General features: G+C 57.9%; 186 protein-coding genes, 3 tRNA genes, 2 pseudogenes and 1 riboswitch. Of the genes and pseudogenes, 88 read left to right on the forward strand and 103 right to left on the reverse strand.

All coding sequences use genetic code 11. The features are described 5' to 3' along the window. Window positions 1–134: 134 nt before the first annotated feature. Together JL015_RS08180 and JL015_RS08185 are read right to left on the reverse strand one after the other, a co-directional pair. On the reverse strand, window positions 135–1,628 hold the full coding sequence (locus JL015_RS08180) for a CoA-acylating methylmalonate-semialdehyde dehydrogenase (RefSeq protein ID WP_201018102.1): 1,494 nt from the start codon (window positions 1,626–1,628) through the stop codon (window positions 135–137). Between the two features lie 43 nt (window positions 1,629–1,671). After that, a complete protein-coding gene (locus tag JL015_RS08185; RefSeq protein WP_201018103.1) occupies window positions 1,672–3,018 on the reverse strand; it encodes an aspartate aminotransferase family protein in 1,347 nt (448 codons plus the stop codon). 111 nt (window positions 3,019–3,129) lie between these two features. Between JL015_RS08185 and JL015_RS08190 the strand changes: the two genes are divergently transcribed. The 7 genes from JL015_RS08190 (at window position 3,130) to JL015_RS08220 (ending at window position 11,113) form a co-directional block, all read left to right on the forward strand. After that, window positions 3,130–4,050, forward strand: coding sequence for a LysR family transcriptional regulator (locus tag JL015_RS08190; RefSeq protein WP_201018104.1), 921 nt, complete (start codon window positions 3,130–3,132; stop codon window positions 4,048–4,050). 176 nt (window positions 4,051–4,226) lie between these two features. Beyond that, on the forward strand, window positions 4,227–5,624 hold the full coding sequence (locus JL015_RS08195) for a uracil-xanthine permease family protein (protein WP_201018105.1): 1,398 nt from the start codon (window positions 4,227–4,229) through the stop codon (window positions 5,622–5,624). A gap of 84 nt (window positions 5,625–5,708) precedes the next feature. Then, the gene (locus JL015_RS08200; protein WP_201018106.1) at window positions 5,709–6,371 is read left to right on the forward strand and encodes a TetR/AcrR family transcriptional regulator; all 663 of its coding nucleotides are present in this window, start codon (window positions 5,709–5,711) and stop codon (window positions 6,369–6,371) included. A 32-nt stretch (window positions 6,372–6,403) separates the two neighbouring features. Next, window positions 6,404–6,997 (forward strand): IMPACT family protein, encoded by a 594-nt coding sequence (locus JL015_RS08205; protein ID WP_201018107.1) that lies wholly within the window; start codon window positions 6,404–6,406, stop codon window positions 6,995–6,997. Between the two features lie 524 nt (window positions 6,998–7,521). After that, window positions 7,522–9,075 (forward strand): ABC transporter ATP-binding protein, encoded by a 1,554-nt coding sequence (locus tag JL015_RS08210; RefSeq protein ID WP_201018108.1) that lies wholly within the window; start codon window positions 7,522–7,524, stop codon window positions 9,073–9,075. Window positions 9,076–9,086: 11 nt separating this feature from the next. Next, a complete protein-coding gene (locus JL015_RS08215; RefSeq protein ID WP_201018109.1) occupies window positions 9,087–10,187 on the forward strand; it encodes an ABC transporter permease in 1,101 nt (366 codons plus the stop codon). Then, on the forward strand, window positions 10,187–11,113 hold the full coding sequence (locus JL015_RS08220) for an ABC transporter permease (protein WP_201001845.1): 927 nt from the start codon (window positions 10,187–10,189) through the stop codon (window positions 11,111–11,113). Before JL015_RS08215 ends, JL015_RS08220 begins: the two co-directional genes overlap by 1 nt. 76 nt (window positions 11,114–11,189) lie before the next feature. On the opposite strand, the gene JL015_RS08225 is transcribed toward JL015_RS08220, so the two are convergent. Further along, window positions 11,190–11,594: a hypothetical protein gene (locus tag JL015_RS08225; protein WP_201018111.1), complete on the reverse strand. Its 405-nt coding sequence runs from the start codon at window positions 11,592–11,594 to the stop codon at window positions 11,190–11,192. Window positions 11,595–11,676: 82 nt separating this feature from the next. Between JL015_RS08225 and JL015_RS08230 the strand changes: the two genes are divergently transcribed. The 4 genes from JL015_RS08230 to JL015_RS08245 all read left to right on the forward strand — a co-directional run bounded on the left by JL015_RS08230 (window position 11,677) and on the right by JL015_RS08245 (window position 14,658). Beyond that, entirely contained in the window at window positions 11,677–12,027 is a 351-nt protein-coding gene (locus tag JL015_RS08230) for a MerR family transcriptional regulator (protein WP_201018112.1), read from the forward strand. 34 nt (window positions 12,028–12,061) lie between these two features. Continuing rightward, window positions 12,062–12,748, forward strand: coding sequence for an SDR family oxidoreductase (locus JL015_RS08235; protein ID WP_201018114.1), 687 nt, complete (start codon window positions 12,062–12,064; stop codon window positions 12,746–12,748). A 113-nt stretch (window positions 12,749–12,861) separates the two neighbouring features. Next, a complete protein-coding gene (locus tag JL015_RS08240) occupies window positions 12,862–13,143 on the forward strand; it encodes a helix-turn-helix domain-containing protein (protein ID WP_201018116.1) in 282 nt (93 codons plus the stop codon). A 156-nt stretch (window positions 13,144–13,299) separates the two neighbouring features. Beyond that, window positions 13,300–14,658: an 8-oxoguanine deaminase gene (locus tag JL015_RS08245; RefSeq protein WP_201018117.1), complete on the forward strand. Its 1,359-nt coding sequence runs from the start codon at window positions 13,300–13,302 to the stop codon at window positions 14,656–14,658. Window positions 14,659–14,740: 82 nt separating this feature from the next. On the opposite strand, the gene JL015_RS08250 is transcribed toward JL015_RS08245, so the two are convergent. Next, window positions 14,741–15,832 carry a calcium:proton antiporter gene (locus tag JL015_RS08250; RefSeq protein WP_201018119.1) on the reverse strand — a complete coding sequence of 364 codons (1,092 nt, stop codon included), beginning with the start codon at window positions 15,830–15,832 and terminating at the stop codon, window positions 14,741–14,743. Window positions 15,833–16,059: 227 nt separating this feature from the next. On the opposite strand from JL015_RS08250, the gene JL015_RS08255 reads away from it, so the two are divergent. The 7 genes from JL015_RS08255 (at window position 16,060) to JL015_RS08285 (ending at window position 23,065) form a co-directional block, all read left to right on the forward strand. Further along, the gene (locus JL015_RS08255) at window positions 16,060–16,980 is read left to right on the forward strand and encodes a Fe(3+) dicitrate ABC transporter substrate-binding protein (protein ID WP_201018120.1); all 921 of its coding nucleotides are present in this window, start codon (window positions 16,060–16,062) and stop codon (window positions 16,978–16,980) included. Further along, window positions 16,981–17,970, forward strand: a complete 990-nt coding sequence (gene fecC, locus JL015_RS08260; protein ID WP_201018121.1) for an iron-dicitrate ABC transporter permease FecC — start codon at window positions 16,981–16,983, stop codon at window positions 17,968–17,970. Beyond that, window positions 17,967–18,935, forward strand: a complete 969-nt coding sequence (locus JL015_RS08265) for an iron chelate uptake ABC transporter family permease subunit (protein WP_025258374.1) — start codon at window positions 17,967–17,969, stop codon at window positions 18,933–18,935. The genes fecC and JL015_RS08265 overlap by 4 nt, the downstream gene beginning before the upstream one ends. Before the next feature lie 4 nt (window positions 18,936–18,939). Then, complete coding sequence (fecE, locus tag JL015_RS08270; protein WP_201018122.1) at window positions 18,940–19,731, forward strand: Fe(3+) dicitrate ABC transporter ATP-binding protein FecE; 792 nt, start codon at window positions 18,940–18,942, stop codon at window positions 19,729–19,731. A gap of 163 nt (window positions 19,732–19,894) precedes the next feature. Beyond that, window positions 19,895–20,989, forward strand: a complete 1,095-nt coding sequence (locus tag JL015_RS08275; RefSeq protein ID WP_201018123.1) for a BMP family ABC transporter substrate-binding protein — start codon at window positions 19,895–19,897, stop codon at window positions 20,987–20,989. A 76-nt stretch (window positions 20,990–21,065) separates the two neighbouring features. After that, window positions 21,066–22,034: a 2-oxoglutarate and iron-dependent oxygenase domain-containing protein gene (locus JL015_RS08280; RefSeq protein WP_201018124.1), complete on the forward strand. Its 969-nt coding sequence runs from the start codon at window positions 21,066–21,068 to the stop codon at window positions 22,032–22,034. Between the two features lie 77 nt (window positions 22,035–22,111). After that, window positions 22,112–23,065 (forward strand): adenosine deaminase, encoded by a 954-nt coding sequence (locus JL015_RS08285; protein WP_201018125.1) that lies wholly within the window; start codon window positions 22,112–22,114, stop codon window positions 23,063–23,065. A gap of 51 nt (window positions 23,066–23,116) precedes the next feature. Here the strand turns inward: JL015_RS08285 and JL015_RS08290 are convergent, their stop codons facing one another. Both JL015_RS08290 and JL015_RS08295 read right to left on the reverse strand, forming a co-directional pair. Next, complete coding sequence (locus JL015_RS08290; protein ID WP_201001832.1) at window positions 23,117–23,809, reverse strand: ArsR/SmtB family transcription factor; 693 nt, start codon at window positions 23,807–23,809, stop codon at window positions 23,117–23,119. Window positions 23,810–24,254: 445 nt separating this feature from the next. Beyond that, the gene (locus tag JL015_RS08295; protein WP_201018126.1) at window positions 24,255–25,166 is read right to left on the reverse strand and encodes a LysR family transcriptional regulator; all 912 of its coding nucleotides are present in this window, start codon (window positions 25,164–25,166) and stop codon (window positions 24,255–24,257) included. 116 nt (window positions 25,167–25,282) lie between these two features. Here JL015_RS08295 and JL015_RS08300 point away from each other — a divergent pair, with 116 nt between their 5' ends. Continuing rightward, complete coding sequence (locus tag JL015_RS08300; protein ID WP_201001830.1) at window positions 25,283–26,296, forward strand: zinc-binding alcohol dehydrogenase family protein; 1,014 nt, start codon at window positions 25,283–25,285, stop codon at window positions 26,294–26,296. 129 nt (window positions 26,297–26,425) lie between these two features. On the opposite strand, the gene JL015_RS08305 is transcribed toward JL015_RS08300, so the two are convergent. Continuing rightward, entirely contained in the window at window positions 26,426–27,628 is a 1,203-nt protein-coding gene (locus JL015_RS08305; RefSeq protein ID WP_201001829.1) for a multidrug effflux MFS transporter, read from the reverse strand. A 104-nt stretch (window positions 27,629–27,732) separates the two neighbouring features. Further along, window positions 27,733–27,933 (reverse strand): heavy-metal-associated domain-containing protein, encoded by a 201-nt coding sequence (locus JL015_RS08310; protein WP_201018127.1) that lies wholly within the window; start codon window positions 27,931–27,933, stop codon window positions 27,733–27,735. Window positions 27,934–28,079: 146 nt separating this feature from the next. Between JL015_RS08310 and JL015_RS08315 the strand changes: the two genes are divergently transcribed. The 3 genes from JL015_RS08315 to cueR all read left to right on the forward strand — a co-directional run bounded on the left by JL015_RS08315 (window position 28,080) and on the right by cueR (window position 31,126). Continuing rightward, window positions 28,080–28,460, forward strand: a complete 381-nt coding sequence (locus tag JL015_RS08315; RefSeq protein ID WP_201001827.1) for a hypothetical protein — start codon at window positions 28,080–28,082, stop codon at window positions 28,458–28,460. A 69-nt stretch (window positions 28,461–28,529) separates the two neighbouring features. Continuing rightward, the gene (locus JL015_RS08320) at window positions 28,530–30,728 is read left to right on the forward strand and encodes a heavy metal translocating P-type ATPase (RefSeq protein WP_201018128.1); all 2,199 of its coding nucleotides are present in this window, start codon (window positions 28,530–28,532) and stop codon (window positions 30,726–30,728) included. Beyond that, window positions 30,725–31,126: a Cu(I)-responsive transcriptional regulator gene (gene cueR, locus JL015_RS08325; RefSeq protein ID WP_201018129.1), complete on the forward strand. Its 402-nt coding sequence runs from the start codon at window positions 30,725–30,727 to the stop codon at window positions 31,124–31,126. The genes JL015_RS08320 and cueR overlap by 4 nt, the downstream gene beginning before the upstream one ends. A gap of 66 nt (window positions 31,127–31,192) precedes the next feature. On the opposite strand, the gene JL015_RS08330 is transcribed toward cueR, so the two are convergent. Together JL015_RS08330 and JL015_RS08335 are read right to left on the reverse strand one after the other, a co-directional pair. Further along, the gene (locus JL015_RS08330; protein WP_201018130.1) at window positions 31,193–32,089 is read right to left on the reverse strand and encodes a PA4780 family RIO1-like protein kinase; all 897 of its coding nucleotides are present in this window, start codon (window positions 32,087–32,089) and stop codon (window positions 31,193–31,195) included. A gap of 234 nt (window positions 32,090–32,323) precedes the next feature. Further along, entirely contained in the window at window positions 32,324–33,127 is an 804-nt protein-coding gene (locus tag JL015_RS08335; RefSeq protein ID WP_236250183.1) for an AraC family transcriptional regulator, read from the reverse strand. Window positions 33,128–33,212: 85 nt separating this feature from the next. Between JL015_RS08335 and JL015_RS08340 the strand changes: the two genes are divergently transcribed. After that, entirely contained in the window at window positions 33,213–34,241 is a 1,029-nt protein-coding gene (locus tag JL015_RS08340) for a bile acid:sodium symporter family protein (RefSeq protein WP_201018131.1), read from the forward strand. Window positions 34,242–34,310: 69 nt separating this feature from the next. Here JL015_RS08340 and trpE read toward each other — a convergent pair whose 3' ends face one another. From trpE to JL015_RS08385, 9 genes are all read right to left on the reverse strand, one after another. After that, the gene (gene trpE, locus JL015_RS08345) at window positions 34,311–35,798 is read right to left on the reverse strand and encodes an anthranilate synthase component I (protein WP_201018132.1); all 1,488 of its coding nucleotides are present in this window, start codon (window positions 35,796–35,798) and stop codon (window positions 34,311–34,313) included. Between the two features lie 70 nt (window positions 35,799–35,868). Continuing rightward, the gene (locus JL015_RS08350; RefSeq protein ID WP_201018133.1) at window positions 35,869–36,687 is read right to left on the reverse strand and encodes a phosphoglycolate phosphatase; all 819 of its coding nucleotides are present in this window, start codon (window positions 36,685–36,687) and stop codon (window positions 35,869–35,871) included. Beyond that, on the reverse strand, window positions 36,684–37,358 hold the full coding sequence (gene rpe, locus JL015_RS08355; RefSeq protein ID WP_201018134.1) for a ribulose-phosphate 3-epimerase: 675 nt from the start codon (window positions 37,356–37,358) through the stop codon (window positions 36,684–36,686). The genes JL015_RS08350 and rpe overlap by 4 nt, the downstream gene beginning before the upstream one ends. Before the next feature lie 205 nt (window positions 37,359–37,563). Further along, window positions 37,564–38,388 (reverse strand): ABC transporter permease, encoded by an 825-nt coding sequence (locus JL015_RS08360; protein WP_201018135.1) that lies wholly within the window; start codon window positions 38,386–38,388, stop codon window positions 37,564–37,566. An 11-nt stretch (window positions 38,389–38,399) separates the two neighbouring features. Beyond that, entirely contained in the window at window positions 38,400–39,647 is a 1,248-nt protein-coding gene (locus tag JL015_RS08365; RefSeq protein ID WP_095068343.1) for an ABC transporter permease, read from the reverse strand. Between the two features lie 79 nt (window positions 39,648–39,726). Further along, window positions 39,727–40,758 (reverse strand): polyamine ABC transporter substrate-binding protein, encoded by a 1,032-nt coding sequence (locus JL015_RS08370; protein ID WP_201001818.1) that lies wholly within the window; start codon window positions 40,756–40,758, stop codon window positions 39,727–39,729. 81 nt (window positions 40,759–40,839) lie between these two features. After that, complete coding sequence (locus tag JL015_RS08375) at window positions 40,840–41,964, reverse strand: ABC transporter ATP-binding protein (protein WP_122320537.1); 1,125 nt, start codon at window positions 41,962–41,964, stop codon at window positions 40,840–40,842. A gap of 274 nt (window positions 41,965–42,238) precedes the next feature. Further along, the gene (locus JL015_RS08380) at window positions 42,239–42,868 is read right to left on the reverse strand and encodes a response regulator (RefSeq protein WP_025258351.1); all 630 of its coding nucleotides are present in this window, start codon (window positions 42,866–42,868) and stop codon (window positions 42,239–42,241) included. Further along, window positions 42,865–44,877, reverse strand: a complete 2,013-nt coding sequence (locus tag JL015_RS08385; RefSeq protein ID WP_201018136.1) for a sensor histidine kinase — start codon at window positions 44,875–44,877, stop codon at window positions 42,865–42,867. The genes JL015_RS08380 and JL015_RS08385 overlap by 4 nt, the downstream gene beginning before the upstream one ends. A gap of 113 nt (window positions 44,878–44,990) precedes the next feature. Between JL015_RS08385 and JL015_RS08390 the strand changes: the two genes are divergently transcribed. Continuing rightward, complete coding sequence (locus JL015_RS08390; protein ID WP_201018137.1) at window positions 44,991–45,950, forward strand: alpha/beta hydrolase family protein; 960 nt, start codon at window positions 44,991–44,993, stop codon at window positions 45,948–45,950. Window positions 45,951–46,022: 72 nt separating this feature from the next. Here the strand turns inward: JL015_RS08390 and JL015_RS08395 are convergent, their stop codons facing one another. The 3 genes from JL015_RS08395 to JL015_RS08405 are packed head-to-tail and all read right to left on the reverse strand — an operon-like array spanning window position 46,023 to window position 48,531. After that, the gene (locus JL015_RS08395; RefSeq protein ID WP_201018138.1) at window positions 46,023–46,790 is read right to left on the reverse strand and encodes a TerB family tellurite resistance protein; all 768 of its coding nucleotides are present in this window, start codon (window positions 46,788–46,790) and stop codon (window positions 46,023–46,025) included. After that, window positions 46,791–47,462 carry an N-acetylmuramate alpha-1-phosphate uridylyltransferase MurU gene (gene murU, locus JL015_RS08400; RefSeq protein ID WP_201018139.1) on the reverse strand — a complete coding sequence of 224 codons (672 nt, stop codon included), beginning with the start codon at window positions 47,460–47,462 and terminating at the stop codon, window positions 46,791–46,793. A 43-nt stretch (window positions 47,463–47,505) separates the two neighbouring features. Next, window positions 47,506–48,531 carry an aminoglycoside phosphotransferase family protein gene (locus tag JL015_RS08405; protein WP_201018140.1) on the reverse strand — a complete coding sequence of 342 codons (1,026 nt, stop codon included), beginning with the start codon at window positions 48,529–48,531 and terminating at the stop codon, window positions 47,506–47,508. Window positions 48,532–48,660: 129 nt separating this feature from the next. Here JL015_RS08405 and JL015_RS08410 point away from each other — a divergent pair, with 129 nt between their 5' ends. From JL015_RS08410 to JL015_RS08460, 11 genes are all read left to right on the forward strand, one after another. Further along, a complete protein-coding gene (locus JL015_RS08410; protein ID WP_201001812.1) occupies window positions 48,661–51,432 on the forward strand; it encodes an LPS-assembly protein LptD in 2,772 nt (923 codons plus the stop codon). Next, complete coding sequence (locus JL015_RS08415) at window positions 51,413–52,735, forward strand: peptidylprolyl isomerase (RefSeq protein WP_201018141.1); 1,323 nt, start codon at window positions 51,413–51,415, stop codon at window positions 52,733–52,735. Before JL015_RS08410 ends, JL015_RS08415 begins: the two co-directional genes overlap by 20 nt. Continuing rightward, a complete protein-coding gene (gene pdxA / locus JL015_RS08420) occupies window positions 52,732–53,721 on the forward strand; it encodes a 4-hydroxythreonine-4-phosphate dehydrogenase PdxA (protein WP_201018142.1) in 990 nt (329 codons plus the stop codon). The genes JL015_RS08415 and pdxA overlap by 4 nt, the downstream gene beginning before the upstream one ends. Then, window positions 53,718–54,524, forward strand: a complete 807-nt coding sequence (gene rsmA / locus JL015_RS08425) for a 16S rRNA (adenine(1518)-N(6)/adenine(1519)-N(6))-dimethyltransferase RsmA (protein WP_201018143.1) — start codon at window positions 53,718–53,720, stop codon at window positions 54,522–54,524. Before pdxA ends, rsmA begins: the two co-directional genes overlap by 4 nt. Before the next feature lie 120 nt (window positions 54,525–54,644). After that, entirely contained in the window at window positions 54,645–55,025 is a 381-nt protein-coding gene (gene apaG / locus JL015_RS08430; protein WP_201001808.1) for a Co2+/Mg2+ efflux protein ApaG, read from the forward strand. Continuing rightward, on the forward strand, window positions 55,025–55,909 hold the full coding sequence (locus JL015_RS08435; RefSeq protein ID WP_201001807.1) for a symmetrical bis(5'-nucleosyl)-tetraphosphatase: 885 nt from the start codon (window positions 55,025–55,027) through the stop codon (window positions 55,907–55,909). Before apaG ends, JL015_RS08435 begins: the two co-directional genes overlap by 1 nt. 23 nt (window positions 55,910–55,932) lie before the next feature. Beyond that, window positions 55,933–56,253: a thiosulfate sulfurtransferase GlpE gene (gene glpE, locus JL015_RS08440; RefSeq protein ID WP_201018144.1), complete on the forward strand. Its 321-nt coding sequence runs from the start codon at window positions 55,933–55,935 to the stop codon at window positions 56,251–56,253. A 336-nt stretch (window positions 56,254–56,589) separates the two neighbouring features. Then, window positions 56,590–58,512: a PrkA family serine protein kinase gene (locus JL015_RS08445; RefSeq protein ID WP_201001805.1), complete on the forward strand. Its 1,923-nt coding sequence runs from the start codon at window positions 56,590–56,592 to the stop codon at window positions 58,510–58,512. A gap of 116 nt (window positions 58,513–58,628) precedes the next feature. Next, complete coding sequence (locus tag JL015_RS08450) at window positions 58,629–59,900, forward strand: YeaH/YhbH family protein (protein ID WP_198724432.1); 1,272 nt, start codon at window positions 58,629–58,631, stop codon at window positions 59,898–59,900. Further along, window positions 59,897–61,459 (forward strand): SpoVR family protein, encoded by a 1,563-nt coding sequence (locus JL015_RS08455; RefSeq protein ID WP_201001804.1) that lies wholly within the window; start codon window positions 59,897–59,899, stop codon window positions 61,457–61,459. The genes JL015_RS08450 and JL015_RS08455 overlap by 4 nt, the downstream gene beginning before the upstream one ends. Window positions 61,460–61,545: 86 nt before the next feature. Next, window positions 61,546–62,784 carry a multifunctional CCA addition/repair protein gene (locus JL015_RS08460; RefSeq protein WP_201018145.1) on the forward strand — a complete coding sequence of 413 codons (1,239 nt, stop codon included), beginning with the start codon at window positions 61,546–61,548 and terminating at the stop codon, window positions 62,782–62,784. Window positions 62,785–62,792: 8 nt separating this feature from the next. Here JL015_RS08460 and folK read toward each other — a convergent pair whose 3' ends face one another. Together folK and folB are read right to left on the reverse strand one after the other, a co-directional pair. After that, entirely contained in the window at window positions 62,793–63,308 is a 516-nt protein-coding gene (gene folK / locus JL015_RS08465) for a 2-amino-4-hydroxy-6-hydroxymethyldihydropteridine diphosphokinase (protein ID WP_201018146.1), read from the reverse strand. Then, window positions 63,299–63,652, reverse strand: a complete 354-nt coding sequence (gene folB, locus JL015_RS08470) for a dihydroneopterin aldolase (protein ID WP_201001801.1) — start codon at window positions 63,650–63,652, stop codon at window positions 63,299–63,301. The genes folK and folB overlap by 10 nt, the downstream gene beginning before the upstream one ends. Window positions 63,653–63,726: 74 nt before the next feature. On the opposite strand from folB, the gene plsY reads away from it, so the two are divergent. After that, window positions 63,727–64,296, forward strand: a complete 570-nt coding sequence (plsY, locus tag JL015_RS08475) for a glycerol-3-phosphate 1-O-acyltransferase PlsY (RefSeq protein WP_201018147.1) — start codon at window positions 63,727–63,729, stop codon at window positions 64,294–64,296. Between the two features lie 49 nt (window positions 64,297–64,345). On the opposite strand, the gene tsaD is transcribed toward plsY, so the two are convergent. Beyond that, the gene (tsaD, locus tag JL015_RS08480; protein ID WP_201018148.1) at window positions 64,346–65,371 is read right to left on the reverse strand and encodes a tRNA (adenosine(37)-N6)-threonylcarbamoyltransferase complex transferase subunit TsaD; all 1,026 of its coding nucleotides are present in this window, start codon (window positions 65,369–65,371) and stop codon (window positions 64,346–64,348) included. A gap of 198 nt (window positions 65,372–65,569) precedes the next feature. On the opposite strand from tsaD, the gene rpsU reads away from it, so the two are divergent. The 6 genes from rpsU (at window position 65,570) to JL015_RS08510 (ending at window position 75,481) form a co-directional block, all read left to right on the forward strand. Continuing rightward, on the forward strand, window positions 65,570–65,785 hold the full coding sequence (gene rpsU, locus JL015_RS08485) for a 30S ribosomal protein S21 (protein WP_002551877.1): 216 nt from the start codon (window positions 65,570–65,572) through the stop codon (window positions 65,783–65,785). A 469-nt stretch (window positions 65,786–66,254) separates the two neighbouring features. Next, the gene (dnaG, locus tag JL015_RS08490; RefSeq protein ID WP_201001798.1) at window positions 66,255–68,210 is read left to right on the forward strand and encodes a DNA primase; all 1,956 of its coding nucleotides are present in this window, start codon (window positions 66,255–66,257) and stop codon (window positions 68,208–68,210) included. A gap of 67 nt (window positions 68,211–68,277) precedes the next feature. Then, window positions 68,278–70,128 carry an RNA polymerase sigma factor RpoD gene (gene rpoD, locus JL015_RS08495; protein WP_201018149.1) on the forward strand — a complete coding sequence of 617 codons (1,851 nt, stop codon included), beginning with the start codon at window positions 68,278–68,280 and terminating at the stop codon, window positions 70,126–70,128. A gap of 140 nt (window positions 70,129–70,268) precedes the next feature. Further along, the gene (locus JL015_RS08500; RefSeq protein WP_201018150.1) at window positions 70,269–73,496 is read left to right on the forward strand and encodes a bifunctional diguanylate cyclase/phosphodiesterase; all 3,228 of its coding nucleotides are present in this window, start codon (window positions 70,269–70,271) and stop codon (window positions 73,494–73,496) included. Window positions 73,497–73,511: 15 nt separating this feature from the next. Continuing rightward, window positions 73,512–73,588, forward strand: a tRNA-Ile gene (locus tag JL015_RS08505). A 690-nt stretch (window positions 73,589–74,278) separates the two neighbouring features. Beyond that, window positions 74,279–75,481 carry an O-antigen ligase family protein gene (locus JL015_RS08510; protein ID WP_201018360.1) on the forward strand — a complete coding sequence of 401 codons (1,203 nt, stop codon included), beginning with the start codon at window positions 74,279–74,281 and terminating at the stop codon, window positions 75,479–75,481. Here JL015_RS08510 and JL015_RS08515 read toward each other — a convergent pair. After that, window positions 75,471–76,361, reverse strand: a complete 891-nt coding sequence (locus tag JL015_RS08515) for a glycosyltransferase family 2 protein (protein ID WP_201018151.1) — start codon at window positions 76,359–76,361, stop codon at window positions 75,471–75,473. The two genes, JL015_RS08510 and JL015_RS08515, sit on opposite strands and share 11 nt — an antisense overlap. A 550-nt stretch (window positions 76,362–76,911) precedes the next feature. On the opposite strand from JL015_RS08515, the gene JL015_RS08520 reads away from it, so the two are divergent. The 6 genes from JL015_RS08520 to JL015_RS08545 all read left to right on the forward strand — a co-directional run bounded on the left by JL015_RS08520 (window position 76,912) and on the right by JL015_RS08545 (window position 83,736). Next, window positions 76,912–77,979, forward strand: coding sequence for an FUSC family protein (locus JL015_RS08520; protein WP_201001794.1), 1,068 nt, complete (start codon window positions 76,912–76,914; stop codon window positions 77,977–77,979). Between the two features lie 11 nt (window positions 77,980–77,990). Next, entirely contained in the window at window positions 77,991–78,452 is a 462-nt protein-coding gene (locus JL015_RS08525; RefSeq protein WP_095068322.1) for an Lrp/AsnC family transcriptional regulator, read from the forward strand. Between the two features lie 315 nt (window positions 78,453–78,767). After that, window positions 78,768–79,811, forward strand: a complete 1,044-nt coding sequence (locus JL015_RS08530; RefSeq protein ID WP_201018152.1) for a methyl-accepting chemotaxis protein — start codon at window positions 78,768–78,770, stop codon at window positions 79,809–79,811. A gap of 182 nt (window positions 79,812–79,993) precedes the next feature. Continuing rightward, the gene (locus JL015_RS08535; protein ID WP_201018153.1) at window positions 79,994–81,673 is read left to right on the forward strand and encodes a flavin monoamine oxidase family protein; all 1,680 of its coding nucleotides are present in this window, start codon (window positions 79,994–79,996) and stop codon (window positions 81,671–81,673) included. An 18-nt stretch (window positions 81,674–81,691) separates the two neighbouring features. Beyond that, entirely contained in the window at window positions 81,692–82,492 is an 801-nt protein-coding gene (locus tag JL015_RS08540; RefSeq protein ID WP_201018154.1) for a carbon-nitrogen hydrolase family protein, read from the forward strand. A gap of 113 nt (window positions 82,493–82,605) precedes the next feature. Then, entirely contained in the window at window positions 82,606–83,736 is a 1,131-nt protein-coding gene (locus JL015_RS08545) for an AGE family epimerase/isomerase (RefSeq protein WP_201018155.1), read from the forward strand. Window positions 83,737–83,863: 127 nt separating this feature from the next. Here the strand turns inward: JL015_RS08545 and JL015_RS08550 are convergent, their stop codons facing one another. The 6 genes from JL015_RS08550 to JL015_RS08575 form a co-directional block, all read right to left on the reverse strand. Further along, window positions 83,864–84,628: an SDR family oxidoreductase gene (locus JL015_RS08550; protein ID WP_201001789.1), complete on the reverse strand. Its 765-nt coding sequence runs from the start codon at window positions 84,626–84,628 to the stop codon at window positions 83,864–83,866. 741 nt (window positions 84,629–85,369) lie between these two features. Beyond that, entirely contained in the window at window positions 85,370–86,086 is a 717-nt protein-coding gene (locus JL015_RS08555; protein ID WP_201018156.1) for an ABC transporter ATP-binding protein, read from the reverse strand. Continuing rightward, entirely contained in the window at window positions 86,083–86,958 is an 876-nt protein-coding gene (locus JL015_RS08560; RefSeq protein WP_201018157.1) for an ABC transporter ATP-binding protein, read from the reverse strand. The genes JL015_RS08555 and JL015_RS08560 overlap by 4 nt, the downstream gene beginning before the upstream one ends. Further along, window positions 86,955–88,256 (reverse strand): high-affinity branched-chain amino acid ABC transporter permease LivM, encoded by a 1,302-nt coding sequence (gene livM / locus JL015_RS08565; protein ID WP_201018158.1) that lies wholly within the window; start codon window positions 88,254–88,256, stop codon window positions 86,955–86,957. Before livM ends, JL015_RS08560 begins: the two co-directional genes overlap by 4 nt. Before the next feature lie 2 nt (window positions 88,257–88,258). Beyond that, the gene (locus tag JL015_RS08570; RefSeq protein WP_025258316.1) at window positions 88,259–89,173 is read right to left on the reverse strand and encodes an ABC transporter permease subunit; all 915 of its coding nucleotides are present in this window, start codon (window positions 89,171–89,173) and stop codon (window positions 88,259–88,261) included. A gap of 165 nt (window positions 89,174–89,338) precedes the next feature. Continuing rightward, on the reverse strand, window positions 89,339–90,475 hold the full coding sequence (locus JL015_RS08575) for an ABC transporter substrate-binding protein (protein WP_201018159.1): 1,137 nt from the start codon (window positions 90,473–90,475) through the stop codon (window positions 89,339–89,341). A 685-nt stretch (window positions 90,476–91,160) separates the two neighbouring features. Between JL015_RS08575 and pncB the strand changes: the two genes are divergently transcribed. The 6 genes and pseudogenes from pncB to JL015_RS08605 all read left to right on the forward strand — a co-directional run bounded on the left by pncB (window position 91,161) and on the right by JL015_RS08605 (window position 99,480). Continuing rightward, entirely contained in the window at window positions 91,161–92,384 is a 1,224-nt protein-coding gene (gene pncB, locus JL015_RS08580) for a nicotinate phosphoribosyltransferase (RefSeq protein WP_201001783.1), read from the forward strand. Between the two features lie 27 nt (window positions 92,385–92,411). Then, window positions 92,412–92,936 (forward strand): annotated as a pseudogene (gene nadE / locus JL015_RS08585) (NAD(+) synthase); the annotation flags it as partial. Window positions 92,937–93,144: 208 nt separating this feature from the next. Next, window positions 93,145–94,326, forward strand: a complete 1,182-nt coding sequence (locus tag JL015_RS08590; RefSeq protein WP_236250184.1) for a tyrosine-type recombinase/integrase — start codon at window positions 93,145–93,147, stop codon at window positions 94,324–94,326. Further along, window positions 94,323–96,854, forward strand: a complete 2,532-nt coding sequence (locus JL015_RS08595; protein WP_236250185.1) for a tyrosine-type recombinase/integrase — start codon at window positions 94,323–94,325, stop codon at window positions 96,852–96,854. The genes JL015_RS08590 and JL015_RS08595 overlap by 4 nt, the downstream gene beginning before the upstream one ends. After that, the gene (locus JL015_RS08600) at window positions 96,851–98,971 is read left to right on the forward strand and encodes a site-specific integrase (RefSeq protein WP_236250186.1); all 2,121 of its coding nucleotides are present in this window, start codon (window positions 96,851–96,853) and stop codon (window positions 98,969–98,971) included. Before JL015_RS08595 ends, JL015_RS08600 begins: the two co-directional genes overlap by 4 nt. Next, on the forward strand, window positions 98,968–99,480 hold the full coding sequence (locus JL015_RS08605) for a hypothetical protein (RefSeq protein WP_201018161.1): 513 nt from the start codon (window positions 98,968–98,970) through the stop codon (window positions 99,478–99,480). Before JL015_RS08600 ends, JL015_RS08605 begins: the two co-directional genes overlap by 4 nt. A 222-nt stretch (window positions 99,481–99,702) precedes the next feature. Here JL015_RS08605 and JL015_RS27950 read toward each other — a convergent pair whose 3' ends face one another. Then, window positions 99,703–101,202, reverse strand: a complete 1,500-nt coding sequence (locus tag JL015_RS27950) for a DUF4365 domain-containing protein (RefSeq protein ID WP_201018162.1) — start codon at window positions 101,200–101,202, stop codon at window positions 99,703–99,705. A 616-nt stretch (window positions 101,203–101,818) separates the two neighbouring features. Next, window positions 101,819–102,166: a hypothetical protein gene (locus tag JL015_RS08615; protein ID WP_201018163.1), complete on the reverse strand. Its 348-nt coding sequence runs from the start codon at window positions 102,164–102,166 to the stop codon at window positions 101,819–101,821. A gap of 74 nt (window positions 102,167–102,240) precedes the next feature. On the opposite strand from JL015_RS08615, the gene JL015_RS08620 reads away from it, so the two are divergent. Further along, window positions 102,241–102,651, forward strand: coding sequence for an MbcA/ParS/Xre antitoxin family protein (locus JL015_RS08620; protein ID WP_201018164.1), 411 nt, complete (start codon window positions 102,241–102,243; stop codon window positions 102,649–102,651). Between the two features lie 11 nt (window positions 102,652–102,662). Here JL015_RS08620 and JL015_RS08625 read toward each other — a convergent pair whose 3' ends face one another. The 3 genes from JL015_RS08625 to JL015_RS08635 are packed head-to-tail and all read right to left on the reverse strand — an operon-like array spanning window position 102,663 to window position 104,160. After that, window positions 102,663–103,046, reverse strand: a complete 384-nt coding sequence (locus tag JL015_RS08625; protein WP_201018165.1) for a DUF6957 family protein — start codon at window positions 103,044–103,046, stop codon at window positions 102,663–102,665. Continuing rightward, a complete protein-coding gene (locus JL015_RS08630) occupies window positions 103,043–103,426 on the reverse strand; it encodes a hypothetical protein (protein ID WP_201018166.1) in 384 nt (127 codons plus the stop codon). The genes JL015_RS08625 and JL015_RS08630 overlap by 4 nt, the downstream gene beginning before the upstream one ends. Then, window positions 103,423–104,160 carry a metallophosphoesterase gene (locus tag JL015_RS08635; protein ID WP_236250187.1) on the reverse strand — a complete coding sequence of 246 codons (738 nt, stop codon included), beginning with the start codon at window positions 104,158–104,160 and terminating at the stop codon, window positions 103,423–103,425. Before JL015_RS08635 ends, JL015_RS08630 begins: the two co-directional genes overlap by 4 nt. 118 nt (window positions 104,161–104,278) lie before the next feature. Here JL015_RS08635 and JL015_RS08640 point away from each other — a divergent pair, with 118 nt between their 5' ends. Then, a complete protein-coding gene (locus JL015_RS08640; RefSeq protein WP_201018167.1) occupies window positions 104,279–104,731 on the forward strand; it encodes a transcriptional regulator in 453 nt (150 codons plus the stop codon). A 313-nt stretch (window positions 104,732–105,044) separates the two neighbouring features. Here the strand turns inward: JL015_RS08640 and JL015_RS08645 are convergent, their stop codons facing one another. The 4 genes from JL015_RS08645 to JL015_RS08660 all read right to left on the reverse strand — a co-directional run bounded on the left by JL015_RS08645 (window position 105,045) and on the right by JL015_RS08660 (window position 109,283). Continuing rightward, window positions 105,045–105,380: a type II toxin-antitoxin system CcdA family antitoxin gene (locus tag JL015_RS08645; protein WP_201018168.1), complete on the reverse strand. Its 336-nt coding sequence runs from the start codon at window positions 105,378–105,380 to the stop codon at window positions 105,045–105,047. 215 nt (window positions 105,381–105,595) lie between these two features. Further along, entirely contained in the window at window positions 105,596–107,599 is a 2,004-nt protein-coding gene (locus JL015_RS08650; RefSeq protein ID WP_201018169.1) for a DUF3732 domain-containing protein, read from the reverse strand. Further along, window positions 107,596–108,057 (reverse strand): three component ABC system middle component, encoded by a 462-nt coding sequence (locus JL015_RS08655; protein WP_201018170.1) that lies wholly within the window; start codon window positions 108,055–108,057, stop codon window positions 107,596–107,598. Before JL015_RS08655 ends, JL015_RS08650 begins: the two co-directional genes overlap by 4 nt. Then, window positions 108,057–109,283 (reverse strand): hypothetical protein, encoded by a 1,227-nt coding sequence (locus JL015_RS08660; RefSeq protein ID WP_201018364.1) that lies wholly within the window; start codon window positions 109,281–109,283, stop codon window positions 108,057–108,059. The genes JL015_RS08655 and JL015_RS08660 overlap by 1 nt, the downstream gene beginning before the upstream one ends. A 661-nt stretch (window positions 109,284–109,944) precedes the next feature. Between JL015_RS08660 and JL015_RS08665 the strand changes: the two genes are divergently transcribed. From JL015_RS08665 to JL015_RS28060, 4 genes are all read left to right on the forward strand, one after another. Then, window positions 109,945–110,691 carry a hypothetical protein gene (locus JL015_RS08665; RefSeq protein ID WP_201018171.1) on the forward strand — a complete coding sequence of 249 codons (747 nt, stop codon included), beginning with the start codon at window positions 109,945–109,947 and terminating at the stop codon, window positions 110,689–110,691. Window positions 110,692–111,015: 324 nt separating this feature from the next. Then, the gene (locus tag JL015_RS27665) at window positions 111,016–111,780 is read left to right on the forward strand and encodes a serine protease (RefSeq protein WP_236250189.1); all 765 of its coding nucleotides are present in this window, start codon (window positions 111,016–111,018) and stop codon (window positions 111,778–111,780) included. Window positions 111,781–112,025: 245 nt separating this feature from the next. Beyond that, a complete protein-coding gene (locus JL015_RS08675) occupies window positions 112,026–113,243 on the forward strand; it encodes a hypothetical protein (RefSeq protein ID WP_236250190.1) in 1,218 nt (405 codons plus the stop codon). A 23-nt stretch (window positions 113,244–113,266) separates the two neighbouring features. Next, window positions 113,267–113,449 carry a helix-turn-helix domain-containing protein gene (locus tag JL015_RS28060; protein ID WP_201018173.1) on the forward strand — a complete coding sequence of 61 codons (183 nt, stop codon included), beginning with the start codon at window positions 113,267–113,269 and terminating at the stop codon, window positions 113,447–113,449. Here JL015_RS28060 and JL015_RS08685 read toward each other — a convergent pair. Then, window positions 113,444–114,838 (reverse strand): UvrD-helicase domain-containing protein, encoded by a 1,395-nt coding sequence (locus JL015_RS08685; protein WP_201018174.1) that lies wholly within the window; start codon window positions 114,836–114,838, stop codon window positions 113,444–113,446. The genes JL015_RS28060 and JL015_RS08685 overlap by 6 nt on opposite strands. After that, a complete protein-coding gene (locus JL015_RS08690; RefSeq protein WP_201018175.1) occupies window positions 114,828–116,543 on the reverse strand; it encodes an ATP-dependent nuclease in 1,716 nt (571 codons plus the stop codon). Before JL015_RS08690 ends, JL015_RS08685 begins: the two co-directional genes overlap by 11 nt. 333 nt (window positions 116,544–116,876) lie before the next feature. Between JL015_RS08690 and JL015_RS08695 the strand changes: the two genes are divergently transcribed. The 3 genes from JL015_RS08695 (at window position 116,877) to JL015_RS08705 (ending at window position 120,229) form a co-directional block, all read left to right on the forward strand. Further along, window positions 116,877–117,353: a hypothetical protein gene (locus JL015_RS08695; RefSeq protein WP_201018176.1), complete on the forward strand. Its 477-nt coding sequence runs from the start codon at window positions 116,877–116,879 to the stop codon at window positions 117,351–117,353. A 218-nt stretch (window positions 117,354–117,571) separates the two neighbouring features. Continuing rightward, window positions 117,572–118,873, forward strand: coding sequence for a phosphoribosyltransferase-like protein (locus JL015_RS08700; protein ID WP_201018177.1), 1,302 nt, complete (start codon window positions 117,572–117,574; stop codon window positions 118,871–118,873). 189 nt (window positions 118,874–119,062) lie between these two features. After that, window positions 119,063–120,229: a reverse transcriptase family protein gene (locus JL015_RS08705; RefSeq protein WP_201018178.1), complete on the forward strand. Its 1,167-nt coding sequence runs from the start codon at window positions 119,063–119,065 to the stop codon at window positions 120,227–120,229. A gap of 87 nt (window positions 120,230–120,316) precedes the next feature. Here the strand turns inward: JL015_RS08705 and JL015_RS08710 are convergent, their stop codons facing one another. Then, a complete protein-coding gene (locus JL015_RS08710) occupies window positions 120,317–121,129 on the reverse strand; it encodes a hypothetical protein (protein ID WP_201018179.1) in 813 nt (270 codons plus the stop codon). A gap of 257 nt (window positions 121,130–121,386) precedes the next feature. Here JL015_RS08710 and JL015_RS08715 point away from each other — a divergent pair, with 257 nt between their 5' ends. Together JL015_RS08715 and JL015_RS08720 are read left to right on the forward strand one after the other, a co-directional pair. After that, window positions 121,387–121,716 (forward strand): hypothetical protein, encoded by a 330-nt coding sequence (locus JL015_RS08715; RefSeq protein ID WP_201018180.1) that lies wholly within the window; start codon window positions 121,387–121,389, stop codon window positions 121,714–121,716. A gap of 284 nt (window positions 121,717–122,000) precedes the next feature. Beyond that, a complete protein-coding gene (locus JL015_RS08720) occupies window positions 122,001–122,273 on the forward strand; it encodes a hypothetical protein (RefSeq protein WP_201018181.1) in 273 nt (90 codons plus the stop codon). 165 nt (window positions 122,274–122,438) lie between these two features. On the opposite strand, the gene JL015_RS08725 is transcribed toward JL015_RS08720, so the two are convergent. Then, entirely contained in the window at window positions 122,439–124,163 is a 1,725-nt protein-coding gene (locus JL015_RS08725) for an NAD+ synthase (RefSeq protein WP_201018182.1), read from the reverse strand. Window positions 124,164–124,552: 389 nt separating this feature from the next. Between JL015_RS08725 and nadE (JL015_RS08730) the strand changes: the two are divergent. After that, window positions 124,553–124,861: pseudogene (gene nadE / locus JL015_RS08730) on the forward strand (NAD(+) synthase); the annotation flags it as partial. A 105-nt stretch (window positions 124,862–124,966) separates the two neighbouring features. On the opposite strand, the gene azu reads toward nadE (JL015_RS08730), so the two are convergent. From azu to rnr, 12 genes are all read right to left on the reverse strand, one after another. Then, complete coding sequence (gene azu, locus JL015_RS08735) at window positions 124,967–125,413, reverse strand: azurin (protein ID WP_201001781.1); 447 nt, start codon at window positions 125,411–125,413, stop codon at window positions 124,967–124,969. A gap of 386 nt (window positions 125,414–125,799) precedes the next feature. Continuing rightward, window positions 125,800–126,693, reverse strand: a complete 894-nt coding sequence (locus tag JL015_RS08740) for a transglutaminase family protein (RefSeq protein WP_201001780.1) — start codon at window positions 126,691–126,693, stop codon at window positions 125,800–125,802. Continuing rightward, window positions 126,693–129,191, reverse strand: coding sequence for a circularly permuted type 2 ATP-grasp protein (locus tag JL015_RS08745; RefSeq protein WP_201018183.1), 2,499 nt, complete (start codon window positions 129,189–129,191; stop codon window positions 126,693–126,695). Before JL015_RS08745 ends, JL015_RS08740 begins: the two co-directional genes overlap by 1 nt. Window positions 129,192–129,292: 101 nt before the next feature. Beyond that, on the reverse strand, window positions 129,293–132,565 hold the full coding sequence (locus tag JL015_RS08750) for a transglutaminase family protein (RefSeq protein ID WP_201018184.1): 3,273 nt from the start codon (window positions 132,563–132,565) through the stop codon (window positions 129,293–129,295). A gap of 248 nt (window positions 132,566–132,813) precedes the next feature. Then, window positions 132,814–135,123, reverse strand: a complete 2,310-nt coding sequence (locus JL015_RS08755; RefSeq protein WP_201018185.1) for a YgiQ family radical SAM protein — start codon at window positions 135,121–135,123, stop codon at window positions 132,814–132,816. A 240-nt stretch (window positions 135,124–135,363) separates the two neighbouring features. Beyond that, window positions 135,364–136,758, reverse strand: a complete 1,395-nt coding sequence (gene dnaB, locus JL015_RS08760; RefSeq protein WP_201001776.1) for a replicative DNA helicase — start codon at window positions 136,756–136,758, stop codon at window positions 135,364–135,366. A 125-nt stretch (window positions 136,759–136,883) separates the two neighbouring features. After that, window positions 136,884–137,330, reverse strand: a complete 447-nt coding sequence (rplI, locus tag JL015_RS08765) for a 50S ribosomal protein L9 (RefSeq protein ID WP_025258306.1) — start codon at window positions 137,328–137,330, stop codon at window positions 136,884–136,886. A gap of 19 nt (window positions 137,331–137,349) precedes the next feature. Further along, complete coding sequence (locus JL015_RS08770) at window positions 137,350–138,240, reverse strand: hypothetical protein (protein ID WP_201018186.1); 891 nt, start codon at window positions 138,238–138,240, stop codon at window positions 137,350–137,352. Window positions 138,241–138,277: 37 nt separating this feature from the next. Further along, a complete protein-coding gene (rpsR, locus tag JL015_RS08775) occupies window positions 138,278–138,508 on the reverse strand; it encodes a 30S ribosomal protein S18 (protein WP_002551829.1) in 231 nt (76 codons plus the stop codon). A gap of 28 nt (window positions 138,509–138,536) precedes the next feature. Further along, window positions 138,537–138,962, reverse strand: a complete 426-nt coding sequence (gene rpsF / locus JL015_RS08780; RefSeq protein ID WP_002551828.1) for a 30S ribosomal protein S6 — start codon at window positions 138,960–138,962, stop codon at window positions 138,537–138,539. Window positions 138,963–139,177: 215 nt separating this feature from the next. Then, on the reverse strand, window positions 139,178–139,939 hold the full coding sequence (gene rlmB, locus JL015_RS08785; protein ID WP_025258304.1) for a 23S rRNA (guanosine(2251)-2'-O)-methyltransferase RlmB: 762 nt from the start codon (window positions 139,937–139,939) through the stop codon (window positions 139,178–139,180). Further along, the gene (rnr, locus tag JL015_RS08790; RefSeq protein ID WP_201018187.1) at window positions 139,936–142,554 is read right to left on the reverse strand and encodes a ribonuclease R; all 2,619 of its coding nucleotides are present in this window, start codon (window positions 142,552–142,554) and stop codon (window positions 139,936–139,938) included. The genes rlmB and rnr overlap by 4 nt, the downstream gene beginning before the upstream one ends. 225 nt (window positions 142,555–142,779) lie before the next feature. On the opposite strand from rnr, the gene JL015_RS08795 reads away from it, so the two are divergent. Both JL015_RS08795 and JL015_RS08800 read left to right on the forward strand, forming a co-directional pair. Next, a tRNA-Leu gene (locus tag JL015_RS08795) sits at window positions 142,780–142,866 on the forward strand. 165 nt (window positions 142,867–143,031) lie between these two features. Further along, a tRNA-Leu gene (locus JL015_RS08800) sits at window positions 143,032–143,118 on the forward strand. 118 nt (window positions 143,119–143,236) lie between these two features. Here JL015_RS08800 and JL015_RS08805 read toward each other — a convergent pair. From JL015_RS08805 to JL015_RS08860, 12 genes are all read right to left on the reverse strand, one after another. Beyond that, window positions 143,237–145,171, reverse strand: a complete 1,935-nt coding sequence (locus JL015_RS08805; protein ID WP_201018188.1) for a methyl-accepting chemotaxis protein — start codon at window positions 145,169–145,171, stop codon at window positions 143,237–143,239. 173 nt (window positions 145,172–145,344) lie between these two features. After that, window positions 145,345–146,637 (reverse strand): adenylosuccinate synthase, encoded by a 1,293-nt coding sequence (locus JL015_RS08810; protein ID WP_117167321.1) that lies wholly within the window; start codon window positions 146,635–146,637, stop codon window positions 145,345–145,347. 54 nt (window positions 146,638–146,691) lie between these two features. Further along, entirely contained in the window at window positions 146,692–147,879 is a 1,188-nt protein-coding gene (locus tag JL015_RS08815) for an ATP phosphoribosyltransferase regulatory subunit (protein WP_198724385.1), read from the reverse strand. A 272-nt stretch (window positions 147,880–148,151) separates the two neighbouring features. Continuing rightward, complete coding sequence (gene hflC / locus JL015_RS08820; protein WP_201018189.1) at window positions 148,152–149,021, reverse strand: protease modulator HflC; 870 nt, start codon at window positions 149,019–149,021, stop codon at window positions 148,152–148,154. Then, a complete protein-coding gene (gene hflK / locus JL015_RS08825) occupies window positions 149,021–150,196 on the reverse strand; it encodes an FtsH protease activity modulator HflK (RefSeq protein WP_201001770.1) in 1,176 nt (391 codons plus the stop codon). Before hflK ends, hflC begins: the two co-directional genes overlap by 1 nt. Before the next feature lie 96 nt (window positions 150,197–150,292). Beyond that, on the reverse strand, window positions 150,293–151,594 hold the full coding sequence (gene hflX / locus JL015_RS08830; RefSeq protein ID WP_201001769.1) for a ribosome rescue GTPase HflX: 1,302 nt from the start codon (window positions 151,592–151,594) through the stop codon (window positions 150,293–150,295). A 12-nt stretch (window positions 151,595–151,606) separates the two neighbouring features. Continuing rightward, entirely contained in the window at window positions 151,607–151,867 is a 261-nt protein-coding gene (gene hfq, locus JL015_RS08835; RefSeq protein WP_025258296.1) for an RNA chaperone Hfq, read from the reverse strand. Window positions 151,868–151,958: 91 nt separating this feature from the next. After that, window positions 151,959–152,930: a tRNA (adenosine(37)-N6)-dimethylallyltransferase MiaA gene (gene miaA, locus JL015_RS08840; protein ID WP_201018190.1), complete on the reverse strand. Its 972-nt coding sequence runs from the start codon at window positions 152,928–152,930 to the stop codon at window positions 151,959–151,961. Beyond that, entirely contained in the window at window positions 152,931–154,871 is a 1,941-nt protein-coding gene (gene mutL / locus JL015_RS08845; RefSeq protein ID WP_236250191.1) for a DNA mismatch repair endonuclease MutL, read from the reverse strand. Further along, window positions 154,871–156,298, reverse strand: a complete 1,428-nt coding sequence (locus tag JL015_RS08850; protein ID WP_201001767.1) for an N-acetylmuramoyl-L-alanine amidase — start codon at window positions 156,296–156,298, stop codon at window positions 154,871–154,873. Before JL015_RS08850 ends, mutL begins: the two co-directional genes overlap by 1 nt. 2 nt (window positions 156,299–156,300) lie before the next feature. Further along, entirely contained in the window at window positions 156,301–156,771 is a 471-nt protein-coding gene (gene tsaE / locus JL015_RS08855; RefSeq protein WP_201018191.1) for a tRNA (adenosine(37)-N6)-threonylcarbamoyltransferase complex ATPase subunit type 1 TsaE, read from the reverse strand. After that, window positions 156,759–158,255: an NAD(P)H-hydrate dehydratase gene (locus JL015_RS08860; protein ID WP_201018192.1), complete on the reverse strand. Its 1,497-nt coding sequence runs from the start codon at window positions 158,253–158,255 to the stop codon at window positions 156,759–156,761. Before JL015_RS08860 ends, tsaE begins: the two co-directional genes overlap by 13 nt. A 63-nt stretch (window positions 158,256–158,318) precedes the next feature. Between JL015_RS08860 and queG the strand changes: the two genes are divergently transcribed. Continuing rightward, window positions 158,319–159,425 carry a tRNA epoxyqueuosine(34) reductase QueG gene (gene queG, locus JL015_RS08865; protein ID WP_201018193.1) on the forward strand — a complete coding sequence of 369 codons (1,107 nt, stop codon included), beginning with the start codon at window positions 158,319–158,321 and terminating at the stop codon, window positions 159,423–159,425. 46 nt (window positions 159,426–159,471) lie between these two features. Here the strand turns inward: queG and JL015_RS08870 are convergent, their stop codons facing one another. Continuing rightward, window positions 159,472–160,080: a trimeric intracellular cation channel family protein gene (locus tag JL015_RS08870; protein WP_201018194.1), complete on the reverse strand. Its 609-nt coding sequence runs from the start codon at window positions 160,078–160,080 to the stop codon at window positions 159,472–159,474. 99 nt (window positions 160,081–160,179) lie between these two features. After that, on the reverse strand, window positions 160,180–160,713 hold the full coding sequence (gene orn, locus JL015_RS08875) for an oligoribonuclease (protein WP_201001762.1): 534 nt from the start codon (window positions 160,711–160,713) through the stop codon (window positions 160,180–160,182). Between the two features lie 107 nt (window positions 160,714–160,820). Here orn and rsgA point away from each other — a divergent pair, with 107 nt between their 5' ends. Then, entirely contained in the window at window positions 160,821–161,852 is a 1,032-nt protein-coding gene (gene rsgA / locus JL015_RS08880; RefSeq protein WP_201001761.1) for a small ribosomal subunit biogenesis GTPase RsgA, read from the forward strand. Between the two features lie 45 nt (window positions 161,853–161,897). Here rsgA and motB read toward each other — a convergent pair whose 3' ends face one another. Together motB and motA are read right to left on the reverse strand one after the other, a co-directional pair. Then, entirely contained in the window at window positions 161,898–162,914 is a 1,017-nt protein-coding gene (gene motB, locus JL015_RS08885; RefSeq protein ID WP_201018195.1) for a flagellar motor protein MotB, read from the reverse strand. 3 nt (window positions 162,915–162,917) lie between these two features. Continuing rightward, window positions 162,918–163,769 (reverse strand): flagellar motor stator protein MotA, encoded by an 852-nt coding sequence (gene motA / locus JL015_RS08890; RefSeq protein WP_025258287.1) that lies wholly within the window; start codon window positions 163,767–163,769, stop codon window positions 162,918–162,920. Between the two features lie 200 nt (window positions 163,770–163,969). Here motA and JL015_RS08895 point away from each other — a divergent pair, with 200 nt between their 5' ends. The 4 genes from JL015_RS08895 (at window position 163,970) to JL015_RS08910 (ending at window position 169,323) form a co-directional block, all read left to right on the forward strand. Next, window positions 163,970–165,505, forward strand: a complete 1,536-nt coding sequence (locus tag JL015_RS08895; protein WP_201018196.1) for an HDOD domain-containing protein — start codon at window positions 163,970–163,972, stop codon at window positions 165,503–165,505. Between the two features lie 44 nt (window positions 165,506–165,549). Further along, complete coding sequence (locus JL015_RS08900) at window positions 165,550–166,365, forward strand: rhodanese-like domain-containing protein (protein ID WP_201018197.1); 816 nt, start codon at window positions 165,550–165,552, stop codon at window positions 166,363–166,365. A gap of 48 nt (window positions 166,366–166,413) precedes the next feature. Further along, complete coding sequence (gene asd, locus JL015_RS08905; protein WP_201018198.1) at window positions 166,414–167,277, forward strand: archaetidylserine decarboxylase; 864 nt, start codon at window positions 166,414–166,416, stop codon at window positions 167,275–167,277. A gap of 261 nt (window positions 167,278–167,538) precedes the next feature. Beyond that, the gene (locus tag JL015_RS08910) at window positions 167,539–169,323 is read left to right on the forward strand and encodes a molecular chaperone (RefSeq protein WP_201018199.1); all 1,785 of its coding nucleotides are present in this window, start codon (window positions 167,539–167,541) and stop codon (window positions 169,321–169,323) included. Between the two features lie 48 nt (window positions 169,324–169,371). On the opposite strand, the gene serB is transcribed toward JL015_RS08910, so the two are convergent. After that, window positions 169,372–170,586 carry a phosphoserine phosphatase SerB gene (serB, locus tag JL015_RS08915; RefSeq protein ID WP_201018200.1) on the reverse strand — a complete coding sequence of 405 codons (1,215 nt, stop codon included), beginning with the start codon at window positions 170,584–170,586 and terminating at the stop codon, window positions 169,372–169,374. A 129-nt stretch (window positions 170,587–170,715) separates the two neighbouring features. On the opposite strand from serB, the gene JL015_RS08920 reads away from it, so the two are divergent. Beyond that, window positions 170,716–172,260 (forward strand): histidine kinase, encoded by a 1,545-nt coding sequence (locus JL015_RS08920; RefSeq protein ID WP_201018201.1) that lies wholly within the window; start codon window positions 170,716–170,718, stop codon window positions 172,258–172,260. Between the two features lie 275 nt (window positions 172,261–172,535). Here the strand turns inward: JL015_RS08920 and JL015_RS08925 are convergent, their stop codons facing one another. The 9 genes from JL015_RS08925 to JL015_RS08965 all read right to left on the reverse strand — a co-directional run bounded on the left by JL015_RS08925 (window position 172,536) and on the right by JL015_RS08965 (window position 181,844). Continuing rightward, window positions 172,536–173,231 (reverse strand): PqiC family protein, encoded by a 696-nt coding sequence (locus JL015_RS08925; protein ID WP_201018202.1) that lies wholly within the window; start codon window positions 173,229–173,231, stop codon window positions 172,536–172,538. 180 nt (window positions 173,232–173,411) lie between these two features. After that, entirely contained in the window at window positions 173,412–175,667 is a 2,256-nt protein-coding gene (gene parC, locus JL015_RS08930) for a DNA topoisomerase IV subunit A (RefSeq protein ID WP_201001747.1), read from the reverse strand. Window positions 175,668–175,677: 10 nt separating this feature from the next. Beyond that, complete coding sequence (locus tag JL015_RS08935; RefSeq protein WP_201018203.1) at window positions 175,678–176,199, reverse strand: retropepsin-like aspartic protease family protein; 522 nt, start codon at window positions 176,197–176,199, stop codon at window positions 175,678–175,680. Further along, a complete protein-coding gene (locus tag JL015_RS08940) occupies window positions 176,196–177,176 on the reverse strand; it encodes an esterase-like activity of phytase family protein (RefSeq protein WP_201018204.1) in 981 nt (326 codons plus the stop codon). Before JL015_RS08940 ends, JL015_RS08935 begins: the two co-directional genes overlap by 4 nt. After that, a complete protein-coding gene (parE, locus tag JL015_RS08945; RefSeq protein ID WP_025258276.1) occupies window positions 177,173–179,077 on the reverse strand; it encodes a DNA topoisomerase IV subunit B in 1,905 nt (634 codons plus the stop codon). Before parE ends, JL015_RS08940 begins: the two co-directional genes overlap by 4 nt. Before the next feature lie 91 nt (window positions 179,078–179,168). Continuing rightward, window positions 179,169–179,786, reverse strand: coding sequence for a YqiA/YcfP family alpha/beta fold hydrolase (locus JL015_RS08950; RefSeq protein WP_201018205.1), 618 nt, complete (start codon window positions 179,784–179,786; stop codon window positions 179,169–179,171). 89 nt (window positions 179,787–179,875) lie between these two features. Next, entirely contained in the window at window positions 179,876–180,682 is an 807-nt protein-coding gene (gene cpdA / locus JL015_RS08955; protein ID WP_201018206.1) for a 3',5'-cyclic-AMP phosphodiesterase, read from the reverse strand. A 101-nt stretch (window positions 180,683–180,783) separates the two neighbouring features. After that, entirely contained in the window at window positions 180,784–181,236 is a 453-nt protein-coding gene (locus JL015_RS08960; protein WP_201018207.1) for a DUF1249 domain-containing protein, read from the reverse strand. Further along, window positions 181,227–181,844, reverse strand: coding sequence for an NUDIX domain-containing protein (locus JL015_RS08965; protein ID WP_201018208.1), 618 nt, complete (start codon window positions 181,842–181,844; stop codon window positions 181,227–181,229). The genes JL015_RS08960 and JL015_RS08965 overlap by 10 nt, the downstream gene beginning before the upstream one ends. 208 nt (window positions 181,845–182,052) lie before the next feature. Between JL015_RS08965 and JL015_RS08970 the strand changes: the two genes are divergently transcribed. Then, window positions 182,053–182,799 carry an RsiV family protein gene (locus tag JL015_RS08970; RefSeq protein WP_201018209.1) on the forward strand — a complete coding sequence of 249 codons (747 nt, stop codon included), beginning with the start codon at window positions 182,053–182,055 and terminating at the stop codon, window positions 182,797–182,799. Window positions 182,800–182,860: 61 nt separating this feature from the next. Here the strand turns inward: JL015_RS08970 and thiC are convergent, their stop codons facing one another. Next, complete coding sequence (thiC, locus tag JL015_RS08975; protein WP_201018210.1) at window positions 182,861–184,750, reverse strand: phosphomethylpyrimidine synthase ThiC; 1,890 nt, start codon at window positions 184,748–184,750, stop codon at window positions 182,861–182,863. 142 nt (window positions 184,751–184,892) lie between these two features. Then, window positions 184,893–184,997, reverse strand: a riboswitch (TPP riboswitch). A gap of 157 nt (window positions 184,998–185,154) precedes the next feature. On the opposite strand from thiC, the gene JL015_RS08980 reads away from it, so the two are divergent. After that, window positions 185,155–186,597, forward strand: a complete 1,443-nt coding sequence (locus JL015_RS08980) for a TolC family outer membrane protein (RefSeq protein WP_201001731.1) — start codon at window positions 185,155–185,157, stop codon at window positions 186,595–186,597. Window positions 186,598–186,661: 64 nt separating this feature from the next. On the opposite strand, the gene waaA is transcribed toward JL015_RS08980, so the two are convergent. After that, on the reverse strand, window positions 186,662–187,933 hold the full coding sequence (waaA, locus tag JL015_RS08985; RefSeq protein ID WP_201018211.1) for a lipid IV(A) 3-deoxy-D-manno-octulosonic acid transferase: 1,272 nt from the start codon (window positions 187,931–187,933) through the stop codon (window positions 186,662–186,664). 135 nt (window positions 187,934–188,068) lie between these two features. Here waaA and JL015_RS08990 point away from each other — a divergent pair, with 135 nt between their 5' ends. The 4 genes from JL015_RS08990 to JL015_RS09005 are packed head-to-tail and all read left to right on the forward strand — an operon-like array spanning window position 188,069 to window position 191,436. Beyond that, entirely contained in the window at window positions 188,069–188,401 is a 333-nt protein-coding gene (locus JL015_RS08990) for a DMT family transporter (protein WP_025258267.1), read from the forward strand. Between the two features lie 48 nt (window positions 188,402–188,449). Continuing rightward, window positions 188,450–189,625, forward strand: coding sequence for an NAD(P)/FAD-dependent oxidoreductase (locus JL015_RS08995; RefSeq protein ID WP_201018212.1), 1,176 nt, complete (start codon window positions 188,450–188,452; stop codon window positions 189,623–189,625). Continuing rightward, a complete protein-coding gene (locus JL015_RS09000) occupies window positions 189,622–190,437 on the forward strand; it encodes an aldo/keto reductase (protein ID WP_201001725.1) in 816 nt (271 codons plus the stop codon). The genes JL015_RS08995 and JL015_RS09000 overlap by 4 nt, the downstream gene beginning before the upstream one ends. Window positions 190,438–190,473: 36 nt before the next feature. Further along, complete coding sequence (locus JL015_RS09005) at window positions 190,474–191,436, forward strand: metal ABC transporter ATPase (RefSeq protein WP_201018213.1); 963 nt, start codon at window positions 190,474–190,476, stop codon at window positions 191,434–191,436. A gap of 68 nt (window positions 191,437–191,504) precedes the next feature. On the opposite strand, the gene hldE is transcribed toward JL015_RS09005, so the two are convergent. The 4 genes from hldE to msbA form a co-directional block, all read right to left on the reverse strand. Beyond that, on the reverse strand, window positions 191,505–192,926 hold the full coding sequence (gene hldE, locus JL015_RS09010) for a bifunctional D-glycero-beta-D-manno-heptose-7-phosphate kinase/D-glycero-beta-D-manno-heptose 1-phosphate adenylyltransferase HldE (protein WP_201001723.1): 1,422 nt from the start codon (window positions 192,924–192,926) through the stop codon (window positions 191,505–191,507). Window positions 192,927–192,996: 70 nt separating this feature from the next. Continuing rightward, complete coding sequence (locus tag JL015_RS09015; RefSeq protein ID WP_201018214.1) at window positions 192,997–194,424, reverse strand: PIG-L deacetylase family protein; 1,428 nt, start codon at window positions 194,422–194,424, stop codon at window positions 192,997–192,999. A 14-nt stretch (window positions 194,425–194,438) separates the two neighbouring features. Then, entirely contained in the window at window positions 194,439–195,335 is an 897-nt protein-coding gene (locus JL015_RS09020) for a GNAT family N-acetyltransferase (RefSeq protein WP_201018367.1), read from the reverse strand. Further along, window positions 195,335–197,122 carry a lipid A export permease/ATP-binding protein MsbA gene (gene msbA, locus JL015_RS09025; RefSeq protein ID WP_201018215.1) on the reverse strand — a complete coding sequence of 596 codons (1,788 nt, stop codon included), beginning with the start codon at window positions 197,120–197,122 and terminating at the stop codon, window positions 195,335–195,337. Before msbA ends, JL015_RS09020 begins: the two co-directional genes overlap by 1 nt. Window positions 197,123–197,179: 57 nt before the next feature. On the opposite strand from msbA, the gene JL015_RS09030 reads away from it, so the two are divergent. After that, complete coding sequence (locus JL015_RS09030; RefSeq protein ID WP_236250192.1) at window positions 197,180–197,773, forward strand: toluene tolerance protein; 594 nt, start codon at window positions 197,180–197,182, stop codon at window positions 197,771–197,773. Between the two features lie 44 nt (window positions 197,774–197,817). Here JL015_RS09030 and JL015_RS09035 read toward each other — a convergent pair whose 3' ends face one another. The 3 genes from JL015_RS09035 to JL015_RS09045 are packed head-to-tail and all read right to left on the reverse strand — an operon-like array spanning window position 197,818 to window position 201,423. Then, window positions 197,818–198,780 carry a glycosyltransferase family protein gene (locus tag JL015_RS09035; RefSeq protein ID WP_201018217.1) on the reverse strand — a complete coding sequence of 321 codons (963 nt, stop codon included), beginning with the start codon at window positions 198,778–198,780 and terminating at the stop codon, window positions 197,818–197,820. Beyond that, window positions 198,780–199,676, reverse strand: a complete 897-nt coding sequence (locus tag JL015_RS09040; RefSeq protein ID WP_201018218.1) for a glycosyltransferase family A protein — start codon at window positions 199,674–199,676, stop codon at window positions 198,780–198,782. The genes JL015_RS09035 and JL015_RS09040 overlap by 1 nt, the downstream gene beginning before the upstream one ends. Continuing rightward, the gene (locus JL015_RS09045; RefSeq protein WP_201018219.1) at window positions 199,669–201,423 is read right to left on the reverse strand and encodes a carbamoyltransferase family protein; all 1,755 of its coding nucleotides are present in this window, start codon (window positions 201,421–201,423) and stop codon (window positions 199,669–199,671) included. The genes JL015_RS09040 and JL015_RS09045 overlap by 8 nt, the downstream gene beginning before the upstream one ends. 284 nt (window positions 201,424–201,707) lie before the next feature. Here JL015_RS09045 and JL015_RS09050 point away from each other — a divergent pair, with 284 nt between their 5' ends. Continuing rightward, on the forward strand, window positions 201,708–207,827 hold the full coding sequence (locus JL015_RS09050) for a membrane-targeted effector domain-containing toxin (RefSeq protein WP_201018220.1): 6,120 nt from the start codon (window positions 201,708–201,710) through the stop codon (window positions 207,825–207,827). A gap of 143 nt (window positions 207,828–207,970) precedes the next feature. Here the strand turns inward: JL015_RS09050 and JL015_RS09055 are convergent, their stop codons facing one another. From JL015_RS09055 to glnE, 8 genes are all read right to left on the reverse strand, one after another. Next, entirely contained in the window at window positions 207,971–209,404 is a 1,434-nt protein-coding gene (locus JL015_RS09055; protein WP_201018221.1) for a lipopolysaccharide kinase InaA family protein, read from the reverse strand. Beyond that, window positions 209,404–210,183 carry a lipopolysaccharide kinase InaA family protein gene (locus tag JL015_RS09060; protein ID WP_201018222.1) on the reverse strand — a complete coding sequence of 260 codons (780 nt, stop codon included), beginning with the start codon at window positions 210,181–210,183 and terminating at the stop codon, window positions 209,404–209,406. Before JL015_RS09060 ends, JL015_RS09055 begins: the two co-directional genes overlap by 1 nt. Next, window positions 210,180–210,914 carry a lipopolysaccharide kinase InaA family protein gene (locus JL015_RS09065; RefSeq protein WP_201018223.1) on the reverse strand — a complete coding sequence of 245 codons (735 nt, stop codon included), beginning with the start codon at window positions 210,912–210,914 and terminating at the stop codon, window positions 210,180–210,182. The genes JL015_RS09060 and JL015_RS09065 overlap by 4 nt, the downstream gene beginning before the upstream one ends. Next, window positions 210,914–211,720: a lipopolysaccharide core heptose(I) kinase RfaP gene (gene rfaP, locus JL015_RS09070; RefSeq protein WP_201018224.1), complete on the reverse strand. Its 807-nt coding sequence runs from the start codon at window positions 211,718–211,720 to the stop codon at window positions 210,914–210,916. Before rfaP ends, JL015_RS09065 begins: the two co-directional genes overlap by 1 nt. Beyond that, window positions 211,717–212,841 (reverse strand): glycosyltransferase family 4 protein, encoded by a 1,125-nt coding sequence (locus tag JL015_RS09075; RefSeq protein WP_201018225.1) that lies wholly within the window; start codon window positions 212,839–212,841, stop codon window positions 211,717–211,719. Before JL015_RS09075 ends, rfaP begins: the two co-directional genes overlap by 4 nt. Then, entirely contained in the window at window positions 212,841–213,905 is a 1,065-nt protein-coding gene (waaC, locus tag JL015_RS09080) for a lipopolysaccharide heptosyltransferase I (protein WP_025258250.1), read from the reverse strand. The genes JL015_RS09075 and waaC overlap by 1 nt, the downstream gene beginning before the upstream one ends. A gap of 2 nt (window positions 213,906–213,907) precedes the next feature. Beyond that, window positions 213,908–214,942: a lipopolysaccharide heptosyltransferase II gene (gene waaF / locus JL015_RS09085; RefSeq protein ID WP_095067242.1), complete on the reverse strand. Its 1,035-nt coding sequence runs from the start codon at window positions 214,940–214,942 to the stop codon at window positions 213,908–213,910. A 184-nt stretch (window positions 214,943–215,126) separates the two neighbouring features. Further along, window positions 215,127–218,084, reverse strand: a complete 2,958-nt coding sequence (gene glnE, locus JL015_RS09090) for a bifunctional [glutamate--ammonia ligase]-adenylyl-L-tyrosine phosphorylase/[glutamate--ammonia-ligase] adenylyltransferase (RefSeq protein ID WP_201018226.1) — start codon at window positions 218,082–218,084, stop codon at window positions 215,127–215,129. 384 nt (window positions 218,085–218,468) lie between these two features. On the opposite strand from glnE, the gene aceE reads away from it, so the two are divergent. From aceE to msrA, 4 genes are all read left to right on the forward strand, one after another. Further along, window positions 218,469–221,114, forward strand: coding sequence for a pyruvate dehydrogenase (acetyl-transferring), homodimeric type (aceE, locus tag JL015_RS09095; protein ID WP_201018227.1), 2,646 nt, complete (start codon window positions 218,469–218,471; stop codon window positions 221,112–221,114). Between the two features lie 154 nt (window positions 221,115–221,268). Next, entirely contained in the window at window positions 221,269–222,900 is a 1,632-nt protein-coding gene (aceF, locus tag JL015_RS09100) for a dihydrolipoyllysine-residue acetyltransferase (RefSeq protein WP_201018228.1), read from the forward strand. Between the two features lie 314 nt (window positions 222,901–223,214). Beyond that, complete coding sequence (locus tag JL015_RS09105; RefSeq protein WP_201001700.1) at window positions 223,215–225,908, forward strand: sensor domain-containing phosphodiesterase; 2,694 nt, start codon at window positions 223,215–223,217, stop codon at window positions 225,906–225,908. Between the two features lie 89 nt (window positions 225,909–225,997). Further along, on the forward strand, window positions 225,998–226,645 hold the full coding sequence (gene msrA, locus JL015_RS09110) for a peptide-methionine (S)-S-oxide reductase MsrA (RefSeq protein ID WP_201018229.1): 648 nt from the start codon (window positions 225,998–226,000) through the stop codon (window positions 226,643–226,645). Between the two features lie 79 nt (window positions 226,646–226,724). Here the strand turns inward: msrA and JL015_RS09115 are convergent, their stop codons facing one another. Both JL015_RS09115 and JL015_RS09120 read right to left on the reverse strand, forming a co-directional pair. Then, the gene (locus JL015_RS09115) at window positions 226,725–227,561 is read right to left on the reverse strand and encodes a 23S rRNA (adenine(2030)-N(6))-methyltransferase RlmJ (RefSeq protein ID WP_201018230.1); all 837 of its coding nucleotides are present in this window, start codon (window positions 227,559–227,561) and stop codon (window positions 226,725–226,727) included. Between the two features lie 131 nt (window positions 227,562–227,692). Beyond that, complete coding sequence (locus JL015_RS09120) at window positions 227,693–228,661, reverse strand: WD40 repeat domain-containing protein (RefSeq protein ID WP_236250193.1); 969 nt, start codon at window positions 228,659–228,661, stop codon at window positions 227,693–227,695. A 360-nt stretch (window positions 228,662–229,021) separates the two neighbouring features. On the opposite strand from JL015_RS09120, the gene JL015_RS09125 reads away from it, so the two are divergent. Continuing rightward, a complete protein-coding gene (locus JL015_RS09125) occupies window positions 229,022–229,282 on the forward strand; it encodes a hypothetical protein (RefSeq protein ID WP_095067247.1) in 261 nt (86 codons plus the stop codon). A 45-nt stretch (window positions 229,283–229,327) separates the two neighbouring features. Here JL015_RS09125 and gbcB read toward each other — a convergent pair whose 3' ends face one another. Continuing rightward, entirely contained in the window at window positions 229,328–230,428 is a 1,101-nt protein-coding gene (gbcB, locus tag JL015_RS09130) for a glycine-betaine demethylase subunit GbcB (RefSeq protein ID WP_201018231.1), read from the reverse strand. Window positions 230,429–230,686 lie beyond the last annotated feature (258 nt).

Here is a 230,686-nt window from a genome sequence, read left to right on the forward strand (position 1 = left end):
GCCGGAAGTGGGGCGAATTATAGAGACATTAAATCGCCCGTCAACCGTTAATTTCAAAATACTGTTATAAATATCTGCTAGCCCAATAAACACCGGGGGAGGTCTTCATGAAGACCTCCCCCGGCATCCATTACTTACAGACTCGGGAAGGCGAACTGCGACGCCTCATGACTGGCCCGCTGCGGCCAGCGCTGGGTAATGGCCTTGCGGCGAGTATAGAAGCGCACACCATCCGGGCCATAAGCATGCAGGTCGCCAAACAATGAGCGCTTCCAGCCGCCGAAGCTGTGATAGGCAACCGGCACGGGCAGCGGGACGTTAACACCGACCATCCCGACTTCGATTTCATCACAGAACAAACGAGCCGCCTCACCATCACGTGTGAAGATACAGGTGCCGTTGCCGTACTCATGCTCATTGATCAATTGCATTGCTTGCTCAAGGCTAGCGACACGCACGATGCACAGCACCGGCCCGAAGATCTCTTCTTTATAGATGCGCATCTGCGGCGTCACCCGATCAAACAGGCAGCCGCCCATGAAGAAACCGTCTTCATGGCCTTCAATACGAATATCGCGTCCATCGACAACCAGCGTCGCTCCAGACTGAACGCCATCATCTATATAGCCACTGACCTTTTCGCGGTGCTGCCCGGTAACCAGCGGCCCCATGTCCAGACCACAACTGGTACCTGCACCGATTTTCAGGCTCTTGATCTGCGGAACCAGCCTGGACACCAGCGCATCGGCAATCTGATCACCGACACAGACCGCAACCGAAATCGCCATGCAACGCTCGCCGCACGAACCATAAGCGGCACCCATCAGGGCACTGACTGCGTTATCGAGATCGGCATCAGGCATCAATACCGCATGGTTCTTTGCTCCACCCAGCGCCTGGACACGCTTGCCCCGCGCAGCGCCTTCTTTATAGATGTACTCGGCAATAGGCGTAGACCCCACAAAACTCAGCGCCTTGATCTCTGGTGCTTCGATCAGTGCATCGACGGCAACCTTGTCGCCATGCACGACATTCAACACGCCCTTGGGCAACCCGGCCTCGTGCAGTAACTGCGCAATCAGCAAGGTGGAACTCGGATCACGCTCCGAAGGCTTGAGAATGAAGCAATTGCCGCAAGCAATGGCCAATGGATACATCCACAACGGCACCATGGCCGGGAAGTTGAACGGTGTGATGCCCGCAACAATGCCCAATGGCTGAAAGTCCGACCAGGCATCGATGTTCGGCCCGACATTACGGCTGTACTCACCCTTGAGGATTTCCGGCGCAGCACAGGCGTACTCGACGTTTTCGATCCCGCGCTTCAGTTCGCCCGCCGCATCTTCCAGAGTCTTGCCATGCTCTTCGCTGATGAGCTGAGCGATACGCGCTTCGTTCTGCTCCAGCAGTTGTTTGAAACGAAACATCACCTGGGCACGCTTGGCCGGCGGCGTATTGCGCCAGGCCGGGAAGGCAGACTTGGCCGAGTCAATGGCTTGTTGCACGGTTTCGCGACTGGCCAGCGCGACGTCATGAATCGCCTGACCTGTCGACGGATTGAATACATCCGCGGTACGCCCGTTATCGGAAGTGAGTTCACCGTGAATCAAGTGTTGGATACTGCTCATGCAAAATGGCTCCAGAAAATTTGTGTCTATATAACGGTGCTAATCAGTCAATCAGGTTGAGCGCCTCACCTACGGCATCGAACAATCGATCCAGCTCTTGCGCCTTGCAGTTGAAGGTAGGGCCGAACTGCAGGGTGTCGCCGCCAAAGCGCACATAGAAACCGGCCTGCCACAACTTCATCGCTGCCTCGAATGGGCGAACGATGGCATCGCCATCACGCGGCGCAATCTGAATGGCACCCGCCAGCCCGTAGTTACGGATGTCGATAACGTTCTTTGTGCCCTTGAGGCCATGCAGCACGCTTTCAAAATGCGGAGAGATTTCAGCGACCTGCTGGACCAGATTCTCACGCTGCAACAACTCCAGCGCCGCCAGACCTGCCGCACAGGCAACCGGGTGAGCGGAATAGGTATAGCCATGCGGGAATTCGACGGCATATTCCGGCGTTGGCTGGCTCATGAAGGTTTGATAGATCTCGCTGCTGGCAACCACGGCCCCCATGGGGATTGCACCGTTGGTGACCTGCTTGGCAATGCACATCAGGTCAGGCGTGACACCGAAACTGTCGGCACCAAACATGGAGCCTGTACGGCCAAAACCGGTAATGACTTCGTCGAAGATCAGCAGGATATTGTGTTGGTCGCAGATCTCGCGCAGGCGCTTGAGGTAACCCTGCGGCGGAACGATTACACCAGCCGAGCCCGCCATCGGTTCAACGATGACAGCGGCGATGTTCGAGGCGTCATGCAACTCGATCAGCTTGAGCATTTCATCGGCCAGTGCAATACCGCCAGCCTCAGGCATCCCTTTGGAAAAGGCATTGCCGGGCAACAAGGTGTGCGGCAGATGGTCGACATCCATCAGTTGACCAAACATCTTGCGGTTACCATTCACGCCACCCAGGCTGGTGCCACCGATATTCACACCATGATAGCCACGAGCCCGACCAATCATTTTGGTCTTGGTCGACTGGCCTTTCAGACGCCAGTAAGCACGCACCATTTTCACGGCGGTATCGGCGCACTCGGAACCGGAGTCGGTATAGAAGACGTGATTGAGATTGCCCGGCGTCAACTCAGTGATTTTTTCCGCAAGCTGGAACGATAGCGGATGACCGAACTGGAACGCTGGCGAGTAATCCAGAATCCCGATCTGTTTCGCAACGGCTTCCTGGATTTCCTTGCGGGTATGCCCGGCACCGCAGGTCCACAGCCCGGAAAGCCCGTCATAGATCTTGCGGCCCTTGTCGTCGGTCAGGTAGCTGCCATGCGCAGCAACGATCATCCGCGGGTCGCGCTGGAAATTACGGTTGGCGGTGTATGGCATCCAGTGAGCGTCGAGCTTCAATTGGCTGGATACAGGCACATCGGACAGTTCGAGCGCATTCATTGGAATGGACCTCGCAGGGTGTAGGGCAGGAGTGATTGCAGCCAAAGTGCCACGGAGATAAAGTCTGAAAAATCCAACTTTTAAGATCTTTAGTTAGGTAACTACTAAACGATGAGCATTCGTCGCACAGATCCATTGGCCCAAGTCAGTGATTTCGATATCCGTCTGCTGCGCATATTCAAAAGCGTAGTCGAGGCAGGCGGTTTTTCGGCAGCCGAAAGCGTGCTCGGGATTGGCCGTTCAGCCATCAGCCAGCAGATGAGCGATCTGGAGCAGCGCCTCGGCCTGCGCTTGTGCCAGCGAGGACGCGCCGGGTTTTCCGTGACGGATGAAGGCCGTGAGGTCTATCAGTCATCATTGCAATTGCTCAGTGCGCTTGAGAGTTTCAGGACCGAAGTCAACGGCCTGCACCAGCATCTGCGTGGCGAGCTGAACATCGGCCTGACCGACAATCTGGTGACCTTGCCCCACATGCGCATCACCCATGCCCTGGCGCAATTGAAGGAACGCGGTCCGGACGTCCACATCAATATCCGGATGATCGCCCCCAACGAGGTGGAACAAGGAGTGCTGGACGGGCGGCTGCATGTAGGCGTCGTGCCCCAGGCCAGCGCCCTGCCCGGTCTTGAATACCAGCCGTTGTACAGCGAGCGGTCCTTGCTTTATTGCGCAGTCGGACACCCTCTGTTCTATGTCGACGATGCTGAACTTGAGGATGAGCGCCTGGCAGCCCAGGAGGCCATTGCCCCGACCTTTCGCTTGCCGACCGATATTCAGGCCCATTATCAGGCGCTCAGGTGTACCGCCAGCGCATCGGATCGCGAAGGCATGGCCTTTCTGATTTTGACCGGCCGCTATATAGGCTATCTACCGGACCACTACGCCAATGTCTGGGTCCAGCAAGGCAGGCTGCGAACCTTGAAACCGGGCTCACGGTTTTATGATCTGAGCCTGGTCTCCGTCACTCGCAAGGGGCGTCGCCCTCATTTGGTGCTGGAAAGCTTTCTGGAGAGCCTGGCTGCTACGCGATAACGCACCCAAGGTGAAAAACGGCCGAATGCCGCGACAGCCAGAACATATAAAAACAGCGTATCTATCTGAAACGAATGAATATGTATCGATAGAACAAAAAATAACCTGAGCAATTGGACAGGTTTTTGCAACGTGCCTGGCTAAGACGTGACCACACCTCATTCCGAGCGCTCGACATGCAGCCTGATACTTGCGACAACAATGACTTGCTCTATGGCCTCAACGATCGGCCAAAACCGTTAACGGCCATACTGGCAGCACTGCAACATGTCCTCGCCAGTTTCGTCGGCATCATTACCCCACCCTTGATCATCGGCTCTGCACTGGGACTGAGCGCTTACCTGCCGTACCTGATCAGCATGGCCCTGATGGTTTCCGGCACAGGAACCTTCATCCAGGCCCGTCGCCCGTTCGGCATCGGTGCAGGAATGATCTGCCTGCAAGGCACCAGCTTCGCCTTTCTCGGCGCAGTCCTGTCCGCCGGCTTCATCGTCAAGCAACGCGGCGGCAGCCCGGAAGACATCATGGCGATGATCTTCGGCGTCTGCTTCTTCGGCGCACTGGTGCAGATCGTCCTCAGCCGGTTCATTGGCCAGTTGCGACGCATCATCACGCCACTGGTTACCGGTATTGTCATTACCCTGATCGGTATCAGCCTCATCAAGGTCGGCGTCACCGACCTGGGAGGCGGCTTCAACGCGCCGGACTTCGGAGCCCCCGTCAACCTCGCACTGGGCGTATTCGTTCTCGCGATCATTATTGTGCTCAACCGCTCCAGCACTCCCTGGATTCGTCTGTCCGCGATCATCATTGGCCTGGCCATCGGCAGTGTGGCGGCGTGGATGAGCGGCAAACTGGTCCCGCAACCCATTCATGATTTGCCACTGATCAGCGTGCCGGTCCCGTTCAAGTTCGGCTTCAGTTTCGACTGGACGGCTTTCCTGCCCGTCGCACTGATTTACCTGATCAGCAGCATCGAAACCGTCGGCGACCTGACCGCCAACTGCATGCTGGCACGCCAACCCATCAGTGGCCCGAGCTATGTGGCCCGGCTAAAAGGCGGCGTGCTGGGCGATGGCGTCAGTTGCATGATTGCCGCCACCTTCAGCGCGTTCCCCAACACCACCTTTGCCCAAAACAATGGCGTGATCCAGTTGACCGGGGTCGCCAGCCGTTATGTCGGCCTCTACATCGGAGTTGTGCTGTTTCTGCTCGGCCTGTTCCCCATGATTGGTGCCGTCGTGCAGCAGATTCCCAAACCCGTGCTGGGCGGCGCGACACTGGTGATGTTTGGCAGCGTCGCGGCAGCAGGTGTGCGCATTCTTGCCCAGGCACCGCTGGACCGACGCAGCATGCTGATCATTGCCACCTCGTTCGGTGTTGGCCTGGGTATCGCCGCGCAACCTGCGCTGCTGCACCATATGCCACAACTGGTCCAGAACCTGTTCGACTCGGCAATCACCAGCGGCGGCATTACGGCCATCGTCATGTGCCTGCTGATCCCGGAAGAAAAATCTGTCGTTCTCAAGGAAAACTACGAGCAGCCAGCCAAAGTCCCTGGCCCCCAAGAATAATTTTCCTACATGAATGCTTGTCGGATTCACGCGGGTGCGTTATCTGTTCACCCGTTGCACCCTATGACCTGTCCGGACCTGCACATGACCCTTGAAGTCCCAGCGCACAGTACTCACGGCACCAAGCCTGCAAGCCGTATTCGCCAGAAAAACGAAGAAACCATCATCAAGGCCGCCGAAGATGAATTTGCCCGCCATGGTTTCAAGGGCACCAGCATGAATGCAATCGCGCTGAAGGCCGGGCTGCCGAAAGCCAACCTGCATTACTACTTCACCAACAAGCTTGGTCTGTATGTCGCCGTGCTGAGCAATATCATCGAGCTCTGGGACAGCACCTTCAACAATCTGACTGTCGAAGACGATCCGGCCGAAGCGCTGGCCCGCTACATTCGCGCCAAGATGGAGTTCTCTCGCCGCAACCCTCAGGCCTCGCGAATTTTCGCGATGGAGATCATCAGTGGCGGAGAATGCATGGGCGAGTTTTTCAGCCAGGATTACCGCACCTGGTTTCAGGGCCGCGCCGCCGTGTTCCAGGCCTGGATCGACGCCGGTAAAATGGACCCGATCGACCCGGTCAACCTGATCTTTCTGCTGTGGGGCAGTACTCAGCATTACGCCGACTTCGCCACCCAGATCTGCCGGGTAACCGGTCGCAACCGGCTAACAAAGCAGGACATGGACGATGCCAGCGACAATCTGATCCAGATCATTCTCAAAGGGTGTGGGCTTACGCCGCCGGTCTTGTAATATTCGGACCTTGTCGTTTGCTGGAAGCCCCCATGCCTTTTACCCTCCCCGGCCCTTGCGAATATCGTGAAGAAATTCGCAAGAGCCGTTTCATCACCCTCGCGGCGCCTATTGCCAGCCCGGCCGAAGCCCAGGCCTTCATCGAACAGCACAGCGATCTGGATGCGACTCATAACTGCTGGGCCTGGAAACTGGGTGCCCAATATCGCAGCAGCGATGACGGCGAGCCGGGAGGTACGGCTGGCAGGCCGATACTGGCAGCCATCGAAGCCCAGGAGTTCGATCAGGTCGTGGTGCTGGTGATTCGCTGGTATGGCGGCATCCAGTTGGGGACCGGAGGGCTGGCAAGGGCTTATGGAGGAGGCGCCAACAAATGCCTGCAACAGGCGCAGCGTGTGCCGCTGATCAATCGCGAGCACTTCAATCTTGAATGCAGTTTCAGCGAGCTGACACTGGTCAAAGTACGACTTGCCGAATTCAACGGGCTGGTGGAAGCCGAAAACTTCACCGCCAATGGCGTGGAAATGTCGATCGCCATCGGTCCGGAACATATCGCCACACTGCAACGCCAACTGGCGGATTTGAGCCGCGGCAGAATTCTCCTGCATCCAGCCTTGAATCAGTAATTCGCGGTTTCCCGATTTCAGGCATGAGTTGCCCACATCTACTGTGCATCCGGCTGTGGATAAGCTGAGCACATCAGGCTGCAAGCCTTACCGGACGTACGGCACAGACAAGTGATCGTTTTTTGCACAACAGCCCGCCAACGGGATAAAAGCAATGCTAAAACAGCGTCTTAACGCTCTTTAGCACCATTGGAAGCTACTGAAGATTCCTTTATTACCGGGTTTTCGGCTTGCGCACAGTTACTGTGGAACAACCTGTGGATAACAGGTGCAAGGGTCGCGCAATCGCTTGGGGTATCGACCTTGCCGCGCGCTGTACATTTTTTGCACAGCCATGATGTGCCATATTGAATCTTTACCTCTGCAGGACGCCCCGAACTGGTGCCAAAGCTGTCGAGGCACTGGTTTCAGAAACCTTGTAGCACCCTGCACGCGCCCGCCCGGCAACATTCGCCACAAACCTGACTCACTGGCCAGGATTTTGCTTTATCCCCCGGCGACCCACTCTATGATCCGAGCCTGTCATGCCAAACCACGCGCTGCCCCCGCGCCTGCAACTGCGTCATATCACCAAGCAATACCCTGGCTGTCTGGCCAACGACGCTATCGATCTGAGCATCCAGCCCGGCGAAATCCATGCCCTGCTGGGTGAAAACGGTGCTGGCAAAAGTACGCTGATGAAAATCATCTACGGCGTTACCCAGCCGGATTCGGGCTCGATCACCTGGCACGGCGAAGCGCTGACCATGCGCAACCCGGCGCAAGCCAGAGGGTTGGGGATCGGCATGGTGTTTCAGCATTTCTCTCTGTTCGAGACACTGACCGTCGCACAGAACATTGCACTGGCCATGGGCAGCGCAGCAGGTACGCCCAAACAACTGGAGCCGCGCATTCGCGAGGTGTCGCAACGCTACGGCATGGCACTGGAGCCACAGCGACTTGTCCACAGCCTGTCGATTGGTGAGCGCCAGAAAGTCGAAATCATCCGCTGCCTGATGCAGGATATCCGCCTGCTGATTCTGGACGAACCCACCTCGGTGCTCACCCCCCAGGAGGCCGACGAGCTTTTCGTCACCTTGCGACGCCTGGCCGGGGAAGGCTGCAGCATTCTGTTCATCAGCCACAAGCTGGGTGAGGTACGAGCCTTGTGTCACAGCGCGACGGTGCTGCGTGGAGGCAAGGTTTCCGGGCATTGCATTCCTGCGCAATGCACCGATCTGGAACTGGCGCGGTTGATGGTGGGCGATGCAGCAGGACTGACCGCTCAATACGAGAAGGCCAGTGGCGCAGCGCCTTTCCTACAGGTCGAAAAACTGTCCTGGCATAACCCCGATCCCTTTGGCTGCTCGCTGCTGGAAGTGGACCTTGAAGTGCGCAGCGGCGAGATCGTCGGGATTGCGGGCGTCGCGGGCAACGGACAGGACGAACTGCTGGCCTTGCTCAGTGGTGAACAGACACTGGCCAGCGCACAGGCTGCGACTATCCGCTTCGCAGAAACCAATGTAGGTAACCTGCGCCCGGACGCGCGCCGCAAACGCGGCCTGGCTTTTGTCCCCGCCGAACGCCTGGGCCATGGCGCGGTTCCCGAACTGAGCCTGGCCGATAACGCCCTGCTGACCGCCTTTCAACAAGGTCTGGTAAGCAACGGGCTGATCCAGCGCAGCAAGGTGCGGGCACTGGCCGACGAAATCATTCGCCGCTTTGCGGTCAAGACACCCGATTCCCAGGCCGCGGCACGCAGCCTGTCAGGCGGCAATCTGCAGAAATTCATTCTGGGCCGCGAGATTCTGCAAAACCCGAAACTGTTGGTGGCCGCTCACCCGACATGGGGCGTCGATGTCGGCGCAGCGGCTGCAATCCATCGCGCCCTGATTGCTTTGCGTGATGCAGGCGCAGCGATTCTGGTGATTTCAGAAGACCTGGACGAACTGTTCCAGATCAGCGACCGACTCGCGGCCCTTAGCAGCGGCAAGCTTTCGCAACTGGTCCCCACCGAACAGACCAACGCCGTGCAGATCGGCGGCTGGATGGCGGGACAGTTCGATCATTCTCACCCCCAAGCCGTCGCGCTGGGTTAACGGAGCCAAACATGCTGCTTTCCCTGGAACCGCGCGGACAACAATCGCGCGTCATGCTGTGGTGTTCGCCCTTGCTGGCGGCCGCCCTGACACTTGTCTGCGGCTCGCTGCTGTTCATCGGCCTGAAGCTCGACCCGTGGGTGACGCTGCATACCCTGCTGATCGCACCGGTCAGCGACTGGTATGGCGTCTCGGAATTGATGGTCAAGACCTTGCCGATCCTGCTCTGCGCACTCGGGCTGGCGGTCGCCTATCAGGCCCGAATCTGGAACATCGGCGCAGAAGGCCAATTGCTGCTGGGCGCATTGGTCGGCAGCGCAGTGGCGGTCAACGTGATCGAAATGGAAAGTCGCTGGGCGCTGGTGATGATTCTGATCGCCGGGACTCTGGCTGGCGCGGCATGGGCTGGAGTGACGGCCTGGCTGCGTACTCATTTCAATGCCAATGAAATCCTCACCAGCATCATGCTCAACTACATCGCCCTGAACCTGCTGCTGTTCTTTGTCCACGGGCCACTAAAGGACCCGGCGGGCATGAACTTCCCGGAGTCAGCCACCTTCGGCGATGCCAGCCGCCTGCCGCTTTTGACGGAAGATGGCCGCGCCCACGCGGGTGTGTATTTCGCCCTGCTGGCGCTGGTGGCCGTCTGGGTGTTGCTGCAACGCAGCTTTGTCGGCTTCCAGATAAAAGTGCTGGGGCTGGACAAGCGGGCGGCGGGGTTCGTGGGCTTTCGTGAAAAGCGTCTGGTCTGGCTGGCCCTTTTGATCAGCGGTGCACTGGCTGGGCTGGCGGGCGTCAGTGAAGTGACCGGCCCCATCGGCCAACTGGTTCCGCAGGTATCGCCCGGTTATGGCTATGCCGCAATCACGGTGGCCTTTCTCGGACGCCTGAACCCCATCGGCATTCTGTTTTCCAGCCTGCTGATCGCCCTGCTGTACCTGGGCGGCGAGCAAGCGCAAATGACCCTCAACCTGCCACTGGCCATTACGCAACTGTTCCAGGGGATGATGCTGTTCTTCCTGCTGGCCTGCGATGTGCTGATCCTTTATCGCCCGCGCCTGAAACTGCGCTGGGCCAAACGCCAGATGGCGCCTGTCGCGGGAGCCGCGTGATGGATATCGATCTACTGAGCAATATTTTCTACGCCATGATTCGTTGCGGCACACCGCTGCTGCTGGTGGCCCTGGGTGAACTGATCTGCGAAAAAAGCGGCGTCATCAACCTGGGTCAGGAAGGCATGATGCTGTTCGGTGCAGTGATTGGTTTCATCATCGCCCTGAGCACCGGCAACCTTTGGCTGGGTGTGCTGCTGGCCATGCTGGCGGGCATGCTGCTGTCGGCGTTGTTTGCCATTGTGGCTCTGCTATTCAATGCCAATCAGGTTGCCACGGGCTTGGCGCTGACCATTTTTGGCGTGGGCCTTTCAAGCTTTGTCGGCGCAGCCTGGGTGGGCAAACCCCTGCATGGTTTCGAGCCGATGGCGATTCCCTTCCTCAGCGATATCCCGCTGATCGGTCGCATGCTGTTTGCACAGGACCTGCTGGTGTACCTGTCATTCGCGCTGTTTGCGTTGGTGGCCTGGGTACTGCTCAAAAGCCGCATCGGCCTGATTATCCAGGCCGTCGGCGAAAACCCCGATGCCGCCAGCGCCATGGGGTTGCCGGTATTGCGGGTACGAACCCTGGCGGTGCTGTTCGGAGGAGCAATGGCAGGCTTGGCAGGCGCTTATCTGTCCCTGGCCTACACACCGATGTGGGCCGAAAACATGAGCGCGGGGCGCGGCTGGATCGCCTTGGCACTGGTGGTGTTCGCCAGCTGGCGAGTCTGGCGCCTGCTGCTGGGCGCCTACCTCTTCGGCCTCGCCAGCATCCTGCATCTTGTGGCACAGGGTATCGGCCTGGCGATCCCCTCCAACCTGCTGGCGATGTTGCCGTACGTGGCAACCATCATCGTCCTGGTGCTGCTGTCACGTGATGCACTGAGAACCAAGCTGTATGCGCCGGTTTCATTAGGGCAGCCTTGGCAAGCGGGGCATTGAGGGTGCCCCCGTTTCGCGAATGAGCGGAGCGCCGCCCGATTCGCTCCGCCGTAATGCCGAACCGGTAGGAGAGACTTCAGTCGCGAAGGCGTCTGACCGGCCATAACTGCAAAACAGCCCAAACCAGCTCCATCAACAGAATCCCGATCAGCAAGCTGCTGGCGCCGTGCATAAGCGCATAGCCCTGCCAGGCGGCAAACAGTAATCGTCCCGCCGCGTCATAGCGGCCGAATACCTGCTGTGGATCACGGATGCGCAGTACGGCCCACACGCAGACAATCGAGCCCAGCAAATTTGCCATCAGCATGTGCATGGGCTCGAACGTTGGTAATTCTCCCGGCAGCCCCCACTGTTGGCTCAAAGTCGATAACATTCCGTGCAGCGCCATGAACGTCCAGGGCGTAGCGAAAGCGGCGGTGACGATCAGGTCGTACCAGGCGCTGGCCCGGACCACTTGGCGATACTGTCGGGTTTGCCACATAAAACAGGTCCTGTTGATTGAGATACCAACAGGCTAAAGGGTGGAGTACGCTCCAGGGTCAAGCCCTTAAGGACAGGATTGCATGCGCATTGGTGAACTGGCTCAAGCCACCGCCGTCAGTCGCGACACGCTGCGCTTTTATGAGCAGCGCGGCCTGATTTCAGCCCAACGCACCGGCAACGGCTATCGTCATTACCCAGTGGAGACGGTGCAACTGGTGCAATTCATCAAGGTTGCGCAGCGCCTGGGCTTCAGCCTGAACGAAATAGGCAATAACGTGGCCGAACTGTGGAAGGCACCCACGCCGGATATCGCGATTGCCCAACTGCTTCGGGACAAGCTGACGCTGATCGACACACGTATTGCGGAGCTGGGTGAGTTGCGTAGCGAACTTCAAGCACGTCTGCACCAGAGTTGCCCGCTGAGCCCCTGAAGTTTTTCTCTTTCAACTGCCAAGGAGTTTTTTCATGACTGCTACCAAAACCGCTCTGATCATCGGCGCATCCCGTGGCCTGGGACTCGGGCTGGTCCAGCGTCTGACCGAACAAGGCTGGAATGTGATTGCAACCGTTCGCGATCCGCAAAAGGTCGATAGCCTCAAGGGCATTTCCGGGGTACGCATCGAAACGCTGGATATCGATGAAGTCGCGTCGCTGGAAGTGCTGGTCCAGAAGCTCAAGGGCGAAGTGTTCGATGTGCTGTTCGTCAATGCTGGCGTGATCGGGCCCAAGCATCAAAGCGCAGCCCAATCCACCGCCGCCGAACTGGGCCAGTTGTTCCTGACCAACGCCGTTGCACCGATTCGTCTGGCAGAACGTCTGGTCGACCAGATTCGTCCGCAGACCGGCGTCCTGGCCTTCATGAGCTCGGTGCTCGGCAGCGTCGCCTGCCCGGACGGAAACGAAATCGCCCTCTACAAGGCGAGCAAGGCCGCACTCAATTCCATGACCAACTCCTTCGTCAGCAAACTGGGCGAAAATCGTCCCACCGTCCTTTCCCTGCATCCGGGCTGGGTGAAAACCGAAATGGGCGGCGAAGGTGCCGATATCGACGTCCTGACCAGCACCACTGGCCTGGTCAAGCAACTCAACGACTACGCCGGCAAGGGCGGGCACCACTTCATCAACTACAAGGGCGAGACGATTGTCTGGTGAAGCAACACACTGATGGATGAACGGGTTCTGCTCTGGCTTTCAGAGCAGGACCACTCATGAATGTCGGTGGCTCACAATCGTAAATGGCTGCGTGATTTGATGAGAAGTTAACAATGAACGACGAACACATCTTTTCCAGTGTCTGGGATGCCCTTGCCAATACCACTCAAGAGGCAGCTCACTTGACGTTACGCTCGACACTCATGATCGAGCTGAACGAATCCATCAAGAAATGGCCTGGCACCGATACCGAAAAAGCGGCTCGCCTGGGGATTACCAAGCCACGTTTTTCCAACTTGAAGTCCGGGCGAGTGGATCTGTTCAGCCTTGACGCTCTGGTCGATCTGGCGGCAAATGCAGGGCTTGTTGCTTCCATGCGTCTGGATGCAGCCTGATTACAAGCCAGGTGTTGATGTTTGATTGTGAGTTGAGCGAGTAATACACTTCTTCGTCTTGCCCGTGCATTGTTCACAATCACCGGCAACCCTGGATCAGCAGACAGGGCAACACTGAGCTGGCTAACCTGAACCCACTTTCAGAGGAGCCGGCCCATGCCTGCGATCCGTATCTGGTTGAAAAATCCCCTTGCCGTCTTCACTGCCAATGACCTGGATGCCCGTGGCGGTCTGGTGGTCGAAGATGGCGTGATCGTTGAGCTGCTGGCTGCCGGTCAACACCCTTCCCGCCCCTGTGATCAAGTGTTCGATGCTCGCGAGCATGTGCTGCTGCCGGGCCTGATCAACACGCATCATCACTTCTATCAGACCCTGACCCGCGCCTGGGCACCGGTGGTCAATCAGCCTTTGTTCCCATGGCTCAAGACGCTCTACCCGGTGTGGGCGCGGCTGACGCCAGAAAAGCTCGCACTGGCCAGTAAAGTGGCGCTGGTGGAGTTGCTGCTGTCGGGCTGCACCACCGCTGCGGATCATCACTATCTGTTTCCCGATGGGTTGGAGCAGGCCATCGATATTCAGGTGCAGAGCGTTCGCGAACTGGGCATGCGAGCCATGCTGACCCGAGGTTCCATGAGCCTGGGCGAGGCCGATGGCGGGTTGCCGCCGCAACAGACGGTGCAACAGGGCGAAACGATCCTGGCCGACAGTCAGCGCCTGATCGAGACCTATCACGAACGCGGCGACGGTGCGCAGATCCAGATTGCCCTGGCGCCCTGCTCGCCGTTCTCGGTGACGCCGCAGATCATGGCCGAGAGTGCAGCGCTGGCAGAAAAACTCGACGTGCGTCTGCATACCCATCTGGCCGAAACCCTGGATGAAGAAGACTTCTGCCTGCAACGCTTCGGGCTGCGTACGGTGGACTATCTGGATAGCGTCGGCTGGCTCGGGCCGCGCACCTGGCTGGCGCATGGCATTCATTTCAACCCTGATGAAATTGCGCGCCTTGGCGCAGCAGGCACCGGGATCTGTCATTGCCCCAGCTCGAACATGCGTCTGGCTTCGGGCATCTGCCCGACAATGGACCTGACCGCCGCCGGTGCGCCATTGGGCCTTGGCGTAGACGGCTCGGCCTCCAACGATGCCTCGAACATGATCCTTGAGGCCAGGCAGGCGCTCTACCTGCAACGGCTACGCTACGGCGCGCAGGCCATAACCCCGGAACTTGTGCTGGGCTGGGCAACCAAGGGCTCGGCGCAACTGCTGGGACGTACGGATATAGGTGAACTGGCCGTGGGCAAACAGGCAGATCTGGCGTTGTTCAAGCTCGATGAACTGCGCTTCTCCGGCAGCCATGACCCGCTTTCGGCGCTGTTGCTGTGCGGTGCGGACCGGGCTGATCGGGTGATGATCGCAGGCAACTGGCGAGTGATAGATGGACAGGTCGAGGGGCTGGACCTGAAGAAACTGATCGCCGATCACCGCCAGGCCGCGCACCAGCTATTGCACGAGCTGTAGGACCGGATTCATCCGGGAAAGGGCCTGTACATTCACAGCACTTCTATCGTCTGGAATATCTTTTTCCCGGATGAATCCGGTCCTACAGTCCCAGGCAAGAGAGCATGATGAAGGTTGCGAACAGCACGAAATGCGTCATGCCCTCGATAGCGTTGGTTTCTCCGTCATTGAGGTTGATGGCGCAGACCAGCAAGGTGATGAAGACCATCACGGTCTGCACGGGCGTCATGGCCATCTGGAACGGCTGACCGCTGTAAAGCGCCATCGCTTCCATCGCAGGCACCGTCAGGATCACGGTGGATAGCGAAGCGCCCAGTGCAATGTTGACCACCGACTGCATGCGGTTGGCCAGGGCGGCGCGCAAGGCGGTCAGGATCTCCGGCGCAGCAGAAATCGCCGCAACCAGAATCGCCGTCAGCACGGGCGGCGCACCGCTGCCTTCCAGCCCAAAGTCAATGGTCTTGGACATCACTTCCGCCAACGCGCCGATCACCACAACGCCCAGTACCAGTGTCACGATGGAGCGTGTCAGGTTGATCGACTCGCCCTGTTCTTCTGGCTGATCCTTGCGTCTGTTTTTCTCGGGATAGCTGTAGCTGAAAAAGTAACTGTGCGGCCCGACCTGCATGCGCAGGAACAAGGTGTACAGCACAATCATCGCGCCAATGGTAAACGCCGAATACAGCTTCCAGTCCGCCTTGGGAATGAACTCGGGCACCACCATCGACACGCCCATGGCCGTCAGGATCATCACGCTATAGGTGCGCGCCGAATTATCGTTGTAGGCCTGCTCGCCATGCTTGAGCCCGCCCATCAAGGCGGCCAGCCCGAGGATGCCGTTGATATCCAGCATCACGGCGGCATAGATCGTGTCGCGCACCAGCGTCGGAGACGGCTCGTTGCTCATCATGATTGCCAGGATCACCACTTCGACCAGCACTGCCGACAGGGTCAGGATCATGGTGCCGTAAGGGTCGCCGACCTTTTCCGCCAACTGCTCGGCATGATGAGCAACCCGCAGCGAAGCGCAGACGATAAAGCCCACCAGCGCCAGCCCGGCAATCAGCGCGACCGTCTGGCCATTGCCCAGCAGCACATGCTCCAGGGGATAGGCGATAAAGGTGGCGATGATCGCCAGCAACAGAAACTTTTCTTGCCTGAGTAAGGAGCCCATTACGTGTCCATGCCCTTGCGACACATTGTCGCGTGACATCCTTGAGGATCAGCATTGATGAAGTGGTTGAGAGTGCGGTCTGTGACAAAAGGTTTCAAAAAGAGCCATGGGTGAGAAACAGCCTCATGCGCAAATGACTTTTGATCCTGCCGTCTCGATATGAAATAGTGCCCGCCGTTTTCTTCGTGCCGCTCTGACACGACTGTCTCCGCTACAAAGGTATTGCCATGCGTACTTCCCGCCTCTCTCACCTGCTGGCTTGCAGCCTTCTGGCTCTCTCGGCCAGTGTCGTTCAGGCTGCTCCCATCGATATCGATGACGGTCAACACAAAGTCCATCTGCCGGATGCGCCAAAGCGGGTGGTAGTGCTGGAGTTTTCCTTTCTCGACGGGCTGGCCTCGGTGGGCGTAACGCCGGTTGGTGCGGCCGATGATGGCGATGCCAATCGCGTGTTGCCCAAGGTGCGCAAAGCCGTGGGTGAATGGCAATCGGTCGGCCTGCGCTCGCAACCCAATATCGAAGTGATTGCCCGCCTCAAGCCGGACCTGATCATTGCTGACCTGGGACGCCATCAGGCGCTCTACAACGATCTGGCGAGCCTGGCGCCGACGCTGATGCTGCCGTCGCGTGGCGAGGATTATCAGGGCAGCCTGAAATCCGCCGAGCTGATTGGCGTCGCGCTGGGCAAAGGCCCACAGATGCAGGCGCGGATCGCGGAAAACCAGAAACACCTCAAAGACGTCGCGGCGCAGATTCCGGCCAATACCAAGGTGCTGTTCGGGGTTGCGCGTGAGGACAGCTTCTCGGTCCACGGACCACACTCCTATGCAGGCAGCGTGTTGCAGGCCATCGGCTTGCAAGTCCCTGAAGTGCGCAAGAACGCGGCCCCGACCGAGTTCGTCAGCCTTGAGCAATTGCTGGCACTGGACCCTGGCTGGCTGTTGGTCGGTCATTACCGTCGCCCCAGCCTTGTCGACACCTGGAGCAAGCAACCGCTTTGGCAGGTGCTGGGTGCCGTACGCAACAAACAGGTCGCTGAAGTCGATGGCGATAGCTGGGCGCGCAATCGCGGCATCATGGCCTCCGAGCAGATCGCCGATGACGCTCTTGCCATTCTCAAGGGCGGCAAGGCCGTACTGAATCCATAAATGCGCCGCTGGCTGATGGCGGCAGTGATTGCCGTGACCTGCCTGGGCCTGTTCTGGGTGTCGCTGTTCGCGTTGTCGCCCTTCAGCATCCGGCAGGTCGATGCGTGGAACGGTTTGTTCAGCCTAGGACGCGAAGGCGGCAACATCGCTTACATCGTGGCGCAACTGCGCGTTCCACGGGCGGCGTGTGCGGCACTGGTCGGTGCCTGTCTCGGGGTCGCCGGAGCCTTGATGCAGGGCATCACCCGCAACCGCCTGGCTTCGCCCTCCCTGTTTGGTGTAACGGCTGGCGCAGCCTTGGGGCTGGCATTGTTTTCCACAGGCCTGGTCGCGCCGCCATTCCCTGGCGGTGCCTTGTTGATGACGGCCATTGGCGGCGCGTTGGCGTGGATCACGGTCTTCAGTCTCGGCGGCGCATGGTCGCCTGCCACGGCTCAAGGACGACTGGTACTGGCCGGTGTCGCAGTAGCGGCTCTCTGCGCGGCCTTGACCCGGCTGACTGTGATTCTCGTCGAAGCCCAGGCGCAAAGCGTCCTTAACTGGCTCGCCGGCTCGCTGGCCAATGTGGGCGCCGAACAATTGCAGCTGCTCTGGCCTTGCACCTTGATTGGCTTGGTGCTGGCGATTGCCTGCGCGCCACGCCTGAACCTGATCAACCTGGGCGAAGATGCCGCACGCTCGCTGGGCGTAAGGATCGGCGCGCTGCGTTTTCTGGTGTTCGTTGTCAGTCTGTTGCTGGTCGGCGCCAGTGTCTGTGCCGTGGGGCCGATTGCCTTTGTCGGTCTGATTGCACCGAACATCGCACGCCAATGGCTGGGTAACGACTACCGCTGGTTGATCCCCGTCAGCGCCGGCCTGGGTGCCGCGATTGTGTTGGCTTCCGATCTGATCAGCCGTGCCGTGGCCTTTCCGGTGGAGACGCCTGCCGGTGTCGTCACTGCATTGATTGGCGCGCCGTTCTTTCTGTTTCTGGCAAGGCGCACGCTATGAATCAGCCACGTTCGAGATTACTGATTCTGTTCGTGCTGTTACTGCTGGCGCTGCTGCTCAGCCTGAGTGCGGGCACGGTCTGGCTGACGCCCGGTGCAGTGCTCGATCACTTGATCGCCCACGACAGCAAGGACTTCGAGGTCTGGAACCATCGCCTGCCACGCGGCCTGATCGCAATTCTCACCGGCAGCGCCTTCGGGCTGGCCGGTGCCATCGTGCAGGGCGTGATCCGCAACCCGCTGGCCTCGCCGGAAATCCTCGGCGTCACTCAGGGTGCCGGGCTGGCACTGACCATCGCGATCATCGGCTTACCGCAGTTGCCGGTGGTCTGGCTGCCTTTGGTGGCGTGCCTCGGCGGTGCGGCCGGTGCGTTGCTGTTGGCGCTGTACAACACCGGCGTGCAGTTTTCCGGCGTACGTTTCGCGCTGTCGGGAGTAGCGATTGCGGTCACGTTATCGAGCATCACCGAATTCCTGATCCTGTCCAATCCGCTGGATATCAACACCGCTCTGCTGGCCCTGACCGGCAGTCTGTGGAGTCGCAACTGGCACCATGTCTGGCTGGCCTTGCCGTTTCTTGTGCTGATCCCGGCGTGTCTGTTGCTCGCCAAACCTTTGAACCTGATCGGTTTGGGAGACGAAGCCGCGCAGAGTCTGGGGACCGGTTTGAAGCGCATCCGCTGGCTGGCGATGGGCGGCGCGGTGCTGCTGACCAGCGCGGGGGTGGGGATCATCGGGCCGGTGGGTTTCGTCGGTCTGGTCGCGCCGCACATGGCCCGGCGTCTGGTGGGCGGCCATCATCAATACCTGTTACCGGCCTCGATGCTGCTGGGCTCGCTGTTGCTGGTGCTGGCCGACACCCTGGGACGCACGCTGATCGCACCCAGCGAGATTCCTGCCGGTATCCTCACGGCGGTGATCGGTGCCCCGTATTTCCTCTGGCTGCTGGCACGATTCAAAGGTTGATTCCATGAGCATTCTCCAGGCACAGCAACTCGACATCGGCTACGGCGATACCCGTATCGTGCAGTCGCTGTCGTTCAGCCCGCCGCCGGGCAAGGTCACGGCATTGATCGGCCCCAATGGCTGCGGCAAATCCACCCTGCTCAAGGCGTTCGCCAGGATTCTTACCCCGCAATCGGGCACGCTGAGCCTTGACGGCCAGGCCTACGCGCAACTTTCGCCACGAGAGCTGGCGCGCAAGATTGCCTTTCTGCCGCAAGTGCTGCCGATCCCGGAAGGTGTCAGCGTGCGGCAGCTCGTGGCTTACGGGCGCAGCCCCCATAACAGACTGTGGGGACGCTTGAGTGGTGCCGACCGCAACAGTGTCGATCAGGCCCTGCAACGCATGGAGCTGGAAGCACTGGCCGAACGCCCTTTATCCGATCTGTCCGGCGGGCAACGTCAACGGGCATGGCTGGCGATGGTGCTGGCGCAAGATGCCGCCATCGTTCTGCTGGATGAGCCCACCACGTATCTGGACATCAGCCATCAGGTCGAGCTGCTGGACCTGATGCGTCAGCTCAGCGCCGAGGGCAAGACCGTCATCACCGTGCTGCATGACATCAATCAGGCCTGTCGCTATGCCGACCATCTGGCGGTGATGCAGGCCGGGCGTCTGGTGGCAAGCGGAACACCCGATGAAGTGCTGGATGCCGAGCTGGTCGGTCGGGTATTCGATGTGCAGGTGCAGATCATGCGTGAGCCGGTGGCCGGTACGCCGATGTGCATTGTCGAACGCAGCACACGCTGCACCAGTTAGAAGCGTCGCGAACGCTTCTGCACCTTCGGGCTGCATGCCGCGACGGGCTTTGAGGCCTGGAACCGGCAGCCTGTCATAAGCTGTCTTTCTGGTCAGTTTTTTGCATTGCTGGCATACCCCGCTTAGTCGGCCACGCCAACAAGACCGCAAGGAGCTAGACCCGATGCACCTGACCAACCCAAGTCGTCCTCTGAAAAAACTGCTGTGCGCCATGGCCGCTGTTGTCGGCCTGGGTTCCAGTCTGCTCGCTTCGGCTGCCGACCCTCTGAAAGTCGGCTTCGTCTACATCGGTCCCATCGGCGACCACGGCTGGACTTACCAACACGAGCAAGGCCGCAAGGCGATGGTCGCGGCGCTGGGCGACAAGGTCAGCAGCAGTTACGTCGAGAACGTGCCGGAAGGTGCGGACGCCGAGCGCGTGATTCGCAATATGGCCAAAGGTGGCTTCGACCTGATTTTCAGCACCTCTTTCGGCTACATGAACCCGACGCTGAAGGTCGCCAAGCAGTTCCCGAACGTGAAGTTCGAGCATGCCACCGGCTACAAGCAGGACAAGAACATGGGCACTTATCTGGCCCGCACCTATGAAGGTCGTTATGTCGGCGGCTTCCTCGCCGCGAAGATGACCAAGACCAAGAAGATCGGTTATGTCGCCTCGTTCCCGATCCCCGAGGTACTGCGCGACATCGACGCCATCCAGCTGGCGCTGAACAAGTACAACCCCGGTACTGAAATCAAGGTGGTCTGGGTCAACTCCTGGTTCGATCCGGGCAAGGAAGCGGACGCCGCCAACGCCTTGATCGACCAGGGCGTGGACGTGGTGTTCCAGCACACCGACAGCCCGGCACCGATCCAGACCGCCGAGCGTCGTGGCGTCTACGCGGTTGGCTATGCTTCGGACATGGCGCACTTCGGGCCGAAGGCGGTTCTGACTTCCATCGTCAACAACTGGGGCCCGCATTACATCCAGGCCACCGAGGGCGTGATCGCGGGCACCTGGAAACCTCAGGATTACTGGGGCGGCCTGAAGGAAGGCACGGTTGAATTGCCGATCAGCGATATCGTTCCGGCTGACGTGAAAGCCGAAGCGCAGAAGATCATCGCCAGCATCGAAAGCGGCGAATTCCATCCGTTCACAGGCCCGATCAAGGACCAGACCGGCGCGGTGAAAATTCCGGAAGGCAAGGTTGCAACCAATGCCGAACTGGCATCGATGAACTATTACGTTGAAGGGATCAAGGCAGAGCTGCCGAAGTAATCTGCTCGCGAGCAGGCCGGAGTACGCCCGCTTGCTCGCGCGCCCAGGCAACACAACGAACACTCAGGAATGGTTCATGAACCGGCTTCCCATCATCGACATTGCCCCGCTCTACACACCTGACGAACAGGCCTGGCAGGCGGTTGCCAGCCAGATCGATCAAGCCTGCCGCGAGTGGGGCTTTTTCTACATCAAGGGCCACCCGATCACGGCTCAACGCATCGAGCAGGTGCTGACCACCGGGAAGCAATTCTTTGCCCGTCCCATGGCTGAAAAGCTCACTATCGATATCACTCAAAGTTCACACCATCGCGGCTATGGTGCGATTGCAACCGAACAACTGGACCCGAACCTGCCCAGCGACCTCAAGGAAACCTTCGACATGGGCCTGCATCTGGATGCCCGGCATCCCGATGTACTGGCAGGCAAACCCTTGCGCGGCCCCAATCGCCACCCCGATATGCCGGGCTGGGAAAGCCTGATGGAACAGCATTATCTGGACATGCAGGCGCTGGCCCAGACACTGCTGCGCGCCATGACCCTGGCCTTGGGCATCGAGCGTGATTTCTTCGATCAGCGCTTCAAGGACCCGGTCAGCGTCTTTCGCATGATCCATTACCCGCCACGCCATACGGCGACTTCCACCGAGCAGCAAGGTGCCGGTGCCCATACCGATTACGGCTGCATCACCCTGCTGTATCAGGACGCTGCCGGTGGGTTGCAGGTGCGTGACGTGCGCGGCCAGTGGATCGATGCTCCTCCGATTGAAGGTACTTTCGTGGTCAATATCGGCGACATGATGGCGCGCTGGAGCAACGACCGTTATGTGTCCACGCCGCACCGGGTCATCAGCCCGCTGGGTGTCGACCGCTACTCCATGCCATTCTTTGCGGAACCGCATCCGGACACTCGTATCGAATGTTTACCCGGCTGCCAGAGCGAAACCAGCCCGGCGCGCTACCCTGTAACGACCTGCTCGGAGTTTCTGCTGTCACGCTTTGCCGACACCTATGCCTATCGACGCGAGCAGGAGGCCATTACCTGAACTGATGGTCAGGTTTTACCCTGTAGAAGAGCTGCATCTGTAGAATGCCCGCCATCTGCACCTGATGAGAAAAGAACATGTACGACTGGTTGAACGCTCTGCCCAAGGCAGAACTGCACTTGCATCTGGAAGGTTCTCTGGAGCCTGAGCTGTTGTTCGCCCTGGCCGAGCGCAACAAAATCGCGTTGCCCTGGAATGATGTCGAAGCCTTGCGCGGGGCTTATGCCTTCAACAACCTGCAAGAGTTTCTGGACCTCTACTATCAGGGCGCTGACGTGCTGCGCACCGAGCAGGACTTCTACGACCTGACCTGGGCCTACCTGCAACGCTGCAAGGCTCAGAACGTGATCCATACCGAGCCGTTCTTCGATCCGCAGACCCACACCGACCGTGGCATCCCGTTTGAAGTGGTTTTGGCGGGCATCACCGGTGCCTTGAAAGACGGCCAGTCGCAACTGGGCGTCAGCAGCGGCCTGATCCTGAGCTTCCTGCGCCATCTGAGCGAAGAAGAAGCCGAGAAAACCCTCGATCAGGCACTGCCGTTTCGTGATGCGTTCGTGGCCGTCGGCCTCGACAGCTCTGAAATGGGCCACCCACCCAGCAAGTTCCAGCGCGTTTTCGACCGCGCCCGCAACGAGGGCTTCCTGACCGTGGCCCATGCCGGTGAAGAAGGCCCGCCCGAGTACATCTGGGAAGCGCTGGACCTGCTGAAGATCCAGCGAATCGATCATGGCGTGCGCGCCATCGAAGACGAACGTCTGATGCAACGGATCATCGACGAGCAGATCCCGCTGACGGTCTGCCCCTTGTCCAACACCAAGCTGTGTGTGTTCGATCACATGTCGCAGCACAACATTCTCGACATGCTGGAGCGTGGCGTGAAAGTCACCGTGAACTCGGATGACCCGGCCTACTTCGGTGGTTATGTCACCGAGAACTTCCAGGCGCTGCATACCCATCTTGGCATGACCCAGGACCAGGCAAGACGCCTGGCGCAGAACAGTCTGGATGCACGTCTGGTCAAGCCGTAATCCACAGCATCGCGGGCTGGCGCGAAACCGCCCGCCCGCGATTGCGACCTGTCAGGCCGCAGAGGCTATCTTGCCGATTTCACGCTGCCCGTTGGACGAAACCTGCAAGGTGCTGGACTCCTCGGTTGTGCGCAACCATCCCATCTGAATGAACAACTGCAAAAGCCCTGCACCCAGCGCGCCCCCCAGATGCGGGCTGCGCTCGCTCCAGTCCGGGCAGACACAGACAGTCTCACGCTGTCGCTGCGCCAGCGCGGGAACGTAGATTCCTCGCTCGGCAAATTTGGCCATCCCCTTGCTGGTAACCTCGACCCGCTGCTCCATCTGCTCTATCCAGCCCGCCCCCAGCAAGCGCTGGTAAAGCTCGGCCGCCATTTCACCCCCCAGGTGATCGGAGCAGATGCGTGCGCGACGTATGGGCAAAGGCGGCATGGGTTGCGCCATATTGCGGCTGATCTGGTCGGCACTTACCATCGACGCATTGGCCAGCGCCTCCACGGCAGCCCCGATTTCAGGCGCTGCCAACCGGAAGAACCGGGTGCGCCCACGCGCCTCCTGCTTCAACAACCCGCCACTGGCCAATCGCGCCAAATGCGCACCTGCAGAAGACGTCGAGAGCCCAGCCAGTAATGCCAACTCATTGGCAGGACGAGCGGTACCATCCATCAATGCCCAAATCATTGCGCTACGCTTGGGGTCGGCCAGCAGTGTCGCAATCTGACTGATGCAAGGTGCATATTCCATGTGTTCACTCCCTGTTGAAACATTTGTCTATAGCGATGGCATATTGATAACAATCCCGCTCCCGTAAAGTTGAACGTGGACCCAACCTGAAATGGAAAGTATAAACTCTACGCTCTATAACCCGAGCAGGTAAAAGTTACCTTCTCCGGCTCATGACCCGACATACTTTCAAAGCAATACCCAAAGTTTGCAGGACCTTCTTAAATATGGAAACCCTAATATTTCCGTACCGGCAACGCCACTCGAAGCCTTCAACTCCATGACCTGCAACCCCCACAGTGCAAGACAGGCAAAACCTGCGACTGACGAACCAGAAGCTCTCGATCATCATCGTGCGCAACCTCTTCCTTATGTTGGCACTTTGAAATTGAAAACTGTATTTACCTTTTATATTTTCCGAAGTATCCGTCAGCCTTTTCCCAAAAACTTTTAGTCATACAAACAACTAACGACTTATGAGCGCTGACTGTTGGGCGCATCGGGTACGAAGCATTTCAAGCAAGAGATTGACGGACTTGTTCAATTGCACTCGATGAGCACACAAAAGATTCAGCGGCACCGACTCACCGCGCACATGCGGCATCACGACTTTCAAGCGTCCCGCATGAACATCGGCGGCGATATCCAGCCATGAACGGTACGCGATGCCAGCCCCAGCCAATGCCCAGCGGCGCACCACGTCACCATCAGGACTGAAGCGATTGCCGCCCACGGTCAGGCTCACTTCCCGCTTGCCGTCGTGGAAGGTCCAGTGATCGTGTACCCGGTCACCAAGCATCAGCAGCAGGCAATTATGCTGCGCCAGTTCCCCGACCTGCTGCGGCTCCCCGTGACGGGCCAGATAATCAGGGGCCGCGCACAGCACTCGCCGATTGTCGGGAGCCACAGGTCGAGCCACCAGGCTTGAATCCCCTGGCTCGCCATAACGCAAGGCTACATCCACAGGCTGACGAAACAGATCGTCGACACGGTCGCCCACCAGCAGGCGTACGGACAATTGCGGATGTTGCTGCTGAAACTCGTCAAGCCAGGGCAGCAGCACGTTGCGCCCGAAATCCGAAGGAGCCGAGAGTTGCAGGATGCCATTGCAGCTTTCCTGATTGCTGGCCAGCAAGCGTCGACCATCTTCCAGGCTGCCAAGGGCCGCACGGGCGTATTCCAGAAAACCTTCACCATCGGCCGTCAGGCGCAAGCTGCGCGTAGAGCGCGCCAGCAGACGCACGCCAAGCTGCTGCTCGATACGCTTGAGTGCTGCGCTGGCAACCGCCGCCGACATATCCATACCCCGCGCTGCCGCAGACAGGCTGCCCAGATCAGCCGCCCGCACAAACAACTGCAAATCATCGAAACGCAGCATGTCAGCCTCGGATTATCAAAATAATATTGAAAGAGACTGCCGTTTTAGCGGGTTTTATCTTTAATGGAAATGGCGAATCATCTGTTCATCAACTTTCCCACACTACGGAGCCCAGCATGAAAGCCATTGCCTATTACCAGTCCCTGCCCATCAGCGACCTCCATTCGCTACAAGATATCGAACTGCCAGAGCCGGTCGCGGGTGCCCGTGATTTGCTGGTAGAGGTCAAAGCGATTTCCGTAAACCCCGTGGATACCAAGGTCCGGCAAAACGTCCAGCCCGAAGCCGGAGCCGCCAAGGTTCTGGGTTGGGATGTGGCAGGCGTGGTGAAAGCGGTCGGCAGCGAGGTGACGCTGTTCCAGCCGGGCGACAAGGTGTTCTACGCCGGCTCGCTGACTCGTCCGGGTGCCAACAGTGAATTGCATGTGGTGGATGAGCGAATCGTCGGGCACATGCCGAAAACGCTGAGTTTTGCGCACGCAGCGGCGTTGCCACTGACGGCGATTACCGCCTGGGAGCTGTTGTTCGAGCGCTTGCAGATTGCAGAGGGTCAGGCTGAAAAAGAGCAGAGCCTGCTGATCGTCGGAGCCGCGGGCGGTGTCGGTTCTATCCTGACTCAACTGGCTCGCCAACTGACTTCACTGAAAGTCATCGGCACCGCTTCGCGCCCGGAAACGAACGCCTGGGTACGCGACCTGGGCGCTCATGACGTCATAGATCACAGCAAGCCGCTCAGCGACGAACTCAAGCGCATCGGCCAGAACCAGGTCACTCACGTCGCCAGCCTGACCCAGACCGATGTGCATCTGGACCAACTGGTGGAATCGCTCCAGCCTCAAGGCAAGCTGGCACTGATCGATGACCCCAAGGCGCTGGATGTCTCCAAACTCAAGCGCAAGAGCCTGTCACTGCACTGGGAGTTCATGTACACCCGCTCGATGTTCGAGACGCCAGACATGATCGAACAGCACAACCTGCTCAACCGCGTCGCCGAACTGATCGATGCCGGAACCCTGAAAACAACCTTCGGGGAGCACTTCGGCACGATCAATGCCGAAAACCTGCGCCGCGCCCATGAGTTGCTGGAAAGCGGCAAGGCCAAGGGCAAGATCGTGCTTGAGGGGTTCTGATAAGCAAGAGGCAGGAGTAATGCCGTTCATTTGTGGGAGGCAGCTTGCTGGCGACTTCAGACGCAAAATATCTGCCGGTTTTCAGGCCTTTTCGCCAGCAAGCTGCCTCCAACAAGTTTTGTTCAGGCCTTAACTGATCGGTTCCTGCCTGGATGCATCACGGCGCGCCTGCAAGCGGCGGGTATACAGCGCGACAAGCGTTGCAAGCACGCCGCACAAGCTGATCACGGCCGCCATCGGCGTTGCCGTGCCGTCATGCAGCACACCCACCAGACTCGCCGCACCCGCCGCGACACTGAACTGCAAACAGCCCAGCAACGCCGAAGCACTGCCGGCCCGTGCCCACTGGCCATTCATGGCGCAGGCCGAGGCGTTGGGGATGATGCAGCCCAGGCTGGCAATACAGATGAACAGCGGAATCAGCAACGGCCAGAGCTGTTCGGTACGCAGGCTGGCAATGCCCAGCAGAGTCAGGGCCGCAGCCAGATAGATCCAGATGGTACGCAGCAACAGAGAAGCCGGGCTGCTCTTGCGCAACAGGCGTGCATTGACCTGCGCCACGAGAATGAACGCCGCCGCATTCATACCGAACAGCCAGCCGTAATGCTCGGCGGGGACGCCATACAACTTGATGAACACAAAAGGCGAACCTGCGATGTAGGAGAACATCCCGGCCATGACAATGCCACCGGTCAAGGCATGGCCGATGAAGACATGATCCTTGAGCAGATTGCCGTACTGCTTCAGCGCACCGCGCAGCGGCTGACGCGGAACGCCAGCCGGCATGCTTTCCGGCAAGCCAATGGCGACAGCCGTCAGGCACAGCGCACTGAAAATCGTCAGGCAGACAAAGATCGATTGCCAGCCAGAGACATTGACCAACACACCACCGAGCATCGGCGCCAGGATAGGCGCAAGCCCCATGACCAGCATCAGTTGCGAAAAGACCTTGGCCGACTCCACCGCATCGCATTTATCACTGACGATGGCCCGCGCCAGCACCATCCCGGCACAGCCGCCCAGTGCCTGAACGAAACGTGCACCGATCAGCCAGTCCAGATTCGGCGCGAAGGTACAGGCCAGCGAAGCCAGGGTGAACAGGGTCACGCCAACCAGCAAGGGGATACGCCGACCAAAGCGGTCTGCCACAGGTCCATAGGCCAGTTGCCCAATGGACAAGCCCAGGAAATAGGCCGCCAGCGTCAGTTGCACATGTTTTTCATCGGTCCCGAAATACGCGGCCATGGCGGGGAAACCGGGAAGATAGAAGTCGATGGCCAAGGGGCCAAAGGCGCTCAGGGCACCAAGAATGAGGATGGTTTTATAATTCATCGGGTGTCCATAAACGTATGCAAGGCAGCTGGCTAGTCTAACCGGCTTGCCTTGCCGATAACGCCGGACAAAGAAATTTAATTCAAGGCTTTTCAGGCTTTAGCCTATCCAGCCAGTTGTGCCTGATAGCCCTCTTCGCCAATCAATTCGATAACCCGCTCCGTGGTCAAGGAACTCTGCACACGCACTTGCGAGCTGGCCAGATCGATCTGCACTTCGGCAGTCGGATCATCGTTCTTGATAACCTGAGTCACCGCGCGGACACAATGCCCGCAAGTCATGCCTTGTACTGTGAATAACTGCATGGTGATGCTCCTTGAGTGATGGATGCCGGGCATCTTCAACCTTGTCATCGTGGCAAGGTCAAGTTTCTGTTTTTCCTGCCGGGCTGGTATTAGTCGCAGCCCTGAGCCAAGCTTCGTCATCGACGTCTACAGCAGGAGTATCAGCAATGCGCTGGTCAGTATTGAGCCTCTTCGGCATTCTCGGTCTTTTGGCTACTTCCCCAAGCGTTCAGGCCGCTCAGGATTACGGCATCCTGATCATTTCCCGAGAGCGTCTGGAAGTCGCGACCTCCTGCGAAATCGGCATTTACATTCAAGACCAGCTGGCCGGACGCCTGTTTCAGGAAGACTCGGTGTCTTTCAATCTGCCGCCGGGCGACGTCTCGGTACGCCTGCGCAGGTTGCCAGGGACAGTGGTCGGTTGCGCATCGGGGATGGAAGCGCAAAGCAGTACCAAGATCAAACTGCGCGCCGGGGACATTCTCAAGTACCGCATCGCGACCGACCTGAACGGCATGTACCTGAAGAAAGCTGACTTGAACTATTGATTCGCACTTGACCTTGTCCATGTGGCAAGGTTGACCCTTGCAGGTATCAAGCCTTCAGGGAGTGAAAAGATGCACGAACACACCACCTTCGACCTGCCGATCACCGGCATGACCTGCGCAAGCTGCGCAGGTCGGGTCGAGCGTGCCCTGGCCAAAGTGCCCGGGGTCACCAACGTCACGGTCAACCTGGCCAGTGAGCGCGCCCATGTACAGACACAGAACGGAACCGACCCGCAGACCTTGATCGCCGCCGTCAGCCATGCAGGCTATGGCGCGACCCTGTTTCAGAGCGAACAGGCCGATGCCGCAAGAAAAATCCGGCACCTGAACCACGAACGCTGGGCCTTGATAGCAGCCCTGATCCTCGCCTTGCCGCTGGTCTTGCCCATGTTGCTGAGCCCGCTGGGCGTGCATTGGATGTTACCCGCCTGGGTGCAAGTCGCGCTGGCCACGCCGGTGCAATTCATACTCGGCGCACGCTTTTACGTCGCCGCATGGAAAGCCGTGCGGGCAGGCGCCGGAAACATGGACCTGCTGGTTGCCATCGGAACCAGCGCCGGATACGGCCTGAGCCTCTACCAATGGATCACTGCCACGCCAGGCAACATGCCGCATCTTTATTTCGAGGCTTCGGCAGTGGTCATTGCGCTGGTGCTGCTGGGCAAATACCTGGAAAGTCGCGCCAAGCGCCAGACCGCCAGCGCTATCCGGGCCCTGGAAGCCCTGCGCCCGGAGCGCGCTCTGCAAGTGATCGATGGCCAGGAACACGATGTCGCGATCAGTGCCTTGCGCCTCGATGATCTGGTGCTGGTCAAACCCGGTGAGCGCTTTCCGGTGGACGGCCAGGTCATGGAAGGCCGGAGCCATGCCGATGAAGCCCTGATCAGCGGCGAAAGCCTGCCAGTCCCCAAACAACCCGGCGACAGTGTCACCGGCGGCGCCATCAACGGCGAAGGCCGGTTGCTGATCAAGATCACGGCCCTGGGCACTCAAACGGTACTGGCGCGCATCATCAAGCTGGTCGAGGACGCTCAGGCGGGCAAGGCGCCGATACAGAAGCTGGTGGACAAGGTCAGCCAGGTCTTCGTCCCGACCGTGCTGGTCATCGCCTTTTTCACCTTGACGGGCTGGATGCTGAGCGGGGCATCGCTGGAAGTCGCCTTGATCAATGCGGTCGCCGTACTGGTGATTGCCTGCCCGTGCGCTCTGGGCCTGGCGACGCCGACTGCAATCATGGCCGGGACAGGCGTTGCTGCGCGCTACGGCATTTTGATCAAGGACGCCGAAGCACTGGAGCGTGCCCATGAGGTGGACGCCGTGGTGTTCGACAAGACCGGGACACTGACCTGCGGCACACCCCGTATCACCAACATGATTGCGGTGAAGGGCAACGAAGAGCAGTTACTGGAGCGGGCCGGAGCCTTGCAGCGCGGCAGCGAGCATCCGCTGGCCAAGGCGGTGCTGGAAGTCTGTCGCGAGTGGCAATTGAAACTCGATAGCACCGAGCACAGCCAGGCACTCACCGGACGCGGCATCGCCGGTGACGTCGAAGGGCATCAACTGGCGCTGGGCAACAGGCGCCTGCTGGAAGAAAACGATTTGCAGATGGGCGAACTGGCCGAGTCAGCCAAAACCTGGGAGGCAGAAGGCAGAACCCTGTCCTGGCTGATCGAGCAAGGCCCTCAGCCGGTCGTGCTGGGCATGTTCGCCTTTGGTGACACCCTCAAGCCCGGCGCAGAGCAGGCCATGGAGCAACTGAGCGCACGGGGAATCAGTTGCCACTTGCTGACCGGCGACAATCCCGGCAGCGCCAGGGCAGTCGCCCAGGCGCTAGGCATCAGGAATGTACACGCCGAAGTGCTGCCTGACGAAAAAGCTTCGATCGTGGAGTTACTGAAAAAGGATCATGTCGTGGCGATGGTCGGTGACGGCATCAACGATGCGCCGGCACTGGCTGCGGCCGATATTGGCATCGCCATGGGCGGCGGCACCGATGTGGCGATGCACGCCGCCGGAATCACCCTGATGCGCGGCGATCCGCGAATGGTGCCTGCCGCGCTGGAGATCAGCCGCAAGACCTACGCCAAGATCCGCCAGAACCTGTTCTGGGCCTTTGTCTATAACCTGATCGGCATTCCGTTGGCGGCCCTGGGTTATCTCAACCCGGTGCTGGCCGGAGCCGCCATGGCCTTGTCCAGCGTCAGTGTGGTGAGCAACGCATTGCTGTTGAAAACCTGGAAGCCCAATGATCCGGGAGAGGCCCAATGAACATTGGTCAGGCGGCCAGCAAAAGCGGCTTGAGCGCAAAGATGATTCGCTACTACGAGTCCATCGGGCTGCTGCAGGCTGCCAGTCGCAGCGACAGCGGTTACCGCCTGTACCGCTCCGAAGACTTGCACACACTGGCGTTCATCAAGCGCTCACGGGATCTGGGCTTTTCACTGGAGGAGGTCGGCAAGCTGCTGACCCTCTGGCAGGATCGTCAGCGTGCCAGTGCCGATGTGAAGGCGCTGGCTCATAAACATATCGCCGATCTGAACCAGAAGATCGAAGAGCTGGCGAGCCTGCGCGATACCCTGCAGGAGCTGGTGGAACATTGCCACGGCGACGACCGACCCGATTGCCCGATCCTCAAGGACCTGGCTTCGGGCGGCTGTTGTAGCTGAACGGCCCTTCGCGAATGAATTCGCTCCTACGGCGGCCGTAGGAGCGAATTCATTCGCGAAATCAAACTACTGCATCCAGGGCGGCGGCGGTTCTTCGTTGGGCTTGCCCGGTGGCGCATCGTCGGCGGCACGGGCAGCCTGACGACGTGCTTCATCCAGACGCGCCGCTTCGATCTCGCGCAGCACGCCTCTGACGTCAGCGGCCTCTTCCGTATCCTCGAACTGACCTGTCAGCACCGTGGACGGCGACAACGTACCGGCTTCGTAATACGACCACATTTCCTTGGCGTATCGGGTTGCCTTGAGTTCAGGTGCGAAGCGCCCGAAGTAGGAGGCCATGTTGCCGACATCCCGCTCCAGCATGCTGAATGCATGGTTGTTACCTGCTGCATCCACCGCCTGAGGCAAATCGATGATCACAGGCCCGCTCGGCCCCAGCAGTACGTTGAACTCGGACAGGTCACCGTGTACCAGACCGGCACACAGCATCAGCACGATCTGCTCGATGAGGAAAGCGTGGTATTCACGCGCCTGATCCGGCTCCAGCACCACATCGTTCAAACGTGGTGCCGCATCGCCGTACTCGTCGGCAACCAGCTCCATGAGCAACACGCCTTCCAGAAAATCAAAAGGCTTGGGGACCCTGACACCGGCGTTGGCCAGACGGAACAAGGCAGCAACCTCGGCGTTCTGCCATGCGTCTTCGGTTTCTTTGCGACCGAACTTGGAACCCTTGGCCATGGCCCGGGCCTGTCGGCTGTTGCGTACCTTGCGACCTTCCTGATACTCGGCCGCCTGACGGAAACTGCGTTTGTTCGCCTCCTTGTAAACCTTGGCACACCGCAGCTCCTTGCCACAGCGCACCACATAAACAGCTGCCTCTTTCCCACTCATGAGAGGGCGCAGCACCTCGTCGACCAGACCGTCTTCGATCAGGGGTTCAATGCGTTTAGGAGTTTTCATCAGCTTTTATTGTGGGTCCTTTGTTGCCAGATACGCGATTGTTGCCGTTATACGGCAATCCTCCGCCAGCGAGTAGGGGTAATGGCAGTCGGGATTGAATAGTTTTCGTGGAAAACAGCTATAACTCCCGGATTCAAGCACCTTTCATGCCGCATGAGCCGTGAAAGATATTACGAATTCAAAAATTTTTGCTGTAGGAAAAAGCATCAATCAACCGTTCTTTTGTGCCGAAATCTATTTGAACAGTTCCCCAGGCGTGTAGCCGAACAGCCCCTTGAAAGCCGCAATAAAGGCCGAAGTCGAATCGTAACCGCACGCCAGCGCAGTGTTGGTCACGCTGTCGCCCTCCTCCAGTGCGCTGAGCGATGACAACAGCCTCGCCCGTTGGCGCCAGCCCCGAAAACTCAGGCCGGTTTCCCGCTGAAACAGGCGCATCAGGGTTTTCTCGGAAGTACCGAGCCGTTCGGCCCAGTCATGCAGCGTAATCAGTTGAGCGGGGTTTTCGATCAGCTCATTGCATAGCCCCAGTAAACGAGGGTGCCGAGGCAACGGCAGGGAAAAACCCACCTCAGGCAACCGGGCCAACTGATCCAGCAATACCTGCACCAGACGTGCTTCATGGCTATCGCCTTGCGGATAGGCCACGGGCAGCAGGCAGAAACTCTTGATCAATTCGCGAGCCAGCGGCGTGACTTCCAGCACCCGACAACGCTCCGGCGCCCAGCCGCAATCCTCGGTTCGCACATACAGGCTGCGCATCTCGGCGCGCATGGACGTCACCACTTGATGCTCAAGCCCGGCGGGTATCCAGACGCCCCACTGCGGGGGCGCGAAGAAGCTGCCTTCTGCGGTATGCACGCCCAATACGCCACTGATGGCGTAGGAAAACTGCACCCAGTCATGACGATGGGGCGGCGTCCACGATCCGGCGCTCAAGCTTTCGGCACGGGCATAAAGCGGGCGCGGCAAATCCTGCAAGACAGGTATCTGCCGCTCGCCAGTAGGAGGATGAGCACTGTTTTGTCCGTTACTCGGCATCTAATGGCCTTATGTCGCAAGACGGCTAAAAAACAACAGAGTAGCCTGCGGACATTCACTTTTACAAAGAATGCACGAGCCTCCTATGCAAGCACTCAAACACCTCAAGCGCGTCGTGACCGACTGGTTCCTCTGCGGAATGGTCCTGGCGACGGTTCTGGCCTACTTCTTCCCACACTTCGGCGCCACGGGCGGCAGCATGCATGCCGAGTACGTCATCAATATCGGCGTGTTCGTGGTGTTCTTCCTGCATGGCGTCAATCTGTCCAGCGAGCAGATCAAAAAGGGGCTGAAGAACTGGCGCCTGCACGTCATGATTCAGGCATTCACCTTTGTGGTGTTCCCGGTGCTCTGGCTGATCGGCAACAAGCTGCTGAGCGCCTACATTCCTGCACTGCTGATGCTCGGCTTCCTCTACCTGTGCGCCCTGCCGTCCACCATTTCCTCTTCGGTGGCCCTGACCGGCAGCGCAAAAGGCAACGTACCGGCAGCGATTCTCAATGCAAGCCTTTCCAGCGTGCTGGGTATTTTCATCACGCCATGGCTGGTCAGCCTGGTGGTGGGCACCGGTTCTGGCGGGATCGACCTGGGTTCGACCCTGCTGGATCTGTGCGGCATGTTGCTGTTGCCGCTGATTCTCGGCCAGTTGATTCGCCCGCTGGCAGGCAAGTTCTTTGCGCGTCACAAGAAGTACACCAACCTGATCGACAAGATCGTGATCCTGTTGCTGGTCTATGCCGCGTTCTGCAACTCGATGATTTCAGGCATGTGGCAATCCCAGGGCAGCAGCGTGATTCTGACGGCCTTCATCGGCACCGCCATCCTGCTGGCAGTGATCCTGTTCATGACCACCCGCACCGCCCGTGCCTTGAAGTTCGATCATGCTGACAGGGTGGCGGCGGTGTTCTGCGCCACCAAAAAATCCCTGGCCGCCGGTGCGCCGATGGCAGCCCTGATCTTCGGCGCCAATCCGGGGCTGGGTCTGATCCTGCTGCCGATCATGATCTACCACCCCATGCAGTTGATCGTCTGCTCGGTCATGGCCGAGAACTACGCCAACCGCCACAACCAGCAACTGTCCGCCGAAGCCCTGGAAGAAGCACGGGCAGCCTGACCCCCAAACAAAAACGCGGCGTCGGCCAAAGCCGACACCGCGTTTCACTTGAAGCTCACTACTTGAAGCTTATTCCTTCTCGCTGCTCGTCTGCTCCGCCAACGCCACCGCCCGAAACATCGCACGGCGCTTGTTGATGGTTTCTTCCCACTCAAGAGCCGGCACCGAGTCGGCAACGATACCGCCGCCCGCCTGCACATGCAGTTCGCCATCCTTGATGACGGCAGTACGAATGGCAATCGCGGTGTCCATGTTGCCGTTCCAGGCCATGTACCCCACTGCCCCGCCGTAGACACCGCGCTTGACGGGTTCCAGCTCGTCGATGATTTCCATGGCACGGATTTTCGGCGCGCCGGACAGGGTGCCCGCAGGCAGGATGGCACGCAGCGCGTCCATGGCCGTCAGCCCGCTTTTCAACTGGCCGGTGACATTGGAAACGATGTGCATCACGTTGGAATAACGCTCGATGACCATCTTCTCGGTCAGCTTGACCGAACCGATTTCCGAGACGCGCCCCGTGTCGTTACGTCCCAGATCGATGAGCATCAGGTGCTCGGCGATTTCCTTGTCGTCGGACAGCAGGTCTTCTTCCAGCGCGCGGTCAGCCTCTTCGGTGGCGCCACGCGGGCGTGTACCGGCAATCGGGCGAACAGTGACCAGATTGTCCTCGACCCGCACCAGTACTTCCGGCGAGCTGCCGACCACATGGAAGTCGCCGAAGTTGAAGAAGTACATGTAAGGCGTAGGGTTGAAGCAGCGCAGCGCCCGATACAGATCGATAGGCGCAGCCTTGAAGTCGATGGACATGCGTTGCGACGGCACGACCTGCATCACATCCCCGGCCAGGATGTATTGCTTGATGGTGTCGACCGCCTTTTCGTAATCGTTCTGGGTGAAGCTGGAACGGAACACCGGCTCGGCGGCTGGCGGCCTGTCCAGCGCCAGACCACGACGCGGCGTGATCGGCTGACGCAGTTTTTCCATCAGCTCATCGAGGCGCGCACGGCCGCTTTCATAAGCGTCCTGCAGGGCCGGATCGACCAGTACGATGGCGTGCATCTTGCCGGCCAGGTTATCGAAAACAACGACAGCATCGGAAACCATCAGCAGGATATCCGGCACACCCAGCGGGTCCGGATTCGGGCAGTTGGCCAGACGCTTTTCGACATAGCGCACACAGTCGTAGCCGAAATAGCCCACCAGACCACCGTTGAAACGCGGCAGGCCGGCAATGGTCGGAACGTTGTAGCGTGCCTTGAACTCTTCGACGAATGCCAACGGGTCTTCGACGTCGTGGCTTTCGACCTCTACACCCTCGTGGGTCACGCTGACATGGTGACCATGAACGCGCATCACGGTGCTGCAAGGCAGGCCAATGATGGAGTAGCGCCCCCACTTCTCGCCGCCTTGTACCGACTCCAGCAGGTAGGAGTTCGGCTGATCGGCAAGTTTCAGGTAGATCGACAGCGGTGTATCGAAGTCGGCCAGGGTTTCGTGGGCAAGCGGAATGCGGTTATAGCCAGCAGCAGCCAAACGCAGGAATTCTTCACGGTTCATGAACAGCCTCGTGGTTTGAGGGTAAAACGGTCAGGTAGGCAAACATGCCGCACAAGCGGCCGGAATCAAATCAGGCGCGCCAACGCCAACGGGCCAGGGCCTTGATGACTTTCATCCAGAGTTTGCGAGTGACCACCACGATGGAATCTCTAAGGGAGGGACGTTGAATGTCGGGCAACAGTATCTCAGCGTCTTGATCCAGGCAACCGGGAATCAGCTTGCGCAGATCATCGATCACCAGCGACGGGGATTCTTCAGCGATGGGCCGGCCATGGTTGTAGCCATAGGTCAGCCCGACACAGGCCACGCCAGCCGCCTTCGCCGCCAGCACATCGGAGCGAGAGTCGCCGACGAACAGTGACTGGGAGGCAGGAATACCGGTCATTTTCATGACAAAGAACAGGGCTGCCGGGTCCGGTTTTTTCTGCGGCATGGTGTCGCCGCCGATGATCCAGCGAAAGAAACGCCCCAGCTTCATTTCATCCAGCAACGGAGCGACGAAGCGCTCCGGCTTGTTGGTGATGAGGGCCATCTCGACCCCCATCTTCTGCAACCACTTCAGGGTTTCACGAACGCCGGGGTAGACCACGGTGAATTCGTGTTTTTCGGCATAAGCCTGCATGAAGATTTCCAGCGCCTGCTCGGCCAGGGCGTCATCGACAGCGCTGTGATCAATGTCATTGGCCAGCGCCCGACGCACCAGTACCGGCGCGCCGTTGCCAATCCATTGCCGAACCGACTCAAGACCGGCCGGAGGGCGACCGAGTTCGAGCAGCATCTTGTCAACGGCCACGGCCAGATCAGGCCCTGAATCCACAAGGGTCCCGTCCAGATCGAACATGATCAGCCTGGGCAACTTGCCCGCAAACAAATGCTCGAAGCCGCTCATGCGCGGGCTGCCGCCAGTTCGTTGCGCATTTTCTCGATCACTTCCTTGTAATCGGGAGCATTGAAAATAGCCGAGCCAGCGACAAAGGTGTCAGCACCCGCAGCCGCGATTTCACGAATGTTCGCGACGTTGACGCCACCGTCGATTTCCAGACGGATGTCACGTCCCGACGCATCGATCAAGGCACGCGCTTCGCGCAGCTTGTTCAGCGTACCGGGAATGAACTTCTGACCGCCGAAGCCCGGGTTGACGCTCATGAGCAGGATCATGTCGACCTTGTCCATGACATATTCCAGCAGGTTCAGGGGCGTCGCCGGGTTGAACACCAGACCAGCCTTGCAACCGCCCTCGCGGATCAGTTGCAGCGAGCGATCGATATGCTGGGTCGCCTCAGGGTGAAAGGTAATGTACGTGGCACCCGCTTCGATGAAATCACCGATGATGCGATCCACCGGGCTGACCATCAGATGCACGTCGATGGGTGCAGTGACGCCATACTTGCGCAACGCGCTGCACACCATCGGACCGATGGTCAGGTTCGGGACATAGTGATTGTCCATGACATCGAAGTGGACGAAGTCCGCGCCAGCGGCAAGTACATTGTCGACTTCCTCGCCCAGACGGGCGAAGTCAGCGGAAAGGATCGATGGGGCAATAACGAAGGGCTGCATGGCGCACCTGTTTGAGCTAAATCACGGTGGCGCGCATTGTAAGCGCAGAAGCAGCAAGGAGAAAGCTACAAGCTACAAGCTACAAGCTACAAGCTACAAGCTACAAGCTACAAGCTACAAGCTACAAGCTACAAGCTACAAGCTACAAGCTACAAGCTACAAGCTTTTGACTTGAAGCTTAAAGCTTGTAGCTTGCCGCTCCCACCTACTCCCCTGTCGTCCTCAGCTTCTCGCTGCGTCCGCGCAGCCACTCCAGCACCAGCAGCAACACCACCGAGAAAGCGATCAGCAAGGTCGCGGCGGCGGCGATGGTCGGGCTGAGGTTTTCGCGGATGCCGCTGAACATCTGGCGTGGCAGGGTCGCTTGTTCTGGACCGGCGAGGAACAGGGTGACCACGACTTCGTCGAAGGAGGTCGCGAAGGCGAACAGCGCACCGGAAATCACGCCCGGAGCGATCAGCGGCAGGGTCACTCGACGAAACGCCGTCAGTGGCGAAGCGCCCAAGTTGGCAGCAGCGCGCACCAGGTTGTAGTTGAAGCCCTGCAAGGTGGCCGACACGGTGATGATCACGAACGGTACGCCCAGCACCGCATGCACCAGAATCAGCGAGGTGTAGCTGTTGCCCAGCCCCAGCGGCGCGAAGAACAGGTAGCTGGCAACGCCCACGATCACCATCGGCACCACCATCGGCGAGATCACCAGCGCCATGACCAGCGGCTTGCCGGGGAAATCACCACGGGTCAGACCGATGGCGGCCAATGTCCCGAAGATCATCGCCAGCAGCGTGGAGGCCGGCGCGACGATCATGCTGTTCTTCAGCGAGCGCATCCACTCGGCGGAACCGAAGAAGTCCTGATACCACTGCAATGAAAAGCCTTGCAGCGGGTAAACCAGAAAACTGCCCGAGTTGAACGACAACGGGACGATGACCAGCACCGGCAACACCAGAAACAGCAGCACCAGTGCGCAGATGATGCGCAGTGCGTAATACCAGATGCGCTCGATGGGCGACGAATACGAATTCAGCATGATGATTCCCCTCAGCTCAAACGCAGGCGGCTCGCGCCGACCAGCCAGCTATAGATCAGATACAGCACGACGGTTGCCAACAGCAGCAGGCCGCCCAGTGCCGTCGCCATGCCCCAGTTGATGCTGGTGTTGGTGTAGAAGGCCACGAAATAGCTGACCATCTGGTCGTTCGGGCTACCCAGCAATGCCGGGGTGATGTAGTAGCCGATCGACAGGATGAAGACCAACAGGCAGCCAGCCCCGATCCCGGCATAGGTCTGCGGGAAGTACACGCGCCAGAAGCTGGTGAACGGATGGCAGCCCAGGGAAATGGCAGCACGCATGTAAGTTGGCGAGATGTTTTTCATCACGCTGTAGATCGGCAGGATCATGAACGGCAGCATGATATGCACCATCGAGATGTAGACGCCGACCCGGTTGAAAACCAGTTCGATCGGCTTGTCGATGATGCCCATGGCGATCAGCGCACCATTGATCAGACCACTCGATTGCAGCAACACGATCCAGGCTGCTACCCGGACCAGAATCGAGGTCCAGAACGGTAGCAGGACCAGAATCATCAAGAGGTTGCTCTGCCGTGCAGGCAGGCTGGCCAACAGATAGGCAAGTGGATACGCCAGCACCAGACAGATGGTGGTGATTACCAGGCCCATCCAGAATGTGCGGGTGAAGATATCCAGGTAAATGGCCTGGTCCGGAGTTGCAGCGGCCACTTCACCGACATCGTCGATGCGGTGGTCGACAGCGGCCAGCAGGTAATAGGGGGTAAGGCTGCTGGTGTTGCGACGAATGGCCTGCCAATAGGCAGGGTCGCCCCAACGTTCGTCCAGCGCTTCCAGTGCATCTTTATAAGAGGCAGGCTCGGTCTTGAAGGGCAGCGCGCGAGCGGTCTTGCTCAGCAGGCTGCGATAACCGGCCAGTTCCATGTTCAGGCGCTTGGACAACTCGCCCAAAGTCGAATTCTTGCGGGTTTCAGCCAGATCCAGGCTCAATGCCTTGTAGGTCGACTCGGGCGGAAGCCCTTTACCGTCCCACTTCTCGACTTCAATCACGGTGCTCGGCAGTGCGGCAACGACTTCCGGGTTGCTGACGCTCTTGTAAAGCAACGCAGCAATGGGCACCAGAAAGACCAGCAGCAGAAAGATGACCAACGGAGCAATCAGCGCCTGGGCTTTCCAGCGGTTGACCCGCTCGGCACGAGCCAGGCGTTGCTTCAAGTTGGGGCTGGCGCCTTCAGTCAGGGGCACGGCGGTGGCCATAGCGAACTCCGAAATCTTTGAACGAGGGGAGCGTTTCCTGAGCCGGAAACGCTCCTGGATCTAACTCAGGTTGACGCGATTACTTGGCAGCCCAAGCGGTGAAGCGCTGTTCCAGCGACTCGCCGTTGTCAGTCCAGAACGTCACGTCCATCTGCACCTGATCCTTGATGTTTTCAGGAGTGGTCGGCATGTTCTGCAGGGTTTCCTTGTCCAGCAGAGCAACCGCCTGGGTGTTGGCCGGGCCGTAGGCAATGTTCTGCGAATAGGTCTTCTGCTGCTCCGGGCTCAGGATGTAAGCGATGAACTTCTTCGCCGCTTCAACGTTTTTCGAGCCCTTTGGAATGGCCCATGCGTCGAAGTCATAAACGCCGCCGGTCCAGACCACTTTCAGGTTGCTTTCCTTCTGCACGGCAGCGATACGACCGTTGTAGGCCGAACTCATGACCACGTCGCCGGAAGCAAGGTACTGAGGAGGCTGAGCGCCTGCTTCCCACCATTGAATGTTTGGCTTGAGCTCATCGAGCTTCTTGAAGGCGCGGTCCTGACCGTCCTTGCTGGCCAGTACCTTGTAGACGTCCTTCGGCGCAACGCCATCAGCCATCAGAGCGAATTCCAGGGTGTACTTGGCGCCTTTGCGCAGGCCGCGCTTGCCCGGGAATTTCTTGGTGTCCCAGAAGTCGACCCAACTGGTCGGAGCAGTGCTGACCTTGTCGGCGTTGTAAGCCAACACGGTGGACCATACGAAGAAGCCTGCACCGCAGGTGGTCAGCGCGCCCGGTACGAAGTTTTCGGCCTTGCCGAACAACGCAGGGTCCAGCTCTTCGAACATGTCTTCGTCGCAACCACGGGATAGCTCGGGCGATTCGACTTCTACCAGATCCCAGGAAACGCTCTTGGTGTCGACCATGGTCTTGATCTTGGCCATTTCACCGTTGTACTCGCCAGCGATGATCTTGCCATTACCTGCTTTCTCCCAAGGGGCATAGAAAGCCTTTTCCTGGGCCGCCTTGTTGGCGCCGCCGAAGGAGATAACGGTCAGATCAGCGGCCATGGCTTGCGCCGCGCACATCATGCCCAACGTGATAGCGGTGAACTTCAATGATTTCAGCATTTATTCTTTTCTCCACGAGCAGTGTTGGTAAGCGATTGGGATGGGCGATCGTTCGCCTCTGTTGTTGCTTTTATCGATAGATCAATGCACTTGCTGCAAGGGATCGAGCGCGCGAGCGTGCTCGACTTGCCATCCAAGGGGCACGACGTCGCCAACGCTCAACGCCGCATCCAGCTCGGCGATAGGCTGCTTGACGAAAAAGTCGGTCTTGCCTGCCACTTCCAGACGCACTCGAACGTGGTCGCCCAGATAAATGAACTCGGCAACACGGCCCGAGAAACGGTTTACACAACTTTCGCTACGGCCATTGAGGCTGATGCGTTCAGGGCGGATCGACAGGGTGACCGGATCACCGGCCTGGCCGACATTGATCGCCAATGCCTCAACTTTTTCACCACGCCCCAGCTCGACGACGCAGCGGTCGCCGTTCTGGCTGACCAAGCGCCCGTTGAGACGGTTGTTCTCGCCAATGAAGTTGGCGACGAAGGTGTTTTTGGGTTCTTCGTAAAGGGTGCGCGGTGGAGCGATCTGCTGGATTTCGCCCTGATGGAACACCGCAACACGGTCGGACATGGTCAGCGCTTCGCCCTGGTCGTGGGTCACGTAGACCACTGTCACACCCAGACGCTGGTGAAGATGCTTGATCTCCATCTGCATGTGTTCGCGCAGTTGCTTGTCGAGCGCGCCGAGCGGCTCGTCCATCAGCACCAGTTGTGGCTCGAAAACCAGTGCGCGGGCCAGGGCCACGCGCTGCTGCTGACCACCGGACAATTGCGCCGGATAGCGATGCGCAAAAGCGTCAAGCTGGACCATGCCCAGTGCGCGTTTGACCTTCTCGCCGATATCGGTCTTGCTCATGCCACGCACCGACAGCGGGAACGCCAGGTTCTCGGCGACGGTCATGTGCGGGAACAGAGCGTAGTTCTGGAACACCATGCCGATGTCGCGCTTGTGCGGCGGCACGTTGTTGATGGCCCGGCCGCCCAGCAGGATTTCACCCGAGGTCGGCGTCTCGAAACCGGCCAGCATCATCAGACTGGTGGTCTTGCCGGAACCCGACGGCCCGAGCAAGGTGAGGAATTCGCCTTTGCGAATGTCCAGGTTAAGGTCTTTGACGATCAGTGCTTCGCCGTCGTAGCTCTTCTGCACACCACGAAAGCTGACCAGAACATCATTTGCCCCAGCGCTTGAATCGACGTCACTCATTACCCACACCTTTGTTTTGTCTGCGTGGGATCAAGACTAGAACAGCGCACATACCGCGCAAATCGGGGGCCAGGAGAGATTTGCCTAAGCAGGCTGGAAGCCCCGGTGTAGGGATTGCCCTACACGGATGGCGGGATTGGATAAGTGGCAATCAAGCACTTTTGTACGCAGAAAACCCCGTAGGACCGAATTCATTCGGGAAAGCGCCCTACCTGACACCACAGGTACATAGTTTTTCGCGAATGAATTCGCTCCTACGGTGTCGTTTTCAGGATCAGAGCAGCTTGTGCTCCATAGCATATTTCACCAGGTCCGCCAGCGAGTGGAGGTTCATCTTCTGCATCAGGCGCGCCTTGTGGGTGCTGATGGTCTTGCTGCTCAGGGCCAGTTGCTGAGCGATGTCATTGACGTTGGCGCCCTGAGCCAGACGCTCGAACACCGAAAACTCGCGCTCCGACAGTAACGAGTGCAACGGGCGACTGTCGGTCAGACCGACCTCGAATACCATGCGGTCCGCCAGATCCGGGTCGATATAACGCCCTCCGGCCGCCACCCGACGAATGGCTGTCAGCAACAGGGCCGGATCGCTGTCCTTGGTCGCATATCCCGCCGCGCCGACTTTCAATGCACGGGCAGCCATCTGCGCTTCGTCATGCATCGACAACACCAGAATCACCGGCGGATTATTCAACGCCCGAATCCGGGGAATCGCCTCCAGGCCGTTGACGCCCGGCATGGAGATATCCAGCAGCACCACTTCGCAGGGCACATGCCGCAGGGTTTCAAGCAACTGCTCGCCATTACTGGCCTCGCCCACCACAAGCAGATCCTTCGCCAGGCCGATAAGCTGCTTGATGCCCTCACGCACAATGGTGTGGTCTTCAGCTACCAGTACACGAATCACTTTTCTCGCTCCTGCCCAACGGGGTCCAACGGGATATATGCGCACAAGGTTGTGCCCTCACCGACCTCGCTGTCCAGTTCCAATCTGCCACCCAGCATCAGGACACGCTCGCGCATCCCCACCAGACCGAAGGAGACAGCACGGCCAGACTGCATCACAAAGCCCTGACCGTCGTCGGCGATGGTCATGCACATCACACCGTCGTCCAGCGTCAGGCTGACTTCTACCGTATCCGCCCGGGCGTGGCGGATGACGTTGGTCAGCGCTTCCTGAAGGATACGAAACATGCCAGTGGCCCTGGCGTCGCTGAGTGGCGGCAGGTTGTCCGGCACCTGAACCAGACACGGAATCTGCGTGCGGGCCTCGAAGCGCCGGGCCTGCCACTCGATGGCCGAGGCGATGCCCGCATCGAGAATCGGCGGACGCAACGCTGTGGCAACGTCGCGTACCAACTGGAAGAGTTGAGCGATCAGACGCTTCATGCTGTTCAGGCGCTCACTCAACCCGGGATCGAGGTCGGCATAAGCCAGCTCACACATGGAGGTTTCCAGCTTCAGCACTGTCAGCATCTGGCCCAACTCGTCATGGACCTCACGAGCGATACGGGCTTTTTCCTCTTCGCGCACACTCTCCAGATGCGCCGACAGCTCGCGTAACTGGTCATGGGCGCGACGCCGTTCGCTGACGTCACTGAGGAACACCACCAGATACTCCGCCTCGCGAAAACGCAGAAAACTCAAAGACACATCAGTGGGCAGCACGCTGCCATCGGCCCGGATGCAATTGGTCTCGAACACTTGCGGGCTGTCTTCGCTCGAGCGGGCGTTCTTCCACAGGTTCAGCCAGCGATCCATATGCAGACCGGGCTCGAAATCGATCAGCGGCCGATCCACCACACCGCCGCGCGCATACCCGAGCATGGTCTCGGCCGCATGGTTGGCATAACGCACCCGACTGTCCCAGTTGACCCAGAGAATGCCGACCGTGCTCTGATCGATGGAGAACTGCGCCAGACGCAGCGCCTCCTCGCCTTCAACACGCCGGGCAATGTCTTCGCGTGCGTCGACCAGCTCTTGCTCCAGGGCCTGCTGCTGACGGCGCTGCCAGACCACAATCGCAAAACAGGCCAGCAACATCACCAGCAGCAACAGGCAGAGGTTCTGCCACAGGCCGGGGGACTCACTGAAACGCGAAGACTTGAGTGGCATCCAGCGCGAGTGCAACTGGTCCAGTTCTTTCGCCGGAATCACATGCAAGGCCTCGCTGACGATAGTGGCAAGTTGCGGAGCATCCCGGCGTGTCGCCACGCGCAGCAATTGCGGCAAACCGATATCGCCCACCACGGCCAGCCCGGCAAACTCAGGCTCCCGGAACAGACGGCTGAGTTGCGCTTCATCCACCACGGCATAGCGCGCCTGCTGGCTCAACAACAATTGCAGGGCCTGGCGTTCAAGTGGCACACCTTGCAGGTTCAGGTGAGGGTAATTGCTGCGCAGATAATCTGCCGTCGAACTCGGCATGCGCACGGCCACCCGCGAACGCTCATCGACTTTTTCCAGATCCACCACCGAGCTGCCATCACGCTCTCCGATCACCAATTGCGAAACCCGCAGATAAGGATCGGAAAACTGCCATGTTCGCAGCCCGGCCGGGGTTTGCATCAGGCCTGGCGCCAGATCTACCTGCCCCGCAGCCACCGCCTTTTCCAGGGCCGCCTGATCGGGAAAATTGCGCCAGAGCAACTCGACCCGCAAGGCCGCCGCCAGTGCATTCATCAAGTCGACGTTGGCACCGGACAATTGCTGTAAACGCTGATCGAACTGGGCATAGGGAGCGTGCATCACCAGACCGACCCGCAGCGGGCCATGCTGGTCCAGCCAGGTGCGCAGCTCCTGGCTCAGCGGCACCTGCACAGAAGGTTGCGACTCATCAGCCTGTGCATTCGCCACCTGAAGCATCAAGAGCAAAGCCAGGCAGCCGATAAAACCGGTGCGCAGAAGACCAATCATCAACGTGTCGTTCTCGTCTGTTTTCGTTTGGCGACCATGGATCGCCCCCGGGACCTGACAAATACCGATCAACGCATTAGGCTGCCGGGATAGTTTCTGGCCTGGAATATTCGATGTCCCATACCTTTCGTGCAACGCTTCCTGCGTTGCTCCTGTCGCTGATAGTACCTTGCGCGCTGCCAGTGGTGGCTGCCGATCCTGCCCCCACCAAGGATGCAGCGTCCGCCGATGCTCCCGTGGAGCGTGCGCCACTGCTGACCCGTGCGCAGGAAGACGCCATTGCCCTTGAGCGTCAGTTGCCACCGCAGGATCTGCAGCAATTGCAGGCAGGTGACGAAAGCTTCCTGGCGCTCTGGAAGCCCGCCAACAGCGCCGACCCGAAAGGCGCGATCATTTTCCTGCCGGGTGCTGGCGAATCGGCCGACTGGCCGGATGTGGTCGGCCCGCTACGTCGCAAGTTCCCCGATACCGGCTGGGCCACGCTGAGTATCACCCTGCCGGATGTACAGGACGAAGCCCTGATGCCTCGCGAGCCGGACGCACCTGCCGCCGAGGAAAAACCCAAGGATGCGCCGAAGGATGACGCGGCAAAAGCAGCCGACACTCAGGCGCAGGCTGGTGACGAGGTCGCCCGGGCTGCCGCTGCCGAGGAGCGCGCCAAGGCCGAAGCCGAGCACATCTTTGCCCGCATCGAAAGCGCAATCAGCTTCGCACAGCAGAACAAGGCGCGCAGCATCGTACTGATCGGCCACAGCAGTGGTGCCTATTGGGCTGCGCGCTTTCTGAGTGAGCGGCAATCTCCGCTGGTCCAGAAGTTCGCGATGGTTGCCGCCCGCGAGCCGATCAATACCAAGCCTTTGCTGCTGGATCTGGTGCCGACACTGAAAATGAAAACAGCGGACTTCATCTACAATAATCAGGCACCTCAGGCAGCCAGTGCTCGCTTGCAAGTCAGCAAGCGCGCCAAGGGTGCAGGCTTTACCCAGGTTGCGCTGATCAACATTGTGGGTAATGAAGACGCCGAACAGGAGCAGATATTTCGCCGTATTCGGGGCTGGGTAGAGGCGGAATGACAGTCCTTTTCGCGAATGAATCCGCTCCTGCGTCGATCACGCAGGAGCGGATTCATTCGCGAACAAACGCAATCAACGAAACCCGCGACGCGCCTTGATCACTCTGTAAGCGCTATGCAGTTCGCTGGTCTTTTCAGTGGCAACACGCACTTGCAATGCACTGGCACCGCCCCCGGCAATCTTGTCGGGGTGGTGACGACTGAGCAGACGACGATAGGCGCGCTTGATGCTCGCAGGATCCGTATCGGCCTCCACGCCCAGGAGTGACAACGCTCCGCTGTATTCATCCGAGCTGCTGACAGGCCGTCTTTTCATCGGATCATGCTCGGCAGCCAGCGCCTCGATTTTCAGCTCCGACCAGCCCAGCCACATCCCCCACGCGCCGATCAGTTCACGCTCGATGCGAGTGACCTTTCCGTCAGCCCAGGCCATGCGCCAACAAGCTCGCAGCAAGCCCTCAGCCATACCCGGCTGGCCACGCAGACGACGCAGATAACTGCGCAGCCCGTCAGCGCCGTCCTTGCCACGATTGAAAGCCGCAATCGCAAGACGCTGTGCCGCCTCATCCATATTCAAGCGGCGCATTTCCGCCTGCGCCTGATGAATATGGCTGGCAACGACCCGACCACCGCTCTTGGCCAGACGCCCCAGCAGCACGAACAGCAGATCCTCGTCGCGCACGGCAGAGCGCCCGCCCAGACGCTCACGTACATGAGCCCAGGTGTGCAGTTGCAGGCGACGATCCAGAGCCTGCCCCAACAAAGAACCCAGCAGCGCCCCCGGAATGTCGGCAATGGCATATCCAGCACCGGCGCCGAACAGTGTGCCTGGCCACAGCATCTAGCGGGTCCCCGACAGTAATCGCTCGACTTCGCCAAGACGCTCATGAGTGCCGACGTCGATCCAGGTGCCGCGAAAATGCTCGCCCGTCACTTGCCCTTGCGCCATCGCCTGACGCAGCAACGGAGCCAGTGCGAACGCACCGGCTTCGCAGCCTGCAAACAAGCGTGGATGCAAGATGGCAATGCCGCTGTAGGTCAGGCGCTGCGCATCTGGAACGCCATCCTGCAACTGGCCGTCGATCAGGGAAAAGTCGCCAGTCGGGTGGTGCGCGGGATTATCGATCATCACCAGATGGGCAAGCCCGGCTATGGGCCTGCGCAGTTCGGCAAAGTTGTAGTCGGTCCAGATATCGCCGTTTACCACCACAAAAGGCTCATCGCCCAGCAGTGGCAAAGCCCGGAGAATGCCGCCACCTGTTTCCAGTGGTTCGCCTTCCGGGGAGTAACGGATATTCAGCCCCCAACGTTGACCATCCTCAAGATAGTCTTCGATCTGTTGCCCCAACCAGGCGTGATTGATGACCAGATCGTGAAACCCGGCCTGATGCAATGCCTTGAGATGGTATTCGATCAGGGGAACACCACCGGCACGCACCAAAGGCTTTGGTGTGTGCAGGGTCAAGGGGCGCATCCGCTCGCCTTTGCCGGCGGCGAGAATCATCGCTTTCATTCAATCCTCTTCAACACAATCGATCCCTTTTAAAAATCACACGTCACGCCGACGCATCGACGCGGTGCTGCAAACTGTTCAGCAATTGTCCCAGCTCCGCCAGTTCCGGGCGTCGCGACACAACGGCCTCTATATAGGAGAAGAAACGCGGAACATCACCCAGATAGCGCGGCTTGCCATCACGATGGCAGATACGGGCAAAAATCCCGATGACCTTCAAATGCCGCTGCACGCCCATCAGATCACTGGCTCGCGAAAAACTGGCGAAATCCTCATGAACCGGAATGCCCACCGCACGCGCCTTGTCCCAGTAGGTCTGCAACCAGCCGTTCACACACTCCTGAGGCCAGCTCAGGAAAGCATCCTTGAACAGGCAGGTGATGTCATAAGTAACCGGCCCGTATACCGCATCCTGGAAATCCAGCACGCCCGGATTCGGTTCACTGATCATCAGGTTGCGCGGCATATAGTCGCGATGAACCAGCACTTTGGGCTGTGCCAGAGCACTTTCGATCAACAGGTCGCTGACATGTTGCCACTTGGTCTGTTGCGCCGGGTCCATTTCGATACCCAGATGCCGCTTCACATACCACTCTGGAAAAAGCTCCAGCTCACGGCGCAGCAAGGCTACGTCATAGCTGGGCAATGGCGCATCCATCGGCAGTTGCTGATAGGCCAGCAACGCTTCGATGGCATCGCCAAACAACGCATCGGCGTTGTCCGCATCGATCACGTCCAGATAGGTCTGACGCCCCAGATCATTGAGCAGCAAAAAGCCCTGCGTCAGGTCTTCGGCATAAATTTTCGGAACATTAATGCCGGATCTGGCCAATAAATGAGCAATATCCACGAAGGGTTTGCAGTTTTCCTGCGGTGGTGGCGCATCCATGACAATAAAAGTTTTATCGCCGCCTTCCCAGCGGAAATAGCGACGGAAACTTGCGTCGCTACTGGCCGCAGTCAACGTGGCCGGGGGTACGGCGCCCCATTGTTGCCTGGCAAAGAGCGCTGGCAACTGCTCATCGAGCCAAACTTTCAGGGATTGAAGGCGTATATCTTGGTCTGACATTACAAGGGTCTCCGACGGCGCTAGCCGTCAAGCGGGTCATGCTTTATTATCCGGGATCTTTTTCAGCCCATCGAGAGGCGTGCGGCCCCCCCGCGGGCAGATGGCGCGCAGGAAGCCCGGACTAATAAGATGGCATTGAAATCCCCCGCGTTTCGTAAAAAATTTCCGTTGCTCGTAACCGGCAGTCTGCTGGCGATGCAACCTCTGGCCACTCAGTTCGTGGTTGCCGCGGAACAGTATGACTGCTCAGTCTCTGCTTCGGGTGCCTGGAACTGTGCGCCGAAATCAAATACAGCTGCTGTAGAGCTGCCTCCACGTCCCGTGCATAACGCGACCGAGGTCAGTTCCAACGGCACCGTGATTTCGCAAGGCACCACGGCTGGCAAACCTGCCAATACAGCGCTGCTGGTCACCGAAGCCAAAGGCAAGGGTCTGGCGTCGCGTAGTGCTGACTACAGCCACCTTGACTGGGTTCCCCGTGAAAAGCTCACGCCTGCGCAACTGGCCGAAACCGGTCCTTATTGCTCCGGTGCCTATGTAGAGCCGATCCGTCCGGGCATGGATGACAAGACGCCCAAGAGCGACGCCCCGACATTCATCGGAGCCAAGGTCTCGCGTTATCAGCAGGAAGAGCAGATCGCGACCCTGGCAGGCGATGTCGTATTGCGTCAGGGCAGCATGCAGGTCCAGGCTCAGGAAGCGGCCCTGTATCAGGCCGAGAACCGTGGCGAACTCAACGGTGATGTCCGTTTGCGCGACAACGGCGCCTTGATCGTTGGCGACAGGGCAGAGCTGCAACTCGACACCGGCGAAGCCCAGGTCGACAACGCCGAGTATGTCCTGCACAAGTCGAACATCCGCGGTAACGCCCGTTACGCAAAACGTGCAGAGAACGCGATCATCCGCCTCAAGGATGGTACATACACCTCATGCGAACCCGGCAGCAATGCCTGGACGCTCAAGGGCAACAACATCACGCTGAACCCGGCTACCGGTTTCGGCACCGCGACCAACGTTACGCTGCGGGTCAAGGACATACCGGTACTCTACACGCCGTATATCTACTTCCCGATCGACGATCGTCGCCAGTCAGGCTTCCTGCCACCGACCATTGCTGCCGGTGGCGACAACGGCTTCACGCTGGTCACGCCTTACTACTTCAACCTGGCGCCCAACTACGACGCCACGTTGTATCCACGCTACATGGCCGACCGCGGCCTGTTGATGGAAGGCGAATTCCGTTACCTCACCAAGAGCAGCGAAGGCCAGTTCGGCGGCGCTTACCTCAATGACGAGAATGACGAGCGCAGGCTGCAGTCCGAGTACGAAAAAACCCGCTGGATGATGAACTGGCAGCACGTGGGTGGCCTGGACTCCCGCTGGATGACCAAGGTCGACTACACCGACATCAGCGACCCGTACTACTTCCAGGATCTGGAAACCGATCAGATCGGCGTGAACACACCTGAGTTCCTCAACCAGCAAGGGTCCCTGACCTATCGCGGTGACAGCTACAGGGCAATGTTCAACGTCCATGCCTACAAGATGGCATCGATCGCCAACATCACGCCATACGACCGTCTGCCACAGCTGACCCTCAACGGCACACTGCCCTTCAGGCCGGCGGGCCTTCGTTTCGATTATGAAACCGAAGCCGTGCGTTTCGAGCGTGACCTGCAAACCGGCACCTACTTCGACAGGGATGGCAACCCGGAAGCCCGTCTGGACACCAACGTAGGCGGCCTTGCACGCGCCAACGGTGATCGTCTGAACCTGGCTCCGTCGGTCAGCCTGCCGATGAACTGGACCTATGGTTTCCTGACGCCCAAGCTGAAGTATGTCTACACCCAGTACGACCTGGATCTGGACAGCCGCGGCAGAGCCGCCGTGCCTGACTTCGAAAGCAAGCAGACCCGCAGCGTGCCAATCGTGAGCGTGGACAGCGGCCTGTACTTCGACCGCAATACCCAGTGGTTCGGCAAGGATTATCGCCAGACTCTTGAACCGCGCATGTTCTATCTCTATTCACCCGAGAGAGATCAGGAAGACATTCCGGTTTTCGACACGAGTGAAAGCACGTTCAACTACTCGTCCCTGTTCCGCGACAACCGCTTTACCGGTTACGACCGTATCGGTGACGAGAACAAGCTTTCCTTCGGTGTCACCAACCGCTGGATCGAAGAAAACGGCTTTGAACGTCAGCGCTTCAGCATTGGTCAGGCGGTGTACTTCAGTGATCGCAAGGTTCAACTGCCGGGCATCACCTTCGCCGACCGCGACGATGCCAAGGCCAACGTTTCGCCTTATGCACTGGAGCACGAATATCGCTTCAACCGCGATTTCCGTATCAACTCCGACTTCAACTGGGATCCGGACAGCCGCAGCACCCGTTCGGGCAGCACGATGCTGCATTATCAGCCTGAAGATAACCCGGGCAAGATCATCAACGCCGGCTACCGCTATCGCAACGACCAGGTCCGCTACGACGAGAACACTGGCCGCTGGACAGTGGGCGGTGGCGACTATGGCACGCCTGGCCAGCCGGGCTACGTGAAGGACTACTACAAGATCCAGCAGCACGATTTCTCGGTCATCTGGCCAATCGTGCCGCAATGGAGCCTGATCAGCCGCTGGCAGTATGACTACAACCGCGACCGTACCCTTGAAGCCTTTGGTGGTTTCGAGTACGACAACTGCTGCTGGAAACTGCGTCTGATCAACCGTTACTGGGTCGACTACGACGAATACAGCCAGGAAGCCCCTCAGAACGAAAAAGGCGACCGCGGCATATTCCTACAAATTGTGCTGAAGGGACTTGGTGGCGTTACCGGCGCCAAAGTAGAGACCTTCCTGGACAAAGGCATTCAAGGTTATCGTGAACGTGAAGACCAAGCTTTCTGATTGTTTGCGCCCGCTGATGCTGGGCGCGTTACTCCTGAGCGGCGCTGTTCATGCAGCGGTCCAACCTCTGGACAGCGTAGTGGCCATCGTCGATAACGACGTGATCATGAAAAGCCAGATGGACCAGCGTGTTCGCGAAGTCCAGCAGACCATTGCCAAGCGCGGGGCCGGCACACCACCGGCCGAAGCGCTTCAGCCGCAGGTACTCGATCGCCTGATCCTGGAAAACCTTCAACTGCAGATTGGCGAGCGCTCCGGCATTCGCATCACCGATGAAGAGCTGAACCAGGCTATCGACACCATTGCCCAGCGTAACAACATGAGCGTTGAGCAATTCCGTGCAGCCCTGGCTCATGACGGCCTGTCCTACAACGATGCCCGCGAGCAGGTTCGTCGCGAGATGATCATCAGCCGCGTGCGCCAGCGTCGTGTGGCCGAGCGTATCCAGGTGTCCGAACAGGAAGTGAAGAACTTCCTGGCCTCGGATCTGGGCAAGGCTCAGTTGTCCGAAGAGTTCCATCTGGCCAACATCCTGATCGCGACACCGGACAGCGCTTCGTCCGATGCGATTCAGGCGGCGGCCCGTCAGGCTCAGGACATCTACGGTCAATTGCAGAAAGGTGCCGACTTCGCTCAACTGGCCGTTGCACGATCGGCAAGCGAAAGCGCACTGGAAGGCGGCGACATGGGCTGGCGCAAGGCAGCTCAACTCCCACCACCTTTCGGTGACATGCTCAGTTCGATGCGTCCAGGCGAGGTGACTCCACCGGCACGTACACCGGGCGGTTTCATCATCCTCAAGCTGCTGGAAAAACGCGGCGGCGAAGGCCAGACCCAGATACGCGACGAAGTGCATGTGCGTCACATCCTCATCAAGCCAAGCGAAATCCGCAGCGAAGAAGAGACACGCCGTCTGGCTACCAAGCTTTATGATCGCATCGAGTCTGGCGAGAACTTCGGCGAACTGGCGAAGAGCTTCTCGGAAGACCCGGGTTCGGCGCTCAATGGTGGCGACCTGAACTGGGTGGACCCGAACTCTCTGGTTCCAGAGTTCCGCGCAGCGATGAACGACACACCACAAGGCGTGCTGTCCAAACCCTTCAAGACAGCTTACGGCTGGCACATTCTGGAAGTTCTTGGCCGCCGCGCCACCGACGCCACCAGCCAGGCCCGTGACCAGCAAGCCCTGGGCGTACTGCGTAACCGCAAATACGACGAAGAGCTGCAAACCTGGCTGCGTCAGATCCGTGACGAAGCCTACGTTGAAATCAAACTCCCTGGCGCAGCCCAGGCTGCACAGTGAAGCCAAAGCGTTTCGCACTGACACCCGGCGAGCCGGCCGGCATTGGTCCTGACCTTTGCCTGCTACTCGCCACGCAGCCTCAGCCACACCCCCTGATAGCCATTACCAACCGTGACCTGCTCCTGGAGCGGGCCACGCAGTTGGGGGTGGCTGTCAATCTGCTTGCCGTCACCCCTGACGTCTTTCCGGACGTACCGGCGCCTGCCGGCAGCCTGTATGTCTGGGATACGCCCTTGCAGGCCAAGGTGGTTACTGGCGCGCTGGACAAGGCCAATGCCGCTTTCGTACTGCAGACCCTGACTCGCGCCGCTCAAGGCTGTGTCGACGGGCTGTTCGCCGGGATGATTACCGCTCCTGTCCACAAGGGCGTGATCAACGAGGGCGGCATCGCCTTCTCCGGCCATACGGAATTTCTTGCAGAACTGACTCACACCGAGCAAGTAGTGATGATGCTGGCTACGGGCGATCTGCGCGTGGCGCTGGTCACCACCCATCTTCCGCTGCGCGACATTGCCGATGCCATTACACCGGAACGCCTGGAGCGCGTCACACGCATCCTGCATGCCGATCTGGTCAACAAGTTCGGCATAGCCCGGCCACGCATTCTGGTCTGCGGCCTCAATCCGCATGCCGGCGAAAGCGGTCATCTGGGCCGCGAAGAAATAGACATCATCGAACCAACCCTGGAGCGTCTGCGCAGCGAAGGCATCGACTTGCGAGGCCCGCTGCCTGCCGACACTCTGTTTACCCCCAAATATCTGGAGCACTGCGATGCAGTGCTGGCGATGTATCACGACCAGGGCCTGCCCGTGCTGAAATACAAAGGTTTCGGCGCGGCAGTCAATATCACGCTCGGCCTGCCGATCATCCGCACTTCCGTCGATCATGGCACTGCGCTGGATCTGGCTGGCAGCGGAAACATCGACACCGGCAGCCTGAAAGTAGCCCTGCAAACCGCCTACCAGATGGCCGAGACTCATTCATGACCGAGCAATACCAACACCGGGCGCGCAAGCGCTTCGGGCAGAACTTCCTGCATGACGCGGGCGTTATCGACAAGATCCTGCGCGCCATCCGGGCCAAGCCTGAAGACCGCCTGCTGGAAATCGGCCCGGGCCAGGGTGCCCTGACAGAAGGGCTGCTCAACAGCGGCGCGCACCTCGATGTGGTTGAACTGGACAAGGACCTGATCCCGATCCTCAACAGCCAGTTCGCAGGCAAGCCGAACTTCAACCTGCATCAAGGCGATGCCCTGAAGTTCGACTTCAACAGCCTGGGCGCTGCGCCCAACAGCCTGCGTGTCGTGGGCAACCTGCCCTACAACATTTCCACGCCGCTGATTTTTCATCTGCTGCAAAACGCCGGCCTGATTCGCGACATGCACTTCATGCTGCAAAAGGAAGTGGTCGAGCGGCTCGCCGCCGGACCGGGCGGCGGAGACTGGGGCCGCCTGTCGATCATGGTTCAATACCACTGCCGTGTGGAACACCTGTTCAACGTCGGGCCGGGAGCATTCAACCCGCCACCGAAAGTGGACTCTGCCATTGTCCGCCTTGTGCCCCATGAAACACTGCCACACCCGGCCAAGGATCACCGCCTGCTGGAGCGCCTTGTGCGCGAAGCCTTCAACCAGCGCCGCAAGACCCTGCGCAACACACTCAAACTACTGCTGAGCGCAGATGACATTGCGGCTGCCGGTGTCGATGGCAGCCTGCGTCCCGAGCAACTGGATCTTGCTGCATTTGTCCGTCTGGCGGACAAACTCAGTGAAAAGGCAGGGGTGGAATAATCTGAAGGGGCAAGTAAATGGCTATGTGCCGTTAGTCATTTTCCGTTTACTTGTCCTAGACTGACCTATCTATCGAATGCTCCAGTTTTTTCCGCTGCTATAGCTTTCAAGGTCTACCGCATGCCCGATTCCCGTTATCAGGTCGACGTCAGCGTCGTCACGCGCTTCCTCGCAGAACAATCGCAACCCGAGCAGAATCGCTTCGCCTTCGCTTACACCATCACCGTCCACAATAACGGCGAACTGCCTGCCAGGCTGCTTTCACGGCACTGGGTCATCACTGACGGTGACGGCCATGTCGAAGAAGTGCGTGGTGAAGGCGTCGTAGGCCAACAGCCATTGATCCAGGCTGGCCAGAGCCACACTTACAGCAGCGGCACAGTGATGACGACGAAAGTCGGCAACATGCAAGGCTCGTATCAGATGCTCGCCGAAGACGGCAAACGCTTCGATGCAGTGATTGCGCCCTTCCGCCTTGCCGTACCAGGTGCCCTTCACTGATGGCGGTATATGCCGTTGGCGACCTGCAAGGTTGCCTTGAACCGTTGAAATGCCTGCTCGACGATGTCCGGTTCGATCCGGCCAGGGATCAGCTATGGCTAGTGGGCGACCTGGTCAACCGTGGCCCGCAATCGCTGGAAACGCTGCGTTTTCTCTACAGCATCCGCGAGTCCATCGTCTGTGTACTGGGCAATCATGACCTGCACCTGCTGGCCGCCTCACGCAAGATAGAACGCCTCAAGAAATCCGACACCCTGCGCGAGATTCTTGAAGCGCCGGACAGCAATGAACTACTGGATTGGGTGCGTCGGCAAAAACTGATGCACTACGACGCCCAGCGCAATATCGCCATGGCCCACGCAGGCATAGCCCCGCAGTGGTCGCTGAAAAAAGCCCTCAAGTGCGCCAGCGAAGTCGAACAGGCCTTACAGGACGACAATCTGTACGAGCCCTTTCTGGATGGCATGTACGGCAATGAACCCGTCAAGTGGGACAATGACCTGCAAGGCGTGACAAGGCTGCGCGTCATCACCAACTATTTCACCCGCATGCGCTTCTGTACCCGCGAAGGCAAGCTCGACCTCAAGAGCAAGGAAGGCATCGAGACCGCCCTGCCAGGCTACAAACCATGGTTCCAGCACGAGAATCGCAAGACCCGGGACCTGAAGATCATCTTCGGCCACTGGGCAGCCCTCGAAGGCAAGTGCGACGAGCCCGGCATTTATGCGCTGGACAGCGGGTGCGTGTGGGGCGGCGCCATGACCCTTATGAACGTCGACACCCTTGAACGTCATCGCTGCGATTGCGATGCTGTCGGCAATGCCGCCCCACGCCCGGCAACATCCCTCATTTCCCAGCCAGAGGCCAGCGAGGCCCGGCGTTAAAAGATCAGCTCAGGAGCCCAATCATGACCGAATTCAAACGCATTCCCCCTGAACAGGCCCACGCCCTGCGCGAACAGGGCGCCGTACTGGTGGACGTTCGCGACCCTCAGGCTTTCGCCAGCAACCACATTCCCGATTCGCAGCATCTGGACAATCACTCGATCGCTGACTTCATCGCCAAGGCCGATCTGGACAAGCCGCTGGTGGTGGTCTGTTACCACGGAAACTCCAGCCAGAGTGCTGCAGCCTATCTCGTAGGCCAGGGCTTCTCCGACGTGTACAGCCTGGACGGTGGTTTCGAGTTGTGGCGCACCACGTTCCCGGGCGAAACAGCGCAAGGTTAACGACAGAACGGATGCTGGTGCAGATATGTATAAACGGCCAGCACGACTCTGAAAAAATATTTTTATCCTGCTGATCCCGCGTCCTGCGCGGGTTCGCGCCCAAACTGACGAACGGTCAGCCCGACTTCTTGTTCATCCCTTCTTTATCTTTCTGAATCCGAACTATCCTTAGCCTCAGGCCATCCGTAATCAGGGGAGAGCCGGTACACCGGCGCGTGGGTCATCGGTAGTTACTTTTATGGTGTTCTGGGGGGTAAACGGCATCTGGATACTCAGCTGCTGCCAGCATCGACTGACGATCCGCCGCCGGCTCAACGTATCGAGCGAGGTGACGTCATGAGTATTTTTAGCCACTTCCAACAACGCTTTGAAACCACACGTCAGGAAGAGCTCTCGTTACAGGAGTATCTGGAGCTCTGCAAACAGGATCGCAGCGCCTACGCCTCTGCCGCAGAACGTCTTCTGCTGGCCATTGGCGAGCCCGAACTGGTGGATACCTCCACCAACTCACGGTTGTCGCGGATCTTTTCCAACAAGGTGATCCGGCGTTATCCGGCCTTTGCGGACTTCCATGGAATGGAAGAATGCATCGACCAGATCGTGTCGTATTTCCGCCACGCAGCCCAAGGCCTTGAGGAAAAGAAACAAATCCTCTATCTGCTGGGTCCGGTGGGTGGCGGCAAGTCGTCTCTGGCTGAAAAGCTCAAACAACTGATCGAAAAAGTCCCCTTCTACGCAATCAAGGGTTCGCCGGTCTTCGAGTCGCCACTGGGGTTGTTCAATGCAACCGAAGACGGTGCCATTCTCGAAGAGGACTTCGGCATCCCTCGGCGCTACCTCAACACCATCATGTCGCCATGGGCGACCAAACGTCTGGCTGAGTTCGGGGGCGACATCAGCCAGTTCAAGGTGGTGAAACTTTATCCATCGGTTCTCAACCAGATCGGCGTGGCGAAAACCGAGCCGGGTGACGAGAACAACCAGGACATTTCCGCTCTGGTGGGTAAGGTCGATATCCGCAAGCTTGAGGAATTCCCGCAAAACGACGCAGACGCCTACAGCTATTCAGGCGCTCTGTGCCGGGCCAACCAGGGCCTGATGGAATTCGTCGAGATGTTCAAGGCGCCTATCAAGGTCCTGCACCCGTTGCTGACTGCGACTCAGGAAGGCAACTACAACAGTACCGAAGGCCTGGGGGCGATTCCGTTTACGGGCATCCTGCTGGCTCACTCCAACGAATCGGAATGGCACAGCTTCCGTAACAACAAGAACAACGAAGCCTTCATCGACCGTATCTACATCGTGAAAGTGCCGTACTGCCTGCGTGTCAGCGACGAGATCAAGATCTACGACAAGCTGCTGTTCAACAGCTCGCTGGCCAAGGCGCATTGCGCGCCCGACACACTGAAAATGCTGGCGCAGTTCACGACTCTGTCGCGCCTCAAAGAGCCGGAAAACTCCAACATCTACTCCAAGATGCGTGTGTATGACGGCGAGAATCTCAAAGATACAGACCCCAAGGCCAAGTCGATCCAGGAGTACCGCGACAGTGCGGGCGTCGACGAAGGCATGAACGGCCTTTCAACCCGCTTCGCATTCAAGATCCTGTCCAAGGTCTTCAACTTCGATCCACACGAAATCGCCGCCAACCCGGTACACCTGTTGTACGTGCTGGAGCAGCAGATCGAACAGGAGCAATTCCCGGCTGAAACCCGTGAGCGCTATCTGCGTTTCATCAAGGAGTATCTGGCACCGCGCTACATCGAGTTCATCGGCAAGGAAATCCAGACCGCGTACCTTGAGTCCTACAGCGAATACGGTCAGAACATCTTCGACCGCTACGTGCTGTATGCAGACTTCTGGATTCAGGACCAGGAATATCGTGATCCGGAAACCGGTGAAATTCTCAACCGTGTCGCCCTGAACGAAGAGCTGGAAAAGATCGAAAAACCTGCCGGCATCAGCAACCCGAAAGATTTCCGCAACGAGATCGTCAACTTCGTGCTGCGTGCCCGCGCCAACAACAACGGCAAGAATCCAACCTGGCTCAGTTACGAAAAACTGCGTGTGGTGATCGAGAAGAAAATGTTCTCCAACACCGAGGACCTGCTGCCAGTCATCAGTTTCAACGCCAAGGCCAGCAAAGAGGATCAACAAAAACACAACGACTTCGTCACCCGAATGGTCGAGCGGGGCTATACCGACAAACAGGTGCGTCTACTCTCCGAGTGGTATCTGCGCGTGCGCAAGTCACAGTGATGCAGCGGTAAGCTACAAGCCTCAGGCAACAAGCTGGGACGGTCGGGTTCACAGATACGACCGCAACCAGCTTGTAGCTTGAAGCTGCTTTCTACTTGCGGCTGCCCGGAGGGCCTATGAGCTATGTGATCGACCGACGCCTCAATGGCAAGAACAAGAGCACGGTAAATCGCCAGCGGTTTCTGCGGCGTTATCGTGACCACATCAAAAAAGCAGTGGAAGAAGCGGTCAGTCGTCGCTCCATTACCGATATGGAGCATGGCGAGCAAATAAGCATTCCCGGTCGCGATATCGACGAGCCGGTGCTTCATCATGGTCGCGGTGGCAAACAGACGGTTGTCCATCCCGGCAACAAGGAATTCTCCAGCGGCGAGCATATCGCCCGCCCGCAAGGTGGTGGCGGTGGCAAGGGGCCTGGCAAGGCAAGCAACTCCGGCGAAGGCATGGACGAGTTCGTCTTCCAGATCACCCAGGAAGAGTTTCTCGAATTCATGTTCGAGGACCTCGAGCTGCCCAACCTGGTCAAACGCAACCTGACCGGCACCGACACGTTCAAGACTGTACGCGCCGGGATCAGTAACGAGGGCAACCCATCGCGCATCAATATCATTCGTACCCTGCGCTCGGCCCATGCACGCCGCATCGCGCTGTCCGGCAGCAGCCGCGCCAAGCTCAAGGAAACGGTGAACGAGCTGGAGCGTCTCAAGCGCGAAGAACCAGACAACTTCGGCGACATCCAGGAACTGGAAGTAGAAATAGACCGTTTGAAAGCGCGGATTCGTCGCGTGCCCTACCTGGACACCTTCGACCTCAAGTACAACCTGCTGGTCAAGCAACCCAACCCAAGCTCAAAAGCGGTGATGTTCTGCCTGATGGACGTCTCTGGCTCCATGACCCAGGCGACCAAGGATGTCGCCAAGCGCTTTTTCATCCTGCTGTACCTGTTTCTCAAGCGTAACTACGACAAGATCGAAGTCGTGTTCATCCGCCACCACACCAGCGCCCGCGAAGTTGACGAAGAAGAGTTCTTCTATTCACGGGAAACCGGCGGCACCATCGTTTCCAGCGCTCTGAAGCTGATGCAGGAAATCATGGCCGAACGCTACCCGAGCAACGAATGGAACATCTATGCCGCCCAGGCTTCCGATGGCGATAACTGGAACGACGACTCACCGATCTGCCGCGAAATCCTGACCAAGCAGATCATGCCTTTCGTGCAGTACTACACCTACGTGGAGATCACCCCACGCGAGCATCAGGCCTTATGGTTTGAATACGAACGCATCGGTGAAGAGTTTGCCGATACGTTTGCCCAGCAGCAGCTGGTCTCTGCCGGTGATATCTATCCGGTATTCCGTGAACTCTTCCAGCGCAGGTTAGTGACATGACCGCTAGAGAGCAGAAGCGCCAACCCCTCTCCACAGGGTCCGAGTGGACATTTGAACTGATCCAGGCCTACGACCGCGAAATCAGCCGTATCGCTGATCGCTACGCTCTGGATACCTATCCGAACCAGATCGAGGTCATCACGGCCGAGCAGATGATGGATGCCTATGCCTCGGTGGGCATGCCGCTGGGCTATCACCACTGGTCATACGGCAAACACTTCCTGAGCACCGAGAAATCCTACACTCGCGGGCAGATGGGGCTGGCCTACGAGATCGTGATCAACTCGGATCCGTGCATTGCCTATCTGATGGAAGAAAACACCATCTGCATGCAGGCTCTGGTCGTCGCCCACGCCTGCTACGGGCATAACAGCTTCTTCAAGGGCAATTACCTGTTCCGGACCTGGACCGATGCCAGTTCGATCATCGATTATCTGGTCTTCGCCAAGCAGTACATCATGCAATGCGAAGAGCGCCATGGCATCGATGCAGTGGAAGACCTGCTCGACTCCTGCCATGCCCTGATGAACTACGGTGTGGACCGCTACAAGCGGCCCTATCCGATTTCAGCAGAGGAAGAACGACGCCGACAAAAGGATCGTGAAGAACACCTGCAACGGCAGATCAACGACCTGTGGCGCACCATTCCGAAAAGCGCCGACAAGGGCAACAAGGAAGACAATGCCCGCTTCCCTGCCGAACCCCAGGAAAACATCCTGTACTTCATCGAAAAACATGCACCGCTGCTGGAGCCATGGCAGCGCGAAGTGGTGCGCATCGTGCGCAAGATTGCCCAGTACTTCTATCCGCAGCGCCAGACCCAGGTGATGAACGAAGGCTGGGCGACGTTCTGGCACTACACGCTGATGAACGATCTGTACGACGAAGGCCTGGTCACCGACGGTTTCATGCTGGAGTTCCTGCAGTCGCACACCAGCGTGGTCTACCAGCCTGGCTTCGACAGCCCCTATTACAGCGGCATCAACCCGTACACCCTGGGCTTTGCCATGTATCAGGACATTCGGCGCATGTGCGAACACCCGACCGATGAGGATCGCCACTGGTTCCCGGAGATTGCAGGCACAGACTGGCTGACGGCAATCAAGTTCGCCATGTCCAGCTTCAAGGACGAGAGCTTCATTCTCCAGTACCTGTCACCCAAGGTCATTCGTGACCTCAAACTGTTCAGCATCATGGATGACGATCAGAAAGATGACCTGCTGGTGCCCGCGATTCACGATGAAGCCGGCTATCGGACCATTCGGGAAACCCTGGCTGCCCAATACAACCTGGGCAATCGCGAACCCAACGTGCAGATCTACAGCATCGACCGCCGTGGCGACCGTTCGCTGACACTGCGCCATCAACAACACAACCGCAAACCACTGGGCGACTCAACGGACGAAGTGCTCAAACACCTGCACCGTCTGTGGGGCTTCGATATCCATCTGGAAACCCTGCAAGGCGATCAGGTGATGAAAACTCACCATGTCCCGCCACGCGGCGAACATGCCGAGGGCGACTATCCGAGGCTCGACCTGGCAGTTGTTCACCTCTGAGGAGCAGAGCCAGGAAGAATGTTTTTAAGTTTTAACCTCCGCGAGGGCGACTCAGGTTTATCCTGTCGCGCTTACGGAGGTTTTTTATGCAGATTTATAAAGTGGGTGGCGCTGTACGCGACCGCCTTCTGGGTCAACCCGTTACCGACAGTGACTGGGTAGTCGTAGGCGCCAGCGCCGAAGAAATGCTGATCAAAGGCTATCGCCCGGTTGGCACTGACTTTCCGGTCTTTCTTCACCCGCTCACGGGTGAGGAATACGCTCTGGCCCGTACCGAGCGCAAAAGCGGCGTCGGCTACGGCGGCTTTGTCTTTCATGCCAGCCCCGAAGTTACCCTTGAACAAGACCTGATCCGCCGCGACCTGACCATCAACGCCATTGCCGAAGACAAGGACGGTAATCTGACCGACCCCTATGGTGGTCAGCGCGATCTTGAAGCACGGGTATTGCGTCATGTTTCCCCTGCTTTCGCCGAAGATCCCCTCAGGGTATTGCGGGTAGCCCGCTTTGCCGCACGTTATGCCTCACTGGGCTTCAGCATCGCGCCAGAGACGCTGGAACTGATGCGTCAGCTCAGCGAATCCGGCGAACTCAAGGCCCTGACACCCGAGCGCAGCTGGAAGGAGATCTCCAGGGCACTGATGGAAGATCAGCCTCAGGTTTTCATTCAGGTGCTACATGATTGCGACGCCCTCAAGGAGTTGCTTCCTGAAGTCGAGGCATTGTTCGGCGTGCCGCAGCCTGCCGCCCATCACCCGGAAATCGACACGGGCAAGCATGTACTCAGCGTACTAGAGCAATCCGCCATCCATAAACATCCGCTGAGCGTGCGCTGGGCCTGCCTGCTGCATGACCTGGGCAAAGGACTGACGCCCGAATCCGAATGGCCACGGCACATCGCACACGAGCATACGGGCCTGCGCCTGATAAAAGCCGTCAACGAGCGCTTCCGGGTACCGAAGGAATGTCAGGAACTGGCGCTGCTGACAGGCCAATATCACACCCATGGACATCGTGCGCTGGAACTCAAGCCTTCGACGTTGCTGGAGCTGCTGCAAAGCTTCGACGTCTATCGCCGCCCGCAGCGATTCGAAGAGTTCATCGCCGCCTGCGAGATGGACGCCCGTGGGCGCGACGGTTTCGAGGAGCGCAGTTATCCACAGGCTGACTATCTGCGCGGCGCGGCCCATGCAGCCCGGACCGTTGCGGTCCAGCCCCTGGTTGAAAAGGGCTTGAAAGGGCAGGATTTGGGAAATGCGCTGAAAAGCGAACGGCTGGATGCGCTCAAGGTGTACAAGGCTGAGTGCGCTGCGCTTCGCGAATGAATTCGCGCCTACACGGCATCCGGCGTTAATTGCTTGCCGCGCCACTCGAACGCTACAGGCCAGAGCTGTTGATCGATCTGCGCATCAGCCCAGAGCGTGCCGAAAGGCACGCCAACACCTGGATGCAGGCGATCCGCCGCGATCAGCGACAAGGGCCACAGCACAAAGGCATTCTTGAGAATTTCTGCACGCGGCAGGATCAATCCGTCGAAATTACCGACCTGCTCGCCATACAGGAGCACGTCGATATCCAGCGGCAGACCCTTGCGATCAGGCGCGTAACGGCCGCTATCGGCTTCGATTATCTTCAAACGGCGGTCCAGCTCCAGCAATGGCAGATCAGTCAGCGCCGAAACCACCAGATTGAAGAACGGACCGCTCTTGATCCCCACCGGCTGGCTCTCGAATACCGGCGAGCAGGTCAGCTCGCTCAGGAATGAATCCAGTGCATCCAGCCCGGCATGCAGGTGCCTTTCGCGCTCGATATTACTGCCGAGCCCCAGAAAAACCCGAGTCAGGGACATCCGCGCTCAATCTCCACGCCCACACCCGCAGCAGCAGCGACAGCGCCCGGCTTGGTCAGCCTCAGACGCAGCCAGGGAATATGAAACTCGCTCATCAACACTTCGGCCAGACGCTCGGCAAAAGTCTCCACCAACTGGAACTGCGCCTGCTCGGCAAAGGCCTGAATACGGGTTGAAACACTCGCATAGTCCAGCGCCTTGCTCAGGTCGTCACCCGCGGCGGCAGGCCGGTTATCCCAGGCAAAACTCAGGTCCAGCCGCAAGCACTGGCGAATGCCACGCTCCCAGTCATAAGCGCCGATCACCGTATCGACCTCAAGACCGTCGATGAAAACTCTGTCCAAGCACTACTCTCCACTGCACGACAAGGGCGCGATGCGCCGTTAGAATCAGGGCATCCTCGCCCGGAATGGTTAGCATGTTTTGGTTACTGGCTATTTTCGCCTACCTGCTCGGCTCACTGTCCTTCGCCATCCTGCTCAGCCGCCTCAATGGCAGCCCGGACCCGCGCGCCAGCGGCTCAGGCAATGCAGGCGCAACCAACATGCTGCGTCTGGCCGGCAAAAAGCTGGCCGTCCTGACCTTGATCGGTGACCTCTGCAAAGGTCTGATACCGGTACTCCTCGCCAGCCTTGGCGGCCTTGCCCCCGGAGAACAGGCCTGGATCGGCGTTTGCGCCGTATTGGGCCATTTGTTTCCGTTGTACTTCCGCTTCAAGGGCGGCAAAGGCGTTGCAACCGCAGCCGGAATGCTGCTGGGGCTCTACCCTCCTGCCGCCGCCCTGGCCATTACGACCTGGCTGCTGACGTTCTACCTGACCCGTACCAGCTCGCTTGCTGCGCTGATCGCCACGCCATTGACCCTGCCACTGCTGGCCTGGCAGGAACCTCGGGCACTGCTGCCCATGAGTGTCCTGACCTTGCTGATCGTCTGGCGTCACCGAGGCAATCTACGCGACCTGCTCGCCGGGCGCGAACGGCATTTCTGAGGGGTGGCATGAAAACGGCTCAACTTCACGCCACACCCCCGAAAAACAGTCAGATACCCGGCAACTGCTCCATCGGCCAACGCGCCTGCACGGTGATACTCAAGTCTTCCTTCTGACCCGCCAGCAGACGCTGACAGCCCGCGAACGCGATCATCGCACCATTATCGGTGCAGAACTCGGGACGAGCGTAGTAAACATTACCGCGCAGATCACCCAGCATGCTCTCAAGCGACAGTCGCAACGCCTTGTTGGCACTGACGCCACCCGCAATGACCAGGCTCTTGAGGCCGGTCTGCTTGAGCGCACGCTTGCATTTGATGGTCAAAGTCTCCACTACCGCCTGCTGGAAGGCCAGAGAGATGTCGCAACGGGTTTGCTCGCTGTCGTCTCCAGCGCTCTGGCACTGCTGCCAGGTATTGAGCGCAGAGGTTTTCAGGCCGCTGAAGCTGAATACCAGGCCCGGGCGGTCGGTCATCGGGCGCGGGAATACAAAGCGCCCCGCGACACCGCGAGTCGCCAGCCGCGAGATTTCAGGACCACCGGGATATTGCAGGCCCATCATCTTGGCCGTCTTGTCGAAAGCTTCGCCTGCGGCGTCATCCAGGGTTTCGCCCAGCAGCTCGTAACGACCAATGCCGTCGACCCGAACCAGTTGCGTATGCCCGCCGGACACCAGCAAGGCGACGAACGGAAACTGTGGGGGTTGCTCTTCAAGCATCGGAGCCAGCAGATGGCCCTCCATGTGATGGACGCCAAGAGCCGGAATATCCCAGGCAAATGCCAGAGCCTGGGCACAGGAAGCGCCCACCAGCAAGGCACCGACCAGACCCGGCCCGGCCGTGTAGGCAATGGCATCGATATCGGTCGCGACACAGTCCGCTTCGGCCAGAGTCTGGCGAATCAGCGGCAACATGCGCTTTACATGATCGCGTGACGCCAGCTCCGGCACCACGCCACCATAGGCGCGATGCAGGTCGATCTGACTGAACAATGCGTCAGCCAGTAAACCGCGCTCGCTGTCGTAAAGTGCGACGCCGGTTTCATCACAAGAAGTTTCTAATCCCAGTACTAACATGGGTTTGCGCCTTGTAGGGGGCAGATTTGAAGGCGCGCATGATAGTCGTCGCTCAAGGCTCCGACCAGCGGTTTTCGATCAGAGGCTTTGCATTCCTCTCAATGAGGGGTTAACATCCGCAACCCTTAAAAACCGACGTACTTTTGTGCAGTGTTTGCACGAGGCGTTGACCCCGGTAATGAATGAAGGTAGCTCTGGATGCCAGCCGTCAAAGTTAAAGAGAACGAACCCTTCGACGTAGCTCTGCGTCGTTTCAAGCGCTCCTGCGAAAAAGCCGGTGTTCTGGCTGAAGTTCGTAGCCGCGAATTTTACGAGAAGCCGACTTCCGAGCGTAAGCGTAAGGCAGCTGCTGCTGTCAAGCGTCACGCCAAGAAAGTCCAGCGCGAACAGCGCCGCGCCGTTCGTCTGTATTAATTTACAGCCGTACGTCGCAAGCTTCTGCCTTGCCCGGCCATCAACGCCGGGCTGTCGGCAGTTGGAGCACTAGCCTCACGCTTCATTGACAGAGGCCGTCGAAGCCGCACATGCGACCCAGACAAATCCGTCAAAGCACGTCCAGCCTGCTTCAGGCAACATTGATTGATCTGCCCTTCGGGCAGGCTTGATCAATGAGCATGACGAGCATGCCTTGATGACTTCGCAAGAAGCTCAGCCAAGGCAGCGTCTCTTGCGATCACTCAGTGAACACCAAAGCTACAGGCTGAAGTCGAATTCACATGAAATCGCTGCGCACTTATTTCCTTTCAAAGCTGCAGGCCCGATTATCGGATGCCGATACCCATCCGTATGTCGCTACCATTGCTGACAAAGGCGGCCGACAGGTTGGCGCACGCTTACAGATTCGCCACGATACTTTCGTAACAAGCCTGATGACGAGAACGCCATGGCAGGGCTAATCCCCCAAAGCTTCATTGACGACCTTCTGAACCGCACCGACATCGTCGATGTTGTCAGCTCGCGCGTGCAATTGAAGAAAACCGGAAAAAACTTCAGCGCCTGCTGCCCGTTCCACAAAGAGAAAACCCCCTCTTTCAGTGTCAGCCCTGATAAACAGTTCTATTACTGCTTCGGTTGCGGTGCCGGCGGCAACGCACTGGGTTTCATCATGGACCACGACAACCTGGACTTTCCCCAGGCTGTCGAGGAACTAGCCAAAGCGGCAGGCATGGAAGTGCCGCGCGAGCAGAGCGTCAAAGGCCAGAAGCCACGCCAGCCGACCGACTCACCGCTGTATCCGCTGCTGACAGCCGCCGCCGAGTTTTATCGCCAGGCCCTGAAAAGCCACCCGATGCGCAAGGCCGCCGTGGACTACCTCAAGGGCCGTGGCCTGTCGGGCGAGATCGCACGAGACTTCGGCATGGGGTTCGCCCCGCCGGGCTGGGACAATCTCTACAAGCACCTGAGCAGCGACACACTTCAGCAAAAGGTCATGATCGATGCCGGCCTGCTGATCGAGAACGCGGAAACCGGTAAACGCTACGACCGCTTTCGTGACCGGGTCATGTTCCCGATCCGCGACTCACGAGGCCGCGTCATCGCCTTTGGTGGCCGGGTACTGGGCGACGACAAGCCCAAATACCTGAACTCCCCTGAAACCCCGGTGTTTCACAAGGGACAGGAACTGTACGGCCTGTTCGAAGCGCGCAAGTACAACCGCAATCTCGACGAAATCATCGTTGTCGAAGGCTACATGGATGTCATTGCCCTGGCCCAGCAAGGCCTGCGCAATGCCGTCGCCACCCTGGGCACCGCGACCAGCGAAGAGCACCTGAAGCGACTGTTCAGGGTCGTGCCCAACGTGCTGTTCTGTTTTGACGGCGACCAGGCCGGCCGAAATGCCGCATGGCGCGCACTGGAGGCCACCCTGTCGAGCCTTCAGGACGGACGGCGCGCACGCTTCCTGTTTCTGCCCGAAGGCGAAGACCCGGACACCCTGGTGCGCTCCGAAGGTACTGACGCCTTCAAGGCGCGCATCAATCAGCATGCTCAACCGCTGGCCGACTACTTCTTCGAGCAACTGACCAAGGAATCCGACCCGCGCTCGCTCGAAGGCAAGGCCCACATGGCCACCCTTGCGGCACCGCTGATCGACAAGGTTCCCGGCGCGAATCTGCGCACGCTCATGCGCCAGCGCCTGAGCGAAATCACCGGCCTCAATAACGAAGCCGTCAGTCAGTTGGTACAAAGTGCGCCCGCAGATGTGCCTCCCAGCTACGATCCGTACGTCGATTACGACGCAATGCCGGATTTCGCGGATTACCAGCAGCACGGCGGCTACGAAGAGCAGCCGCAATGGACGCCCAAGAAAACCGGCGGTCAGAATCAGAAAAAATGGGACAAGAAGCCCTGGGACAAAAAAGGCAAGCGTCAGGAGTTCGAGCCTCGCGCCCCGCGCGTACCAACGGCAGTCGAACCGCCGTTGCAGGCAGCACTGAGAACCCTGCTGCACCACCCGGAACTGGCCGAAAAGGTCGAAAATGCGAGCCACTTCGCCGCAGAAGACCACGCACAGGCACAGTTACTGGTCGCCCTGATCGAGGCCCGACAAAAGAATCCGAATCTTCGGTCGTTACAGTTGATAGCGCGTTGGCACGGCACGGAACAAGGCCGATTGCTGCGCGCACTGGCAGAAAAGGAATGGCTGATCGAGGCCGACAACCTTGAACAACAGTTTTTCGACACTATAACTAGGCTATCGGCAAACCAACGTGAGCGGAACATTGATCAATTGATCATCAAGGATCGCCAAGTCGGCCTGACGGCAGAAGAGAAAACTCTACTGCTCCAGCTGCTTAGTCGCAATGTTTCTGCACAAAACCCGACCTCAACTGGCGCGTGAGGTCATAGCTCGGGTATAATCCTCGGCTTGTTTTTTGCCCGCCAAGACCTTCAGTGGATAGGGTGTTATGTCCGGAAAAGCGCAACAGCAATCTCGTATCAAAGAGTTGATCACCCTGGGTCGTGAGCAGAAGTATCTGACTTACGCAGAGGTCAACGACCATTTGCCTGAGGATATTTCAGATCCTGAGCAGGTGGAAGACATCATCCGCATGATCAACGACATGGGGATCCCGGTACACGAGAGTGCTCCGGACGCAGACGCCTTGATGCTGGCCGATGCCGATACCGATGAAGCAGCCGCAGAAGAAGCGGCCGCAGCATTGGCAGCGGTTGAAACCGACATCGGTCGTACTACCGATCCCGTGCGTATGTACATGCGCGAAATGGGTACCGTTGAACTTCTGACCCGTGAAGGCGAGATCGAAATCGCCAAGCGTATCGAAGAAGGCATCCGTGAAGTGATGAGCGCAATCGCGCACTTCCCTGGCACGGTTGACCATATTCTCTCCGAATACGAACGTGTCACGAGCGAAGGCGGCCGCCTGTCTGACGTTCTGAGCGGTTATATCGACCCGGACGACGGCATTGCGCCGCCTGCCGAAGTACCTCCGCCACTCGACGCGAAAGCAGCCAAGTCTGACGACAGCGACGATGACGAAGAAGAATCGGGCGAATCTTCGGACGACGAAGAAGAAGCCGAAAGCGGTCCAGACCCCGTCGTGGCTCAACAGCGCTTCGGTGCAGTTTCCGAGCAGATGGAAATCACCCGCAAGGCGTTGAAGAAATTCGGTCGTGAAGACAAGAATGCCATCGCTGAGCTGGTTGCCCTGGCCGAACTGTTCATGCCGATCAAACTGGTTCCAAAACAGTTTGAAGGCCTGGTAGAGCGCGTTCGCAGCGCCCTTGATCGCCTCCGCGCCCAAGAGCGCGCGATCATGCAGCTGTGTGTTCGTGATGCCCGCATGCCACGTGCAGACTTCCTTCGCCAGTTCCCAGGCAACGAAGTTGACGAAAGCTGGACCGACGCACTGGCCAAAGGCAAAAGCAAATATGCCGAAGCCATTGCTCGTCTGCAGCCGGACATCCAGCGTTGCCAGCAGAAGCTGACCGCGCTTGAAGAAGAAACCGGCCTGAAGATTGCCGAGATCAAGGACATCAACCGTCGCATGTCGATCGGTGAGGCCAAGGCCCGCCGCGCGAAGAAAGAGATGGTCGAAGCGAACTTGCGTCTGGTGATCTCCATTGCCAAGAAGTACACCAACCGCGGCCTGCAATTCCTCGATCTGATCCAGGAAGGCAACATCGGCCTGATGAAAGCGGTGGACAAGTTCGAATACCGTCGCGGCTACAAGTTCTCGACCTATGCAACCTGGTGGATCCGTCAGGCGATCACTCGCTCGATTGCCGACCAGGCACGCACCATCCGTATTCCGGTACACATGATCGAGACGATCAACAAGCTCAACCGTATTTCCCGCCAGATGCTGCAGGAAATGGGTCGCGAACCGACTCCGGAAGAGCTGGGCGAACGCATGGAAATGCCTGAGGACAAGATCCGCAAGGTACTGAAGATCGCCAAAGAGCCGATCTCCATGGAAACCCCGATCGGCGACGACGAAGATTCGCATCTGGGTGACTTCATCGAAGACTCGACCATGCAGTCGCCAATCGATGTCGCCACGGTAGAAAGCTTGAAAGAAGCGACACGCGAAGTGCTGTCGGGCCTTACCGCTCGCGAAGCCAAGGTTCTGCGCATGCGCTTCGGCATCGACATGAATACCGACCACACGCTGGAAGAGGTTGGTAAGCAGTTTGACGTAACCCGCGAGCGGATTCGTCAGATCGAAGCCAAGGCACTGCGCAAGCTGCGTCACCCGACAAGAAGCGAGCACCTGCGCTCGTTCCTTGACGAGTAATAGCACAAGCAAGTCAAAAACCCCCGGCCCGCCGGGGGTTTTGCTTTTCTGGAATAACACTTTCCGATTAGTAGTTTTTTCACCCCTTTCCCAACGCCGTCTACACTCGTCTCATTACTATCCGCCGCTATGAGGCTGCCATGTTACGACTGTCGGCCATCACACTCTTTTGTCTGATCGGCTCCATAGCACATGCCAACACTCCGGGCTTGCCGGACACTAGACAAGACGCTCTGACCGCCAGCGAAGAACTTCGTAACGGCACTCATGCCTACCCGTTTCAGGACACCGAAAGCCCAAGACTCTGGCTCGCCCAGCAAGATTCAAAAGCCTTGCTGCTCGTCTCGGACAGCACGCTGACGAGCCTGCAACAGCCCGACATCGATAGATGGGAAAGCAGCGAGCCGGTGCATTGGGAAAACTTTCTGCTTTATGGCCTTCCGGGCCTATTACTTCTTTCGGCGGTTCTGGCAGTCGTTATCCGCAATAACCGGAAACTCAACCTGGAGATTTCTCGCGGAGTCGAACTGGAACAGAAACTCAGAGGCAGCGAATACCATTATCGCGGGCTGGTTGAAAGCCTCTCAGCGGTTGCCTGGGAAGCCAACCCGGAAAAAATGACCTACAACTATGTCTCGCCGCAGGCCGAAAGCCTGTTGGGCTACCCGCTGGCAAAATGGCTGCAACCCGGCTTCTGGCGCAGCATTGTGCATCCGGAAGACATCGACGCAGCGGAGACCTTCTGCAAGCAACAGGCACTGAGCGGCAACGATCACAGCCTCGACTACAGGGTCCGTAACGCCGAAGGCCGGATACTCTGGATCCGCGACATCGTCAGCCTGATCAAGCGCGGCCCCGAACCCATCATCCGCGGCCTGATGATCGACATCAGCGCCAGCAAACAAACCGAAGAAGCCCTGCGCCTGTCAGAAGGGAAGTTCTCCTCGGTCTTTGCCCAATGCCCGGACATTCTGATCATCGCCCGCCTTTGCGACGGCATCATTCTTGAGGTCAACAAAGCCTTCGTGGCCCAGACCGGCATGACCAGCGAAGAAACCATCGGCAAAACCGCCACACAAATCAACCTGTGGGCCATTCCCGGCGTTGGGCCGGGCCTGCTGGAGCGCCTGCAACAAGGCCGTATCCGCAATCTGGAAATGCCCCTGCGCCGCAAGGATGGCCGTACATTTTCCTGCCTGATGTCAGCCGACCCTTTCGAGATGAGCGCTACACCAGCCGTCTTGCTCACCGTGAGCGATATCACGCCTCTCAAGCAGGCCCAGCAGCAACTGCAACTGTCCGAAGAGAAATTCGCCAAAGCCTTCCACTCATCGCCAGACGGCCTGGTTATCGCCCGGACCAGCGACGGCATGCTGATGGAAGTCAATGAGGGCTTCTGCCGCTTGACCGGCTACAGCGAAGACCAGTGCCTGGAACGCTCAGGCCTTGATCTACAGATCTGGGTCGATCCGAGCGAGCGCCAGCAATTGGTCAAGCAGCTACAGCAGCATGGCGTCGTACGGGATTTCCGTGGCCAGATCCGTCGCCTGGATGGCCAGGTCCGGCTTTGCGAAATGTCCTCGCATCCGCTGCTCATCGCCGGGGAAGAATGCATCATGACCCTGGCCCGTGATATTACCGAGCGCCAACAGATGCAGGAAAAACTACACCTGGCCGCGACCGTCTTCGAGAGCACCGCCGAAGGCGTGCTGATCACCGATACCCGCCAGCGCATCAACGCCGTCAACCGTGCATTCAGCGAAATAACAGGATACGGCGAACAGGAAGCCTTGGGCCAGACACCACGCCTGCTCGCCTCCGGGCAGCATGACAGCGCTTTCTACGCCTCCATGTGGCACCAACTGGGCGCCGAAGGGCACTGGCAAGGCGAAATCTGCAACCGTCGCAAGAATGGCGAGCTTTACCCCAGTTGGCTGACGATCAGTGCCGTGCGCAACAAGGATCGGTTCATCACCCACTTCGTCGCCGTGTTTGCCGACATCTCCAGCCTCAAACACGCCCAGGCCCGTCTGGACTATCAGGCCCATCACGATCCATTGACCGGCCTGCCCAACCGCACCCTGTTTGAAAGCCGCCTGCAATCCGCCCTGCTACACAGCGAAGAGTCGGGCAGCCTTGGCGCCGTGCTGTTTCTCGATCTGGATCGCTTCAAGCACATCAACGACAGCCTCGGGCATCCCGTGGGCGACCTGCTTCTCAAAGGCATCGCACAGCGCCTCAAGGAGACGCTGCGCGACATAGACACCGTGGCACGCCTCGGCGGCGATGAATTCATCGTCCTGCTACCCGGCCTGCTGCAACCCGGCGATGCACAAACCATCGGCAACAAACTCCTGGCCTGCTTTACCGCACCGTTCCAGGCAGGCGAACATGAGTTTTTCATGAGTGCGAGCATCGGCAGCAGCCTCTTCCCGACTGATGGCACCGACGTCGCCACACTGGTCAAGAACGCTGATGCAGCGATGTACCGCTCCAAGGCCAAGGGGCGCAACCGGATCGAAAGCTACACCCGCGACCTGACCTCTCAGGCCAGCGAACGGATCGCCCTGGAACAGGAACTGCGCAGAGCCATCGAACGCAACGAACTGAGCCTGTCCTATCAGCCAAAAACCAGCCTGCTGACCAACAAACTGGTGGGTGCCGAAGCCCTGATTCGCTGGAGTCACCCGACCTTCGGTGAAGTGCCGCCTGAACACTTCATCCCGCTGGCGGAAGAAAACGGCATGATCCTCCAGATAGGCGACTGGGTCCTGGAACACGCCTGCATCCAGATGCGCAAATGGCGCAAGACCTACGAACCCTTCGGACCACTCTCGGTAAACCTGGCCGGCGCTCAACTGCGCCAGCCCAACCTGCTCAAACGCATCGAGCAACTGCTTCTGGACAACGACCTGGAGCCCGGCTGCCTGCAACTGGAAATCACTGAAAACTTCATCATGAGCCAGACAGAAGAAGCCCTCTCGGTGCTGCACAAACTGAAAAAGCTTGGCGTTCAACTGGCCATAGACGACTTCGGCACCGGCTACTCGTCCTTGAGTTATCTCAAACGACTGCCACTGGACATCCTGAAAATCGATCAGTCCTTCGTCCGCGGCCTCCCCGAAGACACCCACGACGCAGCCATCGTTCGCGCCATCATCGCCCTGGGCCGCAGCATGCAACTGACCATCATCGCCGAGGGCGTCGAGAACCCCGAACAACAGAAATTCCTCACCGAACACGGCTGCGAACAGATTCAGGGCTACATCGTCAGCCTCCCCTTACCTCCCGAGGAATTCTGCTCCAGATTTCTTCTTATGAATCTTTCGGATTTTTCGGATAGCACAGCCGCGAAACCGCCGTTATAATCCGCGGCCTACTGAGGGCCCATAGCTCAGTTGGTTAGAGCAGAGGACTCATAATCCTTTGGTCCACGGTTCGAGTCCGTGTGGGCCCACCATGTTTTAAAAAGCCGCGCACTGCGCGGCTTTTGTCGTTTTAAATCCCGGGAATTTCAGGCTGATTCGCCTTGCTTGATGCTGGCTGAGTCCACAAAGTGTCCAGCACGCTTTACCAAAGAGTTCAGATCGACTACCTCAAGCCGTTCAGGCGTAATCCATGCTCGGTTTACGTGACAAGTGACCTTGAATGTAACGTATGCCTGACTTTTGGGAGAAATCAAAACAAGAGAGGCTCACGTCAGCGCCAGCACAATCACCGTAAGAGGATTTCACCGAGCCCTCCGGGAACCTCCAGCTCCCGCAGACGCTCGAATCACCTCGTGGAAGCCGCCGCCCTGAGTGGTGGGGTTTTCCGTGCTGATGATGAGTTTTGCAACGCTCCCGAATAAAAGCTACACGCCCTTTTTTCCCACTGACGTGTAAGCTACCGGCGCCGGTCACGTTGAGGATGGCTGGCTCGTACAGGAATTGCTGCTATACAGACGGTAGCGCTCGAAGCGGGGAATATGCCGCTAAGGGGCTCATACCGAGATTGGCCGGACACATCGGGTAGATGCCTGATTTTTATGAAGCAAGACTACGGCCCTCCGTTTTCAGGAATACCAAACAAAAACAGCCCGCAAGATGCCTCTGATAAATCACAGGCGCATCCCGTACAATTACAGGGTTTATTTAGATGGGCACGAAAAATGTCAGCTGATGTATCAGCAGAGAGCAAAAATCAACGCTTGGGTAATCTGATCAACAAGTACCTGTTACCGCTAGGCTGGCTCGTTACCCTGACAGGGATATTCTGGATCTGGGATAGAGCGCTCTACCACAAGCTTTTTTATATATTTCTGGCCTTCCCTACCTTTCTCGTATTGGTCATGCGGCCTCGCTTGCTGAAGCCCCTGACCTGCAATCCATTATTCATTGCATTCGGTGTCTTCAGTGCATACATCCTGATCAGCATTGCCTGGGCCGTGACGGAGGATGATCTGCCAGGCCTGCTCAAACGCCCTCTCTACATCGCGTTGTTGTTGTTTTCTACAGGCATCATTGCCTTGAATTACCCCGCACGGCTGGAGCAGTCCACACGCCTGTCAGCCATCATTGCCGCAGTGGTGGCTTGCCTGTCACTGGCCTATTTCGTACTTTTCGATATACCTGCCGGTGAAAGCCGCCTGAATGGTTACGGCGTGCTCGAAAATCCGTTGCTTACCTCTCATGTCTTGGGCGCATTCGCTGCGTTCTGGCTAGCCTCATGGTTCCAGGCACGCAAGGCATGGAACCCGGTGCCGATTATCTGTCTGGCATTTCTGGGAGCAGCAATCATGGCAACCGGGTCACGGACGCCATTGATTGGGTTGGCGGCCGCCCTGGGGTGGCTGTTACTCGTTGGTGACCGGCGACGCAGCTTGTTTGCCATCGGGATAGCCGTTATTGCCCTGATTGCTGTTCTGCTGATTCATCCCGACGCAATCACGCAGCGCGGTTTGTCCTACCGGCCCGCGATATGGATGGAATCACTGCGCCAGATCAGCGAACACCCGTGGCTGGGCTATGGTTTCGGTACAACGATGACAGTAGTGATTCCAGGCCTGCCCTTCAATCTTGCCGATCCACACAATATAGAGCTGGGCGTGCTCTATTCGGGCGGCATCATAGGGCTGGTACTGTGGATGACGATGTATGGCCTGGCGATCCATTTCTGCTGGACCCACCGCCAGTATCCAGCCGTCACCATCGCGGCGACCTGGCTTGTATTCGGCTTTGCTTCAGGGCTGACTGAAGGCAATGCCTTCATGTCACGTCCCAAGGAACACTGGTTCCTGATCTGGATGCCCCTGGCCCTGGTCTACGCCCAGTCATTGATTTACCGGGCGCGCAGCCAAACGATCAAGAAATAACCAGCCGCCACATGCCGCGCAGGGTTTTCCTGTTCCAGAACCTGACCGGGATATCTGCCAGGATTTCCCGAGTCAGCGCCTTGTCGCGGTTGGCGTACTTGAGCACCATGGAGTTGCGGAAGTTCATGCACACCTTCTCGTACTGAGGATGATCACGAAACACCTCGTACGTTTTGAGCACGTTGTCCACCATGAACCGACCGTTCTTGAAGGTGTTGCTAGGGTGGTCACGGTATTGCGCCAGCACTTCACCGAGAATGTCGATGAAGTAACCGGCGCGGGCAATCGCCAGCTCGATATAAATATCCTCAAGCCGAATATTGGCGTTAAAGCCGCCGACCTTATCCAGAGCTTCTCGTCGAAACATCAATGTGGCTGAGGCAGGCCCTGGCTTGCGATTGAGAAATAGATCGTCGAAATCCAGACGGCGGAATGGAAGGTTTCTGTTGCGCTGCTCACGCTCACCCATCACCTGGCCATTCTGGTCGATAGTTTCTATGTTGGCCGCGCAGATGCCCACTTCAGGCTTGTCTTTCATGTACTCCACTTGCGTGGCGATACGGTGGGGAAACATGATGTCATCGGAGCCGAAGGGAACGACCAACTCGCCTCGCGCACGCTCGATCGCTTCATTGAGGGTGCGGGCCAGGCCCTGGTTGGCCTGAAAGCGCAGATCAAAGCCATGCGCCTCCTGGAGCCGCTTCAGGACTTCCGGGCTTTCGTCTTTAGAGCCATCGTCGACGACCAGAAGCTCGATATTCGGGTAGGTTTGATTGATGACGCTATTGATACTGTCTTCGATGTAGCGTGCGTGATTGTAGGAAGCGATGATCACTGTCACCAACGGTGTATCGGTGACATCGTGACGTTGAGCGCACATAAAAATCCCCTGGATCGAATCTGTACGGCATTCAGTATTTTCAGCTGAAAACTGTGAATGCCGGGCTCAAGGCTCGTAGGCCCCGGCGAATAAATTTTGCGCAATATTACTTGAATCACCCATGTTTTCGTAGGTATCTCAGCCTGTAAGGACTGCCCTTGCTGAAATCCAGACCACCACTTCCCCCCTTCTCGACAGCCAGCTTGCCCGGCGTAAACGTCTTCGCGTACCGGGCATTCCATGTAGATATACACATTCCGCATCAGAGATTCTCCGGCTTGCTCTGGGCCAGACGCACACGCTTGTGACTCATGGCGCCGAGAGGCGGATATCCTGTGCAGACGTGCCTGCTTGACCAGCTGGGCCAACCGCCGCAGCGTGTCAGTGCATCAAGCGGGGTTGGCATTCGTTTTTCTCATGAGTCTGTCGCGCCAATGACAATGACTCAAAGCAGGAAAGCAATAAACAATTCCCCCTCCACTTGTGGCTTACTGGGCATCGCCATCATCAAAGCATGGACACTTTCCCCACCCTCGCGGCCATTTAACGCATGACGAATTCGCGCTCTGTTTTTATCCCTTCCTGGCTTCGCCCTGTTCTGCGTCCTGTGCTTGACCCGTATCGCCGCTATCGGCATGCGCGGCTGATTCATGCCGCACGTATCGTGGTCGGGCTGCTGGTATCGATCCTGCTGACTTCCGGCTTGAACATGCCCCATGGTGAATGGGCGTCGGTAACGATGCTGATCGTGATCGGCGGTTTGCAGCACCATGGCAACATCGGCAAGAAGTCCGTCGAGCGCGCATACGGGACGCTGATTGGCGCGGGCCTTGGGCTGTTTGTGGTGGTGCAGCAGGGGTATCTGGAAATTCCGTTGCTGACCTACGTCATGATGTCCGTGATGTGTGGTTTCTTCGCTTATCACGCGATCGGCAAGGGCGGTTATACCGCGCTGCTGTCGGCGATTACCCTGTTTATCGTGGCGGGCCACGGGGTCAACCCGATCAGTGATGGTCTGTGGCGGACGCTGGATATCATGATCGGTATCGCACTGGCGCTGGCCTTCTCCTTTGCCTTGCCGCTGTATGCGGTCTTTTCCTGGCGGTACAACCTGGCCAGCGGCCTGCGCGATTGCGCGAAGGTTTACGGGCGCATCCATCAAGGCGAGCCGATCAGCGCCGACGAGCACTTGAAACTGACTGCAAGGCTCAACGCCACGATGCTGCAACTGCGCTCACTGCTGCCATCGGTGTCCAAGGAAGTGAAGATTTCCATGGTCGAACTGGATGCCATACAGGGTCATTTCCGGATGTGCCTGAGCACGCTGGAGATCCTTTCCAACATTCGTCCTGCCAATCTCGACCAAGCCGCAGGTGCTGCGTTGAAAACGTCCATGGACGCCGACTACCGCCAGATTCGCAGGCAACTGATCGGCATGGCTCGAGCCCTGCAAACCGGTGCTACCGAGCGTCTGGCACGGCAATCCGAAACGGCGGCCACCGAATCGGCAATACCTGCCGAACTGACCGGCTACCACTTGATGACTCAACAGTTGGCGCACAATCTGGATCGCCTGCAGGAGCGCCTGTCCAAGACCGCCAAGCGCTGGAAATTTTGAAGGAGAGCATTTTGTCCGATAGCCGCCCTCTCGCCCTCGACGATATCGACCGCCAGTTGATTGCGGCCCTGCAACTCAATGCACGGGAAAGCGTGGCCATGCTGGCGCGGCAACTGGGGATTGCCCGTACCACCGTCACTTCACGACTTGCCCGCCTGGAAAGCACCAAGGTGATCACAGGTTATGGCGTGCGCCTGAGTCAGCGTGTCGTGGATGGCGGCTTGCAGGCGTATGTCGGCATTACCGTCCAGCCACGTTCGGGCAAAGAGGTGCTGCGCCGGCTCAGTACCCTGGCACAGGTTCAGCAGTTATGCGCCGTCAGTGGCGAGTTCGATTACGTCGCCTGGCTGCGCACCGACTCACCGGAGCAACTGGACCAGTTGCTGGACCTGATCGGCAGCATCGATGGCGTGGAAAAGACCACGACCTCAATTATTCTCAGCAGCAAGATTGATCGCGGACACGCTGTTTGATCATGTTTTTGCGAGCGGAATAATTGCGCTTACACGTAATTTAAAAACCCGTTTTTATTGAGTTCAGGCATCCACTAACGACCTGCATTTATCTATTTACGACATGGTTAAATAATAATCAAAACAACACGCAGGCAGGATGACATCACTGAACTTTTCAGCTAAGTTGCGAAAATCAGGGACGCCATCCATTCCGATGAGCACATAAAAATTCAGGGACAATAAATTCAGGGCTAAAAAGCCCTTTTTTCCGTTTTACTTTCTCGACGTTCGAGAACTCTGCCGCCACTCCACATTTTTTCAAGTAGAACGAAAATGATTGAGCCAGAGCGGATTGTCATCCTGTCCAAAGAAGTAGAAGCGTTAGCCAATCGGGGCGTCAGTGATATTCAAGTCATCACCCGACAGACACGCTTGCTGGCAATCAATGCACTGATCGAAGCCGCCCATGCCGGTAGCGCAGGCAAAGGTTTTTCAGTAGTGGCCGAAGAGGTCAAGAACATCTCCGAGCGTGTTTCAAAGATCGCTGCAGCCCTGACTCATGATTTGCAAGCCTCGGTCAATCAATTGATCGAACTGGGCCAAGGCATGTGTTTCGATATGCGCGGCCAGCGCCTGGCCGACCTGTCACTGAACATGATCGAAATCATCGACCGTAACTTATACGAACGGACCTGTGACGTTCGCTGGTGGGCAACGGATGCCTCGCTGGTCGATATGCTTACCACCCAGACACCGCAAACCTGCGCGCATGCCAGCAAACGCCTGGGAATCATTCTGGACAGTTACACCGTCTATCTGGACATATGGGTGGCTGATAAAAACGGTCGAGTGGTTGCCTCTGGCCGCTCTGGCACGTACGAAAAAGTCATGGGGGCAAATGTCGCCGAAGAGCCGTGGTTCAAGAACGCCTTGCGTCACACCTCAAGCGATCAGTACTACGCAGGGCAAGTGGCTGTAGAACCTTTACTGAACAACTCGCAGACATGCGCGTTCAGTGCCGCGGTGCGCAGCAATGCTGGTTCGCAAAGCCCAGTGATCGGTGTCATCGGTATTCTCTTCGACTGGCAAAGTCAGGCCCGATCGGTCATTGATGGCGTTCGACTGAGTGACGAAGAACGCGCGCGCAGCCGGGTAATGATGGTCGACGCCAACCACCGGATAATCGCCAGTTCCGATGCAGAAAGCCTGCTCGGCGAGCCTGTCCAGTTACAAACCAAGGCCGGGCAGAACAGCGGTTACAGCACCCAGCAGGCTCAAGCCATTCAAGGCTATGCACTGACGCCCGGCTTTGAAACCTGGCCCGGTATGGGATGGCTTGGCGTCATCGAGCAACAACTCCCTGCCATAGAAGCCTGACGCAGCCCAACCCGCGAGCCGGACCTTCTGACTCGCTCGCGGGGTCAGCCACCACTACAAAATGACCTACATATTCGTCACATTGAATAAAAACACATCATAACGACGACACTTTGCGTCTTATTAACGTACTCACGCTTATCTAGACTGTTGTTTTCGCTGTAGCCGAATCAAGGTCTGTCATGAAAAACAATCGTCATCCTCAAGACGGCAAAAAGCCGATCACCATTTTTGGCCCTGACTTTCCTTTTGCCTTTGATGACTGGATCGAGCATCCGGCAGGCCTGGGCAGCATTCCGGCAGAAAACCATGGCAAGGAAGTCGCGATCATTGGCGCCGGGATCGCGGGTCTGGTGGCGGCCTATGAGCTGATGAAGCTGGGCCTCAAACCCGTCGTTTACGAAGCCTCGAAAATGGGCGGCCGCTTGCGCTCCCAGGCTTTTGAGGGTGCCGAAGGGATCATCGCGGAACTGGGCGGGATGCGCTTTCCCGTCTCATCCACCGCGTTCTATCACTACGTCGACAAGCTGGGTCTTGAGTCCAGACCCTTTCCCAACCCGCTGACGGCGGCTTCAGGCAGCACCGTCATCGATCTGGAAGGCACAACCTATTACGCACAGAAGCTGTCGGATTTACCGACGATATTTCAGGAAGTGGCCGACGCCTGGGCCGATGCGCTGGAGTGCGGCTCGCAGTTCTCCGATATCCAGCAGGCCATCCGCGACCGTGATGTGCCGCGCCTCAAGGAGCTGTGGAACAAACTGGTTCCGCTCTGGGACGACCGAACCTTCTACGATTTCGTCGCCACCTCCAAAGCCTTCGCCAAACTGTCGTTCTATCACCGCGAAGTATTCGGTCAGGTCGGTTTCGGCACGGGCGGCTGGGACTCGGATTTCCCCAACTCGATGCTGGAAATCTTTCGCGTGGTGATGACCAACTGCGACGATCACCAACACCTGATTGTCGGTGGCGTTGAGCAGGTCCCGCTGGGTATCTGGCGTCACGTACCGGATCGTTGCGCCCACTGGCCGCAAGGCACCAGCCTGTCGTCGCTGCATCATGGCGCGCCGCGGACCGGGGTCAAACGCATTGCGCGGACCGAGGACGGAAACCTGGCCGTCACCGACAACTGGGGCGATACGCGGCACTACTCGGCGGTGCTGACCACATGCCAGAGCTGGTTGCTGACGACACAGATCGAGTGTGAAGAGTCGCTGTTCTCACAAAAGATGTGGATGGCTCTGGATCGCACCCGCTACATGCAATCCTCGAAAACCTTCGTCATGGTGGATCGCCCGTTCTGGAAAGACAAAGACCCGCAAACCGGTCGCGACCTCATGAGCATGACCCTCACCGACAGGCTGACCCGAGGCACCTATCTGTTCGATAACGGCGACGACAAGCCGGGCGTGATCTGCCTGTCCTACTCGTGGATGAGCGATGCCCTGAAGATGCTGCCGCAGCCTATCGACAAGCGCGTAAAACTGGCTCTGGATGCCCTGAAGAAGATCTATCCGAAAGTGGATATCGCAGCGCGTATCATCGGTGACCCGATCACCATTTCATGGGAAGCCGACCCGCATTTCCTCGGTGCTTTCAAAGGTGCGCTGCCGGGTCATTACCGCTATAACCAGCGGATGTACTCGCACTTCATGCAACAGGACATGCCCGCCGAACATCGCGGCATGTTTCTGGCCGGCGATGATATCTCCTGGACGCCCGCGTGGGTCGAGGGCGCGGTGCAGACGTCATTGAATGCCGTATGGGGCATCATGACTCACTTTGGCGGCAAGACGCTCCCGCAAAACCCAGGCCCCGGCGATGTGTTCCACGAGATCGGCCCCATCGCGCTTGCCGACTGATTGAGAAGGAAAACAGCCATGCGCATCGCGCAGTATCAATGCCCTCCTCTGCCACTGGATATCGGTGCCAACCTGCTGCGACTGGAGCAGCAGGCCAAGGCTGCGGCAGAGCAAAAAGCCGACCTGCTGGTCTGTCCGGAGATGTTCCTGACCGGCTACAACATCGGCGCAGAAGCCGCTCGCAAGCTGGCACAGCCGGTCAATGGCCTTGCAGCCTCTCGGATTGCGGCTATTGCCCAAGAACACGGCATCGCGATTGTGTATGGCTATCCCGAACTGGGCAGTGACGGGCGCATTTACAATGCGGCGCAACTGATCGACAGCCACGGACAAAGCCTGACCAACTACCGCAAGACCCATCTGTACGGCGAGCTGGACAAGTCGATGTTCACGGCGGGCAGTGATGACTTCCTGGTGGTAGAGCTCGATGGCTGGCGTCTGGGGCTGCTGATCTGCTACGACGTGGAATTCCCCGAAAACACCCGGCGTCTGGCACTGGCCGGTGCCGAACTGATTGTGGTGCCTACGGCGAACATGGTTCCTTACGATTTCGTCTGTGACATTACCGTGCGTGCGCGAGCGTTCGAGAACCAATGTTATGTGGTGTATGCCAATTACTGTGGCAGCGAGGGCGATATTCACTACTGCGGGCAAAGCAGCCTTTGCGCACCGGATGGCAGCCGCCCGGCCTTGGCGGCGCAAAATGAGACGCTGATGGTTGTAGAGCTGGACAGGCCATTGATGGAAGGCTCGCGGGCGATCACTACCTATTTCACGGATCGGCGGCCGGAGTTGTACCGAGATCTGACCAAGACCTGAGTTTTCATGGCGTTGTTCGCGAATAAATTCGCTCCTGTAGCGGCCTGAGCGCAAAATCCCGAGCGCCTCCTGCTAACATGTGGCGCATCTCGACACTGCCGTGACGCCAGCCGATGCCCCATGCTTCCAGTTCTGCCTCGAGGTCTGAGTTGACCTCCAGCCTCACCCGCCTTCAGGAACACTTCTTCAAAGTCGTCGTGCCGCTCTGGCAAGGTCCTGGCTGGAACGCGCAACTGGCGTTGCCTTATGAAGCGCTCGATGCACAGCACCATCCTCTGCCGCCACAGCGCTACAGAGCCATGGCCTGCGCCCGGCAGTTGTTCCTGTTTTCCAGCCTGATCGGTCATCCGGAGTTTCCGGACGCCGCGACTCGCGCCGGCGCGCTGTTTCGCTCAATGCAGCAACACTTTCATGACGCCGAACACGGCGGCTGGTTTTACAGCATCGATCCACAAGGCCAACCGCTGGACCGCCGCAAGGATCTCTACACCCACGCCTTTATCATTTTTGCCTTCGCCCATTACTGGGCCAGGGTAAAAGAGCCTCTGGCCGAGTCGGCACTCAATGCCGCGCTCAATGTCGTCGCCGAGCGTTTCGACGATGGCGCAGGTCTTTACGAAGCGAGCCTGGACGAAGACTGGTCCACGCTGGGTAGCGGCCCTTTGCAGAACCCGTTGATGCATCTGGCGGAGGCGTTTCTGGCAACGCTGTCGGTACGCCCGGATCCCAGGACCCAATCGGCCTTGAATGGGCTGGTCACTCACATGCAGCGCCGTTTCATCGACCCGGCGACAAGTGTGATGCTGGAGAAACCGCTGGGGGCTGTGGATAACTGGTATGAACCGGGGCACCAGTTCGAGTGGTTTTTCTTGCTGCACACCTCTGCCGAACTGCGCAGCACTCCGTTGTATGCCTCGTTGAACCGGGCGTTCACTCTTGCAGAGACTCAGGGTGTCGATCAGCAAACCGGTGCTGTGACCGCGATGCTGACATGTGACGGTGTTGTACGTGATGGCACCCAGAGAATCTGGGCACAGGCCGAATACCTGCGGGCGCTGGCGTTGCGTCCTGACGGCCTGAGCCGCCTGAATGACCAACTGATAGCGCTGCAACAGCGATTCCTGCATGCCGGTGGCTGGCATGAATGCCTGGACACCGATGGCGAGGTCAGCCGCAGCGATATGCCGTCAACGACCCCCTACCATCTGGCAACCTGCTACATCGGCCTGGCTGAACACTTGTAGGAACGAATTCATTCGCGAGAGGGCCGTACATCCGAAAAGCATGTATCGACTTCAATGACGTCTCGCGGATAAATCCGCTCCTACGCAGCCGTGGGTAGGAGCGAATTCATTCGCGAAGAGGTTTCGCTCAGCCGCGGTTGCGGTCGATCGCGAAGCCGGCCCAGGTCTGGCTGACGGGCATCAGCTCAAGGCTGTTGATGTTGACGTGTGCCGGGGTGTTCATGATCCAGAAGATCGTCTCCGCAATATCCTGCGGCTGGATAGGCTCGGCACCGGCATAGGTCGCATCGTACTTGGCCTGATCACCACCGAAACGCACCAGCGAGAATTCGCTTTCACACAGGCCCGGCTCCAGGTTGGTCACACGCACGCCAGTGCCGATCAGGTCGTTGCGCAGGTTCAGCGAGAACTGGCCCACGAATGCCTTGGTGCCGCCATAGACGTTACCGCCCGGATACGGGTAGTTGCCCGCCACAGAGCCCAGGTTGACGATACTGGCACCACGACCGTGGCCGATCAGACGCGGCAGCAGCAGGCGCGTCGTGTAGACCAGACCTTTGACATTGGTGTCGATCATGGTGTCCCAGTCATCCAGATCACACTTGGGTGCCGGGTCGATCCCCAGCGCCAGGCCAGCGTTGTTGATAAGTCCACGAATGGTCGAGAACTCTTCCGGCAGATCGGCGATGGCGCTTTCCATGGCGGCGCGGTCACGCACATCGAGCGTCAGCGTGTGAACCCTGGTTTTCTTCGACAGTTCGGCGCTCAAGGCGTCCAGACGCTCCTGGCGGCGACCGGTCAGCACCAGCGACCAACCGGCCTCTGCAAAGCGACGGGCACAGGCTTCGCCAAACCCGGAAGTAGCGCCCGTGATGAATACGGTGGAAGTCATTTCGTTCTCCTGACATGGCGCAATAAAAGCGCAGCCTGTTAATAAGTTCACAGCAAGACCGGCAGGATGCCCGCCCGGAGCCATCTGGATCAAGCATGTGGACAAAGCTGCTCACAGAAAACCATAACTGTACAAAAAACGAACAACACCAGCGAAGCCACGTTCTACAAGGGCTACACGCGGTTTTGCCCACCTTATCCACAGTCAGGCCCACAATCTCTGGGGGCAAGTGTAAAACCCCGCATGGCTTGCATTTAAAGGGCTGTAGCCCATCGAGAGAAGTTTTCCCCTTGACTTTGTAACCAACACCCAGGCCCTGTAATAGCAGGTAAAACCCTGTGCTGCCCGCCAGCCCAATGAAGATGCCGCCTACCCGACTATTTCCAACGCTTGCCCACAGACTTATCCACAGGCTGCGCGCACAAACCAACTGTATGAACAAACAGGTATCTGGACGTTGACAAAAGCCTGTAAAGAACATCCAAAAACAGCTGATCAAAAAACAACCACCACGCTATAGCCCTTATATCTAAAGGCCTCCAGCCAAATACTCCCAAGTTATTAACAGCCAGTTCCACAGTAAACCTGAACAAGTCAAAACCGTGACAAAACAACCGTTTGCAGCGTCTTTATGTCGCGTTTCAAGGGCATGTCAAAATTGTTTTCCACAATCGGGAAAAAACAGCGCCCCGAGTGAAAAACACCCGGGGCGCGTGGATAAACGCTGTTTTTCTGACTGAATCAGTGCCCACCCAGATAAGCGTTCCTGACCTCTTCATTTACCAGCAATTCCTGGCCAGAGCCCGACAGACGGATCTCACCGTTGACCATCACGTACGCCCGGTCAGACAGCTTGAGTGCATGGTTGGCATTCTGCTCGACCAGGAAGATCGTCATCCCGGTGGCCGCCAGCTCGCGCAGGGTCGAGAAGATCTGCTTGACGATAATCGGCGCCAGACCAAGGCTCGGCTCATCGAGCAGCAGCAGTTTCGGACGACTCATCAGGGCGCGGGCGATGGCCAGCATCTGTTGTTCGCCACCGGACATGGTCATGGCGCGCTGGTTACGGCGCTCCTTGAGCCGCGGGAACAGATCGAACATGCGCTGCATGTCTTCAGCCGAATGCTTGTCACCGATGGGAATAGTGCCCATCAGCAGGTTTTCCTCGACTGACATGTCGGGGAAAACCCTGCGCCCCTCTGGCGATTGTGCGATGCCGTTGGAGGCAATGTAGTGCGACGACTTCTGCGTGATGTCGGTGCCCTGGTAGATGATCTGCCCACTGGCCGCACGCGGCTGGCCGAAGATCGACATCAGCAGTGTGGATTTGCCCGCACCGTTGGAGCCAATCAGGCTCACCGTTTCACCTTCATTGATATGCAGCGAGACCTTCTTGAGGGCCTGGATCGGCCCGTAATACACATCGATCTCTTTCATTTCGAGGATCGGTTTGCTCATACCAATTCCTCTTCATCAGCGCCCAGATACGCGGCGATCACTTTCGGATCGTTGCGGATCTGCTCCGGCCCGCCTGCGGCAATCACGTTGCCGTGGTCGAGCACCACAATATCGTCGGAAATGTTCATGACCATGCCCATGTCGTGCTCGATCAGCACGATGGTCATGTCGTGTTCGTCCCTCAACAGGCGGATCATGCCGCTCAGGGCTTCGGTTTCCTGCGGGTTGAGACCTGCGGCCGGCTCATCGAGGCAGATCACCTGAGGCCGTGTACACATGGCCCGGGCGATCTCCAGACGGCGTTGCTGACCGTAGGACAATTCACCCGCAAGGCGGTTGGCGCAGTCCACCAGGTCCACCACTTCCAGCCAGTAGAACGCCGTATTGAGTGCATCCTCCTCAGCCTTGCGATAACCCCTGGTATTGAGAATGCCGCTGATCAGGCTGCGATTGACCCACATGTGCTGAGCCACCAGCAGGTTTTCCACCACCGACATTTCCTTGAACAGCCGAATGTTCTGGAAGGTGCGCGCCAGTCCGGCCCGGTTGACCAGGTGGGTGCCGCCGAACATCTTGTAGTACACGCGGCTGAAAAAGCTTTTGGGGGATACGAAGTCTGTTGCGGCAAACGACTCACCCAGCAGCTTGATCACATTGGTGGTCTTGCCACGGGTATGCAGCTCGATACGTCCACCCGTGGCCTTGTAGAAACCGGTCAGGCAGTTGAAGACCGTGGTCTTGCCCGCGCCGTTTGGGCCGATCAGGGCAAAGATCGAGTTGCGACGAACTTGCAGGCTGACATCGCTCAACGCCTTGATGCCGCCAAAATGCATCATCAGATGCTCGACCGAGAGAATGACTTCATTGCTCATGACGCCACTCCTTCTTTAACCAGTGAGCCTTTGCGCGGGACCACGCCGGTACGGCTGATACGAATCAGGCCGCGTGGCCGCCAGATCATCATCAATACCATCAGGATTCCGAACAGCAGTACCCGGTACTCGGAGAAACTGCGCAGCAGTTCGGGCGCAACCGTCAGCACGAAAGCCGCGATCACGACCCCCACCGTCGAGCCCATGCCACCCAGAACCACAATCGCCAGGATCAGTGCCGACTCGAAGAAGGTAAAGGAAGTCGGGTTGACGAAGCCCTGATAGCTGGCGAAAAACACACCGGCCAGACCGGCCGTCGAAGCCCCGATGGTGAACGCCGACAGCTTGACGAGCACATGATTGAGCCCCATCGAACGACAGGCGATCTCGTCTTCACGAAGCGCTTCCCAGGCACGGCCGATGGGCATGCGAGTCAGGCGATGCTTGATGAACAGCACGGCCAGCACCACGATGAACAGCACGGTGTAGATGAACAGGAATTTCAGATCCGGGTTGTAATCGAAGCCGAAATATTCGTGAATCGGAATGCCGCCCTCTTTGGCGCGACGCCCGAACTCCAGGCCAAAGAAAGTTGGCGAAGGCACGGGAACACCATTCGGGCCGCCGGTGAAGGACAGCCAGTTGTTGAGCACCAGACGAATGATTTCACCGAACCCAAGGGTCACGATGGCCAGATAGTCACCGTGCATGCGCAATACCGGAAAACCCAGAATGCACCCGGCCAGCGCGGCAGCAATCGCCGCCAGAGGCAGCGCCGACCAGAAGCCCAGGCCCAGATACTGATAACCCAGCGCCAGACCGTAGGCACCGATGGCATAGAACGCCACATAACCCAGGTCGAGCAACCCGGCCAGACCGACCACGATATTCAGGCCCAGCCCGAGCAGAACGTAGATCAGCCCGAGGATAACCACGGTCAGCAGGTACTTGTTGGCAAAGATCGGGAACACGATGGCAATCACGATCAACAGCGGAATGATCCAGTAGAGGCTCGATTTGTGATCGGGCTTGAGCACATGCACACCCGAAGCGGAACTCTCGAAACTCTGGCCAATGCGGATGCCCTTGGGCGTTTGCAGGAACAGGCTCATGAGGAAACGCCCCGCCATGACCACCGCCACCAGCAGGGCGACACGGGTCGGTTGCAGGTTGAAGCTGTAGCCGTCGAGCACAATGCCGACAATCGGGCCAAAGACGATCAGCGCCAGCAAGCCGGCAACCACGGCGTCGATCAGGCTTTTCTTGATATCGATAGGTTTAGCGATAGGAGCAGACATACTTATACCTTCGCCACGAGTGGGCGACCCAGCAGGCCTTGGGGACGGAAAATCAGGATCAGTACCAACAGGCCGAAACTGAACACGTCTTTGTAATCGGAATTGATCAAGCCGGAGAACTGCGACTCGGCAACCCCCAGGATCAAACCACCCAGCATCGCGCCCGGCAGCGAACCGATCCCGCCCAGTACCGCAGCAGTGAACGCCTTGATACCGATGACAAAGCCTGCATAGAAATCGAATGTGCCGTAGTTCATCGTGATCAGCACACCCGCCAGCGCAGCCATTGCAGCACCGATGATGAACACGTAGGAAATGACCCGGTCAGTGTTGATCCCCAGAATCGACGCCATCTTGCGATCCTGTTGCGTGGCGCGGCACATGCGACCGAGCTTGGTGTACTTGATGATGTACGTCAGCAACGCCATGCCGGCAAAAGCGGCGATGAGGATGAAGATCTTGGTGTAGGTGATCTGCACGAAGCCGGTACCGACTTCAAAGCGCCAGGCACCTTCGAGAAGCGTTGGAACGCCCTGCTGCCGTGCGCCCTGACTGATCTGCGCGTAGTTCTGCAGGATCAGGGAAATGCCGATGGCGCTGATCAGCGGTGCCAGCCGGGTCGAGTTGCGCAGCGGCTTGTAAGCCACCCGCTCAATGACGAAGCCGTAGACACCTGTCACCACGACAGTGAAGATCAGCGTCCCGAGAATCAGGAATGGAAACGACTCCAGACCGAAGAAAGACAGAACCGCCAGGCCGATTGCGGCCAGGTAGGCGGAGATCATGTAAACGTCGCCATGGGCGAAGTTGATCATGCCGATAATGCCGTAGACCATCGTGTAGCCGATGGCAATGAGGCCGTAGACAGACCCGAGAGTCAGTCCGTTGACCATTTGCTGCAGGAAAATACCGTCCATCACGCACGCTCACAAACTTGAAGGCCGCTCAGGGTCCTGCTCGCCATACCCTCATCAGGCATAACGAGCAGGCCGTACGGCTACAGAAGAGTCCAGGCCCGCTGAGGTGTGAGCCCGTTACCATGCCAGGCCGCCTCAAGAGGCAGGCCTGACGATGCGTCTATTTCACTTCTGTTTTTCGAGCTGTTTGTATTTGCCAGTGGCATCCCACTGATAAACCACATAGTCGGAGACTTTCAGGTCGCCTTTGGCATCCCAGGTTTTCTCGCCCATGACAGTCTTGACCGGGTTGGCTTTCAGCCATACAGCCGCAGCATCGCCCTTGTTGGATTTGGCACCGTTGAAGCCGGCAGCCAGCGCCTGTACGGAAGCGTAGGCATACAGGGTGTAGCCTTCAGGCTCGTAGCCGGACTTGCGGAACTCATCGACCACCGCCTTGCTTTCCGGCAGCAGGCGCGGGTCGGCACCGAAGGTCATGTACACGCCATCCACGTACTGTGGGCCGCCTGCGGTCGTCACCAGTTCATCAGTCACGACGCCATCATCGGACATGAACTTGACGTCCTTGAGGCCCTGCTCGCGCAGTTGACGAACCAGCGGGCCGGCTTCCGGGTGCAGACCACCGAAGTAGACGACATCGGCACCCACCGAACGGATCTTGGTAACCAGAGCACTGAAGTCTTTCTCGCCACGGGTCAGGCCTTCGTAGAGGACCTCTTTCACGCCGCGTTTGGCCAACTGGGCACGGGTCGCATCGGCCAACCCCTGACCGTAGGTGTCCTTGTCGTGGATAACAGCGATCTTCTTGCCTTTGAGCACATCGACGATGTAATCGCCGGCGACCACGCCTTGCTGATCGTCACGACCGCACATGCGGAACATTTCTCCCAGACCGCGCTCGGTAACCGTCGGGTTGGTGGAGCCCGGGGTGATGGCAATCACACCTGCCTCACTGTAAACCTCAGAAGCCGGAATGGTGGAAGAAGAACAGAAGTGCCCCACGACGCCGACAACCTTGTCCTGATCGACCAGACGGTTGGCGACAGCCACAGCCTGCTTCGGCTCGCAGGCATCATCGCCACGAACCAGAACAATTTTCTCGCCATTGACCCCACCTGCCGCGTTGATTGCATCCGCTGCCGCCTGAGCGCCCTTCATATACTGCTCGCCAAACGATGCGTTGGCGCCAGTCATGGGGCCTGCGACGCCAATCTTCACGTCGGCTTGAGCAAACGAAGACACGCCCAATGCAGTTGCCACTGCGATTGCCAGAAAACCTTTCCTGTAAAACGTATGCGACATGAGTGGTGCTCCTGAGATTTTTTAATTAGCACTGCAACTACAAGAGTTGCTTAGAGCAAGGGGCGTGCCATCACTTTTCATTCGGGAACACGTGATGCTCAGGGAGGCGCACCACCAGTCGCCAGCCCTTGCAAAAAGGCCGTGCAACCGTCTACCGCGCGAAAGGTGCAACCAGACACAAAACAGGCGCAACCTTAAAAATCAGAAACAGCAACCGACACACTCCCCAACGTGCAACCCGGCTGTAACCGGGCACGTCACCGAAGTGCACACCCCCGGTGCGCATGCGCTACGAGACGCACCATTTGAGGTTAGTGGAAGCACAGGAAAACGCTGTCGATGATGAGCAAACTCAGCCCGCAAGGCCCGGCCTGTGCAATGCCGGTCTGGCGATGCGCATCCACGGGTCTGTTACTGGTGCAGGTTCAAACGGACGTAACAGATGAACGGGCATCTACTAATAACCGGCTTGGGACCAGCGATCAAACGACCATTCGGCCAAACGTCATTCCATTTATTCCTGATGCCTGAAACACGCCGCCCCAAGGATTTTCTGCATTGAATGCGGGAACCGTTGGATCATCCGGCAAGTTAAGGGTGACAATGCGAACCCGGCAGGCCGCGAGCACTCAGAACACGAAGTTCGCGAGCCAAACGTTATCGGCTGCTCTGGAGACCCGAATCAATGAGTGGGAGCGCCTTCTCGAATCGCATCGTGCAAAATCTGCTCGATACCGATTTTTACAAGCTCACCATGATGCAGGCGGTTCTGCATAACTATCCCAACACCGATGTGGAATGGGAGTTCCGCTGCCGTAACGGCGAAGACCTGCGGCCCTATCTGGCCGAGATCAGGCATCAGATCGAGTTGCTTTGCGAGTTGTCGCTGAGCAACGAGCACCTGGCATTCCTGGAGCGCATCACCTTTCTGAAACCGGACTTTCTCAGGTTCCTGGGGCTGTTCCGCTTCAATACCCGCTATGTGAAAACCAGCATCGAAAACGATGAGCTGTGCATTCGCCTGAACGGTCCGTGGCTGCATGTAATCCTGTTTGAAGTCCCCTTGCTGGCCATCGTCAGCGAAGTTCGTAACCGCCATCGTTACCCGGACATCATGCTCAGCCAGGCTCGGGAACGTCTCTACGACAAGTTCGAGTGGCTGACCAGCAACGCCAGCCCGGACGAGCTGGCAGAGCTGAAAGTCGCCGACTTCGGCACCCGCCGTCGCTTTTCCTACGGCGTACAGGAAGCGATCCTGCAAGTGCTCAAGCGTGACTTCCCCGGCCAGTTTGTCGGTACCAGTAATGTGCATCTGGCCCGCGAGCTTGATCTGAAGCCGCTGGGCACCATGGCTCACGAATGGATCATGGCGCACCAGCAACTCGGCCCGCGCCTGATCGACAGCCAGATCGCAGCGCTGGACTGCTGGGTTCGAGAGTATCGCGGGCTACTGGGTATCGCCCTGACCGACTGCATCACCACCGATGCCTTCCTGAGCGACTTCGATCTGTATTTCGCCAAGCTGTTCGATGGCTTGCGCCATGACTCGGGAGATCCGGTGAAGTGGGCTGAAAAATGCATCACGCACTATCAGAGGCTGGGCATTGATCCAACGAGCAAGACCCTGGTCTTCTCCGACGGCCTGAGCCTGCCCAAGGCGCTGGAAATCTTTCGGGCCTTGCGTGGCCGCATCAATGTCAGCTTTGGCATAGGCACTAACCTGACAGCCGATATTCCAGGCATAGCGCCGATGAACATGGTGCTGAAAATGACCGCATGCGCCGGGCAACCCGTGGCAAAGATTTCCGATGAGCCAGGCAAGGCGCAATGCAAGGACCCGAACTTCGTCTCGTACCTGCGACACGTGTTCAAGGTGCCCGCTTTGACTGCCCCTGAAAAACCCGTTTGAATTGTCCCCACTTACAAGGAGTGACTCATGCACGCCGTACAACTGCAGATTGCTGAACAGCTCAATGTCCAACCGCCCTTCGCCGACCACAACGCTCTGCAGGCCGAAGTGGCCCGTCGCGTGGACTTCATCAAGGAGTGCCTGCTCAATGCACGGCTCAAGACGCTGGTACTGGGGATCAGCGGCGGCGTCGACTCACTGACCGCAGGCCTGCTGTGTCAGCGCGCTGTAAAGGAACTGCGCAGCAGCACAGGCGACGACGGCTATCGCTTCGTCGCCGTACGCCTGCCGTATGTGGTGCAACACGACGAACACGAAGCCCAGGCGTCGGTGGACTTCATCGAGCCAGACGAACGTCATACCGTGAATATCGGCGAAAGCGTCAAGGCTCTGGCCGCTGAAGTAAAAGCCTTCGACGGCAAGGCGGCCAGCACTGTGGACTTCGTGCTCGGCAACACCAAGGCGCGCATCCGCATGGTGGCGCAATACACCATCGCCGGTGCTTATCAAGGGCTGGTAGTGGGGACCGATCATGCGGCAGAAGCAGTCATTTCCTCCCCCCTACACTAACCTGCACACCTCCTCCCCCAATCCCCGCCCCAAGGGCTTTCCTTCGTCAAATCTCCACAGCCATAATGCACATCATCAGTAGGTGAACGATCGCATAGGGCAGTTTTTGATGAAGGTGGTAACCGCTAGAGAAAGACCCATCGATCTGAGCAATTCTGTTCTCGCCACAGGGGAATACAGAGAGCAGTTCATGGCTCAACCTGAGGGCAAGCAACCGATTGTCCAGGTGAATGGCTGTGGCCTCGTAGATGAGGATGAACGCCTGCAACCCCTGGTATCCACCTACCTATCCCTGAATCTCCGCAAGAAGAGTCTCGCTTTCGCCTCGGTCAAATCCTATGCCAGCCGGTTGGCCCTCCTACTTCAAGACCTCAAAACCAATGTTGAGTTTGAAGGCTGCTATCGCGACGACGCATTTCTGAGTGTGGCCATTGGACGGCTGGAGAACTACCTGGCGAACCTAGCCGCAAATGGCTTAGCACCCAAGACGATTCAGACCCGTGACGCTGCGCATCTCCATTTCTTCAGCAAATTCCTCTGCAGGTCTTTTGATGGACAACCGGCACTCAGGGAGGACAATCCCTATGAAGACGGTATGCTCTGGACGGGGAAGGCCAACACCTTGGGTATCGTTCAGCCCAGTAGTCTCACCGAGCTTGAGCAGTTGATCCTGCACGCCCATTCCGAACGCGAACGATGCCTTATTCAAGCGGTATACGACTCAGGGACGCGAGTCTCGGAAGTCCCTCGCATCACGCTCCAGGCGGTGAGAGACGCCCTCGACTTCCACAAGCTCCGATTCGTGGCGGCCTCAGGAGACTATCCACTCCAACCAGACTATTGCCCGCTCCACATCGCCGGTAGCAAGGGCAGACGTGACCAGATCAAGCCTCGCATCACCTTAGTCAGCCGGACGGTTCTTGAGCGTATCGATGCCTATCACCGAACGCCGTTGTACCGAAGACTCGCTAAGAAGTACGAGAGCCCTGAGACCACTCCCGCATTTTTTAATGCTCAAGGAACACCGCATACCACCAAGAGCGTGGAGAAGTTATTTGAAAGGACGAGCAAGCGAGCCCTGAAGGCCGGGAAAATCAGGCGAGCCATTTCTCCTCACAAGCTACGCCATGGCGGTGCGTACGCCATCCTGGGGAGCCCTGACCTGGGGCAAAGCTACCTTGATCGCTTGGTCACTCTCACGAAGTCGTACGGGCACAACAGCGAAACAACCTCTGAGGGCTACACGCTGATTCCTTTTGACATCTTTCAAAAGCTCAGAGAGCCAAACGCCGTGGTGAAAACTAAAGCTGGTGAAATGCACACACTCCGGGAACGGACAACCAAGCGCATCCGGACTGGAGATGAGAAGTGATAAATGTAGATCTCCCCTCCTCCGTTGAGCACCCGCTTGACCAGCCTGATGACATTCGAGCCTCTGTATGCACAGAGCCTGACCATGAAACCAAAGCCAAAGCCAACGATGCCATGGCCGATGCCGCAACAGAAAACGACCTCAAGAAGCGCAGAACGGCTGATATCAATGAGGCCATCGAAGCATGGGCAGACAACATTAAATCAAGCCGGCAGAACCTGCTCACGGTTCAACTTTCGCAGAATGGTGAGCCGAGCGTGTCTCCCACCTTCCTGGAGAAGGCGCTAGGCACTACCCAGAATACCCAGACGTCCAGGGCCCACATCTTCGAGTCAATCGTTGAGCGAATGATTGAGGAACAGATCGTGGTTCCAGGCCAAAACTCGATCTCAAACGAGTGGCGTCGCAAGCTACTTTGCTGGTACGAGTCAATTCCCGAAGAGGAAAAGAAAGACATCCCGATCGTGAAAAACAGCATTTCGGTCACACGATGCTTGAACAAAGTCGAAGGCATGGGAAACCTGAAATGGGCACGGCGCGAGCTTCCTCTGGTCAACCAGACCTTCAACGAGATCGAGGAAGACCTCAAAGCTCGTGGCGTCATTGCATCCGACTACAAGCCGACGAAAGACCGGAAGCTTGAGCAGGCCCAGAAACGCAGCGAGTCCCCCAAGCTTGATACCTGGGAGCAAGTCATCTCCTCGCTGAGGGCTATCCCTCTCTCAAAAATTGAACAGCTGGTTAACAACGACCCTGATCGACCATTCAAAAAATTACTGCATATGTTTGCGGCGGCATCCATGAAGGCCGCTTCAGTATCAGGGCAGAAAAATTATGGCGAGGCGTTTCGGTTTGTCTCCGAGCACCTGAAGGAGGTCGGCTTCAAGGGACAGGAGGATCCGAGAGAGTACATCACCCCCAACTATCTTCCTCGCTTTCGAAGCTACCTGGCCGAGCAATTGACCATTGGCTCGATCTCAAGCTACACCGCAGATGGTTTGTTGTCGATGACGCGCCAGATGCTCAAGCGCGCTCTCAAGATCCAAGGTATCGGCTTTACCAGCTTCGTTGACATCCAGGGTTTTGACAAAGTTAGGCAGACAGATGAGTACCGGCCATACGTAGCCGCCGACCGAGAGAAAATCAAAAGCGCCTGCGAGCTTGAGATCCAAGAAACCAACGCATTGGCCCAAGACTATGTGTACTCCCATGGCGGCTGCGACCCGATAGACGCCAAGGGCTACGTTCGAAATGGGTTTGCCAGCTTGGAAAATGCCCGCTGGATCTTTGAGAACAAGCTGAACTGCCAACGTATCAGCCGCGCGTTTCATGACCCGAACAACCGGTATGAAAAAGGCTTCTGCCAGATTGTGGACTACGCGGAGCAGGGGATCGTTGAGATCTACAAAAGCTGGGGAGTGATTTACGAGGTCACATCAAGGCTGCTCGCCCCCTACATTATTCGACTTGCCCAAGTGACAGGTCTGAACGCCGACTCCCTGGTCACGTTGGATCTGGACGATTTCGTTGAGTGCCATGAGCTGTCGAGGCGACCGTGCCTTCGGTACTGGAAGGAGCGAAGCGGAGGGCAGAAATTCTACCACCTCGATTTGATGCACGCGGATATCTCCTGGCTCAGCTTTTCGCAAAGCTTCCAAGTCAAAAAAGTTTTTGATGACGTGATCCATCTGACTCGCCACATTCGAGCGCGTGCCGAAGGCCCGGCCAAAAATCGCCTGTTCATTTACGAATCACGCAAGCAAAGCGAGTTCAGAACGGTCAAGACCTTCGAAGGCTGGACAATGATCAATACGGTCATGCAACAGTTCTCAAAAGACCATTTGCTGAAGACCGATGCCGACGCCCCCCTGCCGATTTCTGCCTCGCGGCTGAGACCCAGCCTGGTGGCTGAGCTCATCGACAATGGCGTATCTGTTCGAGAGATCCAGGTCATCTTGGGCCACAAGAGGATTTCGACGACATTGAAGTACCTCGACAAGCTGGAATTCAGCAAAACCGCACGGCATGTGGTTGAAGAAGCACTTAAGAAAATTCACAAGGAGCTTGTTCTTGATGCGGCCAGCGGGGTAGCAGAGAGCACGCAGAATGCCGCTGGCGCCCCATCCGCTCTCCCAGATGGCCTTGACCCCTCGGCGATCATCATCAGAACCGGGCTCGTTGAATGCCGCAACGTGTACGACCCACCGGAAGAAATCAGGAGCCTCAGTGGTTACAAGGAAGGCAATCCCTGCTCCCTGTTGAACAAATGCCTGTCGTGCCGTAACTGCATCATCACCGTGTCCAACCTCCCGGATCTGTTTGCCATGCGCAGGGATTACCAGACGATGATGGATACCAGCCCCATCTCACAAACGCCGTATGGGCACATCATTCGCGAAAACCTGGAAACTCTGGACAGCATTCTCACCCCGTCGATCAATGGGTTTGAAGCCGAGCAACTTGACGAAGCTGAGCGGCTTTCTGAAAACATCATCACCAGCAGCTTGATCGAGGGTATGACGCTATGATGCCGACCTTGGATGGTCTCCTGTCTCAGTTGAAACCCGCCCGGGAGGGGTTGCTTCGACTTCTGAGCGATGGCGATCTGATTGGTACCGACAAGGCGCCGATCGGCCTTACCCCTATGGCCCTCCTTCAAGGAATCATGAGCCTCCCCGTCAGCAAGCTCAGCCTCCTGATGCATCAGGTCTGGGATTTCAATGAGGAGCCGGGCATCAGGGCCAGAGACATTCAAGGTGCCAAATCACGAATCGATTTCGGCAATTACCCTAACCTGAATCAAACTATCTTGTTTGAACTCAAGATTGCCATGTTGTGTGTGTTGCAAATTCCTGGCGCCATGCGTATCAGTGACATCCCCATTATTTACAAGCCGCACACCGTACTGGATATTTTCAAATCAACTATCCCACTCATCGACAACATGTGCGCTCGAAAACGTGCTCGACTGGGGAATGAATACTTCGAACTTACTTACTACAGCCTGGCTGACTTCGGCGAGGCAGACTATCATTTCGAAGCCGCTCAATTCGAGAGGGCCTTTCGCCGAGTTACCAATCAAGGGTTCACTTTTCTTAGATCCGTTTTTTTACTTGAGAACCTTTTCGCCAAATCATTGCCCTTCGTCGATCTGGAGTCATTGGAGTGGCAGAAAAATAGCATTACCAACAAAAAGGTTCGACAGAAAGAAAAATTCTTTACTAACAGGATTTTTGAAAAGAGCGCTCGGTACGGGTCGTATGCCGTGGTTGACTTCCTCAAGGCTCTTCACGAACCAGTAGAGGATCAATATGCGCTAGAGCGAGCCGAGGCCGATGGTTATAAAGCTGCGGAAAATGTCATGCTTACACAAAGAAGCTATGACATCTACGTTGCCATCCGCCTCACCTCGCGGGGGTATAAAGCATGTGATGTAGAGCCTCATCTTTACAAACCTGATCCAGCCTACCATTCGCCTCAAATTATGGGCATGCTTAAGGATAAAGAAGCTATCTGCAAGCTGACCAAGACAAAGTTGAACGAAGAGTTTTATCAATACATCACTCACATCAACAATAGCGCGACTTACATCGTTGGTCAGTACACAGGCATGAGGCCATCCGAGCTGTGCGGGATCATGGCGGATGGCTGCCTAACGATCGACGAATTCGGCCATCATCTGATCCTCAGCACGGTCATCAAAAATCGCGGCGTTTACGGCAAGTTGTTTGATGACAAATGGGCTGCAATCCCGATCGTTCTGGATGCTGTTCGAACTTTGGTAATTTTGAATCGATTCAAACGCAATCCCTATCTTATTTCAAACATGAACACCGTTGCGCCTGGCGCAGAGTCGTCCGCCAACTCCTTAAGCAGCAAAGGTCAAACCCATCTGCTACGTAGCTTTCTTGCTGAGATTCTTACTCCGGAAGAATTAGAACCCCTGGAAGTCTCCACGTACACGCTTCGCCATACCCTCGCTAATCAAATGAATCGCGCGGCGGTTGGATTACCATTCATTTCATATCAACTGAAGCATTTTGGCAACATCGTGGGGAGTATCGGCCAGCATAGGGCAAGTGCGACCACCATCGACTACGGTGGCATTGCTGAGACCTTAACATCGGGGGGTGGCGCGGACGGTGATCGGGCTCGAAAATCCGCGAACTTGGAGTTCGTGGTCAATACATATGACCCTGATGGCAACTACGTAGGGGACAACGCGCAGGCACATCGCCAGCGACTGAAAGCCTATTTCCAGGGTTACTTGGAGCAGGGATACACGAAGGAGGAAATTTTTGACCGGATGGTCGAGCTGGATTTCGCGATTATCAATGTTGGTCAGGGCTACTGCTATGGTCAAGCGACTGAGGCTTCGGACTCCTCACTGCCCTGCATCGGCTCGCTGCGCTGCAATCCAAATCGCTGCAAAAATGCAGTGGTGACCAAAGCCAATGCACCTAAATGGAGGGAGATCGTTATCCAAAATACTATTGCGTTGAAAAAACTGGGAGCGCCCCCCGATGGGACGCAATCGGAGGGGGCTGTTGACCATCAGTTCGCCAAGTCCGTTGCCCAGATGCAGCTTGCCATTTCGGAGGCGCAAGCCGTGCTGAAGGGGTTGGGTGAGGAGGTTTTGGCATGACCTCTGCCCCTTATGACCAGAAAAACGCGGAAGATGCAGAAGCTAACACGCGGCTACTGAGCGAAGCCATCAAGAGGATCGAGAGAGATCCTTCCTTGCCAGCCAGCATCTCAGCTCTTTCCAAAATGGTGGGGATGCACCGTAACTCAATTAGCAGACGAGTCTGGCCAGCCGAGAAGCTTCAAGCCATCAAAGAGAAACGTGAGCAGCAGGAAAAAGAGCAGGCGCTAAACAAAAAATTATCACTGTCACCGGAGCAGCTCCTGGAGCAGAGTCGGTTGGAGGTCATTTACTGGTTCAACGAATTGCTGGATGCCAGGGCGTCTATCGCTGCGCTGACGAAGACAAACGGCGAAACGGAGTCCAGCCGTAGTTTCTACGTGAACCAGTCACGCGATCGGTTGGAAACCATCAATAAGTTGCGATCCGAAAATATGAAGCTGCAGGACGCAGTAGCTGTGCTCGAAGAAGAGCTCAGCGTGTACAGGGCCAATGCAAGTGGCCCATGACGACTTGGAACCAGTTGGATGATGGTCGCTAGCGAGTTCAATTATCATGGGCATGGCGGAGGTTGGGCGGAGGTAACGGTAATCGTCAACGAGGCGCGATTTTTTGCGGAGGAAAAACTTGATGCACTGTCCGGTATTAGTTGGCCACTACATAAATTTCTTAAACCAGCGACCGTAAGCGCTTTGGCAAAAATTCACGGTCGCGGCGTCTACATGGATCAGTCATTCATCCCAGCTTGGCTCTCCAAGCATTAAAACTCCGTCGATATCCCTCACCGCGCCACAGGCAAGCAATAATGGCACTAGCCGCTCCTGCAGTTCAGGGTTTACGAACTCCATTATAGTTTGTATTGGAACAATCCCTACAGTGTTGAGCTCGCTTTTAGTGTAGGACAACCAAGCACTACTCAACGCTCGTAAGACGTCACTCGCGGAAGTAATAGCGAAACGACGATTGACCATCCCAGATTCAAAAATAAATGTATGCTGGTAACTGTAACCGCATTCGCTCCAATTATTCCCCTTGCAGCGATTGCAAGTACACGGCCCATCGCCGAACGCCCTATCAATGAGATCATTAAACAACATTATAGACTTCAGTGACAGGCGAGGATCTACATCCAGACTAATTCCGGATTTGTTTTTATGATCTAATAGTTTTTGATCCGAGCTTCGACCAGGCTTAGACTTCAAAATCGACTGGCGCTCATAAGAAGTATACTGCGGAACCTCTGACCACGATATCATATCATCTGAGAACATCAACCTTCCCATTTTTAGCAGAAAAGAAGGATCAAGCTGCTCGCGTACAATATCGCAAAACAAATTTGCCGATTTAACAAACTCCTTTATACTCGCAACAAATTTTTTTGCCCATTCAACATGTTCGCGATTGTCTTGAGCATAATTAGGGTTAGGATACTGTCGCTTGTAGGCATGAAAGCCACTATAAGTTTTCCTGTTTGGCTCGTACTCTGCTTTCTGCATCAGAAGATCAACAGCATAGTTCGCCTTGTTAATCATATTTGATGCCGACACCTCTACATCTAGAAAATCACCTTTCGGAAAAATCCAACTTGGCAGTTTGGCCCTGGCGAATCTGGCACCGTCAACAAATCCTTCATGAAGAGCGGGAATATGTTCCCCGCAAGCTTCTTCAATCCAACTGTACCATTTATATATCTGGAGGTCTGCCGCTATATCATTTACGATCATGCTTACATGCCCGGCCGCACTATGCTGAACTTTTCGAGCAATCGAAGTTGCCGCCTCATACTCCCCGGATTTAGCGGCACGATCGAAAACAGCGAGCAGGGCATTCACTGATGTTTTATCAAACACATTTGCTTCAGGAACAATTACTTTCCAATGCTTCTTTGTTCGCTCGACATTGTCAGGGCGAATATCTATCCACCTGAGCTTTTCGTTACTTGGTGTATAAATAACTAACAACACAGGTAACGAGTGAGCCAGCCAGTAATCTAAGTGCTTATTTTCCCCATAAAAAACCATCCCTTCCTTTGTGTTACTGAGATAGCTGTCACCTGATTTTACTTGAACCGCTATTAGCTTGCCCTGAACTTTATTGTCAACAACAAGCTCAATCTGACCATCTATTCCTACATCCGCAATAGGCTGCTCTCTAAAAATCCATTCGAATTCGCGAGATATGACCAGCCCCAGCGCATATACGCCTATCCTTTCCAAAGACTTAAAGTCCATTTATTCTCGCTCGTAGTGGCATAGTGACTTACCTTGAAATCTATCACTGCCTAATGTCTGTTACAATTCTTTAGCCACCCGATTTTGCTCGACTCCTCAATGCTGCGTAATTACTTGATCGAGAAGCCAATTTTTCGCTTCACCGCGCTGCTTGATGGCCAACCTTCGCCGCTTCAACTCACAGCCCCCTCCCGGCGCAAACGTGGTCGGTGATCAGCTGCCTCAAGGCCCGCACTACCCTGCTCACGGCCTTGAGGCGAGTTTGACCGATGTTGAAATCCAGCTCCCGAACGAATGAGACGTTTTCTCCGCTGGCCCTCACTTCGGTGTTCCTTGAGCCTTTGGCCGCCGAGTGACTGCTTCCCTTTCACCAATGACTGCTTCGATTGCTAAGCACAAGTAATCGGACGCACGCTTTTGGTCGGTAATCGCCTTCCGCTAAGCGCAGCAATGGGTCGATTCCTGCCGGCTGAGGCGTACCGGTGCTCTGGTCAAATCCAATGCAAATGGCTGGTCAAGGCGAATGAAACAGGTGGTCAAGTGGGATGCAAACGCTTGGTCAAGTCAGGTGCAATTTTGCAAATCAGAGAAATCTGCTCAGCGGAACTCCGTGCCCCTAAAGCCCCAGATCCCCTCCAAAGCTTGAGTCGCGCATCGCACCTGAGGCCTGCCCATCCCGGATCAATGCCAGCTGCAGATGCCGCAGGATATGCCAGTGCAGCTGTTCTCGAATCTGGAGACACCCCGGTGCGGGATAGAATTTCTCGACTGAACTGACCTCAAGCGCCTGGATCAATCCAAGATATGCTGATCGACCCACGGCACCCTCATAGATACGAACGAGGTCACCCAGGCCTGGCCTACGCCTGTAGGTCAGAAGCGCTGAATGGATCATCTCTGCGAAGCCAAGCCCGAACACCGAAGCGGCCCGCGCTATAATTTCGTTCTTCAGAACATCGCTCATGAAACGTAGTACTCACCAATCTGGGCCGCTAGTGCGGGTACACATTCCTGGCGCTCCCTTTTTTAGGAATCGACATGCTGATCCAGCTCGATCTGAATGTGAATGACGCCGAGGCGCTTTTACGCTATTGCGCTGGCTACGAGCCAGACACAGGGGATTTTCGAGAAAATGCTCGGATTCGGGAAGCACTAGAAACGCTTGCGGTAGCTCTCGAAGACGCGATGTCCTCAGCCCATGGAAGCGGCGAATCGCCCGAAACGATTGATCCGCAGCTGTTTGACGCAGCCCTAGGGTTGTTTGGCGACAAAGCGAAAGCCATGAGCTGGTTGTGCACCCCTGTCCGAGCGCTGGGCCAGAAAAGCCCGAAAGATGTACCTGTGGCCGACGCCCCTTTTGTCGCTTTATGGACAGATTGTCCAACGGCGCCCCACGAAACGCTCAAGCAAATCCCTCTGATTGTGTCTGGAGGAACCATGGGAACTTGATGAGAGCCTGGCTAAAAAAATAGGTACTCGCTCATGAATGGAACCTGAATTCGTCGTCCCGCCCCCATGAGCACGTAGACCGTATTTTGAGTGATGAAGTAGCCAGGGGCCTCATAGTCCACGAGGAAGGAAGTGCGTACACCACGCCCAAGTCTAAAACGATCCTGACTATCATGCAGGATCGTAATCGCGACCACCACATGGGGGGATAGTCCTTGACTGGCTAATCCTCCAGCCACCGTTAATTGAGCCGCGAACTCAATCCACACCCAGTCACGCACCACGCAAAAACTTCGATTGAGATACCGGGCCTGGACGCGGTCAATGGCTTCATCCAGGCTGGCATTCATACCGTTCATAGCCATGCTTGGTGCTGCAGACCAGTCAAATCTCATTCTGCTTTTCCCTCGTTCTCCGACGGCAAATACCTACCGGTATGGGTCAAGGACAGGATCTGAAAATGCTCCCCCTCCTCGGAGTCTTCCAACAACAGCATCATGTAGCTCACGACTGCATAGCGCTGGTTATCGATCGTCGTTATCAGGTGGTAACCATGCTGCTCCTGCACCTGGACGACCTCGCCCGTGGTGAGAGTGTCACCATTCCCGTGCTTGCCAGATGCATCAAAAAAGATTGCGGCTCGATAGCCTGATTTACAAACTCGTGCATCCAGCAAGTAGCCGTCTACGTGCTCATCGAACGTGACCATCACCGCAGCCAGCAGCGCAGGTGGGAAATACACAGCACCTGCTGTGTCGTGAATTTGATTTGTCATAGCTCCACTACTAACTCGGGGTTGAACGAGAGATCCTCTTGTGGATACCCCCTTGGGTTCGATACAAAACGCACACCACGTAGAGTCTCGTCGATGGGCCAGTGCGTATGCCCGAACACCCAAAGGTCAATTTTCAAGTCGAGAAACTCTTCCCACTGGTTTCCATAGCTCGCGCTCAAATGTGGATGCTTATCGTAGTGCGGAACGAATTTCATCAACGGTGGATGGTGGGTAACCACAACGGTCTTGCCCGGATGCGGTTTGGAAATCTCTTCATGCAACCACTGCCGGGATTCTTGGGCCTGCCTGCGAATGAATGTTGGCGTGATCCTGCTGTACTGTGGTTCCAGCCGAATTTGCCTGTAATCGTTCATCATCTGCCTGGCATCTAACATCGCCAGAACTGAATTTCCCGTAGACTCGAAATCCGACCAGCACACACAGCCAACGAATCTCACCCCCTCCACTACCACGCTTTGTCGTTCCAGAAAGTGAACGTGGGGTTTGGCGTTCGACTCCAAGCGCGCAAACGCCTTGTGCCAGGCGGCCCCATACAACTCATGGTTTCCACCCACCATCACTACTGGCTTATGAAAATTGTCGCTCGCCCAACCGGTGCTCCGCCCCTTGCTATGCACGTCGCCAGCGAGCACCACAACATCGTACAGACCAGGATCCGGAAGCTGCAGCGACCGAAACTCCAAGTGGAGATCGGACATGACTAGCAAACGCATCGTCGATTTACCTATATATTGAGGCCGATGTGATAACGCCCCTCCACGAGATGGTATACGCCCACGATGCGGCGCGTCAAAAAATGGCTTTATCCTCTCTTTTGCGGCGTGGCGGAAGATGGATTATCTGGAAGCAATTGGACAGGTCTTGCGAGAGGTTCGTGTCGGAGCGAATCTCAGCCGGGAGGCGTGTGGAGGGGTGCTGAACCGCGATCATCTGGCACGGGTTGAACAGGGTAAGCAGTCGCTGACACTGGGTAAGCTCAATGCGCTCTGCGAGTTGCTGGGCGTGTCCCCCAGCACAGTTTTGTTCACTGCCGAAGCTCGGCTCGCCCATCTGAAGTTGGGAGCATACAAGGCAGACTGGGATGCTCGACTTGGGAGCCTGCAGGCTGCCGGTCGACTACATAGCGAAGTCCAGGTTGCGGCATCCACTGGCGTTCGAGGTAAAAGAGCCGAGGAGACCCGCGCTGCTGTCCTCCGTCTACAAGCTGAGGGTTGCGCGAAAATGGAAGTCGTTCGCCAACTCGGTATCGGACGAACCACTGTCGATCGCTATTGGGCAAAATAGTGATCAATCACCCAGTTGAGCCGGAATCGCACATCCATGCGATCTGTTGTAAGCGGATGCGGGTGTCCAGAGACGGCATCGTCAATACTGGGGTGTAGACTTATTTTCATAGCTGTAAACCCTACTGGTTTACAGGTTGAAAAATAGGTTTACACCCCAGTACTGAAATGTCGTTGAAGCGAATCACCCGGTTGTTCGGAGAGGTCGAGCAGATGGTGCTTCCAGGCTGACTGGCAGAATCTCATGATGCCCATCATGCCGTCGACGCTAGAAGCTGACGAAAGGGATCTGCAAAGCCTCTGAGGTCTTGTCGTCAGGCACAATACCCATTTTCAAGGCGCCCAATGAAATCTAGAACGTCCTGGGTATCAGCGTTCACAGGGCGCTTTCCATTCAAGGCTCGGACTGGTTTGGTTAGCCACTGAATAGTTCTCGCCTGGTCGCCCCACAGACGTAACGCGGCTTCGCGCACATCTCTGTTTTCTTCGAGCCATTTCTCACACTGCTGCAAAACCAGTGCGTCAAAGAGAGCTTTCTCCAAGGTGGCTGAAAGGTCGATTCCTGAGGCTGCGGCTTGTTCGAGCAGGTCACTGTTGACGGTGAAGATAACGTCTCGCTTCGGGGCATTGGAATCGTAGGCGACGGGCATGCTTCTTCCTAAGAGCGGACTAGGGGGAACTCTCCATCTGGAGTTCGGCTCAAATCCAAGCTTGCCATTAAAAGCTGCGCTCATGTGGCAGGTTTTTTAGCCGACGCGTCAAAGCCCCAAATCGTCGGCAAAGTGGTCATTAGTCAAACCTGCCCTGGTTATCAAAAGCAAACAGACCGACCAAGGGAGCTAATGCTCCCGAGGCAGGGCTCAGATTATTCCGCGATCAGGCCTCGCGTTCGCCACCGGGCGCGAACGTAGTCTTCAAAAACGTAGTTGCCTTGAAGCGGCAGGTTGTCCGCGTGGTCACAGACGATGATCTGGGGCATGACGCCAGTATCCTTGAACGTCGTGTCGCAGAATTTAGCGAGGTTAGTGAACATCTTCGACACAGCGTCCACATCCTCATCGACCGTCTTGGTGGTCTGTCTGTCGCCGCGCAGCTCGCCTGCCTTGAACGCTTCAGCGTTGTCGGTTGACGGGAAGTAGACCTGGGTGGGCTGGTCAAGAAACAAGACCGGAGGCACCTTGCACTTTGCATTTGCGGCAAACTGGTAATGTAGCGCCATGAATAGAGTTAGGTGGGAATAAAGCCAGTTAGCACCGCTTCCCATGGAACGCAGGAATACTTTTTTGACTTGGCCGCCTGCAATGGGTCTTTCGTGCCAGAGATCAAAGGTATCAACGTCGAATTTCAGAGAACCACTCTTGTAGGTATCTTCGAAATCGAAGTACTTTCCGAAATCCTTCATCTTCTGATTGATCTGATTCCCAAGAGCCCAAAGTTTAGACTCGACGTCGTACTGAGCTATCTGCAGATCGTATTTATCAACCTCTGCTTGCCAGTAGTCGACCATACCTTTCGCCTCTGAGGGGGGATTGGCGATCCGCTTCTCAATAGCGAGTTCGAGCTTGAGTTTGGTTTTCTGAGGAGCACCCTCGACCGATTTTGATCTTTCAAGTCGTTCGGCCTCATCGTCAAGAGGCTTCAATGCCTTCTCGACCAGGGCCAGTTCCTGGCGAAGCTTCTTGAGCGTGGCATCAATCTCTCGCCGCTCCTCGCCAAAGCCTTCCCGCGCGTAGGTGGATACTTTCAGTTCGCCGTTCAGCCAATGAATCGCCGCCGACAACCTGTTTGCTTCATCCTCCGGCACATCAGACTGCGATGAGCAAACTGGGCAGACTGAATGATCCAGATTGGTAGCCTTGGGGATTGGCAGTGCCGTTACAGAGTCAACAAAACCTGACGCCTGCTCGGTGGAAACCTTCAGCAGATAGCGAGTGTTTAGCGCTTTCTGGATGTTCGCCATCAACTGAGCTTTGCTATCGCGCAGCTCATTGCGTCTAGTTTCAAAAGCATTGGAAAGACCATCAACTCTGACCGAAACGCCTGTGAGGCGCTCCAGCGCAGGCTTTGGCTTTGTCCAGATTTCCTCTGCCGTCAGCTCTGTCAACGGCAAGCCGGCGAACGCCTCATACTCTTTCAAGAGGGTGTCGAACTCGGTGAGGTAGTCCTCCTTGATCTTGTCTTGCTTGGGTATCTGGGCCTTGGCTCGCTTGAGCTCGTACAGGGCCTCGGTGCGAAGCTTCGCGATATCGAAGTAATCCTCTCCAACGATATCCATGAATATCTTGAAGTGATCGATGGCCTGGTCGCGCTTGCGCTTTTCCTCAAACCTGTAAAAGACCGCGTGCCGATTAGCCACCAAGTTCTGGTGTTGGAGCATGAACGACGGAAAGCTGCGCACCGACGGCGTCGCACTCCATTTACCTGTCACTTCCTGCTGGAGTGGATCAGTGTCAATGTTTTCGAGGGTGACGCCAAAATGGCGGCCCAGGCTCTTTAGGAACTCCGCTTTGTGCTGGAAGAAATGAGTCGTGAAGAAGGCATCCACGTCTTCAATGAGGGGAAGCACGTTGTCCGCCGCTGGCCCGGAGACTTCCCGCAAAAAACAGCGATTACTGGATGCTGCCCGCCCAACGACAATGGCCACCGTCGGGAATCGTAATACGGTAAAGAAGTACTTGGCCCGATCGGTGATGATGCCCTCCGGGATGGTGTCTTCCGAGCTTCCCAGACAGTAGTCAAAAATGTCGAGGACTGCGCTCTTTCCCTTCGAAGACTTGCCAGTGATGATGTTAAGTCCGGGCATGAATGGGACGTGGTGAACGGCATGCTGGTTATCCACCACACCGAGGTAGCTTACGTAGCACTTCATAGCGATTTGAGCCCCAACATCTTGTAAATGGATACGACATTTTCACCAGACAGAACCATGGCCAGCTTTTCACTGTACTTCAGCAGGGACTTATCCGAGTTGACCGCCTGCGGCTTTTGGAGCGTCTGAACTGAAAGCTCGGTGGTGATTTCTAGACTTTTTTCAGCAGCTAGAATAAGCAAAGCGGCATTGGTAATCGGCTTGAACTCCTCCACTCGCAGAGCAAGACCAATGAGCCGTTCAGCGTCCGACGCCATCGTCCGTATGGAGCTGCCACGTCTAGCCCAATGCAGAAAGTTATGCATGGGCTTATAGGTGACCAGGGGCAATACCAGGTAGCTAAGAAGCACATCGTTTTCGACGGGATCCCAGTGCTGATAAAAGCTTTGGATGACAGGCGCCATCGCAAAGGGGGTTCTGTGCAAGGTGTACAGGTGCTCAGATACTTGTGTGGTCATCACCATAGCCTCCACTGAAACTCGTCGTCCTCATCCTCAGGCTTCTCCCCTGCCAGCATGTGATAAATGCCGTTACGAAATTCGGGCATCGTATTTTCTAAGCCGCAAAAAGCCTCGACGGGCATGCCATTGCGCTCAAGGAAGAACTCCATGGATCGACCGCTCAGTGCAGTCGTGCAGGTAACTCCAGCGCATCGGAGCATCGCCAACTCGCGCCCGTACTGATGCTGGGTCAGATGGTTGCTCAGGTAGAGATCCACCATGGGTTTGAAAAGGACGCCATCCGTGTAGAGTTCAGAGATGGTGGTCTGGGCCACAACCCGGTGGAGAGCCGCCCGCTTCAGATGATGCTCCCCTCCGATTTCGACGATCTTCTGAGCAAATGGCATAGGTCGAATTTCCTCGACATCGATGCCCTTCTTGAGCGCCGCCATGTCCACTCGGGGAAACGTCTGAGGGTGCTTCATGTACCTATGCGTGAGCTCTGACAACTTGCCAGTAAAGGCCTCGTGAGTAATTTTCCAGCCTTTGATAACCAGCTCAGGGCTGCCTATGAAACCTAATAGCTCCTCCAAGAACTGCTGATACTTGGAGGGACGGATTGGCTTCAGATGCCGCGTCTGATAGTTCTGCAAGCGTTGCTCAAACGACTCAGCACCAGTGGTGATATGCATGCGTTCCAGTACCGCCATCAAAGCATCCCGCCGCTCGGGTGCCATGACAAACTTCTGAAGCGTTTGGGATTTTGACGCTGCACCAGCGCCTTCTGCGTCTTCTGACTCTCCTTTTGATTTCTTCTGCGCAGCTGGTCGAGGGGCGGCGACGATGCTTTCCATGATGGAAAGCCGCTCGGCGGGGGTTGCGGTGTTCCAACCCTTAAGCAAGCTTTGAGCGCCAAACTCTTGGGTTGTCAGCAGCACCAGGCTTTTGAAGGAGGTACGGTCAAAATTGTCATGAAGCCAATTTTTTATGGTGTTCCAGAAATTGGCGTGGCTATCCGTAAGGCTGTTGGAGTAGAGCTTGACCTCAGTCTGGGTTTTACCCGGAACCGTAACGTCACCCATGACCTCTATCCATAAGGATTCGTCAGGCGCGAGGTCGTAGCAGTACTCCACGGCGACAAGCAGTTGATATTGGAGCGCTTTGAACAGGAGAGTTGCATCGAACGGCAATGGGGGATCGCCGGGCAATATCGCGTTCAGGGACTGCGTGGTATCCATACACATTCCAATTTTGAGGATGCTCCATCGCCACTCGCTTGGCAGGCTGAGCAGGCGCATCGCTTCTGGACACGCCTAGGCAATTCAGCGCCAAGCATCAGCCAGGCATAGCGAAGGGGCACACAACCATTATTCCAAGACTGTATATAAATACAGTAATGTCTCAATATTTCGATATATGCTACCAGCACTTCATCCCAGTAGTCGCGAAAAGCCATCACTCAAAAGATACTGGGTACTGCCCAACGGAAGCCGAACAGCTCGGAATGCCCCTCTCCCGCGCAAAACGCCTAGTCCCGAACCGTCGACCTGGTTTCTGAGGCAACGGTAGCTCCTAAGATTTGAGCAACAAAAGCCAGCCCAGCTTTCCATGAGCCAGGACGATGACCCCTTGGCAATTCAAATACGTCTCAACCACCGGCTAGCATGAAAGCGCTGAACGGAACGCGCGCCCACGAGGATGAGCCCCCCCCTGAAGCGGCGACCTTCGTTCGGCGGTTAACCAGTGCCCTAACCAGTGAACGGGTTCTCTGCTTCCGGGGGTAGTTAACTCGGCGTTCATGAAATCGCCCGTACAGCCGATCTGGTTACTGCGTGAGGCCCCCTACCACGAAAACACGGTGGCCCAACTGCGCGTACAACGGACAATCCCTAAAAGGAATAGGTTGTGGCAGCATTTAAAGTTTTTGAAACGGCAACTTCGCTGGTTATTGCGTACGAAACTCTCGGCTTAGAACACCGAAGGCAATGGAGCCTGGAGGGCTATCGTGCTCAAGACAAGAAGGAAGACCCAGTTGTCTGGGTCAACTACAAAAACGCGTTCGCAATCCTCATCCTCAATGCGTCAATCATCGAGGGTACGCTTCGCAGCATCCTCACTCACAAGCTTCGTCAAGACGTCAATGAAGCAGTCGCTCAGGGCAAGGCAGCTGGCCAGACCGCCCCAAATAAAATGGAGCAATTGTTAGCGAAATTTCAAGCCGAAGTCGAAATGAGTGGAGGCTGGGAAGCGTTGAAGCGACACATCGAACTGTACCTCGATGTGTCCGTCGATAAGGCCGTTAAGCCGGAGACAAAAGAAGCTATCACGGTGCTTTTTGCACTGAGAAACGTCCTATCTCACGGAACAGCCATCATTCAGCCCTCGGTGAAAATGTCGGACGAAATGAAAGATGTTTATCCGTGGAATTGGCAATCCAAACTCCATGGGGTAGCTATGTACCTGGAGCGGACTTTTGGCAAAGGTGGGGTGTTCGAGAATCTGGCAGATCACGAAATGCCAGGGCATTTCTGGGAAGTCACACAAGACTACTTTACCCAGCTGGAGACGATTTTTACCCCGTTGCCAGATGCCGTAAAAACGACGATCAAAATGATCAAAGATCTCAGCTTTGGCTACCGAATGCACACATGATTCCGCAGCCTAGTCTCGATATCACTAGGTGATGTCGGCATGGTATAGCCACCCAGGCTTTCGCCGCGCGCAATGCGAAAAGGGCGCGGCGTACTAGAAGCGGGGTGGGATGGTTTAAATTTCCGACGATCCCAACAATCGCTGCCTGATTCGTCTCCAGACTTGAGTGCCGCGTCCCTGCAGAGTGGCCTACCTGCAGCGCTGCTGGAAGCCCCATACGTCATCACAGCTTGAGCTGGCGGTGCTGTAGTTGAATGGCCCACGTATACTCGAAGCGGAGACTATCTAGGGCGGTGCTCCAAGCCCACTGCGGCGAGGTCGAGAATGCAGGAAGAATTCATCACCCCTTCAGCCTTTGCTGACATGATGCACGGCCAGGTTCATCCGGTCATCATCAGCAGGGAAAGCGAGGACGAATATTACTCACACCATGGGGTAGGGACAGCTTTCGTTCTGGAATACGCAGGCGAAATTTTCGTCGTCACAGCCCAGCATGTGCTGAACGCCCAAAATGCAACCCACGACGATTTGCGGATCCTGCTCCGCAATGCTCCCATCTCGGTCATCTTTGACCAGCGGGCAGTCTTTCGCGACGAACATGATCCCGATCCAGACTCAGATCTTGCCATTTTTCGGGTGGTGAGATCTCAGCACGCAGCATTGCTCCAAGCAGGACTCACTACCCTGGATGCCGAGAACTGTGTCGAAGACGCAGACATGGACGCCGTCGATACGTTTCATATTTTCGGCTACCCCGATGTAGGCCGGGGGTACGACTACGAGGAAAAATCACTGGAGGGTGATCTGCGGTGTCTCAGTGGACAGCTCGTTGATCCAGCTCTTCCCGGCCTTATGAGCATCAAAATTCAAGGTGAGCGCCCCGAAAAATTTCGTGGCATGAGTGGCTCAGTGATAATCGCAGACATCGATGACATTTGGAAATTTGCTGGCATGGTCACACTCGCAAGCGATCCAAAAGGAATTTTGAGCTTCATTCCAGCAGAGAAAATTGCGTTTTACCTGAACAAAATGGTGCTGATGGAGATGACGGGGATGCTGCTTCCAGAGCAACCTGGCAACCTGCCCTAACCCATTGGCACGTGGTGTGGGCGGGGCCTGCGATCGCCTCGATACGACTGTGCAAATGCCGTCGAAAATGCTTGGAAATTCTGCGCAATGTCGCCAAACCCAGTGATTCCCAGGAAGGGCCTGCAAGAATGAACTCACCTCTTTGGATAGCCCCACGTGAGGGCCAAGATTGGATCGACCAGCCATGCCTGGATGTGATCGAGTGGTTTCGCTCAATGCTTGAGCAACGAGCGTGGGAGGCCCGGATGGACACGGTGCAAGCCAATTACGAGGCTGCGCTGTCCAAGTGGGCACAGGGCGAAAAAGTCCCGCTGTATGACGAGGACGATGCCATTTTCTGGTACATCCACCAAGCTAATGCATTCGCGCAGGATCGACGGAATTTCTTCGTGCCCGAAGGGTTCCGCATCGCACCAGTGATTCATCGTGTTGGTCACCTCCTGAGCCACCTCAGGCAGGTCAAGGGTGTGAGCGACAGAATCGAAACCCTGCTAAAAAAAGGACGTAAGACACCTGATGCCGGGCTTTATGAAATCCTTGTAGCAGGAGCCTACAAGAGCCGGGACTGGGCAAACGTCGAGTTCGTCACCGAAACCAGTTCCAAAACCCCTGATCTCATGGTCAGCGGAAATCGCCGAAGGTGGCAAGTGGAATGCAAGCGCATCAACCGGTCGGGATATGAAGCGGAAGAGCACGCGTTCGCCGAAGCTTTGGCCAAACCCGTGCACGACCTGGCGCGTCGGATACGCCGGAGGCTCGTTGTAGATGTGCACTACCTTCAGGAGCTTAAGCATTATCCGAGCGATACCCTGTTAAAACATGTGGAGCGATACATTGAAAATCCGCATGAACGCCTGGTTAGGGAAGAAGGTAGTCTCATCGCTCACATACGGGATGCCGATTGGACAATGCTAGACACGGTCATGGCGCATGACGACGTCTTCTATGGCTCAAGTCGAATGATTGAGCTCATCAAAGGAGAATATGATCTTGCCTACGACCATAGTTTCAGCGCCGACTGGACACCATCAGCGCAGATGCCTCTGCACGCTCACCTGGTACATCACGCAAGCATAGTGAGCTGGCAAAGCACGTCATTCGACTCCGCAATGGCCAAGGCTAGGCATTTTCGGAGCACTGTGGGACGAGCAACTCAGCAGTTAACCCTGGAGATGCCTGCAGCTGTCCATGTCGGCTACGAAACCCTGGGCGGTTCATCAGCCGATGAGCTTCGTCATTACCTGAACAGGATGGAGATGCTCAATTTCGATACTGAAGGATCCAGGCTGAGGTACGTCTACGCCAACTACTTGCGCCCCGAGCATTCAACGGCTCAGATGGAATCCTGGGCAGTGAGTGAAACCACGGCCTTTTACCGCGCGGGCAAACATCAAACACCTCAATCGCTACCTCATCACCTCCTTTTGGAGGACGGTGATGGAACGCCTGGAGATCACTGGTAATGCACCCAGGGCTTGGGGCTCAAATGACGCCCCAAACCTATACAGCTCGGTTCTCAAGTCCAGCAACTCAAAGGCCAGGGCTTACCCAGACGGAGGCTGCCAGGGAGCTTGGACTACCGAGATCGACGGTTCAGAGGCATAGCAGTAGGCCATTGACCACCATTTACGATCTAACGCACGTCCTTCGGACGCCCTTGAACCTATAAGACAGGTAGAGGGAACTGAAGGATGGGATTGGACGACGCAATCGAGAGCGAATGCCTCGCGCGCGAAATTGCGACGTAGAAAAGCTTGGCTGACGCAAAGCGCTCATTGAGAAAATGCGCAGCATCAGGGACAAGCACATGGTCGAACTCCAAGCCTTTCAATAGTAGGGGCGTAGAGACCACTCGTTTGATGGGAGGACGACCGGTATGGCTCAAACGTAGTCGAGCGTGCTGACATGCCTGGGTCAAAGACTCGTTTCGGCCATTAGCCAATTCAATGAGTGCACGCCTCGCATCGTTGAGCAGCTCCCCCCTGAAAGTGCGCGATTGAGGATGTCCCCGCTCAAAGCCAATCACATCGCTTCCGCTTTGAGCGCTTCCTGTTTCAATCAGCTCATCCCACGCCAGTTGTCGGCGGGCGTCGAGCACATAGATGTTATCGGGAGGAGTTTCTTGAGGCTGATTGCGCAGCATCGTGTCACCCAGCAGTGACCACAATGCTTCAGCTCTTTGCCGGTTTGTCTGAGCCGCGTCCCATTGAACCGCGAAGGTCATCAGGCGTGCGGCTGCTATTTCCTCGATAGCCTGAAACGCTCCTCGCGAGGCACTAGCCAGACCATCGCAGATTTTCCGACGGCAATGGATCGCAGCCGTAGAACCCACCCTGTCATCGAATCCGTTGAAAAAAAGCCCCATGTCGAACGCGTTATCCACCGAGTGGTAGGTGATAGGCCCCTCTCGCAAATCGATAGGCTGACCTGCAAGAAGCCGAGCACGCGTGTCCGCAATCCACTGCCCCAGTGAAGGGTTAGATTCATTCCATCGATGCGGCTCAGTGAGCTCCGCAGCCACTGGAAAATCTGGAGTGACGCGCTCGCTCCAGCTGATCTTGCTCTCGACGAATTCGAAAATCCCTTGCATGGGATCACCAAAAACGACTGTGGGTAAAATTCGAGCCAGCGTTACCGCAATGGCGTGCTGATACCCCTCACAATCCTGATACTCATCGATGAAAATCCGGTCGTAGGAAGCCTGAACGATCCGCTGCGTGGTCGGGTTCGACAAGACGTTAAGTGCGCCTTGGTAGACTTGATTCCATTCTGCAGGCTGCTTTGGGTTTCGAGGTGGATGGCCTGCCAGTTTTGGAAAAGCGTATGCGTAGCGGCTGGCCCAGCTGGCAATGGTGTCAATCGTGACCGAGTCCTTCGCTACCCCTAAACGCCGTATACGGGCAGCGACAGCATGCACACCAGCATGGGTGTGAGTGAGGATTAATGTTTGCTGGCCTAGAGCGGCAGCTCTGGCCAACAATTCGGTTTTGCCATGACCAGCGGGAGCTACAACCGATTGAGTGCTGAGCCTCATCAGCCAATCGAACTCACTGGCCATAGACCCACCGCTCTATCCCATTGATACAGCCAGAAAGGTAAGAAGGCTGGCCCTGCTGCACGATCTGATCGACGATGACGGATATACCCCGTCCACGCTCCTCGGACTTAAACCACTTGAAGTGGACTGAAAGCTTGGCCACGCGCAGCCAATTAGCGTCCGTTCCTGGAATCGACGGCAACCAGGTTGCAAATGGCGCTGCCACATCTACGTTAGGAAACTCGGGTCGCAACTGAGCAAAGATTGTTGCCTCACCTAGAGAGGCGATGGCGGCCTGAATGAGCTTGTCCATCATATCGGGCCAGCACGCTTCAAATACAGCAAGCTCTGTACAATGCAATGAGCCGTACTCAAACACCTGAACATTCTGAGCTTGCAGTGCAGCCGCCACGCCCGCTTTCAGCGCCTGATCCGAATCTCTAAACAACGCGGTCACATAGCCAAGGCTCGCCAGCGACATGGCCAGTCCCGGCGCTGCCGCCCCATTCCCGTCCACCACAGCAACGCCTAGATGTTCTATTGGTACATCAGCGTGCCGAGCTCGGAATAGCTCGCGAAGCCCCATCATGAGCCCAAGCTCCGTCGCGCCCTCACAGACAAGGATCCGGCGTGCAAACAGTGCCCTGGGGGCATGTTTGAGAATCCTGGAGAACGCGTCAGCGGGCACCGAATTGATGAAAGCATCACCGTCTCGGCTACGGCGCATGATAAACAACGAGTCGCTCTTAAGCTCGGAGAGCACCACCTCTGAATGGGTGGTGATCACAAGCTGCCCGGTAGGTGTGTTACTAGTTTTTGCGAGCTCCTGGGCACTACGCAGTGCCGAGACAGCCCCTAGCACTCGATGGGGTTCAAGCCCTTGCTCAATCTCGTCTACCAGTACGATCGCGCCCTCCTTGATCGACGCGCGCTGGATAGCCAAGGTCGCGAGTCGTCTCGTGCCAAGCCCGGACATCCGCAAGGGCGTGGTGCCGTCGTGCAGAGCGATCGAGCCGGAGCTAAACCCGCCTCTTCCCAATTCAAGGTCAGGGCCATAGCCGTAATTCACGTAAGCACCCAATTGCTTGGCGAGCTGCTCGGCACGAGTCGCCGTTTCAACCAGTGAAGGAATCGCAGATAGGTTCGCGGTCTGCTTCGCCACTCGATAGGCATCTGCCAACTGATTGGCAGCGCCTTCGGTATCGCCCGTCATCCTGGCGAGCACTGACCCCTGCCCCCAAGTCAGATGACGAGCCTCTTCCCCGGCCAACCTAACCACGCCGAACAAAGACCGATCCCGATTAGAGAGCACGCGAGGAGTGGGGTAGCGATCGCAGATGAGTTCCCAGACCGGCTCCATGGTCGCATCTACCGTGAGCCTAATAGTTAAAGCCGGATCGTGATGCGCCTCAGGTTCATCATGGACAGTGCCATCATCGGCCAGGCCTCGAATGTACAGACCAAAGCGCTGATCAGAGAGCAACGACCTTGAAAGCTCAGCGATGGTCACCTCAATTGTGATGGAGGTCTGGCTGTTTCCAAGATGGAAATCCGCCTCGCTGAACGTGATCCACCTAGGTGACAACGTCGCCTCGATTGCATCGAGGACGGTGGTCTTCGCGCTGTCCCCAGGGCCGATGATGCAGCTCATTGCCTGTGACCCAGGCTGCCATGTCAAAGACCGGATGCCTCGGAAGTTCTGTACAACCAATTTGGCTATTCGCATCAGTCGTTCCTTGGCGATGAAGCATTCCATTGGAGAAGCTGTAGCTTCTGCTGCCTAGACCGAGGACGTCAACTGCCGATCGAATGACCGCCAAATTCCAGCCTATGAAGCTTTGCCCCCAGCATCCATGGATGCTTTAAATCTCTTTGCAGAACTCAAGAATAGGCCGATAACTTCCTCGAAAAGAGGTGATATATCATCATTTATCTGAATTTTTGCCGCTTTATCGTCAATCCAACATTACGTGTATTACAATCGCCAGTGGGGCCATTGTGGCCGCTACCAGCAGAGCGCTAGACCTGAGCGCTTAGCAACCAGAGGAAAGATACACGTATGGTTACTTCCAAAAGAATCATCTCCGATGGCTCAGGCGACCTGATCGAAGTGGACTATTACGAGGACAAGCACAGGCCGGAGCGACAAGAAAAGGTAGGCCTGATCTATCCGCTAAATCCCGTCCTGCGAGAATACTTCTCCGACACACCGAACGACCACCGTGAGCGGCTTGAAGTGGCGGACTGGTGGGATCTCCCATATATCGAATCAATAACATGGGAGCAGTCGGAAGCTTGGATTCGTCATTCCATGCGAAAGAGCGGCGAAGAGCTTGATGCAGTCGAGATTGAAGCTCGCATAGAAGCCCGCAAAACATCATTTTTTGATCTTTACCCGACCGGTGAGCAGTACGTAGTCAGTTGCTTGGATGGAGGCGCTTGGGATAGACCAACTAGGTGGGGACATTTTGCGACACTGGATGAAGCGATCGCGTGCTGCTCCGCAGGCCCTACATGGCGGCAATGTCGACACTGACAATTAGACTTGGATACCACCCCCTCCGAGGCTGGTACACCCACGGTCACGAGCAACTCCTCGACAGACGATCTAGGTCTATTTCTGATTCACCTCTAAAAGACCATCGCACTCGGATCCGTGCTGAGTCACCATGGAACCTACAAAATGGGTAGGCCACGATCCACAACGGCAGCAGACGACAGTCGGGGCCACAGCTAGGTGAAAGGTTGAAAGCGATGGAGAAGCGAACCGCGATAGCCAGCGATGCCAGAGCCCGAGCATGGCTGGAACAATTCCACCTCGGTGACCGCTCGCGCGCCCAGAGACTATTGGAAGCGTTTGCCTTCGTCTCACGAGATGACTTCATAGACCAAATGCGCGCAATGCTGCTTTGTGATAGCCAAACCGTGCCAGGTGCGATTGCGTTGTATGCAGAGCGTGAGCTCAGACATCGATGGGGTAAGCCGCATCGCCTTTTCAAGGAGTCTAGGCGATCTGTTAAGCGGGCGATCGGTGCGAAAGGGCCAGACGCAGTGAAGCCAACCAAGGCTTACGATCCTTCAGTTGGCAGCGAAGGGATCGTCGCGCAGATGATTTCTGAACTCTGCCATGAGCATCCTCAGAAATTTCTCAATCATCCCGGCCCAGACCAGATCAGAAACAAACGCGCGCGGGCGTTCTGGGTCGTTACCGATCTGATCGGTAGCGGTGATCGCGCATCGAACTATCTAGAGGCCGCTTGGCGTCTACGATCCGTCCGCAGCTGGTGGTCAGGCAAATTGATGAAGTTCGCGGTAATGTCGTATTCCTCGACCGTACCCGGTGAGCGCTGGGTAGCAAGGCACCCTTGTAGACCGACCATAAGCATCGTCCTGCCATGTCCTACCATCGACACGAGTTTCTCCGCTAAGGAAGCCGAGCAGATGAAACTGCTCTGCACCGCTTACGACCCCACTGATGGGGAGCCAGGGCACCCACCATGGGTGTGGCGCGGCCCTAGCTTGGGATATGGCAATGGAGGCGCTCTACTCGTTTTCGCTCACGGCGCCCCTAACAACGTCCCCCTGATGTTCCACAAGGCCTCGCGGGACAAGAAAAACACATGGACACCATTGTTCCCGGCCAGGGTATCGGCAGGTATCAGCAAGGACGTCTTCGGAATCGATCTGACCGCCGAAAGCATCAGTGCCCGCCTGGACAACCTTGGCGACAAGCGCCTCGCCCGATCAAAGGCGGTGTTGAAATCCGACCAGCAAACGGGGCAGACATTCCTGCTGTTGAGCGCGCTCTTGCAGCCTCTCAGAATGAACGACAGGCTCCTTGCAAATCGAACTGGCCTTCAAATGCACGACTTAAGGGTACTGCTCCGAAACATGAGCCAGTACGGCTGGATAGACTCGCAACGCAGGCTCACTGACCAAGGCTACAGCCAGCTCGCACACGCCAGAAAGCACGCACTTCTTCCCGAAGTGCCGATGGCTGTTGGCAATCCAGAGACAGAACCGTACTATCCCACCTCGTTGAGGCATCCAATCTAGATTCTAGCTTCGGCGTACGTTCCTGGAATGTTGCTGCCATGATGGGTTGGATTCTCAACTCATCACCGGGCGCAGATTACTGCTGCCCTATGTCTTAGCTCCTGCTTGCGGTTAAGCGCTCACGCCACAGCCTAGTGGCGTAGCCTTCTGCCTGCGGCGCGAGCACTCACCCTGCGGGTGTCAAAGTAGATGAAGGATTGGACGCCTCAACACTATCGCCGCTCAAAAGGTGCCAGCAACCTTCCGACCGCTGTCATGAACGCTGCAATCGCGACCTCGGAAAAAACTGTCGCGATCAACCCTTCGCTTCCCCCCATACTGACTCTCAACCACCTCGCCCACATGACTCAGGTGCCATACAAACACCTGCGCGATTATGTCACCCGCGATGTCGAGTCCTACAAAATCTTCAGAGTCAGGAAGCGAGCTCGGCCAGGACGACCTACCTCATTCCGTGTGATTTGTGTGCCCCCGGCGAGCCTGGCAGTCGCTCAGCAATGGATTGCGCAGCACGTCTTAGCCAAAGCCAGGCCTCATACCGCTAGCACAGCATTCGCGCCGAAATGTAAGTTGATTGAGGCCGCCGCTCCCCATTGCTCAAGTCGCTGGCTGATCAAAGTCGACGTGCAGCGGTTCTTTGAATCGATTTCTGAAATCGATTGCTACCGCGTATTCCGCAGCCTTGGATATCAGCCTCTGGTGTCTCTGGAACTGTCCCGGCTATGCACACGGGTCGGTCACTTCAGCCGCATGCGGCGCGCTATCAAGTGGCGCAGGAAAGCACCCCTGGCGAAATCGAAAATTCCCAAATATGCATTGCGCTCACTAGGCCATCTGCCGCAAGGCGCTGCAACCAGCCCCATGCTCGCCAACCTCGTCATGAGAGAAGCAGACATTTTGCTTACCTCGCTAGCCGACCGATTTGGGCTCACATACACCCGCTATGCGGATGACCTAACCTTCTCCACAGCCGACACCGCATTTGACCGGGAGAGTGCCCGCAACGCGGTCAATGAGGTTTACGGAATACTCCGTCGGTTTGGCCTAACGCCCAATCTTGCCAAAACAAACATTGTGTCTCCGAGAAGCCGAAAAATCGTACTGGGACTGCAGGTTGGCCAGGACGTACCGAAGCTGACTCGCGCTTTCAAAATGAAGATCCGGATGCACCTGTACTATCTGGAGCGCGAGGATGTTGGGCCACTGGCACATGCCGAGCGCCGGGGTTTCTCAGCCGTTGCGGGCATGCGAAATCACCTAATGGGACTTGCCGCATACGCAATCCAAATCGAGCCAGAGTACGGGATGGGTGTGAAGGCACGACTGGAAGCGGTGCAATGGCCGATTCTTTATTGATCGCCCTGCCGCCGAGACGGACAGCCCATCACCCACCTGAATAACCGGGCAACGAAACTCACGCCGAACTTATATGCCTGCACCCACTCACGGCTTCCGCCAACGCCACCGCAGTCGATCGTCCTGATCCAGAACCCACATGCCCGACCAGATCGCCAGCCAAAATTGCGCCGTAACCAGCCACGGGGTGCTCATGACCCAACCAATGGCCTTGGCACCTACGCGCACCAAAGGGGTAGCGTATTTGGGCCCGCTATCTGCGACGGGGACGTACATACCCGAGCAGGAAAAAATGCCAAACCACCGCCAGTAAATTTCTAGCTCCTGCTTGGCAAACTTCACCGCGTCCAAATTCCAATGCATGTCCCAGCGCTCAGACCACAGGGAGTTGAATGTCGACGTTTGGGTCAAGGTCTGGGTCATACCCTCCGGGATGAGGATACTGCGCCCATCACTCAATTCGATGCTGCCGTGACGAAAGCGGTAGGTGTCCAAAGAAAACCGAACCCTGTCATCCGTCACGTCGACAAGCTCGCACACTGGCTGGTTGTTCAACTTGAACACGGCGGGCGTGTCATCTAAATCCACTGCGACGATCCGATCTTGGTACTTGACCCCCATGCCTCGACCTTCGAACACACATTCAAAACGGTTGACGGTACCTTGCTTTGCTCTCAGAGCAATTTTGGACACCTGAGGATGCGGATCAGTGGACTCAGCTAAGTAAACGCTGCACTCCAAGTGTTCGCCAAGCGGCTCCCAATATGAGCCAAGGCCATGCCTACTCTTCCAGCGGCGATGTGAATCGAGATAGGTTTTGTAGAACAGGGCCTTCTCGACCTTCCTCCAACACCATCCAGCCGCAAAAGCCAGGATTCCCCAGGGAACTGACAGGTTCATTCACTCTTCCTTTTATCTATACCTTGCGTAGCAGAGGCCGCGTGCGCCCCTGAACACCTTGAATGGCCTGATCGCCAACCACTGTACCGATAGGTATGGGGCCCAAGGAGCGGGAATGCAATCAGTGTGATATCGCCGCCAGATCGACCTGACGCTGCCCAACAACGCGCCCTGGGCGGCGGTCGGGTTGTAAATGGATTTGGAAAGGACGAACATTGCTAGCCCAAAGCCACTACCACTGTGCAAGGAAGCTCTGCATGCAAGCCAAAACGCTCAAATCCCTCATTGCTGATCACGGCGTTTCCTTCGATGCCGCGACCATCATGAACGCACTGGTCAAAAGCGGTCATGCAGAGGTATTCCAGTACGCAAGCACCACGGGGAACGGTGTGATGAAGTCATTCAAGCGACTCACCGATCAAGCAGAACATCTCGGGGTCAACAAAGCCTCAATGGGCCATCCGTTCAAAACTGAGCCAAAGTTCTTCGCCGAAACCTTCGCTGACTTGCTCGATGTAGTGGTGCGTCAGCTCCAGGAGGAAACGGCGGCGCTTACAGCAGCACGGGGCGGGTCAGTAGCTGTTTAACCGCATCAGGCACGCTAATCCAGTGCGGCAAGGCAATCATGGGAATGGGCGGATGAGCCTGGCACTGACGCACGCAAGCGGAGCGCGCAGGCGTGAGGACGGAAGCCCAAAGGGCCTAGCCCGGTCAGTATGACCGGGCTAGGTTCACGACAGCCGGCCCGGAACGGACACGCCAGACCTCAGCATGGACAACTCCCACAGTTGTCATTCCTTCCCTGACTCGCCCTAGCAATGGCTTTACGCCGAAAGCGCCCGTCATGAAATCGACCGCAGGAGTAAACGCAATGGCCGACACCGAACACAACCAGCGCCTGGTCAAGGCGTACGAACATATAGATTTCATTGGCCAGGCGACTGACCTTGAAAGCCTCGTGCTGTTATTTGGCAGAGCTTATGGATACATGGAAGCGCTCCGCGACGCCAAGATCTTGCCCAGCAAGGCGTTCACCATCATGGAGCAACAAGCACGTGTGAATTTCCAAAAGATCAATGCCAAATTAGGGGTCAACGCAGGACAACCGGAGCTTGTCGCTCCGACATGGACTGCGACGCGATAGAGCTCCCGAGATACACCAGAAGCATCCTCGCCGCGCAGCTAGATCTTCACACAGCGATCTGCATGCGGTCGCGTTAGGGGCACTCGGCTATGCGTTTCAAACGAAGCTTGAAGCCTTCAGAGAAATCAAAGGGCGCACGTAGGGTACGCCCTAGGTTTGTCGCGATTAGTCTCCAATGCTCCAGCCCGACGTAATCGGGTATCGGCGATCTCGTCCGAAGCCTCGTTCAGTCATTCGTGGCCCTACCGCTGCCTGCCGACGCTTGTACTCATTCAAGTCAACGAGGCGGATAACCTTGTGCACGATTTCCTTATCGAAACCTTCCGCTACGATCGCATCAGCTGAGTAGTCGTGCTCAACATACAAGCGCAAGATTTCATCCAACACCGGGTATGGAGGAAGCGAGTCCTCATCCTTCTGATCTGGCGACAGTTCTGCTGAAGGTGGACGATCAATGACGCGCTGCGGAATGACGTACCCGAGAGTGTTGCGGTATTCGCAGAGACGGAAAACCAGGGTTTTAGGGACGTCTTTCAGGACATCAAAGCCGCCAGCCATATCGCCATACAGCGTTGCGTATCCGACTGCCATTTCACTCTTGTTTCCGGTTGTGAGCACCAGGTAGCGTTTCTTATTGGAAATCGCCATCAGCATCGTGCCACGGCACCGGGCTTGGAGATTTTCCTCAGTGGTGTCTTTCGCCAGCCCTTCAAATGCAGGCGCGAGGGTCGCGAGGAACGCCTCTACCATTGGAGCGATCGGCAGCACGCTGTATTTGACGCCCAGGATATCTGCCTCTTCTTTGGCATCGTCCTGGCTCATCTGAGCTGTGTAGTGGTAGGGCATCATCACCGCTTCGACGTTCTCAGCGCCCAACGCATCCGCCGCAATCGCCAAACTGAGCGCCGAATCGATACCTCCTGAAAGGCCGAGAACAACACCTTTGAAGCCATTGCGCTGCACGTAATCCTTCACCCCGGCGACTAAAGCTTGGTACACACTTGCTTCGACGCTGAGCAACTCACTGATTGCCGCAGGAACTGGGGTCAATGGTTTGTGACTGGTACTGATACTGGTACTGGTACTGGTACTGGTACTGGTACTGGTACTGGTACTGGTACTGGTACTGGTACTGGTACTGGTATCAAAATCGCAAACGAACAGGCCTTCCTCAAATGCCGGGGCACGCTGAGTAACCTTCCCGTTTCCGTCGACTACGAAGCTGTTGCCGTCGAACACCAACTCGTCCTGACCGCCCACCTGATTGACGTAAACCATTGGGATCCCACACTCACCTGCACGCTTGGCTAGGAGCTCTTCGCGCTCGGCTTGTTTGCCTCGGTGGAATGGTGAGGCATTGAGCGTGAGCATGACTTGCGCGCCAGCATCACTCGCTTGTTTGAGCGGCTCGGAGAACCAGATGTCCTCGCAGATTGTGATCCCAACCTGGACTCCGAATAGGTTGACCACCGTCGGGCCACCTCCCGGTTCGAAGTAACGCTTCTCGTCGAAAACTCGGTAGTTAGGCAGACGCTGCTTGTAGTACCGCGCGAGCTCCTCCCCCTCAGAAATGACGGCGCAGGCGTTGTAGCGAGGGCTGGTTTCACTGCCGACGTCTTCCACCCAGGGGAACCCAACTACGACGGCGATGCCATTGACTTGTTCTTTGATCTGAACGAGAGCTTTCTCGATTCGGCTCTGCATGCTTGAGCGCAAAAGCAGATCCTCAGGCGGGTACCCGCAAAGAGTGAGCTCTGGGAAGACGATGATCTGGGCCTTGAGGTCATCGCGGGCCTTGCGAGAGGCCTCGATAACCTTCTCAACGTTGCCGAACACATCCCCAACACGGATGTTCAGCTGGGCCATTACCACTCTCAAACGCTGCTCCATGGATCCTCCAGATTTGCCTAATTAGGGATCTGCAAGATGCAGCGCTACTGCGGTTGGGGTGCCGGCTTGGTGCCAGTCAACGGGTCAGTCCGCTCTGGTCATTAGGATCAGGGACAGGGAGCTTGGGACTGCAGAAGTATGCAGGCGCTCGGAGCTGACGGGATACCTGTACCTGCCAATAGCAGCATCTTGCGATATCAAATCATTATGCCCTAACCACCCAAAACTCATGTGCCAAATTTGAAGAGTGCTTCCCGTAGGCTCCCTAGTTGCTACACAAAAAATTCTTGTTTTTTTTCAGTGTGCAGGATTACAGTTTGCACATGGGTCGCCACATGAATCTGCCGCTTAATTTGTTCTGTAGTGTGCAGTTTTCCGGGGGGAGGAACGTGATGGGCTTCTTCACCAAGTTCGGTGACGGTGCCTGCGACCTGGCTCCTCTCAGCGGCCTGGTAAAGAATCAGGTGCGCGCCATCGCCCGCCATTTCGGCGCGCCGGAATCATTGGTCGAGAAAGTACCGACAGCGGATCTGGAAGACCTGGTTCCCGGTAAACCGGACGAAGCGTCCCATGGCGTGACCTATGCAGAAATCGACGCCTTCCTGCATGGCCAGCCGGTACGCGAAGAAGCGTTCAGGATCATTTGCGACACCTATGCCAAGACCCAGCACAAGCGTGAATTGCCTTACGCGCCTTAAGTAGGACCGGATTTATCCGGGAAGGCGGTGGAACTGACGATATGGGCACCTGCACTTCGCGAATGAATTCGCTCCTACGGGGAATTCATTCGCGAAAGCATCAACTTACTTCAGCGTAACCGTGCCTTTCATCATGCTGATGTGGCCCGGGAAGGTGCAGAAGAACTGGTACTGGCCAGCCGGATCCAGCTTCGACACATCAAAGGTCACAGAATCGGTTTCCCCGGCACCAATCAACTTGGTGTGAGCGATCACACGAGGGTCGCCTTCCTTCAGGTATCCCTTGTCGATACCAACGCTCAGGCCATCAGTGGCGATAGCCTGCGAATCAGCCGTTTTGCTCAATACCCAGTTATGGCCCATCACGTTCTTCGGCAGACTGCCGGAGTGAGTGAGGTTGACGGTGAACGTCTTGCAGCTCTTGTCGATCTCGATGGCTTTGGTGTTGAACATCATCTGATCGGTCGAATCGACGGTGGTGGAGCATTCGGCAGCCAACAACTGACCACTGGCCAACGTCAACAGAGAGATAGCTACAAGCTTGCGGATCATATGAATCTCCAAGGCAGGGTGCTTCATTAATGTGATGAGAGACTGCCCCATTCAGGGCCAGGTTCCAATGACCTGCGTCAACGTGACTCTCAAGGAAGGCTTATCGATCAACGGTGCAGAATGATGCCGACTATCGCCATCATCGAAACAATCAAACAGCCAGTCAGCGCAGGCCACTCTACCATCGGCACATTGTTACCCACGGAGTGTTCATCATGCAGCTCAATAGTCTGTTTCGCAGTTTGCTTGCTGCTTATGCCTGCGGCGCCAGCGCCAGTTGCCCACACGATGCCTGCGATCAGGCGCGGCGCACTGCCCGATAATCGAGTGCGCCGCTTAATGAACGATTCATGGGCTTGAGGAATTAATGATCACGCTCGAATGAGCTATTCGCCGAGGGGCATCACCGTCACCCGTACTTCGGGATCATGACTGCCGCCGCCCAGAATCACGCCGCGCAAAGGAGAGACATCGGAGAAATCACGCCCCCATGCCAGGCTGATGTGCTCCAGCGCCGGTTGAATGTTGTTGGTCGGATCGAAATCGACCCAGCCCGATGCCGGGCAAAACACTGAAACCCAGGCATGGGAAGCGTCAGCCCCGATAAGCCGTGGCTGGCCGGGCGGCGGCTGGGTCAGCAGGTAACCGCTGACATAACGTGCCGCCAGACCGCGAGAACGCAGGCACGCCAGCATCAGATGGGCAAAGTCCTGACAAACCCCGCGACGCCTTTCCAGCACCTCCACCAGCGGTGTCGCCACTTGCGTGGCTTCGCCATCGAAGGTGAACTCCTCGAAGATCTTCTCCATCAAGGCCTGCACGCACAACAGCAACGGGCGCCCCGGCGCAAAGCACTCCTGCGAGAACTCGGCAAACGAACGCTTGAGATGCACATAGGGCGACTCGAAACGATACCGACAGGCGTCAAGAATATCGGCAGTCATCGATTGTGCGCTGTAGGTCAGAGCACTGCGCGTCACTTCCCACTCAGGTGAAAGATTGAAGTCCAGTTGTGGCCGCTCCAGCACTTCCACCCGCAACCGGGCATTGACCTGCAATTCGTCATGGGGGCGCTCGAAAGCCAGACGGGTCAATGGATTGCCGAAGACATCCAGCTCATCGCGGCGCGTCGTGGGCGTCGGCAGAATCTCCAGATGCTGCTCGGTGCAACGCTGCCAAGGGCTGCTGCGCGGCCACAGATGCGCCAGCTGCTGCGCCAGGGAAACCGGGCTGTCGTACTTGTAATGGGTGTCGTGGAGAATCTGGTAATGGGCACTCATCAAACGGATACCGTACGTTGGCTGACATCATCGACATGGGCGAAGTGGCGCAGAGCAAGGCGGTCGGAAACCTGCCCGCTGGTATCGCCAATGTTTTGCAGCAGATCAGCCAGCCCTTCCAGCACAGCCTTGAGGCTGCTTTCACCAAACAATGGATTTTCCAGGCTGCCAAGATCGAAGTTGGACAGACGCTGAATCAGGACTGCGAGGCTTCTGTCGCACGGCGCACCGAAATCGTCATTCAAGCGCCGTAACGAACGCTCCACCTGTTTCAGCTGGAACAGCACGGCATGAGGGTTCTGCTCGTCGAGCAGCAACAGGTCCAGCACAGGAATCAGATGCGGCACGGCCATGTAACGTGAACGGTAGGTAATGCTGCTGTTACCCAGCTCCAGCAACCAGTCCAGCCCCGAGTGATCGGAAACCGCCGCCGCACGCAGGAAAGCGGCCAGGCTGGAACTGAGAAACTTCAGACGCTCGATGCGTCGCCCGATCATCAGGAAGCTCCAGCCTTCGTCACGGGTCATGTCATCCAGCGCAAACCCGGACAAGGCAGCCAGAGACATCACCAGACGATTGAGGAAATCCAGAAGCTCACCGAAATCCGGCTCCTTGGTTTCCAGGCTCGCGGCTTCGCGCTGCAACTCCACCAGCGCCTGCCAGTTTTCACGGGAAAGCTTGCCCCGCACCTGGGACGCGGCCCACTGCATGCGTTGCAGGTTGGAGCGCAGGCTGAACACCCAGTCATCCCCCAGCAAGGCCGTGAGCAGCCGCTCAGGCAACTCTTCGTCCTCCTCGGCTTCAGGCAACAGGTTCAGGCTTTCGGCAAGCTCGACGGAGGCCTGCAAGGCCAATGGATCATCGCCGTCGATATAGCGTGTCAGCATGATCCGCAATAAACGGGCGCTGTCATCGCAGCGCTCGCAATAACGACCGAACCAGAACAGGTTTTCCACAACTCGCGACGGCAGATACGGGTCGCGACGAATCAGGTCATAGACACCCAGCGGTCGCTGCCCCTTCCACGGCTCTCCCAGATGAGAATAGTGCTCGCCCAACACCCAGGTGTCCTTGCTCGCGCCACCGCGCTGCATGGCAATCACATCCGCATCGGCCTCGGCGGCAACGCGGGTCAAACCACCCGGCAGCACGCGATAACCATCCATCCCCGCCACCGCATACACCCGCATGCCAATGGCACGCGGTTGCAGGCCCTGACCATCGGATTGCAGGACCGGCGCATGGGACAGTTGCGCCAGTTCCTGTGCGACATAAGCGTAAGGCCGGGCCTGCATGCGTGCAGCCAGTGCCTGACGCTGCTCTTCGTTCAGATCGCGACCGAAGACCGGAGCGAATCGTTGCGAGGGGAACGCAGGCTTGATCAACAGTTCCGGAAGTTTCTCCAGCGCCTGAGCCAGCACCGGAGGCTCACCGCACCACCATGTAGCGACCGATGGCAGGATCAGGTCCTCGCCAAACAGGAACTGACTGATTTTAGGCAGGAAGCCCAGCAAGCCCGGTGATTCCAGAACCCCGCTGCCCAAAGCATTGGCCACCAGCACATTGCCCTGGCGTACCGCTTCCAGCAGACCAGGCACACCGAGCGCGGAATCTGTGCGCAACTCCAGCGGATCGCAGAAGTCATCGTCCAGGCGACGCATGATCGCGTGAACCCGGCGCAGGCCGCTGAGGGTCTTCAGATAGACCGTGGCATCACGCACGGTCAGGTCGCTGCCCTCGACCAGTGGATAACCCAGTTGGCGAGCCAGATACAAATGCTCGAAATAGCTTTCATTGAAGCGACCTGGCGTCAGGAGCACCACCAGCGGCGCTTCGTTGCTGGTGGGTGCCTGACGGGCCAGAGTCTGTTGCAAGGCACCAAAGAACCCCGACAAATGCCTGACTTGCAGGTCCCGGTAAGCCTCCGGCAGCGCCCGAGCGACGATCTGCCGGTTCTCCAGAGCATAACCGGCCCCCGAAGGCGCCTGGGTCCGGTCAGCAGTCACCCACCAGCGCCCGTCCGGCGTACGCGCCAGATCGACGGCGTACATGTGCAGGAAAATATCTTCAGGCGGTTTGACGCCCTGGCATGGCCACAAAAAGTTGTTATGCCCGAACACCAGTTCGGCAGGCAGCAAGCCATTGGCAATCAAGGTCTGCGGACCATACAGGTCCGCGAGTACGGCATTGAGCAGGCGAGCGCGCTGGGCGATACCGGCAGAGACATGCTGCCATTCGTCCGCCGGGATGATGTGCGGCAGCAGATCCAGCTCCCACGGGCGGTCAGCTCCTTTGGGGTCGGCATAGACGTTATAGGTCACGCCGTTTTCCTGGATCTGCCGGGTCAACAAGGCCTGACGCTGGATCATCTGTGCAGAGGTGCTGCGCTGCATGTATTCGTACAGGCGTTGCCAGTGCGGCCGAACAGCCCCACTGGCATCGAGCATCTCGTGATAGGTCCCCTCGGAAAGCGGGTAACGGTCAAGCAGGTCAGGCATGGAAGGCTCGGCAAACAGCATAAGGGCTTCAGGTTAGCGCAGTCAGATGTCACACCGATGTGGACACGTCCGTGTGCATCCAACTGACTGAGCCGTTTTTATTAATGCAGGCGCATATCCAGCGTCATCGGCAATTCATCGCTAATGTTGAGCGATGGAATCTCCAATTTGCCTGCGGTATGCCCCACACGGAAGAACCGTGAGAGGCGCCGGCTTTCCGCTTCGTTGGCGTTGACCGGCAATGTTTCATAGTTGCGGCCGCCCGGATGGGCGACATGATACTCGCAGCCGCCCAGCGAGCGCTGCATCCAGGTGTCCACCAGGTCGAAGACCAGAGGCGCATGAACGCCGATGGTCGGTTGCAGGCAATTGGCAGGCTGCCAGGCTCGATAACGCACGCCTGCGACGAACTCCCCCACACGACCGGTGGGCTGCAAAGGCACGGCAATGCCGTTGCAGGTCAGCATGTAGCGCTGAGGCGGCAAACCATTGATCCGCACCTGCAGGCGCTCCAGAGAAGAGTCCACATAACGCACGGCACCGCCGCCCGAACCTTCTTCGCCCAGCACATGCCAGGGCTCCAGCGCCTGACGCAGCTCCAGCTCAATGCCGTTGACCGCGTAATCGCCCACTTTCGGGAAACGGAATTCCAGATGCGCGGCAAACCATTCGGCCCGCACTGGATAACCGGCGTCATTGAGCTCGGCAATGACGTCCGCGAAGTCCTGCTCGATGAAATACGGCAGCATGAAACGGTCGTGCAGCTCAGTCCCCCAACGCGCCAGCTTCGCGGGTGCATAGGGCTCGCGCCAGAAACGGGCAACCAGCGCACGCAACAGCAATTGCTGGGCAAGGCTCATACGCGCATGGGGTGGCATTTCAAAGGCTCGCAGTTCCAGCAACCCGAGACGCCCTGTCGCACCATCCGGCGAATACAGCTTGTCGATACAGAATTCAGCGCGATGGGTGTTGCCGGTCACATCGATCAGCAGGTTGCGCAACAGGCGGTCGATCAACCACGGAGCAACCTCCTCGCCCGGCTTGGGCATTTGTGCGAAGGCGACTTCCATTTCATAGAGCGAATCGTTGCGCGCCTCGTCAATCCGCGGCGCCTGAGACGTCGGGCCGACGAACAGGCCGGAAAACAGATACGACAGCGACGGATGGTTGTGCCAATAGCTGATCAGGCTGCGCAGCAGATCGGGGCGACGCAGGAATGGCGAGTCCGCCGGAGTCGCACCACCGAGAACGAAGTGGTTACCACCGCCCGTGCCGGTATGGCGACCATCGATCATGAACTTCTCGGTGGTCAGGCGCGTCAGGCGCGCCTGCTCGTATAAGAACTCGGTGCGCTCCACCAGTTGATCCCAGGAAGAAGAAGGCTGCACGTTGACTTCAATCACGCCCGGATCAGGCGTAATCCGGAAGTTGCTCAGGCGCGGGTCGCTCGGCGGCTCATAGCCCTCCAGCAGGACCGGGCATTGCAGCTCTTCGGCAGTGGCCTCGATCACCGCAACCAACTCAAGATATTCCTCCAGCTTCTGCAGTGGCGGCATGAACAGATACAAGCGCCCACCACGCGCCTCGGCACACAAGGCCGTACGAGTCAGCCAGTCGGCGGACTGATCAATGACCGGTTGCGGCCGATCGGTGTCGACCGGGTCGTCGGAGTGCAGTTCTTCGCGCTCAGGCAGCTCGGGGAAATCCTGGTTGTGGTCGGTCGGATGAATGAACGGATACTCCGCCGCCTTGACCCATGGCTGCGAAGCCAGAGGCAATCGATAGCCGAGCGCGGAATCACCCGGCACCAGACGGCAGTGGGTATCGCGCAGATACCAGCGCCCGCTCTGCCAGCGATCCCCCGCAGCCGTGCGCGCCAGAGGCAGCACCTGGCCTATGACTTTATCCAGACCTTGCTCGAACACCTTGCGCAAGCGTGCCCGCTCAAGCTCGTCGCTCAGCCGGGAATCCTCGGCCGTGACGTTCACAGGCAAAGCGCCTTCGCGCCACAGGTAATAGAGATTGTCTTCGTAGGCCGGGAAGACGAAGCGGGTCGGCAGTTTCAGGCGCTCGGCAACACTGCTCAGAAAACGTCCGGCCAGTTCGCCGGTCGCGCCGTAATCCCGGGTTTCATCGGCAATCAACGCATCGTTGTTCCAGACCGGCTTGCCGTCCTTGCGCCAGAAACTGTTGAGCGACCAGCGCGGCAGTTGCTCGCCGGGGTACCACTTGCCCTGCCCGAAATGAACAATGCCCTTGGGGGAGTAATGCCCACGCATGCGCTGAAACAGCTCGGCCGACAGCGCCCGCTTGTTCGGCCCGAGGGCGGCGGTATTCCACTCACTGCCATCACGATCATCGATAGAAACGAACGTGGGCTCGCCGCCCATGGTCAGGCGCACGTCATCGCGAACCAGATCAGCGTCGATCTGGTGCCCGAGGGCCTGAATCTCCTGCCACTGCTCTTCGGTGTAAGGTTTGGTGACGCGAGGCGCTTCCCAGATCCGCTCCACCGACATTTCATGGCTGAACTCGGTTTCGCAAGGCTCGACCAGACCACTGATCGGTGCAGCCGAAGAAGGCTCCGGGCTACAGGCCAGAGGAATATGACCTTCCCCGGCAAACAGGCCGGACGTCGCATCCAGCCCGACCCAACCGGCGCCCGGCAGATAGACCTCGCACCAGGCATGCAGATCGGTGAAATCGACATCCGTACCCGACGGCCCGTCCAGCGCCTCGACATCAGCCTTGAGCTGGATCAGATAACCCGACACAAAACGCGCTGCCATGCCCAGATGACGCAGCAACTGCACCAGCAACCAGGCCGAATCGCGGCAGGAACCGGAAGCGTTTTCCAGAGTGAATTCAGGCGTCTGAACCCCAGGCTCCATACGGATCAGGTAATCGATGTCCTGGCTCAGACGCTGGTTGAGCCCCACCAGAAAGTCGATGGCCGGTACAGGTTCACGGCTGATGCTTTCCAGATAGGCCGTAAACCGCGGTGTGAGCGGCAGTTTTTCCAGATACGGCGCCAGTTCGCGCTGTTCTTCGCTGGCATAAGAAAACGGAATCTTTTCCGCGTAGGGCTCAAGAAAAAAGTCGAAAGGATTGAACACGGCCATCTCGGCAACCAGATCGACTTCAACCCGCAGCTCTTTGGTTTTCTCGGGGAATACCAGACGCGCCAGGTAATTGCCCTGCGGGTCCTGCTGCCAGTTGATGAAATGGTTTTCGGGCAATACTTTCAGGGAGTACGACAACACGCGGGTTCGGCTATGAGCGGCCGGACGCAGGCGAACAATCTGGGGACCCAGTTCAACCGCACGTTCGTAGCGGTAATGCGTGACATGGTGCAAGGCAATATGAATCGACACGGCGTGCCTCCTGCGGCCTGGACGGTAATTGAACCGCGCAAGACTTATGCCATGCGAGGCAAAGCCAGCGCCAGCGATATTGAAGTGACTGGATCAGCTAAGCACAGCACCAAAATCGCGCCAATTCAGATTAGCGGTGCAAGGGTCGCACGGAAATGAGGCAGTAGGGGTACAACTGCGTAGGAGCGAATTCATTCGCGAAGCCTTTCGCGAATGAATTCGCTCCTACAAGGGAGAGGGATGAGCCGTTAGCGGGGAACCACTGGCTTGCGGGCTGGCTTCTTGCCCTTCCCGCCCTTGGCCGCTTCCATACGCTCCTTGGCGGCCTGCTTGTTGCGGGCCAGCGCGGCAGCCTTGGCTTCCTCACGCTTGTCCCAAGGCTTGCTGCCATCACTGCCACGTGGCGGCAGGCCAGTGTGCTGGGTCTGGATCAGGTTGGTCTTGGCAGCCTTGCCGACCTTGTGACTGCCAGCAGGCGTCGAGTTCTTGCGACGGGCGCTCTGGTAGCTGTCGGTCGCCGGTTGATGCAGCGGGATCAACTGATGCTTGCCAGGGCCGATCAGGTCGGCACGGCCCATGCGTTCCAGGGCTTCGCGCAGCATCGGCCAGCCCTTGGGATCGTGATAGCGCAGGAATGCCTTGTGCAGACGACGCTGGGCCTCGCTCTTGACGATGGTCACACCATCGCTCTTGTACGTGACCTTGCGCAGCGGGTTTTTGCCCGAGTGATACATGGCGGTCGCCGAAGCCATTGGCGACGGATAGAACGCCTGCACCTGATCGGCGCGGAAACCATTGCTCTTGAGCCACAGCGCCAGGTTCATCATGTCTTCATCGGTGGTGCCCGGGTGGGCGGCGATGAAGTAAGGAATCAGGTACTGCTCCTTGCCTGCTTCCTTTGAGTACTTCTCGAACATGCGCTTGAATTTTTCATAGCTGCCGATGCCCGGTTTCATCATCTGGTTGAGCGGACCTTCCTCGGTGTGTTCCGGGGCGATCTTCAGGTAACCACCTACGTGGTGAGTCACCAGCTCCTTGACGTACTCCGGCGACTCGACCGCGAGGTCATAGCGCAGGCCGGAAGCGATGAGGATCTTCTTCACACCCGGCAAGGCACGGGCGCTGCGGTACAACTGGATCAACGCCGAATGGTCGGTGTTCAGGTTCGGACAGATACCGGGGAAGACGCAGGACGGCTTGCGGCAGGCCGACTCGATTTCCGGGCTTTTGCAGGCAATGCGATACATGTTCGCGGTCGGGCCGCCCATATCGGAAATAACGCCGGTAAAACCTGGAACCTTGTCGCGAATTTCTTCGATTTCACGAATGATCGAGTCTTCGGAACGGTTCTGGATGATCCGGCCCTCGTGCTCGGTAATCGAGCAGAAGGTACAGCCACCGAAGCAGCCGCGCATGATGTTGACCGAAAAACGGATCATGTCGTAGGCCGGGATTTTCTCCTTGCCGTACGCCGGGTGCGGAACACGCGCATAAGGCATGCCGAACACGTAGTCCATTTCTTCGGTAGTCATCGGAATGGGCGGCGGGTTGAACCAGACGTCTACCTCACCATGCTTCTGTACCAGCGCACGGGCGTTGCCCGGGTTGGTTTCCAGGTGCAACACACGGTTGGCGTGGGCATACAGCACGGCGTCGTTACGTACTTTTTCGACCGAAGGCAGGCGAATGACCGTCTTGTCACGGGTCATTCGCGGGCTTGCCAGGATCTGCACGACCTTGGCTTCGTTCGGATCTTCTACCGGGCCTTTTTCCTGTTCGATGGCGCAGGCCTGGGTGTCTTGAGTGTTCACGTACGGGTTGATGATCTTGTCGATCTTGCCCGGACGGTCGATGCGCGTGGAGTCGACTTCGTACCAGCCCGCCGGAGTATCACGGCGAATGAAAGCCGTGCCGCGAACATCGGTGATGTCTTCGATCTTGTGGCCGTAGGACAGGCGCTGAGCGACTTCGACAATCGCACGCTCGGCGTTGCCGTAGAGCAGGATATCGGCGCAGGCGTCGATCAGGATCGAGTTGCGAACCTTGTCCTGCCAGTAATCGTAATGCGCGATACGGCGCAGCGAGGCTTCGATACCGCCCAGCACGATCGGCACATGCTTGTAGGCTTCCTTGCAGCGCTGGCTGTAGACCAGACTCGCACGGTCAGGACGCTTGCCGGCCATACCTCCCGGTGTATAGGCGTCGTCGGAGCGGGTCTTCTTATCCGCGGTGTAGCGGTTGATCATCGAGTCCATGTTGCCAGCAGCGACACCGAAGAACAGGTTCGGCTCGCCGAGCTTCATGAAGTCGTCTTTGGACTGCCAGTCAGGCTGCGCGATGATCCCGACGCGAAAACCCTGCGATTCGAGCAGGCGGCCAATGATCGCCATGCCAAAAGACGGGTGATCCACATACGCATCGCCGGTGACGATGATGACGTCGCAGGAATCCCAGCCAAGCTGATCCATTTCTTCCCGGCTCATCGGCAGGAAAGGTGCAGGCCCGAAACATTCGGCCCAGTACTTGGGATAGTCAAATAACGGCTTGGCTGCTTGCATGTCAGGACCTACGTTTGCACGTTGGAAAAATCGCGGGCGCGGAATATAGCACAAAAAATGATCAAATCCGACGATAGTGGTCGGATTAGTTAAGGCACAAACAAAACTTGTGGGAGGCAGCTTGCTGGCGAAAAAGCCTCAAAACCGACAGATATTCTGCGTCTGTACACTGAAGTCGCCAGCAAGCTGCCTCCCACAAAGTGATTTATGACCTTAACTGATCGGCATTACACCTACACATCACTCGTCATCGAAGTTGTAACTGCCCGGCGCCAGGTTCTCGAAGCGGGTGTACTTGCCGATGAACGCCAGACGGGACGTACCGATAGGACCGTTACGCTGCTTGCCGATAATGATCTCAGCGATACCCTTGTGTTCGGTTTCCGGGTGGTAAACCTCGTCACGGTACACGAACATGATGACGTCGGCGTCCTGCTCGATCGCTCCGGATTCACGCAAGTCGGAGTTGATCGGGCGCTTGTTGGGACGCTGCTCCAGAGAGCGGTTGAGCTGCGAGAGCGCGATGACCGGGCAGTTGAATTCCTTGGCCAGGGCTTTCAACGAGCGGGAAATCTCGGAAATCTCGTTGGTCCGGTTGTCACCGGCCGAGCCCGGAATCTGCATCAACTGCAAGTAGTCGATCATGATCATCGCAATCTCGCCGTGCTCGCGTGCAACACGGCGAGTACGGGCACGCATCTCGGACGGGCTGATACCTGCCGTATCGTCGATGAACAGCTTGCGGTCATTGAGCAGGTTCACAGCCGACGTCAGGCGCGGCCAGTCATCGTCGTCCAGCTGGCCGGCACGCACCTTGGTCTGATCGATACGCCCCAGCGAGGAAAGCATACGCATGATCAGCGATTCGCCTGGCATCTCCAGCGAGTAGACCAGTACGACCTTGTCGCTGCGCAAAACCGCATTTTCCACCAGGTTCATGGCGAAGGTGGTCTTACCCATGGACGGACGACCCGCAACGATGATCAGGTCGGCCGGTTGCAGGCCGCTGGTCTTGTCGTCCAGATCGGTATAGCCCGTAGACAGGCCGGTAATCGCGTTATCGCTGTTGAACAGCGTGTCGATACGGTCGATGGCCTTGGTCAGCAGGTCATTGACCCCCACCGGCCCACCCGTCTTCGGACGCGCCTCGGCGATCTGGAAGATCTGCCGCTCGGCCTCGTCGAGAATCTCCTCGGCGGTACGGCCTTCGGGGTTGAACGCACTGTCGGCAATCTCGTTGCTGATGCCGATCAACTGGCGCAAGGTCGCCCGCTGACGAACGATCTGGGCATAAGCCTTGATGTTGGCGACCGATGGCGTGTTTTTCGCCAGCTCACTGAGATATGCCAGACCACCGACCTGGGATGTCTGGCCTTCCTTGTCCAGTTGCTCAGACAGGGTGACCACGTCAATCGGGCTGTTCTGATCAGCCAGCCGGGCAATGGCGCGAAAGATCAGGCGGTGGTCATGCCGATAGAAATCGCCATCGGAAACTTGATCGAGCACACGCTCCCAGGCGTTGTTGTCCAGCATCAAGCCACCGAGTACAGCCTGTTCGGCCTCGATGGAATGCGGAGGCACCTTGAGGGCAGCGGTTTGCAGATCGTATTGCTCGGGGGCGGAAATATCGTTCATGGCCACTTGAATTCGAGATTTACAGAATAGGGGCTAGCAGAAAGACAAAAGGCACGACCTGTAAAACAGGATCGTGCCCGATGTTAACCCTCTAACGGACTAGCCGCCAGACGATTGCGTACTGCTTAAGCTGCTACCACGACAACGCGAACGGTTGCTTCAACGTCGCTGTGCAGGTGCACGGCAACATCGTATTCACCGACGTTACGGATAGTGCCGTTCGGCAGACGAACTTCGCTTTTTGCAACTTCAACGCCAGAGGCGGTCAGTGCATCAGCGATGTCGTGAGTACCGATCGAACCGAACAGCTTGCCTTCGTCACCAGCGGTGGCAGTGATAGTCACTTCCAGCTCAGCCAGTTGGGCAGCGCGAGTTTCGGCAGAAGCCTTCTTCTCGGCAGCCAGTTTTTCCAGCTCTGCACGACGCTCTTCAAACGCAGCCAGGTTGGCAGCGGTTGCAGCGGTTGCTTTGCCGTATGGCAGCAGGTAGTTACGACCGTAGCCAGCCTTAACGTTTACTTTGTCGCCCAGGTTGCCCAGGTTCGCGACTTTTTCCAGAAGGATCAGTTGCATGTGAAAATCCTCTTAACTTTTAACCTTCACCGTTCGCGTTATCAGAGTCCTTCGACCCCAGACGACCGCGAAAATCAATCAGGCTGTCGACAATGGCCGTAACCACGAGCAACGGACCTATCAGCTGCATGAATGGCATCAGCGTGACGTACAACCCCACCAGCCAGAAACCGGCCAGTCTTTTTTGCGCCACCAGCCCGTGAATCAGGGCCAGCCCGGCGAAGACCAGCGGTACGCTGCATAACGGCAACAGAATCAGCATTTGTGTGCCGAAGGACGGCCCTACAAACATGACTACCAACAGCGACAACGCCAGTCCCCTGGGGATTCTGATCTGACGAAACTCACGACCAAAACCACCCGGGTTGTACAACAACGCTTGCCAATAGCGCCCAAGAATCAGGCACAACACACTGAAAATCTGAAACATCACCGCCATCGAACCGATAACGAGGGGTGTAGTCAGTGAAGCGAGGGACGCTCGCTGGTCTGTCGAGAGCTTCTCGTAGACCTCACCGAAAGCCTGGGGCAGAACTCTCTCGAACTCACGCGCCAGACTATCGACCATGGGACTGAATAACGTCCCGAGACTCACTGCACACAACACTCCGACTGCCACGCTGACCAGCAGCACGCGATTCCAGGAATGACCTGCGCGCAAAACCAGCGACAGGCCACAAGACCCCAGCAGCACCAGAAGGGCAGTGGGATCTTTCTGGAAGTACCAGCAAACCAATGCTGACAGCACTCCCACACCGACGACGCCAATGGCGTCCGAACCGCGCCGCAGCAGCACAAGGCTAGCCGCAGCGGCACTCAACCAGAACAACAGCGGCAATGCCGCAGATCCGGCCACAACCAGCGTGGCCTGCACACGTCCCCGCATGATGAATTCAGCTAAGGCACGCATACATTCGATCCCTTACTACTTTGTCGACTGCCCGGTCTCAGCGGCCGTGGCTGTCGGTGTAGGCCAGCAGGGCCAGGAAGCGGGCGCGCTTGATAGCGGTGGCCAGCTGACGCTGATAACGTGCTTTGGTACCGGTGATACGGCTTGGAACGATTTTGCCGGTCTCGGATACGTAAGCTTTCAGAGTGTTGAGATCTTTGTAATCGATCTCTTTCACGTCTTCAGCGGTGAAGCGGCAGAATTTACGACGACGGAAGAAACGTGCCATGTAATAGGCTCCTCAAAAGGTCCGTGGATTACTCGTCAGCGTTATCGCTAACGTCGCTGTTGTCACCGTCATCGCCATCGGCGCTGTCGGAGTGCTCAGGACGGTCACGACGCTCACGGCGCTCACTGCGGTTCTCTTCAGCCTTGAGCATCTCGGACTGGCCAGTTACGGCTTCGTCGCGACGGATGACCAGGTTACGGATCACAGCATCGTTGTAACGGAAGTTGTCTTCCAGCTCGGCCAGGGCCTTGCCAGTGCACTCAACGTTCAGCATCACGTAGTGAGCCTTGTGAACATTGTTGATTGCGTAGGCCAGTTGACGACGACCCCAATCTTCCAGACGGTGGATTTTGCCGCCGTCTTCTTCGATCAGCTTGGTGTAACGCTCAACCATGCCGCCGACTTGCTCGCTTTGATCCGGGTGGACCAAAAAGATAATTTCGTAATGACGCATGAATGCTCCTTACGGGTTGTAGCCTGCCGCCAAAGCGGTCAGACAAGGAGTGAATGACACTGTTAGTCTTGCTCAGGGACAGACACGAAAGCGCCTGCCGTGACAGCAAGGGGCGCAATTGTAGAGAAGGGGGAAAGAAGCTGCAAGGGAAAGAAGCAGCTTCAAGCGGCAAGCCATAAGCTGCAAGCCGCACTCCGACAGCTTGCAGCTAACGCCTACTTCCGTGCGGCGGCCGCTTTGACGCTGCGTTGACGCATCGCTTCGAACAGACAGACGCCGGTCGCAACTGAAACGTTCAGGCTGCTGACGCTACCGGCCATCGGCAGGCGCACCAGATAATCGCAGTGTTCGCGGGTCAGGCGGCGCATGCCTTTGCCTTCGGCACCCATGATCAGGATGGTCGGCCCGGTGAGGTCCTGCTGATACAGTTCCTGCTCGGCTTCGCCAGCAGTACCGACAACCCACAGACCGCGCTGCTGTAGTTTTTCCAGGCTGCGAGCCAGGTTGGTCACGGCAACCAGCGGAATGACTTCCGCCGCACCGCACGCCACTTTACGCACCGCAGGCGTCAGGGTCGCCGACTTGTCCTTGGGCACAATCACCGCCAGCGCGCCAGCCGCATCGGCGGTGCGCAGGCACGCGCCGAGGTTATGCGGATCGGTAACACCGTCCAGCACCAGAATCAGCGGCGCACCTTCGGTACGATCCAGAAGCTCATCGAGCATTGCCTCGCCCCAGACCTGACTCGGACTGACATCGGCAACCACACCCTGATGCACACCCTCAACCCAGGCGTCCATTTCGCGACGCTCGGCCTGCCCGATGGTGACGCGGTTCTGACCAGCCAGCTCGACAAGAACCTGCACACGCGGATCATTCCGGCCTTCAGCCAGCCAGATATGCTTGACCCGCTTTGGATGGTGACGCAGCAACGCTTCTACGGCATGCACGCCGTAGATTTTTTCCAACTGACTCATGACTTGGCCTTGGGTTTACGCGCCCCGCCACTTTTCGCGGCTGGAGCAGAACCCGACTTGGACGGGCCCTTACGATGTTTACTGGGTTTCGACGCAGCAGCTCCAGGCTTGTCGGATTTACCCGACGAGGCCTTGCCACCGGTCTTTGCCTGCTCCAGAAGAGCCTTTTTCATTTCCCGACTTTTGCGCACTTCAGCGTTTTTCGCTGCGGCATCACTGGGACGATAGGCTTCGGATACCGCTTCCTTGGCCGAAGAACCACGACGCCCGGCCGGCTTGGCCGAAACGGACTTGTCCTTCTCGGCAGCATGTGCCGGTGCCGTTTCCTGACCGCGACGCTTGCGACCGACAGGCGCACTGGCAGTCTTCTCGGACATCTCGAAGTCGATCTTGCGCTCATCCAGATCGACGCGCATGACACGCACTTCGACCGTATCGCCCAAGCGGAAGCTGCGACCGCTACGCTCACCCGCAAGGCGGTGATGCACAGGATCGAAATGATAGTAATCGTCCGGCAAGGCCGTAACGTGTACCAGACCTTCGACGTAGATATCGGTCAACTCGACGAACAGGCCAAAGCCGGTCACAGCGGTAATCACACCCGGGAACGACTCGCCTACGCGATCCTTCATGAACTCGCACTTGAGCCAGTTGACCACGTCGCGCGTGGCCTCGTCGGCACGGCGCTCGCTCATCGAGCACTGCTCGCCCAACTGCTCCAGCGTGGCTTCGTCGTAAGGATAGATGCGCGCCTTCGGAATCGTGGCAGCACCTGCACGACGAACGTGCGGCGTATCCTGTTTCGAGCGGATCACGCTGCGGATAGCGCGGTGCGTGAGCAGGTCGGGATAGCGACGAATCGGCGAAGTGAAGTGTGTATACGCTTCATAATTCAGACCGAAGTGACCGTTGTTGTCAGAGCTGTAGACCGCCTGACTCAACGAACGCAGCATCACGGTCTGGATCAGGTGGTAATCCGGGCGATCACGCACGGTTTCGAGCAACGCCTGGTAATCCTTCGGCGTAGGCCCTTCCTTGCCCTTGTGCAGCGACAGGCCCAGCTCGCCCAGGAAAGCGCGCAGCTTTTCCAGACGCTCTGGCGGCGGACCATCGTGAACACGATAGAGCGCAGGTATTTCGTGTTTTTTCAGGAACTCGGCCGTGGCCACGTTCGCAGCCAGCATGCACTCTTCGATCAGCTTGTGGGCATCGTTGCGAGTGGTCGGACGAATTTCGGCGATCTTGCGCTCGGAGCCGAAAATGATCCGGGTTTCCTGAGTCTCGAAATCGATTGCACCACGCACATGACGCGCGCCCAGCAACACCTTGTACAAGGCGTAAAGCTGCTTGAGATGCGGAACCACGTCGGCGTATTCGCCACGCAGGGCCTTGGCATCGCTCGTTTTCGGCTGCTCCAGTATCGTGCTGACCTTGTTGTAGGTCAGGCGCGCATGGGAGTGGATCACCGCCTCGTAGAACACGTAGTCGGTCATCTCGCCGGTCTTGGAGATGGTCATCTCGCAGACCATGGCCAGACGATCAACAAGCGGGTTCAGCGAGCACAAGCCGTTGGAAAGCTGCTCAGGCAACATCGGCACCACGCGCTCGGGGAAATACACCGAGTTGCCGCGCACCTGGGATTCGGCATCCAGCGCCGAGCCGATCTTCACGTAGCTCGATACGTCGGCAATCGCCACGTAGAGCTTCCAGCCACCCGAGAACAGGCGCAGCTTGCCAGGCTTGGCTTCACAGTAAACGGCATCGTCGAAGTCACGAGCATCTTCGCCGTCGATGGTCACGAATGGCAGGTGACGCAGATCGACGCGGTTTTCCTTGTCCTTTTCTTCGACTTCCGGCTTGAGCTTCGCCGCTTCCTTTAGCACGGCCTCAGGCCAGACATGAGGAATGTCGTAGGTGCGCAGCGCGACATCGATTTCCATGCCGGGCGCCATGTAATTGCCCACCACTTCAACCACATCGCCCTGCGGCTGGAAGCGCGGCGTCGGCCAGTGGGTGATTTTCACCTCGACGAACTGGCCAATCTTCGCGTTGTTGTTGCGCCCAGGCGTCACCAGCACTTCCTGCTGGATCTTCGGGTTGTCCGGAATGACGAAGCCGATGCCACTTTCTTCGAAGTAGCGACCCACGATGGTTTCATGGGCACGGGAGATGACTTCGACAATGACGCCTTCACGGCGACCGCGGCGGTCAAGCCCCGAAACACGTGCCAGAGCACGATCACCGTCGAACACCAGACGCATTTGCGCCGGGCTCATGAACAGATCGTCGGAGCCATCGTCAGGGACCAGGAAACCGAAACCGTCACGGTGCCCGGTGATACGACCCAGGATCAGGTCCAGCTTGTCCACCGGTGCGTAGGTTCCACGACGGGTGTAGATCAATTGAGCGTCACGCTCCATTGCCCGCAGACGACGACGCAAGGCCTCGAATTGATCCTCTGTGGACAGGCCGAACTCTTCGACCAGTTGCTCGCGACTGGCCGGCGAACCGCGCTCGGCAAGGTGCTGCAGAATCAGCTCACGGCTGGGAATAGGGTTTTCGTATTTTTCCGCTTCACGAGCGGCCTCGGGATCGAGGGACTGCCAATCGGCCATTAGAGAGTTTTCACCTTGTCTATATGTGGGTTAGTTTGGCATACACCTATTGAAACGGGAAATTTCAGACTCACGCTGCCCACTAAAAAAACCTCTGGATAGCGCGCAGAACCGTACTGGACACCGCTTGCGAAATTTTCCAATTATTTTTGGCAACAGGGGTTTACAGCTCAAAAGACGCTCCGTATAGTGCGCGCCATCGACAGGCAAACGCCTCTAGATGCTGCCCAGATGGTGAAATTGGTAGACACGCCAGCTTCAGGTGCTGGTGACCGCAAGGTCGTGGAAGTTCGAGTCTTCTTCTGGGCACCAATTCAGAGCTGCAGATTACAGCAATCTTCAGACTCCCACAAAAATCCGCGAAAGCGGGTTTTTGCATTTCAGGGTTTTGATTATTAAAACCAAAACAGGGGTTTACAGATCGAAACGCTCTCCGTATAGTGCGCCCCATCAACGGCGTGCAACGCTGCTGATGCTGCCCAGATGGTGAAATTGGTAGACACGCCAGCTTCAGGTGCTGGTGACCGCAAGGTCGTGGAAGTTCGAGTCTTCTTCTGGGCACCAATTCAAACAAAACCGAGCCTTGTGCTCGGTTTTGTGCTTTCCGGGGTTTGGAATTTTGAAGGTTCGCGAATGAATTCGCTCCTACAGGGCCGGCAGGAGCGGATTCATTCGCGAAAGGTCAGGCCCTGAACTGCCCCAGACTCGCCTTCAACTGCGCAGCCAGCCCGTTGAGCACCTTGCCGCTGGCCGTAGTCTCGACCACCGCCTTGGCAGCCCGCTCGGCCTGGGCATGAATCACCTCAACACGCCCCCGCACAGCCTGAGCACCCTGCGCCTGATGCTCGGCCGCCTTGGTAGCCAGACCGATTGCGGCATGCACCTGCTCGACCGACTCCTGCACCGTCTGCTGCAGCTTCGCACTGTCGCGCAGAACCGCCAGCCCTTCCTTGGCCTGACGCCCGGCAAGACCAATGGCAGCCACCGCCTCCTTGGCACCACGCTGCAAGGCTCCGATATGCTCCTGGATATCTCCGGTAGAGCTTTGTGTCTTGCTGGCCAGCGCGCGCACCTCATCGGCAACCACCGCAAAACCACGCCCCGTCTCACCCGCTCGCGCCGCCTCGATGGCCGCGTTCAAGGCCAGCAGGTTGGTCTGCTCGGCAATCCCATGAATGACTTCAAGCACGACTTCGATCTGCTCGCTTTGCTGAGCCAGGCGCTCGATCACTTGAGAACCTGTCTCCACCTGCCCCGCCAGCGCCTCGATCAACCCTCCCACCTGATTCGAGGTACGAGTGTTTTCGTCGGTCGCCTGCTTGATGTCGACCACCTGCCGCAAGGCCGCCTGCATGGCATGACTTTCCGACTGCGCCTCATCAGCCATCTGCTCAAGCGCCTTCAAGCTGGCAGCCACTTCATCGCGCTGCAATTCGGCAGCCGCATCAGCGCCGGCATTACGCTGGCTCATCACACCGATCTCAACACCGGTACGCTGTGCAACATCACCCGCCTCACGAACGATGGGCTGCAACTTGTCGATGAAGCGGTTGACCGCCGCCGACATATCGCCAATCTCGTCATTGCTGTCGAGCCTGACGCGCTTGGTCAAATCGCCCTCACCCGCCGCCAGATCATTCAGGGCAGCAATCAGCAGGTGCAGCTTGCTGACCACTCGGCGCCCAAGCACAACGGCCAATAACAGCAGCACACCCAACCCGACCAGCGCCAGGCCAAGCCCGATCCTCCAGCGCAACTCTTGCGCAGCCCCCTGAACGGCCAGGCTGGTATTGCTGGTCATCGCCGTCGCCGCTGCCTGGGCAGACTGCAAGCGAGTGCGCAATGCAGCAGAGCTGTCCTTCGATGCGCTCGCCAGACTGTCGGAAACCAGTTGCTCGCCATTAGTGATAAGGGACGAGAAGCGCTTGTCCAGGGCAGCCAGGTTTTCCTCGACCGCCGCCGTAGAAACGCCCATGCGCACCTTGCCGATCTCCACACCATTAGGGCTGATAGGCGCCTCGATGTAGTAAACCGACGGATCGTTTTTCGCAGCATTCAGGACCTTGTCCATGGCCCGCTCGCCTTCACCCTTGGCAAGCAACGCCTTGATCAAGACATTGTCACGGTTCAGGTAGCGAGTCAGGTGCTCACCCGCAGCATCGTCATAAACGACAAACAGCACATTGGGATTGCGCTGAGCACGACGGGCGAATTCGGACAATGTTGGCGTGTCGTTATCCCACATGGCTCGTGGCGCCACCGCCGCCAGCAACTCGGCCATATCGGTAGCCGAATCCTTGAGGCTCTTTTCCAGAGTGGCGCGCAATTGCCCCTGCTCGTCCTTGAGGCGCGTGGATAAACCGGCACTCAAGCGCTGACGGGTACTTGCTGAGAGCGCATCGAGGCTCGATGTCACCTCGCTACTCGCCCGCTCCAGCTCGGAGGACAAATGTTGCGAATCTACCCCCAACCTGCTGGCAAGATCCGCCTCAAGAGCCGTAACGGTGCTCCGGGTAAGAGCAACTGCAACCAACACCTGCACCAAAAGAGCAATGCCAAGCGCGATGAAAACCGGACGCAGCAAGCGGCTGCGTAAAAGAGAGAGCACAGCTGACACAGGAGAATCCCTCCACCATGGGTGCCATTAAAATAATGGCACCTTTTTTGACACTTCTATGTAGCAAGCGTCGTGCCGTTCGGCAAGCACAATCCCGTGCCTGGAATACCAGACAGCCAGAAACGAGAAAGGGCCGCAAAATGCGGCCCTTTCTTACAACTCAAGCAGTTCGATCAAGCAAACGGATGACGCAGAACGATGGTTTCGTTGCGGTCAGGGCCGGTGGAGATGATGTCGATAGGCGCGCCTACCAACTCTTCGACACGCTTGATGTAGGCACGAGCATTCTCAGGCAGCTCTGCCAGAGTTTTGGCACCCAGAGTGGATTCGCTCCAGCCTGGCATCTGCTCGTAGACCGGACGCAGACCGTTGTAGCTGTCGGCATCGGTAGGCGCTTCGATTACAGCACCATCTTCGTTCTCGTAACCAACACAGATATTGATGGTTTCCAGCCCATCGAGAACGTCCAGCTTGGTCAGGCACAGGCCCGAGATGCTGTTGATCTCGATAGCACGACGCAGGATGACAGCGTCGAACCAGCCACAACGACGGGCACGGCCAGTGGTAGCACCGAACTCGTGACCACGCTTGGCCAGGAAAGCACCTACGTCATCGAACAGTTCGGTCGGGAAAGGACCCGAACCAACGCGAGTGGTGTAGGCCTTGGTGATACCCAGGATGTAATCCAGGTACATCGGACCGAAACCCGAACCGGTGGCGATACCGCCAGCCGTGGTGTTGGAGCTGGTGACGTACGGATAAGTACCGTGGTCGATGTCCAGCAGCGAACCCTGGGCGCCCTCGAACATGATGTCTTTGCCATCGCGACGCATTTCATGCAGCGCAGCAGTGACGTCGAGCATCATCGGCTTGAGCAGGTCAGCGTATTCCATGCACTCGTCGAGAGTCTTCTGGAAGTCGATGGCAGGCTCTTTGTAATAATTGACCAGCACGAAGTTGTGGTAGTCGAGCAGCTCGCCCAGCTTGGCCGCGAAACGCTCACGGTGGAACAGGTCACCGATGCGCAGGCCACGACGGGCAACCTTGTCTTCGTAAGCCGGGCCGATACCGCGACCGGTAGTACCGATCTTCAGTTCGCCACGAGCCTTTTCACGCGCCTGATCCAGCGCAACGTGATACGACAGGATCAGCGGGCAGGAAGGGCTGATGCGCAGACGCTCGCGCACCGGAATGCCTTTCTCTTCAAGCTTGACGATTTCGCGCAGCAGCGCGTCGGGCGCAACCACTACACCGTTACCGATCAGGCACTGCACGCCTTCGCGCAGAACACCGGACGGAATCAGGTGCAATACGGTCTTCTCGCCATCGATCACCAGAGTGTGACCTGCGTTGTGGCCACCTTGATAGCGAACCACGGCGGTAGCATGTTCGGTCAGCAGATCAACGATCTTGCCTTTGCCCTCATCACCCCATTGGGTGCCCAGGACTACGACATTCTTACCCATAACACTTGTCCTCATTCACGCAAACTTGGTGCCGGCGGCGGCCGGCAGGAATACTCAAGAAGCCAGCGGCATTACCTGCCAACGCTCGCCATGCTGAATCAATTGCCGATCACAGTCGGCTTCACGCGCTGCACTCACCTGTTGCCCAGGCAAAGCCTGAACCACACGCTGCCCCTCGCTGCGCAACTGGCAAACCTGCTGCCAGAGTGCTGCATCCGTACTGTCCGGCATCCAGATACCACCAGATGGCAGTTCGATTTCTGCACGACCCAGTGTCACCAGGGTTTTCAGGTCCGTGGAGAAACCGGTAGCCGGACGGGCGCGACCGAAGTCGGCGCCGATATCATCATAACGACCGCCCTGGGCAATCGATTGACCTACACCCGGTACAAACACCGCGAACACCACACCGGTATGGTAGTGGTAACCGCGCAGCTCACCGAGGTCGAAATACAAAGGCAACTGCGGGAAGCGTGCAGACAGACGATCGGCGATGCTCAGCAGATCGTCCAGAGCAGCCAGCACAGGTGCAGGCGCATTCGCCAGACGGTCACGCGCAGCAGCCAGAACCTCACGACCGCCACACAGATCGACCAGCGCACGCAGCATAGTGGCCAGTTCTTGCGGCAGATCGGCGGTCAGGGCGATCACTTCATCGATGGCCTTGCGTTGCAGCGCATCGAAAAGCTGTTGCTCGACCTCGCCCGACAGACCGGCAGCACGTGCCAACCCACGATAGATGCCGACATGCCCGAGGTCCATGTGGACATCAGGCACATCCGCCAGTTGCAGCATTGCCAGCATCAGGCTGATGACTTCGACATCGCTGCTCGGGCTCGCATCGCCATACAACTCGGCACCCAGTTGAATCGGGCTGCGCGAGGATGACAGTGCGCGCGGCTGAGCATGCAGGACACTGCCTGCATAGCAGAGACGACTTGGCCCTTCACGCTTGAGGGTATGCGCATCGATACGCGCCACCTGAGGCGTGATATCGGCACGAAACCCCATTTGCCGCCCCGACTGCGGATCGATCACCTTGAAGGTGCGCAGATCCAGATCGGAACCTGCTCCAGTGAGCAGGGACTCCAGATATTCGATATGCGGGGTGACGACAAACTCATAGCCCCAGCTCTGGAACAGATCCAACACCTGACGGCGCGCTACTTCGATACGCGCCGCTTCTGGTGGCAGTACTTCTTCGATGCCATCTGGTAGCAGCCAGCGGTCAACCGTTGCCATTACGCCATTCCCCTATGATCCGGGTGGCCAGCCATGAGGCAAGCCTTGAGTGAAGCAGAGAGCGGTCGCCCCGTATTACGGGCACGACAAACACCCGAGACAGGCCTTGCAGACCACTCTCCTCGAAAAATCTTGCCGCCCGCCAAGTCGGCTGCGGCCAATCAATCGTGCAGACGCAAAAAAGCCGGGAATTTCCCGGCTGCCGCATCATACACACGTTTTACCGTACGATCACCCCACCGGGCGGTTTTGCCGCCCGGCGGGTTGATGAATTACGGTTTGGCTTTTTCCAGGAAGCGGAAAAACTCGCTGCCCGGATCAAGCACCATCACGTCACTCTTGCTCGTGAAGCTTTCGCGGTAGGCACGCAGGCTACGGTAGAACGCATAGAACTCCTGGTCCTGACCATAAGCCCTGGAGTAGATCGCAGCAGCCTGGGCATCACCATCACCGCGCGTCTCTTCAGACTCACGATAGGCTTCAGCCAGCAACACGCGACGCTGACGATCGGCATCGGCACGAATACCTTCAGCCAGCTCGTTACCCTTGGCACGATGCTCACGCGCTTCGCGCTCACGCTCAGTGCTCATGCGCTCGAAAACGCTGCGGTTGACTTCCTTGGGCAGGTCAATGGCCTTGACCCGGACATCGATCACTTCGATACCCAGCTCTTTCTCCGCCATCCTGTTCAGGGAACCGGTGATGTCAGCCATCAGCGCGTCACGCTCACCCGACACGACTTCGTGCAGGGTGCGCTTGCCGAACTGGTCACGCAGGCCGGATTCCAGACGACGCGACAGACGCTCATCCGCAATCTGCTTGAGGCCGGAAGTCGCGGTGTAGAAACGCTCCGCATCCTTCACGCGCCACTTGGCGTAGGCATCGACCATGACCGCTTTCTTTTCCAGCGTCAGGAAACGCTGGGTAGGCGCGTCGAGTGTCAGCAGACGACCATCGAACTTGCGCACCTGGTTCATGTAAGGAATCTTCACATGAAGGCCCGGCGGCACATCGGTCTTGACCACACGACCGAATTGCAGCAGAACCGCACGCTCGGTCTGGGACACGATATAGAGGCTGTTCCAGGCAACTATTGCCAGCACCACGCCAACAATAAGGGTGATCAGCGATTTATTGCTCATCAGCGACTCTCCCTGGTACGTACATCGCGCTGCGGGGTATCGGTTCGAGTACCGACATCCGTTCCAGTCGCGGATGGACTACCGGAACCCGAAGTATTTCCGGCACTACCGCCACGACTGCTTTCGATCATCTTGTCGAGCGGCAGGTAAAGCAGGTTGTTCTGACCCTTGTCGCCGGTCACGAGAACCTTGCTGGTGTTGCTGAAGACTTCCTGCATGGTGTCCAGATATAGACGCTGGCGGGTAACTTCAGGTGCCTTGCGGTATTCGGCAACCAGCTTGGTAAAGCGGTCAGCCTCACCCTTGGCGCGGGAAACCACTTCATCGCGATAGCCATTGGCATCTTCGATGATGCGCTGAGCCTGACCACGGGCTTCCGGGATCACGCCATTGGCATAGCTTTCAGCCTGGTTGCGCGCACGCTGCTCGTCTTCACGGGCACGGATCACGTCATCGAAGGCTTCCTGTACTTCACGCGGCGCAGCAGCGCTCTGCACGTTCACCTGAGTAATGGTGATACCGGTGCGATAGGTATCGAGGAATCGTTGCAGACGCTCCTTGATTTCGCTCGCCATCAGCTCACGACCTTCGGTCAGCACCTGGTCCATCGCCGTGGAACCCACGACATGGCGCAGCGCACTTTCGGTGGCGTGTTGCAGGCTGATTTCAGGCTGATCGACGTTCAGCACGAAATCCTGCAGGTTGCTGATCTTGTATTGCACGGTCAGCGGCACTTCGACGATGTTCTCGTCTTCGGTCAGCATCTGCCCCTGCTTGCTGTAGGCACGCTCGCGAGTGACGTTTTCCATGTACTTGCGATCGAACGGCGGGAAATAGATATTCAGACCCGAACCGACGGTTTCGTAGTATTGGCCGAAACGCAGAACGACAGCCTGCTCCTGCTCATCAACGACATAGACAGCGTTGTAAAGCCAGAAAGCGAAAAGCACGACCAGCCCGATGCCCAGCAGGCCGAAGCCACCGCCGCCACCCGAACCACCGCCATTGCCGTCACTGCTGCGTTTCTTACCGCCGCCGAACAACCCATTCAGGCTTTCCTGCAGCTTACGGAAGGCCTCGTCGAGATCAGGTGGTCCCTTGCGGTCGCCGCCACGGCGTTTTCCACCCCAGGGATCTTGATTATTCGAGTTGCCACCCGGCTCATTCCAAGCCATAGCGCTCTCCATCTGATAAAGCAAAGACGCGCCCACGGCGCGCCGACCAATGCTACAGAATGCCCGTTAAAGCCGTACAATGGCTTTACCGCGCTTTTATTGCAAAGTGTGTTGCTCAATGAACTCCAGCGGCTGCTGTCCTTCGCGACTCACCAGACGATTCAATTCAACTCGCGGCAGACGTACTGCCAGAAGACTGGCACCTTCTTCGTCATGCGTCTCGCTCTGCACCGCGCCCAGCTCAAAAAACTGTGCGCGCAGTCGAGCAAAACGCTGAGGCAAACGCAAGGTGCCCACAAACAAATCGTCACCGAGCAACTCGGCTACAGCCTGCTTGAGCAGGTCCAGCCCTCGGCCATCACGGGCAGACAACCAGACACGCTGCGGCTTGCCATCGGCATCGCGTTGTATCTGGGGGTCGACCCCTTCCAGCAAATCGAGTTTGTTATACACCTCAAGGATCGGCAAGCCCTCGGCCCCGATCTCGCCCAGCACCGCCATGACCTGTTCGATCTGCGCCATGCGCTCAGGCTCATGGGAGTCGATGACATGCAGCAGCAGATCCGAGTTGCTTGATTCTTCGAGCGTCGCCCGGAAAGCCTCGACCAGCTTGTGCGGCAGATGGCGAATGAAACCCACGGTATCGGCCAGCACAATCGGCCCCAGGTCATCGAGTTGCAGGCGGCGCAGGGTCGGATCGAGTGTTGCGAACAACTGATCGGCCGCGAAAACCTCGGAATCGGTCACGGCATTGAACAGCGTCGATTTGCCGGCGTTGGTATAGCCCACCAGTGAAACCGAAGGAATATCGGCACGCTTGCGCCCTCTGCGGGCCTGATCTCGCTGACTGCGAACCTTTTCCAGGCGCGCCTTGATCTGCCGCAGGCGAACCCGAAGCAGGCGGCGGTCGGTTTCGAGCTGGGTTTCACCCGGACCACGCAGACCGATACCACCTTTCTGTCGCTCAAGGTGGGTCCAGCCACGAACCAGACGGGTACTCATGTGCTCAAGCTGGGCCAGTTCGACCTGCAGCTTGCCTTCGTGAGTGCGCGCACGTTGCGCGAAGATATCCAGAATCAGACCGGTGCGATCCAGCACGCGACACTCGAAGACACGTTCGAGGTTACGTTCCTGGCTGGGCGTCAGTGTGTGATTGAAAATAACCAGATCGGCCTGCTCGACCTTGACCTGGTCGCGAAGCTCTTCGACCTTGCCAGTGCCAATCAGGTATTTGGCCGATGGCCGATGACGCGGCACGCTGATAAACGCGACGGTATCGGCACCAGCCGATATGGCCAGCTCCTGAAACTCCTGCGGATCTTCGCGCGCCTCAGGGTCCTGACCATCCAAGTGAACGAGAATTGCCCGCTCACCACCACTGTGGCGCTCAAAGAACAAGGCAGACTCCTATCAGGCGTTACCTGGCTCAGCATCACCCGAATCGGAATCGGTAGCGCTAGGCAGGCGAATCGGACGGACAGGAACAACGGTGGAGATGGCGTGCTTGTAGACCATCTGGCTGACAGTGTTTTTCAGCAAGATGACGAACTGGTCAAAAGACTCGATGGTGCCTTGCAGCTTGATGCCGTTTACCAGGTAGATCGAAACCCCTACCTTTTCTTTACGTAAGGTATTCAGGTAAGGGTCTTGTAGCGAATGCCCTTTTGACATGTGCCGCACTCCTTTAAGGATCAATAATAATAAAACGAATTCAATTGGCTTGAACCGCCACCCCCCAAGGATAGACGGCTATTGCAAGGACTCAGCTCAATATGGAGACCGATCCCAGGTATTTCAAGGCGCGTGGCAGATTGTCGCGTGCCAGGCTGTCCAACCAGTGCAAATTCTCCCAACTGCGTAGCCAGGTGAATTGCCGTTTGGCCAGCTGGCGCGTTGCAATGATGCCCCGCTCCTGCATTTCATCCCGTGTCAGCTTTCCATCCAGGTGATCCCAGACCTGGCGATAACCGACAGCTCTTATCGATGGCAACCCCGAATGAAGGTCTCCTCTTGAGCGCAAAGCCAGTACTTCGTCCAGAAACCCCTGATCCAGCATTTGCATAAAGCGTAGCGCGATACGGTCATGTAGCACCTTGCGATCAGCCGGAGCTATCGCAAGACTGGCGACAGTATAGGGCAATTGCTGACGCCCGGACGCTGCGGCTTGAGCAGTTTGCTCAGATTGTTGCTCGCGATGCGCAGTCATGCTCATCCCGCTGACTCGATAAACCTCCAGAGCCCTGATCAGACGCTGCGGATCGTTGGGATGGATTCGTGCCGCCGACACAGGGTCCACAGCGGCCAACTGATCGTGCAACGCCTGCCATCCATGAGCCCTGGCCTGGGCTTCAAGCTCGGCTCTGACCTCTGCATCGGCAGCCGGCATATCCGCCAGCCCGTCCAATAGAGCCTTGAAATACAACATAGTGCCGCCTACCAGCAAAGGAATATTTCCCCGTGCGGTAATTTCGGCCATGGCGGCCAGGGCATCGGTACGAAAATCGGAGGCGCTGTAGCTTTGCGACGGGTCGAGAATATCGATCAGACGATGGGGAAATTCAGCCAGTTGCTCACGGGAAGGCTTCGCTGTGCCGATATCCATGCCGCGATAGACCAGCGCCGAATCGACGCTGATCAGCTCGCAAGGCAGGACTTTAGTCAGCTCGATGGCAAGATCGGTCTTGCCGGCAGCGGTTGGCCCCATGAGGAAGATGGCCGGAGGTAAAGCATTCATTCAACGACCGCGCAGGAATAATTTGTCCAGATCGTCCAGGCCCATCTGAGTCCAGGTTGGTCGACCATGATTGCATTGGCCACTGCGCTCGGTGTTTTCCATGTCGCGCAGCAGAGCGTTCATTTCGGGAATGGCCAGACGGCGATTGGCCCGAACCGCGCCATGACACGCCATGGTGCCCAGCAGTTCGTTGATATGCGCCTGAACCCGGTCGCTGGTGCCGTATTCCATCAGATCGGCCAGCACATCACTGACCAGACGGTTAGCCTCGGCCTGCTTGAGCAACGCTGGAATCTGCCGGATCGCCAGGGTTTCCGGGCCAAGGCGCTGTAACTCGAAGCCCAGGCGCTGGAAGGTCGCAATATGCTCTTCGGCACAATCGGCTTCGCGCTGACTGACCGCCAGCGACTCGGGCACCAGCAACGGCTGCCCGCTCAAGCCTTCACTGGCCATGGCGACTTTCAGGCGTTCATACATGATGCGCTCGTGGGCGGCATGCATGTCCACCAGCACCAGCCCGTGGGCGTTTTCGGCCAGGATGTAAATACCCTTGAGCTGCGCCAGCGCGTAACCCAGTGGCGGAATATCGCTTTGCGACTCGGGCAGTGAAGCCGGCGCAGCCTCGGGCAGCGGTGCGAAAAACTCGCGATAGGCACTTTGCGCCTCAGCCGTAGGCAACGCCGCTGTCGGACGCGGTGAGTACTGATATTGATAGCCGCCACCCGAACCGCCAGACGCCGGTCGCGCATAAGGCTCGCCTTGCGGCTGTTCCAGCACGTTGTTCGCCAGACGCATTTCGCCCTGCGGCCCGAACTCCCCGGCTTGCGGTCCGCTGGGACGCTCGACCACAGGGATCGGCGCACTGGCCAGTTGATCGTCGGGACGAACATCGCCAAGAGCACGGTGCAAGGTGCCGTACAGAAAGTCATGCACCATGCGCCCGTCGCGGAAACGCACCTCATGCTTGGTCGGGTGGACATTGACGTCCACTGCCGCCGGATCAAGCTCGAAAAACAGCACGAACGTCGGATGGCGACCATTGAACAGCACGTCGCGATAGGCCTGCCTAACGGCGTGAGCCACCAGCTTGTCGCGCACGGCACGGCCATTGACGAAGAAATACTGGAGGTCGGCCTGGCTGCGCGAGAAAGTCGGCAAGCCAACCCAACCCCACAGATGCAAGCCGTTGCGCTCGATCTCTATCGGCAGCGCCTGCTCCAGAAAGCCCGGCCCGCAGATTGCCCCGACACGACGCGCCCGCGCCGCTTCGTCATGGGCTTCATGCAGGCTGAGAACGGTCTTGCCGTTATGACGCAGATGGAAAGCGACATCGAAACGCGCCAGCGCCATGCGCTTGATGACTTCCTGCAAATGGTCGAATTCGGTTTTCTCGGCCTTGAGGAACTTGCGGCGGGCGGGGGTATTGAAAAACAGATCACGCACTTCCACCGAAGTACCGACCGGGTGTGCGGCGGGCTGCACTCGCGGCTCCATGTCACGGCCTTCGGTTTCGACCTGCCAGGCCTTGTCGGCATCGCGAGTACGGGAAGTCAGGGTCAGACGCGCCACGGAACTGATCGACGCCAGTGCCTCGCCCCGAAACCCCAGGCTCATGACCCGCTCAAGGTCTTCCAGCTCTCGGATCTTGCTGGTTGCATGTCGCGCCAGCGCCAGCGGCAAGTCATCGGAAGAAATACCACTACCGTCATCACGAACCTTCAGCAGTTTGATACCGGCCTGTTCGACATCGACGTCAATGCGCCGGGCACCGGAATCCAGGCTGTTTTCCAGCAGTTCCTTGATGACCGAGGCCGGGCGCTCGACCACTTCGCCCGCGGCGATCTGGTTGGCCAGCCGAGGGCTGAGCAGTTCGATTCGGGCAGCATTCACTGCTGCATTCACGGCGTCGGATTGATCGCCATCGAGAAGGAGGTCACTCATTATTGCGCCGCGACCTCCGCACTCGGAATGCTCAGATCCTGGCCAATACGCAGCGCATCGGTCTTCAGGTTGTTGGCACTGCGCAAGGTCGCCACGCTCATGTCATAACGGGCAGCCACCATCGCCAGGGTTTCACCGGAACGCACGACATGGGTACGAGGTCCCTGCGCCAGCTTGCCGTTGTCCCGCAGCCAGGCAATATAAGTGCCTTGAGGCGGGTTTTGCTGGAAGAACTGTTTGACGCCCGAGTTGATCGAACGTGCCAATGCTTGCTGGTGAGAAGCGGTGGTCAGCTTGTTCGCTTCGTTGGCGTTGGAAATGAAGCCGGTCTCAACCAGAATCGACGGGATATCCGGGGACTTGAGCACCATGAATCCGGCCTGCTCGACACGGGACTTGTGCAGCGAAGTCACCCGCCCGATATTGCTCAACACCTTCTGCCCGACGTTCAGGCTCGACGACAGCGAAGCCGTCATGGAAAGGTCCAGCAGCACGCCTGCCAGCATCCGGTCCTTGTCGTCGAGACTGACCGCACCGGCACCACCGATCAGGTCGGAACGGTTTTCACTGTCCGCCAGCCAGCGCGCCGTTTCGGAGGTCGCGCCCTTGTCGGACAAGGCAAACACCGAGGCACCGAACGCCGCCTTGGAGGGTGCAGCATCGGCATGAATGGAAACAAACAGGTCAGCGCCCTTGGCCCGAGCGATCTCAGTGCGTTTGCGCAATGGAATGAAATAGTCACCGGTGCGCGTCAGTTCAGCGCGATAGCCCTTTTCACCATTGATCTGGCGCTGCAATTCCTTGGCAATGGACAGCACCACATGTTTCTCTTGCTGCCCGCTGCCGCCCGAGGCTCCGGGGTCTTCACCACCGTGGCCGGCATCGATCACGACCACGATGTCGCGCTTGCCGTTGGGCACGGGTGCCAGCTTGATTTCAGGCTTGGCCGGGCTCACGGGAACAGCCGGTGCGGTATTGGCCACGTTATCCGGGATAGTCGGAGTCGGATTGGCATCGGCAGGATTGTCGAACAGGTCCACCACCAGACGGTTGCCGTATTGCTGGTTGGGAGCCAGAGTAAAGCTCTTGGGCGTGACCACCTTTTTCAGGTCGATGACCACCCGCAGATCAGTCGGGGTGCGTTGAGCCGAACGCATGCTGGTGATAGGCGTATTGGCCGTTGCCACGTTCAGCGGCCCGGCGAGCGTCGCACCGTTGATATCGATGACCAGACGATCAGGCGACGTCAGAGTAAAGACACTGTGCTGGACTGGCCCGGACAGGTCGAAAACCAGCCGGGTGTTATCCGGTGCACGCCATAAGCGGACACTTCGTACTTGCGTAGCAGCCAGCGCTTCGACGGCCACGGCCATCACCAGCAGACCCACTACAGTAACCAGCGCGCGCATGCGCATACCTAACCCCATATCTATTTGAATTCCAACGCCAAAGTGGCACACCAGGTTTCGCCACGCGAGCCTTGCGGGCTCAATGTTACAGACCGACCTTGCTCGTGCGGCCTAATGGTAATGGTCAGGTCAGGCTTTGGCAAAAAGCCCGTGCCGCGCCGAGGCCATTCGATCAGGCAGAGAACATCCCCATCGAAGTAATCCCGCACGCCCATGAACTCAAGTTCCTCTGGGTCAACCAGACGATACAGGTCGAAGTGAAAGGCACGTATCGAGCCGATTTCATAGGGTTCGACCAGCGTGAACGTAGGACTTTTGACTGCGCCGACATGCCCGAGCCCGCGGATGAGGCCCCGGGAAAGCGTGGTCTTGCCTGCACCAAGGTCGCCTTCAAGGAAAATGACGCCCACACCCTGGGTGACCTGACCCAGACGCGAGCCAAAGCCCATCATGGCCTCTTCGCCAGTCAAATGCAGCGTTAACTCAGACACGGTTGTAGCTCCTCCAATAACTGACGAATGGCTGGAATTGTATCGCTTGCCGCCAGCCCGCGACCTGAAACACCGGCCTGTTCTCCGGCGCGGGCATGCAGCCAGACACCGAGACACGCAGCATCGAATGGCGTCATGTGTTGCGCCATCAGCGCGCCGATCAGGCCGGCCAGCACATCGCCCAGGCCTGCGGTGGCCATAGCGGGATGACCGCGATCACACAAGGCAAGGCGTCCATCGACATCGGCAATCAGGCTACCGCTGCCCTTGAGTACACAAACGGTATTGAATTTACGGGCCAGGGCACGAGCCGCCGTCGGGCGATCCGCCTGGACCTCCTGGGTGCCGATCCCCAGAAGCCGCGCAGCCTCACCGGGATGCGGGGTAATGACGCTGTTTTCCGGCAGGCTCACAAAGCCACCCGCCAATTGATTCAAGGCATCGGCATCCCAGACCTGCGGTCGCCCGGCATCAGCCGCTGCCGACAACAGACTGCGCCCCCAACTCGCCTGCCCCAATCCGGGACCGACCACCAGCACAGCGGCTGGCTCGATCAAAGCCAGCAACTGATTGGCTGAGCGAATGGCCGCACTCATGACTTCAGGCATTCTCACCAATGCAGCAGACACATGCTCGCTACGGGTCGCAAGGGTGACCATGCCGGCGCCGCTGCGCAAGGCGCTTTCGGCACTCAGCAAGGCAGCGCCACCAAAACCGTGATCACCGCCGATGACCAGGACACGCCCATACAGGCCTTTGTGAGCTGTCTGGGGACGCGGCGTCAGCGCCGGCAGGTTAAATGTATCCAGGCGTTTCGCGCTGATGGGCGTTTGCGCGACCAGACTTGAGTCAGCCTGCAAATCATCGAAAACCAACTCTCCGACCAGATCCGCCGCATCGCCCGTCAGCAACCCCAGCTTCAACCCTATAAAGGTCACGGTCAGGTCGGCACGTACGGCAACACCCAGGGTGCGCCCGGTATCGGCACTCAAGCCTGACGGGATATCCACCGCCGCGACCGGCAAGCCACTGGCGTTGATCGCATTGATCACTGACAGATAAGGCTCGCGCACCTCGCCGCTCAAGCCTGTGCCGAGCAAGGCATCCAGCACCACACCAGACAGCGGTTGCGCGGACCATGGCTGAATATCGACACCTGTTGCGACAGCCTCACCGTGGGCCGTCGCCGCATCGCCCGCCAGCGCAGCCGGATCACCGACAGCCAGCACCCTCACCCGCCAGCCAGCCTTCCGGGCCAGGGACGCCACCAGATACCCGTCCCCGGCGTTGTTGCCGCGCCCGGTCAGCACTGTCAATTCACCAGCCTGCGGCCACTGCCGACGCACCGCCCGCCAGGTCGCATGGGCGGCGCGCTGCATCAATTCCAGGCCCGGCGTACCCGCAGCGATCAGCCGGGAATCGAGGTCCCGGACCTGCGCAGCGCTGTACAGCGCGTCGGGTAAATGAGGTTTAGTGTCGAACATGCGTATCCGGGCTCCGATGTCTGGCAGAATTATACGCACCTTGGACCCGGTTTCTCTCTGCACATGCCTGCTATTACTGCTGAACTTCCAACCGCCGACGACCTCACCAGCCTTGCGCAATCGATCAAGGAGTGGGGCCGTGAGCTGGGCTTTCAGCAAATCGGTATATCAGGGCTCGACCTGGCAGAGCATGAGCAGCACCTGGAACGCTGGCTCGAAGCGGGCTATCACGGCGAAATGGACTATATGGCAGCCCACGGCAGCAAACGTTCCCACCCGGATGAACTGGTACCGGGCACGTTGCGCGTGGTGTCGCTGCGCATGGACTATCTGCCGGGCGACACCGAAATGGCTCAGCGCCTGACCGAGCCGGAAAAAGCCTACGTCTCGCGTTACGCCCTGGGCCGCGATTACCACAAGCTGGTGCGCAAGCGTGTCCAGCAATTGGCAGAGCGTATCCAGCAGGCTATCGGCCCGTTTGGCTTCAGAGCATTCGTCGACAGCGCACCGGTGCTGGAAAAGGCCATTGCCGAACAGGCCGGGCTGGGCTGGATCGGCAAGAACACATTGGTACTCAATCGCAAGGCAGGCAGTTTTTTCTTCCTCGGCGAGCTGTTCGTGGACTTACCGCTGCCTGTGGATGCACCTCACGCGACCGAACATTGCGGGCGCTGCACGGCCTGTCTGGACATCTGCCCCACCGCTGCATTCGTCGGCCCTTACGTGCTGGATGCCCGGCGTTGCATTTCTTACCTGACCATCGAACTCAAGACGTCCATTCCCGAAGAGCTGCGCCCCCTGATCGGCAACCGGGTATTCGGCTGTGACGACTGCCAGATCGTCTGCCCCTGGAACCGCTTTGCCCGCCCGACAACCCAAAGCGACTTCAAACCACGCCACAACCTGGACAATGCAGGGCTGGCCGAACTCTTCCTCTGGGATGAAGAAAAATTCCTCAGCAATACCGAAGGCTCGCCACTGCGACGTGCCGGTTATGAACGCTGGCTGCGTAATCTGGCAGTAGGACTGGGCAACGCGCCCTCCACCATCCCCGTCCTCCAGGCCCTGGAAGCCCGCCGCGATTACCCGTCAGAGATGGTGCGCGAGCATGTGGAATGGGCACTTGAAAAGCACAAAGCTTCAAGCGGCAAGTTACAAGCTTCAAGCTGAGACGCTTCTAGCTTGTCGCTTGAAGCTTAAAACTTGCAGCTCACAGCTACTGATCCTTATATATGAACTTCGGCATTTCCCATTTGAAGCGGATCGCCAGCAGGCGCAGCAGGAAGCCGCCGAAGAGGGTAATCAGGATGCCTTGCTCGGTTGGCAGTTCCAGATAGCGGCACAGCAGGAAACACCAGGCTGCCAGGAATGACACGCTGGCGTAGAGTTCGCGCCGGAAGATCAGGGGAATGTCGTTGCAGAAGATATCCCGCAGGATGCCGCCGAACACGCCGGTGATAACGCCGCAGACCGCTGCGATCAGCATGCCGTGCCCGGCTTCCAGAGCTGTCATGCAACCAATCAGTGTGAAAGCCACCAACCCCAGGGCATCGAGGACCAGGAACAGCGAGCGCAGATGGCGCATCAAGGGGGCAATGAAGATGGTCACCAGCGCAGCCACGCTGGTCAGGACCAGATATTCCGGGTGCTTGACCCAGGTCAGCGGGTAATGCCCGATCAGTACATCGCGCACCGAGCCGCCGCCCAGCGCGGTGACGCAAGCGATCAGTACCACGCCAAACCAGTCCATGCCGCGACGCCCGGCAGACAAGGCGCCCGTCATGGCTTCAGCCGTGATGGCAATCAGATAAAGCATCAGCAACATGGCGACCACACCTGCGACAAAGGCGCGCAGTCTAACCAGCGGATCAACGCACTGAAAGAGTGCGACGAGGTTTATTCGCCACACTCATGCTGCAATTCATTACTTGATGAAATGCTCGCGATAGAAACGCAGCTCGGCAATCGATTCACGAATATCGTCCAGCGCCAGATGGGTGTTGCCTTTCTTGAAGCGCAGCTCCGGCGACCAGCGTGCAGCCAGCTCCTTGAGCGTGGAAACGTCGAGGTTGCGGTAATGGAAGTAGTTTTCCAGCGCCGACATGTGGCGATACAGAAAGCGGCGGTCCTGACAAATGCTGTTGCCGCAGATTGGCGAGCTGCGCTCCGGGACCCATTGCTTGATGAAGTCCAGGGTCTGCGCTTCGGCTTCGGCCATGCTGATGGTGCTTTCGCGCACCCGCTGGGTCAGGCCCGAGCCACCATGCTGACGGGTATTCCACTCGTCCATCCTGGCCAGCGTTTCATCACTCTGGTGAATGGCAATCACCGGCCCTTCGGCCAAGGTGTTGAGCTCACTGTCGGTGATGATCGTTGCCATTTCGATGATGACATCGGTGTCCGGGTCCAGGCCGGTCATTTCCAGATCGATCCAGATCAGGTTCTGCTTGTTCTGCATGTGTCGACTCCTTGGTGTAGCCGGGCAGTTTAGCTCACCCCGGCATGCTAGACTCCGCCCGATTCAATGTAAGACCCAATCATTCGCTTCATCAACTCGGAACACCCATGGCCAAACGCCAACTCAATCGCCGCCAGAACTGGCGCATCGAAAAGATCCAGGGCGAACGCGCCGCCCGCGCTGCAAAACGCGAGACGCTGGCTCTGGAAACCCTGGAGGGCGGCGACCTCGGCCCTGAGCAGACCGGCCTGGTAATCGCTCACTTCGGGGTCCAGGTTGAAGTCGAAGCCCAGGACGGCGAACAACGCGGCCAGGTTTTCCGCTGCCACTTGCGCGCCAACCTGCCAGCGCTGGTCACCGGCGATCAGGTTGTCTGGCGTGCCGGCAATCAGGGGATCGGCGTTATCGTGGCGCAACTGCCACGCACAACAGAACTCTGCCGTCCCGACACTCGCGGCCAGCTCAAGCCGGTAGCGGCCAACGTCGACCTGATCGTGATTGTCTTCGCGCCGATGCCCGAGCCTCACGCCAACCTGATCGACCGTTATCTGGTTGCAGCCGAACATGCCGGCATTCACCCTTTGCTGCTGCTCAACAAGGCAGACCTGATCGACGAGCAGAACGCTCCGGCGCTCAATGCCTTGCTGGCGGTGTACCGGACACTGGGTTATCCGGTCATGGAAGTGTCGGCGCATCAGGGCGACGGCATGCAACAACTGCAAACCCGCCTCGACGGCCATATCAGCGTATTCGTAGGGCAGTCCGGCGTGGGCAAGTCTTCGCTGGTCAACAGCCTGCTGCCAGAAGTCGAAACACGTGTCGGCCCGCTGTCGGAGCTGTCCGGCCAGGGCACGCACACCACGACCACCGCACGCCTGTTCCACTTCCCCCGTGGCGGCGACCTGATCGACTCACCGGGTATCCGCGAATTCGGTCTGGGCCATGTCAGCCGCGCCGACGTGGAAGCCGGCTTCATCGAGTTCAACGACCTGATCGGCACCTGCCGTTTCCGCGACTGCAAGCATGACCGCGAACCGGGCTGCGCCCTGCTCAAGGCTCTTGAAGATGGCCGCGTACAGCAGCAGCGCATGAACAGTTACCGCTCGATCATTGCCAGCCTGCCGCAAGACAGCTACTGAAACCCATACAAAAACGCCGCGATGATCGCGGCGTTTTTGCATCTGTCAGTTCCTGGCCGGTTCAGCCCGTAACTGTCCTTCCTCGAAGATATTCAGCTTTTGCCGAATTTCATGAGGCTGGGCATAGGCCTGCGGATCGGGTGGCGCAGTCGTGGACGCTCCCGGAGCCGCAGGCGCTGCCGGAGCAGGCTGAGTCTGCGGCGCACCGCCGGTATTCTGATCACCTTCGATACGCTGCTGGGCCTTTTTGGTCAGCACGACAATATCGATACGACGGTTCACAGGGTTGAACGGATGCTCACGGTCATACAGCGCCGAAGAAGCGTATCCCACCACCCGTGCCACTTGCGGATCAGGATAACCACCTGCCACCAGCGCACGACGCGCAGCGTTGGCACGGTTTGCCGAAAGCTCCCAGTTACCGAACTCACCGCTGCCCACATATGGCTTGGCATCGGTGTGACCGCTGATACTGATCTTGTTCGGCACCGTGCGAATGGTGTCGGCCATGGCCAGCAGAATATCCTCGAAATACGGCTTCAGACGCGCACTGCCGGAGTCGAACATAGGCCGGTTATCGGCATCCATGATCTGGATCCGCAAGCCATCCTGAGTGATCTCGAACAGGATCTGGTCCTTGAACTTCTGCAGTTGCGGGTTCTCTTCAACCTTGTTCTGCAGTTCCTGCAACAGCATCTCCAGACGCTCTTGCTCGACCTGCTCGGCCTTGGATTCGGAGGTATCCGACTCGATAGGCACGGTATCCGGGGACGGCGTGGTCTTGACCTCGGGGTTGAGGGTCTGGTTAGGCGACATCTCAGGCGAGCCGCCCAGGTCAATCACATAAGGCGAGCCACTGTCAGTGAAGCCGACCGGGTCCTTGAAGTAACCGGCGACCGCAATCAACTGCTCGGGCGTAGCAGCAGACAGCAGCCACAGCACCAGGAAGAACGCCATCATCGCTGTCGCAAAGTCAGCGAAGGCAATCTTCCAGGCGCCACCGTGGTGTCCGCCACCAAAGCGCTTTACGCGCTTGATGATTATCGGCTGATTATTTTCCATGGCTTAACGACCGCGAACCGCTTGTTCCAGCTCGCTGAAGCTGGGCCGGTGCGCTGGATACAGAACCTTGCGACCGAACTCCACGGCCAGTGAAGGCGGCATGCCGGAAGCCGAAGCCACCAGGGAAGCCTTGATGCATTCGTAGACGTTCATTTCTTCCTTGGCATCGTGAGCCAGGGAAGTGGCCAGCGGGCCGAAGAAGCCATAGGCCGCCAGAATACCGAAGAAAGTACCTACCAGAGCCGCACCTACGTGCATACCGATGGCGGCCTTGTCACCGGAGCCCAGGGAAGCCATGGTGATCACGATACCCAGTACCGCTGCCACGATACCGAAACCGGGCATACCGTCGGCGATACCGGTGACGGCATGGGAAGGGTGCTCAAGCTCTTCCTTCATGCTCAACAATTCCATGTCGAACAGGCCTTCAAGTTCGTGGGGCGCCATGTTGCCCGACGACATGATCCGCAGGTAATCGCAGATGTAGGCCGTCATGCGTGCATCCTTGAGCACGCCAGGGTACTTGGCGAAGATCGGGCTGGAAGCCGGCTCCTCGATATCCCCTTCAATCGCCATCATGCCTTCGCGACGACTCTTGTTGAGGATTTCATAGACCAGCCCCAGCACTTCGAGGTAGTAAGCGTGTGTGAAGCGCGTACCGAACATCTGCAAGGATTTCTTGAAGACGTGCATGGTCATATAGCCAGGGTTGGCCTGGAGGAATGCACCCAGAGCCGCACCACCGATAATCAGCACTTCATAAGGCTGAAACAGTGCTGCGACCTGACCGTGGGATAGAACGTATCCGCCGAGCACGCTCGCGAAAACGACGATGATGCCGATAATTTTAGCCATAGGTAGAAAATACTTATCGAGTCGGGTTCAGGGACATGTGCGGAAACTCTTATTCTACGTATCGGCCTCATTGGTCCAGACTATAGTCAGTTCTTGTTAAAAACCAGTTCGGCCCTTGAACAAGAGCTTGAAAACAGCTGTCCAGCCCCTAAGAATCGCAGCCTGCGCTGCTTAAAAAAATCAGCTGTAAAGGCCTTCCAATGTCGACCGCAAGCTCTGTGAAGCACTCGATACCCAAAACACTCGATGCCTGGATCAGGCATCTGGATGCCGTGGACCTGCCCATCCCGGTGGTGAACCACAATCATGTGCGCGAAGCTCTGAAAGACAGCCGCCGCTCGCTGCGCGACATCGCCGACATGATGCAGGAAAGCCCGGAACTGGTATTGAGCGTGCTGCGTGAAGCCAACCACAAGAGCCATGGCATGGTGGAACCGGCTGAAAGCCTTGAGATTGCAATCAACCGCCTGGGACTGGCACGTACCGAAGTCCTGCTCGGTCGCCTGCCCGCCAGGGAACCCCAGGACATACCGGCCGCCTTCCGCCAGTTGATCCTTATCAGCCAGCATGCCACGCAACAGGCCAACGGCCTGTTCGCCAGCCGGCTTGCGCGCCTGTGGCAGGACATTCATCTGGGCAGCCTGCTGTTTCTGTCGCCGCTGTGGCCCATGGCACTCGCGCACCCCAAACTTCTGGAGGACTGGGAAGTGCGGGTCATTCACAAAGGCGAGCCCAGCCGTGTGGTCGAGAAGGAGCTGTTCGGCGTCAGCCTGCTGGACCTGTGCCTGGCGCTGGCCGAGTTCTGGCGCCTGCCGGTCTGGGTGACCCGCGGCTATAAAGTGCTGATCAACGAGCGACGTGAGCTGGTCAAGGCCCTGCACATCGCCCGAGAAGATCACGACCCGTTGCGCCAGCAACAACTGATGGATGCCGATCCGAACCTGCGCCGCTGGCTGAATCAACCGGCCAATACCGTGCTGCTGGGCAATGGCGTGGCGCTGTCTGCCCAGCAGGCGTGGAACAGCCCTCATTGCCTGCGCTGGGAGCGACTCGCAAGCCTTTATCTGCAACAGCCACTGGATGAAGTTCAGCAACAGATCCACCAGAACGCCGCCAGCAGTGCCCGCGTGCATTCGGAAGCAGATCTGTGGCATCCGGCCGAATCGCTGATCTGGCCCTGGGATGCCCGGCGCATCAGGCGTGACAACGAGATCGCTCCACCACCGACGGCCGACGCGCTGCAACAATGGCGCAAGCAGTGTGCCGAACTGCTGGTCGAACCCACGCCATTCATCAATTCCATCCACCTGACCACGACCGCTCGCGACACGTTGATGTCCTGCGGCATGCAGCGGGTCATGCTGCTGATGGCGGACAAGACAGGCAGCGTGCTGCGCGTGCATCTGGCTGGTGGCCTGCCGCAAGAAGTCTCGGGCCTGCAGTTCTCCATAAAAGAAAGCACGCTCCTGCAACGCTTGATGACGCAGCCGACCCAGTTGCGGATCACCCCGACCAACCTCGCACAGTTTTCTGCACTGCTGCCCGCAGCCCTGAAAGGCATCTTCAAAGGAGAGCACTGGCTGATCCGCTCGCTGGGTAACAACGGCAGAGTCCTGCTGCTGGTGGTCGCCGACCAGGGAGGCGGTCCATTGTCGGAAATATCCGTTCAGGCATTCGGAAAAACCGCGCAATGTATTGAACGATCACTGGCCATCTTTAGCCAACGCAAAGCCTGAGGCCTGGCGTACAATTCGCACTTTCTCTTTATCGGAGGCTGCAAATGTCCGTCTTCACTGGTTTGCCGTTGGTCATCGAGCCACAAGATCTGCTTGAGCGCCTTGACGCCCCGCAACTGATCCTCGTCGATCTGACCAGCAGCGCCCGTTACGAGGCTGGTCATATCCGCGGCGCCCGCTTCGTCGATCCCAAGCGTACCCAACTGGGCCAGCCACCTGCGCCTGGCCTGCTGCCAGCCTATGGGGATCTCGAAAGACTGTTCAGCGAACTCGGCCACAATCCGGACGCCGTCTATGTGGTCTATGACGACGAAGGCGGTGGCTGGGCCGGACGCTTCATCTGGCTACTGGATGTCATCGGCCACACCCGTTACCACTATCTGGACGGCGGCCTGCTGGCCTGGGAAGCGCAGTCACTGCCGCTGACCACCGATGTGCCTGCGGCTGCAAGCACTCCCGTCACCCTGACCCTGCATGGCGAACCCACGGCAACCCGCGAATACGTGCAGTCGCGCCTCGGTGCCGCCGATCTGGCGATCTGGGATGCACGTGGTCCGACCGAATATTCAGGGGAAAAGGTTGTGGCAGCCCGAGGCGGTCATATCCCTGGCGCAGTCAACTTTGAGTGGACTGCCGGCATGGACAAGACCCGCAACCTGCGTATCCGCCAGGACATGCCGCAGATTCTGGAAAACCTGGGCATCACCGCCGACAAGGAAGTGATCACCCATTGCCAGACCCACCACCGCTCAGGCTTCACTTACCTGATCGCCAAGGCACTCGGTTATCCACGGGTCAAGGCTTATGCCGGATCCTGGGGTGAATGGGGCAATCATCCAGACACCCCGATCGAGAAGTGAGATCAACTCCAAACGAGTCGGCACCTCCATCAAGCTTTAGGAATATAAATGAAAGAGCGTCTGTTCATCCTTAGTCAGCACCTGCTGCCTCACCATTTTCTGTCTCGCCTGGCTGGCTATGTTGCCGAATGCCGAGTGAGCTGGTTCAAGAATGCTTTCACTGCCTGGTTTGCGCGCCGCTATCAGGTGGACATGTCTCAGGCCCTGGTCGAAGACCTCACCGCCTACGAGCACTTCAACGACTTCTTCACCCGCGCCCTGAAACCCGGCGCTCGCCCTCTGGACACCACTCCCGGCGCAATCCTCTGCCCAGCCGACGGTGCCATCAGCCAGCTGGGGACTATCGAGCATGGCCGCATCTTCCAGGCCAAAGGTCACAGCTTCAGCGCACTTGAGCTGCTGGGCGGCGATCCGAAACTCTCCGCGCCGTTCATGGGCGGCCAGTTTGCGACTGTCTATCTGTCGCCCAAGGACTACCATCGCGTACACATGCCGCTGGCCGGAACCCTGCGCGAAATGGTCTACGTGCCAGGCCGCCTCTTTTCGGTAAACCAGACTACAGCCGAGAATGTTCCAGAACTGTTCGCCCGTAACGAGCGCGTGGTCTGCCTGTTCGACACCGAGCGCGGCCCGATGGCCGTAGTACTGGTCGGCGCAATGATCGTTGCATCGGTCGAAACAGTCTGGGCCGGGCTGGTCACGCCACCCAAGCGCGAACTGAAGACCGTGAGCTACGACGAAGCGGCACGTGCGCCTATCCACCTGGAAAAAGGCGCAGAAATGGGCCGCTTCAAACTGGGCTCGACCGCTATCGTGCTGTTTGGCCCGGATCAGGTTAAGTGGGCCGAGGAACTGACCGCCGGTTCCAAGGTGCAAATGGGACAAGCCATGGCAACTGCGACTCAGGCCTGAACATTGCGATGACCTGAAGGTACAAGCTCGTCGGAGTTTGTGCCTTCAGGCTTGTGCTCTCAGGAAAGCAGGCAAATACTGGCATCAGGCCACAAAAGCTGCGAGAACGTGTCGATGCTGTTAAAGTCGCGCTATCGGTGCTGCAGGAGGCAGCGCACTTTAATTGGCGCATACGCGATACATCTCAATGCGAAGATGTCTGAAGTTCGTCAACAAAAGCCACCGTTCGGGCCTGTGGAGTAGCTGGAGTTTGCCTGTCACATGAGTAATTTGAGCTTACCTCTGTTGTTGCGTGCCCCCACGCCAACACAGTCGAGCCTGTCATTCTGTGAACCCAATCCCCGCGACTTGAAACGCTGGATCTCCAGCCTGCCCAAAGCAAACATCGGCGAAATGGCCCGCCAGCTCTATCAAGGGCTGTCCGAACTCAACCAGTTGATGACTCCCGGCGAAAACCGCCTGCAATTGCTGGAGCTGCTGCGCCCGGAAGTCTATTTCGTCTGCAGCCATCTGGAACGGCACTTTCTCAATCAGGCCATCGTGCTCGATGAGCGTCCGCGCAAGGTCGCCAACCTCTGCCAGGCCCTGCAGAATCATCTGGCAACCGGTTACAAACAGATCATCCAGAGTGTGGCGGCGCGCTACAGCAAGGAACAAGCTGCCTTGCTCACCACCGCGCTGCAACGCGCCATGCATGCGCTCAACGGCCCGCTGATCCGCGCCAGCCAGTTGTATTGCCCGGTTCAGGACGGTCTGTGGCTTGAGCTGCACCATATCTATCAGATCGCACGCCAGTACCAGTTGCACACCACGCCGGTGAACGAACCGCTGGGCACCCACACTCGCACCCTGAGCGTCGAACAGACCTATGCCGTCGCATTGCTGATGGGCTGCTCACGCAGCAATCAGATGCGCCAGTTGAATATCGGCAAGATGGCGGAATCACTGGAAGTATGGAGCGCGATGGTCACGCTACAGTCGCCTGCCGATGAAAACAGCCTGTTCGCGCTGGACCCTGCGTCCGATAAGCCACCGATGTACCGCACCCTGTTCGCCGAAGAGCAACTGCCCAAGCTTCTTGGGATAAACTCACGCGCGCTGGCCGATGCGATCAACAGATACCTGGGACTGCCTGCCGATCAGCGCTCGCAGTCAAAACTGCTTATCCCGCCTCGCGTCACCACCGATCTGCTGCAACATCTGGCAGCGGCCTGGGGCGATGTAGCCGAGCGCACCTTTCAGCGCACCGTAGGCCAGGGCACGCTGAAGCTGTGCATCGGCATGAGCGCCCTGCACTATTACGTCGGCGGGCAGAAATCGTTCACCGAACAATTGCTGCTGCCTGCCGCGGCCAGCGTTGCGGATTTCAGCCTCAAGGTGGTCAACGATAACGCCGACGATCCGTGGTCGAACGCCTTCGATACCCATCGCGGCAACACCTCGTCGGTCTTGCTGCCCTTCGAGGAAATCGAATATCAGTCAGCGGAGGGCGACAGTGAGTCAGCCTCCAATGCCCAGAATATCTTTGCGACTTTCGAGCTGAACATCGTCAACCACAGCCCAGGCGGCTATTGCCTGGCATGGCCCAAGGACGTCCCGCCACAATTACAGGCTGGCGAACTGGTGGGGATTCAGGATGATGCCGGTCAGGGCTGGAGCATCGCCATCGTGCGCTGGGTCCGACAGGTGCGCAGCGGCGGCACCCAGATGGGTATCGAATTGATCGCCCCGTTTGCCCAGCCTTGTGGCATGCAGTTGATACGTGAAGAACAGAACAGCCAGTACCTGCGTACCCTGATGCTTCCGGAAGTCCGCGCCATGGGCAAGCCGCCGACAGTTCTGGCTCCACGCCTGCCGTTTCAGGAAGGCAGCCAGGTGATGATCAACGTCAACGGCGAAGAACGTCGCGCAGCGCTGAGCAACCGGCACATCAGCAGCGCCAGCTATAACCAGTTCGAGTACAAGATCTACGATGCGCCCAAGGCGACGGAAAGCGAGAAACCGAAGCCGGGGCAGGAATTCGATTCGTTGTGGAGTTCGCTGTAGCCGTCGCAACCCTTCAGAGGATTACGACAGCCACACAGGACGGGCTTATCAGCCTCGCCCCTCACGGTCGCGGAAGCCCAGCAGGTAGAGAACGCCGTCCAGCCCCAAAGTCGAGATCGCCTGTCTGGCAGACTGCTTGACCAACGGCTTGGCACGGAACGCCACCCCAAGACCGGCAATCGCCAGCATCGGCAAGTCATTGGCGCCATCACCCACCGCGATGGTCTGCTCCAGACTCAAACCTTCCTTGTTCGCCAGCTCACGCAGCAGATCGGCCTTGCGTTGCGCATCGACAATCGGCTCGACGGCCACGCCCGTCACCTTGCCGTCGACCACCTCAAGCTCGTTGGCAAACACATAGTCGATGCCCAGCTTCGCCTGCAACTGCTTGGCAAAGTAAGTGAAGCCGCCGGAGAGAATCGCCGTCTTGTAGCCCAGGCGCTTGAGTTCGGCAAACAAGGTTTCAGCGCCTTCGGTCAGACGCAGCGACGCACCGATTTCATCCAGCACGTTCACATCCAGCCCCTTGAGCAAAGCCAGGCGCTCCTTGAAGCTGGCACGGAAATCCAGCTCGCCACGCATGGCGCGCTCGGTGATTTCCGAGACCTGCTCACCGACGCCAGCCGCCTTGGCCAGTTCATCGATGACTTCGGCTTCGATCAGGGTCGAATCCATGTCGAACACGGCCAGACGGCGGTTACGACGGAACAGCGAATCCTGCTGGAACGCGATATCGACGTTCAAGTCCTGAGCCACACTGAGGAACTCGGCCTGCATGGCCTTGGGGTCAGCAGGCTCGCCGCGCACGGAGAACTCGATGCAGCCTTTGCCCTTGTCAGCCGGGGTGTCGAGGGGCATGCGCCCGGACAGGCGATCGATATGGTCGATATTCAGCCCGTATTTCGCAGTGATCGAACTGACGCATTGCAACTGCTCGGCAGTGACCTTGCGCGTCAGCAGGGTCACGATATGCCGTGCCTTGCCTTGCCCGTCGACCCATTGCTGATAATCCTCTTCGGACACCGCAGTGAAACGTACCTGTTGATCGAGCTTGTAGGCCGTGAACAGGATGTCCTTGAGGACGGAAGAACCCTGTTCGGTATCCGGGATTTCGACCAGGATGCCAAACGACAAGGTGTCATGGATCACCGCCTGACCAATATCGAGGATGTTCACGCCCCCCTGGGCAAGAACGCCAGTGATGGCCGCAGTGAGACCCGGACGGTCGACACCAGTGATGTTAATCAGGACGATTTCGCGCAAGGCGCACCCCAGCAGTGGAAAAAAACCGCATTCTAACCACTTTCTGTGACCGCCGGGCACAGCCAGCGCTTTGCCGCTACTGGGACGGTCGTTATACTGCGCGCAACTTCACCGAAAGAGCCGTGCTCTGTGAACCGGCCCACGCCCGTTAAAACCGATAATTTCTTCCTGCTGATCTTTCGTGCGCTGCGCCACCGCCGTGTACCGATTGCTTTGCGTATTGCCAGCCATAACGTGATCCTGGTCGCCTTGGCGCTGGTGATCTACGCCGGCGTCATGGGCCTGCAATTCAAGCAGGCCATGCACGAACAGGCCGACGCACTGGGGCAGGCCCTGACCACACAGACCGCAACCTCGGCGACCGAGCTGCTGGTGTCCAACGACATCCTCAGCCTCAACGTGCTGCTGGGCAATCTGGTCAAGAACCCGCTGGTGGCCCACGCTGCCATCTATAGCGTGGATAACCGCATTCTCGCGGAGGCCGGTCAACGTCCAAAAAACAGCCTGCTGGGTGAAGCCCAGGGTCTTTATGAAATAAAGATCACCTTCCAGGACGTGATGGCCGGTCACCTGCGTATCAGCCTGGACATGACGCAATTCCAGCAGCCCATGACCATCAGCCTGCAAAGCATGGGTATTCTGGCTGGCATCCTGCTCGCGCTGGCGCTGACCCTGAGCCTGCGTCTGGGTCGCCATATCTCCACGCCACTGCTGCAACTGCGGATCTGGCTGCGCGATATCGACCCTTACACACCTGCCACCGACCGCCAGGACGAAATCGGCGATCTGGCGCGTCAACTGCGCTCCTCCTTCGCACCACCGGTTCCAGAGCCTGAAATACCACCGGAACCCGAATACAGCGAAGACGACGATGCGTATCTGGAGCCTGAGGACGAGAAACCTGCGCCTTCATTTTCAGCTCGCGATACCGGCTTCGACGAAACGCCCAAGCCTCGCGTGATCGCGCCTCCCGCGCAACGCCGCTTCGTGGCCGAAGAAGATGAAGAGGACGAGGAAGATCCGTTTGCCGATCTTCGTGACAGCTCCAGCAACGCACCGGCCATTCGCCCTGCTTCGGTACTGTCCACCCCTAGCGAACCCCAACACAGCGCCGTGCTGGCCGTGCAACTGGGCGCTCAGGATCAACTTCGCCGCCTGCCTCGCGCTCGCCTGACCGATCTGCTGCAACGCTATCGTGACTGCCTCGATCAGGCCGCGTCGCTGTATGACAGCGAGCTGCATACCTTGAATGACGGCAGCACGTTGATGCTGTTCCACAGCCAGGAAAGCGGTGAGGACTACCTGACCAATGCGATCTGTTGCGGCGAGTTGCTGCGCGCATTGAGCCACGCCTTGCAGATCGAAGTTGCCGACAGTGGCATCACGCTGCAATTGCAATTGGGCCTGACGCTGGGTGAAGGCCTGTCCGGCCTGAGCCAGATCGATCTGCTGCTGACCGAAACCGCCCAGGACGCACTGGCGCTGTCCCAGCACAGCCGCAACCTGCTGCTGGTGGAACGCAAGATCAACGACGACGCCCTGATCCGCCAGCGCGCCCGCATCCGCCCGATCGCCAGCCCGGAAGGTGCCTGCTGCGTCGAGCGCCTGATGGAGCCTTACCCGTCGATGCTGGAACGCCAGCTGGCACGCATGCATGAGACGCACAAGGCCTGAATGAATTCGCTCCCACTGGGCGCGGTGTAGAATTAATGCCGATCAGTTAAGGCATATATATTCACCTGTGGGAGCGGCCTTGGCCGCGACGACCAACTTACAGGCAACACATTTTCGGTGCCTGAAACCGGGCTGTCGCGGCCAAGGCCCCTCCCACGGATTGTGACTCCAGCCACCCGTTTTTTTTGAAATCAGCCTCTTAACTGATCAGCATTACGGTGTAGTAGCCCACAAAAAAGCCCGCATCGCTGCGGGCTTTTTTGTGGGGTTCAGACTTAGAAGCGAAACACTTCAAGGTCTGTCCGTATTGGTGAAGCCATCGGGATCTTCGGCTTGTCGGGCTCTTTGGCCTTCACAACCGGCGCCTTCTTCGGCTCGTCGACGACTTGCCAGGAAATCGGCTTGACCGCGACGCTGACCTGTTCGGCAAGACGTTGCAGCAGAATACCCTGCGCCCTGACCTGATCGGCAGAGCCACCAGTGTGAACCTCTTCCAGGTGGACCAGGCGGCTGTCGCGAACATTGCCCTTGCGGTCCAGCAAACGCCATTGCGCATCGAGCACGGCAGGTTGCTTGGCACCCGAATCAAGGCGGGTGATCGACAACACGATCTGTACATCCGGCTTGAAATTCGCGACAGCAGGAGCGAGTACGACTCGCTGGCTATCGAGCTTCCAGGCCAGTTGACGCAGAAGAAGCTGGTCAATGTCCGAAGACAGGTTGCCAGCCCAACGGCCATCAGGTGAAGCCGTCAACGTACCGTCAGGTTGACGTTGCAGCAGGGTTTCACGTTGCAGGTAGTCAGCAACTGAAACCGGACCCAGCAAAACAGCAAGCCCCGTGCTCTGTTTTGGCTGGCCCGGGTCACCACTGTCCAGCTGATACAGCGCGGTAGGCTGATGCATACTGCAACCAGCCAACCCCAAAACGCCCGTCATCAACAAGACAAAGGGAAGGCGTAGAAAATTCATCGTCCCATCCAGGTGGCCGCCTCAGGCGGCCACAGTGTAGATACTTATAGGCTCATGCAGGCACTGCGCCACGCCGAGACCCCAAGACACCATATCATCCGTGAATATTCGCCATGACTCCAGCGATTATGCGTCGATCTTCATGGCAAAACGAAGACCGCTGGCTCTAAATGAATATTCCTAGCTGTTTTCCACCAACAGGGCATCCACACGCTGGAAGCCTCTTGGCAGTTTGTTCCCTCGTCGACCACGTTCTCCTTTGTAATGTTCAAGGTCTTCGGCCTTGAGCGACAGAGTGCGCTTGCCAGCCTGAAGCACCAGCGTAGCGCCTTGCGGGATTACCGCCAGATCTGTCACATACTCTTCCCGGCTCGCGACACGCTCGCCTGGAATACCGATGATCTTGTTGCCTTTGCCTTTACCCAACTGAGGCAAGTCGCTGACTCTGAAAACCAGTAATCGGCCTTCAGTGGTCACGGCTGCCAGCCAGTTATGTTCACGATCTGCCACAGGCCGCGGCAGAATGACTTTCGAGCCTGTCGGCAGGCTCAGCAATGCCTTGCCAGCCTTGTTCTTGGCCTGCAAGTCTTCACCTTTTACCACAAAACCGTAACCGGCATCCGACGCGATAACGTACAGCGCTTCATCTTCCGGCAACAGCACGCACTCGAAGGTCGCGCCTGGCGGTGGTTGCAGTTTGCCGGTCAATGGCTCGCCCTGACCACGCGCATTCGGCAAGGTATGGGCTGCCACCGAGTAGCTGCGCCCGGTCGAGTCGATAAAGACGGCAAACTGGTTGGAGCGCCCGATGGCCGAGGTCTTGAAGCCATCGCCTGCTTTATAGGAAAGCCCTGTGGCGTCGACATCATGGCCCTTGGCGCAACGCACCCAGCCTTTTTCGGACAATACGACCGTCACCGGTTCGGTCGGCATCAGTTCGTTTTCGGACAACGCTTTGGCTTCGGCACGCGCAACGATAGGCGAGCGACGGTCATCGCCATAGGTTTCGGCGTCGGCAATCAGCTCGCTACGCACCAGTTTGCGCAGCTTGGACTCGCTGCCCAGCAGGGCCTGAAGCTTGGCCTGCTCCTTGAGCAAGGCATCCTGTTCACTGCGCAGCTTCATCTCTTCCAGACGCGCCAACTGACGCAGACGGGTATCGAGAATGTAGTCAGCCTGGATTTCTGTCAGACCAAAGCGCGCGATCAGCTCTGCACGCGGATGTTCGGCGGTACGGATGATGTGGATAACTTCATCCAGGTTCAGATACGCCGTGAGCAAACCGTCCAACAGGTGCAGGCGATGCTCGACCTTGTCGAGACGGTACTGCAAACGACGGCGAACGGTTGCGATACGGAATACAAGCCACTCGTTGAGCAGTGCTTTCAGGTTCTTGAGCTGTGGCTTGCCGTCCAGGCCGATGATGTTGATGTTCACCCGATAGCTGGACTCAAGCTCGGTCGTGGCGAACAGATGCTGCATCAACTCGTCGAGTTCGACCCGGTTGGAGCGCGGGATAATCACGATGCGGCACGGGTTTTCGTGGTCCGACTCGTCACGCAGGTCTGCGACCATCGGCAACTTCTTGGCCTGCATCTGGGCCGCGATCTGCTCCAGCACCTTGGCGCCCGATACCTGATGCGGCAGCGCGGTGACCACGATGTCGCCATCTTCAACGCGATACACGGCACGCATGCGCACCGAACCGCGACCGGTTTCGTAGATTTTCAGCAGGTCGGCGCGTGGCGTGATGATTTCCGCCTCGGTCGGGTAATCCGGGCCTTTGACGTGCTCACACAGGTCTTCGATGCTGGCCTTGGGGTCATCGAGCAGATGCACGCAGGCACTGGCCACTTCACGCAGGTTATGCGGCGGCACATCAGTGGCCATGCCCACGGCGATACCGGTGGTGCCATTGAGCAGGATATTCGGCAAACGTGCTGGCAAGACAGCAGGTTCATCCAGGGTTCCGTCAAAGTTCGGAACCCAGTCCGCAGTTCCCTGGCCCAGCTCGCTGAGCAGCACTTCGGAATAACGCGACAAACGGGCTTCGGTGTAACGCATGGCCGCGAAAGACTTGGGATCGTCCGGCGCACCCCAGTTACCCTGCCCGTCCACCAGCGTGTAGCGATAGCTGAATGGCTGGGCCATAAGGACCATGGCTTCGTAGCAGGCCGAGTCGCCGTGCGGGTGAAACTTGCCGAGCACGTCGCCCACGGTACGCGCCGACTTCTTGTGCTTGGAGTCAGCACCAAGGCCCAACTCGCTCATGGCGTAGACAATGCGTCGCTGTACAGGCTTGAGGCCGTCACCGATATGCGGCAAGGCACGATCCATGATTACGTACATGGAGTAATTGAGGTAGGCCTGTTCGGTGAAGTCAGCCAGTGATCGGCGTTCTACGCCATCCAGGCTGAGGTCAAGGGAGTCGCTCATGCGGGCCTCATCATTTTGTCGTCTGACGCAGCAGCAAGGTGCCGCCGCGCTGGGTAAATTCGAGTTGTTTCATTGCACTCATGCCAAGCAATATCTGTTCGCCCTCAAGGCCGGGCGCTACAAAGGCACGCACGTTGCGCAGGACGATATCGCCCACTTGCAGGCTGTCGAGCACTGCCCGATAGCCACGGCTTTCGCCATTGGCGGTGCTCACCGTAACCGGTACGCCTCGTGACAGGCTCAGCTTATCGGCCACCTCAGAGGGTATCGCCACATCGGTCGCACCGGTATCGATCATGAACTCCACTGGCCGACCGTTGATCTGCCCGGTACTGACGAAGTGCCCCTGACGATTGGCCAGCAATTGCACTTCTATATAACCCTTGCCGTGTTGCGAAGCGACATGGGTATTGGGGTTCTGTTGCCGGTCTTCCCAGTCGCCGAAAAAGCGCGTGGCCAGAAACAGCCCGGCGCCCCAGGCAAGGAACATCAGGATCTTGCCAGCACGCTTGCCGGGAAGCGGCTGATTCATTGCGTGGCGCTCCAGCCACCAGCCGGCGCTGCAAAGCGCCAGACAATCGGGCGTTTCTCGCCGTCGGCACGGGCGCTGAAGTTATTGTCGATACCGATCCAGGCACCGGTTTCATCCACCACCAAGGCCTCAGTCAAACCATAAGGCTGATCGTAGACACGCTTAGGCAGCAAGGCTTCACTGGCGAAGGACCAGCAGCGCTCGACCTTGGCCGTTTCCAGCGTCCGGCGGCAGATGCGATAGACCGAGCGCTCAAGGGTGTACAGCTTGCCGTTGAACAGTGAAATATCCGAGAAATCCTTTGTGGATAACTTGTCGCCCTTCAACTGCGGTGGAGGGGTGACTTGTCCGGGATCTGCAAGCAACACGCAGCTTTCCTTGCAGCTCCACTTATCCTGCTCACGCCGCACTACTAATAAGCCGCGACTCTCGCGTTCGGCCGCCAGCCAGATCCGGTCACCCGCCGCATTGACGGCAATGCCTTCGAATATTGCATTGAAACGTTGCAGCATGCCTTGAGCGCGAGCCTGATCCACCATCGCTTCTGGCAGATCGAGCCAGACAGGCTCCCCCGTGACAGGCACTTTCAAAACCGTGCCGTGAGCCTCACTGACCAGATAGCGATTACCAGCGGCATCGCAGCTCACGCCTTCAAAGTCCATGCTGCCGCCACGCACTACCGACGACAGGCTGGCCATGGAGCGCAGATTCAAGGGCAAATAGCTGACCGGCTCGGGAACGACCATAGTGTGCGGCTCGGCCACCCAAGTGGTCTTCGAGGTATCGAGACTATAAAGCAGGGTGTCGTCACGATCCGAGACAGTCCACAGCCGCCCATTGCACATCGCCAGCCCTGACAGATTGCCACCAGTCATGCCGTCAACCGGATGCTCGGACACCAGTTTCAGCTCTTCAAAGGGCGCAGCAAAAGCCGGTGCAGTCACCAGCATCAGGGCGGCAAGCCAACTTCTCGTCAAGTCAGGACCTCGGCAAGGTTGCCTTTGGATTCAAGCCAGGTCTTGCGATCGCCAGCGCGTTTCTTGGCCAGCAGCATGTCCATGATTTCAGAGGTCGCGGCGAAGTCATCCAGCGTGAGCTGCACCAGACGCCGGGTGTTCGGGTCCATGGTGGTTTCACGCAGCTGTGGCGGGTTCATCTCACCCAGGCCTTTGAATCGGGTGACCTGTGGCTTGCCACGTTTCTTCTCGGCCACCAGGCGATCCAGAATGCCGTCACGCTCGCTTTCATCCAGGGCATAGAAGATTTCCTTGCCCAGATCGATGCGGTACAGCGGCGGCATGGCGACATACACATGACCCGCATCCACCAGAGGGCGGAAATGCTGGACGAACAGCGCACACAGCAGCGTCGCGATGTGCAGCCCGTCCGAGTCGGCGTCGGCGAGGATGCAGATCTTGCCGTAACGCAACTGGCTGATATCGGCAGCCCCCGGATCGACACCGATGGCAACCGCGATATTGTGGACTTCCTGGCTGGCCAATACTTCGCCACCATCGACTTCCCAGGTGTTGAGGATCTTGCCGCGCAACGGCAGGATCGCCTGGAATTCCTTGTCCCGCGCCTGCTTGGCTGAACCACCTGCGGAATCACCTTCCACCAGGAACAGCTCGGAACGCGCCGGGTCCTGTCCGGCACAGTCGGCCAGTTTGCCGGGCAGCGCAGGCCCTTGAGTGATGCGCTTGCGCTCGACTTTCTTGCTGGCTTTCAGGCGACGACCGGCGTTGTTGATCGCCAGATCCGCCAGTTGCAGGCCCAATTCGGAGTGAGTGTTCAGCCACAGGCTGAAAGCATCCTTCACAACGCCGGAAACAAAGGCTGCCGCCTCACGGGACGACAGACGCTCTTTGGTCTGGCCTGAGAACTGCGGCTCCTGCATCTTCATCGACAGCACGAAGGCAATCCGCTCCCAGACGTCTTCCGGTGCCAGCTTCACGCCACGCGGCAGAAGGTTGCGGAATTCACAGAACTCACGCATCGCGTCCAGCAAGCCCTGGCGCAGTCCATTGACATGGGTACCGCCCTGCGCGGTCGGGATCAGGTTGACGTAGCTTTCCTGAACACTGTCGCCACCCTCGGGCAGCCAGAGCAAAGCCCAGTCCACGGCTTCCTTGTTACCCGCGAAGCTGCCACAGAACGGCTCGTCCGGCAGGCGCAGGAACTCGGTGACCGAATCCTGAAGATAGGAACGCAGGCCGTCTTCGTAATGCCACTCGACCTTTTCGCCAGTGGACTTGTCCTCGAAGCTGACCAGCAGCCCCGGACACAGTACCGCCTTGGCCTTGAGCACGTGCTTGAGGCGGCTGACGGAGAATTTGGGGCTGTCGAAATACTTGGGGTCCGGCGCGAAATATACGCTGGTGCCGGTATTACGCTTGCCAACAGTGCCGACAACGGCCAGTTCCGAGGCCTTGAAACCGTCGGCAAAGGTCATCTCGTACTCATTGCCATCACGCTTGACCCGAACCCGGACCTGAGTCGAAAGCGCGTTGACCACGGAAATCCCGACACCGTGCAGGCCGCCGGAGAACTGATAGTTCTTGTTGGAGAACTTGCCCCCGGCGTGCAGCTTGGTGAGGATCAGTTCAACACCGGACACACCTTCTTCGGGGTGAATGTCCACCGGCATGCCGCGACCGTCGTCGGACACTTCCAGCGAGTTGTCGGCGTGGAGGATCACCTGGACCGATCTGGCATGGCCAGCCAGCGCTTCGTCGACACTGTTGTCGATCACTTCCTGGGCAAGGTGATTCGGCCGCGCGGTGTCGGTGTACATGCCCGGACGCTTGCGAACCGGGTCGAGGCCCGAGAGGACTTCGATGGCGTCTGCGTTATAAGAGCTAGCGCTGGGATTGGCCATGGGTTCTCATCATCAATAATTCATGGATATGCAGGAGCGCGTTTGCTTGCACAACAGCGCGGTGTCTGGGACACAGCGTAATTTCCTGCGATTACAACCCGGATATATCAATTGCCCGCAACAGATCGGGCGCAAATCCGGCAAAACTCAGCAAAGCCGGCATCTGCTCGGCAAAGCCTTGATAACTGTGGTCGCCACCGGCCTGGATACGCAGTGCGCAAGCGCGGTAAAACGCTTCGGCACGACGGTAATCAAGGGTTTCATCACCGGTCTGCAACCATACCTGAATACGCTCAGGGTCCAGTGGAGCGGGTACTTCAAGCTCCGCCAATGCCGTTATATGGTCGCGGGTCAATTCCCAGCTCTCACCGGTATACAGGTTTTGCTGGGTACCGAGGTAGCCATCGAACAACTGGTGCGGATTGACAGCCGGATTGATCAGGACCGCCTTGAGGCCGTGCCGATGCGCCAAATGAGTCGCATAGTAGCCGCCGAGCGAGCTGCCGACCAGCAAAGGCCGCCCAAGCGCCTGGATTGCGGACTCCAGTTGAGCCATGGCCTGACGTGGATGGTGGTGCAGTTCAGGTACAAGCAGTTGCTCACCCACACCCAATGAGCTCATCAGGGCGATCAACAGGCTGGCCTTTTTCGACAGAGCCGAGCTGTTCAGGCCATGAATGTACAGCAATGTTGGTGTGTCGCTGATCAAGCCGTCTCTCCCGAAGCCCGGAACAAAACCACGTAGTTTACAGGGATGTACGACTCAAGGCCTTACTGGAATGCGTCGTTCGACAGCGCTCAATAGCCGGTGCCGCCATAGTCGACTTCGAATTGCATGCCGACAACACGGGAAACGCCGGTTTCGAGCTGCCCGTCATCATGCAGGCGCAGCCAGCGATAGCCCGGCGCGGCGGTATCGAGGGTGAAATCCACACTGCCCGGCGCGAACTGGATACAGGTGGACGGCGAAGCCAGTAGCCTCACCCCGTTACGCTGCTGATCGAATTCCTGATGCACATGCCCCCACAGCACGGCCCGCACCTGGGGAAAACGGTCCAGCACCGCGAACAGTGCGTCGGCATTACGCAAACCGATAGGTGCCATCCAGTCACAGCCGATTGGCACCGGATGATGATGCAGGCAAACCAGATGATGTCGATCCGGCGCCTCGCTCAAGGACTGCTCCAGCAATTGCAATTGCTGCTCCTGCAGGAAACCGGGCACCGAGCCGGGCACCGCCGAATCCAGCAGCGTGACTCGCCAGCGGCCGACATCTACCACAGGTTCCTGAAGGTCACTGTGCTGCGCGGCATGAGCCATTTGCGGCAATTCATCGTGATTACCGGGAAACCAGCGCGCAGGGGCTGCGATCTGTTCGCTGATCTGACGAAACGCCTGATAGGACTCCACGCTGCCGTCCTGGGAAACATCGCCACTGGCAATCACAAGGTCGATGCCTTGCTGCTCGGCCAGTACCAGCTCAACGACCTTTTCCAGACTATCGCGGGTATTCATGCCCAGCAACGTACCGTCCGTTTCAGCAAACAAATGGCTGTCGGACAGTTGCACCACTAAAACTGATGATGATCGGGATGCGCTCGGCAAGGCCGTCTCCTTGAGCGAATTCAGCGCGATTATGAGATGCGGGAAGAGGCAGGTAAATCAGGAAAATGGACCTGGATCACATTTGGCAGAGCAGGCAGGTTTCAGCGTACCGCTTCAAACTCGTGACCACACGCCAGACAGTGGCTCAGCCACTCGCCCAGGAAGAGGTTGAGCTGCGCCTTTTCGTCAGGTTGATGCATGTCGGCATTGGGGTACGGATAAATCCCCCGAAAACGTCGGGCATGCTCGGCACCGATGACTTCGGCCATGCGCGCATCGTGGTAGACCTGGACTTCAAGGCGCGGGACCGGCAGCCAGGGCAGGCTGTGCTCCTGGCGGACTTGCAGGGTTGTGGTGTACGGGCAGTCGAGCAGCACTTCGACAGCAAGGACGCCAAGCATCTGGTCGCCCTGGGTCACCGCCACCCGGCGCGAGCTTTGCTGGTTACGCATGTCGGGAAGCAGACGCATCAAGCGCGCGTAGTTGGCCTCGCACGCCGCCTGTAGCCCGGCAAGATCGACACGGTAGCGCTCGCGCAAAAGATTCACGACCATAACCCCCTTATTTCAGCGCGGTTCAACGCCAGCCATTGCAAGGCAATGATCGTTGCCGCATTCATGATTCGTCCGTCAGCCACGGCTTGTATCGCATCGTCGAACGACCAGACCGTCACGCGGATATCTTCGCCCTCGGACTCAAGCCCGTGCAATCCGCCTGCCCCATGACTGTCGCACTGCCCCATGAACAGATGAACGAATTCGTCACTGCCACCGGGCGAAGGGAAGTACTTGGTTATCGGCCATAACGCGCTGAAGACAAGCCCAGCTTCCTCCTCTGCTTCGCGATGAGCAACTTCTTCCGGCTGTTCATCCTTGTCGATCAATCCGGCCACCAGCTCGATCAGCCAGGGGTTGGTACTCTTTTCAAGTGCGCCCACGCGAAACTGCTCGATCAGCACCACTTCATCACGCCTGGCGTCATAAGGCAGCACGCAGACGGCATCATGACGAACGAACAGTTCGCGGCTGATTTCCTTGCCCAGGCCACCGGCAAACAGCTCGTGGCGCAGGTACAACTTGTCGAGCTTGTAGAACCCCCGGAAGCAGCTTTCGCGCCGGGTGATCTCAAAAGCCGTTGGCGTTGATCGGGTGTTCTGAGGCATAGGTTTCTCGCTTACGACCATCTTTGACTTCGGGCCATCCTAACGCGCATCGACTCCCGGATGCAGCCCCCTTGAAGATGCAGGGTAGACGGCCATGGCCTAAAACACTTCTAATCCGCCAAGTGGCGAACCGAAGACGTTGTTTGCAGTCCAAGCAGCCTGCATGCGAACAACGCAACCGCCTCCATTGATATCGCCAAGGACCAACATGTCGTTATTGAGGATCACTTCACTGGCTTGTCTGGGCCTGATGCTGGCTGCCTGCCAAAGCATTTTCACGCCCAACATGCGCACCCCGCTGCAAGTCCAGCGCGATGCTTCCGAGCTGATAAAGCCAGGTTGCACCACCACCGATTGCCCGCTGGTCAATGTCGACACCGTACACTTTCCCGACGAGCCAAGGCTGGACGCCATTGTCCAGAAGACCTTGCTGCAACTGACCCGCACGGATTCAGGCGCACCGCTGCCGGCCTCGATCAAGGATTATCAGGAACAGTTTCTGAGCCGCGCCACAGGTCGCAACAGCAGCTATCTGCAAGCCAAGGTACGCGAACAGCATGACGGTATCGTGGTGGTCGAGCTGTCGAGTTATCTGGACACCGGCGGTGCCCATGGCAACCCTGGCAGAGCGTTCATCAACTACTCACGCCAGCAGCAGAAAGTCCTGACCCTGGCCGATATGGTAGTTCCAGGCAAGGAAAACGAGTTCTGGGAAAAGGCCGAGCTGGCCCATCAGGCCTGGCTGGTTTCGACCAAGATGAATCAGGACAGTGAGTTCATGCAGACCTGGCCGTTCAAGAGGACGCCCAACATTGCCCTGACGTATGGATCGGTGATTCTGAAATATCCGGTGACCACCATTGCGCCCTACTCCATGGGCCATATCGAGCTGAAGATTCCTTATCCGCAGCTCAATGGGGTTATCAGGCCGGAATTATTTCCTGGCCGCGGCTGAAAATCTGTAGGAGCGACTTCAGTCGCGAAAATTCGCGAATGAATTCGCTCCCACCAGTTGATCAGACTTTCTTGTAAAGCTGGCTGCCTTCCTGCTTGAAACGCTCCGCCTGCTCACGCATTCCTTCTTCCACGGACAGGTCGACCGCCGCGATTTTCTGGTTGGCCGCGTACTCGCGCACTTCCTGAGTGATCTTCATCGAACAGAACTTCGGCCCGCACATGGAGCAGAAGTGTGCAACCTTGGCCGAGTCCTTGGGCAGGGTTTCGTCGTGGTACGAACGAGCGGTGTCCGGGTCCAGGCCGAGGTTGAACTGGTCTTCCCAGCGGAACTCGAAACGCGCCTTGCTCAAGGCATTGTCACGAATCTGCGCGCCCGGATGACCTTTGGCCAGATCCGCCGCGTGGGCCGCAATCTTGTAGGTGATGATCCCGGTCTTCACATCATCCTTGTTCGGCAGCCCCAAGTGTTCCTTGGGCGTCACGTAGCACAACATTGCGCAACCGAACCAGCCGATCATCGCCGCACCGATGCCGGACGTGATGTGGTCATAACCGGGCGCGATATCCGTGGTCAGCGGGCCGAGGGTGTAGAACGGCGCTTCGTCGCAGCACTCAAGCTGCTTGTCCATGTTCTCCTTGATCAGTTGCATAGGCACGTGGCCCGGGCCTTCGATCATGGTCTGGACGTCGTGCTTCCAGGCAATCCTGGTCAGCTCGCCCAAGGTCTCCAGCTCACCGAACTGGGCTTCGTCGTTGGCGTCGGCAATCGAACCGGGGCGCAGGCCATCGCCCAGCGAGAAGCTGACGTCATAGGCCTTCATGATTTCGCAGATTTCCTCGAAATGCGTATAGAGGAAGTTTTCCTTGTGATGCGCCAGACACCACTTGGCCATGATCGAACCACCACGGCTCACGATCCCGGTGACGCGCTTGGCGGTCAAAGGCACGTAGCGCAGCAACACACCGGCATGGATAGTGAAGTAATCGACGCCCTGCTCGGCCTGCTCGATCAGGGTGTCGCGGAACAGTTCCCAGGTCAGGTCTTCGGCCACGCCGTTGACCTTTTCCAGCGCCTGATAGATGGGCACGGTGCCAATCGGGACCGGCGAGTTGCGGATGATCCACTCACGGGTTTCATGGATGTGCTTGCCAGTGGACAGGTCCATGACCGTGTCCGAACCCCAGCGAATGCCCCAGGTCAGCTTGGCCACCTCTTCTTCGATGGAAGAACCCAGCGCGCTGTTACCGATATTGCCGTTGATCTTCACCAGGAAGTTACGGCCGATGATCATCGGCTCCAGTTCGACGTGGTTGATGTTGGCCGGGATGATTGCGCGGCCACGGGCGATTTCTTCACGCACGAATTCAGCGGTGATTTCCTTCGGGATGCTGGCCCCGAAACTGTGGCCGGCGTGCTGTTGTTTCAGCAGCCCCGCAGCGCGAGCTTCCTGAAGCTTCATGTTCTCGCGGATGGCGACGTATTCCATCTCGGCGGTGATTATCCCCTGACGCGCATAGTGCATCTGGCTGACATTGGCGCCCGCCTTTGCACGACGCGGATTGCGCACGTGGGCAAAGCGCAGGGCTGTCAGCTCGGGATCGTCCAGACGTTGCTGGCCGAAGTGGGAACTCAGGCCGGCCAGGCGCTCGGTATCGTTGCGCGAGTCGATCCAGGCCGAACGCACGTCGGCCAGGCCCTGGCGCACGTCGATGACCACGTTGGGGTCGGTGTAGGGGCCTGAGGTGTCGTAAACCGTGACCGGCGCGTTGATTTCGCCGCCGAAGTCCGTGGGTGTCACATCAAGGGTGATCTCGCGCATCGGCACGCGGATATCGGGGCGAGATCCCTGGACATAGACTTTCTGCGAGCGGGTAAAAGGTTGTACCGATCCAGAATCGACCTGGGCGGACTCACTCAAGTGGGGGGCGTTTTTTGCTTTTGTACTCATCACGGCTCTCCAGACGGTTTTATTGTCGGAGTAACCTGATAAACGGACGGACGCACCCTGACAGGTGCTGAGTATCGACGGGCGTGTTACTGTTCATTTTTTGAACAGCCGACCCCGGACGACACTCAAGAGGACTCGCCGGGAGACGAGAAATCTTGTTCCCTACGCAGGCGCTAACCTGATCAGGTTCAACGGGATCCGGTTTAACCGATCTCAGCCTCACAGCAAGGCACCCCGACAAGAACGTCGCAAGTCTATGATGGTCGGCCCTGCAAACACCAGCCTATTTATGCCGCCAGCGATAAATGGCCAATAGCCGATTGTTGCAGTCAAGTTCTGGCTCTACACTCGCTAACCCGGTTTTGCATCAAACCGGCATCATTACCATGAACAGGGAATGCATCATGTTGCGCAAACTTTCGTTGGTCATTGCCGTGTCGTGTGCCTGCAGCGTACAGGCACGGGCAGCGGATGCGCCTCTTCCGACCAAGACCGGGCTGGTGAATGTCTACCAGCAAGCCGTGGACAACAACGCCGACCTTGCAGCGGCACGCGCCGATTACGACGCCCGCAAGGAAGTGGTGCCCCAGGCCCGCGCCGGCTTGCTGCCCAACCTTTCAGCCAGTGCTCAGGCCAACAACACCCGCACCAGCATCGACCAGCCCAGCGCCATTGCCACCCGCAGCGGCACGGTCTATCAGGCGACCCTGAGCCAGCCGATCTTCCGCGCCGATCGCTGGTTCCAGTTGCAGGCCGCCGAAGCCGTCAATGAACAGGCGGCCCTTGAACTCTCGGCCACCGAGCAGAACCTGATCCTGGAGTCAGCCCAGAGTTATTTCGCGGTATTGCGCGCCCAGGACAACCTGGCGTCGACCAAGGCTGAAGAGGCGGCTTTCAAGCGCCAGCTGGATCAGGCCAACGAACGGTTCGATGTCGGCCTTTCCGACAAGACCGATGTCTTGCAGGCCCAGGCCAGCTACGACACCGCACGGGCCAACCGGATCATCGCCAAGCGTCAGGTGGACGATGCCTTCCAGGCGCTGGTGACGCTGACCAATCGCGAATACAACTCCATCGAAGGCATCGTCCACACCTTGCCGGTACTGGCCCCGATCCCCAACGATGCCAAGGCCTGGGTCGATACCGCCGCCCAACAGAACCTGAACCTGCTGGCCAGCAACTATGCCGTCAGCGCCGCCGAGGAAACCCTGCGCCAGCGCAAGGCCGGTCACGCGCCGACCCTCGATGCAGTCGCCACTTACCAGCGCGGCGACAACGACGCACTGGGCTTCAGCAACCCCAACTATACGGGCCGCAACTATGGCGGCGATGTGGAACAACGCAGCATCGGCGTGCAGTTGAATATCCCGATCTACAGCGGCGGCCTGACCAGTTCGCAAGTACGCGAAGCCTATTCCCGCCTGACCCAGAGCGAACAGCGCCGTGAAAGCCTGCGCCGTCAGGTGGTGGAAAACACCCGCAACCTGCACCGGGCCGTGAATACCGATGTGGAACAGGTGCAGGCCCGCAAGCAGTCGATCATCTCCAACCAGAGCGCTCTGGAAGCCACGGAAATCGGCTATCAGGTCGGGACCCGCAATATCGTCGACGTACTAGATGCACAGCGTCAGCTATATGCCTCGGTGCGTAATTACAACAACACCCGCTATGACTACATCATCGACAACCTGCGCCTGAAACAGGCGGCTGGCACCCTGAGCCCGGGAGACTTGCAGGACCTGTCGCGCTATCTGAAGTCCGACTACAACCCGGACAAGGATTTCCTGCCACCGGATCTGGCAGCAGCGGCGCAGAAGAATTTCGAGAAACCGGCACAGCGACAGTAAATGCCGAGCCCGGGTGTAGGAGCGAATTCATTCGCGAAGGCCAAATTCGCGAATGAAGTCGCTCCTACAAACGCAGGGCAACTCCATCCAGCAGGCGCTGCAACGCGCCTTGATTGGCCTTCATCACTCCCGTCCCGGCATCCGCCATGGTCCGCGCCAGTTTTGGCTGATCGAACAGACGCTGCACCGCTACCGCCAGCGCAACCGAGTCACTCACCTCTTCCAGCGCCCCGGCCTGACGCAGCAAGGCGGCAATTTCCAGGAAGTTGAACAGGTGCGGACCGCTCAGCACGGGCTTGGCCAGTGCCGCGGGCTCCAGCAGGTTGTGTCCGCCATTGGGCACCAGGCTGCCGCCGACGAAGGCGTTGTCTGCCAGCGCATACAGAAACAGCAGTTCACCCATGGTGTCGCCCAGCAGCACTGACGTATCAGGCGTGACTGCCTGCCCGGATGAGCGCCGCACGGTTGTGAAACCTTGCTGCTGACACAAGGCATGCACGCTGTCGAAACGCTCGGGATGGCGCGGCACCAGAATCAGCAAGGCATCAGGATGGCTCGACAGCAACTGACGATGGGCCGCCAGTACGCTTTCGTCTTCGCCAGCATGGGTGCTTGCTGCAATCCAGACCGGCCGCTGCGTCGCCTGCCACTGCTCGCGCAGTTGTGCAGCCTGAACGGGAAGCTGCGGATCGATAATCAGGTCGAACTTGATCGAGCCGGTCACCGTCACGCATTCAGGACGTGCGCCCAGATCACGAAAGCGCTGGGCCTCCGCTTCGGTCTGCACGGCAAACCAGCTCATGGCTGCCAGCATCGGGCGGGTCAGCCCTGCAAAGCGAGCGTAGCCACGAGCCGAGCGCTCCGACAGCCGCGCATTGGCGAGCACCACGGGAATATTGCGCCTGGCACACTGGTGAATGTGATTGGGCCATAACTCGGTTTCCATGATGATGCCGAGGCGAGGCTGCACATGATCCAGAAAGCGTCCCGCCGCCCAAGGCAGGTCATAAGGCAGATAACAGTGCTGGATCCGTGGCTCATTGGCGAACATCGCCTTGATCCGCTCCGAACCTGTCGGAGTCATGCAGGTCACAGTAATCGGCAACGCCGGGTATTGCGCCAGCAAGGCACGAATCATGGGAGCCGCGGCGATGCTCTCGCCCACCGACACCGCATGCACCCAGATGCCACCACGCTGCATCGCAGGCAGGCCGATAGCAAAACGCTCGCCGATTCGCTGGCGATACGCAGGCGCCTTGCGTGCTCGCAACCACAGCCGCAGGGCAACCAGCGGCAAGCCAAGATGAAACAACAGGGTATAAAGAGTTCTATTCATGGGCGCGGAGTTTATCAGCACGCCTCATCAAAGCCACGACCTCGTGCAGGCGTGAACACACTTGCCCGTGGCGCACGCAATGCCATGGCCGCCGGAAGAAATCGCTAAGATACGCAGCCCCCAAGGAGAGACACCATGACTGCCTACTATCTGCTGGCCATCGCGATCTGCGCCGAAGTCATCGCCACCACATCCATGAAAGCCGTCAAAGGTCTGAGCACACCGCTGCCTTTGCTGCTGGTGATCGCCGGCTACGGCATTGCCTTCTGGATGCTGATTCTGGTGATGCGCACAATTCCGGTGGGCATTACCTATGCCATCTGGTCAGGCATGGGGATCGTCATGGTGAGTATCGCGGCGTTCTTTATCTATGGTCAGAAACTGGATCTTCCGGCCTTGCTGGGCATGGGAATGATCGTGCTCGGGGTGGTGGTCATCCAGTTGTTCTCGAAAACCGCCGGGCATTGAAATCGCGATCCCCTATAATGGCCCATTCTTCACGCCACTGAGGTGTCCATGCCATCTGTTATTTCCACTGACGTCCTGATTGTCGGAGGCGGTGTTGCCGGTCTCTGGCTCAATGCCCGGTTACGTCGTCAAGGGTTCTCGACAGTCCTGGTAGAAAGCGCGAGCCTGGGTGGCGGGCAAAGCCTGAAGTCACAGGGCATCATCCATGGCGGTGCCAAGTACGCTCTGCATGGTGCGCTGTCAGGTGCCTCCGAAGCGATTGCCGACATGCCGCGCCGCTGGCGTGAATCCCTCAATGGCACAGGCGAGCTGGATCTGTCGGGTGTTCGTCTGCTGTCCGAGGCCCACTATCTATGGTCGCCCGGCACCATCGCCGGCAACCTGACCAGCTTCTTCGCCAGCAAGGCTGTGCGCGGGCGCGTGGATCAGGTCAAGGGCGAGCAACTGCCGCCCGCGCTGCAAAACCCGAAATTCAAAGGCAAGGTGTATCGACTGGCCGAACTGGTAGTCGATGTGCCAAGCCTGATCGAGCGTCTTGCCGAACTGGCCGGTGACAGCCTGCTTGCCGCTCAGCAGATCGAACCCCTGCATGAAAATGGCGAACTGGCAGGCTTGCGCGTGGATGGTCGCGAGATCCGCGCTCAGCGAGTGGTGCTCAGCGCCGGTCCGGGCAATGCGGACCTGCTTGAAACCCTGGGCATTTCCCAGCCCAGGATGCAGCGCCGCCCCTTGCATATGGTGCTGGTCAAAGGCCCGACCCTGAAGCCGTTGTACGCTCATTGCCTGGGCGGCGGCCCCAAGCCGCGCATTACCGTCACCACTCATCCTGCGGCCGATGGTCAGTGGGTCTGGTATCTGGGCGGCGACCTTGCCGAAGCCGATGGCGTGGCCCGCGAGCCTGCTGCCCAGATCGCAACGGCCCGCAAGGAGCTGGAGTCGCTCCTGCCATGGATCGACCTGAGCCAGGCGCAGTGGGCCACCTTGCGTGTCGATCGGGCAGAACCGGCTCAATCAGGCCTGGTGCGTCCAGACAACGCCTTTCTGGATGTCCAGCAGCGCCTCATGGTCGGCTGGCCGACCAAACTGGCCCTGGCACCGGACTTTTCCGACCGCGTCCTGGCAGCCCTGTCGAACGATGGCATCCATCCGACGCCTCAGCCATCCACGACCGACCTGCCCAAACCGCCTCTGGCGATACCTGTCTGGGATCAACTGCTGCCATGACCGTCAAAACCCTGCATGACCTGCATCGCCCGTTGGGCAGCACCGGCCTGAGCATTTCGCCACTGGGCCTGGGCACCGTCAAACTGGGCCGCGATCAAGGCGTGAAGTACCCCAATGGCTTCACGATCCCCGACGATCAGCAAGCACAAATGCTGTTGAAGATGGCCCGCGACATGGGCATCAACCTGATCGACACGGCACCGGCCTACGGCACCAGCGAAGAACGCCTTGGCCCGCTGCTACGCGGCCAGCGTCAGGACTGGGTGATTGTCAGCAAGGTGGGAGAAGAGTTCGAGAGCGGGCAATCGCGTCATGACTTCAGCGCGGGGCACACACGACTGTCGGTGGAGCGCAGCCTGAAACGTCTTGAAACCGATTTCATCGATCTGGTTCTGGTGCATTCGGACGGCAACGATCTGGCGATTCTCAACGAAACAGAGGTCTATCAGACGCTGGCCGATCTCAAGCGCGAAGGCAAGATTCGTGGCTTCGGCTTTTCCGGCAAGACGGTCGAAGGAGGCCTGCTGGCATTGCGCGAAGGCGACTGTGCGATGGTCACCTACAATCTCAATGAGCAGGGTGAAAAGCCGGTTCTGGACTACGCTGCTGCCCACGGTAAAGGGATTCTGGTGAAGAAAGCATTAGCCAGCGGTCATATATGCCTGAGCCCCGGAGTCGACCCGGTCCAGGCCAGTTTTCAGTTGCTGTTTGAACATCCGGGTGTTGCCAGTGCTATTGTCGGGACCATCAATCCCCTGCATCTGGCCCATAACGTTGCAAGTGCAGCTGCTGTGATTCGCCGTCAAGCCTGATGTAGGCGGCCGACCCCAACGCAAGAAGGAGCCGATATGCCGCGAACCCTGATCCGCAAAAACCCCAGCGACTTCAAGACCCTGCCGTTATTCGTCGAAGCGACTCCCGAGAGCCTGAGTTATCAGAGCGTCGGGATGCCGTTGAATTTTTCCCAGACCTTGCAGCGTCGCCGCAAGATCGAAGTGCCGGACAACGAGCGCTTTGCAACCGAACTGGCCAACCTGGGCGTGTCGATACGGCTGACCCTGCACTGGCAGAACCGTGATTACTGGGTATTGGTCAGGCAGCGACGCCAGGACCGTGGCGACGTGGTGCTCAAGCTGATTTCCGGCTATGTACCGGCTCACGAAATCACCCTGCCGCTGCACACTGCCATTCAGGAAGTCGCCGAAGAATGCCTGATAGAAACGCCTCAAGGCTGGCTGAGCGGGCGCTTCAACGACACCTGGTTGCCGGCGCCTTATGCCGCAGCGCTGCATTATCGCGAGGCCATGCCTTTTCGCCTGAGTTCTCTGTCGGGTGCGGCACGACCGGTGCGTTGCGGCAGCATGACCCTGATCGAACGTCCTCGCGCCTACGTGCATTTACCGACAGCGTCACTGCAACTGATCTACGACATGCGCCTGGAGATTCCCAAGGAAGCACGCCCTCTGAGCCTGTTTCATGTGGATGAAACCCTGGAAAAAGAACAACTGGTCGCCCGCCTCAATCGCAGCAAGCCCGATCTGTACCTGATGCCTCTGGAAAACGGAGTGCCGCTGCCCGAGCTTTATACCCTCAAGCAGGACAAGCTGGCGCCGGTCAGCACACGCGGTTTGTATCTGGCAGAAAGCTTCGCCGCCCAGGATGGCTGGGTGGTGCATGAAGAGCGGATTCGCTGGAAGGACTGGCTTCGGCAACAAGGCCTGACGCCACCTCCCAGAAAGAGCAGCCTCAACAACCTGACCGGCAAGGCCAAGGAGTTACTGCAAATGGCGCGCAAGAGCCTGAGCAAATAAGCCGTAGGAGCGAATTCATTCGCGAAATGGCCTTTCGCGAATGAATTCGCTCCTACGGGTGGTCCGCGTCACTGACCGCGGATTTTCTCGACAATGGCGGTGGTCGAGCTGTTTTCCACCAGCCCCAACACCTTCACTTCACCGCCATAGGCCTGGACGATTTCAGCGCCGACCACCTGGTCGATCCCGTAATCTCCGCCCTTGACCAGCACGTCCGGTTTGACGTGGCGCAGCAGGTTTTCAGGCGTGCCTTCAGGGAAGCTGATCACCCAGTCCACAGCGCCCAGACCGGCCAGAACGGCCATGCGGCGGTCAACGCTGTTGATGGGGCGGCCCGGCCCCTTGAGGCGGCTGACGGATGCATCGTCATTGATCGCAACGATCAGGCGATCACCCTGAGCACGAGCCTGTTCCAGATAGGTCACATGCCCTGCATGCAGAATGTCGAAACAGCCATTGGTGAAGACGATCTTCTCCTGATGCGCACGAGCGTCGTCGATGGCCAGCAACAGTTGCTCCAGCCCCAGGACACCACGCTCGGAGCCTTCTTCACGCTGGATAGCACGCCGCAGCTCCGGGGCGCTGATCGCCGCAGTACCCAGCTTGCCGACGACGATGCCCGCCGCCAGATTCGCCAGAGCCACGGCATGGGGCAGATCCTCGCCAGCAGCGATGGCAGCCGCCAGAGTGGAAATGACCGTATCTCCGGCACCGGTCACATCGAATACTTCACGGGCCCGAGCGGGCAGATGCAAGGCCGGGTGCTCAGGGCGCAGCAGGGTCATGCCATGCTCACCGCGTGTCACCAGCAGAGCACCAAGTTCCAGGTCGTGCATCAACTGCGCGCCCTTGGCGACCAGATCACCTTCGTCGACACAATGACCGACGATAGCCTCAAACTCGCTCAGGTTCGGAGTAATCAGGCTGGCACCGCGATAGATGGCAAAGTCCTTGCCCTTGGGATCGGCCAGCACCGGAATGCCACGATCACGCGCAGCCTTGATCAGCACCTGATGGTTTTTCAGCGCGCCTTTGCCGTAATCGGAAAGCACCAGCACCTTGATGCCATCAAGCAAGGTATCGACTTCCACGCTCAAGGCCAGAGCATCGGTCATGAAGGGTTCTTCGAAGTCGATGCGCAGCAATTGCTGGTGACGGCTCATGACCCGCAACTTGACGATGGTCGGCTGATGGGCAATGCGCTGGAAGTGCGCACGCACGCCGGCAGCCTTCAAGCTATTGGCCAGACTGTTGGCAGCCTCGTCTTCGCCCGTCACACCGACCAGCGAAGCAGGTGCGCCAAGAGCGGCAATGTTCAGGGCAACGTTGGCAGCACCGCCTGGACGATCTTCGATCTGATCGACCTTGACTACAGGCACCGGCGCCTCAGGAGAGATCCGTGAGGTACCACCATGCCAGTAACGGTCGAGCATGACGTCGCCGACCACAAGGACAGGCGCTTGATCGAAACGCGGCATGGACAACTTCATGGAAACTCCGAGGGCAAAAAACGACGCGGATCATAACATAGCCAATTTGGCTCAAGACGCCAGCAAGCAGCTATACCTTTTCAGTGGAAGACCGGGGCTTTACGTCCTGCACCCAGAACAACTCATGCCGCCGTACAGCCTTGCGGAAAAACTCGTTATCTCCGGTAGCAGGCCAGCGCCGGCCAGCCAGTAACTGTTGTATCCACCGCCGGACCTGCTTTTTGAAAGGCAGCGGATCCTGCAGGTCATGCTGCATGGCCAGAGCCATTGCCTTGTCAATGCGTTGAGCATCATCCAGAAGGATGCTGCAGACAGGCAATGGCTTCACAGGAGCCGTCGCAGGTGGCAAGGCGATGCCATACCCCGCAGGTCCCATGGGCCAGCGATCATTGTCATGCAAGTGATTGGCATACAACAACAACGTAGCGGGTCGCCACTCACTCAACTCAATGGCCTGCAGCAACGCTTCGGTCGCCGCGACATGGTCACGGTGAGGATCCAGCTCCAGATGCGGCGTGACAACTACTTGCGGTCTGAAATGTTCCAGAACACGCACAATATCAGCCACCAGATTCGTCCAGGTGGGAAGGCCATCGGCCTCGGAGGGCAAGGCAAACGCCGAAGCCTGGCGCCAGAGACGAATATCGCTTTCTCCAGACTCACGGGACCCGAACGGCACTGTCGGCTGCTCCTGCATTTCGGCAAGGCGCAGGCAGTAATAACCCAACTGGACACAATGGTCCTGAGCCACACCGCCCCATAAAGGCACAGCCAGGCTATCCCAGGTCCGCAAGCGCCCCTTGAGCACCGCAGCTTGCACAGGGTCCAGCCCCAAACGACGATAACTGTCGGCTTCTATCTCGCCCTGAGTCAGGGTCATGATCGCAGCGTCAGGTGCGCGACTGTAAAGGCCGAAGGCAGCAAGCTCTGCATCATCGGCATGAGGTGCCAGCACCAGGAGCGACTGGGCGCTGTAATCGGGGTTGCTCATGGCATAAAGCGTGAGCGAGCCGACGGACTTGCAGCGGCATGGCGCAAAAGAAAGCGTCCCTTGCAGCAAGGCAGCTTCCTGGCCGGACAGGTTCAAATAGCGCTTGCCTGCGACACCGCGCTCAAAATCCTGACGATCACTGCCCAGCCGCACGTAAGGATCAAGCCAGCGTCCCAGCCAGCTGGCTTTCAACTCGACAGCCAGAATCAATGTATCGCCGCCTGACAGCGATGTGCCGGCCGCCAGTTCCAGCTTGCCATTGCGCAATCCGACTTCGAGGGTTCGGGCACTGTCAGGGAAGTCGTAGCAGTAGTCGCTGTCCGGCTCGTAGAACAAGTGATCTGCAAACCAGGCTTCGTGAGCCAGCCACGCCAGAAACACAAGCGCAGGCGGCAACCACCATGCCACAAGAACCCCCACCAGAATCAGTACACCCAGCACCAAAACGGCCAGGTAACGCTTGCGTCGCCTGTGGCGTTTAAGCAACTCGTCCTTACGCCCGCTCATGGCAGCCCTCATCTTTAAATCTGATACACCGGATGAGTGTTACACCACCGGCTTTTGTATTCCCGATCCGCGCGCCCAAACGAATAACGCAAGGGTTTGCCTAGGGAATCTGCATATTCCCATTGAGCCTGAGTGTTCACAAAACTCAGAACACTGCCTGGGCTCAACTCATTGAACTGCGGATCGACACCGCCGTTCACGTACTCAAGACTTACCCATTCAGGAGCCTCGACACGGTACAGAACCTGTATGGCCGCAGGACGGTCGGCAACGTACACGACAGAACCTGTCATGAACTCCCGCAGAAGGGAAAACACCTCGACCAGATGGTCCTTGCCGGGCACATCAAACCCCCAGCGCTTGTGAAACAGATCGGCGTAGATCGACGCCTGTTCCTGGGAGGTCAGTTCACTCATCGGGCGGATCAGCCCGCCAGCTTCCTCCAGCAGGCGTTGTTCACGGCGCTGGTTATAACGGAACTTCTTGCTGTATTCCTCGGGGCGACGGGCCAGCGCCAGACCTTCGGACTGGATGCGCAGGTTGCCGATCCGGCCACTGTTGAGCTCCGAGACATAGCGCATGCGGTGCCGCACTGGCACGCTGCAATCCTGGGCCACGGGCAGGATGATCTCGGAGTTACCCAGATCGAACATGCCCCGCAACCCTTTGCGCTTGGTGACATCACGCGAAAGGGCAATATGACGCCCCCAGGAAGGCAGCGCGGCAATTGTCTGGCCATCGCGCACTACGCCCAGATAACGCACGGGAATACCGACCAGCGATGACAATCGTTCTATGACCTGAGGATGGGTGGCAACGCTGCCACCATAGCGCGCCCAGACCTGGGCATACTCGTCTGCATCGATAGGGGTCCAGCCACGTTCACGCCAACTGCGAAGATGCCCGAGAATCAAAGGGCGCCTCCTGTAACGCCCTCGCTTTCTTCCTTGAAATCCTTCTCGTGAAGACGCGCGTAGTAACCATTGAGAGCAAGCAATTGCTCATGGGTACCGCGCTCGACAATCTGGCCACGGTCCATGACCAGGATCAGATCAGCCTTCTCGATGGTCGTCAGGCGGTGAGCGATGACCAGAGTCGTGCGGCCCTTGACCACTTCATCCAGTGCAGCCTGGATATGGCGCTCGGATTCGGTATCGAGTGCCGAGGTCGCTTCATCGAGGATCAGCAGCGGCGCATTCTTAAGCAGGGCACGAGCAATCGCCAGACGTTGACGCTGACCACCGGAAAGCAGAACACCGTTCTCGCCCACCAGGGTCTCGTAACCCTGAGGCATCTGTAAGATGAACTCGGCGGCATAGGCGGCTTCGGCGGCCTTTTGCACATCTTCGATGGGCGCACCGGCAAGATCACCGTAGGCGATGTTGTTGGTGACGGTATCGTTGAACAAGGTGACCTGCTGGTTCACCAGCGCGATGTGCTGGCGCAGATTGTTCAGTTTGTAATCTTCTACATCGACACCATCGAGAAGGATCTGCCCTTCGCTGTGGTGATAGAAACGCGGAATCAGGTTGGCCAGTGTGGATTTCCCGCTACCCGAGCGTCCCACCAGCGCGACCATCTGCCCCGGCTCGGCAGTGAAGGAAATATCCTTGAGCACCGGCGTCTCGACATTGGGATAGGCGAACGTCAGGTTACGCACTTCCAGACGACCGGAAACATGTTCCTGCTCGCATGTGCCGCTGTCCACTTCAGGCTCTTCGTCCAGTTGCTCGAAAATGTTTTCGGCAGCCGCCAGGCCTTTCTGGATGGTCGCACTCACTTCCGAAAGCTGACGAATCGGCTTTGGCAACAGGCCTGCCGCAGTGATGTAAGCGATCAGTTCACCAGCAGAAGCATCGCCACGCATGTACAGCACCAGATACATCAAAATCGCCATCGCCACATAAATGACAAGCTGCAGCATGGGCGTGTAGATGGACTGCGTGCGGGTCATGCCGAGGCTGCGGTTCATGTTACTGGCGCTGGCATCCTGAAAACGCTGCTTCTCGTATGTCTCTCCGCCGAAACTGCGTACAACCCGATAACCCTGAATCGCCTCTGAAGCGACATGGGTAACGTCGCCCATCGCTTCCTGGATTTTCTTGCTTTGCTTGCGAAATTTCTTGCTGGCGCTGCTGACCATGACCGCGATGATCGGCAGGATGGCCAGCATGACGAGGGTCATTTTCCAGTTGCTGTACAGCAGGTAACCGATCAGGAATACAACCGTGAACCCTTCACGAATCACCACTTTGATTGCATCGGTGGCCGCACCGGTCACCATGGTCACGTTGTAGGTGATACGTGAAATCAAGTGGCCGGAATTGTGGTTATCGAAATAACGGTTTGGCAGGGTCAGCAGGTTATCGAACAAGGAGCAACGCAGGTCATGAACAACCCCGCGAGCCACTTTGGCCAGGTAATAGTTACCCAAAAATGAGCCTATGCCTTGGTAGACCGCAATGAGTACAATCAGCAGCGGCACCCCGAGGATCAGCGACACACCGAGAAACTTGGTGCCGTCCGGCTCCTGCAAGGCGTTGAGAAAGTGTTTGAGCATGTCGGCCAGCATCGGCTGACTGGAGGCGAACAAAAGAAAGCCAATGATACTGACGGCAAACGCCCTCCAGTAGGGGAGCACGTATTTCAACAATCTCAGATAGATTTTCATGCTTGACTGCTGGGTAGAACTGGCCATTAACGCGCCCCGTACCATTCAAAAGAGAGACAGATGCGCATTGTAACAGCGAACCAAATGCAAGATTGGCTAACCGAAGGGACCGTACTGGAAAAAGACAGCCATGGCCCCAAGGTCATCAGCCTTGCCAGCGGTGAGCTATTGAAGATTTTTCGCAGCAGGCGCCATCCACTGCTGGTTCGCCTGAACCCCGATGCACAGCGCTTTTATCAGCAAAGCTGTCGCCTGCGCGAACGAGGCATCAGCACGCCACAGGTCAATGATGTTTTCTGGGTAGAACCTGCAAAAGGTATCAGCGCATGCCTTTATCAACCCTTGCCAGGCACCCCGCTGGACTCACTCTACAAGCAGTCGTTTGAAGCCTTCATGAATCTGCTGCCCGAGCTTGCCCAGTACATCCATTTCCTGCATCAACGTGGCATCTATTTCCGCTCATTGCACCTTGGCAATGTGCTGCGTACGCCCGACCAGGGTTTTGGGCTGATCGACTTCCTCGACACCCGCTTCAAGAGAAAGCCGCTAAGCAAATCGATGGTCAGACGCAACTTCCAGCATCTGCAGAACTACCTGCGACGCAGCAAGATTTCCGACTTTCCGTGGGAAGAGCTGATGCGCTCTTATGAGCTGGCAGCGACCAAGGCAGTCGCCTGAGACAAGCCCTCTCCCGATGCGAGAGGGCGGATCAGCAAGTACGGTTATCCTTTAGAGAAAAGCTTAAGCACTAACCGGTCAAGAAGACTCATCGGGCCGCCCGCCGAAAACTCACCCGATAGATGCTGAAAAACAACTTCAGACTGCTTGAAGTAATCAAGATGCTGCCTCGCGAAAAGCATCCCCTGTTCCGCTATACGGGCAAGTAGTGCGGGGTCGCTGCGTAACAAAGCCAGCTTCTCCGAGAACTCGTTATCGTCACTGTAGAGCATGACGTTGACGCCATCCTCAAGCCCAAGAGCCTGCTCTTCACCGTGCCCTTGGCGGTAGGCCAGCAATACACAACCGCAAGCCATGGCCTCGAAGTTTTTCGCCATATATTCGCCAAGCCCGATATCGGCACTGACAAATACTCGAATGCGATTGAGCGCTTCACGATACTCATCGCCGGGCGCAGTTCGCATGAGCTCAAGCTGATAACGATCAACAGCCTGCTGCAGGAAATCACGCCGCTCACGGTATGTATCACTGCCCAGACGACCGATGAACCCTAGTTCGATATCGCGCTCGGCACCATTGGCATACAGCGAGGAAGAGTTATAACCCTTGGCCAGAAAACGGGTATCAACGCCCAGTTCCCGAAAGCGCTCGGCCACCCAAAAGCCCGTCATGATTATTTTGGCGTGGGGAATCTTGCGATAGAAAGCAGAGAATTTTCCCTGCCACCGAGAACCGGAAATGAATTCCTGGCAGGCGTCTTCCTCGTAGATCAGCAACCCTGAAATACGCTTGAGCTGGCGAGCCTGCTTGCACAGGTATCGGAAGAGCAGATCAACCACGACCCTGTCATAGAGCGAGAAATCGATCGCACTCAATACACGGCCCAACTGTTTGTGCTGGTCACGGTCAACGTGGCGCACTTCCACATCGGCAAAGCGCTTGAGCCCTTCCCACAACTGGCGGTTGTCGGGTTCTCTCGGAGTACAGGTCAGCACCAGAATGCGCATCAGCGCTTCCCGAACTTGAGCGCCTTGCGCAAGTAACTCCACTTCAGAGCCTGCAAGGGACTGAAACGAAGAGCACGCAGATAATAACGACGCGCTACGGAGTAATCGCCAGCCAGTTGAGCGGCACGGAACAACGAGAGATAGACCTGAGCCGAATAGCGAGGCAGAAGAGACCTGCACTCGTCCGGCAGGTGCGCAAATACTTCCTTGATCAACCCTGTGGCCACGCTTTCTTCATCGGCACGGCTATGGCGCAAGCTATCGGCGTGCTTATAGATACGCGCTATTGGCTGATGAACCAGAGCAACCGGAGCACTGACCAGGGCATAGGCAAACACCGGTATATCCTCGCCCGAGCGCAGGCTTTGCGGATAAGGGCGCTTGAGCAGAAGATCGCGCCGCAGCAGGGTGCAGCAATGGGAAACAGCGATTTTCTTCTGCAACAGATACCGGCGCACCAACTGCTCCGGGCTGCCCTGGGCCGGCGTCGGCTGGCGAACCCGCTCACGCCCGTCCGGGTAGACCGAGATCTGGCCTCCCAGCACCAAACCCGCATCAGGATTGTCAATCACCGCCTTGCGCATCGAAGCCAGCGCATCCGGCAACAGCTCGTCATCGGCGTCCAGCATCAGGGCATAGCGCCCCCGAGCCAGGCGCACACCATGATTACGCGCTGCCGCCGCACCCGCATTGGCTTGATGCACAACGGTCATGCCACTGCCATGGCGGGCCTGATAATCATCAAGCACCCGCTGGGTATCGTCGGTGGAACCATCATTGACGACAACCAGCTCAACATCGTCGGTCAACTGAGACAGCACTGAATCAATCGCTCGCGGCAACAACAAGGCATAGTTGTAAGCGGGGATGACGACGCTGATCAGTGGCTCAGGCATTCTCGTACGTATCCACGCCGTCCTTGACGACCAGAATGTCTTCCATGATCAGGTACTGCAGATCCGACCCGAAGAACATGTTCAGCGCATCGGTGGGCGAGCAGATCATCGGCTCACCGCGACGGTTGAGCGAGGTGTTGAGCGACACACCGTTGCCGGTCAGGTTTTCCAATGCCTTCATCATGTCGTAGTAGCGCGGGTTGTATTCGCGCTTGAGTACCTGGGCACGGGACGTTCCGTCTTCGTGGACGACTTCCGGCACGCGGGTCTTCCACTCTTCAGCCACTTCGAAGGTGAAGGTCATGAACGGCGCCGGGTGATCGATGGTGATCATCTGCGGCGCCACGGTGTCGAGCATCGACGGGCAGAAAGGCCTCCAGCGCTCGCGGAACTTGATCTGTTCGTTGATGCGGTTGGCAACGCCCGGAATGCTTGGGCAACCGATGATAGAACGACCACCCAGCGCACGCGGACCGAACTCCATGCGGCCCTGGAACCACGCCACCGGATTGCCTTCGACCATGATTCGGGCGATGCGCTCGGGGGTATTTTCGATCTGGCGCCAGACCGGCTTGTCCGGGTGACGGGCGCAGGCTGCGATCACGTCCTCGTTGCTGTAGGCCGGGCCGAGGTAGACGTGCTCCATCTTCTCGACCGGCACGCCACGAGCGTGAGAGACATAAGCCGCTGCACCGACCGCCGTACCGGCGTCGCCGGAGGCTGGCTGGACGAACAGTTCTTTCACTTCCGGACGGGCAATGATGCGCTGGTTCAGCTTCACGTTCAGCGCACAGCCGCCCGCGAAGGCGATCTTGCCGGTTTCCTTGAGGATGTCACCCAGGTAGTGATCCATCATTTGCAACGCCAGTTTCTCGAACAGCGCCTGCATGCTGGCGGCGTAGTGGATGTAAGGCTCATCGGCCACATCGCCTACACGTTTCGGACCCAGCCATTCGATCAGTTTCGGCGAGAAGTAGAAGCCCTTGCCGTTCTCTTTATAGCGACGCAGGCCGATGACGTTGGCCAGCTCGGTATTGATGATCAGCTCGCCGTTTTCAAAGGTCGCCAGACGCGAGAAGTCGTACTTGCTGGCATCGCCATACGGCGCCATGCCCATGACCTTGAACTCGCCGTCGAGCATCTCGAAACCGAGGAATTCGGTGATCGCGCCATACAGGCCGCCGAGGGAGTCCGGGTCGAAGAATTCCTTGATCTTGTGGATCTTGCCGTTTTCGCCATAGCCGAAGAAGGTCGTGGCGTACTCACCCTTGCCGTCGATACCCATGATCGCGGTCTTTTCCTTGAAACCGGAACAGTGGTAGGCGCTGGAAGCGTGGGCCAGGTGGTGCTCGACCGGCTCGATCTTGATCTTTTTCGGATCGAAGCCCAATTGCTCGAGGCACCAGACGATCTTGTTGCGGTAGCGCTTGTAACGGCGGTTGCCCATCAACAGTGCATCGAGTGCGCGGTCAGGTGCGTACCAGTAACGCTTGGCGTAGTGCCAGCGAGCCTTGCCGAACAGGCTGATCGGCGCGAACGGAATCGCCACCACATCGACGTCCGAAGGCTTGATGCCTGCCTGCTCCAGGCAGAACTTCGCCGACTCGTAGGGCATGCGGTTCTTTGCATGTTTATCGCGAACGAAACGCTCTTCTTCAGCCGCCGCAATCAGCTTGCCGTCGATATAAAGCGCTGCGGAAGGATCATGGCTAAGGGCGCCGGACAGGCCAAGGATCGTCAATGCCACTAGGGTCTAGCCTCTTTAGTCTGCATGCAGGCGCATCGCGCCCGATAAAAGGTGTGCCCCCCGCACTGCGGGCCAGGGACAGCTAAAGCGCGCGATTATAGCGTAATGACCGGGGATTTGGCTCGGGGACTGAAAGCCGATCCGAATATATAGACAGGCTTTGCATCCAATAACTATCTACGCCCTCGCTGCGCACTGCTTCTGATTGATTGAGCCCATCACTGTCGGCCCGACGGCCCTCAATCAAACCTCAGCGCTTGAAGTGCTCAACGGAAAGTAGACACATGGAAACATTGCCCCCTCCAACCGGGCTCCCCGACGATACATTGCCAGCAGCCTCGGCCGCCCTCAAAAGGCTCGCAGAGCTGAGTACCAGCCTGCAGACAGAGTTGGGCGAACTGCCTACAGCGCAGGATACCTTGCTGGATGCAATCACGACCTCGGACACCTCACAGCGAGAGCTGGAAGTAGCCCGCCTGTTGCAACGCATCGATGATTACTGGGATTCGCCCAGCGCGTCAGACGGAACCCGTTACGAGAAATTCCTGACCGGCATGCAGCAAACCCTGCGTGACGAACTCAGCGTCAAGATCCACGAACGAGATCTCACCACACAATATCTGGCGTGCCTGCCCGCCTCGCGCCGTCGGTCGGACAGTCCGACGGCGGTTCCTCCCAAAATCTTTTCTCTGCATGTAAAGCTTCAGGAGCAAGAGCAGGTCGAAGTGGCCGGCGCTCTGGTAATGAGCCAGGATCAGGGTCATACCTTGCTGATAATGCCGGGCATCGGCGCAACGGGTTTCACCAGCCAGGCACAGATGCTTGAAACCCTGCCCGACTGGCTAAACAGCCCGACCTTGAGAGATGCCCTGTTCAACTGTATCGAGCAGCGCCATCAGGACGTGCTGACAGAGATCGGCAACGATCCTGATCTGCATCTTGAGCCGTTCACGGCAGCCGACCTGCTGCTCACGCCCATCAGCGATTCTCCCTACGCTCACGCCATGGACAGGCTGATCGACAAACAGCGCAAAGATGTCCGCTACGCCTGCATGTTGACGAGCGTCGATAACCGGGAAAAACATCAGGCACTGATCCAGAATGCCATTGGCATGCGCGGCCTGTTCGGCCCCGGAGCCCTGCTGGAACTGCGCGAACTGGCCTCTCTGGAAAGCCGCTATCGCCGCAGCCTGCCGGACTGGATCAAGATGGCCAGCCAGGATGACCGCAGCACCTATGCCGAGCGCCTGCAGCAGTATGATCAGGCACGCGCAGTCACGGTGAGCGCCCTCAATGCGGCGGCATCCCCGGAGCAGTTTGCCAGGGCACAACTGCGCATACGGATGGCAAACGATCTGGGTTACGACCTGGACCCGAGCACCATCAAGGCCAACACTCAGCGCACACTTCCAGTGACAGGCGAAGCCTACACGGTGACCCGCTCATTGACGGAACTGGCGCTGTACGGCCTGCATCCGGGCGACGGCAAAGCCGGTTCGGAATTTCTCGGGCACACGACGCTCAGCCTTGAAGACGCGCCGCTGGCAGAAGAGCACTCATCCTTGACCCCGGCCTATCTGGTCAAGGTCATCGAAGAACTCGACCTGCGGCTGACCTTCGCAGCCTTTCAACAGGCGCAGTACCGTAAAGAACACAATCAGCAACTCATGCACTTGCTGACTCGCAGACAGATAAGCGCCCTGGCTTACGCCGCCAAAATGCAAGGCCATATCCGGCCCGAGGATTTCACGATTGTCGAAACGGTCACGAATCCGGCACAGGGCAACACGGATTTCCGCCTGATCGTCCAGCAGGTCAAACTGAACCGCCAGGTACTGAGCAAATTGCTGGTCGTTCGCCAGGAAACGACAACAGGTCAGTTGGAGCGCCTGATCATGGTTGCAGTGGACGCTCCGCAGACTCAGTGTTTCTGGGCCTTCGACAATCAAACCCAACTGCGCAATGAACTGGTCGGCTGGGTGGTTTCGGACAAGCTGTGCGACTACCTGCTCAATCAGGTGGAGGTTGCGGCTCGCGCCGGGCTTGCAGCGCAACTGGCGGCTTTGAAACTCAAACCCTACCCGCCCGAGGGCTTCCTTGAACTGGTCAGCCTGTCAGGCTTTGATGCTGGCCTGCGCATTCTCGCCGAACAGCACATTCGTGTGGCGTTATCCGAGCAGCAGCGACACACGCCTGACTGGTATCGGCATGCCACCCCGGCACAACGCCAGGAACTGGTGGCTCTTGAGGATGCAGCCAACGGCGCACGCAAGAATTACGACGCCAAACCGCATACCCATATGCAATCCTTCAAGGCCTACACCCATGAACGGGCAAGCAGGCAGATCAGCAAACTGCTCGACGTACCGGTAGGCCGCGTAGATCCCGACCTGATTGTGATCAGCAGCGAGCGCGAGACGCTGACCTATACCGACATGCTGCTCAATGGCTACGACGACAGCATCGGCATCATCCGCAGTACCGCCGACACCCAGGCAACCTTCCGTGGCCCGGAGGGCGTGAACCTGAGCGCGCTGTCGCCTGTGAAAGTCGCCGAGTCGGTACGCAACCAATGGCTGGCCGACGACTACATCGCTCTCGTGAAAAACACCCTGCTCAATACCGGCTCGCAAGGTTATGAATACCGTCGCAAGACCAGCCTGCTGATGACACAGCTACAGATGAAAGCGGCGGCCTTGCGCAGCCTGCTCAAGGGACATATCAGCGCGACGCAGTATCAATGGCTTTGGGATTCCATCGACCACGCCCATCTGAGCGATGCAAGGACGCGCGAGCAATACCCGCTGTATCCGTTACAGATCCATGTGGATAAACCCTTTATCGCCTCAGGCGTGGGAGGCATCGATCAACTGGTCATTCCCGACACCAACCTGATTCACGTCGAAACAGTGCAAGGCTGCATCGCCATCCTTCCCATGTCCATCAGGCAGGCGTCGCTTCTCTACACGCCACAGGCACCGGACGGCATAGAGTTCCGCCTGTTCAGCAGTTTCACCGATTCACTCGGCACACCGGGCATGATCGACTACTACAAGGACCGCTGCCGCCTAAAATCACGCAAGGCCCTGTCGTTCTTCCTGAGAGACATGCAGAAGGGCAACGCCAGCAAGGCACCTTTTCTACCCAGGGAATCCATTTCCGACTTCGCCGACACCTGCTTCAATCGCCCGATCCTGCGCAAACTGCGGGATGTGGAAGAAACCACCACCGGGCGCAATGACATGCTGGCCAAACTGATATGGGTCAGCATCGAGGTGATAGCCACCATTGTCACTCTGCCCTTTCCGCCTGCCAGCTTTGCCGTGGGTGCCTTGCTGTCCCTGCATGACACAGTTCGTGCGCTCCAGTCCTTGCGTGACGGCGACAGCGAAACCGCCAGCGCCTACATACTGACCGCCATGCTCAACAGCTTCGGCGCGGCAGGTGATCTGCATTCAGGCCTCAAGGGTTTCGGCGGCGTGGTACGCCAGATCGGTCCGCCACCTTCACCCGACTCGGCTCTACGCCCGGTGAAACGTGTGCCCTCGTTACCCCGCTACGAAGACCTGTATCCCATAAACCTGCACGACGAAGCCCTTCTGGTCGGCAAACCGGATACCAACGGTTACTTCCCGGTCCTGCGCACTATCAGCAGTTCCTCGACCGAGGTCAGTAGTACCGGACAATTCGTAAAACCCGGTGCCCGCGGCACATGGCAAACGCCGGCCCCTGCACTCGATACCGCATCCGCCTCCGCTACGGGCGTGCGCGACGGGCTTGAAGTGCATCTTTCATTGAGTAACGTACCGCGTATCGGCGACGGTCACGCCAAAGGCATCAGCACAGTCAACGGCAGGCAGTACATCGAGCTTTCCGGCAAGACCTTTGAGGTCCAATACGACGCGCAGATCCGCAGTTGGCAGATCATCGACCCGGCCAACCCGTTCGCTTTTTTCGGCAAGCAGCCCGTATACCTGGATGAACACGGTACATGGCAGCTCGCTGACCGTCAGCAGTTACGAGGCGGCGGACGGGACAGCCCGCAGAACTACAGACCGTTGCCAGAAGCAGAAGCCACCGGCACAGGCACGACGCCTGGCGACTACGAGTTGCCGGCACAGATGCAACCCCACATGGAGCTCATTATCAGCGGAGAGGGCTATGACCCGAGCGGGCTGGGCATGATGCAGTACTTTGAAACCTACTTCGTGGAGATGCGCCTGAGATTCACCGTCCTCAGGGAAAAGCTCTACCACGATGCCCATGCCTTTTTCAGTGCGCCGTCATTACCACCACGCCCTTCATTACCGACGCTTGAGTCCGGGGCAAGCCTCGACACGCTGTTCGAGAGCCTGCTGGCACACAATAGCGGCCTGGTCCTGAGCGAAGCGCCCAGGTCGGTCGCCAGCAAGCGCCTGCTTATCCAGAACATGCCTCTTCTGGCCAAGGAACGGGTCGAGATTCTGTACATCGAGCATCTGTTCACTGACAAGCATCTGCCAAAACTTGCCCGCTATCGCCAACTGGGCAAGAAGACCCGCTCCGGCTCCCATGAAATCAAGGAGCATCTGGAATATCTCAACGACAAGGCCCTGAATAACCAGACAACAGAGTACGACTATTACCACTTGATCAAGATCGCCCACAGACATGGCATCGAAGTGCGCCCGTTCAGCTCTTCGATCAGCTATCCGCTCATCCGGCACCCCGTAGCGGCTGCCGCAGGCGATACAGCAGCCAGCCAGAAAATGAGCAATTTCTTTGGCCATAAACTCATCAGCAGCGACGTAGCGAGTGAGCCATCAAGACGCTGGATCGCCCTTCTGGATGAAAAGCTGGCAACCACCCATGGCCAGATTCCTGGTATTGCCGAGCTTCAAGGCGTGCCCAGCGTTCATATCCAGGACGTTGCGAGCGGCAGCCCGACACGGATCAAAACCACTGCAGGCTCAGCGCCAGCAGACCCGGCAGCCCGTTGCGACTTCACGATAGAGTTCGCCAACCCGTTGACCATCCCCCCCGCAAAAACATTACCCGAGAGCACCCTGCTGGACATGGCTCTGTTCAAGGAACTGGGCAACAGGAAAAGCATCGAGAACCCACAACTCTGGTCGGGCGAATACGGTTTTCGCTGGGCTGACACCAAGGGCTGGTTGCGTATAGAGCCCGATCACTGGACGCCCAACAGTCCATCGAGCGCCATTCAGAAGTCGCTGGCAGATGCCACGTACGAAGTCCCGCTGGAGAACAGAAGCACTCTGTATCAGTTGGCGAACTTCGAGCATAAAGGGCTGGATCAGCATTACTTTTTCATGGACCCGGAACTGAGCGCGGTACGGGGCAAGTTTTTCCAGGTGCGCGCCAAGCTGCAAGCCGATGCCCGAAATATTGCAGCCATCGAACTGCCTGTGCGCCCGAAAATGCCTAACGTAGAGTCAAAGGTTCCATTGCCGGACTTTCTACAGACGCTGTACCAGCACACCGATGGCCTGGTGATTGGCGAGTCTCACTCTTCAGTGGCCAGCAAAAAGCTGATTATCGACAACCTGCCATTGCTGTCGCAGCAGAAGGTCAAGACGCTGTACCTGGAGCATTTGCTGGCTGACCTGCACCAAGCGGATCTGGACCGTTTTTTCGAGACCGGGCAAATGAGCAAGACCCTGCTGCATGACCTGAAAAGGCTCGACAGAGGACACTATACCGACCCGAACAGGATCTATACCTTCGAGCAATTGGTACTCAAGGCCCAGCAGAATGGCGTGGAGATCCGTGCGATCGACTGCTCGGCGAGCTACCACCTCAAGGGCATCCTGGGAGAAGCACCCACCACTCGTCAGCAAATGATGAATTACTTTGCGCACCTCACCATTCGCAAACACCAGGAAGTCATGGGCTCGCACAAATGGATCGCTCTGGTGGGCAACACCCACGCCAACACCTACCAGCAGATCATACCGGGCATCGCCGAACTGGAAGCCGGGATCGGCCTGCGCGTTATCGATACCCCGCCCGGACAATCCAGAGGCGTGATAGCCGATCCGGGCGACAGGATCAGACGCGGCCTGATCCCTGAAACCGTGCCGATCAAAAGCGATTATCTGGTGGAAATGGAAATCCCGGGAGCAACCCAGGCTATCGTCACACGCCCTGTGCAAACGCTGCCCGTCGAACAGCGACTGACCCGGCCCGGAATGTTCCTGATCGAACAATCGGAGGACGGCCTGCAAACCATCGTCCACCGATCACGGGACACCTTCATTCACCGCACGCCGATACAGGTCAATGCCGAAGGCAAGCTCTACATCGACCGCCCGACCTGGACCAACACCCACATGACGCCTTACAACAACATGTTTGCGCTGGTGGCGGCACTTGAGGAGTTGAACCTGATGCACGTGACCTGACTGGTGGCAGGCAAGTAAGGATCACAATTCGTGGGAGGGGCCTTGGCCGCGACAAGTCAGTTTCAGGCAATGCAAATGTGTTGCCTCAAGCTGGTCGTCGTGGCCAATGCCTCTCTCAATTCATGACTGATCGGCATTGGCAACTACCCAGGCAAGCGCTCCTCCAGCAACTGGTGCAGCGCACTTCCTGCGGGCCAGTTACGCATGAAGCGCGCCCGGTCGCGGGCATATGCGGTTGCAAACGACGACTGGGAGCTGTGTTGCTGCATGGCGTCCAGATCGATCAAGGCCCAGCGGTCTTGATGCCAGAACAGGTTATGGCCCTTTAAGTCACCATGGCTGATGCGTTCGCGGATCAGTTGCTCGAAGAGCAGGTCCAGTGCCAGCAGTTCATTTTCCGGCACATCACCCGACTCAACGTAAGGCGCGAACCGCTTGATGATATCCGGCCCCGACAGGAACTCGGTGACCAGATACGCCTTGCGGCGCAAGCCCAGTACACGCTGCTCCAGCACCGCCAGCGGTCTGGGCGTGGCGATCCCCAGGAACTCCAGGCGATTGGCTTCACGCCAGGAATGCCACGCACGGCTCGGACGCCAGAAGCGTTTTAGCCAGTGGGCGAAGTGCTTGATGTTGTAGCGTTTGATGAGCAGTGTGCGGCCATTGACCTCGACACGACCTACAGTCGCAGCACCGCCGGTCTTGTACAGATGGCCTTTGTCCAGCAAGTCGTCGGCCTGCTCCAGAACGGGCAACAGGGCAGACTCTTCTTCGCGGCGGATCGCCCGGAATTGCGAAGCCGTGTCTTCGACGCTGAACAGGCTGCAATCACGCCCGGTCTTGTTCAGGTAATCCTTCAAGCGCCAGCTACGCACCTTGTCGATCTGCTTTTGCAGGGCCTCCATGGGCAAGGCATGTTCGGCGTTGCTCAACAGATAATGCACCAGCAGTTCTTCGGTAAACGGCTCCAGTGCCTTGGGCAACTGGGCGAAAAACACGCCAAGGTTTTCCAGCACGGCCTGACGGGATAACGGCTTGCCTGCCTCTTCGACACGAATGCCCGCGCCGTCAATCAGGTACAACTGGCCGCTATGGCGCAGCAGGTTGTCCAGATGCAGGTCTTCCTGCCACAGGCCTTTGGCATGCAACCGGGCAATGGCTGATAGCGCTTCACCCAGCACAAGCTGTTGCTCATCGGCCAGCGGCGGCAGGTTCTCAACCTGATTCCAGGCATCACCCAGGCTCTGGGCGTTATCCAGAAACTCGAACAACAACCAGCCGCCTTCGCCTTCCTGCAAGCCATCGGCCAGTAGCAGAGGCGTGGTCAAGCCCTGTTCGGCCAGCAGGCGGACGCCATCCAGTTCACGCTGAAAATGCCGGGCAGCCTTATTGCCCACCAGCAGCTTCGCCAGCACCGTACGACCGCGCCAGACACCCGCGCCGACATAGCGTTGACCCGGCAGCACCCGCAATAGCGTCAAGAGTTGCAGATCGGCCGGACCAATGGTGTCGGCCAGGGTCACGTTCAGAGGCAGCTCAGGTGTGCGTCCGGCATTCTTGAGTTCAGACAAACGCATCAGCGCGCCTCTTTGTTGTCACGGTGGTGAAGGTCGCGCTTGTGCTTGCCACGCTTGCCCAGACGCAAACACCAGGCATCGACCTGGGCGCTGTCGGGAGCCGCCTGCAGATAGGCAGCCAACAATACCCGCAATTCGCTATCCCCCCACGCCGTCGCACGTCGCAACAAGGGCTCCAGATCCTTGATCAGATCACGCTTGCCGAAGAAAACCGGGCGGGTCTTCTCCAGATCGATCAGCTGTGCCTGATAAACGTCGCCCTGAGCCTGCAGAAAAATATGCTTGGGGTAGAAGCAACCATGAACCTGTCCGGCCTGATGCAGCTTGCGAGCCAGTTGCCCGCAAGCCTGAAGAATCGCAGTGTGCTGACTGGCACTCAGCCTGGACCATTGCTCAAGCAAGACATACAGGTCAGTCCAGCCATCCAGAGCACGGGTCATCAGAATTGCACGATGCTCGCCATTGACCTTGCTATCGCCATAGAACACGGCCTGCAACGCTGGAATACCCAGCTTCCGATAGCGGCTGATATTGCGAAACTCGCGGGAGAACGATGGCTCACCAAACGGATGATGCAGCGTATAGGTCAGGTAATTGCTCTGACGCTTCAGATAAAAGCCCTGACCTTCCAGCTCCAGACGAAACACACTGCTCCAGCCGCCGCGACCGGTATTGGGTTCATCAACAGCGTCGAGCTGTATGTCCCATAGCGACTGAAAGTCGATCAGACCATGACGCTCAAGCAGGGCACGGTCGGAATCGGCAATGAAAACGCTCATTCACGCCCCTCGAAAAAACTGACGACATGACGGATGCGCTTCTTGTCGGAAGCGTTCAAACGATCCCGCTGACGGTACTGCAAGTAGAAGCGCAGACGTTGGGTCGCGGACAAATGGTATTTGGCGACCTTGTCCAGGCAAGCCAGATCCTTGGTGATTCGATAGCGAAGCATGAAGCTCCACCAGAACGCACCGTTGGGGCAATCGATGAAAAACAGCCTGGACTGGTCGTCGACCAACAGATTGCGCCACTTCAAATCGTTATGGGTGAAATGCTGGTCATGCATGATCCGGGTGCAGCGCGCCAGTTGCCGACTGATGACATCGACCCAGGCACGATTCGACAACCGGGCATCCTTGTGCCGCGCCAGCTCGGACAGGTCTTCGGTACGGGGAAGTTCGCGTGTGATGAGCGCGCCGCGATCATAGGCCGCGCCCTTGCGCTCCAGGCCCCAGGCCACCACGTCGGCAGTCGGGATACCCCATTTGGCGAAACGCTTGAGGTTTTGCCATTCGGACTTGACCCTCGGGCGGCCCAGATAGCGGCGCAGGCCTTTCCCTGCGCCGGTGTAGCGCTTGACGTAATAGGTCACGCCGCCACGTTCCACACGAATCACTTCAGAGAGCAGATCGCTGGTCAGTTGTTCGCCCTGCAAGGCAAAAACCGCGTCCAGACTGCCGAAGTCCTCAGCCAGGAAGGCGTATTCCGGCTCAAGATTCCAACCAGCCATCAGAGCGCATCTCCGTAACGCAATTTACGCTGATACAACTTGTCCGCCTTTTTATCCAGCCAACGCAGCAATGAGGCTTCCCGAGCCAGTACTTCACGTAATGGCTTCTGGAAATACCCCTTGAGAAAACGCAATTTGTCGCGTTTGGTAAGACCTATGTCCAGCGCCGAGAAATACAGCGCGGCCAGATCCTTGTTACGCCAGCGCGGCGTGATTGCACGGCGGGTCTGGGCACGGTGCAGGTCGATGACTGACAGTTTGAAATCATCGGCCGTCACCGGCTTGTCGGTATGCAACAGGAAGTGGCAGATGTAGCAGTCCCGATGGTTTACACCGGCGCGGTGCATCATCCCGACCATCCGTGCGACTTCGGCGATGAACGCCCGCTTCAAGCGCGGCTCGGGCGGCTCGTTGCGCCAGTTGATGCTGACATCTTCCAGGCTTTCGGTGGGTGCCAGCTCTTCGGTGACGATGAACGAATGCTGAGCCGCCGGATTGCTGCCACGCTCGCCATAGGCCACGGCGGTCATGGTCGGCACGCCGACTTCCTTGAGACGCGCTATCGCGTCCCACTCCTTGCCCGCTCCCAGCACCGGCAGCTTGGCGGTCACCAGATTCTTGGCGATTTCACCCCAGCCGATACCACGGTGAATCTTGACGAAATAACCGCGGCCATCGACTTCGGTACGCAGCGTGCGACGACCTTCCAGCTCGCGATAGACCTGTCCATCCAGAGCCTCGACCTCGGCAAATGCATCTCGCCCGGCCCACCGGCTCTTGAAGGGTTCAGCGAGGAACAGCTTCATTGATAGTGCTCCGCCAGAATCACATCGGCAGCGTGCTGCGGCATGCTGTAAAGGTCAGCCGTATCGGCGAACGCCAGACCATTGAGGCCCCAGGTGCGGCGCGCCGCATTGTCTTCGAGCATCTTTACCAGATATTCGTTGAGCTGCGCCTGCTCGAACGGGTCATCCAGCACCAGACCACTGTCGGCTTCGGCAATGTAATGAGCATAACCACAGACCGCACTGACCAGCACCGGCAAGCCGGCCACCAGCGCTTCAAGCAGCACAGTGCCAGTGTTCTCGTTATAGGCCGGATGAATCAGAAGATCGGCGCCGAGCAGGAAACGCGGAATATCGCTACGCCCTTTCATGAAGGTCACCTGTTCGCCCAGCCCCAATGCTGTGCTTTGCAGCTGGAATACTTTGGGGTCGTCCTGGCCGATTACAAACAGGCGCGTGCGTTTTTTAAGTTCGGCAGGCAAGGCGGCCAGCGCCTTGAGGCTGCGATCCACGCCTTTGGTCTTGAAACCCGATCCGATCTGCACCAGCAGCAGGTCGTCGTCGGCCAGCCCGAATTCCTGACGGAACCCGGCGCGAATATCCGGCGCATCGAGCGGCGCACGGCGGTCCTGGGAAATACCCGGCGGCAGCAGGTGAAAGCGCGACAATGGCGTGTCGTAGTGCTTGATGAACAGCGGCTGCTGCACTTCGGAAATCATCAGCACCTGAGTTTTCGCGTCTTTGGCGAATACCGCCCGCTCGTATTCGGCAAAGTGGCGATAACGGCCCCATTTGCGATACAGGGAGTTGCGCAGGTTCTGCGCCTTGTCCTCGAAACAGCCGTCGGCGGCGTAGTACACATCAAGGCCGGGCATCTTGTTGAAGCCGATCAGGCGATCCACGGGGCGCTTGGCCAGGTCCGCTTCCATCCAGGCGCTGAGCTTTTCGTTGCGCCGATGGTTGAAGAACGCCTTGACCGGCGCGACCAGCACCTCGAAGCCAGGCGGCACATCGCCTTCCCAGATCAGGGTGTAGACCCGAATCTGGTGCCCGCGCTCCTGGCACTCCAGCGCAATACGCATGAAGTCGCGTTGCAGGCCGCCGAACGGGAAATATTTGTAGAGTACGAAAGCCAGTTGCATCAGTTGTGTTCCTTTGCCAGCAACAGCGCGCCCAACTGGCTCGCTACCCGCTCGGGATTCAAACGAGTGAAGCACATGGGCCACTCGCGTTTCAGGTCGAACCGCAACTGATCGTCAGCCGTCGGTTGATAAGTACATTTCTTTTGCAGGCAAGGAGCACATGCCGGGTAATCACCGGCCAGATGCACCTGGGACTTGCCGTAGGCACCGGTAAGGCCCGGATTGGTCGGCCCGAACAGGGAAATGGTCGGAACATCCAGCGCCGCAGCCAGATGACCGATGCCGGTATCCACCGCCACGCAGGCCTGGGCACTGGCCAGTACACGGGCAACGCCCGCCAGATTCAGCTTCGGCAAGACCTGCGCATTGCCCAGGCCTTCGGCGATACGCTCGGCGCGGGCCTTTTCAGCCGGGTTGCCCCATGGCAGGCGCACGTTCAGGCCTCGCGCAGCCATCAGCTCCGCCAGTTGCCGCCAATAATGCTCGGGCCAGTGCTTGGTTGCCCAGGTGGTGCCATGCAGAAACAGCACGAATGGCGCCTCAAGCGTTTCATCCAGTGCCGACAGACGCTTGAGGCCATAATTGCCAAGGCCCGCAGGCAGTTCATAGCCCAGAGCCTGAGCGAACAACTGCCGCAACCGCTCAACCGCGTGCTGCCCACGTGCCACCGGGTAAGGCCGGTCGTAGAAACGGCTGGCAATGGGCTCGCGTGCCGAGTGTTTGTCCAGGCCAGCAACCGGAGCGTTGACGTAACGGGTCAGCCAGGCGCTCTTGAACAGGCCTTGGGCATCAATGACCACGTCGTAATGTGTCTCGCGCAGACGCTGCTTGAAACCCTGCCACTCACCGGTCTTGAAGGTCTGCCACAGGTTCTTGCGCCAGCGACGGATCGCCACCGGAATCACCTTGTCCACCGCCGGGTGCCAGGTCGGAATTTCGGCGAAGCCTTCTTCCACCACCCAGTCGAACTGAATGCCCGGCAGAGCCTGCGCCGCATCGGTCAACGCTGGCAAAGCATGAATCACGTCGCCCAGCGAAGAAGTCTTTATCAGCAATACCCGCAAAGTCAGGCGACCTCCACCGGGGTGCCGCCCAGACGGCCCAATGCCTGGACCACGGAGTTCGGCTCAAGCAGGCGCATGCAGTTGTAGTGACCAAAACGGCATGTGCGCTCGAAACAGGGGCTGCATTCGATCCCCAACTGCACGATCTCGACCTCATCGGCCAGAGGCGGCGTGAAACCGGGCGATGTAGAGCCGTAGACCGCCACCAGCGGACGATTCAACGCAGCCGCCACGTGCATCAGCCCGGAGTCGTTGGACACCACGGCATCAGCACAAGACAACAGATCAATGGCCTCGGCCAATGAAGTTTCACCGCTGAGGTTGACCGCCTCTTCACGCAGGCCGGGGATCAGATAGTCGCGAATGCTCTCGCCGACCGGATGATCCTTCTTCGAGCCGAACAGCCAGACTTGCCAGCCTTCACGAATCCGGGACTCGGCCACCTGTGCGTAATGCTCGGACGGCCAGCGCTTGGACTCACCGAACTCGGCACCCGGGCATAGCGCCAGCACCGGTCGGTCCAGCGTCAGGCCGAACTTGGCCAACGCGGCATCACGAACAGCGGTGTCGATTTGCAGGCTTGGCTTCGGATAAGGGCGCGGCAACTCTGCGTCCTTGTCGAACGCCATGGCCATGAAACGCTCGATCATCAGTGGATAGCGCTGTTTGTCCAGAATCCGCACGTCATTGAGCAGGCCATAGCGGAACTCGCCACGCCAGCCGGTGCGCTTGGGAATGCCCGCAAAGAAAGGCACCAGCGCGGACTTGAGCGAGTTGGGCAGCAGGATGGCCTGATCGTACTGGCCGGCCAGGGATTTGCCGATCCGGCGTCGGGTCGACAGCTCCAGCGCGCCATGCCCCAGCGGAAAGCTCAGGGCGGCACGCACTTCAGGCATGCGCTCCAGAAGCGGACGGCTCCACTCCGGAGCCAGCACATCGATTTCGCACTCAGGATGACGCTGCTTCAGACACTGGAACAGCGTCTGCGCCATCACCATGTCACCGACCCAGCTAGGCCCAACGATCAAAATTTTCATGCTCGATCCAAAAACAGCCAGGGAGGCTTGTCAGGTTGCGTGACCTTCCCACACAACCTGACGCCTCCCTGTCATAGCTATCTATATATAGCGTTCGATAAACCGTAGGAGCGAATTCATTCGCGAAGGGGCCTGAAACATTTCAAAGCACTTTCGCGGATGAGTCCGCTCCTACAACATGGGTTCAGGTCAGTCCCAACCCTGCCCAGATCCGCATCACTTCGCGCCGCTCGACTTCAAACTGATCACCGGCCACTGTTCCGGCCTGGTTCTGCAATGCCTGACGGTGCGCCGCTGCACGGTATGCCTTATAGGCTTCGCGCAACAGGCTGGCATCGGCATCAGGCAGCAACCCGGCCTCTTCCAGGCCTTCGAGAATACGAATGTTATCGGTGTAGCGCAGCAAGGCGGGATGCTCTCTGGACCACGCCAAGGCCGCGTATTGCACCATAAATTCGATATCGACGATACCACCGGCATCCTGCTTGAGGTCGAACGACATTGCCGGATCGAAAGCATTGGCCGCCGTTCCTGCTGCGGTCAGTCGAGTCCCCAGGTTATCGCGCATCTTGGCGCGCATCTCGCTGACTTCCGAGCGCAGTTTGTCCAGATCGCGCTCGCGGCCCAGAACCGAGGCCCGGACTTTGGCGAACTCGTTCCCGACATCCGGGCTGCCGATCAGTACCCTGGCACGCACCAGCGCCTGATGTTCCCAGGTCCAGGCTTCATTTTCCTGATAGCGAGCAAAAGCCCCCAGCGAGCTGACCAACAGGCCTGACGCGCCGGATGGCCTCAGGCGCATATCTACTTCATAAAGCTGGCCGGAGTTGGTCTGAGTCGTCAGCAGGTGAATGATCCGTTGACCAAGGCGGGTGAAGAACTGCGCGCCGTCGATAGGCTTGGCGCCATCGGTTTCAGCCTGCGGATCACCATCATGGATAAAGACCAGATCCAGGTCCGAGCCATGCCCCAGCTCGATACCTCCCACCTTGCCGTAACCGACAATCACAAAGCTCGGGTTGCACAGGCTGCCATCGGGGCGCGAAGGCGTGCCGTGCCGGGCAACGGTATGTCGCCAGGCCAGCGCCAGAACCTGTTCCAGAATGGCCTCGGCCAGCCAGGTCAGGTAATCGCTGACCTTCATCAGCGGCAAACTGCCAGATATCTCGGACGCCGCAACCCGCAGACGGTGGGCGAGCTTGAAATGCCGCAAGGCCTCCATCTGCTGCTCAAGATCGTCCTCGGGAATACGGATCAGCCTTTCACGCAGCTCGGCCGCCAGTTCGGGCGCCAACGGGGGATTGAACAGGCGTCCCTCGTTGAGCAACTCGTCGAGCAGCAGCGGGAAGCGCGCAATCTGTTCCGCGATCCACGGGCTGGCAGCGCATAAAGTCAGCAAACGCCGCAGCGCATCGGGATTTTCCGTGAGCAGCACCAGATAAGCCGAACGCCGCGCTACCGCTTCGACCAGCGGCAATACTCGCTCAATGACCAGATCCGGGCTTTGATGTTCTACGGCCTGGGCCAGCAGACGGGGAATGAAGGCATCCAGACGCTCGCGCCCCAGGCGCTGCATCGAACGCAACTGTGGACTGCCGCGCAGATTGGCCAACTGGCGGATCGCCTTGTCGGCATCGACGAAGCCGGCTTGCGACAACTGGCGACAAGCCGCCTCTTCATCCTGAGACTCCTGCCACAGCGGCAACCACTCACCGCCCACGATGACTTCGCCTTCATCCTGCTGCTCGTCATCGGCATCAGAGTCCGGATCGGCAATGACCTGGCGGAAATGCCATGAAACCCGGCTACGCCAATGCATCAGTTGCTCATGGAACGTCGGCCAGTCGGCAAAGCCCATCATCAAGGCAATGCGCGCCTGATCCTGCTCGTTGTCCGGCAGCATCTGCGTCTGGCGGTCGGCAATGGCCTGGATCGCGTGCTCGGTGTAGCGCAGAAACTCGTAGCCTTCGCGCAATTCGTCGATCACGGCAGAAGGCAGATAGCCCTGGCCTTCCAGGGTTTTCAGCACCTTGAACAATGGCCGCTGCTGCAAGCTCAGGTCACGGCCGCCGTGAATCAACTGGAAGGCCTGGGCAATGAATTCCACTTCGCGGATGCCGCCAGCGCCAAGCTTGATGTTCTCGGCCATGCCCTTGCGCCGGACTTCCTGCTGGATCAACTGCTTCATGGTGCGCAGCGCTTCGATGGCAGAGAAATCCAGATAACGGCGGTACACGAACGGACGCAGCATTTGCAGCAATTGCTCGCCAGCCACCTGATCGCCGCCCACCACCCGCGCCTTGATCATGGCGTAACGTTCCCAGTCACGGCCCTGATCCTGATAATACTGCTCCAGCGCATTGAAGCTCAGCACCAGCGCCCCGGATGAACCGTAAGGCCTAAGACGCATATCGACGCGGAACACGAAGCCATCGACTGTCACCGGGTCCAGTGCTTTGATCAAGCGCTGGCCCAGGCGAATGAAAAATTCCTGATTGTCCAGCGCCCGCTTCGCACCGACTGTCTCGCCGCCTTCGGGATAAGCGAAGATGAGGTCGATATCCGAAGACAGGTTAAGCTCCACGGCACCCAGCTTGCCCATGCCGAGGATCACCATCTGCTGCGGCTGGCCGGTACGGCGCCCGGTCGGCGTGCCGAGCAACTGGCAGTGACGCTCGTACAGCCATTGGTACGCCAGGTCGATGGAAGCATCGGCCATCTCGGACAAGTCACGGCAGGTTTCGATCAGATCTGCCTGACGAGTAAGGTCACGCCATATAATCCGCACTTGCTGACGCATGCGCTGGCGACGTAGATTACGCCCCAGTTCATCATCGCTGCTGGCAGCCAGTAAGGCGGCAGCTATTTGCCCGCGCAGTTCGCCCACACTGAAACTGCGCTCCAGCTCGCCCGATCCGGCCAGCTCCAGAAGCATGCGGGGATCGCGGCAGACCTGTTCGGTGACGAAATCACTGGATGCACAGACGCGATCGAATGCATGGCGGCGCGACTCGGGCCAAGCCTCGAAAGACGTCAGTGCATCACTTGGCAAACCAGCAAGCGCTGTACGAAATGTCTGTTGTGCGCGGGTAACTAAAGGCAGCAGGATGGCCGGAAAATCGGCCAGCGAAGGTAGGCTCATGGTCTATCCTTGATCGGCGTGCAATGGGCTACCTGCAATGTCCGCAAGTTTCATGCGCAACCACCGAATGTAGAACAAAGGTTATAAATTGCTGAAAAATTTGATTCACTAGCAGCAGACACCAATTTTTCACCAAGAATTATAAATCTCACATCAACGGTAACGTTTTATCTCACAACACGACAGGAGCGATTTGGTCGCTTCTCTGTAGTTTTACTACTGGGTATGTAACTCGAAGGGCTGAAATGGTCGTCGATTTGTAGTAAAACTACACGCCGCCGGAACAACCCTCCGGTAATCCAAGAATTTTATGTCGTCTGCCCAAAAGGCCAGTCGCAAACTCAGGCAACCGATTCTGGAAGCCTTTCCGCCCTGGAGCAAGCCATGCAAGACCTCGATCCCGTCGAAACCCAGGAATGGCTGGACGCCCTGGAATCGGTTCTCGACAAAGAAGGCGAAGACCGTGCTCATTACCTGATGACCCGTATGGGCGAACTGGCCACTAGAAGTGGTTCGCAGCTGCCTTACGCCATCACCACGCCATACCGCAACACCATTCCAGTCACCCACGAAGCACGCATGCCTGGCGACCTGTTCATGGAACGCCGCATTCGCTCGCTGGTACGCTGGAACGCATTGGCAATGGTCGTAAAGACCAACCTGAACGACCCGGACCTGGGCGGTCACATTTCCAGCTTCGCTTCCAGCGCAACGCTGTATGACATCGGCTTCAACTACTTCTTCCAGGCTCCAACCGACGAGCACGGCGGCGACCTGATCTACTTCCAGGGCCACGCATCGCCAGGCGTCTATGCCCGTGCGTTCCTTGAAGGTCGCATCAGCGAAGAGCAGATGAACAACTTCCGTCAGGAAGTCGACGGCAAAGGCCTGTCCTCGTACCCGCACCCATGGCTGATGCCTGACTTCTGGCAGTTCCCGACCGTATCCATGGGTCTGGGTCCAATCCAGGCGATCTACCAGGCACGCTTCATGAAGTACCTGGAAAACCGCGGCTACATCCCGGCAGGCAAGCAGAAAGTCTGGTGTTTCCTGGGCGACGGCGAGACCGACGAGCCGGAATCCCTGGGCGCCATCGCTCTGGCCGGTCGCGAGAAGCTGGACAACCTGATCTTCGTCATCAACTGCAACCTGCAGCGCCTCGACGGCCCGGTTCGCGGCAACGCCAAGATCATCCAGGAACTCGAAGGCGTGTTCCGCGGTGCAGCATGGAACGTCAACAAGGTCATCTGGGGCCGTTTCTGGGACCCACTGCTGGCCAAGGACACCAACGGTGCCCTGCAACGCCGCATGGACGAAGTCATCGACGGCGAGTACCAGAACTACAAGGCCAAGGACGGAGCGTTCGTTCGCGAGCACTTCTTCAACACGCCTGAACTCAAGGCCATGGTCGAAGACCTGTCCGACGACGAAATCTGGAAACTCAACCGTGGTGGCCACGACCCGTACAAGGTCTATGCAGCCTACCATCAGGCGGTCAACCACAAAGACCAGCCGACTGTCATCCTGGCCAAGACCATCAAGGGTTACGGTACCGGTGCAGGCGAAGCCAAGAACACCGCGCACAACACCAAGAAGGTCGATGTCGACAGCCTGCGTCACTTCCGTGACCGCTTCGACGTGCCGATCAAGGACGCCGACCTGGAAAGCCTGCCGTTCTTCCGTCCGGAAGAAGGCAGCGCCGAAGCCCGTTACCTGGCCGAGCGCCGCAGCGCCCTGGGCGGTTTCGTGCCACAGCGCCGCGCCAAGAGCATCAGCATCCCGACGCCACCACTGGAAACGCTGAAAGCGATCCTGGACGGCTCGGGCGACCGTGAAATCTCCACCACCATGGCTTTCGTGCGCATCCTGGCGCAACTGGTCAAGGACAAGGAAATCGGTCAGCGCATCGTTCCGATCATCCCGGACGAAGCCCGTACCTTCGGTATGGAAGGCATGTTCCGTCAGTTGGGCATCTACTCGTCCGTCGGCCAGCTCTACGAGCCAGTCGATAAAGACCAGGTGATGTTCTACCGCGAAGACAAGAAGGGCCAGATCCTCGAAGAAGGCATCAACGAAGCCGGCGCCATGTCGTCGTTCATCGCTGCCGGTACTTCGTACAGCAACCACAACCAGCCGATGCTGCCGTTCTACATCTTCTACTCGATGTTCGGCTTCCAGCGCATTGGCGATCTGGCATGGGCCGCTGGCGACAGCCGTACCCGTGGCTTCCTGATCGGCGGCACCGCCGGGCGTACCACGCTCAACGGTGAAGGCCTGCAGCACGAAGACGGTCACAGCCACATCCTGGCCTCCACCGTACCTAACTGCCGCACCTATGATCCAACCTACGGCTACGAGCTGGCGGTGATCATCCAGGACGGCATGAAGAAGATGACCGAAGAACAACAGGACATCTTCTACTACATCACCGTGATGAACGAAGCCTACACCCAGCCAGCCATTCCGGCCGGTGCAGAGGAAGGCATCATCAAGGGTATGTACCTGCTTGAGGAAGACACCAAGGCTGCTGCGCATCACGTCCAGCTGCTGGGCTCGGGCACCATCCTGCGTGAAGTCCGCGAAGCAGCGAAGATCCTGCGTGACGAGTTCAACGTCGGCGCCGACGTCTGGAGCGTCACCAGCTTCAACGAACTGCGCCGTGACGGCCTGGCGGTAGAACGCTCCAACCGTCTGCATCCTGGCCAGAAGCCGAAGCAGACTTACGTCGAGCAATGCCTGGGCGGCCGTAAAGGTCCGGTCATCGCATCCACCGACTACATGAAGCTGTTCGCCGATCAGATCCGTCAGTGGGTTCCATCCAAGGAATACAAAGTGCTGGGCACCGACGGCTTCGGCCGTAGCGACAGCCGCCGCAAGCTGCGTCACTTCTTTGAAGTCGACCGCAACTTCGTGGTGCTGGCAGCCCTGGAAGCCTTGGCTGACCGTGGCGACATCGAACCTAAAGTCGTGGCCGAGGCCATTGCCAAGTTCGGTATCGATCCTGAGAAACGCAACCCACTGGACTGTTAAGAGTCTGCTTCAAAATCGGTAACCTGCGCCGATCAAAGGCGTGAAACAGCCGAGGATGCGGAATTTACACCTGTAAATGAGCATCCAACGCTGTTTCGTTGCAACTGGATACGGCGCAATCGAGAATGAACAGGTTCTGCGAAGGAGAAACATTGTGAGTGAGTTAATTCGCGTACCCGACATCGGCAACGGTGAAGGTGAAGTCATTGAGTTGCTGGTCAAGGTCGGTGATCGTATCGAAGCCGACCAAAGTATCCTGACCCTTGAATCCGACAAGGCGAGCATGGAAATCCCTGCTCCCAAGGCCGGCGTCATCAAGGTTCTGAAGGTCAAGCTGGGCGACCGCCTGAAAGAAGGCGACGAGCTGTTTGAACTGGAAGTCGAAGGCGAAGCTGCTGCTCCGGCCGCTGCTGCCGAACCTGCACCGGCTCCTGCCGCCGCCGAGAAACCGGCCGAAGCTCCAGCCGCTGCACCTGCGCCAGCACCAGCTGCCAGCGCCACCGTTCAGGACATCCACGTTCCGGATATCGGTTCGTCGGGCAAGGCCAAGATCATCGAAGTTCTGGTCAAGCCAGGCGACAGCATCCAGGCCGACCAATCGCTGATCACTCTGGAATCCGACAAGGCAAGCATGGAGATCCCGTCTCCTGCCGCTGGCGTGGTCGAGAGCGTCGAAGTCAAGCTGGAACAGGAAGTCGGCACCGGCGACCTGATCCTGAAACTGAAAATCGCAGGCGCCGCGCCTGCCGCTGCACCAGCTCCGGCTGCCAGCGCTCCGGCAGCGGCCCCGGCCAAGGCTGAAGCAGCTCCGGCTGCCGCGCCTGCTGCCAAGCCAGAAGCCGCTCCAGCTCCAGCAGCCGCTCAAAGCGGTGCCAAGGTTCACGCAGGCCCGGCAGTTCGCCAACTGGCTCGCGAGTTCGGCGTCGAGCTGAGCGCTGTCAGCGCAACCGGTCCACACGGCCGCGTGCTGAAAGAAGACGTACAGGTTTACGTCAAGGCCCAACTGCTGAAGGCCAAGGAAGCACCAGCCGGCGGCGTAAGCGGCGGCACAGGCATCCAGCCGATTCCGGAAGTCGACTTCAGCCGTTTCGGCGAAATCGAAGAAGTACCGATGACCCGCCTGATGCAACTGGGCGCGAGCGGTCTGCACCGCAGCTGGCTGAACATTCCGCACGTCACGCAATTCGACCAGGCCGACATCACCGACCTGGAAGCTTTCCGTGTTGCGCAGAAGGCCGCTGCAGAGAAGGCTGGCGTCAAGCTGACCGTTCTGCCACTGCTGCTCAAGTCCATCGCGCACCTGCTCAAGGAGCTGCCGGACTTCAACGCCTCGCTGGCACCAAGCGGCAAAGCGGTCATCCGCAAGAAATACGTACACATCGGCTTCGCCGTGGACACCCCGGAAGGCCTGCTGGTCCCTGTGATCCGCGACGTCGACCAGAAAAACCTGCTGCAACTGGCAGCCGAAGCAGCCGCACTGGCTGAAAAGGCACGCAACAAGAAGCTGACCGCGAACGACATGCAAGGCGCATGCTTCACGATCTCCAGCCTCGGCCACATCGGCGGCACCGGCTTCACGCCGATCGTCAATGCACCGGAAGTCGCGATCCTGGGCGTTTCCAAGGCAACCATCCAGCCAGTCTGGGACGGCAAAGCCTTCCAGCCGAAACTGATGCTGCCTCTGTCGCTGTCCTACGATCACCGCGTAATCAACGGCGCGGCTGCTGCCCGCTTCACCAAGCGCTTGAGCGAATTGCTGGCGGATATCCGCACAATCCTGCTGTAAGCCAGAGCAGGCCCGCCGCGTGGCGGGCCTTGCTACTTGTTTGCGAGCCCACGCTCGAACCTCACCCCGCCTTCAACAGTTTGTTCAAGCGGGGCTTTTTTTGCCTGTTGTCCCGGTTATATACCTCGGCAAAGCCCCCGTTTTCTGAACTGACCGCCTGTATTACCGAGCCAGGTCAACCGACCGACACTTTTATAGCACTAAGCCACCGCGCTCTCTTGTAAGCCCGCGCTGCATGATGCAACCTTGCCGTACGCGAAAGTGACAAGGGCCAATGCCCTCACGCGATCAGTATTCCGGAAGCGAGTTTGTTCATGAAAAGCCAAACCGATGCTGCCGGCAGAACGGCAGCCGAGGTAGTAACGCAATTGCCGGTGCCTTCGCGCCTGGGCATGCTGCGTTTCGAGCGGCTTAATGAAGCCAATTGGGCGCTGCTGTTTCTCGATCCTAACTGCGAAAAACAGTTCGGCCTGCCTGCCGTGGAACTCTGCGCCCTGATCGGTTCGCCCTACGCCAGCCTGATGGAGCCGGAGGCGCGCTATCAGCTGCATGACGAGATCCAGCTACAACTGGCATCCGCTCCGTTTTATCTGGTCCGCTATACGCTGCACACCCCCAAAGGCCCGCTGGGTCTTCTGGAAATCGGTGAAGCCTACAAACAACACAATCGTCATCTGCTGCGCGGGTATTTCCTGGTCGTCGAAGGGCTGCTTGCCGAAAGTGAACAGACGTTCGGCCCGGATCTGGAAACCCAGAACTCACGCCTGCAGATTGCTCTGGAACTCAATCAGCGTGCGCAGCGTGACCAGCTCGCTCATCTGGAGCGTGTCCGCGCTCAGCAAGAGCTGATCCTGCGCCTGACACGCCATCGCTACAACACTGCCAACTCGGTGCTTGAAGCCGCAGAACTGATCACCAAAAGCGCCTGTGATATCTACGATGTCGACCGTGTCGGTATCTGGAGCCTCCACGAGCAGCGTATGGAGTCGATTGCCGACTATCACCGGCAAAGCTGCGATTATCAGGTGCGAAAACCACTTGATATCAGTCAGTACCCCAATTATCTGGACGCCTTGCACAACAGCCGGGCAATCGATGTCAGCAACGTGCAGAACGATCCACGCACTCGCGAGATCGCCGACACTCTCTTGCCACAAGGCATCAATGCCATCCTGGACGCCAGTATCCGCATCGATGGCCAGGTCGTCGGTGTTCTGTGCCTTGAGCAGACCGGCTCGACCCGAGAGTGGCAACCTGACGAAATAACCTTTGCCGGCGAGCTGGCCGACCAGTTCGCGCAAGTCATCAACAACCACAGCCGACGTGCCGCAACCAACGCGCTGTACCTGTTCCAGCGTGCCGTCGAGCAAAGCGCCAACGCCTTCCTGCTGGTCAACTGCGACGGCGTGGTCGAGTACGTCAACCCAAGCTTCACGGCCATCACCCAGTACAGTTCCGAAGAAGTTCACGGCCACAAGCTGTCGGAACTGCCGGCGCTGGAAAACCTCAATGCATTGCTGCTCGACGCCAACTCCAGCCTGACCAAAAGCAACAGCTGGCAAGGCGAGTTCAAGAGCCGTCGCAAGAACCTGGAACCCTACTGGGGCCAGCTGTCGATTTCCAAGGTCTATGGCGACAACCGCGAGTTGACGCACTACATCGGCATTTACGAAGACATCACCCAGAGCAAACTCGCGCAGCAGCGCATCGAGCGCCTGGCTTACACCGACAACCTGACTAACCTGGGCAACCGGCCAGCCTTCATCCGCAATCTGGATGAGCGCTTCGCCAGAGACAGCGATACGCCCATGAGCCTGTTGCTGGTGGATATCGACAACTTCAAGCGAATCAACGACAGCCTGGGCCATCAGACGGGCGACAAGCTGCTGATCAGCCTGGCTCGCCGCCTGCGCAATACCCTCAGCCCGTCCGACATACTGGCGCGGTTTGCCAGTAACGAGTTTGCCGTGCTGCTCGACCAGAGCGGGCTTGAAGCCGGGCAGAACGTTGCCAGTCAGGTGCTGGCGACTCTGGACAAACCTATGTTCGTCGATAACCAGCTCATCAGCGTCACCGGTTCAGTCGGCCTGGCCTGCGCGCCGCTGCATGGCCGCGACCCGCAGACCCTGATGAAAAACGCCGGTCTGGCGCTGCACAAGGCCAAAGCCAACGGCAAGCATCAGGTTCAGGTCTTCACCGAAGCGCTCAACGCCGAAGCCAGTTACAAACTGTTCGTCGAGAACAACCTGCGTCGAGCCCTGACCCAGAATGAACTCGAAGTCTTCTACCAGCCCAAACTGTGCCTGCGCAGCGGCCGTCTGCTGGGCATGGAAGCCCTGTTGCGCTGGAACCACCCGGAAAAAGGCATGATCCGGCCGGACCAGTTCATCAGCGTTGCCGAAGAAACCGGCCTGATCATTCCAATCGGCAAGTGGGTGGCACGTCAGTCCTGCCGCATGAGCAAAGCGCTGACTGCTGCCGGATTCGGTAACTTGCAGGTGGCGATCAATGTCTCGCCCAAGCAGTTCTCCGACCCGGACCTGGTCTCTTCCATCGCCTCGATTCTTGAAGAAGAAGCACTCGATGCGTCTCTGCTGGAACTGGAACTGACCGAAGGCCTGCTGCTGGAAGCCACCGAAGACACTCGCCAGCAACTCGACTCGCTGAAAAAACTGGGCCTGTCGCTGGCGATGGATGACTTCGGTACAGGCTATTCGTCCTTCAGTTACCTGAAGAAATTCCCCATCGATGTGATCAAGATCGACCGCAGTTTCATCCGCGATATTCCGGATGACGAGGACGACATGGAAATCACCTCGGCGGTGATCGCCATGGCCCACAACCTCAAGCTCAAAGTCGTGGCCGAAGGCATAGAAACCGCGGCTCAATTGAAGTTTCTGCGCCGCCATCGCTGCGACGTGGGCCAGGGCTATCTGTTCGACAAGCCGATCCCCGGCGAAGAACTGATCGAAAAACTGCAACGCTACCCGCGCCGACCGTCGGCCTGACCCCCCTTCCCTGTACACCGGACTCTCGGGCACACTGTCGGACTGTTTATCCCTCTAATCTGTTTTCACTTATCGAGAGGATATGGTTCATGACTCTTCGCTCGGAAATTCTAGTGAACAAAAATGTACTCCCTACCGCCCAGCAAGCACTGCCAGGCCGTGAAACACCTATCGCCGTTCCGGAACAGCACTTCGTCAACGGCAACCCATTGCTGGGGCCATTCTCGGGCACGGTTGAGTTCGCGATCTTCGGCATGGGTTGCTTCTGGGGCGCGGAACGACGCCTATGGCAACAACCTGGCGTGGTCAGCACCGCTGTGGGCTATGCAGGCGGCATGACACCAAACCCTACCTATGAAGAAGTCTGCTCGGGCCTGACCGGCCATAGCGAAGTGGTTCTGGTGGTGTATGAGCCAGAGGAGATCAGCTACGAATCGCTGCTCAAGACATTCTGGGAAGCGCACAACCCGACCCAGGGCATGCGTCAGGGCAACGATATCGGCACTCAGTACCGTTCGGTGATCTACTGCACCAAGCCAGAACAGCTCGATGCAGCCAAAGCCAGCGAAAAAGCCTTCCAGGCCGAGTTGAGCAAAGCCGGGCTGGGCGAGATCACCACCGAAATCGACCAGGCTCCGACCTTCTACTACGCCGAAGCGTACCACCAGCAATACCTGGCCAAGAACCCACAGGGTTATTGCGGACTGGGCGGGACAGGCGTCTGTTTGCCGGCGTAGCCGGAAGCTAAAAGCCGCAAGCTGCAAGCTGCAAGCGCTTTTAACTTGAAGCTTGCGGCTTACAGCTTGCAGCTCCCCCCTATTCCGCTATCAACCAATCCATCTTCCAGCCACCCTGGGTCTGTCCCAGTTTCGCGGCCAGGTAAGGCATCAGTTCGCGCAGTTCCTCTTCAAGCCCCCAAGGCGGGTTGGCGATCGCGAGACCTGAGCCGTTTAGGCTTGCGGGGGTGTCCAGTGGGTGAACATACAGCTCGACGCGCAGGAGCTTCGGCGCGCCGGTTTCGGCCAGGTCCTGGTAGAAGCGCTTGAGCTGGCGCTGGTCCTTGACGGGATACCAGATCGCAGCAACAGTCTGGCGCATGCGGCCGATGGCTTCCTTGAGGGCGACCGCACAGCGTTTCATCTCATCAAGCTGCTCGAAAGGCGGGTCAATCAGCATCACCGCACGCTTTTCGGCAACCGGCAGCAAGGCTCGCGGAACATGCCAGCCTTCACCCAGATGTACGGCAACCCGACGATCACCCTTCATGTTTTCCTTGAGCAACTGCCCGTCCTGAGGGTGCTTCTCGTTGAGCAGCACGCGCTCACGTTCACGGGTCAGGCGACGGGCCAGTTCCGGTGATCCGGGGTAATAGCGCAGTTCGCCATCGGGGTTCATGTCGTGCAGCACTTGCAGGTAATCGGCGGCCAGCGCAGGCAGGTCCGGCGCGTTCCACAGGCGCCCGATACCTTCCAGCCATTCACCGGTGCGGGTGGCCTGATCGCCCTTGAGATCGTAAAGCCCCAGCCCCGCGTGGGTGTCGAGGTAGGCGAAAGGTTGCTCCTTGCGCGCCATGAGGGCGATCAAGCGAGTCAGGGTCAGGTGTTTGAACACATCGGCATGGTTGCCAGCGTGGAAGGCGTGACGGTAATTCATGGCAGCTCCTGGAAGGCTGCGCAGTTTAGCAAAACTCGGGCGGGAACAAGACAGTGCTTTCAAGGGTAAGGGTGAATGGCTTTAATCACCCTTCCGGTAAGTTGCGCTTTACAAGATCCAGCATTGCCACACTACAAGGCATAAATGGAAATCCACTTCCTGTCAGGATGAGTGGTATAGAGACGATTACCCTGACGGTTCAAGACAGCGTCCCCTACAGAGTGAAAGAAGTCGATGCGCGTCGCTGTTTTCTCCGTCGTATCGACTCTATACAAATCAAAATTACAGGAATGAATGGCGTACACATACTTATCGTCCGCTGTTCCCCCGATGATATTGACCGGGTAACCCCGTGAACCAAACTCCAGTGTGTACAGGATCTTGTGAGTTGCCGTGTCCGTCACAAACATCTCATCAAAACCGCCGACATAAAGCTGTCTGCCATCCGAACTGACTGCCATGGAGCAGGGATTTCTGAAACCTGGAATATCCACTTGCGAATAATCCCGTGTATCAATCATCGCTACGGCACTGTCGGGATCATCGGCAAGTTCTGAAGCATAGATGTAGTGCCCATCCGGGCTGACTGCCATGACCAGAGCCGCATTCGACATTCTGCCCAGGTCAAAATTACTCTCGGCATTGTAATCAACGGCATCCACCATGCGGATAAGACCGCCCGGCGCGTAACGGAAAGACAAGCATATAAAACTCCCGTCCGGGCTGGCCGCAATTCTATCGACCCCCTCCGAATCGAGGATAGCGACGAGCTTGTTGCGCTGGATATCAATGACAGAGCATTCATCTTCCCCGGCCACATAGAGCTTGCGTCCATCCGGGCTGACAGCCACATCGCCCACACAGCCTCTCTGCAGGCTGGATACAACTTCACGGCTGTCAATATCGATAAAACTGACCCGACTCCCGTCTTCATGAGAGACAAAAAGCATCGTGTCATCAGGGCTTACATCTATCTCCTTGGGTGCGAAACTCAAAGGAATACTGGCAAGAAGTCTTGCCTCATGCGGAGGTGATAGCGGAAAGGGAAACTCTGTTCTTTGGCTTGGAAAAACCGTGCCTGGAAATATTTTTCTTTGCATTTAACCCACCAATCCCTTGGCCTGTTCAGACCATCATTCGAGAAAACAGGTGCTGCCTTTAAAGCGTCAAGCATTAGCCAATCAATCATGTGCTTCACTGGATGAGTCATTACCCAGTCGAGCCCTCCTTTTTAGCCAGAAATAACAGGGGATTATTGAATACCCAAGGCGATAAGTTGGGTACTGTCAGAAATGACAGGTGAAACGAAAAAAACCGACCATTGATCGACTTTCCTCTGATAGAACCTGACTGAAAACGACATGCTCGTAGGTAATCGAGCCATTCACTGCAAGCGGGGTTGATGCGGCAGCAGCGCACTACCAGAATCGAGGCCTTACCCGATCAAAGGAACACTCGTCATGATGCATGCGGATTTGATTGATCAAGAAGACTTGCTGAGCCAGCTCAGGGCACTGGGGTTTGAGATGCCCAGTGGCGCAACAGCCGAGCAGGCCTGTACGCAAGCGGTGTGTGGCCTGACCGATGAACGCGCAACAGCCTTGCGGCGTCTGGTCGAACAATTGCTGACCGGCAGTGCAACCATATTGCCAGCGGTACGTCAGGCCATCGATCAGCAATTGCTGCCAGCACTGGCGACCTATAAACAGAATCACGGCTAAAGCAGGAAAGAAACCGGGCGCATGCTCGATGCGCCCTCTGTGGAATCAATACTCGATCCGCACATCCCCCTTGGGCACGCTACAGCACGACAGGATGTAACCTTCTTCGACATCCTCGTCGGTAATCCCGCCATTGTGCTCCATCTCTACTTCGCCACTGAGTTTCATGACCTTGCAGGTTCCGCAGATGCCCATGCCGCAGGCCTTGGGAATCATCAGGCCCAGCTTGGAAGCCGCTGCATGGACGGTTTCGCCCGGCGCGACGCGGATACTCTTGCCGGTGTCGGTGAACTCAACCTGATGCAGGTCAGCCAGATCGATATCCGGCGCATCCGCAGCGATCTCGGCATGTTCCACGGCCTCGGCGCGGACTTCCGGTGGCGTCGCGCCAAACGACTCTTCATGGTACTGCGCCATGTTGAAGCCGCTTTCCTGCAACATGCGCTTGACCGCACTCATGTACGGCGTCGGCCCACAACAGAACACCTCGCGATCCTTGTAGTCCGGCGCCATCAGCTCCAGCATTCTCTGGTTCAGGTAACCGCGATAACCGGCCCATGGCTCGCCGAGGCCGTGCTTCTCACAGATCAGGTGCAGGCTGAAGTTATCGATCCGCGAAGCCATGTGTTCCAGCTCGCGGTGATAGATGATGTCCTTGGGTGAGCGGGCGCTGTGTACGAACACCATGTCGACATTGGCGTTGGTGTCGTAGAACCAGCGGGCCATGGACATGACCGGGGTGATGCCGACGCCACCGCTCAGGTAGAGAATCTTCGGGTTCGGGAAGTCGATGGCATTGAACAACCCGACCGGCCCGTGTACCGCCAGCTCCTGGCCTTCATGCAGCGTATCGTGCAGGTAATTGGAAACCTTGCCGCCCGGCACGCGCTTGACGGTGATGGAGAAACTGTACGGCACCGACGGCGAGCTGGAAATGGTGTATGAGCGCATGATGGGCAGGCCATCGATTTCCAGCTCCAGGGTAACGAACTGGCCCGGCTTGAAAAAGAACAGGATCGGCTGGTCGGCCATGAAGCAGAAGGTCCGCACATCCCAGGTTTCCTGGATCACCTTGACGACGCGCACAAGATGGCGGCCATTGGCCCATGTCTGGGTGGTTACCGGGTTGAGAAAGCTCTGGGACATACTTGATCTCCACGACCGACTGTCGGCCTTTTATGATGGGGATTCTGCGTAACGCGCAGGAGGCGCATTTACCTATCAACGACATTCACGTACTTACGGCGACCAGCCCCCATAGACCGTGGCTTCCCTAGTCGGGAACGGATTCGGCCATGTCGCCCATGGATAAGGTTCAGTCCGCGCCCAGCTCCACACTCCGGAACAGCCACGAAAGAATTCACAAGCATGAGCGATCCCGAATCGTCTTGCGTGCAGTGCTGC

Origin of the sequence: Pseudomonas cichorii, from assembly GCF_015471405.1 — a bacterium.
GTDB lineage: Bacteria > Pseudomonadota > Gammaproteobacteria > Pseudomonadales > Pseudomonadaceae > Aquipseudomonas > Aquipseudomonas serbiensis.

Excerpts from the sequence above, each read along its gene's own strand:
- JL015_RS08180 (WP_201018102.1), bottom strand. The coding sequence starts at position 1,628 with ATGAGCAGTATCCAACACTTGATTCACGGTGAACTCACTTCCGATAAC.
- JL015_RS08185 (WP_201018103.1), bottom strand. The coding sequence starts at position 3,018 with ATGAATGCGCTCGAACTGTCCGATGTGCCTGTATCCAGCCAATTGAAG.
- JL015_RS08190 (WP_201018104.1), top strand. The coding sequence starts at position 3,130 with ATGAGCATTCGTCGCACAGATCCATTGGCCCAAGTCAGTGATTTCGAT.
- JL015_RS08195 (WP_201018105.1), top strand. The coding sequence starts at position 4,227 with ATGCAGCCTGATACTTGCGACAACAATGACTTGCTCTATGGCCTCAAC.
- JL015_RS08200 (WP_201018106.1), top strand. The coding sequence starts at position 5,709 with ATGACCCTTGAAGTCCCAGCGCACAGTACTCACGGCACCAAGCCTGCA.
- JL015_RS08205 (WP_201018107.1), top strand. The coding sequence starts at position 6,404 with ATGCCTTTTACCCTCCCCGGCCCTTGCGAATATCGTGAAGAAATTCGC.
- JL015_RS08210 (WP_201018108.1), top strand. The coding sequence starts at position 7,522 with ATGCCAAACCACGCGCTGCCCCCGCGCCTGCAACTGCGTCATATCACC.
- JL015_RS08215 (WP_201018109.1), top strand. The coding sequence starts at position 9,087 with ATGCTGCTTTCCCTGGAACCGCGCGGACAACAATCGCGCGTCATGCTG.
- JL015_RS08220 (WP_201001845.1), top strand. The coding sequence starts at position 10,187 with ATGGATATCGATCTACTGAGCAATATTTTCTACGCCATGATTCGTTGC.
- JL015_RS08225 (WP_201018111.1), bottom strand. The coding sequence starts at position 11,594 with ATGTGGCAAACCCGACAGTATCGCCAAGTGGTCCGGGCCAGCGCCTGG.
- JL015_RS08230 (WP_201018112.1), top strand. The coding sequence starts at position 11,677 with ATGCGCATTGGTGAACTGGCTCAAGCCACCGCCGTCAGTCGCGACACG.
- JL015_RS08235 (WP_201018114.1), top strand. The coding sequence starts at position 12,062 with ATGACTGCTACCAAAACCGCTCTGATCATCGGCGCATCCCGTGGCCTG.
- JL015_RS08240 (WP_201018116.1), top strand. The coding sequence starts at position 12,862 with ATGAACGACGAACACATCTTTTCCAGTGTCTGGGATGCCCTTGCCAAT.
- JL015_RS08245 (WP_201018117.1), top strand. The coding sequence starts at position 13,300 with ATGCCTGCGATCCGTATCTGGTTGAAAAATCCCCTTGCCGTCTTCACT.
- JL015_RS08250 (WP_201018119.1), bottom strand. The coding sequence starts at position 15,832 with ATGGGCTCCTTACTCAGGCAAGAAAAGTTTCTGTTGCTGGCGATCATC.
- JL015_RS08255 (WP_201018120.1), top strand. The coding sequence starts at position 16,060 with ATGCGTACTTCCCGCCTCTCTCACCTGCTGGCTTGCAGCCTTCTGGCT.
- fecC (WP_201018121.1), top strand. The coding sequence starts at position 16,981 with ATGCGCCGCTGGCTGATGGCGGCAGTGATTGCCGTGACCTGCCTGGGC.
- JL015_RS08265 (WP_025258374.1), top strand. The coding sequence starts at position 17,967 with ATGAATCAGCCACGTTCGAGATTACTGATTCTGTTCGTGCTGTTACTG.
- fecE (WP_201018122.1), top strand. The coding sequence starts at position 18,940 with ATGAGCATTCTCCAGGCACAGCAACTCGACATCGGCTACGGCGATACC.
- JL015_RS08275 (WP_201018123.1), top strand. The coding sequence starts at position 19,895 with ATGCACCTGACCAACCCAAGTCGTCCTCTGAAAAAACTGCTGTGCGCC.
- JL015_RS08280 (WP_201018124.1), top strand. The coding sequence starts at position 21,066 with ATGAACCGGCTTCCCATCATCGACATTGCCCCGCTCTACACACCTGAC.
- JL015_RS08285 (WP_201018125.1), top strand. The coding sequence starts at position 22,112 with ATGTACGACTGGTTGAACGCTCTGCCCAAGGCAGAACTGCACTTGCAT.
- JL015_RS08290 (WP_201001832.1), bottom strand. The coding sequence starts at position 23,809 with ATGGAATATGCACCTTGCATCAGTCAGATTGCGACACTGCTGGCCGAC.
- JL015_RS08295 (WP_201018126.1), bottom strand. The coding sequence starts at position 25,166 with ATGCTGCGTTTCGATGATTTGCAGTTGTTTGTGCGGGCGGCTGATCTG.
- JL015_RS08300 (WP_201001830.1), top strand. The coding sequence starts at position 25,283 with ATGAAAGCCATTGCCTATTACCAGTCCCTGCCCATCAGCGACCTCCAT.
- JL015_RS08305 (WP_201001829.1), bottom strand. The coding sequence starts at position 27,628 with ATGAATTATAAAACCATCCTCATTCTTGGTGCCCTGAGCGCCTTTGGC.
- JL015_RS08310 (WP_201018127.1), bottom strand. The coding sequence starts at position 27,933 with ATGCAGTTATTCACAGTACAAGGCATGACTTGCGGGCATTGTGTCCGC.
- JL015_RS08315 (WP_201001827.1), top strand. The coding sequence starts at position 28,080 with ATGCGCTGGTCAGTATTGAGCCTCTTCGGCATTCTCGGTCTTTTGGCT.
- JL015_RS08320 (WP_201018128.1), top strand. The coding sequence starts at position 28,530 with ATGCACGAACACACCACCTTCGACCTGCCGATCACCGGCATGACCTGC.
- cueR (WP_201018129.1), top strand. The coding sequence starts at position 30,725 with ATGAACATTGGTCAGGCGGCCAGCAAAAGCGGCTTGAGCGCAAAGATG.
- JL015_RS08330 (WP_201018130.1), bottom strand. The coding sequence starts at position 32,089 with ATGAAAACTCCTAAACGCATTGAACCCCTGATCGAAGACGGTCTGGTC.
- JL015_RS08335 (WP_236250183.1), bottom strand. The coding sequence starts at position 33,127 with ATGCCGAGTAACGGACAAAACAGTGCTCATCCTCCTACTGGCGAGCGG.
- JL015_RS08340 (WP_201018131.1), top strand. The coding sequence starts at position 33,213 with ATGCAAGCACTCAAACACCTCAAGCGCGTCGTGACCGACTGGTTCCTC.
- trpE (WP_201018132.1), bottom strand. The coding sequence starts at position 35,798 with ATGAACCGTGAAGAATTCCTGCGTTTGGCTGCTGCTGGCTATAACCGC.
- JL015_RS08350 (WP_201018133.1), bottom strand. The coding sequence starts at position 36,687 with ATGAGCGGCTTCGAGCATTTGTTTGCGGGCAAGTTGCCCAGGCTGATC.
- rpe (WP_201018134.1), bottom strand. The coding sequence starts at position 37,358 with ATGCAGCCCTTCGTTATTGCCCCATCGATCCTTTCCGCTGACTTCGCC.
- JL015_RS08360 (WP_201018135.1), bottom strand. The coding sequence starts at position 38,388 with ATGCTGAATTCGTATTCGTCGCCCATCGAGCGCATCTGGTATTACGCA.
- JL015_RS08365 (WP_095068343.1), bottom strand. The coding sequence starts at position 39,647 with ATGGCCACCGCCGTGCCCCTGACTGAAGGCGCCAGCCCCAACTTGAAG.
- JL015_RS08370 (WP_201001818.1), bottom strand. The coding sequence starts at position 40,758 with ATGCTGAAATCATTGAAGTTCACCGCTATCACGTTGGGCATGATGTGC.
- JL015_RS08375 (WP_122320537.1), bottom strand. The coding sequence starts at position 41,964 with ATGAGTGACGTCGATTCAAGCGCTGGGGCAAATGATGTTCTGGTCAGC.
- JL015_RS08385 (WP_201018136.1), bottom strand. The coding sequence starts at position 44,877 with ATGATTGGTCTTCTGCGCACCGGTTTTATCGGCTGCCTGGCTTTGCTC.
- JL015_RS08390 (WP_201018137.1), top strand. The coding sequence starts at position 44,991 with ATGTCCCATACCTTTCGTGCAACGCTTCCTGCGTTGCTCCTGTCGCTG.
- JL015_RS08395 (WP_201018138.1), bottom strand. The coding sequence starts at position 46,790 with ATGCTGTGGCCAGGCACACTGTTCGGCGCCGGTGCTGGATATGCCATT.
- murU (WP_201018139.1), bottom strand. The coding sequence starts at position 47,462 with ATGAAAGCGATGATTCTCGCCGCCGGCAAAGGCGAGCGGATGCGCCCC.
- JL015_RS08405 (WP_201018140.1), bottom strand. The coding sequence starts at position 48,531 with ATGTCAGACCAAGATATACGCCTTCAATCCCTGAAAGTTTGGCTCGAT.
- JL015_RS08410 (WP_201001812.1), top strand. The coding sequence starts at position 48,661 with ATGGCATTGAAATCCCCCGCGTTTCGTAAAAAATTTCCGTTGCTCGTA.
- rsmA (WP_201018143.1), top strand. The coding sequence starts at position 53,718 with ATGACCGAGCAATACCAACACCGGGCGCGCAAGCGCTTCGGGCAGAAC.
- apaG (WP_201001808.1), top strand. The coding sequence starts at position 54,645 with ATGCCCGATTCCCGTTATCAGGTCGACGTCAGCGTCGTCACGCGCTTC.
- JL015_RS08435 (WP_201001807.1), top strand. The coding sequence starts at position 55,025 with ATGGCGGTATATGCCGTTGGCGACCTGCAAGGTTGCCTTGAACCGTTG.
- glpE (WP_201018144.1), top strand. The coding sequence starts at position 55,933 with ATGACCGAATTCAAACGCATTCCCCCTGAACAGGCCCACGCCCTGCGC.
- JL015_RS08445 (WP_201001805.1), top strand. The coding sequence starts at position 56,590 with ATGAGTATTTTTAGCCACTTCCAACAACGCTTTGAAACCACACGTCAG.
- JL015_RS08450 (WP_198724432.1), top strand. The coding sequence starts at position 58,629 with ATGAGCTATGTGATCGACCGACGCCTCAATGGCAAGAACAAGAGCACG.
- JL015_RS08455 (WP_201001804.1), top strand. The coding sequence starts at position 59,897 with ATGACCGCTAGAGAGCAGAAGCGCCAACCCCTCTCCACAGGGTCCGAG.
- JL015_RS08460 (WP_201018145.1), top strand. The coding sequence starts at position 61,546 with ATGCAGATTTATAAAGTGGGTGGCGCTGTACGCGACCGCCTTCTGGGT.
- folK (WP_201018146.1), bottom strand. The coding sequence starts at position 63,308 with ATGTCCCTGACTCGGGTTTTTCTGGGGCTCGGCAGTAATATCGAGCGC.
- plsY (WP_201018147.1), top strand. The coding sequence starts at position 63,727 with ATGTTTTGGTTACTGGCTATTTTCGCCTACCTGCTCGGCTCACTGTCC.
- tsaD (WP_201018148.1), bottom strand. The coding sequence starts at position 65,371 with ATGTTAGTACTGGGATTAGAAACTTCTTGTGATGAAACCGGCGTCGCA.
- rpsU (WP_002551877.1), top strand. The coding sequence starts at position 65,570 with ATGCCAGCCGTCAAAGTTAAAGAGAACGAACCCTTCGACGTAGCTCTG.
- dnaG (WP_201001798.1), top strand. The coding sequence starts at position 66,255 with ATGGCAGGGCTAATCCCCCAAAGCTTCATTGACGACCTTCTGAACCGC.
- rpoD (WP_201018149.1), top strand. The coding sequence starts at position 68,278 with ATGTCCGGAAAAGCGCAACAGCAATCTCGTATCAAAGAGTTGATCACC.
- JL015_RS08500 (WP_201018150.1), top strand. The coding sequence starts at position 70,269 with ATGTTACGACTGTCGGCCATCACACTCTTTTGTCTGATCGGCTCCATA.
- JL015_RS08510 (WP_201018360.1), top strand. The coding sequence starts at position 74,279 with ATGTCAGCTGATGTATCAGCAGAGAGCAAAAATCAACGCTTGGGTAAT.
- JL015_RS08515 (WP_201018151.1), bottom strand. The coding sequence starts at position 76,361 with ATGTGCGCTCAACGTCACGATGTCACCGATACACCGTTGGTGACAGTG.
- JL015_RS08520 (WP_201001794.1), top strand. The coding sequence starts at position 76,912 with ATGACGAATTCGCGCTCTGTTTTTATCCCTTCCTGGCTTCGCCCTGTT.
- JL015_RS08530 (WP_201018152.1), top strand. The coding sequence starts at position 78,768 with ATGATTGAGCCAGAGCGGATTGTCATCCTGTCCAAAGAAGTAGAAGCG.
- JL015_RS08535 (WP_201018153.1), top strand. The coding sequence starts at position 79,994 with ATGAAAAACAATCGTCATCCTCAAGACGGCAAAAAGCCGATCACCATT.
- JL015_RS08540 (WP_201018154.1), top strand. The coding sequence starts at position 81,692 with ATGCGCATCGCGCAGTATCAATGCCCTCCTCTGCCACTGGATATCGGT.
- JL015_RS08545 (WP_201018155.1), top strand. The coding sequence starts at position 82,606 with ATGCCCCATGCTTCCAGTTCTGCCTCGAGGTCTGAGTTGACCTCCAGC.
- JL015_RS08550 (WP_201001789.1), bottom strand. The coding sequence starts at position 84,628 with ATGACTTCCACCGTATTCATCACGGGCGCTACTTCCGGGTTTGGCGAA.
- JL015_RS08555 (WP_201018156.1), bottom strand. The coding sequence starts at position 86,086 with ATGAGCAAACCGATCCTCGAAATGAAAGAGATCGATGTGTATTACGGG.
- JL015_RS08560 (WP_201018157.1), bottom strand. The coding sequence starts at position 86,958 with ATGAGCAATGAAGTCATTCTCTCGGTCGAGCATCTGATGATGCATTTT.
- livM (WP_201018158.1), bottom strand. The coding sequence starts at position 88,256 with ATGTCTGCTCCTATCGCTAAACCTATCGATATCAAGAAAAGCCTGATC.
- JL015_RS08570 (WP_025258316.1), bottom strand. The coding sequence starts at position 89,173 with ATGGACGGTATTTTCCTGCAGCAAATGGTCAACGGACTGACTCTCGGG.
- JL015_RS08575 (WP_201018159.1), bottom strand. The coding sequence starts at position 90,475 with ATGTCGCATACGTTTTACAGGAAAGGTTTTCTGGCAATCGCAGTGGCA.
- pncB (WP_201001783.1), top strand. The coding sequence starts at position 91,161 with ATGAGTGGGAGCGCCTTCTCGAATCGCATCGTGCAAAATCTGCTCGAT.
- JL015_RS08590 (WP_236250184.1), top strand. The coding sequence starts at position 93,145 with ATGGCTCAACCTGAGGGCAAGCAACCGATTGTCCAGGTGAATGGCTGT.
- JL015_RS08600 (WP_236250186.1), top strand. The coding sequence starts at position 96,851 with ATGATGCCGACCTTGGATGGTCTCCTGTCTCAGTTGAAACCCGCCCGG.
- JL015_RS08605 (WP_201018161.1), top strand. The coding sequence starts at position 98,968 with ATGACCTCTGCCCCTTATGACCAGAAAAACGCGGAAGATGCAGAAGCT.
- JL015_RS27950 (WP_201018162.1), bottom strand. The coding sequence starts at position 101,202 with ATGGACTTTAAGTCTTTGGAAAGGATAGGCGTATATGCGCTGGGGCTG.
- JL015_RS08615 (WP_201018163.1), bottom strand. The coding sequence starts at position 102,166 with ATGAGCGATGTTCTGAAGAACGAAATTATAGCGCGGGCCGCTTCGGTG.
- JL015_RS08620 (WP_201018164.1), top strand. The coding sequence starts at position 102,241 with ATGCTGATCCAGCTCGATCTGAATGTGAATGACGCCGAGGCGCTTTTA.
- JL015_RS08625 (WP_201018165.1), bottom strand. The coding sequence starts at position 103,046 with ATGAGATTTGACTGGTCTGCAGCACCAAGCATGGCTATGAACGGTATG.
- JL015_RS08630 (WP_201018166.1), bottom strand. The coding sequence starts at position 103,426 with ATGACAAATCAAATTCACGACACAGCAGGTGCTGTGTATTTCCCACCT.
- JL015_RS08635 (WP_236250187.1), bottom strand. The coding sequence starts at position 104,160 with ATGCGTTTGCTAGTCATGTCCGATCTCCACTTGGAGTTTCGGTCGCTG.
- JL015_RS08640 (WP_201018167.1), top strand. The coding sequence starts at position 104,279 with ATGGATTATCTGGAAGCAATTGGACAGGTCTTGCGAGAGGTTCGTGTC.
- JL015_RS08645 (WP_201018168.1), bottom strand. The coding sequence starts at position 105,380 with ATGCCCGTCGCCTACGATTCCAATGCCCCGAAGCGAGACGTTATCTTC.
- JL015_RS08650 (WP_201018169.1), bottom strand. The coding sequence starts at position 107,599 with ATGAAGTGCTACGTAAGCTACCTCGGTGTGGTGGATAACCAGCATGCC.
- JL015_RS08655 (WP_201018170.1), bottom strand. The coding sequence starts at position 108,057 with ATGACCACACAAGTATCTGAGCACCTGTACACCTTGCACAGAACCCCC.
- JL015_RS08660 (WP_201018364.1), bottom strand. The coding sequence starts at position 109,283 with ATGTGTATGGATACCACGCAGTCCCTGAACGCGATATTGCCCGGCGAT.
- JL015_RS27665 (WP_236250189.1), top strand. The coding sequence starts at position 111,016 with ATGCAGGAAGAATTCATCACCCCTTCAGCCTTTGCTGACATGATGCAC.
- JL015_RS08675 (WP_236250190.1), top strand. The coding sequence starts at position 112,026 with ATGGACACGGTGCAAGCCAATTACGAGGCTGCGCTGTCCAAGTGGGCA.
- JL015_RS28060 (WP_201018173.1), top strand. The coding sequence starts at position 113,267 with ATGACGCCCCAAACCTATACAGCTCGGTTCTCAAGTCCAGCAACTCAA.
- JL015_RS08685 (WP_201018174.1), bottom strand. The coding sequence starts at position 114,838 with ATGGCCAGTGAGTTCGATTGGCTGATGAGGCTCAGCACTCAATCGGTT.
- JL015_RS08690 (WP_201018175.1), bottom strand. The coding sequence starts at position 116,543 with ATGCGAATAGCCAAATTGGTTGTACAGAACTTCCGAGGCATCCGGTCT.
- JL015_RS08695 (WP_201018176.1), top strand. The coding sequence starts at position 116,877 with ATGGTTACTTCCAAAAGAATCATCTCCGATGGCTCAGGCGACCTGATC.
- JL015_RS08700 (WP_201018177.1), top strand. The coding sequence starts at position 117,572 with ATGGAGAAGCGAACCGCGATAGCCAGCGATGCCAGAGCCCGAGCATGG.
- JL015_RS08705 (WP_201018178.1), top strand. The coding sequence starts at position 119,063 with ATGAAGGATTGGACGCCTCAACACTATCGCCGCTCAAAAGGTGCCAGC.
- JL015_RS08710 (WP_201018179.1), bottom strand. The coding sequence starts at position 121,129 with ATGAACCTGTCAGTTCCCTGGGGAATCCTGGCTTTTGCGGCTGGATGG.
- JL015_RS08715 (WP_201018180.1), top strand. The coding sequence starts at position 121,387 with ATGCAAGCCAAAACGCTCAAATCCCTCATTGCTGATCACGGCGTTTCC.
- JL015_RS08720 (WP_201018181.1), top strand. The coding sequence starts at position 122,001 with ATGGCCGACACCGAACACAACCAGCGCCTGGTCAAGGCGTACGAACAT.
- JL015_RS08725 (WP_201018182.1), bottom strand. The coding sequence starts at position 124,163 with ATGGAGCAGCGTTTGAGAGTGGTAATGGCCCAGCTGAACATCCGTGTT.
- azu (WP_201001781.1), bottom strand. The coding sequence starts at position 125,413 with ATGATCCGCAAGCTTGTAGCTATCTCTCTGTTGACGTTGGCCAGTGGT.
- JL015_RS08740 (WP_201001780.1), bottom strand. The coding sequence starts at position 126,693 with ATGAGTGCCCATTACCAGATTCTCCACGACACCCATTACAAGTACGAC.
- JL015_RS08745 (WP_201018183.1), bottom strand. The coding sequence starts at position 129,191 with ATGCCTGACCTGCTTGACCGTTACCCGCTTTCCGAGGGGACCTATCAC.
- JL015_RS08755 (WP_201018185.1), bottom strand. The coding sequence starts at position 135,123 with ATGCAAGCAGCCAAGCCGTTATTTGACTATCCCAAGTACTGGGCCGAA.
- dnaB (WP_201001776.1), bottom strand. The coding sequence starts at position 136,758 with ATGAACGATATTTCCGCCCCCGAGCAATACGATCTGCAAACCGCTGCC.
- rplI (WP_025258306.1), bottom strand. The coding sequence starts at position 137,330 with ATGCAACTGATCCTTCTGGAAAAAGTCGCGAACCTGGGCAACCTGGGC.
- JL015_RS08770 (WP_201018186.1), bottom strand. The coding sequence starts at position 138,240 with ATGCGTGCCTTAGCTGAATTCATCATGCGGGGACGTGTGCAGGCCACG.
- rpsR (WP_002551829.1), bottom strand. The coding sequence starts at position 138,508 with ATGGCACGTTTCTTCCGTCGTCGTAAATTCTGCCGCTTCACCGCTGAA.
- rpsF (WP_002551828.1), bottom strand. The coding sequence starts at position 138,962 with ATGCGTCATTACGAAATTATCTTTTTGGTCCACCCGGATCAAAGCGAG.
- rlmB (WP_025258304.1), bottom strand. The coding sequence starts at position 139,939 with ATGAGTCAGTTGGAAAAAATCTACGGCGTGCATGCCGTAGAAGCGTTG.
- rnr (WP_201018187.1), bottom strand. The coding sequence starts at position 142,554 with ATGGCCGATTGGCAGTCCCTCGATCCCGAGGCCGCTCGTGAAGCGGAA.
- JL015_RS08810 (WP_117167321.1), bottom strand. The coding sequence starts at position 146,637 with ATGGGTAAGAATGTCGTAGTCCTGGGCACCCAATGGGGTGATGAGGGC.
- JL015_RS08815 (WP_198724385.1), bottom strand. The coding sequence starts at position 147,879 with ATGGCAACGGTTGACCGCTGGCTGCTACCAGATGGCATCGAAGAAGTA.
- hflC (WP_201018189.1), bottom strand. The coding sequence starts at position 149,021 with ATGAGCAATAAATCGCTGATCACCCTTATTGTTGGCGTGGTGCTGGCA.
- hflK (WP_201001770.1), bottom strand. The coding sequence starts at position 150,196 with ATGGCTTGGAATGAGCCGGGTGGCAACTCGAATAATCAAGATCCCTGG.
- hfq (WP_025258296.1), bottom strand. The coding sequence starts at position 151,867 with ATGTCAAAAGGGCATTCGCTACAAGACCCTTACCTGAATACCTTACGT.
- miaA (WP_201018190.1), bottom strand. The coding sequence starts at position 152,930 with ATGAATGCTTTACCTCCGGCCATCTTCCTCATGGGGCCAACCGCTGCC.
- mutL (WP_236250191.1), bottom strand. The coding sequence starts at position 154,871 with ATGAGTGACCTCCTTCTCGATGGCGATCAATCCGACGCCGTGAATGCA.
- JL015_RS08850 (WP_201001767.1), bottom strand. The coding sequence starts at position 156,298 with ATGGGGTTAGGTATGCGCATGCGCGCGCTGGTTACTGTAGTGGGTCTG.
- JL015_RS08860 (WP_201018192.1), bottom strand. The coding sequence starts at position 158,255 with ATGTTCGACACTAAACCTCATTTACCCGACGCGCTGTACAGCGCTGCG.
- queG (WP_201018193.1), top strand. The coding sequence starts at position 158,319 with ATGCCTGCTATTACTGCTGAACTTCCAACCGCCGACGACCTCACCAGC.
- JL015_RS08870 (WP_201018194.1), bottom strand. The coding sequence starts at position 160,080 with ATGTTGCTGATGCTTTATCTGATTGCCATCACGGCTGAAGCCATGACG.
- orn (WP_201001762.1), bottom strand. The coding sequence starts at position 160,713 with ATGCAGAACAAGCAGAACCTGATCTGGATCGATCTGGAAATGACCGGC.
- rsgA (WP_201001761.1), top strand. The coding sequence starts at position 160,821 with ATGGCCAAACGCCAACTCAATCGCCGCCAGAACTGGCGCATCGAAAAG.
- motB (WP_201018195.1), bottom strand. The coding sequence starts at position 162,914 with ATGGAAAATAATCAGCCGATAATCATCAAGCGCGTAAAGCGCTTTGGT.
- motA (WP_025258287.1), bottom strand. The coding sequence starts at position 163,769 with ATGGCTAAAATTATCGGCATCATCGTCGTTTTCGCGAGCGTGCTCGGC.
- JL015_RS08895 (WP_201018196.1), top strand. The coding sequence starts at position 163,970 with ATGTCGACCGCAAGCTCTGTGAAGCACTCGATACCCAAAACACTCGAT.
- JL015_RS08900 (WP_201018197.1), top strand. The coding sequence starts at position 165,550 with ATGTCCGTCTTCACTGGTTTGCCGTTGGTCATCGAGCCACAAGATCTG.
- asd (WP_201018198.1), top strand. The coding sequence starts at position 166,414 with ATGAAAGAGCGTCTGTTCATCCTTAGTCAGCACCTGCTGCCTCACCAT.
- JL015_RS08910 (WP_201018199.1), top strand. The coding sequence starts at position 167,539 with ATGAGTAATTTGAGCTTACCTCTGTTGTTGCGTGCCCCCACGCCAACA.
- JL015_RS08925 (WP_201018202.1), bottom strand. The coding sequence starts at position 173,231 with ATGAATTTTCTACGCCTTCCCTTTGTCTTGTTGATGACGGGCGTTTTG.
- parC (WP_201001747.1), bottom strand. The coding sequence starts at position 175,667 with ATGAGCGACTCCCTTGACCTCAGCCTGGATGGCGTAGAACGCCGATCA.
- JL015_RS08935 (WP_201018203.1), bottom strand. The coding sequence starts at position 176,199 with ATGAATCAGCCGCTTCCCGGCAAGCGTGCTGGCAAGATCCTGATGTTC.
- parE (WP_025258276.1), bottom strand. The coding sequence starts at position 179,077 with ATGGCCAATCCCAGCGCTAGCTCTTATAACGCAGACGCCATCGAAGTC.
- JL015_RS08960 (WP_201018207.1), bottom strand. The coding sequence starts at position 181,236 with ATGGTCGTGAATCTTTTGCGCGAGCGCTACCGTGTCGATCTTGCCGGG.
- JL015_RS08965 (WP_201018208.1), bottom strand. The coding sequence starts at position 181,844 with ATGCCTCAGAACACCCGATCAACGCCAACGGCTTTTGAGATCACCCGG.
- JL015_RS08970 (WP_201018209.1), top strand. The coding sequence starts at position 182,053 with ATGTCGTTATTGAGGATCACTTCACTGGCTTGTCTGGGCCTGATGCTG.
- thiC (WP_201018210.1), bottom strand. The coding sequence starts at position 184,750 with ATGAGTACAAAAGCAAAAAACGCCCCCCACTTGAGTGAGTCCGCCCAG.
- JL015_RS08980 (WP_201001731.1), top strand. The coding sequence starts at position 185,155 with ATGTTGCGCAAACTTTCGTTGGTCATTGCCGTGTCGTGTGCCTGCAGC.
- waaA (WP_201018211.1), bottom strand. The coding sequence starts at position 187,933 with ATGAATAGAACTCTTTATACCCTGTTGTTTCATCTTGGCTTGCCGCTG.
- JL015_RS08990 (WP_025258267.1), top strand. The coding sequence starts at position 188,069 with ATGACTGCCTACTATCTGCTGGCCATCGCGATCTGCGCCGAAGTCATC.
- JL015_RS08995 (WP_201018212.1), top strand. The coding sequence starts at position 188,450 with ATGCCATCTGTTATTTCCACTGACGTCCTGATTGTCGGAGGCGGTGTT.
- JL015_RS09000 (WP_201001725.1), top strand. The coding sequence starts at position 189,622 with ATGACCGTCAAAACCCTGCATGACCTGCATCGCCCGTTGGGCAGCACC.
- JL015_RS09005 (WP_201018213.1), top strand. The coding sequence starts at position 190,474 with ATGCCGCGAACCCTGATCCGCAAAAACCCCAGCGACTTCAAGACCCTG.
- hldE (WP_201001723.1), bottom strand. The coding sequence starts at position 192,926 with ATGAAGTTGTCCATGCCGCGTTTCGATCAAGCGCCTGTCCTTGTGGTC.
- JL015_RS09015 (WP_201018214.1), bottom strand. The coding sequence starts at position 194,424 with ATGAGCGGGCGTAAGGACGAGTTGCTTAAACGCCACAGGCGACGCAAG.
- msbA (WP_201018215.1), bottom strand. The coding sequence starts at position 197,122 with ATGGCCAGTTCTACCCAGCAGTCAAGCATGAAAATCTATCTGAGATTG.
- JL015_RS09030 (WP_236250192.1), top strand. The coding sequence starts at position 197,180 with ATGCAAGATTGGCTAACCGAAGGGACCGTACTGGAAAAAGACAGCCAT.
- JL015_RS09035 (WP_201018217.1), bottom strand. The coding sequence starts at position 198,780 with ATGCGCATTCTGGTGCTGACCTGTACTCCGAGAGAACCCGACAACCGC.
- JL015_RS09040 (WP_201018218.1), bottom strand. The coding sequence starts at position 199,676 with ATGCCTGAGCCACTGATCAGCGTCGTCATCCCCGCTTACAACTATGCC.
- JL015_RS09050 (WP_201018220.1), top strand. The coding sequence starts at position 201,708 with ATGGAAACATTGCCCCCTCCAACCGGGCTCCCCGACGATACATTGCCA.
- JL015_RS09055 (WP_201018221.1), bottom strand. The coding sequence starts at position 209,404 with ATGCGTTTGTCTGAACTCAAGAATGCCGGACGCACACCTGAGCTGCCT.
- JL015_RS09060 (WP_201018222.1), bottom strand. The coding sequence starts at position 210,183 with ATGAGCGTTTTCATTGCCGATTCCGACCGTGCCCTGCTTGAGCGTCAT.
- JL015_RS09065 (WP_201018223.1), bottom strand. The coding sequence starts at position 210,914 with ATGGCTGGTTGGAATCTTGAGCCGGAATACGCCTTCCTGGCTGAGGAC.
- rfaP (WP_201018224.1), bottom strand. The coding sequence starts at position 211,720 with ATGAAGCTGTTCCTCGCTGAACCCTTCAAGAGCCGGTGGGCCGGGCGA.
- JL015_RS09075 (WP_201018225.1), bottom strand. The coding sequence starts at position 212,841 with ATGCAACTGGCTTTCGTACTCTACAAATATTTCCCGTTCGGCGGCCTG.
- waaF (WP_095067242.1), bottom strand. The coding sequence starts at position 214,942 with ATGAAAATTTTGATCGTTGGGCCTAGCTGGGTCGGTGACATGGTGATG.
- glnE (WP_201018226.1), bottom strand. The coding sequence starts at position 218,084 with ATGAGCCTACCTTCGCTGGCCGATTTTCCGGCCATCCTGCTGCCTTTA.
- aceE (WP_201018227.1), top strand. The coding sequence starts at position 218,469 with ATGCAAGACCTCGATCCCGTCGAAACCCAGGAATGGCTGGACGCCCTG.
- JL015_RS09105 (WP_201001700.1), top strand. The coding sequence starts at position 223,215 with ATGAAAAGCCAAACCGATGCTGCCGGCAGAACGGCAGCCGAGGTAGTA.
- msrA (WP_201018229.1), top strand. The coding sequence starts at position 225,998 with ATGACTCTTCGCTCGGAAATTCTAGTGAACAAAAATGTACTCCCTACC.
- JL015_RS09115 (WP_201018230.1), bottom strand. The coding sequence starts at position 227,561 with ATGAATTACCGTCACGCCTTCCACGCTGGCAACCATGCCGATGTGTTC.
- JL015_RS09120 (WP_236250193.1), bottom strand. The coding sequence starts at position 228,661 with ATGCAAAGAAAAATATTTCCAGGCACGGTTTTTCCAAGCCAAAGAACA.
- JL015_RS09125 (WP_095067247.1), top strand. The coding sequence starts at position 229,022 with ATGATGCATGCGGATTTGATTGATCAAGAAGACTTGCTGAGCCAGCTC.
- gbcB (WP_201018231.1), bottom strand. The coding sequence starts at position 230,428 with ATGTCCCAGAGCTTTCTCAACCCGGTAACCACCCAGACATGGGCCAAT.